The organism is Klebsiella sp. CN_Kp088 (genome assembly GCF_040064335.1).
In the GTDB taxonomy this organism is placed as follows: domain Bacteria; phylum Pseudomonadota; class Gammaproteobacteria; order Enterobacterales; family Enterobacteriaceae; genus Klebsiella; species Klebsiella aerogenes.
On the sequence record NZ_JBEAIQ010000015.1, the window covers coordinates 112746 to 318573 of the forward strand.

The 205828-nt window shown below is 57.0% G+C and carries 187 protein-coding genes and 1 riboswitch (1 of these 188 running past the window's edge); of the genes, 107 read left to right on the forward strand and 80 right to left on the reverse strand.

Features of this window, described 5'->3' with window-relative positions; genetic code table 11:
* Positions 1-975: the 5' portion of a cellulose biosynthesis protein BcsE gene (gene bcsE, locus ABLV08_RS05735; RefSeq protein ID WP_015703761.1), read on the reverse strand. 582 nt of this gene lie to the left of the window's left edge; 975 of the gene's 1557 nt are visible here — the first part of the coding sequence; its start codon is at positions 973-975; the stop codon falls past the left edge of the window.
* Positions 976-1143: 168 nt separating this feature from the next.
* Here bcsE and bcsR point away from each other — a divergent pair, with 168 nt between their 5' ends.
* The 9 genes from bcsR (at position 1144) to ABLV08_RS05780 (ending at position 16999) form a co-directional block, all read left to right on the forward strand.
* Positions 1144-1332, forward strand: a complete 189-nt coding sequence (gene bcsR / locus ABLV08_RS05740; RefSeq protein WP_015369237.1) for a cellulose biosynthesis protein BcsR — start codon at positions 1144-1146, stop codon at positions 1330-1332.
* Positions 1333-1343: 11 nt separating this feature from the next.
* Positions 1344-2081: a cellulose biosynthesis protein BcsQ gene (gene bcsQ / locus ABLV08_RS05745; protein ID WP_015369238.1), complete on the forward strand. Its 738-nt coding sequence runs from the start codon at positions 1344-1346 to the stop codon at positions 2079-2081.
* On the forward strand, positions 2078-4696 hold the full coding sequence (gene bcsA, locus ABLV08_RS05750) for a UDP-forming cellulose synthase catalytic subunit (protein WP_042893589.1): 2619 nt from the start codon (positions 2078-2080) through the stop codon (positions 4694-4696). The genes bcsQ and bcsA overlap by 4 nt, the downstream gene beginning before the upstream one ends.
* Positions 4697-4706: 10 nt before the next feature.
* Positions 4707-7064: a cellulose biosynthesis cyclic di-GMP-binding regulatory protein BcsB gene (gene bcsB / locus ABLV08_RS05755; protein WP_348855647.1), complete on the forward strand. Its 2358-nt coding sequence runs from the start codon at positions 4707-4709 to the stop codon at positions 7062-7064.
* Positions 7065-7070: 6 nt separating this feature from the next.
* Positions 7071-8177: a cellulose synthase complex periplasmic endoglucanase BcsZ gene (gene bcsZ / locus ABLV08_RS05760; protein ID WP_348855648.1), complete on the forward strand. Its 1107-nt coding sequence runs from the start codon at positions 7071-7073 to the stop codon at positions 8175-8177.
* Entirely contained in the window at positions 8159-11644 is a 3486-nt protein-coding gene (bcsC, locus tag ABLV08_RS05765; RefSeq protein WP_015703759.1) for a cellulose synthase complex outer membrane protein BcsC, read from the forward strand. The genes bcsZ and bcsC overlap by 19 nt, the downstream gene beginning before the upstream one ends.
* Positions 11645-11840: 196 nt before the next feature.
* Positions 11841-13847, forward strand: coding sequence for a biofilm formation regulator HmsP (gene hmsP / locus ABLV08_RS05770; RefSeq protein ID WP_348855649.1), 2007 nt, complete (start codon positions 11841-11843; stop codon positions 13845-13847).
* A gap of 155 nt (positions 13848-14002) precedes the next feature.
* Positions 14003-15289, forward strand: coding sequence for a dicarboxylate/amino acid:cation symporter (locus ABLV08_RS05775; protein ID WP_015369244.1), 1287 nt, complete (start codon positions 14003-14005; stop codon positions 15287-15289).
* Positions 15290-15499: 210 nt separating this feature from the next.
* Positions 15500-16999, forward strand: a complete 1500-nt coding sequence (locus tag ABLV08_RS05780; protein ID WP_015369245.1) for a pitrilysin family protein — start codon at positions 15500-15502, stop codon at positions 16997-16999.
* A gap of 201 nt (positions 17000-17200) precedes the next feature.
* Here ABLV08_RS05780 and ABLV08_RS05785 read toward each other — a convergent pair whose 3' ends face one another.
* Positions 17201-18130 (reverse strand): sugar kinase, encoded by a 930-nt coding sequence (locus tag ABLV08_RS05785; protein ID WP_348855650.1) that lies wholly within the window; start codon positions 18128-18130, stop codon positions 17201-17203.
* A gap of 194 nt (positions 18131-18324) precedes the next feature.
* Between ABLV08_RS05785 and ABLV08_RS05790 the strand changes: the two genes are divergently transcribed.
* A complete protein-coding gene (locus tag ABLV08_RS05790) occupies positions 18325-20376 on the forward strand; it encodes an AsmA family protein (protein ID WP_086557696.1) in 2052 nt (683 codons plus the stop codon).
* A 49-nt stretch (positions 20377-20425) separates the two neighbouring features.
* Here ABLV08_RS05790 and ABLV08_RS05795 read toward each other — a convergent pair whose 3' ends face one another.
* From ABLV08_RS05795 to ABLV08_RS05805, 3 genes are all read right to left on the reverse strand, one after another.
* Complete coding sequence (locus tag ABLV08_RS05795; RefSeq protein WP_015703754.1) at positions 20426-21748, reverse strand: MFS transporter; 1323 nt, start codon at positions 21746-21748, stop codon at positions 20426-20428.
* Between the two features lie 271 nt (positions 21749-22019).
* Positions 22020-23051, reverse strand: a complete 1032-nt coding sequence (gene yhjD, locus ABLV08_RS05800) for an inner membrane protein YhjD (RefSeq protein WP_020077734.1) — start codon at positions 23049-23051, stop codon at positions 22020-22022.
* 107 nt (positions 23052-23158) lie between these two features.
* Complete coding sequence (locus tag ABLV08_RS05805; protein WP_015369250.1) at positions 23159-24058, reverse strand: LysR family transcriptional regulator; 900 nt, start codon at positions 24056-24058, stop codon at positions 23159-23161.
* Positions 24059-24176: 118 nt separating this feature from the next.
* Between ABLV08_RS05805 and ABLV08_RS05810 the strand changes: the two genes are divergently transcribed.
* A complete protein-coding gene (locus tag ABLV08_RS05810) occupies positions 24177-24935 on the forward strand; it encodes an SDR family oxidoreductase (protein ID WP_032713113.1) in 759 nt (252 codons plus the stop codon).
* 358 nt (positions 24936-25293) lie between these two features.
* Positions 25294-25902, forward strand: a complete 609-nt coding sequence (locus ABLV08_RS05815; RefSeq protein ID WP_045365103.1) for a response regulator transcription factor — start codon at positions 25294-25296, stop codon at positions 25900-25902.
* On the opposite strand, the gene ABLV08_RS05820 is transcribed toward ABLV08_RS05815, so the two are convergent.
* The 4 genes from ABLV08_RS05820 to ABLV08_RS05835 all read right to left on the reverse strand — a co-directional run bounded on the left by ABLV08_RS05820 (position 25899) and on the right by ABLV08_RS05835 (position 30065).
* On the reverse strand, positions 25899-26321 hold the full coding sequence (locus tag ABLV08_RS05820; RefSeq protein ID WP_348855651.1) for a muraminidase: 423 nt from the start codon (positions 26319-26321) through the stop codon (positions 25899-25901). The genes ABLV08_RS05815 and ABLV08_RS05820 overlap by 4 nt on opposite strands.
* 75 nt (positions 26322-26396) lie before the next feature.
* On the reverse strand, positions 26397-26924 hold the full coding sequence (locus ABLV08_RS05825) for a GNAT family protein (RefSeq protein WP_348855652.1): 528 nt from the start codon (positions 26922-26924) through the stop codon (positions 26397-26399).
* A 63-nt stretch (positions 26925-26987) separates the two neighbouring features.
* Entirely contained in the window at positions 26988-28646 is a 1659-nt protein-coding gene (locus tag ABLV08_RS05830; RefSeq protein WP_015369256.1) for an alpha,alpha-trehalase, read from the reverse strand.
* A gap of 270 nt (positions 28647-28916) precedes the next feature.
* Positions 28917-30065: an iron-containing alcohol dehydrogenase gene (locus ABLV08_RS05835; protein WP_020077738.1), complete on the reverse strand. Its 1149-nt coding sequence runs from the start codon at positions 30063-30065 to the stop codon at positions 28917-28919.
* 99 nt (positions 30066-30164) lie between these two features.
* On the opposite strand from ABLV08_RS05835, the gene ABLV08_RS05840 reads away from it, so the two are divergent.
* Positions 30165-30788 (forward strand): glutathione S-transferase, encoded by a 624-nt coding sequence (locus ABLV08_RS05840; protein WP_032713119.1) that lies wholly within the window; start codon positions 30165-30167, stop codon positions 30786-30788.
* 8 nt (positions 30789-30796) lie between these two features.
* Here ABLV08_RS05840 and ABLV08_RS05845 read toward each other — a convergent pair whose 3' ends face one another.
* A complete protein-coding gene (locus tag ABLV08_RS05845) occupies positions 30797-31813 on the reverse strand; it encodes a LacI family DNA-binding transcriptional regulator (RefSeq protein ID WP_032713121.1) in 1017 nt (338 codons plus the stop codon).
* Positions 31814-31992: 179 nt separating this feature from the next.
* Here ABLV08_RS05845 and hisD point away from each other — a divergent pair, with 179 nt between their 5' ends.
* From hisD to ABLV08_RS05860, 3 genes are all read left to right on the forward strand, one after another.
* Positions 31993-33300: a histidinol dehydrogenase gene (hisD, locus tag ABLV08_RS05850; protein ID WP_348855654.1), complete on the forward strand. Its 1308-nt coding sequence runs from the start codon at positions 31993-31995 to the stop codon at positions 33298-33300.
* Between the two features lie 100 nt (positions 33301-33400).
* Complete coding sequence (locus ABLV08_RS05855; protein WP_032713200.1) at positions 33401-34792, forward strand: GntP family permease; 1392 nt, start codon at positions 33401-33403, stop codon at positions 34790-34792.
* A gap of 210 nt (positions 34793-35002) precedes the next feature.
* Positions 35003-36100, forward strand: a complete 1098-nt coding sequence (locus tag ABLV08_RS05860) for a serine hydrolase domain-containing protein (RefSeq protein ID WP_348855678.1) — start codon at positions 35003-35005, stop codon at positions 36098-36100.
* A gap of 29 nt (positions 36101-36129) precedes the next feature.
* On the opposite strand, the gene gorA is transcribed toward ABLV08_RS05860, so the two are convergent.
* Entirely contained in the window at positions 36130-37482 is a 1353-nt protein-coding gene (gene gorA / locus ABLV08_RS05865; RefSeq protein WP_045359206.1) for a glutathione-disulfide reductase, read from the reverse strand.
* Positions 37483-37554: 72 nt separating this feature from the next.
* Positions 37555-38397 (reverse strand): 23S rRNA (adenine(2030)-N(6))-methyltransferase RlmJ, encoded by an 843-nt coding sequence (locus ABLV08_RS05870; RefSeq protein ID WP_015703746.1) that lies wholly within the window; start codon positions 38395-38397, stop codon positions 37555-37557.
* 175 nt (positions 38398-38572) lie between these two features.
* Here ABLV08_RS05870 and prlC point away from each other — a divergent pair, with 175 nt between their 5' ends.
* Both prlC and rsmJ read left to right on the forward strand, forming a co-directional pair.
* Positions 38573-40615, forward strand: a complete 2043-nt coding sequence (gene prlC / locus ABLV08_RS05875; protein ID WP_015369266.1) for an oligopeptidase A — start codon at positions 38573-38575, stop codon at positions 40613-40615.
* A gap of 7 nt (positions 40616-40622) precedes the next feature.
* The gene (gene rsmJ / locus ABLV08_RS05880) at positions 40623-41375 is read left to right on the forward strand and encodes a 16S rRNA (guanine(1516)-N(2))-methyltransferase RsmJ (protein ID WP_015369267.1); all 753 of its coding nucleotides are present in this window, start codon (positions 40623-40625) and stop codon (positions 41373-41375) included.
* A 128-nt stretch (positions 41376-41503) separates the two neighbouring features.
* On the opposite strand, the gene dtpB is transcribed toward rsmJ, so the two are convergent.
* On the reverse strand, positions 41504-42976 hold the full coding sequence (gene dtpB, locus ABLV08_RS05885) for a dipeptide/tripeptide permease DtpB (RefSeq protein WP_020077742.1): 1473 nt from the start codon (positions 42974-42976) through the stop codon (positions 41504-41506).
* Between the two features lie 266 nt (positions 42977-43242).
* Positions 43243-43680, reverse strand: a complete 438-nt coding sequence (gene uspA / locus ABLV08_RS05890) for a universal stress protein UspA (protein ID WP_004145166.1) — start codon at positions 43678-43680, stop codon at positions 43243-43245.
* A 383-nt stretch (positions 43681-44063) separates the two neighbouring features.
* On the opposite strand from uspA, the gene uspB reads away from it, so the two are divergent.
* Entirely contained in the window at positions 44064-44399 is a 336-nt protein-coding gene (uspB, locus tag ABLV08_RS05895; protein WP_015703743.1) for a universal stress protein UspB, read from the forward strand.
* Between the two features lie 65 nt (positions 44400-44464).
* On the opposite strand, the gene pitA is transcribed toward uspB, so the two are convergent.
* Entirely contained in the window at positions 44465-45961 is a 1497-nt protein-coding gene (gene pitA / locus ABLV08_RS05900; protein ID WP_015369272.1) for an inorganic phosphate transporter PitA, read from the reverse strand.
* A 230-nt stretch (positions 45962-46191) separates the two neighbouring features.
* Between pitA and ABLV08_RS05905 the strand changes: the two genes are divergently transcribed.
* The gene (locus tag ABLV08_RS05905; RefSeq protein ID WP_149271326.1) at positions 46192-47385 is read left to right on the forward strand and encodes an NAD(P)/FAD-dependent oxidoreductase; all 1194 of its coding nucleotides are present in this window, start codon (positions 46192-46194) and stop codon (positions 47383-47385) included.
* A gap of 40 nt (positions 47386-47425) precedes the next feature.
* Here ABLV08_RS05905 and ABLV08_RS05910 read toward each other — a convergent pair whose 3' ends face one another.
* From ABLV08_RS05910 to ABLV08_RS05945, 8 genes are all read right to left on the reverse strand, one after another.
* Positions 47426-48439 carry a magnesium transporter gene (locus ABLV08_RS05910; protein WP_348855655.1) on the reverse strand — a complete coding sequence of 338 codons (1014 nt, stop codon included), beginning with the start codon at positions 48437-48439 and terminating at the stop codon, positions 47426-47428.
* A gap of 56 nt (positions 48440-48495) precedes the next feature.
* Positions 48496-48677, reverse strand: a riboswitch (M-box (ykoK) riboswitch).
* Positions 48678-48792: 115 nt separating this feature from the next.
* On the reverse strand, positions 48793-49206 hold the full coding sequence (gene nikR, locus ABLV08_RS05915; RefSeq protein WP_032715261.1) for a nickel-responsive transcriptional regulator NikR: 414 nt from the start codon (positions 49204-49206) through the stop codon (positions 48793-48795).
* Positions 49194-49985 (reverse strand): nickel import ATP-binding protein NikE, encoded by a 792-nt coding sequence (nikE, locus tag ABLV08_RS05920; protein ID WP_045365080.1) that lies wholly within the window; start codon positions 49983-49985, stop codon positions 49194-49196. The genes nikR and nikE overlap by 13 nt, the downstream gene beginning before the upstream one ends.
* On the reverse strand, positions 49982-50746 hold the full coding sequence (locus tag ABLV08_RS05925) for a nickel import ATP-binding protein NikD (protein WP_045365077.1): 765 nt from the start codon (positions 50744-50746) through the stop codon (positions 49982-49984). The genes nikE and ABLV08_RS05925 overlap by 4 nt, the downstream gene beginning before the upstream one ends.
* Positions 50746-51579, reverse strand: a complete 834-nt coding sequence (gene nikC, locus ABLV08_RS05930; protein WP_015369278.1) for a nickel ABC transporter permease subunit NikC — start codon at positions 51577-51579, stop codon at positions 50746-50748. Before nikC ends, ABLV08_RS05925 begins: the two co-directional genes overlap by 1 nt.
* Positions 51576-52520, reverse strand: coding sequence for a nickel ABC transporter permease subunit NikB (gene nikB / locus ABLV08_RS05935; protein ID WP_045386598.1), 945 nt, complete (start codon positions 52518-52520; stop codon positions 51576-51578). The genes nikC and nikB overlap by 4 nt, the downstream gene beginning before the upstream one ends.
* Positions 52520-54088: a nickel ABC transporter substrate-binding protein gene (nikA, locus tag ABLV08_RS05940; protein WP_348855656.1), complete on the reverse strand. Its 1569-nt coding sequence runs from the start codon at positions 54086-54088 to the stop codon at positions 52520-52522. The genes nikB and nikA overlap by 1 nt, the downstream gene beginning before the upstream one ends.
* A 117-nt stretch (positions 54089-54205) precedes the next feature.
* A complete protein-coding gene (locus ABLV08_RS05945) occupies positions 54206-55066 on the reverse strand; it encodes a LysR family transcriptional regulator (protein ID WP_348855657.1) in 861 nt (286 codons plus the stop codon).
* Between the two features lie 97 nt (positions 55067-55163).
* Between ABLV08_RS05945 and ABLV08_RS05950 the strand changes: the two genes are divergently transcribed.
* The 8 genes from ABLV08_RS05950 to arnF all read left to right on the forward strand — a co-directional run bounded on the left by ABLV08_RS05950 (position 55164) and on the right by arnF (position 63437).
* Positions 55164-55670: a phenolic acid decarboxylase gene (locus ABLV08_RS05950; RefSeq protein ID WP_161799875.1), complete on the forward strand. Its 507-nt coding sequence runs from the start codon at positions 55164-55166 to the stop codon at positions 55668-55670.
* Between the two features lie 391 nt (positions 55671-56061).
* Positions 56062-57201: a UDP-4-amino-4-deoxy-L-arabinose aminotransferase gene (gene arnB, locus ABLV08_RS05955; RefSeq protein WP_116289661.1), complete on the forward strand. Its 1140-nt coding sequence runs from the start codon at positions 56062-56064 to the stop codon at positions 57199-57201.
* A gap of 1 nt (position 57202) precedes the next feature.
* Complete coding sequence (gene arnC / locus ABLV08_RS05960; protein ID WP_015369284.1) at positions 57203-58186, forward strand: undecaprenyl-phosphate 4-deoxy-4-formamido-L-arabinose transferase; 984 nt, start codon at positions 57203-57205, stop codon at positions 58184-58186.
* Positions 58183-60168: a bifunctional UDP-4-amino-4-deoxy-L-arabinose formyltransferase/UDP-glucuronic acid oxidase ArnA gene (gene arnA, locus ABLV08_RS05965; RefSeq protein WP_116289662.1), complete on the forward strand. Its 1986-nt coding sequence runs from the start codon at positions 58183-58185 to the stop codon at positions 60166-60168. Before arnC ends, arnA begins: the two co-directional genes overlap by 4 nt.
* Positions 60165-61067: a 4-deoxy-4-formamido-L-arabinose-phosphoundecaprenol deformylase gene (gene arnD / locus ABLV08_RS05970; protein ID WP_213200122.1), complete on the forward strand. Its 903-nt coding sequence runs from the start codon at positions 60165-60167 to the stop codon at positions 61065-61067. The genes arnA and arnD overlap by 4 nt, the downstream gene beginning before the upstream one ends.
* Positions 61064-62719, forward strand: coding sequence for a lipid IV(A) 4-amino-4-deoxy-L-arabinosyltransferase (gene arnT, locus ABLV08_RS05975; RefSeq protein WP_348855659.1), 1656 nt, complete (start codon positions 61064-61066; stop codon positions 62717-62719). Before arnD ends, arnT begins: the two co-directional genes overlap by 4 nt.
* Complete coding sequence (gene arnE / locus ABLV08_RS05980; RefSeq protein WP_048229937.1) at positions 62716-63054, forward strand: 4-amino-4-deoxy-L-arabinose-phosphoundecaprenol flippase subunit ArnE; 339 nt, start codon at positions 62716-62718, stop codon at positions 63052-63054. The genes arnT and arnE overlap by 4 nt, the downstream gene beginning before the upstream one ends.
* Complete coding sequence (gene arnF / locus ABLV08_RS05985) at positions 63054-63437, forward strand: 4-amino-4-deoxy-L-arabinose-phosphoundecaprenol flippase subunit ArnF (RefSeq protein WP_032713142.1); 384 nt, start codon at positions 63054-63056, stop codon at positions 63435-63437. The genes arnE and arnF overlap by 1 nt, the downstream gene beginning before the upstream one ends.
* Here the strand turns inward: arnF and acpT are convergent.
* From acpT to ABLV08_RS06070, 17 genes are read right to left on the reverse strand one after another with little or no spacing between them, the layout of a single operon-like run.
* Entirely contained in the window at positions 63421-64008 is a 588-nt protein-coding gene (acpT, locus tag ABLV08_RS05990; RefSeq protein WP_048229938.1) for a 4'-phosphopantetheinyl transferase AcpT, read from the reverse strand. The two genes, arnF and acpT, sit on opposite strands and share 17 nt — an antisense overlap.
* A gap of 1 nt (position 64009) precedes the next feature.
* Positions 64010-65239: a beta-ketoacyl-ACP synthase gene (locus ABLV08_RS05995; protein WP_015703725.1), complete on the reverse strand. Its 1230-nt coding sequence runs from the start codon at positions 65237-65239 to the stop codon at positions 64010-64012.
* Positions 65236-65967, reverse strand: coding sequence for a 3-ketoacyl-ACP reductase FabG2 (locus tag ABLV08_RS06000; protein WP_063421625.1), 732 nt, complete (start codon positions 65965-65967; stop codon positions 65236-65238). Before ABLV08_RS06000 ends, ABLV08_RS05995 begins: the two co-directional genes overlap by 4 nt.
* Complete coding sequence (locus tag ABLV08_RS06005) at positions 65964-66440, reverse strand: 3-hydroxy-fatty acyl-ACP dehydratase (RefSeq protein WP_015369293.1); 477 nt, start codon at positions 66438-66440, stop codon at positions 65964-65966. Before ABLV08_RS06005 ends, ABLV08_RS06000 begins: the two co-directional genes overlap by 4 nt.
* Positions 66437-67606, reverse strand: a complete 1170-nt coding sequence (locus ABLV08_RS06010) for a beta-ketoacyl-[acyl-carrier-protein] synthase family protein (RefSeq protein ID WP_348855660.1) — start codon at positions 67604-67606, stop codon at positions 66437-66439. Before ABLV08_RS06010 ends, ABLV08_RS06005 begins: the two co-directional genes overlap by 4 nt.
* A gap of 1 nt (position 67607) precedes the next feature.
* Positions 67608-68192, reverse strand: coding sequence for a DUF3261 domain-containing protein (locus tag ABLV08_RS06015; RefSeq protein WP_015703722.1), 585 nt, complete (start codon positions 68190-68192; stop codon positions 67608-67610).
* Positions 68189-70507, reverse strand: coding sequence for an MMPL family transporter (locus tag ABLV08_RS06020; protein ID WP_348855661.1), 2319 nt, complete (start codon positions 70505-70507; stop codon positions 68189-68191). Before ABLV08_RS06020 ends, ABLV08_RS06015 begins: the two co-directional genes overlap by 4 nt.
* Positions 70476-71081, reverse strand: coding sequence for an outer membrane lipoprotein carrier protein LolA (locus ABLV08_RS06025; RefSeq protein ID WP_348855662.1), 606 nt, complete (start codon positions 71079-71081; stop codon positions 70476-70478). The genes ABLV08_RS06020 and ABLV08_RS06025 overlap by 32 nt, the downstream gene beginning before the upstream one ends.
* Positions 71078-71500, reverse strand: coding sequence for a thioesterase family protein (locus ABLV08_RS06030; RefSeq protein WP_015369298.1), 423 nt, complete (start codon positions 71498-71500; stop codon positions 71078-71080). The genes ABLV08_RS06025 and ABLV08_RS06030 overlap by 4 nt, the downstream gene beginning before the upstream one ends.
* A 3-nt stretch (positions 71501-71503) precedes the next feature.
* Positions 71504-73195 (reverse strand): glycosyltransferase family 2 protein, encoded by a 1692-nt coding sequence (locus tag ABLV08_RS06035; protein WP_047054605.1) that lies wholly within the window; start codon positions 73193-73195, stop codon positions 71504-71506.
* Positions 73186-73539, reverse strand: coding sequence for a beta-hydroxyacyl-ACP dehydratase (locus ABLV08_RS06040; protein WP_015703718.1), 354 nt, complete (start codon positions 73537-73539; stop codon positions 73186-73188). Before ABLV08_RS06040 ends, ABLV08_RS06035 begins: the two co-directional genes overlap by 10 nt.
* Positions 73526-74875: an AMP-binding protein gene (locus ABLV08_RS06045; protein ID WP_348855663.1), complete on the reverse strand. Its 1350-nt coding sequence runs from the start codon at positions 74873-74875 to the stop codon at positions 73526-73528. The genes ABLV08_RS06040 and ABLV08_RS06045 overlap by 14 nt, the downstream gene beginning before the upstream one ends.
* Entirely contained in the window at positions 74872-75453 is a 582-nt protein-coding gene (locus tag ABLV08_RS06050; protein ID WP_032709338.1) for a hypothetical protein, read from the reverse strand. Before ABLV08_RS06050 ends, ABLV08_RS06045 begins: the two co-directional genes overlap by 4 nt.
* Positions 75454-75459: 6 nt before the next feature.
* On the reverse strand, positions 75460-75711 hold the full coding sequence (locus ABLV08_RS06055) for an acyl carrier protein (protein ID WP_015369303.1): 252 nt from the start codon (positions 75709-75711) through the stop codon (positions 75460-75462).
* Positions 75712-75722: 11 nt separating this feature from the next.
* A complete protein-coding gene (locus ABLV08_RS06060; RefSeq protein WP_015369304.1) occupies positions 75723-75980 on the reverse strand; it encodes a phosphopantetheine-binding protein in 258 nt (85 codons plus the stop codon).
* Positions 75961-76776: a lysophospholipid acyltransferase family protein gene (locus ABLV08_RS06065; RefSeq protein ID WP_117026026.1), complete on the reverse strand. Its 816-nt coding sequence runs from the start codon at positions 76774-76776 to the stop codon at positions 75961-75963. Before ABLV08_RS06065 ends, ABLV08_RS06060 begins: the two co-directional genes overlap by 20 nt.
* Positions 76773-77495, reverse strand: coding sequence for a beta-ketoacyl synthase chain length factor (locus ABLV08_RS06070; RefSeq protein WP_047054599.1), 723 nt, complete (start codon positions 77493-77495; stop codon positions 76773-76775). Before ABLV08_RS06070 ends, ABLV08_RS06065 begins: the two co-directional genes overlap by 4 nt.
* A gap of 338 nt (positions 77496-77833) precedes the next feature.
* Between ABLV08_RS06070 and ABLV08_RS06075 the strand changes: the two genes are divergently transcribed.
* The gene (locus tag ABLV08_RS06075; protein WP_020077759.1) at positions 77834-79054 is read left to right on the forward strand and encodes an MFS transporter; all 1221 of its coding nucleotides are present in this window, start codon (positions 77834-77836) and stop codon (positions 79052-79054) included.
* A gap of 2 nt (positions 79055-79056) precedes the next feature.
* Here ABLV08_RS06075 and ABLV08_RS06080 read toward each other — a convergent pair whose 3' ends face one another.
* Together ABLV08_RS06080 and ABLV08_RS06085 are read right to left on the reverse strand one after the other, a co-directional pair.
* On the reverse strand, positions 79057-79614 hold the full coding sequence (locus ABLV08_RS06080) for a DcrB family lipoprotein (RefSeq protein ID WP_015369308.1): 558 nt from the start codon (positions 79612-79614) through the stop codon (positions 79057-79059).
* 73 nt (positions 79615-79687) lie between these two features.
* A complete protein-coding gene (locus ABLV08_RS06085) occupies positions 79688-80353 on the reverse strand; it encodes a 7-cyano-7-deazaguanine/7-aminomethyl-7-deazaguanine transporter (RefSeq protein ID WP_032709333.1) in 666 nt (221 codons plus the stop codon).
* Positions 80354-80560: 207 nt separating this feature from the next.
* On the opposite strand from ABLV08_RS06085, the gene tusA reads away from it, so the two are divergent.
* Positions 80561-80806 carry a sulfurtransferase TusA gene (gene tusA / locus ABLV08_RS06090; RefSeq protein WP_015703711.1) on the forward strand — a complete coding sequence of 82 codons (246 nt, stop codon included), beginning with the start codon at positions 80561-80563 and terminating at the stop codon, positions 80804-80806.
* A 416-nt stretch (positions 80807-81222) separates the two neighbouring features.
* Here the strand turns inward: tusA and zntA are convergent, their stop codons facing one another.
* Positions 81223-83430: a Zn(II)/Cd(II)/Pb(II) translocating P-type ATPase ZntA gene (zntA, locus tag ABLV08_RS06095; protein WP_063421635.1), complete on the reverse strand. Its 2208-nt coding sequence runs from the start codon at positions 83428-83430 to the stop codon at positions 81223-81225.
* A 78-nt stretch (positions 83431-83508) separates the two neighbouring features.
* Positions 83509-84135, reverse strand: a complete 627-nt coding sequence (locus ABLV08_RS06100; protein ID WP_015369312.1) for a lysoplasmalogenase — start codon at positions 84133-84135, stop codon at positions 83509-83511.
* A gap of 141 nt (positions 84136-84276) precedes the next feature.
* Here ABLV08_RS06100 and ABLV08_RS06105 point away from each other — a divergent pair, with 141 nt between their 5' ends.
* Positions 84277-84636 (forward strand): DUF2500 domain-containing protein, encoded by a 360-nt coding sequence (locus ABLV08_RS06105; RefSeq protein WP_020077761.1) that lies wholly within the window; start codon positions 84277-84279, stop codon positions 84634-84636.
* A gap of 15 nt (positions 84637-84651) precedes the next feature.
* Here the strand turns inward: ABLV08_RS06105 and ABLV08_RS06110 are convergent, their stop codons facing one another.
* Both ABLV08_RS06110 and rsmD read right to left on the reverse strand, forming a co-directional pair.
* Positions 84652-84930 (reverse strand): DUF1145 family protein, encoded by a 279-nt coding sequence (locus ABLV08_RS06110; protein ID WP_015369314.1) that lies wholly within the window; start codon positions 84928-84930, stop codon positions 84652-84654.
* Positions 84920-85516, reverse strand: a complete 597-nt coding sequence (gene rsmD / locus ABLV08_RS06115) for a 16S rRNA (guanine(966)-N(2))-methyltransferase (RefSeq protein WP_032715233.1) — start codon at positions 85514-85516, stop codon at positions 84920-84922. The genes ABLV08_RS06110 and rsmD overlap by 11 nt, the downstream gene beginning before the upstream one ends.
* 193 nt (positions 85517-85709) lie before the next feature.
* Here rsmD and ftsY point away from each other — a divergent pair, with 193 nt between their 5' ends.
* From ftsY to livJ, 5 genes are all read left to right on the forward strand, one after another.
* On the forward strand, positions 85710-87248 hold the full coding sequence (gene ftsY / locus ABLV08_RS06120; protein ID WP_045413220.1) for a signal recognition particle-docking protein FtsY: 1539 nt from the start codon (positions 85710-85712) through the stop codon (positions 87246-87248).
* Between the two features lie 2 nt (positions 87249-87250).
* A complete protein-coding gene (gene ftsE, locus ABLV08_RS06125; RefSeq protein WP_015369317.1) occupies positions 87251-87919 on the forward strand; it encodes a cell division ATP-binding protein FtsE in 669 nt (222 codons plus the stop codon).
* Positions 87912-88967: a permease-like cell division protein FtsX gene (gene ftsX / locus ABLV08_RS06130; protein ID WP_032710034.1), complete on the forward strand. Its 1056-nt coding sequence runs from the start codon at positions 87912-87914 to the stop codon at positions 88965-88967. Before ftsE ends, ftsX begins: the two co-directional genes overlap by 8 nt.
* A gap of 255 nt (positions 88968-89222) precedes the next feature.
* Positions 89223-90077 carry an RNA polymerase sigma factor RpoH gene (gene rpoH, locus ABLV08_RS06135; RefSeq protein WP_002920815.1) on the forward strand — a complete coding sequence of 285 codons (855 nt, stop codon included), beginning with the start codon at positions 89223-89225 and terminating at the stop codon, positions 90075-90077.
* A gap of 324 nt (positions 90078-90401) precedes the next feature.
* On the forward strand, positions 90402-91505 hold the full coding sequence (gene livJ / locus ABLV08_RS06140) for a branched chain amino acid ABC transporter substrate-binding protein LivJ (RefSeq protein WP_015369319.1): 1104 nt from the start codon (positions 90402-90404) through the stop codon (positions 91503-91505).
* A 177-nt stretch (positions 91506-91682) separates the two neighbouring features.
* On the opposite strand, the gene panM is transcribed toward livJ, so the two are convergent.
* Positions 91683-92066: an aspartate 1-decarboxylase autocleavage activator PanM gene (panM, locus tag ABLV08_RS06145; RefSeq protein ID WP_015703707.1), complete on the reverse strand. Its 384-nt coding sequence runs from the start codon at positions 92064-92066 to the stop codon at positions 91683-91685.
* Positions 92067-92488: 422 nt separating this feature from the next.
* On the opposite strand from panM, the gene livK reads away from it, so the two are divergent.
* From livK to ugpQ, 10 genes are all read left to right on the forward strand, one after another.
* Positions 92489-93598 carry a high-affinity branched-chain amino acid ABC transporter substrate-binding protein LivK gene (gene livK, locus ABLV08_RS06150; RefSeq protein ID WP_032709321.1) on the forward strand — a complete coding sequence of 370 codons (1110 nt, stop codon included), beginning with the start codon at positions 92489-92491 and terminating at the stop codon, positions 93596-93598.
* 53 nt (positions 93599-93651) lie between these two features.
* The gene (gene livH / locus ABLV08_RS06155) at positions 93652-94578 is read left to right on the forward strand and encodes a high-affinity branched-chain amino acid ABC transporter permease LivH (RefSeq protein ID WP_015369323.1); all 927 of its coding nucleotides are present in this window, start codon (positions 93652-93654) and stop codon (positions 94576-94578) included.
* Entirely contained in the window at positions 94575-95852 is a 1278-nt protein-coding gene (gene livM / locus ABLV08_RS06160; protein WP_015369324.1) for a branched chain amino acid ABC transporter permease LivM, read from the forward strand. Before livH ends, livM begins: the two co-directional genes overlap by 4 nt.
* Positions 95849-96616 carry a high-affinity branched-chain amino acid ABC transporter ATP-binding protein LivG gene (livG, locus tag ABLV08_RS06165; protein ID WP_015369325.1) on the forward strand — a complete coding sequence of 256 codons (768 nt, stop codon included), beginning with the start codon at positions 95849-95851 and terminating at the stop codon, positions 96614-96616. Before livM ends, livG begins: the two co-directional genes overlap by 4 nt.
* Positions 96617-96633: 17 nt before the next feature.
* Positions 96634-97347, forward strand: coding sequence for a high-affinity branched-chain amino acid ABC transporter ATP-binding protein LivF (gene livF / locus ABLV08_RS06170; protein ID WP_086538103.1), 714 nt, complete (start codon positions 96634-96636; stop codon positions 97345-97347).
* A 271-nt stretch (positions 97348-97618) separates the two neighbouring features.
* Positions 97619-98935 carry a sn-glycerol-3-phosphate ABC transporter substrate-binding protein UgpB gene (gene ugpB, locus ABLV08_RS06175; RefSeq protein WP_032713161.1) on the forward strand — a complete coding sequence of 439 codons (1317 nt, stop codon included), beginning with the start codon at positions 97619-97621 and terminating at the stop codon, positions 98933-98935.
* 106 nt (positions 98936-99041) lie between these two features.
* The gene (ugpA, locus tag ABLV08_RS06180) at positions 99042-99929 is read left to right on the forward strand and encodes a sn-glycerol-3-phosphate ABC transporter permease UgpA (RefSeq protein ID WP_015369328.1); all 888 of its coding nucleotides are present in this window, start codon (positions 99042-99044) and stop codon (positions 99927-99929) included.
* Entirely contained in the window at positions 99926-100771 is an 846-nt protein-coding gene (gene ugpE / locus ABLV08_RS06185) for a sn-glycerol-3-phosphate ABC transporter permease UgpE (RefSeq protein ID WP_015369329.1), read from the forward strand. The genes ugpA and ugpE overlap by 4 nt, the downstream gene beginning before the upstream one ends.
* Before the next feature lies 1 nt (position 100772).
* Positions 100773-101843, forward strand: a complete 1071-nt coding sequence (locus ABLV08_RS06190; protein WP_015703701.1) for a sn-glycerol-3-phosphate import ATP-binding protein UgpC — start codon at positions 100773-100775, stop codon at positions 101841-101843.
* A complete protein-coding gene (ugpQ, locus tag ABLV08_RS06195) occupies positions 101840-102580 on the forward strand; it encodes a glycerophosphodiester phosphodiesterase (RefSeq protein WP_015703700.1) in 741 nt (246 codons plus the stop codon). Before ABLV08_RS06190 ends, ugpQ begins: the two co-directional genes overlap by 4 nt.
* 23 nt (positions 102581-102603) lie before the next feature.
* Here ugpQ and ABLV08_RS06200 read toward each other — a convergent pair whose 3' ends face one another.
* Complete coding sequence (locus tag ABLV08_RS06200) at positions 102604-102924, reverse strand: DUF2756 family protein (protein WP_015703699.1); 321 nt, start codon at positions 102922-102924, stop codon at positions 102604-102606.
* A gap of 124 nt (positions 102925-103048) precedes the next feature.
* Between ABLV08_RS06200 and ggt the strand changes: the two genes are divergently transcribed.
* Positions 103049-104794 (forward strand): gamma-glutamyltransferase, encoded by a 1746-nt coding sequence (ggt, locus tag ABLV08_RS06205; protein ID WP_020077772.1) that lies wholly within the window; start codon positions 103049-103051, stop codon positions 104792-104794.
* Positions 104795-105260: 466 nt separating this feature from the next.
* Here the strand turns inward: ggt and yhhY are convergent, their stop codons facing one another.
* Together yhhY and ABLV08_RS06215 are read right to left on the reverse strand one after the other, a co-directional pair.
* A complete protein-coding gene (gene yhhY / locus ABLV08_RS06210; protein ID WP_045413210.1) occupies positions 105261-105749 on the reverse strand; it encodes an N-acetyltransferase in 489 nt (162 codons plus the stop codon).
* A 227-nt stretch (positions 105750-105976) separates the two neighbouring features.
* Complete coding sequence (locus tag ABLV08_RS06215; RefSeq protein WP_045389812.1) at positions 105977-106624, reverse strand: polymer-forming cytoskeletal protein; 648 nt, start codon at positions 106622-106624, stop codon at positions 105977-105979.
* Between the two features lie 262 nt (positions 106625-106886).
* Here ABLV08_RS06215 and ABLV08_RS06220 point away from each other — a divergent pair, with 262 nt between their 5' ends.
* From ABLV08_RS06220 to glgP, 11 genes are all read left to right on the forward strand, one after another.
* Positions 106887-107924, forward strand: a complete 1038-nt coding sequence (locus ABLV08_RS06220) for an oxidoreductase (protein ID WP_348855664.1) — start codon at positions 106887-106889, stop codon at positions 107922-107924.
* A gap of 121 nt (positions 107925-108045) precedes the next feature.
* Complete coding sequence (locus ABLV08_RS06225; protein WP_015369337.1) at positions 108046-108741, forward strand: pirin family protein; 696 nt, start codon at positions 108046-108048, stop codon at positions 108739-108741.
* Positions 108742-108966: 225 nt separating this feature from the next.
* Positions 108967-109962: a gluconate operon transcriptional repressor GntR gene (gene gntR / locus ABLV08_RS06230; protein WP_015369338.1), complete on the forward strand. Its 996-nt coding sequence runs from the start codon at positions 108967-108969 to the stop codon at positions 109960-109962.
* 193 nt (positions 109963-110155) lie between these two features.
* A complete protein-coding gene (gntK, locus tag ABLV08_RS06235; RefSeq protein WP_015369339.1) occupies positions 110156-110686 on the forward strand; it encodes a gluconokinase in 531 nt (176 codons plus the stop codon).
* A complete protein-coding gene (gene gntU / locus ABLV08_RS06240) occupies positions 110686-112026 on the forward strand; it encodes a gluconate transporter (RefSeq protein WP_015369340.1) in 1341 nt (446 codons plus the stop codon). The genes gntK and gntU overlap by 1 nt, the downstream gene beginning before the upstream one ends.
* Before the next feature lie 473 nt (positions 112027-112499).
* Positions 112500-113606, forward strand: coding sequence for an aspartate-semialdehyde dehydrogenase (gene asd / locus ABLV08_RS06245; RefSeq protein WP_015369342.1), 1107 nt, complete (start codon positions 112500-112502; stop codon positions 113604-113606).
* Positions 113607-113843: 237 nt separating this feature from the next.
* The gene (glgB, locus tag ABLV08_RS06250) at positions 113844-116027 is read left to right on the forward strand and encodes a 1,4-alpha-glucan branching enzyme (RefSeq protein WP_015703690.1); all 2184 of its coding nucleotides are present in this window, start codon (positions 113844-113846) and stop codon (positions 116025-116027) included.
* Positions 116027-118003, forward strand: a complete 1977-nt coding sequence (gene glgX / locus ABLV08_RS06255; protein ID WP_319840764.1) for a glycogen debranching protein GlgX — start codon at positions 116027-116029, stop codon at positions 118001-118003. The genes glgB and glgX overlap by 1 nt, the downstream gene beginning before the upstream one ends.
* A 68-nt stretch (positions 118004-118071) precedes the next feature.
* Positions 118072-119367, forward strand: a complete 1296-nt coding sequence (gene glgC / locus ABLV08_RS06260; RefSeq protein ID WP_015703688.1) for a glucose-1-phosphate adenylyltransferase — start codon at positions 118072-118074, stop codon at positions 119365-119367.
* The gene (gene glgA, locus ABLV08_RS06265) at positions 119367-120800 is read left to right on the forward strand and encodes a glycogen synthase GlgA (protein ID WP_015369346.1); all 1434 of its coding nucleotides are present in this window, start codon (positions 119367-119369) and stop codon (positions 120798-120800) included. The genes glgC and glgA overlap by 1 nt, the downstream gene beginning before the upstream one ends.
* Before the next feature lie 17 nt (positions 120801-120817).
* The gene (glgP, locus tag ABLV08_RS06270; protein ID WP_015369347.1) at positions 120818-123265 is read left to right on the forward strand and encodes a glycogen phosphorylase; all 2448 of its coding nucleotides are present in this window, start codon (positions 120818-120820) and stop codon (positions 123263-123265) included.
* Between the two features lie 95 nt (positions 123266-123360).
* On the opposite strand, the gene glpD is transcribed toward glgP, so the two are convergent.
* Entirely contained in the window at positions 123361-124869 is a 1509-nt protein-coding gene (gene glpD, locus ABLV08_RS06275) for a glycerol-3-phosphate dehydrogenase (protein WP_348855665.1), read from the reverse strand.
* A gap of 206 nt (positions 124870-125075) precedes the next feature.
* On the opposite strand from glpD, the gene glpE reads away from it, so the two are divergent.
* From glpE to ABLV08_RS06290, 3 genes are read left to right on the forward strand one after another with little or no spacing between them, the layout of a single operon-like run.
* Positions 125076-125405 (forward strand): thiosulfate sulfurtransferase GlpE, encoded by a 330-nt coding sequence (gene glpE, locus ABLV08_RS06280; protein ID WP_015369349.1) that lies wholly within the window; start codon positions 125076-125078, stop codon positions 125403-125405.
* 52 nt (positions 125406-125457) lie between these two features.
* The gene (glpG, locus tag ABLV08_RS06285; protein WP_015703685.1) at positions 125458-126288 is read left to right on the forward strand and encodes a rhomboid family intramembrane serine protease GlpG; all 831 of its coding nucleotides are present in this window, start codon (positions 125458-125460) and stop codon (positions 126286-126288) included.
* A gap of 19 nt (positions 126289-126307) precedes the next feature.
* Positions 126308-127066, forward strand: a complete 759-nt coding sequence (locus ABLV08_RS06290; RefSeq protein ID WP_015369351.1) for a DeoR/GlpR family transcriptional regulator — start codon at positions 126308-126310, stop codon at positions 127064-127066.
* 6 nt (positions 127067-127072) lie between these two features.
* Here ABLV08_RS06290 and malT read toward each other — a convergent pair whose 3' ends face one another.
* Positions 127073-129778 (reverse strand): HTH-type transcriptional regulator MalT, encoded by a 2706-nt coding sequence (gene malT, locus ABLV08_RS06295; RefSeq protein WP_063446192.1) that lies wholly within the window; start codon positions 129776-129778, stop codon positions 127073-127075.
* Positions 129779-130399: 621 nt separating this feature from the next.
* On the opposite strand from malT, the gene malP reads away from it, so the two are divergent.
* Together malP and malQ are read left to right on the forward strand one after the other, a co-directional pair.
* A complete protein-coding gene (malP, locus tag ABLV08_RS06300) occupies positions 130400-132790 on the forward strand; it encodes a maltodextrin phosphorylase (protein ID WP_348855666.1) in 2391 nt (796 codons plus the stop codon).
* A 10-nt stretch (positions 132791-132800) separates the two neighbouring features.
* A complete protein-coding gene (malQ, locus tag ABLV08_RS06305) occupies positions 132801-134876 on the forward strand; it encodes a 4-alpha-glucanotransferase (protein ID WP_348855667.1) in 2076 nt (691 codons plus the stop codon).
* Between the two features lie 577 nt (positions 134877-135453).
* Here malQ and gntT read toward each other — a convergent pair.
* The 3 genes from gntT to gntX all read right to left on the reverse strand — a co-directional run bounded on the left by gntT (position 135454) and on the right by gntX (position 138422).
* On the reverse strand, positions 135454-136770 hold the full coding sequence (gene gntT, locus ABLV08_RS06310; RefSeq protein WP_015369355.1) for a gluconate transporter: 1317 nt from the start codon (positions 136768-136770) through the stop codon (positions 135454-135456).
* Positions 136771-137113: 343 nt separating this feature from the next.
* Positions 137114-137689, reverse strand: a complete 576-nt coding sequence (gene nfuA, locus ABLV08_RS06315; RefSeq protein ID WP_015369356.1) for a Fe-S biogenesis protein NfuA — start codon at positions 137687-137689, stop codon at positions 137114-137116.
* 58 nt (positions 137690-137747) lie between these two features.
* The gene (gntX, locus tag ABLV08_RS06320; RefSeq protein WP_047057647.1) at positions 137748-138422 is read right to left on the reverse strand and encodes a DNA utilization protein GntX; all 675 of its coding nucleotides are present in this window, start codon (positions 138420-138422) and stop codon (positions 137748-137750) included.
* A gap of 37 nt (positions 138423-138459) precedes the next feature.
* Between gntX and bioH the strand changes: the two genes are divergently transcribed.
* Entirely contained in the window at positions 138460-139242 is a 783-nt protein-coding gene (gene bioH, locus ABLV08_RS06325; protein ID WP_047058833.1) for a pimeloyl-ACP methyl ester esterase BioH, read from the forward strand.
* A gap of 112 nt (positions 139243-139354) precedes the next feature.
* A complete protein-coding gene (locus ABLV08_RS06330; protein WP_015369359.1) occupies positions 139355-139624 on the forward strand; it encodes a YdgH/BhsA/McbA-like domain containing protein in 270 nt (89 codons plus the stop codon).
* A gap of 86 nt (positions 139625-139710) precedes the next feature.
* Here the strand turns inward: ABLV08_RS06330 and feoC are convergent, their stop codons facing one another.
* From feoC to ABLV08_RS06360, 6 genes are all read right to left on the reverse strand, one after another.
* Positions 139711-139947, reverse strand: a complete 237-nt coding sequence (gene feoC / locus ABLV08_RS06335) for a [Fe-S]-dependent transcriptional repressor FeoC (protein WP_045394837.1) — start codon at positions 139945-139947, stop codon at positions 139711-139713.
* A gap of 12 nt (positions 139948-139959) precedes the next feature.
* A complete protein-coding gene (gene feoB, locus ABLV08_RS06340; protein WP_100279321.1) occupies positions 139960-142278 on the reverse strand; it encodes a Fe(2+) transporter permease subunit FeoB in 2319 nt (772 codons plus the stop codon).
* A gap of 29 nt (positions 142279-142307) precedes the next feature.
* The gene (feoA, locus tag ABLV08_RS06345) at positions 142308-142535 is read right to left on the reverse strand and encodes a ferrous iron transporter A (RefSeq protein ID WP_015703677.1); all 228 of its coding nucleotides are present in this window, start codon (positions 142533-142535) and stop codon (positions 142308-142310) included.
* Positions 142536-142921: 386 nt separating this feature from the next.
* Entirely contained in the window at positions 142922-145252 is a 2331-nt protein-coding gene (locus tag ABLV08_RS06350) for a Tex family protein (protein ID WP_064736850.1), read from the reverse strand.
* A gap of 100 nt (positions 145253-145352) precedes the next feature.
* The gene (gene greB, locus ABLV08_RS06355; protein ID WP_015703675.1) at positions 145353-145826 is read right to left on the reverse strand and encodes a transcription elongation factor GreB; all 474 of its coding nucleotides are present in this window, start codon (positions 145824-145826) and stop codon (positions 145353-145355) included.
* A gap of 85 nt (positions 145827-145911) precedes the next feature.
* A complete protein-coding gene (locus ABLV08_RS06360) occupies positions 145912-146670 on the reverse strand; it encodes a FadR/GntR family transcriptional regulator (RefSeq protein ID WP_042893921.1) in 759 nt (252 codons plus the stop codon).
* Between the two features lie 234 nt (positions 146671-146904).
* Here ABLV08_RS06360 and ABLV08_RS06365 point away from each other — a divergent pair, with 234 nt between their 5' ends.
* From ABLV08_RS06365 to envZ, 9 genes are all read left to right on the forward strand, one after another.
* Entirely contained in the window at positions 146905-147645 is a 741-nt protein-coding gene (locus ABLV08_RS06365) for an SDR family oxidoreductase (protein ID WP_103826168.1), read from the forward strand.
* Positions 147646-147680: 35 nt separating this feature from the next.
* Positions 147681-148532, forward strand: coding sequence for a fumarylacetoacetate hydrolase family protein (locus ABLV08_RS06370; protein ID WP_020077791.1), 852 nt, complete (start codon positions 147681-147683; stop codon positions 148530-148532).
* Positions 148529-149824: an L-fuconate dehydratase gene (locus tag ABLV08_RS06375; RefSeq protein WP_015369368.1), complete on the forward strand. Its 1296-nt coding sequence runs from the start codon at positions 148529-148531 to the stop codon at positions 149822-149824. Before ABLV08_RS06370 ends, ABLV08_RS06375 begins: the two co-directional genes overlap by 4 nt.
* Complete coding sequence (locus ABLV08_RS06380; RefSeq protein WP_015369369.1) at positions 149811-150662, forward strand: amidohydrolase family protein; 852 nt, start codon at positions 149811-149813, stop codon at positions 150660-150662. The genes ABLV08_RS06375 and ABLV08_RS06380 overlap by 14 nt, the downstream gene beginning before the upstream one ends.
* Complete coding sequence (locus ABLV08_RS06385; protein WP_348855669.1) at positions 150646-151422, forward strand: SDR family oxidoreductase; 777 nt, start codon at positions 150646-150648, stop codon at positions 151420-151422. The genes ABLV08_RS06380 and ABLV08_RS06385 overlap by 17 nt, the downstream gene beginning before the upstream one ends.
* Positions 151419-151775 (forward strand): L-rhamnose mutarotase, encoded by a 357-nt coding sequence (locus ABLV08_RS06390; RefSeq protein ID WP_015369371.1) that lies wholly within the window; start codon positions 151419-151421, stop codon positions 151773-151775. The genes ABLV08_RS06385 and ABLV08_RS06390 overlap by 4 nt, the downstream gene beginning before the upstream one ends.
* Before the next feature lie 31 nt (positions 151776-151806).
* Positions 151807-153030 carry an L-fucose:H+ symporter permease gene (gene fucP, locus ABLV08_RS06395; RefSeq protein WP_020077794.1) on the forward strand — a complete coding sequence of 408 codons (1224 nt, stop codon included), beginning with the start codon at positions 151807-151809 and terminating at the stop codon, positions 153028-153030.
* A 341-nt stretch (positions 153031-153371) separates the two neighbouring features.
* Positions 153372-154091 (forward strand): two-component system response regulator OmpR, encoded by a 720-nt coding sequence (ompR, locus tag ABLV08_RS06400; RefSeq protein WP_001157751.1) that lies wholly within the window; start codon positions 153372-153374, stop codon positions 154089-154091.
* Positions 154088-155449, forward strand: a complete 1362-nt coding sequence (gene envZ, locus ABLV08_RS06405; protein ID WP_015369373.1) for a two-component system sensor histidine kinase EnvZ — start codon at positions 154088-154090, stop codon at positions 155447-155449. Before ompR ends, envZ begins: the two co-directional genes overlap by 4 nt.
* A 59-nt stretch (positions 155450-155508) precedes the next feature.
* On the opposite strand, the gene pckA is transcribed toward envZ, so the two are convergent.
* The 5 genes from pckA to ABLV08_RS06430 form a co-directional block, all read right to left on the reverse strand.
* Positions 155509-157128 (reverse strand): phosphoenolpyruvate carboxykinase (ATP), encoded by a 1620-nt coding sequence (gene pckA / locus ABLV08_RS06410; RefSeq protein WP_348855670.1) that lies wholly within the window; start codon positions 157126-157128, stop codon positions 155509-155511.
* Positions 157129-157485: 357 nt separating this feature from the next.
* On the reverse strand, positions 157486-158364 hold the full coding sequence (gene hslO, locus ABLV08_RS06415) for an Hsp33 family molecular chaperone HslO (protein ID WP_015703666.1): 879 nt from the start codon (positions 158362-158364) through the stop codon (positions 157486-157488).
* A 26-nt stretch (positions 158365-158390) separates the two neighbouring features.
* Positions 158391-158792: a ribosome-associated heat shock protein Hsp15 gene (hslR, locus tag ABLV08_RS06420; RefSeq protein WP_015369376.1), complete on the reverse strand. Its 402-nt coding sequence runs from the start codon at positions 158790-158792 to the stop codon at positions 158391-158393.
* Positions 158789-159472 (reverse strand): GMP/IMP nucleotidase, encoded by a 684-nt coding sequence (gene yrfG / locus ABLV08_RS06425; protein ID WP_015703664.1) that lies wholly within the window; start codon positions 159470-159472, stop codon positions 158789-158791. The genes hslR and yrfG overlap by 4 nt, the downstream gene beginning before the upstream one ends.
* 60 nt (positions 159473-159532) lie before the next feature.
* Positions 159533-161662, reverse strand: coding sequence for an intracellular growth attenuator family protein (locus tag ABLV08_RS06430; RefSeq protein ID WP_015703663.1), 2130 nt, complete (start codon positions 161660-161662; stop codon positions 159533-159535).
* Between the two features lie 285 nt (positions 161663-161947).
* On the opposite strand from ABLV08_RS06430, the gene nudE reads away from it, so the two are divergent.
* On the forward strand, positions 161948-162508 hold the full coding sequence (gene nudE / locus ABLV08_RS06435) for an ADP compounds hydrolase NudE (protein WP_015703662.1): 561 nt from the start codon (positions 161948-161950) through the stop codon (positions 162506-162508).
* A gap of 111 nt (positions 162509-162619) precedes the next feature.
* Here nudE and ABLV08_RS06440 read toward each other — a convergent pair whose 3' ends face one another.
* The 3 genes from ABLV08_RS06440 to mrcA all read right to left on the reverse strand — a co-directional run bounded on the left by ABLV08_RS06440 (position 162620) and on the right by mrcA (position 166823).
* Entirely contained in the window at positions 162620-163018 is a 399-nt protein-coding gene (locus ABLV08_RS06440) for a hypothetical protein (protein WP_015703661.1), read from the reverse strand.
* Between the two features lie 4 nt (positions 163019-163022).
* Positions 163023-164027: a hypothetical protein gene (locus tag ABLV08_RS06445; RefSeq protein WP_348855671.1), complete on the reverse strand. Its 1005-nt coding sequence runs from the start codon at positions 164025-164027 to the stop codon at positions 163023-163025.
* Between the two features lie 237 nt (positions 164028-164264).
* Positions 164265-166823 (reverse strand): peptidoglycan glycosyltransferase/peptidoglycan DD-transpeptidase MrcA, encoded by a 2559-nt coding sequence (gene mrcA / locus ABLV08_RS06450; RefSeq protein ID WP_348855672.1) that lies wholly within the window; start codon positions 166821-166823, stop codon positions 164265-164267.
* A 214-nt stretch (positions 166824-167037) separates the two neighbouring features.
* On the opposite strand from mrcA, the gene pilM reads away from it, so the two are divergent.
* From pilM to trpS, 12 genes are all read left to right on the forward strand, one after another.
* Complete coding sequence (gene pilM, locus ABLV08_RS06455) at positions 167038-167823, forward strand: pilus assembly protein PilM (protein WP_015703658.1); 786 nt, start codon at positions 167038-167040, stop codon at positions 167821-167823.
* Between the two features lie 2 nt (positions 167824-167825).
* Positions 167826-168365 (forward strand): PilN domain-containing protein, encoded by a 540-nt coding sequence (locus ABLV08_RS06460; protein WP_348855673.1) that lies wholly within the window; start codon positions 167826-167828, stop codon positions 168363-168365.
* Entirely contained in the window at positions 168349-168786 is a 438-nt protein-coding gene (locus ABLV08_RS06465) for a hypothetical protein (RefSeq protein WP_348855674.1), read from the forward strand. The genes ABLV08_RS06460 and ABLV08_RS06465 overlap by 17 nt, the downstream gene beginning before the upstream one ends.
* The gene (locus ABLV08_RS06470) at positions 168776-169183 is read left to right on the forward strand and encodes a HofP DNA utilization family protein (RefSeq protein WP_072001163.1); all 408 of its coding nucleotides are present in this window, start codon (positions 168776-168778) and stop codon (positions 169181-169183) included. The genes ABLV08_RS06465 and ABLV08_RS06470 overlap by 11 nt, the downstream gene beginning before the upstream one ends.
* Complete coding sequence (hofQ, locus tag ABLV08_RS06475; RefSeq protein WP_047054560.1) at positions 169089-170333, forward strand: DNA uptake porin HofQ; 1245 nt, start codon at positions 169089-169091, stop codon at positions 170331-170333. Before ABLV08_RS06470 ends, hofQ begins: the two co-directional genes overlap by 95 nt.
* Before the next feature lie 269 nt (positions 170334-170602).
* Complete coding sequence (aroK, locus tag ABLV08_RS06480) at positions 170603-171124, forward strand: shikimate kinase AroK (RefSeq protein WP_348855675.1); 522 nt, start codon at positions 170603-170605, stop codon at positions 171122-171124.
* A gap of 53 nt (positions 171125-171177) precedes the next feature.
* On the forward strand, positions 171178-172272 hold the full coding sequence (gene aroB / locus ABLV08_RS06485) for a 3-dehydroquinate synthase (RefSeq protein WP_015369386.1): 1095 nt from the start codon (positions 171178-171180) through the stop codon (positions 172270-172272).
* Positions 172273-172356: 84 nt separating this feature from the next.
* Complete coding sequence (gene damX / locus ABLV08_RS06490; RefSeq protein ID WP_032713181.1) at positions 172357-173649, forward strand: cell division protein DamX; 1293 nt, start codon at positions 172357-172359, stop codon at positions 173647-173649.
* A 79-nt stretch (positions 173650-173728) separates the two neighbouring features.
* On the forward strand, positions 173729-174556 hold the full coding sequence (gene dam, locus ABLV08_RS06495; protein ID WP_015369388.1) for an adenine-specific DNA-methyltransferase: 828 nt from the start codon (positions 173729-173731) through the stop codon (positions 174554-174556).
* A 17-nt stretch (positions 174557-174573) separates the two neighbouring features.
* A complete protein-coding gene (gene rpe, locus ABLV08_RS06500; protein ID WP_015369389.1) occupies positions 174574-175251 on the forward strand; it encodes a ribulose-phosphate 3-epimerase in 678 nt (225 codons plus the stop codon).
* Entirely contained in the window at positions 175244-176005 is a 762-nt protein-coding gene (gph, locus tag ABLV08_RS06505) for a phosphoglycolate phosphatase (protein ID WP_020077804.1), read from the forward strand. Before rpe ends, gph begins: the two co-directional genes overlap by 8 nt.
* Positions 175998-177002 carry a tryptophan--tRNA ligase gene (gene trpS / locus ABLV08_RS06510; RefSeq protein ID WP_015369391.1) on the forward strand — a complete coding sequence of 335 codons (1005 nt, stop codon included), beginning with the start codon at positions 175998-176000 and terminating at the stop codon, positions 177000-177002. Before gph ends, trpS begins: the two co-directional genes overlap by 8 nt.
* Positions 177003-177070: 68 nt before the next feature.
* On the opposite strand, the gene cysG is transcribed toward trpS, so the two are convergent.
* The 3 genes from cysG to nirB form a co-directional block, all read right to left on the reverse strand.
* Positions 177071-178444, reverse strand: coding sequence for a siroheme synthase CysG (gene cysG / locus ABLV08_RS06515; protein WP_348855676.1), 1374 nt, complete (start codon positions 178442-178444; stop codon positions 177071-177073).
* Between the two features lie 152 nt (positions 178445-178596).
* On the reverse strand, positions 178597-178923 hold the full coding sequence (gene nirD, locus ABLV08_RS06520) for a nitrite reductase small subunit NirD (RefSeq protein WP_015369393.1): 327 nt from the start codon (positions 178921-178923) through the stop codon (positions 178597-178599).
* Entirely contained in the window at positions 178920-181463 is a 2544-nt protein-coding gene (nirB, locus tag ABLV08_RS06525) for a nitrite reductase large subunit NirB (protein ID WP_015369394.1), read from the reverse strand. The genes nirD and nirB overlap by 4 nt, the downstream gene beginning before the upstream one ends.
* 214 nt (positions 181464-181677) lie before the next feature.
* On the opposite strand from nirB, the gene ABLV08_RS06530 reads away from it, so the two are divergent.
* Positions 181678-183000, forward strand: a complete 1323-nt coding sequence (locus ABLV08_RS06530; protein ID WP_032715192.1) for a cytosine deaminase — start codon at positions 181678-181680, stop codon at positions 182998-183000.
* On the opposite strand, the gene tsgA is transcribed toward ABLV08_RS06530, so the two are convergent.
* Entirely contained in the window at positions 182997-184175 is a 1179-nt protein-coding gene (gene tsgA / locus ABLV08_RS06535; protein ID WP_015369396.1) for an MFS transporter TsgA, read from the reverse strand. The genes ABLV08_RS06530 and tsgA overlap by 4 nt on opposite strands.
* A gap of 277 nt (positions 184176-184452) precedes the next feature.
* Here tsgA and ppiA point away from each other — a divergent pair, with 277 nt between their 5' ends.
* The 5 genes from ppiA to ABLV08_RS06560 all read left to right on the forward strand — a co-directional run bounded on the left by ppiA (position 184453) and on the right by ABLV08_RS06560 (position 187794).
* The gene (gene ppiA, locus ABLV08_RS06540) at positions 184453-185022 is read left to right on the forward strand and encodes a peptidylprolyl isomerase A (RefSeq protein ID WP_015369397.1); all 570 of its coding nucleotides are present in this window, start codon (positions 184453-184455) and stop codon (positions 185020-185022) included.
* A gap of 106 nt (positions 185023-185128) precedes the next feature.
* A complete protein-coding gene (locus ABLV08_RS06545; protein WP_015703650.1) occupies positions 185129-185296 on the forward strand; it encodes a YhfG family protein in 168 nt (55 codons plus the stop codon).
* The gene (locus tag ABLV08_RS06550; RefSeq protein ID WP_032713183.1) at positions 185286-185888 is read left to right on the forward strand and encodes a putative adenosine monophosphate-protein transferase Fic; all 603 of its coding nucleotides are present in this window, start codon (positions 185286-185288) and stop codon (positions 185886-185888) included. The genes ABLV08_RS06545 and ABLV08_RS06550 overlap by 11 nt, the downstream gene beginning before the upstream one ends.
* A 32-nt stretch (positions 185889-185920) precedes the next feature.
* The gene (gene pabA, locus ABLV08_RS06555; RefSeq protein ID WP_042893910.1) at positions 185921-186484 is read left to right on the forward strand and encodes an aminodeoxychorismate synthase component 2; all 564 of its coding nucleotides are present in this window, start codon (positions 185921-185923) and stop codon (positions 186482-186484) included.
* 89 nt (positions 186485-186573) lie between these two features.
* A complete protein-coding gene (locus tag ABLV08_RS06560) occupies positions 186574-187794 on the forward strand; it encodes an aspartate aminotransferase family protein (protein ID WP_045364989.1) in 1221 nt (406 codons plus the stop codon).
* Here ABLV08_RS06560 and ABLV08_RS06565 read toward each other — a convergent pair.
* Together ABLV08_RS06565 and crp are read right to left on the reverse strand one after the other, a co-directional pair.
* Complete coding sequence (locus tag ABLV08_RS06565) at positions 187784-189862, reverse strand: YccS/YhfK family putative transporter (protein WP_015369402.1); 2079 nt, start codon at positions 189860-189862, stop codon at positions 187784-187786. The genes ABLV08_RS06560 and ABLV08_RS06565 overlap by 11 nt on opposite strands.
* A gap of 50 nt (positions 189863-189912) precedes the next feature.
* Positions 189913-190545: a cAMP-activated global transcriptional regulator CRP gene (gene crp, locus ABLV08_RS06570; protein WP_000242758.1), complete on the reverse strand. Its 633-nt coding sequence runs from the start codon at positions 190543-190545 to the stop codon at positions 189913-189915.
* A gap of 305 nt (positions 190546-190850) precedes the next feature.
* On the opposite strand from crp, the gene ABLV08_RS06575 reads away from it, so the two are divergent.
* The gene (locus tag ABLV08_RS06575) at positions 190851-191255 is read left to right on the forward strand and encodes an OsmC family protein (protein WP_015703648.1); all 405 of its coding nucleotides are present in this window, start codon (positions 190851-190853) and stop codon (positions 191253-191255) included.
* A gap of 62 nt (positions 191256-191317) precedes the next feature.
* Here ABLV08_RS06575 and ABLV08_RS06580 read toward each other — a convergent pair whose 3' ends face one another.
* The 4 genes from ABLV08_RS06580 to ABLV08_RS06595 form a co-directional block, all read right to left on the reverse strand.
* The gene (locus ABLV08_RS06580; protein WP_015369404.1) at positions 191318-192187 is read right to left on the reverse strand and encodes a phosphoribulokinase; all 870 of its coding nucleotides are present in this window, start codon (positions 192185-192187) and stop codon (positions 191318-191320) included.
* A 72-nt stretch (positions 192188-192259) separates the two neighbouring features.
* Positions 192260-192478 (reverse strand): YheU family protein, encoded by a 219-nt coding sequence (locus tag ABLV08_RS06585; RefSeq protein ID WP_015369405.1) that lies wholly within the window; start codon positions 192476-192478, stop codon positions 192260-192262.
* Positions 192475-193497 carry a hydrolase gene (locus tag ABLV08_RS06590; protein ID WP_015703647.1) on the reverse strand — a complete coding sequence of 341 codons (1023 nt, stop codon included), beginning with the start codon at positions 193495-193497 and terminating at the stop codon, positions 192475-192477. The genes ABLV08_RS06585 and ABLV08_RS06590 overlap by 4 nt, the downstream gene beginning before the upstream one ends.
* Before the next feature lie 209 nt (positions 193498-193706).
* The gene (locus ABLV08_RS06595) at positions 193707-195611 is read right to left on the reverse strand and encodes an ABC transporter ATP-binding protein (protein ID WP_337087224.1); all 1905 of its coding nucleotides are present in this window, start codon (positions 195609-195611) and stop codon (positions 193707-193709) included.
* A 173-nt stretch (positions 195612-195784) separates the two neighbouring features.
* Between ABLV08_RS06595 and kefG the strand changes: the two genes are divergently transcribed.
* The 4 genes from kefG (at position 195785) to slyD (ending at position 199039) form a co-directional block, all read left to right on the forward strand.
* Positions 195785-196348: a glutathione-regulated potassium-efflux system ancillary protein KefG gene (gene kefG / locus ABLV08_RS06600; protein ID WP_015369408.1), complete on the forward strand. Its 564-nt coding sequence runs from the start codon at positions 195785-195787 to the stop codon at positions 196346-196348.
* The gene (kefB, locus tag ABLV08_RS06605) at positions 196335-198140 is read left to right on the forward strand and encodes a glutathione-regulated potassium-efflux system protein KefB (protein WP_015369409.1); all 1806 of its coding nucleotides are present in this window, start codon (positions 196335-196337) and stop codon (positions 198138-198140) included. Before kefG ends, kefB begins: the two co-directional genes overlap by 14 nt.
* A 13-nt stretch (positions 198141-198153) precedes the next feature.
* Positions 198154-198354, forward strand: a complete 201-nt coding sequence (locus ABLV08_RS06610) for a YheV family putative zinc ribbon protein (protein ID WP_004106389.1) — start codon at positions 198154-198156, stop codon at positions 198352-198354.
* Positions 198355-198448: 94 nt separating this feature from the next.
* Complete coding sequence (gene slyD / locus ABLV08_RS06615; protein WP_015369410.1) at positions 198449-199039, forward strand: peptidylprolyl isomerase; 591 nt, start codon at positions 198449-198451, stop codon at positions 199037-199039.
* A gap of 57 nt (positions 199040-199096) precedes the next feature.
* Here slyD and ABLV08_RS06620 read toward each other — a convergent pair whose 3' ends face one another.
* Positions 199097-199315 (reverse strand): protein SlyX, encoded by a 219-nt coding sequence (locus ABLV08_RS06620; protein ID WP_015703644.1) that lies wholly within the window; start codon positions 199313-199315, stop codon positions 199097-199099.
* Positions 199316-199536: 221 nt separating this feature from the next.
* Here ABLV08_RS06620 and fkpA point away from each other — a divergent pair, with 221 nt between their 5' ends.
* From fkpA to ABLV08_RS06665, 9 genes are all read left to right on the forward strand, one after another.
* Entirely contained in the window at positions 199537-200355 is an 819-nt protein-coding gene (fkpA, locus tag ABLV08_RS06625; protein WP_015369412.1) for an FKBP-type peptidyl-prolyl cis-trans isomerase, read from the forward strand.
* A gap of 166 nt (positions 200356-200521) precedes the next feature.
* Positions 200522-201244, forward strand: a complete 723-nt coding sequence (locus tag ABLV08_RS06630) for a transcriptional regulator (protein WP_004868391.1) — start codon at positions 200522-200524, stop codon at positions 201242-201244.
* Positions 201244-201630, forward strand: a complete 387-nt coding sequence (gene tusD, locus ABLV08_RS06635) for a sulfurtransferase complex subunit TusD (RefSeq protein WP_348855677.1) — start codon at positions 201244-201246, stop codon at positions 201628-201630. Before ABLV08_RS06630 ends, tusD begins: the two co-directional genes overlap by 1 nt.
* Positions 201630-201989 (forward strand): sulfurtransferase complex subunit TusC, encoded by a 360-nt coding sequence (gene tusC, locus ABLV08_RS06640; RefSeq protein ID WP_015369414.1) that lies wholly within the window; start codon positions 201630-201632, stop codon positions 201987-201989. The genes tusD and tusC overlap by 1 nt, the downstream gene beginning before the upstream one ends.
* Before the next feature lie 7 nt (positions 201990-201996).
* Positions 201997-202284, forward strand: coding sequence for a sulfurtransferase complex subunit TusB (gene tusB, locus ABLV08_RS06645; RefSeq protein WP_045375910.1), 288 nt, complete (start codon positions 201997-201999; stop codon positions 202282-202284).
* A 124-nt stretch (positions 202285-202408) separates the two neighbouring features.
* Positions 202409-202783, forward strand: a complete 375-nt coding sequence (rpsL, locus tag ABLV08_RS06650; protein WP_000246815.1) for a 30S ribosomal protein S12 — start codon at positions 202409-202411, stop codon at positions 202781-202783.
* 95 nt (positions 202784-202878) lie between these two features.
* Positions 202879-203349 carry a 30S ribosomal protein S7 gene (rpsG, locus tag ABLV08_RS06655; protein WP_015369416.1) on the forward strand — a complete coding sequence of 157 codons (471 nt, stop codon included), beginning with the start codon at positions 202879-202881 and terminating at the stop codon, positions 203347-203349.
* Positions 203350-203445: 96 nt separating this feature from the next.
* Positions 203446-205560 (forward strand): elongation factor G, encoded by a 2115-nt coding sequence (fusA, locus tag ABLV08_RS06660; protein WP_015369417.1) that lies wholly within the window; start codon positions 203446-203448, stop codon positions 205558-205560.
* 69 nt (positions 205561-205629) lie between these two features.
* Positions 205630-205828 (forward strand): GTP-binding protein (locus ABLV08_RS06665; protein ID WP_000031657.1); only part of this gene is annotated, 199 nt, incomplete at its 3' end.

The following is a 205828-nucleotide window of genomic DNA, read 5'->3' on the forward strand; positions in this document are numbered from 1 at the left end:
TGAAAGCCCGGCGCTGCAGGGGATCACCATGTTGGCGCCGCTGCTTAGCAGCAAGCGTTCATCGGTGGCGCGCAGGCTCGGCGTTTGTTCACGTACCACGATTTTTAGGGCGCTGCCGCGCTGGCGACGCAGGGTATGGATATAGCGGCCGAGCTGCTCTATTTGTTCGTTCTGGGTGATGGAAAATAGCAGGGTGGCCGCTTGCGCGGTACGACCGGCTTCAAAGACGGCATCATTGGTTTCGAACAGCGTCCAGTATTCGGAAAGCGCGGGGGCCCCTTCCAGCACGCGCAAATTACTGAGGACGATTTTTTCGTCGCTGCGCGGCTGTACCACCGCTTCTTCGTTTTGCGCCAGTCGCCAGCCCTCATCATCGTGTAAAATAACCAACTGTTGCTGCGCGCTAATACCTTTCTCACTGCCCCACCATGCGATATCAAATAGATGGCTATCGCCCTGATAACGAATGCTCGCCAGCCCGGAAAGGGCTCGATACTGGCGTAATAACGGGGAAAGTTGTTTGTCGGTATCGTTAGCAGAATTAAGTATCATAAGAGAGCAGTTATGGTATTTGGCCCATCGATTCGATTTTTCTACCCAACGGAGTAATTCTTCTGTTTTTATATTTTGCCAGGAATTTTCTGTACATAGCAGAATAAATAAATAATTGCCAGGTTCCATCGAACAAAGTAGGTCGCGGTGCAACTCCCTCAGGCCTTCCGGGCGATCGGGCATGGTGAATAATGCGATTTTATTAGGGCCGCGATCTTTTTTTAATGACATGACTTCTTTAGGGTTTTTGCCCATCACTACGGCGGCGACTTTGCTGTCCTGCGCCTGGCTTTCCAGCGTTTGATTCATCAGGCTGACGGCGTCGGCATAGCGGTCGACATTAAGCCACCACACCCCGCCAACGGGCATATGGCATACTTCGTCCCATAACGATGAAATACCCAACGTATATACAATATCCACGATGTCCCTCGCGCGCCCTATTTACAATGATTAGTTTACTAGCGAAAGCGTGAGAGTAAACCTAACATTGAAATTAAAGGACATCAGTTTTAGCATGTACACGTAATTTTAGGGATGAGCGGTTTACACTTCCTGGTTTTATAATGTGTTTTTCGAATGGACAGAGAAATGCCGGAAAAAGACCCTGCGGTACCTGGCGATGCGACGCTGGGATATACCTTCCAAAATGATTTCCTGGCATTAAGCCGGGCATTTTCCCTGCCGGATATTGATTACCACGATATTTCCCGACGCGAACAGCTCGCCGCGGCGTTGCAACGCTGGCCGCTGTTGGCCGAATTAGCAGAGAAAAAGTAAGGAAGCCGTCGATGGCGATTCTGGGATTACAAGGCATACGCGGCGGCGTAGGCACCACCTCCATTACCGCCGCACTGGCCTGGGCGCTACAGCTGCTCGGCGAAACGGTGCTGGTGGTCGATGCCAGCCCGGACAATATGCTGCGCTTTTTTTTCAACGTTGATTTCGACCATCACAACGGCTGGGCGCGCTCGTTGATTGACGGTCGCGACTGGCGCGACGCCGGACTGCGCTACACCGCGCATATCGATCTTCTGCCGTTTGGCCGCCTGACCCCCGGCGAACGCGAGCACGTTGATAAACTGAGTCCGACCCTGGAACCCATCGCAGCGCAAATCAAATTGCTCGATCAGCAGGGGAGCCACCGCTGGCTGCTGCTTGATATTCCGGAAGGCTACTCTCCGCTTACCCGCGAACTGCTGAGCGTCTGCGATCGTGCGCTGCAGGTTGTGCACCCCGACGGTAACAGTCATATACGTCTGCATCAGCAGGCGCTGCCTGCCAACGCGGATATTTTGATTAACGACCTGCGCGTCGGCAGCCAGCTGCAGGAAGATCTCTATCAACTGTGGCTGGAAAGCCAGCGGCGTATTTTGCCGGTCACGATTCACCGCGATGAAGCGATGGCGGAGTGTCTGGCGGCGAAACAGCCTCTTGGCGAATACCGCCAGGATTCGCTGGCGGCGGAAGAGGTGCTGACGCTGGCCAACTGGTGCCTGCTGCACTATGCCAGGGAGGGGGCGGCATGATCCGCCTGAGTACGTTGCTGCTGGCGCCGCCGGTGGGCGAGCGCTTGAGTGAACGTTATGATGACTATCGTCAGCATGGCGCGTCGGTGCTTTCGGCTTTTCTCGGTTGCCTGTGGGCGTCGCTGGCGTGGGCATTCATGCCGCTTGAGACGCCGCGCTGGCAAGCTATTCGCGAACACCATGGCGACTATTTTCCGCATATTAATCCGCATCGCCCACGCCCGTTAGATCCGCTGCGCTATTTGCTGCAGTCGCTCTGGCTGCTGGCGACCCGGGTGCCGGAAGCGGATAAAAAAATAAACTGGCGCTCGCTGGCGGCGCTGGAAGGGGTTCACGGGCGCTACGCGCAGTGGCTGGAAAAATTACCGGAGAAGGTCAACACCCGTACCGGCCACCTCGATAAGCAAAAAGAGCTTGAACATCTGCATCCGCAGCTGCGGCGGCTGGTGCTTGGCACCATTACCTTCTTCTCGCTGATTCTGGCGCTGTTGTGTATCACCCAGCCGTTTAACCCGCTGTCGCAGTTTATCTTCCTGCTGTTACTGTGGGGCGTTGCGCTGCTGGTGCGGCGTATTCCGGGGCGTTTCTCTGCCCTGATGTTGATCGTGTTGTCATTGACCGTTTCTTGTCGCTATATCTGGTGGCGCTATACCTCCACGCTGAACTGGAATGATCCGGTCAGTCTGGTGTGCGGGCTGATTTTGCTGTTTGCCGAAACCTACGCCTGGATTGTGCTGGTACTGGGCTATTTCCAGGTGGTGTGGCCGCTGAATCGCCAGCCGGTGCCGCTACCGGAAGATATGAACGTATGGCCGACGGTGGATATCTTCGTCCCGACCTACAACGAAGACCTCAGCGTGGTGAAAAATACCATCTACGCTTCGCAGGGTATCGACTGGCCGAAGGATAAGCTCAATATCTGGATCCTTGATGACGGTGGTCGCGAAGAGTTTCGCCAGTTCGCGAAAGATGTCGGCGTACATTACATCGCGCGTACCAGCCACGAACATGCCAAGGCCGGTAATATCAACAATGCGCTGAAGTATGCGAAAGGCGAGTTCGTCTCTATTTTCGACTGTGACCACGTGCCCACCCGCTCGTTTCTGCAGATGACTATGGGGTGGTTCCTGAAGGATAAAAAGCTGGCGATGATGCAGACGCCGCACCACTTCTTCTCGCCGGATCCGTTCGAACGCAACCTGGGCCGTTTTCGTAAAACGCCAAATGAAGGGACGCTGTTTTACGGCCTGGTGCAGGACGGCAACGACATGTGGGATGCGACCTTTTTCTGCGGCTCCTGCGCGGTAATTCGCCGCGGCCCGCTGGATGAAATCGGCGGTATCGCCGTTGAGACGGTCACCGAGGATGCTCACACTTCACTGCGCCTGCATCGTCGTGGCCACACCTCCGCCTATATGCGCATCCCGCAGGCGGCGGGGCTGGCGACGGAAAGCTTGTCGGCGCATATCGGCCAGCGTATTCGCTGGGCGCGCGGGATGGTGCAGATTTTCCGTCTCGACAACCCCTTATTCGGTAAAGGGTTGAAGCTGGCGCAGCGTATCTGCTACGTCAACGCGATGCTGCACTTTTTGTCCGGTATCCCGCGGCTTATTTTCCTCACCGCGCCGCTGGCCTTCCTGCTTCTACACGCCTATATCATCTATGCGCCGGCGCTGATGATCGCCTTGTTCGTGCTGCCGCATATGATTCATGCCAGCCTGACCAACTCGAAGATCCAGGGAAAGTACCGCCACTCCTTCTGGAGTGAAATCTACGAAACAGTGCTGGCCTGGTATATCGCGCCGCCGACCTTCGTCGCGCTGATTAACCCGCACAAAGGCAAGTTCAACGTCACCGCCAAAGGCGGACTGGTGAAAGACGAGTATGTCGATTGGGTTATCTCCCGCCCCTATATTTATCTGGTGTTGCTCAATCTGGTGGGCGTGGCGGTCGGCATCTGGCGCTTTATGTACGGGCCCGAAAACGAAATTTTAACCGTCTGGGTCAGTATCATCTGGGTGTTTTATAACTTAATCATCCTCGGCGGCGCCGTGGCGGTGTCGGTGGAGAGCAAACAGGTGCGGCGTTCGCACCGCGTCGAGATGTCAATGCCGGCGGCGATTGCCCGCCCGGATGGCCACCTGTTCTCCTGTACCGTTCATGACTACTCGGACGGCGGCCTGGGGATAAAAATTCACGGTGAAGCGCGAGTACTGGAAGGGCAACACGTGAATCTGCTGCTCAAACGCGGACAGCAAGAATATGACTTCCCGGTACGCGTCGCGCGGGTGAACGGTGGTGAAGTCGGTCTGCAATTGCTGCCGCTGACAAACCAGCAACATATTGATTTTGTGCAGTGTACGTTTGCCCGCGCTGATACGTGGGCGCTTTGGCAGGATAGCTTCCCGGAAGATAAGCCGATGGAAAGCCTGCTGGATATCCTCAAGCTGGGGTTCCGTGGATATCGTCACCTGGCGGAGTTCTCGCCGCCGTCGGTGAAGGTTATTTTCCGCTCGCTCACCTCGCTGGTGGCCTGGATTGTATCGTTTTTACCGCGCCGTCCCGAACGCGCTGCGGCGGTGCTTTCGGCAGAACCGGCAATGGCTCAACAATGATGATAATGCGATGAAAAGAAAACTTTCCTTGATTTGTGCAGTGGCGGTGGGAATGAGCAGTTGGTACCCCTTCGCAACATTTTCGGCTCCGGCGACGTCGCCGGAGGCCGTGGTTGCCGGAGCTCCAGCGACAGCGGGAGCTGTTCAGCCAGCGCCGGTCGTTAACGATGGCCAGCCAACGGCGACGGTTGTCGATTCTGCCGCCGCGCCGGTGGTGGTGGCGGACAACATTCCCTCTCGCGATGTGAAGCTGACTTTTGCGCAAATCGCGCCGCCGCCGGGGAGCATGGTGCTGCGCGGTTCGCATCCTGAGGGCGCCGTAGAGTTCGGTATGCGCAGCGATGAGGTGGTCGCCAAAGCGCTGCTCAATCTTGACTACACGCCGTCGCCATCGCTGCTGCCGGTGCAGTCGCAACTGAAGGTTTATCTCAACGACGAGCTGATGGGCGTACTGCCGGTCACCAAAGAGCAACTGGGTAAAAAAGTGAGCGCCCAGATCCCCGTCGATCCGCTGTATATCACCGATTTTAACCGCGTGCGGCTGGAGTTCGTCGGCCACTATCGCGACGTTTGCGAAAACCCGGCGAGCAGTACGTTGTGGCTTGATATCGGTCGTGAGAGCTCGCTGGATTTAACCTATCAGTCGCTGCAGGTCCGTAACGATCTCTCCCACTTCCCGGTGCCGTTCTACGACTCGCGCGACAACCGTCCGCTGACGTTGCCGATGGTTTTTGCTGCTGCGCCTGACGTCATACAACAGCAGGCGGCGGCGATTGTCGCCTCCTGGTTTGGCAGCAAGGCTGGCTGGCGCGGCCAGCAGTTCCCGGTCCACTTCAATGAGATACCGGAACGTAACGCTATCATCTTCGCGACCAACGATAAGCGTCCGGACTTCCTGCGAGACCATCCGCCGGTGAAAGCGCCGACTATCGAAATGATCAACCATCCGAGCAACCCGTACGTCAAGCTGCTGGTGATCTTCGGTCGCAACGATCAAGACCTGCTGTTGGCGGCCAAGGGCATTGCCCAGGGGAATATTTTGTTCCGCGGCGATAGTGTCGTCGTGGATGGCGTGAAAGAGTTGAAAGCCCGCCAGCCCTATGACGCGCCGAACTGGGTTCGTACCGACAGGCCGGTGACTTTCGGCGAGTTGAAAACCTATGAACAGCAACTGCAATCAAGCGGCCTGGTGCCAGATTCGATTAACGTGGCGCTGAATCTGCCGCCGGATCTGTATCTGCTGCGCGCTAACGGTATCGATATGGACCTGAAGTATCGCTATACCATGCCGCCGATCAAAGATAGCTCGCGGATGGATATCAGCCTAAACGATCAGTTCCTGCAGTCGTTCAGCCTCAATAGCTCGCAGGATGTGAATAAGCTGATTTTACGCCTGCCGGTGCTGCAGGGGTTACTGGACGGCCAGAACCAGGTGACCATACCCGCGCTGCGCCTGGGCGCGATGAACCAGCTGCGCTTCGATTTCCAGTACATGAACCCGATGCCCGGCGGCAACATCGATAACTGCATTACCTTCCAGCCGGTGCAGAATCACGTGGTCATCGGCGATGACTCCACCATCGATTTTTCGAAGTATTACCACTTCCTGGCGATGCCGGATCTGCGCGTCTTCGCCAACGCCGGTTTCCCGTATACCCGCATGGCCGATCTCTCTCAGACGCTAATCGTGGTGCCGAAAACGCCTGATGCGGGCCAGGTGGAGACGCTACTGCAGGCGGTAGGCGGCATCGGCGCGCAGAGCGGGCTGGCGGCTATCAACTTGCAGATGACCGATGACGGCAACCAGATTAAGGGCAAAGATGCCGACCTGATGCTGATTGGCGCTATTCCGCCATCGCTGAAAGACGATAGCAAAATCAATCTGTTGGTTGAGGCGACCAAAAGCTGGGTGAAAACGCCGATGCGTCACTATGACCTGGCCAGCATCTACCCGGACGATGACGCCCGCACGCCGCATACGCGAACCGACATCACCTCTTCCGGGCCAATGGCGGCGATTATCGGCTTCCAGTCGCCATACAACGACCAGCGCAGCGTGATCGCCCTGATGGCCGATAGCCCACGCGGCAACGAGCTGCTTACAAACGCCTTAAATGACAGCGGTAAACGCGCGGCGATGTTCGGTTCGGTGGCGGTGATTCGCGAATCCGGCGTTAATAGCCTGCGGGTTGGCGATATCTATTATGTCGGCCATCTGCCGTGGTTCGAGCGCATCTGGTTTGCGCTCTCCAGCCATCCGATACTGTTGGCGATTCTGGCGGCCGTCAGCATTGTGCTGCTGGCGTGGGTGCTGTGGCGCATGCTGCGTATTCTCAGCCGTCGCCGTCTTGATCCTGATGATGAGTAATTGCTGATGAACGCATTTCGTGGGGTACTTCTCTCGGTATTGATGCTGGCGGCGGGGCAGGTTAGCGCCGCCTGCCAGTGGCCCGCCTGGGAGCAGTTTAAAAAAGCGTATGTCAGTGCCGAAGGGCGGGTCATCGACCCCAGCGATGCGCGCAAAATCACCACCTCCGAAGGGCAAAGCTACGCGCTGTTCTTCGCTCTCGCGGCCAACGATCGCCAGGGCTTCGATAAGCTGTTCCAGTGGACGCAGAACAACCTGGCGCAGGGCGATCTGCGCGCCCATCTGCCGGGATGGCTATGGGGGAAAAAGAGCGAGGATGAATGGACGGTGCTGGACAGCAATTCAGCTGCGGATTCTGATTTGTGGATTGCCTGGGCGCTGCTGGAAGCCGGACGCCTGTGGAAGGTTGATAACTATACTGAGGTAGGAAAAGCGCTGCTGGCGCGGATTGCCGATGAAGAAGTCGCTGATGTTCCGGGGCTCGGGCCGTCGGTACTGCCGGGGAAAGTTGGTTTCGCGGACGACAAGGGCTGGCGCTTTAATCCAAGTTATCTGCCGCCGCAGCTCGCCACCTACTTTACCCGCTTTGGCGCGCCGTGGCCGAAGATCCGCGACAGCAATCTGCGGCTGCTGCTGGAAACGGCGCCAAAAGGCTTCGCGCCGGACTGGGTGCGCTATGAGAAAGGCAGCGGCTGGCAGTTGAAAACCGATAAACCGATTATTGGCAGCTATGACGCTATCCGCGTCTATCTGTGGGTCGGAATGCTCAATAACGCCGATAAACAAAAAGCGCCGCTGTTGGCGCGTTTCAAACCGATGGCGGTTCAGACGATCACACAGGGATTACCGCCGGAAAAAACCAATATCGCCAGCGGGAAAACGACTGGCGAGGGGCCGGTTGGCTTCTCCGCCGCCATACTGCCGTTTTTACAAGATGACGACGCCCGCGCGCTACAACGCCAACGGGTCACTGATCATTATCCCGACGCGGACGCCTACTACAGCGCGGTGCTGACGCTGTTCGGCCAGGGGTGGGATCAACATCGTTTTCGTTTCGCCGCGGGTGGCGAATTACAACCTGACTGGAACCAGGCATGCGCAAGTTCTCACTAAGCTTCATCACGCTGTCTGTCGGCCTTGGCCTGTTGCCGCTGGCGCAGGCGGAGAATACCCCTGCGCAGCAGCATCTGCTGGAACAAGTGCGTCTTGGCGAGGCCAGCAGTCGTGAGGACCTGGTGCGTCAGTCACTCTATCGGCTGGAACTGATCGACCCGAATAACCCCGATTATCTTGCCGCGCGGACGCGCTATCTGCTGCGCCAGGGCGACACCGCCGGCGCGCAAAAGCAACTCGATCTGCTGGCAAAGCTGGCTCCGGAATCGTCGGCGCTACAAGCGACGCGTAACGAGATGAAGATCAGTACCGGTAGCGGTCGCCAGGCGTTGCAGCAGGCGCGATTGCTCGGCGTTGCCGGGAAAGTCGATGAAGCCGTCGCCGCCTATGAAAAGCTCTTCGGCGGCGTCCCAACGGATACCGAAGCCGCTATCGAATACTGGACGCTGGTGGCGCGATTGCCCGCTCGCCATAGCGAAGGCGTCAGCCAGCTGAAAAAACTTAATGCCACAACCCCGGATAACGTCACGTTATTGACCTCGCTGGCGAAGCTGATGTTTTCAGATAACAAGCCGCAGGAGGGCTTCGCCTATCTGGAACAGATGGCGCGTTCGGCCTCAGGCCGCGGAATTGCGGCTGATATGTGGCTCGGCGAAATTAAAAGTATGCCGGTCAGCAGAGGCAGCGTTCAGGCACTACAGCGATTCCTGCTCCAGTTCCCCGCCGGTTCCGCCGCCGCTAACGCCCGGGTGTTGCTGGCGCAGCAGCAAACTCAACTGCAAGACCCAGCCTTCCTCGCCAAAAGCGAAGGGCTGGCGGCGGTGAAATCCGGTAATGCGGCGCAGGCGGTGGCCGATCTGCAGCAGGCGGTACGCGCGGATGCCCGCGATAGCGATGCCGTCGGCGCGCTGGGCGCCGCCTACTCACAGCGCGGCGATCGGGCGCGGGCGGTGGCGCAGCTTAATAAAGCGATCGCGATGGATCCGAAAAGCCCGAATCGCGATAAGTGGGACAGTTTGCTGAAGACCAACCGCTATTGGTTGTTGATTAAACAGGGCGATAACGCGCTGAAAGCAGGCCAACTGGCGCAGGCGCAAAATGCGTACGCCCAGGCGCAGCGGGTGGATAACACCGACAGCTACGCGGTTCTGGGGTTAGGCGATGTCGCCGCGGCGCGCAAAGATGACGCCGCCGCCGAACGCTACTATCGCCAGGCGTTACGCATGGATCGCGACAATAATCTCGCCGTACGCGGTCTGGCGAATGTTTATCGTCGTGAATCGCCGGAAAAAGCCAGCGCCTATATTGCCAGCCTCCCCGCCAGCCAGCGGCGCAGTATTGATGATATCGAACGCAGTCTTACCAACGATCGGCTGGAAAAACAGGCCGAAGCGCTGGAAAGCCAGGGCAGCTGGGCGCAGGCCGCGGAGGTGCAGCGGCGGCGTCTGGCTCTGGATCCTGAAAGCGTGTGGATAACCTATCGGTTGGCGAAAGATCTGGTCAGCGCCGGCCAGCGGCCGGAAGCGGACGCGCTGATGCGTAACATGGCCAACCGCAAGCCGGGCGATGCCGAACGGGTTTACGCCTACGGCCTCTATTTGTCCGGTAATAATCAGGATGATAGGGCGCTGGCGCAAATTAACGCGCTACCGCGCGGACAGTGGACCGATAATATTCGTGAACTGGAAGGGCGTCTGCAAAGCGACAAAGTGATGCGCGAGGCCAACCAACTTCGCGATAGCGGGCAGGAAGCGCAGGCCATTGCCTTGATTAAACAGCAGCCGGAATCGATCCGCTACGATCTGGCGTTGGCGGATTGGGCGCAGCAGCGCGGCGATAGCGCAGAGGCGATAGCCCAGTACCATCGGGTGCTGAGCCAGCAGGCTGATAATGGCGATGCGCGCCTTGGCCTGGCGGAAGTCTATCTCGCCGAGGGCGATAAAAACGCCGCCCGCGCGCAGGTCGCGCAGTTGAAGGATGCGGATACGGAATCGATCAACATGCAGCGCCGGGTAGCGCTGGCCCGCGCCGGATTTGACGATACCGCGGGCGCGCAACAAATATTTGACCGCATCGTTCCGCAGGCGAAAAGCCAGCCGCCGTCGATGGAAAGCGCGCTGGTGCTGCGTGATGCCGCGCGTTTCCAGACGCAAAGCGAGCAACCACAGCAGGCCCTGGAAAGCTATAAAGACGCGATGGTGGCCGCTGGCGTGACCCGCGTTCGCCCGCAGGATAATGACACCTTTACCCGCCTGACCCGCAACGATAGCCAGGATGACTGGCTGAAGCGCGGGATCCGCAGCGACGCCGCCGATCTTTATCGCCAGCAGGATCTTAACGTTACCCTTGAGCACGACTATTGGGGATCGAGCGGCACCGGCGGTTATTCAGACCTCAAAGCGCACACTACCATGTTGCAGGTGGACGCGCCGTTGTATGACGGGCGGATGTTCTTCCGTACCGATGTGGTGAATATGAACGCCGGGTCGTTTTCCACTAATAGCGATGGCGGTTACTCGCCGAGTTGGGGGACCTGTGGTGAAATTAGCTGCTATGGCGGCAGTAAAAATCAGAGCGATGGCGGCGCCAGCGTAGCGGTTGGCTGGAAGAACGACACCTGGAGCGGCGATATCGGCACCACGCCGATGGGCTTTAACGTGGTGGATGTCGTGGGGGGACTGAGTTATAGCGGCGATGCCGGCCCGGTCGGCTATACCGTCAACGTCCACCGGCGACCCATTTCCAGCTCGTTGCTCTCCTTCGGCGGGCAAAAAGATAATCCTAACGACGGCCATACCGGCACTACCTGGGGCGGCGTCCGCGCCGCCGGCGGCGGCATCAGCCTCAGCTACGATAAAGGCGAGGCTAACGGCATCTGGTCATCGCTGGGGGCTGACCAACTCACCGGCAAAAACGTCGAGGACAACTGGCGCGTACGCTGGATGACCGGTTACTACTATAAAGCGATCAATGAAAATAATCGCCGGGTGACCGTCGGCCTGACCAATATGATCTGGCACTACGACAAAGACCTCAGCGGTTACACGCTGGGCCAGGGCGGTTACTACAGCCCGCAGGAGTATCTCTCCTTCTCGGTGCCGGTCATCTGGCGTCAGCGTACCGAAAACTGGTCGTGGGAACTCGGCGGGTCGGTGTCGTGGTCCCATTCGCGTACGCAAACTCATGCGCGCTATCCGTTGCTGAATTTGATTCCTTCACAGTATCGCTACGATGCCAGCCAGCAAAAAGAAGAGGGCGGCAGCAGCCAGGGTTTCGGTTATACCGCAAGGGCGCTGGTGGAACGGCGAGTCACCGGCAACTGGTTTGTCGGCGCGGCTGTGGATATTCAGCAGGCTAAAGATTACACCCCGAGCCACGCGCTGTTGTACGTGCGCTATTCTGCTTCCGGCTGGCAGGGCGACATGGATATGCCGCCGCAGCCGTTGGTGCCTTATGCGGATTGGTAGCAGATTAGCCTGATTTCTACGGCTAATCGCCAATCCACCGCGCTGTTCGCGTATACTCGCCGTACCTCGCCCGCCGCTTTCGGGAAGAACCCGCCTTGCGGGCGAGAGCGAACCATTTGCGTATATAATCAGCCTGAAAACGACCGGTATCGATGGATCTTGCCGGATAGTCGTTCAGTTTCAGTGGAGAACACAGTTGCGCGTCAGCCGCTCACTTACAATTAAACAGATGGCGATGGTCGCGAGCGTGTCCATGGCGTTTGTCCTGGTCTTTTGCTCTATTTTGCTGTTTCACTTTGTGCAACAGAGTCGCTATACCACGGCCACGCAATTAGAAAGTATCGCCCGTTCCGTTCGCGAGCCCCTGTCGGCGGCAATTTTGAAAGCCGATATTCCCGAAGCGGAAGCCATTCTGGGCCGCATTCAGCCTGCTGGGATCGTCAGCCGGGCGGATGTGGTGCTACCAAATCAATTTCAGGCGCTGCGGATGCGCTTTATTCCCGAACGCCCGGTGCCGGTGATGATCACCCGCCTGTTTGAACTACCGGTGCAGATATCCCTGCCGATTTACTCGCTTGAACGCCCGGCAAATCCGCAGCCGCTGGCCTATCTGGTGCTGCAGGCGGATTCCTATCGCATGTATAAATTCGTCATGAGCGCGCTCGCGACGTTAGTGACCACTTGCTTACTTTTGGTGCTTATTTTGACGGTGGCGCTTACCTGGTGCATTAACCGGCTGATTGTTCGCCCGCTGCGCGCCATCGCCCGCGAGCTTAACGATATTCCGCCGCAGGAGCGGCTCGGACATCAGCTGAGCCTGCCGCGACTGCACCAGGATGATGAAATCGGCATGCTGGTGCGTTGCTACAATCGCAACCAGCAGTCTTTGCTGCGTCAGCATGATGAGCTATCGCTGCAATCGACCCGTTTCCCGGTGTCTGAGCTCCCCAACAAAGCCTTTTTGATGGCGATGCTGGAGCAGACCACAACCCGTCCACAACCCTCGGCGCTGCTGGTGGTAGCCTGTGAGACCTTGCAAGATGCCGCTGGCGTCCTGAAAGAGAGCCAGCGCGAGATGCTGCTCCTGACGCTGGTTGAGAAGCTGAAAGCGGTTATCCCACCCAATATGGTGCTGGCGCAGGTGAGCGGTTACGATTTCGCTATTTTCGCCCCCGGACTCAGCAAGCCGTGGGAAGCGGTGTCGTTAAGTAAGCAAGTGCTTACTTCTATTAGCGAGCGATTGCCGCTGCACGGTGTCCAGCTGCGGCCCTGCGCCAGTGTCGGTATCGCGATGTTTAATAGCGAACTGAGCGCCGAACAGTTTTATCGTCGGGCGGTTTCCGCCGCGGTGACGGCGCGGCGCAAGGGCAAAAATCAGATCGAGTTCTTTGACACCGAGCAGATGGAAAAAGCCCAGCGTCGGTTAATGGAAGAGCACGACATCCTCACCGCGCTCGAGAATCAGCAGTTCGCCATCTGGTTTCAACCGCAGGTGGATATTGCCAGCGGCAATATTTGCGGTGCGGAAGTTCTGCTGCGCCAGCGACAGGCCGATGGCGGTTGGTCGCTGCCGTGCGATCTGATTGAGCGTATTGAAAACTGCGGGCTGATGGTGCCGGTAGGCTATTGGGTGATGGAAGAAGCCTGCCGCCAGCTGGCAGCCTGGCAGCAGCAGGGGATCATGCTGCCGTTGTCGGTGAATGTCTCGTTACTGCAGTTGCTGCATCCTGACCGCGGCGTTGAGCTGCTGGCACTCATTGAACGCTATCGTATCGCCCCGGGCACCCTGGTGCTGGAGGTGACGGAAAGCTGCCGTCTCGACGATCCGCAGGCGGTGATTGACCTGCTGCGCCCGCTGCGCGACGCCGGCACGCGTATTGCGCTGGATGATTTCGGCATGGGTTATGCCGGGTTGCGCCAGTTGCAACATATGAAATCGCTGCCGGTTGATATCCTGAAAATCGACAAGGTGTTTATTGATATGTTGCCGGATGATACCAGTATGGTCCCGGCGATAATTCAGCTTGCACGCGGGCTCAAGCTGCGGATCGTTGCTGAGGGCGTTGAAAAAGAAGAACAGCTGAAATGGTTGCAAGCGGCTGGCGTGGATGTCGCTCAGGGTTACCTGTTTGGTTGCGCCTTGCCGCTGGAAAGCTTTATGCAGCGCTTCCTGCAGGCCGATAAGGACGATGCAAGTTTGTAACATTTTTATTTGTTTGTGCGAGTCAGCTCAAATATTTTAACAATTCCGTTGCAACTTCGCGCTTACTTATTTCTGAAATGTTTCCAGGGTGTTATTTTTAAGCCACAGACACAGATAACCTTTCATTGTCTGTGGTTATTCCCAAAGGACACCCTATGAAACTCTCTCTCTTCAAAAGCCTCTATGTCCAGGTTTTATCGGCCATAGCTATCGGTATTTTGCTGGGCCATTTCTACCCGGAACTTGGCGCGCAGATGAAACCGTTCGGCGACGCCTTCGTAAAACTGATTAAAATGGTCATTGCTCCGGTTATCTTCTGTACCGTTGTAACAGGGATTGCCGGGATGGAAAGCATGAAGGCCGTCGGTCGTACCGGTGCGGTGGCGCTACTCTACTTTGAAGTGGTGAGTACCATTGCGTTGATTATCGGTCTTATCATCGTCAACGTAGTGCAACCCGGCGCGGGCATGAACGTCGATCCCGCGACGCTGGACGCGCACGCGGTGGCAGTCTACGCCGAGCAGGCTAAAGATCAGGGTGTTGTCGCCTTCTTACTCGATATTATTCCGGGCAGCGTGATTGGCGCTTTCGCCAGCGGTAATATTCTGCAGGTGCTGATGTTTGCCGTCCTGTTTGGCTTTGCGCTGCATCGTTTAGGCAGCAAAGGCCAGCTGATTTTCAACGTCATTGAGAGCTTCTCGCAGGTCATTTTCGGCATCATTAACATGATTATGCGCCTGGCGCCGATCGGCGCTTTCGGGGCCATGGCCTTCACCATCGGTAAATACGGCGTCGGTACCCTGGTACAGCTGGGCCAACTGATCATCTGCTTCTACATCACCTGTATCCTGTTCGTGGTGCTGGTACTGGGTTCTATCGCGCGGGCCACTGGATTTAGCATCTTCAAGTTCATTCGCTATATCCGCGAAGAGCTGCTGATTGTACTGGGGACCTCTTCGTCCGAATCCGCGCTGCCGCGAATGCTGGATAAGATGGAGAAGTTGGGTTGCCGTAAATCAGTGGTGGGGCTGGTGATACCGACCGGCTACTCCTTTAACCTCGATGGCACCTCCATCTACCTGACGATGGCGGCGGTGTTCATCGCCCAGGCCACCAATAGCCATATGGATATCTTCCATCAGATCACCCTGCTGGTGGTACTGCTGCTCTCTTCGAAAGGGGCCGCGGGCGTCACCGGGAGCGGATTTATCGTGCTGGCGGCGACCATCTCTGCGGTAGGGCATCTGCCGGTGGCGGGCCTGGCGCTGATTCTCGGTATCGACCGCTTTATGTCCGAAGCGCGCGCGTTGACCAACCTGGTGGGTAACGGCGTGGCGACCGTGGTTGTCGCGAAATGGGTGAAAGAACTCGATGCCAAACAGCTCGATGATGTGTTGAATAACCGCGTTCCCGCGGACAAATCGCAAGAATTATCCTCGTAATTCCTCATGTTATGCCCATGGACTATGGGCTCCTGCGCAAAATTAGGTATCATTCCCCTTCTGGGGGGAATGATACCTCATGATTATTTTACGTCTTCATGTGACATTTTCGCCTACGCGTGGTCTAACCGACGTATTTGATTCACCACCTTTTTCGGTAACCCGGCGATGGGTTGCCTATGTAACCAGGAATGTTCATCAGGGGTTCACATGCAGGGCACAAAAATTCGACTCTTAACCGGTGGTTTGCTGATGATAGCGACGGCCGGTTCTGTGCAGGCAGAAGCGCTCCAGCCGGACCCGGCCTGGCAACAGGGGACGTTGGCGAACGGTTTTTCGTGGCAGGTACTTTCCACGCCGCAGCGCCCTAGCGATCGCGTCGAAGTCCGCCTGGCTGTGAATATTGGCTCGCTGAGCGAAAGCACTCAGCAGAGCGGCTTCAGTCATTTCATTCCGCGCCTGGCGCTGACCCAAAGCGGCAGCCTCCCGACGATGCAGGCGCGTTCGCTGTGGCAGCAGAGTATTGACCCGAAGCGTCCTCTGCCGCCGGCGATCGTTTCGTACGATTTCACCTTGTTTAATCTGAGTTTGCCGAACAACCGCAATGACCTGCTTAAAGAGGCGTTGAACTGGCTGGCGGACGCTAACGGTAAGTTGAGTATTACCCAACAAGCCGTCAATCATGCGCTGCAGGGCAGCGATATGGTGGCGACCTGGCCGCTGGATACCCAGGAAGGCTGGTGGCGCTATCGCCTGAAGGGCTCAACGATGCTCGGTCACGATCCGGCGGCGCCGTTGAAGCAACCGATTGATATTAAACAGCTGAAAGAATTTTATCAGAAATGGTACACCCCGGATGCGATGACGTTGATTGTTGTCGGTAACGTCGATAGCCGCAGCGTCGCTGAGCAGATCAACAAAATCTTCGGCGAACTAAAAGGTAAACGCGAGACCCCGGCGGCGGTACCAACGCTATCGCCTCTGCCGGCTGTACCGGTGAGTATCATGACCGATGCCGTGCGTCAGGATAAGCTGTCGATCATGTGGGATTCTCCATGGCAGCCAATCCGCGATTCCGCCGCGCTGCAGCGCTACTGGCGCGATGACCTGGCTCGGGAAGCGCTGTTCTGGCACGTGCAGCAGAACCTGAGCAAAAGCAACGTAAAAGACATCGGTCTCGGTTTTGATTGCCGCGTGCTGTACCAGCGCGCTCAGTGCGCGATCAATATCGACTCGCCGGGCGAACGCCTGAACGCCAACCTGAGCGCGGTATCGCGCGAACTGGCGAAGGTACGCGACAATGGTCTGCCACAGGAAGAGTTCGATGCACTGATTGCGCAAAAGAATCTCGAACTGCAAAAACTGTTCGCCACCTATGCCCGCACGGATACCGATATCCTGATTAGCCAACGTATGCGTTCGCTGCAAAATCAGGTGGTGGATATCGCGCCGGAGCAGTATCAGAAACTGCGCCAGGAGTTCCTGAACTCACTGACGGTCGACATGTTGAACCAATATCTGCGCCAGCAGCTGTCGCAGGATATGGCGCTGGTATTGCAGCAGCCGAAAGGCGAGCCGGAGTACAACATGAAAGATCTGAAAGCGACATGGGAAAAGCTGATGGCGCCAGCACCCGCTGCGGCGGTGAGCGCTACGCCGGATACGGTTGATGCCCATAACGAGGCGACGGATATTCCCCCTGGGCAGTAACACAGGCAGCGGGCGCGGAGCCGTTTTTGCGCCGGATGGCGGCTACGCCTTATCCGGCCTACGGTTCGTACGACTTGCCTTTAATTTATAGCCGGTGTTGGTGGCCTCAAAATCCCCGGTGGCGCTACCGCTTACCGGGGCTACAGCACTGTACGATTTGGTAGCCCTGCTAAGCGCAGCGCAAGCAGGGGGAATAGGGTCTTAGTCCGGCATCGCTTCGCGCGGGATAATCGCCCCGCGATATTGGATAACCGTGCTGGCGGTGAGATGTCCGCGTTTCGCCGCTGATTCCGCGTCGCCGCCGGTCAGGCGCACCGCCAGATAGCCGGCGCTGAACGAATCGCCCGCCGCCGTGGTATCCACTACTTTCTCTTTCGGCAGCTTCACCGCGGGCACCTCCAGCAGCGGCTGGCCGGCGATCGCCACCAGGCAGGAGTCGGCGCCGCGCTTCACCACCACCTCTTCAACGCCAGCGGCGTGGGTGCGGGCGATAACCTCGGCAACCGGTACCGCTCCCCACAGCGCATCTTCATCATCCAGCGTCAGAAAAGCGATATCAGTACATTCCAGCATTTGCTGGTACATCTGGCGAGTCTCTTGCTGGCTGGCCCAAAGGCGCGGACGGTAGTTGTTATCGAAAATCACTTTCCCGCCGTTAGCGCGGCATTCGCGCAGCAGCGTGAGCAGCTTTTCCCGGCTGGACGGGCTGAGGATGGCGAGGCTGATACCGCTCAGATAGAGGTAATCAAAGGTCGCCAGCTCTTCACAGATGGCGTCTGCGCGCTCGCTTTCGAGCCAGAATTTGGCCGCCGCTTCGTTGCGCCAGTAGTAGAAGGTGCGCTCGCCGGTCTCGTCCGTTTCAATGTAGTAGAGGCCAGGCAGGCGGTCAGCAATGCGCTGAATCAGATCGGTTTTTACCTTTTCGCCCTGCCAGGACTCCAGCATCTGCTGGCTGAAGGTGTCGGTGCCCAGCGCGGTCACGTAGTGTACGCTTAGGGCATCCGCGCTGGTCTGGCGCGCGATGTAGACGGATGTGTTTAAGGTATCGCCGCCGAAACCGCGATTCACCGCCGCGTTTTTCTCTGACAGTTCAATCATGCATTCGCCAATCACGGCAATTTTCTTAGACATAGTGCTGACCTGAAATTGAATCGAAATTAACGGTAGTTTGCGCTGGGCACCCGGCAGGGTCAACCATATTAAAACATCGTTCCATTATTTTTTGACCTGACGCGCAAAATGTGACGAAAAGCGCATTTGGCGGATGAATCCGCGCTCTTCAACTATAGTGAGGAGTGACGAGACGCAAAAGGAGCGGAGAGGGGATGACCAGAACCCGTAAAACGATTGCTATTATCTCGGGAACGATTGTGCTGTTAATCGTTCTTTTTTTCATCGTGTTGGCGACCTTTGACTGGAACCGGCTCAAGCCGACGATCAATCAGAAAGTTTCCGCCGAGCTCAATCGGCCATTCGCCATTCGCGGCGACCTGGGCGTAGTGTGGGAGCGACAGCCCGAGGAGCGCGGCTGGCGCAGCTGGATCCCGTGGCCGCATGTGCATGCCGAAGATATCGTGTTGGGCAACCCGCCCGACATTCCGCAAGTGACGATGGTACATCTGCCGCGCGTGGAAGCGACGCTGGCTCCGCTGGCGCTGCTGAGCAAAACGGTCTACTTGCCGTGGATTAAGCTCGAACAGCCCGACGTCCGGCTGATAAGGCTGACGGAAAACAGCAATAACTGGACCTTTAAATTAGCTTCTGACCCGGCATCCGAAAAAGCCAACCCGCCATCGGCCTGGTCTTTCCGCCTTGATAATATTCTCTTCGATCGCGGCAACATCGGCATTGACGATAAGGTAACCCGCAGCGACATCGCGATCGTGGTCGATCCGCTTGGCAAAGCGCTGCCGTTTAGCGAAGTCACCGGCGCGGGCAACAAAGCGCAGGCGACAAAAGCCGGCGATTATATCTTTGGCCTGTCGGTGAAGGGGCGCTACAAAGGCCAGCCGCTGAGCGGCAGCGGCAAAATTGGCGGCATGCTGGCGCTACGTAGCGATAGCACCCCGTTCCCGCTACAAGGCGATTTTCACTCTGGTAATACCCGGATAGCGTTTAGCGGCACGGTCAGCGATCCGCTTAATGTCGGCGGGCTCGATCTGCGGCTGAAATTCGCCGGCGACTCGTTGCGCGACCTCTACGACCTGACCGGCGTTCTGCTGCCGGAAACGCCGTCCTTTTCCACCGATGGCCGCCTGCGCGCCGACTTTAAACATAAAAACGGCATGCGTTTTGACTATCGCGATTTTAACGGCCGGATTGGCGACAGCGATATCCACGGTTCGTTGACCTATACCACCGGCAAACCGCGACCGAAGCTTACCGGCGATCTGGAGTCTAAACAGCTGCGTCTGGCGGACCTCGGCCCGCTGATTGGCGTTGATTCCGGCGGCGGGGCGAAGAAATCCTCATCACGCAAAGCAGGCGATGCCCTACAGCCGGCGGGGAAAGTCCTGCCGGCCGATCGCTTTGAGACGGATAAATGGCAGGTGATGGACGCCGATGTGCGCTTCAAGGGGCGACGAATCGAACACGGCGGTACTCTGCCCATCAGCGACCTGGCGACCCATATTATTCTTGAACGCGGCGACCTGCGCCTGCAACCGGTGCGCTTTGGCCTGGCCAACGGTTCGATTGCCGGCAGCGTGCATCTGCAGGGCGATAAAAAACCGCTACAGGGCGAAGCCAATTTGCAGGCGCGGCGGCTCAAGCTTAAGGCGCTGATGCCGAACGTTGAAATGATGCAGAAAACGCTCGGTGAGATGAGCGGCGATGTACAACTGCGCGGCAGCGGTAATTCGGTGGCGGCGCTGCTCGGCAACAGCAACGGCAACCTTAAGCTGCTGATGAATGATGGTCTGATTAGCCGCAACCTGATGGAAATCCTCGGCTTAAACGTCGGTAACTTTATCATCGGGCAGATTTTTGGCGATGAGGAGGTTCGGGTGAACTGCGCGGCGGCCAATATTGATGTGGTCAACGGCGTGGCGCGACCGCAAATTTTCGCCTTCGATACCGAGAACGCGCTGATTAACATTACCGGCACCGCCAGCTTTGCCTCTGAACAGCTGGATCTGACCGTTGACCCGGAAAGTAAGGGCCTGCGGGTGATTACTCTGCGTTCTCCGCTGTACGTGCGCGGTACCTTTAAATCGCCGGATGCCGGGGTGAAAGCCGGGCCGCTGATTGCCCGCGGCGCGGTGGCGGCAGCGTTAGCGACGCTGGTCACGCCGGCGGCCGCTTTACTGGCGCTGATCTCGCCGGCGGAAGGCGAGGCGAATCAGTGCCGGACGATTTTGTCGCAGATGAAAAAGTAAGGATGAGATGAGCGATGGCCCTGACGGCAACAGCGTCAGGGCCTGCAACTTACAGCGATTGATGGCGGGTTTCGTGGGTCAACAGCAGGGCGATCAGCGTCAGCGCCGCCATCGCCGCCAGGTAGATACCGACAGCCGGCAGGCCGTAATTGCCCTGCAGCCAGGCGGCAATATATGGTGCGACCGACGCGCCGAGGATCGACGACACGTTATAGGAGAAAGAGGCGCCGGTATAACGAACTTCCGTCGGGAACAGCTCCGGCAGCAGCGCCCCCATCGGGCCGAATGTCAGCCCCATCAGGCTGAGGCCCAGCAGCAGGAAGGCGAAGACCAGAATCGGGTTGCCGGAACCGAGCAGCGGTTTAAAGGCGAACAGCGCGAACAGAATAATCATCGTGGTGATGATAATCATGCTTTTACGACGGCCAAAGGCATCCGCCAGCAGGCCCGCCACCGGCACCATCACACCAAAACCAATGACCGCCATCATCAGCATCCACAGCACTTCGTTACGCGGCAAACCTAAGCCAATCGGCGCGGCAGCGGTACTGAAGGTCATGGAGTAAACGGTCATGATATAGAACAGGGTATAGGTCGCCAGCATGATGAAGGTGCCGAGCACGGTCACGCGCACGTGCTTAGTCAGCAGCGTGCCAAGCGGGATTTTGACCTGTTTTTTCGCCGCCGCCACCTTAGCGAACACCGGGGTTTCATGCAGCGACACGCGAACATACAGACCGATAATGACCAGTACCGCGGAGAAGATGAACGGCACGCGCCAGCCCCATTCCATAAACTGCTGGTCGCTCAACAGCCACGACAGCAACAGGAAGGTGCCGTTGGCGAAGAAGAAGCCGATTGGCGCCCCAAGTTGCGGGAAGGAGCCATATAGCGCGCGTTTGCGCGGCGGAGCGTTTTCCGTCGCCAGCAGCGCCGCCCCGCCCCATTCGCCACCAAGGCCGAGACCCTGACCAAAGCGCGCCAGCGCCAACAGCATCGGCGCCAGAATACCAATGCTTTCATAGCCCGGCAGCAGGCCGATGACCACGGTGGAGATGCCCATGGTCAGCAGCGAGGCGACGAGTGTGACTTTACGGCCTACACGGTCGCCGAAGTGGCCGAATAGCGCTGAGCCAATCGGGCGCGCGACAAAGGCGATGGCGAACGTCGCCAGCGACTGGAGCGTCGCGGCGGCGGCATCACCCTGTGGGAAAAAGATATGGGGGAAGACGATAACCGCGGCGGTGGCGTAAATATAGAAGTCGAAGAACTCAATGGCGGTGCCGATGAGTGAGGCGACGACGACTTTATTACGCGAGTTAACCGGCGTGGCGTCTTGCGCGTTGTCGATAGTAGTGGCTGTGGCTTGCATAGATCTTTCTTATTTTTGAGCGAACGAAAAGCCATATAGCCACAGCAAAAGAGACATTTCAATCTGTAACAAAACTCGCTATCGCGCAAAAAACAGGCAAAAAGCGGATAATTTTCGCCCTGAGAAAATATCTTCTATGAAATGCTTCACATAATTAAAATATTAGAGAATAAAACCAGTTTTAGGTTAAATAAAAGTTACGCACTGGATTTATCTGCTGAAATGATAGGTCGGGCTGAATTTTGCGTCTTTATTCAGCCCGATAATGACTTTAATCGTGGGCTTTGCCCGGCATCCGCTTATCGTCTTTGTACTCCGCGGTCGCAATCCATGCGGCGCAGAAGAGGGTCAGACGGGCGAAGAAGTAGAAGAAGGCCATTAGCCCGAGTACGGAACCAAAGGCGGCGCCGGATGGAGATTTCACCAGCGCCGGCAGCGTCCAGGTCATCACGATTTTAATAATCTCGAAGCCAATCGCCGCAATTAGCGTACCGCGGAACAGCGCTTTGCGGCGTGGACGGTGGCGCGGCAGTCGCCAGAAGATCCAGAAAAACAGTAGATAGTTCGCGAAGATGGAAATCGCCAGACCAATCAGGCGCCATGCGGGTTTCAGCCATTCTATATAATCGAGATACAGCGCGGAGATGATCATCTGCTGTGCGGATCCGGCAACGGAGGTAATCGACAGCGTGATAACCAGCGCGACCAGCAGGCCAATCAGCGAGATCAGATCGCGGAAGTATTTTACCCAGATTTTTTCCTGATCCTGCGGCGTACGTTCCCACACGTCGCGCGACTGGGCGCGAATCGCTTCACGCAGGTTGCCCATCCAGTTAATACCGGAGTAGAGCGCGACCAGCAGGCCGACCAGCCCGACGGCGGTACGCTGCTGTACGGCGGTGTTGATGGTGTTTTTAAGCGTTGCCGCCAGCGTCGGGTCGCTGACGTTTTGCAGAATTTTATCGAAGATGTCCTGCAGCAGGGTCGGATGCCAGGCCAGTACGAAACCAGCGGCGGCAAATGAGACCATCAGAATGGGGATCATCGACAAAAATGAGAAGTAGGTGATGGCTGCGCCAAACTGATTGCCAAGCCTGTCATTGAACCGCTCGGCGGCACGCAGCAGGTGGGCTATTACCGGATTGCGCTGAACTTTGGCCGCCGTTCCGGTGACCGTTTTCAGCGCCTGGTTAGCTTTCTGCCCAACGGCGGAATCGTTGATGGCGGCGAGCGTACTTTTGTTTTTCTCCGGCTGCTGGCCCGTTTCCTGTGGCGGTTGGCGATCGTCGTTTTCCGGCGTCATAAGTGATTTCTTCCTTTCTTTACAGCGATATTCAGCCAAAAGTATACCTTAAACGACGCATCTTGCAGGCGCCCATCGGCCCGACGGGCGTTGACGACCCGCGCCGATTAATCGACATAACCTTTCATCAATCCGCCCAGCCACTCCATAAAGAGATGCACGCGGCGGGAGAGATTGCGCCGATGTGGATAGATAATCGACACCGGCATCGGTTCGGCGCGGTACTGCGGCAGGATCTCAACCAGCTCGCCGGTACGCAGCGGTTCACGTACGGCAATGCGCGGGACCTGAATAATGCCGAGCCCGGCCTGGCAGGCGGCCTGGTAGGTTTCGGTGCTATTGACGGTCAACACGCCGCCGGTTTTCACCCAGCGCACGGCGCCGTCGCTGACAACTTCAAAGCCTGACTGCCGCGCGCCGAAGTTGCTGGCGTAGTGGATCAAGGCATGATCCGCCAGATCGTCGAGGCTTTCCGGGTAGCCGAAGCGCGCCAGATAATGCGGACTGGCGCAGTTAATTTGCGTGAGTTTGCCGAGCGGGCGGGCGATGAGTCCCGAGTCTTTAAGCGTACCCACCCGGATCACGCAGTCGAAGCCTTCGCGCACCACATCGACCAGCCGGTCGCTACTGCTCAGTTCGATTTCAATGCCGGGATACTGTTGTAAAAACGCGGGAAGTTTCGGGATGACCAGTTTTTTGGCGACGCTGATCGGCATATCGACACGCAGGCGGCCGCTAATGCTTGACGGATCGCCCTGAAACATACCATCCAGTTCTTCGAGATTACTTAGCAGGTCTTTGGCGCGTTCGTAATAGACCATGCCGTCCTGCGTCAACTGCACCCGGCGGGTGGTGCGGTGCAGCAGGCGAGCGCCGAGATGGCTTTCCAGCGCCTGGATCTGTCGCGATACGCTACCTTTGGGCAACCCAAGGGTATCGGCGGCGCGAGAGAAACTCTCCAGTTCCGCGACACGAATAAAGAGTTGCATTGCGTGAATTTTATCCATGCTTACTGCCTATTGTTGTTGATACTGAAACAGTAAAACGTAATTTAGCCCATTTATTGTTACTACGTCTGCTAATAAGCTCTTTATTCACACACACGTAATGACGAAGGGGTTTCTGATGACACAACGTATCGCTTTAGTAACCGGCGGCAGCCGCGGTCTGGGAAAAAACGCGGCGCTGAAGCTGGCGGCGAAGGGAACCGATATTATTCTGACTTACCACAGCAACCAACAGGCGGCGCGGGAAGTGGTGCGCGAAATTGAGCAAACAGGAGCGAAAGCGGCAGCATTGCCGCTGAACGTCGGCGATGCCGCCAGTTTTGCAGGCTTTGTACAACAGCTGACGCAATGTCTGAAGGAGAAGTGGCAGCGCGACAGCTTCGATTATTTATTGAACAATGCCGGCATCGGGTTGACCGCGCCGTTTAGCGAGACCAGCGAAGCGCAGTTTGACGAGTTGATGAACATCCACTTTAAGGGACCGTTCTTCCTTACCCAGCAGCTGCTGCCTTTGCTCAAAGACGGCGGGCGCATTCTGAACGTCTCCAGCGGGCTGGCACGCTTTGCACTCCCTGGCTATTCCGCTTATGCGGCGATGAAAGGCGCCATGGAAGTGTTAACCCGTTATCAGGCGAAGGAGCTCGGCGCTCGCGGAATATCGGTTAATATCATCGCCCCCGGCGCAATTGAAACCGACTTTGGCGGCGGCGCGGTGCGCGATAATGCCCCGCTTAACCAGCATATTGCCGCCCAGACGGCGCTAGGCCGCGTCGGCCTGCCGGATGATATCGGCGATGCTATCGCCGCGTTGCTGAGTGACGAGCTCGGCTGGATGAACGCCCAGCGCGTTGAGGTTTCCGGCGGCATGTTTTTATAATGATCACGCCCTGCGCATAATAGCGTAGGGCGCCTTCATATTGTGCTTTTTATTATTCCGTAACACTCTTTTGCATCATGCGTATCGCTGATTTTCAGCGGCTCGATTACACTGGAAGAAATAATATTATTATCCTGTTATCTATCCGCTTAATTAAGGAATTCCTCACATTAAATGTAATAAATATTATGAATGAGTAATCGTTCCGCGCTGGCGTGTAACTATTCATCATCATGATGTTTATATCATCTCCTCCATCGGTAAAATGGCTTAGGTCATACGGCGAGTTCTTATTTTTGTCGGCTGATATTACCCTTCACCCACTTTTAAAAGGGGTATTTTCGATGGAGAGCAGTCCATGCAAGTAATCATGTTTGACAGGCAGTCAATATTTATTCATGGAATGAAGGTCGGCTTACAACAACGTATTCCTGAAATTAATATTCATAGCACCTGTCAGGCAGAACAGCTGTGGCAACTGCTCACGGCTCATCCGCAGGCGCTCCTCATGCTTGATGGCGACCTGAATAGTGAATTTTGTTGCTGGTTGCTCCAGGAGAAGCAGCAGCGTTTTCCGCATGCCAAAGTATTATTAGTGGTTTCGGATGATAATAAAAGCTGGCTGCAACGGGCGCTGGCGTGGAACGTGCGCGCCATTGCCCAACGTGAGGATAGCGCCGATATGTTTGCCCAGATCATTAATAGCATCATGTTGGGCATGATGTGTCTGCCTGGCACATGGTTAATGACTTCGGCGGATCGCGGGAAAAACGCTGTACATTTAAGTCGTCGCCAGCAGGAAATTTTAAAACTGCTGGCGGAAGGCAGCTCTAATAAGGAAATTAGCCGTACGTTAAATATCAGCGCCGGGACCGTGAAAGCGCATCTTGAGTCGTTATATCGGCGGCTGGATGTGAAAAACAGGACCCAGGCGGCGATGGCGTTTAACAACGTCGGTGAAAACTAACTGGCCTGACAAAACCACTCGCACTCCTGCAGGCGGAAGGCGTTATCGCGGTCAATTTTCCGCCATATCGTCAGCGCCTGCGTCATCTTGTGGCCGTTAAGATAATGCAAAATAGCGTCCAGCTGTGGCTGGGCGCTGCCATCTAAACTGAATACCAGCGCCAGCAGGGCATCGTACTGCGGCTGAGTCAGTTCCACGACCAACCTGCTCTGTAGAATCTGTTGGCACTGCAGCAGGTCTACCGTCAATAGCATCATCGCCAGTTCAGCGGTGATGGGCGTCTCTTTCTCATCTTCATCAATAGCGTGGCCATAGCCGACCCGCCATTGGCCAAACTGGTCCTGATATGGCAGTAGCGCCAGCCCTTGCGTTTGCTGAATAAATCGCAGTCCCGCCAGGCTTAACGTGGTGATAGTCATGGTCTTTTCCTCTATTGTTGGCGGCAGTGTAGAGGAAAAGCGGGGTCGCCCCCATTCGCCGGATGGCCCAGGGCCTTATTGGTAATCGTGGCGCATCAGGCCAAACAGCCAGTCATTGTGCCAACGGCCATGTAGCCAGTAGCTCTCGCGTAGCTCTCCTTCCTGTATAAATCCTGTTTTTAGCAGCAGCTGTTTTGAGGCCTGGTTTCCGGCGGTGACGCTGGCGGTAAGACGACGAATGCCGCCTGTAGAAAATGCGTAATCACATAGCGCACACAGTGATTCATATCCATAGCCTAGCCCCTGCGCCTGTGGGGTGAAGAGAAAGCCCACTTCGGCGATATCATCATCGTGATGGCAATAGCCGGTCAGGCCAAGGGGCGTATGGCTTTGCCGATCGCGAACCACCAGGCATAGCCAGTGCGAGGACTTAGGCGACCAGAGCGGCAGGCGTGCATCAAACGCGGCGCGGATATCGGCGATGGGCCGGTTATCCGCGACATAGAGCATCACCTGCGGATCCTGTTGCAGGCTGAGAAAAAAAGACCAGTCGTCAAGCTGCAGCGGCGAGCAGCGCAGCCGCGGCGTAAGCAGTTCGGGCATGTTGTCGGCTCTGGCAAAGGGAAAGTAAAACCTTAGCAGCACAGCCTGCCGACGGAAAGTGCCTTAAGAAGACCTCGGCTCGCCGTACAGGCTGATAAGCCGCCGCACCACGCCGTTGGTCCAGCCGAAGCCATCCTGCAGCGGATATTCCCCGCCGCCGCCCTCATGTGGTACGCCGCTGGCGATATGATATTTCTCAATCAGCTTGTGGTGTTTGAGATAAAATTGATTCACCGTCTGCAGCCAGCTCTGGGCGATTTCATCGCCAAGCGGGTCGTGGCCGTACATTTTGAATCCCTGTACCGCCATCCACTGCAGCGGCGCCCAGCCGTTGGGTTTATCCCACTGTTCGCCGCTTTCATATTCCGTCGCCATGATGCCGCCAGGGGTGAGCAGACGCGCGCGTACGGCATCCGCCAGCCGTTCGGCCTGGGCGTGGGTCGCCATCCCGACATAGAGCGTGACGATGCTGGCGGCGGAGAACAAGGCCAACTGCTCACGGCGCCAATCGTAATCGCGAAAACAGCCGCACTCTTCATCCCACAGGTAGCGGGTAACCGCCTCCCGGCGCGCGTTGGCTTTACGGCGAAATTCGGCTTCAGCCTCGCGATCGCCCTTCAGGCCGGAAAGATTGGCGATAGTATTTTCCAGCTTAAACAGAAAAGCATTGAGGTCGATGGGAATAAACTGGGTGGTGCGGATACTCGCCAGCCTGGTGATATCGCGCAGCCAGCGGCTTGAGTAGTCCCAGCCGGAAGCCGCGCCGGCGCGCAGGTCACGATAGACCTCGTTTGGCGGCCGGCCGGAATGCTTCGCCGTTTCGACATCTTCTCGCCAGGATTCATCGCGCGGCGTATCACGGTCGTCCCAGTAGCGGTTAAGCAGTGAACCATCAGGCATACGCACCACGTGACGGTAGGCCTGGTTAGGGATCAGCGATTCCGCGCCGTCCATCCAGAAGGCGTGCTCTAATTTGAGATGGTCGAGATAGCGGCGCGCGCCGCGAACGCCATCTTCCTCAAACAGCTCCACCATCAGGGCGAATACCGGCGGCTGGGAGCGGCTGAGATAATAGGTGCGGTTGCCGTTGGGAATGTGGCCGTAGGTTTCAATCATCCAGGCGAAGTTGTCGGCCATGCATTTGAGCAAATCTTCACGGCCGCTTTCCGCCAGCCCCAGCATGGTGAAGTAGGAATCCCAGTAGTAGGTCTCGCTAAAACGCCCGCCGGGGACGATGTACGACTGCGGTAGCGCCAGCAGCGATGACCACGGAATATGATCCTGCGGTTCACGGGTGAGCACCGGCCACAGCTTATCAATATGCTCTTTTAGCGTCAGTTTCGGGTCAGAGGTGTAATCATCGGCATGGCTATCCGGTAGCCAGAAGTTATCTTCCACAAACTGACGCAAATCGAACTCCGGCGTACGCTTAACCCGCCGGTAGTGCATCAGGATATCCAGCGGATCGTGTTTCGGCGCGCAGTCGGGAAAGGTTTTGCTATCAAGAAAAATGCGCGACTTTTGTACGTTAGTAAACAACTCGAGATAGCGGTCGGCGGGGGTCAGGGCGTCAGACGCCGGTAGCCCTTCGATGATCTCCGGCTCCGGTTCGGCGTCGAACATTTCATCCAGTTTTAACTCATACGGATCGGCTTCGTAGCACGGATCGTTTTCGATCCTCAACTCGTCGTCATCAACGTTGCGTAGTTTCTGGCTGAACATAGCGATACAGGCCTCCGGATAGCGTGAGTTTAGGGGCCGGGCATGCCCGGGCTCTCTAATAAGCGTAGACACTCGCTTCGGTCTGCGGAAGATAAACTGTGCGTCAGGTCACGCTTTTCAGTGCATAAAAATGGCAGGTAAGACGAGCAGGTCTTTGAAATTAAAGGGTGAATATTTACCGTTGTCGTGGATGCGCGAAAACGAAATTCGGAGCATTCATTATGCAACAAAATTTGAACCGCCCCGGGTAAACGCAGGCGGTTGGCTCGTTTACTCCCAGGCGGCTTCCAGCATCTCCAGCAGTTGCTCTGACTCCAGCGTGACCGGATTGGCTTTCATCGACGATGAACTACTGGCCGCCAGCGCGGCGGGTTCCAGCGCTTCACGCGGCACGCCGAGGTCGCGTAAATTGCCGAGCCCCGAGCGCTGGCTCCATTCGCGCAGGCTTTGCCAGGCGTCATCCGGCGAGACGCCGAGTCCGGCGGCGATCCACTGGCGCACGTCGAGGAAACGCTGGCGCAGCGCCGGATTGGTTACCTGCGACTCATTGAGTTCCAGCCCAAAAGGCAGCAGGCAGCCGCAGAGCGCGCCGTGGGAGGCATCGCTTAGCCCGCCAAGCGGCCCCGCAAGACCGTGAACCACACCCAGCCCGGCATTGGCGAGCGCCAGCCCGCCGCACAGGCTGACCCATGCCAGCTCGTCGCGGCTGTCGGCACACTCTTTTTCCATCAGCGTTTTTAACGCGGCGATGCCGCGGGGGATCGCCTCCCGGCACAGGGCATCGGTGAAGGGCGTCGCCCGGGTGCACAGCCAGGGTTCGATAACCTGAGTTAAGGCATCAAGGCCGGAGCCGAGGGTGACGGCGCGGGGGGCGTTATCCGTTAACGCCGGATCGACAATCGCCAGCTGCGGCAGCATGCGATCGTCGCGCAGGCTGACTTTGCGCTGCTGCTGCGGGACGTTGATGACCGCGTTTTTAGTGACCTCCGCGCCGGTGCCGGACGTTGTGGGAATAGCGACAAACGGTAGCGGGCTGGCTTCCAGTATTCTCCCCGTTCCGACGACTTCCAGATAGTCGATGGCAGGCCCGCTTGCCGGGACCAGCGCGGCAATGGCTTTACCGGCATCAATGACCGCGCCGCCGCCGAGGCTGACCACCGCGCCGACGCCGCGCTCGCGCGCCAGCCGTACGCCGCGTTCAATATCGTCCAGCGTGGGTTCATTGGCGATAGCAAAAGTGCTGACCTGAAGATGCAATGCGGTCAGTTCGTTCAGTAAAAATTGGGCGCGATTTTTGGTCGCGCCGTGAACCAGCAGCACCGGGGCATCATATTGTGCCAGCCACGGCGCGGCGCTGCGGGCCTGCCCGCGGCCAAAGCGGATATTGCCGGGCGTTAAAATGTTGAAGGGAGTGACCATGTGTAAGGGTACCTGTAGTGGATAATTATTCTGCAATCCACTATACACATTATCCGGCAAGCTTCATGTCTGCCATATTACGAAAAAGGGTTGCTGACGATGATAAGAATCTTGGGTAAACGCTCGTCTATTAACGTGCGTAAAGTCCTCTGGACCTGCGAAGAGGCGGGTATCGAGTATCAGCAGGAAGATTATGGCAGCGGCTATAGCCCGCTTGATACGCCGGAATTTTTGGCGCTGAATCCAAATGCGTTAGTGCCGGTGCTGGTGGATGACGATTTTGTCCTTTGGGAGTCGAACAGCATCTGCCGCTATCTGGCGCGTAAGGTCGGACGTGACGATTTACTGCCCTCGGCGTTGCGGGCCGCGGCGCAGGTAGAACACTGGATGGACTGGCAGGCGACGGAGTTTAACAGCGCGTGGCGCTACGCGTTCACGGGGCTGGTGCGTAAAGACCCGCGTTTTCAGGATCCGGCGGCAATTAAAGAGAGTATTGCCGCGTGGACGCGCTGCGTACAGATTGTCGACAATCAGCTACAGCGCACCGGCGCGTGGCTGACCGGCGAGACGTTTACGCTGGCGGATATCGTGCTGGGGCTTTCGGTTCATCGCTGGAAAATGACGCCGTTCGCCCATCCGGAGATGGCAAACGTCGAACGCTGGTATATGGCCCTTAACCAGCGCCCGGCATTTATGCGCCACGGCAATAACGGCGTAGCGTAGCCGCTGATTTAGCGTTGCGGGCGGGTACTGCCCCTGACGATAAGCTTCCCTTGCAGGACATGCTGAACGGCGCTGGTTTCAGCCGCGCCTAGCTGCGTTTTCAGCACGGCGATGGCGGTATCCACCATTTCCGATAGCGGCTGGACCCAGGTGGTTAAATTTATCAGCGGCCAGCTGGCCATGGCGATATCATCGAACCCGACGATGGAGATATCTTCGCCCGCCTTCATGCCCATTTCGCCGACAACCACATTGAGGGCGGCGATGGCCATCATATCGTTGGCGCAAAATAGCGCGTCCGGCGGCGTTGGTAGCGCCATCAGCCTGCGGGTGGCGTTCATCGCTTCTTCTATCGACCACATTCCGCTATCGCGCAGCATCGGGCGGGCGCCGCGGGCCTCCAGACGCTGTCGAAAGCCTGTCTCACGGTCGCGGCTGGTAGAGGAGGTATCTCTACCGGCAACAAATGCCAGCTGCTGATGGCCAAGATCCAGCAGGAAATCGGCAATCGCGGCGCCGCCAGCCAGGTTATCGCTGGTGACGCTGGAAACCGACCGGCTGTCGTTTTTGCGGTTGAGCAGCAGCACCGGCAGGCCGAGCTGCTGGCATTCATGAGCAAAGTGTGAAGAAAGGCTGCTGGACACCAGCACTAGCGCTTCAACACGATGACGCAGAATCTCTTCCATGATGGGGGTAGTGTCATCATCGCGGTACATCGAAAACAACAGTACCCGGTATCCCATCAGGTTCAACGCCTGTGACAGTTCATCCAGAACCGCGGCGTAGAAGGGATTCACCAACCCCGGAACGACAACACCAATAAGCGTTGAGCGGCGGGTGATCAGCGACTGGGCGATAAAGCTCGGACGATAGCCCAGCTCGGCGGCGATCTTACGCACCTTTTCTTTGGTGGCTGGCGAAATTTTCGCTCCTTCGGTAAAGGCGCGGGATACCGCAGATTGCGAGACGCCAGCCGCTTTCGCGACATCGTAACTGGTGACTGCTCGTTTGTTTTGACCTGCCATTCCGTTGCCTCTCCTGACCCATGCCCCGCCATTATGCGTGAATCTTCCCCCCTGTCACTAATTTTGCGATCTCCGTTGCATTCGAATGCATTGCTGCTTCACATAACATTTTATTCACGCCAGGATGCAAGTGAATTCGAATGCATTAGCATTTCATTAACATCATAGTGAGGCAAGTTATGGCTATCTGGCTCAAGCGCGGTGCGGAATCTGAAGCAGTGAAATCTCACGACCGTACGGTTCGTGAAGCGGTAGAGAAAATCCTGGCGGATATTGAAGCGCGCGGTGACGCAGCAGTGCGCGAGCTGTCGATTAAGTTCGATAAGCTCGATCGCGCAAACTTCCGCCTGTCGCAGCAGGAAATCGATGACTGCTATGCGCAGCTGTCGGATCGCGATATTGCTGATATCCGCTTTGCGCAGGAGCAGGTGCGTAACTTCGCTCAGCACCAGCGCGACAGCCTGAAAGATATCGAGGTTGAAACGCTGCCGGGCGTCATTCTGGGACACAAAAATATTCCGGTCAGCGCGGCGGGCTGCTACGTGCCGGGCGGGAAATACCCGCTGCTGGCGTCGGCGCATATGTCGATTATCACCGCGAAAGTCGCAGGTGTGCCGCGCATTGTCACCTGTGCGCCGCCGTTTAACGGTAAACCGGCGCCGGCGATTGTGGTGGCGCAGCATATGGCGGGGGCCGACGAAATCTACTGCCTGGGGGGTATTCAGGCCGTGGCGGCGATGGCCGTCGGTACCGAGAGCATCGCACCGGTGGATATGCTGGTGGGGCCGGGCAACGCCTTTGTCGCTGAAGCCAAACGTCAGCTGTTTGGCCGCGTCGGTATCGATCTGTTCGCCGGGCCGACGGAGACCCTGGTCATTGCCGATGAAAGCGTGGATGGTGAAATCTGCGCCACTGACCTGTTAGGTCAGGCTGAGCATGGTCCTGATTCCCCGGCGATTTTGTTGACGACCTCGGAAGCGCTGGCGCGCGAAACGCTGGCGGAAATCGATCGTCTGCTGGCGGTGCTGCCCACCGCGGAAATCGCGCGCCAGTCGTGGGCGAAGTTTGGCGAAATCATTGTGGCTGAAGACCGGGAAGAAATGCTGAAAATCGCCAATGATCTGGCGTTCGAACATGTGCAGGTAATGACCCGCGACCCGGACTGGTTCCTCGAAAATATGCAGAACTTTGGCGCATTGTTCCTGGGACCTCGTACTAACGTGGCCTACGGCGATAAAGTCATCGGCACCAACCATACCCTGCCGACGCGTAAAGCTGCGCGTTATACCGGGGGGCTGTGGGTTGGGAAGTTCATCAAAACCTGCACCTATCAAAAGGTTCTTACCGATAGCGCCTCCGCGCAGATCGGCGAGTACTGTTCGCGTCTGTGCGCCCTCGAAGGTTTCTCCGGCCATGGTGAACAGGCCAACGTCCGCGTGCGCCGCTACGGCAATAAAGACGTTCCTTACGCTGGGATTCCTGAATAACCCGTAAGGTCTGAAACGGGAAGCGGGATACGCTCCCCAACTTAACATCGGCCGCCCGATAACAAGGAAATAAGCGGCGGCCATGCTGACGGATAACCCTATGGACGTATTGATTGCCTTACTGGCGTTAGGATTGCTGATGCTCGCCGCCTATCGCGGCTATAGCGTGATCCTTTTTGCCCCTTTGGTTGCGCTCGGCGCCGTATTACTCACCCAGCCAGCCGCCGTTGCCCCGGTATTCAGCGATATTTTCATGGATAAGCTGGTCGGGTTCGTAAAACTCTATTTCCCGGTATTTTTACTGGGCGCGGTCTTCGGGAAATTAATTGAGTTTTCCGGATTCTCCCGGTCAATCGTGAGTGCTGTTACCCGGCTGATGGGGCAAAACAAGGCGATGCCGGTGATTATTCTGGTCTGCGCGTTGTTAACCTATGGCGGGGTTTCGCTATTCGTGGTGGTATTTGCGGTCTATCCCTTCGCCGCTGAGATGTTCCGCCAGAGCCAAATTCCGAAACGGCTAATGCCTGCGACTATCGCGCTGGGCGCCTTCACTTTTACGATGGATGCGCTACCGGGTTCGCCACAGATTCAGAATATTATTCCGACTACTTTTTACGGTACGACCTCCTGGGCAGCGCCCTGGCTTGGGGTGCTGGGTTCCGCATTTGTGGCTATTGGCGGCTGGTTATATCTGGAGGCGATGCGGCGTAAAGCGCAGCGCAGGGGAGAAGGTTATGGAAGCGAGTTGATAAATGAACCAGAAACCCCGGCAGACCTTAACTTGCCGCACCCGGTGATCGCGCTGCTGCCGTTGATTATCGTCGGCGTCGCCAACCTGCTGTTTACCTGGCTTATCCCTCAGGCGTACGGTAGCCATTTCCTGATTGACCTGCCGGGACTGAAAGCGCCGATGGAAAGCGACGTGAAGAAGATGGTGGCGATTTGGGCGGTGATGGCGGCCTTGTTGTGCGGAATTATCACTATCTTCCTGTTTGCCGGGCGTAGCCTGAAGGGTAAGCTGGCCGACGGTAGCAAAGTCGCCGTTGGCGGCGCTATGCTGGCGGCGTTGAATACTGCATCAGAGTATGGTTTTGGCGGGGTGATTGCCGCGCTACCGGGCTTTGTTCAGGTGGCCGATGCGCTGAAAGCGATCCCAAATCCTTTACTCAATCAGGCGATTACGATCAATATTTTGTCCGGGATCACCGGTTCATCCTCCGGTGGAATGAGTATTGCCCTGGCGGCGATGGCGGATCGCTTTGTGGAGTCGGCCCATGCTGCGGGGATCCCGCTGGAAGTGATGCACCGTGTGGCGTCGATGGCGGCGGGCGGCATGGATACATTGCCGCACAATGGGGCGATCATCACTTTGCTGGCGGTGACCGGACTGACGCATCGCCAGGCCTATAAACCGATCCTCGGCATCACGTTGTTTAAAATCCTCGGTGCCTTTTTCATTATCGGCGTTTACTACGCCACCGGACTGGTATAAAGCCCGGGCCGTCGGCTGTCTGTGCCGACGGCCTTATTTATTTTTCAGCGTATTCGCTTTGCGCCGGCGGGGTAATGCCGCTACGATCCGCGTCTATTTTTTATCTCATCCCAAAAACGCGCGGCAGGTAGGTGGAGTTTGAACAGGCGGTTAGGCCTTGTGCTATTGGCATTACTGTTGGTTTCAGGCTGCGCCGGCACGCTGTCGCAAATGAGCCCTCCCAGCAATGAAACCAGCCTGGTGGGGCATAACTGGCAGCGGCTTTCCGTCGATACTTTCGTCAGCCAATACATGCGCGAGAAGCAGGTCAGCGGCGTGGTGGTGGCGATTATTCATCACAACGGCCCGGCGGAGTTTCACTGCTTCGGCGTGACGGATGATAAGCAGCGCTACCCGATAACCCCGCAAACGCTTTTTGCCCTCGGTTCGTTAAGTAAAGGTGTTACCGCTGAAGTGGTGACGATGCTGGTCAACGAGGGGCGTTTGCACTGGAGCGATACCCTGCAAACCCTGCTGCCGCCGGGGACCGTCCTCAGTGAAGATGCCCGCAAGATAACCTTACTGCAGCTGGTCACTCATACCTCCGGGCTGCCGCGTCAGCCGATGAACATGCTGTCGCTTGAGCATCTGTTGGCCTATCTCAACAACGGTGAAAACTTTTATCATGAACTCGATGCCGACGGGGTGCTGAGCTATCTGAGCAACTTCAATGCGCCGCTGGAGCGCGAGCCGAGTTACTCCAACCTGGGTTTTGCGATACTTGGGTATCTTCTCAAATACCAAACCGGCGAATCGATTGAGACGCTGGCGTCACGGATGATCTTCCGGCCATTGGCTATGGGGAATATCAGCTTCCTGCCGCAAACGTTGCGTGAATATCCGTGGCGGGCGCTGGGACACGCAGGCGATCAGCCGAAGTTTAAACCGCGCGGCGCGCTGACGCCGGACTGGCAGTTCACGAATAATATGGTTGGCGCGGCGAGTCTGTACAGCGACGCCGGCGATCTGATTAACTATGCCCGCGCTCATTTCGCCCCCACGGGGCAGGCGGCACTGGATCGGGCGTTTAAAGACGTTAGCGTTGATTATTATCCGCGGCGGGTCGAAGCGGCGAACATTGCCTGGGTGACCGACACATTTGGTCGGCAGCGATTAACTTATCAGGTGGGATACATCGGCGGCTATTCAAGCTATATCGGCTTCGATAAAGCGAATCAGAATGCGGTGGTGGTGCTGCAAAACAGCTTTAACTGGAGTAACTACATCGGCCATCAGATCCTACGTAATCTGGTGACGGAGTCAAAATGAAGCCCCGTCCTGAGACGGGGCTGTGCGGATTAACGCATGGTGACGAACTCTTCCGCTGCGGTCGGGTGAATGGCGACGGTATTGTCGAAGTCTTTTTTGGTGGCGCCCATTTTCAGCGCCACCGCAAAGCCCTGCAGCATCTCATCCATTCCGAAGCCGATACCGTGAATACCGACAATCTTCTCTTCCGGGCCGACGCAGACCAGCTTCATGCGGCACGGCTGGCGGTGAGAGGTCACGGCGGTATACATTGCGGTGAAGGACGATTTGTACACCTTCACGGCGTCGTCGCCGTACTGCTCGCGCGCCTGCGGCTCGGTTAAGCCGACGGTGCCGATTGGCGGGTGGCTGAAGACCACGGTCGGGATATTGCTGTAGTCGAGGTGCTCTTCCGGCTTGTTGTTAAACAGGCGTTCGGACAGACGACGGCCTGCGGCCACGGCGACCGGCGTCAGCTCGACGGCGCCGGTATTATCGCCCACCGCGTAGATGCCCGGTACGTTGGTGTTCTGGAACTTATCAACGATGATGTAGCCTTTATCGTTGGTTTTAACGCCCGTTGCCGCCAGGTTGAAGTTATCGGTCGCCGGTTCGCGGCCAATCGCCCAAATCAGGCAATCTACGGTCTGGCTGCGGCCATCTTCCAGCTCCAGAGTCAGGCTGCCGTCGGCATTCTTGACTACCGCTTTCGGAATAGCGTTCGTGTGCAGCTGTGGGCCTTCGGCGTTCATCACTTCCACCAGAGTCTCAACGATCAGCGGATCGAAGCTGCGCAGCGGCGCGTGTTTACGCACGAACAGGTGCGTTTCGGCGCCGAGGCCGTTAATCACGCCAGCCAGTTCAACGGCAATATAGCCCGCGCCGACTACCGCTACGCGCTTCGGCAGCGCCGGCAGTTCGAAGAAACCGTCGGAATCAATACCGTATTCCACACCTGGAATGTTCGGGTGGCTCGGGCGGCCGCCGGTGGCGATCAGGATATGATCGGCGGTAATGGTTTCGCCGTTGACTTCCACGGTATGGGCATCGACAAAGCGCGCGAAACCTTTGATAACATCAACTTTATTCTTACCCAGCACGTTGTCGTAAGAGGTATGAATACGGTCGATATAGGCGCTGCGGCTGGCAACCAGCTTATCCCAGTCGAAATGGTTGATGGTGGTATCGAAACCGTAATCCGGGCCATACAGGTGGATTGCTTCGCGGATCTGCGCCGCATGCCACATCACTTTTTTCGGCACGCAGCCGACGTTAACGCAGGTGCCGCCCAGCTCTTTGGCTTCAATCAGCGCGCACTTCTGGCCGTACATCGCCGCACGGTTAATCGAGGCGATACCGCCGCTGCCGCCGCCGATGGCGAGGTAATCATAATGTTTGCTCATGCCCATATGTCCTTAATCGTTAATTGCCGCGATTGTAGCGCGAGGCTTAAAAGGTTCCACCGATGGTTGCGATTACTCCGGTACGATCCAACTCACGGTCGCGTGACCGGTACCGGCTGGAACCAGTTTGCTGTGCAGCCACGGCAGCACGTTATTCATCTGCTGTTCCAGCTTCCACGGCGGGTTGATGACGATCATCCCGGAGGCGGTCATGCCGCGCTGGTCGCTGTCCGGACGCACCGCCAGCTCGATTTGCAGAATTTTGCGAATACCTGTGGCTTCTAAATCTTTAATCATGCGTTTGATCTGCGCGCGCAGCACCACCGGATACCACAGCGCGTAGGTGCCGGTGGCGAAGCGTTTATAACCTTCGTTGATCCCGGTGACCACCGCCTGATAATCGGTTTTAATTTCGTACGGCGGATCGATAAGAATCAGACCGCGACGGGAAACCGGCGGCAGCTTGGCCTTCAGCTGCTGATAGCCATCGGCTTTATCGACGCGCGCGCGGCTGTCTTTCTGGAACTCGGCGCGCAGCAGCGGGAAATCGCTCGGGTGCAGTTCGGTCATCTGCAGGCTGTCCTGCTCGCGCAGCAGCTGGCGCGCGATAAGCGGCGAACCCGGGTAGTAACGCAGTTGGCCGCTGCGGTTGAAGTGTTCGACGACCGAAATATACGGCTCCAGTTCGGTCGGTAGATCGTCCTGCTGCCAGATACGGGCGATGCCTTCAAGATACTCGCCGGTACGTTCGGCGTGCTCGCCGCTCAGCTGATAGCGGCCCGCGCCGGCGTGGGTGTCCAGGTAGAGAAACGGTTTTTCTTTCTCTTTCAGCGATTCAATGATCAAACTCTGAACGGTGTGTTTAAGGACGTCGGCGTGGTTGCCTGCGTGAAAGCTGTGGCGATAACTGAGCATGGATGCAGAGATTCCGGAAATAAACAAGTTAACCGACAGTTTACCGCAGTTCGCCCAGGATTGCCGCTGTCGCACCGCCTGTCATTGAAATTCCTGCAACTATCCCCCATTCTAGATCTCATGCAAAAGCGCCGGAACGCGCGCTTCATTCACCCTCTTCAACAGGACAGCGCATATGACCAATCCATTACTGACGCCTTTTTCATTGCCGCCATTTTCTGCAATTAAACCGGAGCACGTGGTCCCTGCGGTCACCAAAGCGCTGGATGATTGCCGGGCCGCGGTGGAAAGCGCGGTGGCGCACGGCGCGCCGTATAGCTGGGAAAATCTTTGCCAGCCGCTGGCGGAAGTGGACGATGTGCTGGGACGCATCTTCTCGCCAATCAGCCATTTGAATTCGGTAAAAAACAGCCCGGAGCTGCGTGAAGCCTACGAACAGACGCTGCCGCTGCTCTCCGAGTACAGCACCTGGGTCGGCCAGCATGAAGGCCTGTATAAAGCCTACCGCGACCTGCGCGACGGCGATAACTACGCCACGTTGAACACCGCGCAGAAAAAGGCGGTCGATAACGCGCTGCGCGATTTTGAATTATCCGGGATTGGCCTGCCGGCAGAAGCGCAGAAACGCTATGGTGAAATCGCCGCGCGCCTCTCTGAGCTTGGCAATCTGTACAGCAACAACGTGCTTGATGCCACCATGGGCTGGAACAAGCTGGTGACCGACGTCGCCGATCTCGCAGGCATGCCGGAAAGCGCGCTGGCCGCCGCTCAGGCCCAGGCGCAGGCGAAAGAGCAGGAAGGATATCTGCTGACGCTGGATATTCCGAGCTATCTGCCGGTGATGACCTACTGCGACAATCAGGCGCTGCGCGAAGAGATGTATCGCGCCTATTCCACCCGCGCCTCCGATCAGGGCCCGAACGCCGGGAAATGGGATAACAGCCCGGTGATGGCGGAGATCCTCGCGCTGCGTCACGAGCTGGCGCAACTGCTGGGCTTTGACAGCTACGCCTTTAAATCTCTGGCCACCAAAATGGCTGAAAATCCGCAGCAGGTCCTCGATTTCCTGACCGACCTGGCAAAACGCGCGCGTCCGCAGGGCGAAAAAGAGCTGGCTCAGCTGCGTGCTTTCGCCAAAGCCGAGTTTGGCGTCGATGAACTGCAGCCGTGGGATATCGCTTACTACAGCGAAAAACAGAAACAGCATCTCTACAGCATTAGCGATGAGCAACTGCGCCCGTATTTCCCGGAAAACAAAGCCGTTAACGGCCTGTTTGAAGTAGTTAAGCGTATTTATGGCATTACCGCCAAAGAGCGTACCGATGTCGATGTGTGGCATCCGGAAGTGCGTTTCTTCGAGCTGTATGACGAAAATAACGAGCTGCGCGGCAGCTTCTATCTTGACCTGTATGCCCGCGAACATAAACGCGGCGGGGCGTGGATGGACGACTGCGTCGGCCAGATGCGTAAGCTGGATGGTTCCCTGCAAAAACCGGTCGCTTATCTGACCTGTAACTTCAACCGCCCGGTAAACGGCAAACCGGCGCTGTTCACGCACGATGAAGTGATTACCCTGTTCCACGAGTTTGGCCATGGTCTGCACCACATGCTGACCCGCATTGATACTGCTGGCGTTTCCGGCATCAGCGGGGTGCCGTGGGATGCGGTCGAGCTGCCGAGCCAGTTTATGGAAAACTGGTGCTGGGAGCCGGAAGCGCTGGCGTTTATCTCCGGGCATTACGAAACCGGTGAACCGCTGCCGCAGGAACTGCTGGAGAAAATGCTGGCGGCGAAAAACTACCAGGCGGCGATGTTTATTCTCCGCCAGCTGGAGTTCGGTCTGTTCGATTTCCGTCTACACGCGGAATACTCGCCGGAGCAGGGGGCGAAAATCCTCGAGACCCTGGCCGAGATTAAAAAGCAGGTCGCCGTGGTGCCGGGCCCAACCTGGGGCCGCTTCCCGCATGCGTTCAGCCACATCTTTGCGGGTGGCTACGCGGCGGGCTACTACAGCTACCTGTGGGCCGATGTGTTGGCGGCGGATGCCTTCTCGCGCTTCGAAGAAGAGGGAATTTTCAACCGTGAAACCGGTCAATCATTCCTCGACAATATCCTGAGCCGCGGCGGTTCCGAAGAGCCGATGGAGCTGTTCAAACGCTTCCGCGGGCGCGAGCCGCAGCTGGACGCGATGCTTGAGCATTACGGGATCAAAGGCTGATTGCTACGTGAAGATCTGCTTAATTGATGAAACAGGCGCCGGTGACGGCGCCTTATCTGTTTTGGCCGCCCGTTGGGGGCTGGAGCATGATGCAGAGAATCCGATGGCGCTGGTGCTGACGGACGAGCATCTGGAGCTGCGTAAGCGCGATGAGCCAAAGCTTGGCGGCATCTTTGTCGATTTCGTCGGCGGCGCGATGGCTCATCGCCGCAAGTTTGGCGGCGGCCGCGGTGAAGCGGTAGCCAAAGCGGTGGGTATTAAAGGCGATTATCTGCCGGATGTGGTTGACGCCACCGCCGGCCTGGGGCGCGATGCCTTCGTGCTGGCGTCGGTCGGCTGCCGCGTGCGGATGCTTGAGCGTAACCCGGTGGTCGCCGCGCTGCTCGACGATGGTTTGAAACGTGGCTATGCCGATGCGGAGATCGGCGGCTGGCTGCAGGAGCGCTTACAGTTGATTCATGCATCCAGCCTCAATGCGTTGACCGATATCACCCCGCGTCCACAGGTGGTGTATCTGGATCCGATGTTTCCCCATAAGCAGAAAAGCGCGCTGGTCAAAAAAGAGATGCGGGTATTTCAGTCGCTGGTGGGGCCGGATTTAGACGCCGATGGTCTGTTGGCGCCAGCGCGTCAGCTGGCGACCAAACGAGTGGTGGTGAAGCGTCCGGACTATGCGCCGCCGCTGGCGGATGTCGCCACGCCTAACGCGGTGGTGACCAAAGGACATCGGTTTGATATTTACGCCGGTACGCCGGCGTAATTTTTCGCCGTTGTGATATCACCCGGATAGCGGCGCAAAGCGCCTTATCCGGGCTACCAAATTGTAGCGCGAGCCGGGAACGGCAATATTTAAACAAACGGCGCCAGCGGATCGGCCATCTCAAACGGTTACTCGGCGCTGGCCGGGGTATTAATCATCCGGTTCAGCCATGGCACCATAAAGGCCATCACCACCGTCACCGCCAGGGTCACGAGGCCAATTTTACTAAACACGTTGGTGTAGATCGGCAGCGTCTGCAGCGGGTCGGTTATATTTTCTGGTACCGCGGTGAAGGTCGCGACATAGCCGCCCATCAGGAACGCGGCGGCCTGAGTCAGGAACCACATCCCCAGAATAAAGCCCATCAGCCGCTGCGGAACCAGCGCGGCAACCATCGCCAGGCCCAGGGCGCTAATCAGCAGTTCGCCGAGACTCTGGAACAGATAAACCAGCACGATAAACCATGGCGAAGTGAGCCCCTGCGGGTCAGCAAACCACATCCCGGCCGCCGCGGCGGTCAGGAAGCCCAGCGCGCAGAGGAACATTCCGAGAGTGAATTTCATCGGCATGGTCAGGTCTTTACCTTTGTTGCCAAGACGGGTGTAGATAGCCGCCAGTACCGGGCTGGCGACCACCACCCAGAACGGGTTCAATGCCTGGAAACTCACCGGGTTAATTGCGATGCCGAGAATGTCGTGATGCACGTTATTGATGGCGAAGAAGTTCAGCGAGGTTGGCATCTGGGCATACAGGATATAAAACACCACCGCTTCGAGCATCAGGATGAAGGCGACGAACATCTTGTTGCGGCCGGTTTTATCGAGGCGGAAAGCTTCGCGGAAGAAGAAAATCGTCACCACGATGGACAGCACGATCAGCACCAGGTTGGCGATTTTAACGTTATGCATCAGCCAGGCGCAGAGGAAAATCATCACCACGGTGCCGACCAGCACGTACAGCAGATTACGGAAACTCAGCGGCTGATGATCCGGGGTTGAACCGATATCTTTCACCATTCCGCGGCAGGCGAAGTAGACCAGCAGCGCGACGATAAGCCCGGCGCCGCACAGATTGTAGGTCACCGCATAGCCGAACTTATCGGCAATAACCGGCGCCAGCGACAGCGAGAGCAGCGAACCGATGTTAATCGACATATAAAACAGGGTGAAGGCGCCGTCGAGACGGGCATCTTTAGGCGGATAGCATTTTGATAGCAGGCTCGCGGGATTGGCTTTAAACAGCCCGTTGCCGACGGCGATAGTGCCAAGCGCGATAAAGATAAGGTCGGGTTTGAGCAGCGACAGACCGGTCATAAAATAGCCGATTGCCAACACGATGGCGCCGAGCACCAGCGTGCGTTTGGTTCCAAGCAGATGGTCACCGACATAGCCGCCGATGGAAATGAGGCCGTAGACCAGCGCCGCAAAGGCGCCAAAGGTGATAAATGCCTGTTCCTGAGAGAAACCAAGCTGTTTAACAAAGAACACCGCCAGGATGCCCTGGACGCCGTAATAGCCAAAACGCTCCCATAACTCTACAAAAAAAATCATGAAGAACGGACGGGGTTGCTGTAGCAAACCCGTAGGTGCAGTTGTTTTCATATTCCTTCGCCTTTTAGTGCTATCCCAAAAAGTATGAACGCGTCTGCCAAAACGCGCCGAAAAAGTCTGATGACCCATGATGATGCGGCCATTGGCTGAATGTATAGATTATTATATAGATATTAATTCTAATAAATGGTTGATCACACTAACCGATATTAACTATCTGGATTGATATCCTGATGGGGTCGATGGGATTCAGGTGGGATGTAGCATAAAAACAAAAACGCCCGCAGGCGCGGGCGTTGGCTGGCGAGGAAAAGCGATTATTCGTCTTCTTCGTCGCGCAGCGGTACGATCAGCATATCAACGTGAACGGTGTTGATCAGCTGACGCGCGGAGGACATCAGCTTGCTCCAGAAGTCCTGATGGTGACCGCAGACCACCAGATCCATATCATATTTTTTAATCGCGTCGACCAGCACCTGGCCAAGATCGCCGCTGCCGCTCAGGGTTTCGGTAATCGGGTAGCCAGCGTTGGTGGAAAGCTCGGTCAGCGCGTGGTGCGTCTCTTCAGAGATGCGTTTCTGCATGTCGCCCAGATTGACATCGATAAGACCGGTGTAGAGGTCGGAGTAATTCACATCCACGTGAATCAGGGAAACTTTCGCATTGTAGGGACGCGCCATAGAAACCGCTTTCTCTACCAGCACTTTGCTTTCCGGTGATAGGTCTACTGCAATAAGAATGTGTTTGTAAGCCATAGTGTTACTCCTTCCATAAGTTGTCGATGACCGTTGGACCAGACAGCCTGTGCTGTCGATTCGCCCGCGTCCTGCAAGCTAGATTCGCGGGGGGTAAGCCTTTAAGGACTTAATTGTAGAAGATAATTTCTACAATATAGCGCCCCTCGCACTCCGTCAATGCACCTGGTTCACCGTTAGTTAAACAAATTATTCCGTCTTACGTATTGATAACGATTAACCTTGTGGTAAAAAAATTAACTGATCTCCTACACTATTTAATGAGCCGGTCGGATAAATAAACGTGACCGGAATCGCACTCTTTTACTGTACGGTGGGTTGGATGATATTGGGGAGCGGTAGTCCCGGAGGGATCTCCGTGGATGGGTCGCCGGGGAGGAAGTATGATCAGCACTGTTGCGCTGTTTTGGGCCCTGTGTATCGTTTGTGTGGTGAATATGGCACGTTACTTCTCATCGTTGCGTGCATTATTGGTTGTGCTACGTGGTTGCGATCCCTTGCTCTATCAATATGTTGATGGCGGAGGTTTTTTCACCTCGCATGGGCAGCCCAGTAAACAAATGCGGCTGGTTTGGTATATCTATGCCCAACGATATCGCGATCATCATGATGACGAGTTTATTCGTCGCTGTGAGCGTGTTCGCCGGCAGTTCATCCTGACCAGCGCGCTGTGTGGTCTGGTGCTGGTGAGTATGATTGCACTGCTTATCTGGCATTGAGCTGCCTGAATTGAGTGCAAAAAAAATGGGCCAGTTTCCTGACCCATTTTTCGCATGGCTATTGCTTAGATAAGCTTCAGAGCCAGCCAGTACAGCACGCCTGACAGCAAAATGGCTGCCGGCAGGGTGAGTACCCATGCCATCAGGATGCTGGTGACGGTTTTCTTCTGCAGACCACCGCCATCAACGAGCATCGTCCCCGCAACCGAGGAAGAGAGCACGTGGGTGGTGGAAACCGGCATGCCGGTGTAGCTGGCAAGGCCGATAGAAACCGCGGCGGTCATCTGGGCGGACATACCTTGCGCGTAGGTCATACCCTTCTTACCAATCTTCTCGCCGATGGTGGTCGCCACGCGGCGCCAGCCGATCATGGTGCCAATACCCAGCGCCAGCGCGACCGCCATAATGATCCAGATTGGCGCGTACTCGATGGTGCTTAGCATATCGGTTTTCAGTTTCTTCAGCAGGCGCTGGTCGTCAGTGCTCACATCCGGCAGTTTGGCCACTTTGTCGGTGGTGTCGGAGATGCAGAGCATAATGCGACGCAGCTGGCCGCGCTGATCCACTGACAGTGTATCGTAGCTTTCCGTACCGGTGAGCATTGTCTTCACGCGGTCAAGCGCGTTGATGGTGTTCGCCGGATGGCAGTGAAACTCGCCGTTGGCCGCGGTATTGGTTTCCGGTGAAGGAACCAGTTGATCAACGCCGGTGGCTTTCTTCAGCAGCTCAGGGCGCTGTTGGAAGAAGGTTTCCACGTTGTTGACCGCATCGCGGGTACGAGTGATTTCGTAACCAGACGCGTTCATGTTGACCACGAAGCCCGCCGGCGCGACGCCAATCAGTACCAGCATGACCAGACCAATGCCTTTCTGCCCATCGTTGGCGCCGTGCGAGAACGACACGCCGATAGCGGACAGGATCAGCGCGATACGGGTCCAGAACGGCGGTTTTTTCTTACCGTCTTTCTTTTCGCGTTCCGCTGGGGTCAGGTGGATACGAGCGCGTTTTTTGGTACCGCTCCAGTAACGACGCAGAATGAAAATCAGGCCGCCCGCTACCACCAGGCCAACAATCGGCGAGACGATAAGTGAGGCAAAAATGCCGATGACTTTCGGGATATTCAGCGCATCCACCACTGAAGTACCGGTCATCAGCGCATTGGTTAAACCAATACCGATGATAGCGCCAATCAGGGTGTGAGAACTGGAGGCCGGTAGGCCGAAATACCAGGTTCCGAGGTTCCAGATGATTGCCGCCAGCAGCATAGAGAACACCATGGCGAGGCCATGTGCGGAACCCATGTTAAGCAGCAGGTCCGTTGGCAGCATATGCACGATGGCATAGGCTACGCTGAGACCGCCCAGCAGAACGCCGAAAAAGTTGAAGAGTGCCGCCATCGCAACAGCAAGCTGCGACCGCATTGCGCGAGTGTAAATCACCGTTGCAACTGCGTTTGCGGTATCATGAAAACCGTTAATCGCTTCGTAAAACAGTACAAAAGCTAAAGCAAGCAATAATAATAGTCCGGTATGTAAATCCAGACCGGCAAATAAATGTAGCATAGGACGTTACGCCATTTTGAGGACATGAACGCGGCGCATTATCAGTGACTTTAGCGGCGCGGGCAAAGTGAAATATAGACTTTTTTTGATTTTCTTCCTGTTTGGTTTCTACCCGGTTGGGAGTAATCCTATATCTTTCAAAGACGTAACTGAATGTTGTTTTTTTCGTGCTGGTGTGACCAGAGTGAAATATTTACAATTCCCGACAATTGGGGAATGAGGAAAGTTGAGTGGAAAGGTTTGATGCCATTGTGATCGGCGCCGGTGCGGCGGGAATGTTTTGTGCGGCGCAGGCGGGGCAGTTGGGCTGCCGGGTGCTGCTGCTCGATAATGGCAAAAAGCCGGGGCGCAAAATCCTGATGTCCGGCGGCGGCCGCTGCAACTTTACTAACATGTATGTCGAACCCGCGGCATATCTCAGCCAAAACCCGCATTTTTGCAAATCTGCGCTGGCGCGCTATACCCAGTGGGACTTTATCGAACTGGTTGGCAAATATGGTATTGCCTGGCATGAGAAGACCTTAGGTCAGCTGTTTTGCGATGATTCCGCGGAGCAAATCGTCAATCTGCTGCTGTCGGAATGTGAAAAAGGCGGCGTACAGATCCGTCTGCGCAGCGAAATTCTCAACGTCGAACGCGATGAACAAGGCTACCGGCTACAGGTGAACGGCGAAATGCTGACGGCGAAGAAGCTGGTGATCGCTTCCGGCGGCCTGTCGATGCCGGGACTGGGCGCGTCGCCGTTTGGTTACAAGGTGGCCGAACAGTTCGGTCTGAAGGTGCTGCCGACCCGCGCCGGGCTGGTGCCGTTTACCCTGCATAAACCGCTGCTTGAGCAGCTGCAGGTGCTTTCCGGCGTTTCGGTGCCCTCTACGATTACCGCCGAGAACGGTACGCTGTTTCGCGAAAACCTGCTGTTTACCCATCGTGGCCTTTCCGGCCCGGCGGTGCTGCAGATTTCCAGCTACTGGCAGCCCGGCGAGTTTGTCACCGTCAACCTGCTGCCGGACTGCGATCTTGAGGCGTTCCTCAACGAGCAGCGGGGCGCTCATCCCAACCAAAGCCTGAAAAACACCCTCGCGATGCAGCTGCCGAAGCGGCTGGTCGAATGTTTACAGCAGCTTGGGCAGATACCTGATGTGACACTGAAGCAACTGAACGTTCGCGATCAGCAGGCGCTGGTGGAGACGCTAACCGCGTGGCGCGTGCAGCCGAACGGAACTGAAGGTTATCGTACCGCGGAAGTGACCCTCGGCGGCGTGGATACCAATGAGCTTTCGTCACGCACCATGGAGGCGCGCAAAGCGCCGGGGCTTTACTTTATCGGTGAAGTGATGGACGTGACCGGCTGGCTTGGCGGCTATAACTTTCAATGGGCGTGGTCAAGCGCCTGGGCCTGCGCGCAGGCGCTGGCGGAAGCTTAATCAGAGAGCCCGGGGCACCCTGGCGCCCGGGCTGTTTCGATCAGTTCAACCCAAGAAAATACTGGGCGATTTTGAAATAGATAATCAGCCCGGTGCCATCTATCAGCGTGGCGATAAACGGCGCGGAAACCACCGCCGGGTCGATACCGATCCGCTTAAGCAGCATCGGAATAACCGAAGACACCACCGCGCTCCACAAAGTAATGCAGACCAGCGTCAGGCTGACGATCAGCGTGATTTCCATGCCAATCCCCATCATCCAGGCGCGCAGGCAGCCCGCCAGACCCAGGGTCAGGGCAATCAGAAACGAGGTCGACACCTCTTTGCGGATAACCCGTCCCATGTCACGTAAACGGACTTCACCCAGCGCCATCGAACGCACCAGCGTTGAGGTGATCTGAGTTCCGCTGTTGCCGCCGGTGCCGATCAGTAACGGGATGAAGAAGGCCAGTGCGATGGCCGATTCCAGCGCCTCTTCAAAATGCTGCAGCACGCTGCTGGTGTAGGCTTCGGCAACAAATAACAGTAGCAGCCAGACCGAGCGTTTCTTCCACAGCGTCCACGGACTGATTTCCAGATACGGTTTTTCCAGCGGTAGCGTCGCCCCCTGCAGCTGGGCGTCTTCGGTGACGTCATCCTCCAGCAGATGGGCAATTTCTTTTTCCATCAGGCAGCCGACCAGCTCGCCTTTATCGACAACCGGCACCAGATCGAGGCCGCGCTCGGTGAGTTCGGCAATAACCTGAGGGCGCTCATCGTCGGGTTTGACGCGAAACAGACAGCTGTCCATCAGGTAGCGAATAGACTGGCCTACCTCTGCCTCCTGCAAAAGTTTTTTGACTGATAAGCTGCCGCGCAGCTTGTTACCGGCGACGACAAATACCTGGCCGGGAATATCGTCGCTGGCGAGCTGCGAGATAAAGTGTTCACGCGCCTCATGGACGCTGAAATGTTCCTGCAGCGTAATAAAGTCGGTACGCATGTACTGGGCGATCGCATCGCCGTCGAAGCCAGAGGTCGCCTGATGCACGGCGCAGAGTTGAATGGAAGACATGATTAAAATCCCTATAAAAAATCACTCATAGGGGCGAACAAGACAGGGTTAGCGCAGGCAGATCCCTACGTCCTGGTTTTAGCACTGCATAACGTATCTGAACGGTTAATACCGCCAGAAGTTACCTTGGCAACACCTTGATTCGATGGAAGCCTGTATTTCCCTGAGTGGTCTCTCTCGATACCAACAGGGCGGTAACTTGTATTTATGCAGGAGCCTCGCCATAACGAGATCGTTAAATGAGGCGCCATTATTGGCGAACAGGGATAATTAACAAAGCGTATAGTTTATGTGGTTTATCAACTGTTGATAAACCACATAAATCATTCTCAATTTTTTATGGATTTAGCAGCTTAATTTTCAAGGTTTTTATCATCCCCTAAACACCGCAAATGCCCATGCCGCACACCGCGCTGGGCAATCACCTCGTCGGCAAAATGCTGTACTTCGTCCATGTTGCCTTTCAGCACCGCGATCTCCAGACAGTCATCATGATTGATGTGGACATGTAACGTGGCGACCGAGAGATCGTGATGCTGATGCGAAGAGGCGACCAGCCGGCTCGCCAGTTCGCGTTTTTCATGCTCATACACGTACGACAGGACCGCATAGCCGCGCTGCGCCGGCTGCTGTAGCGGATTATGGTGGAGCGCGTCACGCAGAATATCGCGCACCGCTTCCGAGCGGTTGTGGTACCCGCGGTGGGCGCTGTGCGCGTCGAGCGCGGCCAGCAGATCATCATCCAGAGTCAGGGTTACGCGCTGCATGGCATGGCCTCGTTAAGCAGAGTGCGGGGAAAGGGTGGGAGTACCGCACGCTGTAGCGCCTGTCCGGCAGCGGATGTAAGGCGCAGGGGCAGACTAACCGCGGCCGTTTCGACGATGCGTCCGCTATCCATCACCAGTACCCGCTGGCAAAAACGCTCCACCAGCCGCAGGTCGTGGGTAATAAACAGGCAGGCGGTGGCGAACTGCGCCTGCAGGCGTTTGAGCAGGGCGATAATATCCGCCTGAAGCATCAGATCGAGATTCGATACCGCTTCGTCGAGAATTAATAGCTGCGGCCCGACCACCAGCGCCCGCGCCAGGCACACGCGCTGCAGCTGTCCGCCGCTGAGCTGCGCCGGACGCTTGTCGAGCAGTGCCGGGGCGAGGTCAACCGCCAGCAGCATCTCCTCCACCCGCTGCATACGCTCTTCCCGCGATAAACTAAACAGGTGCCGCAGCGGTTCGCTGATAATCTCGCGCACCGTTTTGCGCGGATTCACTGCGCTAATGGCATCCTGAAACACCAGCTGAATATCGCGGCGAAAGGCGCCGATCGCCTCCCCCTTCAGGGAGGTCAGCGATGCGCCGCGCCAGGCGACCTCGCCATACCGCGGCGTTTCGAGACCGACCAGCATCCGCGCCAGGGTACTTTTGCCGCAGCCGCTGCGCCCGAGCAGCGCCACAGTTTCACCGAGGGCGATGTCGAACTGGATATCGCGCAATACCGCACCGTGGTGGGGATAATCGTGGCTCACTGCGTTCACGCTGAGTAAATTCATGGTGTTTTCTCCAGGCCATATAGCGCCAGATGGGCGGCCAGCAGGCGCTGGCTGAGCGGGTGCTGTGGGGCGCTAAATAGCGTGTTAACGTCGCAGCGTTCAACAAGACGGCCGTTTTCCATCACCGCCACGTCATGCGCCAGCCGGGCGACAACGCTCATATCATGGGTCACCAGCAGCAGCCCCTGCCCGCGGTTGGCGACGATATCCGCCAGCAGGTCGAGAATGCGCGCCTGGGCGACGGCATCAAGGTCGGTGGTCGGTTCGTCGGCGATGATAAACGGCGCGCGGCTGAGCAGGGCCAGGGCCACCATCATCCTTTGCAGCATGCCCCCGCTCATCTCGAAGGGATAGCGCTTGAGCAGCGAGAGCGGATTTTCCAGCCCCACCTCTTCCATCGCCGCCAGCAGCGCGACGTTATTGGCCTCGTGGCCCGCTGCCCGGCAGGTTTCCCGCGCATGCGCCGCCATGGTGTGCAGCGGATTAAAGGCGCTGCGCGGGTTTTGCATAATGGTGGCGATGGTCGCGCCGCGCAGCTGTTCACCGTATACCGGGATACCGTCGAGCAGCACCCGGCCCGCGGTTTGTCTGACGCCGGGCGGTAAAATGCCGAGCGTGGCGGCGCAGGTCAGCGATTTACCGCTGCCGCTACTGCCGAGCAGCGCCAGTACCTGACCGCGACGCAGGGTTAGGGAAACGTCGCTGACCAGCGGACGGTCGGCGACGAGCGAAAGTTGTTCCAGTTGGATCTTTTGCGGCATCAGTGGTTATGCTCCGCGATCAGCTGAGGATCGAGACGATCGCGCAGCGCGTCGCCCACCAGATTAAAAGCCATCACGCTGATAAACAGCGCCAGTCCGGGCCAGACCATTTGCAGCGGCTGCGTCCAGATGTACTGGCGGGCGTCGTTGATCATCACTCCCCATTCCGCCGTCGGCGCGCTGACGCCGAGGCCGAGGAATGACATCCCGGCTACGTGGAGCATCATATGACCGATATCCAGCGAGGCGAGCACCAGCAGCGAAGGGATCACCGCGCCGGCCAGATGGTCACGAAACAATGGCCAATGTCCCGCGCCGCTCAGGCGCGCGGCGAGAATAAACTCGCGCTGGCGCAGAGAGACCACCAGATTGCGCACCATCCTTGCGTACCAGGCCCAGTGCGACAGCGCAATGGCGATAATCACGTTGCTAAGACCGGTACCGAGTACACCGACCATAAAGAATGACAGTATTGAAGTCGGGAAGGTCATAAACAGCTCGGCCAGGCGCATCAGGCCGCGATCGACACGTCCGCCCACCATCCCGGCGGCGCCGCCCACCGTAAGGCCGATCAGCAGCACCAGCAGCAGGCAGGCCATCACCGCGCCCAGTGAGACGCGGGTGGCGGCGAGAAGGCGCGAGAAAATATCCCGCCCGAGATGATCGGTGCCGAGCCAGTGGGCGTCGCCCGGAGAGAGCAGACGTTGATGGAGATCGATGGCCGCCGGGTCATAGGGCAGCCACCAGCCGCTGCTCATGGCGATTGCCGCCAGCAGCGCAATAGTGAGTAGCGCCAGTTTTACCGGCCAGCGGAAGGTCGCGAACAGCGTCATACGGTGGCCTCCTCATGGCGGCGTAGGCGCGGATCGAGTGCGGCGTTAAGCAGGTCGACCGCCAGATTGGCCAGCACGAACACCGCCACCATCATCAGGGTAAAGCACTGGATCACTGGGTAGTCGCGATTGAATATCGCGGAAACCGCATAGCGACCGACGCCGGGCCAGGCGAAGATATTTTCGATGATCATCGTCCCGCCGATCAGCTCGCCGATGTGCATACCCAGCGCCGTCACTACCGGCAACGTCGCGTTACGCAGCACGTGTCGCCGCTCCACCTGACCCTCGCTCAGCCCGCGCAGACGCGCCCAGACCACGTGGCGCTGGCTGGACACTTCCAGCATGCTGGCGCGCAGCAGACGGGCATTGATCGCCAGCGACATCAGGGCGATGGAAAACGCCGGTAGCAGCAGATGTCGCCAGCCGCCGTAGCCCATCGCCGGTAGCCAGCGCAGATGGACGGAAAAGAGCATTACCAGCAAAAATGCCAGCCAGAAGTTGGGCATTGAGACGCCGAGGAAGGCAATCAATCGTACGGCGAAATCAGGCAAGCGGTCGCGATGCCGCGCCGCCCAGATCCCCAGCGGTAGCGAGGTCAGCAGAATAATCACCAGCGCCGCGCCGGTGAGCTGCAGCGTCGCGGGCAGAAAATGCAGCAGGTCGTCCAGCACCGGGCGCTGGCTGGCGTAGGAGACGCCAAAATCGAGATGCAGCGCGCGCCACAGCCAGTGTAGATACTGCAGCGCCAGCGGCTGATTGAGCCCGAGCTGCTCGCGGGTAGCGGCAATCATTTCGCTGGTAGGCGGCACGTTGGAGAGACGCAGATAGTCCAGTGCCGGGTCGCCGGCGCCAAGACGTAATAACAGGAAGATGATCGCCGAGGCGGCAAGCAGCATCAGCGGTAGCGGTAGCAGGCGGCGAAGAAGATATTTCAACATCATGGCGCCACCGGCGTAATGAGATCTAACGGCAGATCGGTGGTCACCGGCGCGAAGGGCACTTCGCCGAGCGTTTTGCGGGCGACGGACATCAGCGAGACGTAGCTTATCGGCAGATAGACCGCTTCGTTGTGCAGACGGGTGAGGATATCGCGATACAGTTCGCGACGGCGGCCCTCGTCGGTGGTAGTCAGGACCTCGCCGATCTCTTTATCAATCTCTGCTTTATCCGGCAGTCCGCGCTGCGCCTGATAATCGGCGTGCGAAGCGACGCGCATTGAGCTCATAAACGCGTGCGGGTCGAACGGCGCGCCCCAGGTATGGTTGAAGATCATCGTGAAGCGGCCATCGTGCTGGCGGGCATAGATACTGCTCTCCTCTTCGCCGACCAGCCCGACATCGATACCTACCTGGCGCAGATCGGCCTGGATGATTTCCGCCATCGACTTAGCCAGCGCATCGGTGCCGATAAAAGCCAGTTCAAGTCGCAACGGGCGCCCGTCTTTTTCACGAATATCCTTGCCGGGCGTTAGCGTCCAGCCGGCGTTTTCCAGCAGAGTACGGGCCTTATCCGGATTGAAGCGGCGCGGCGGCAGGTCATCCGGCGCGTAAGGTACCGAGGGCGCGAAAAGCGTGTCGGCGACCTGTTGGGTGCCGTACAGCACGCCGTCAATAAGCGCCTGTTTATTGACGGCATAGTTAAGCGCCTCGCGTACCGCTAAATCATTCGTGGGCGCTTGCAGCGTATTGAGCGCCAGCATCACGGTTTGCGTCGGGGCGGAAAGACGCGTGCGATACTCGTCCTGCTGGCGAAAACGGGCGAACGTATCCAGCGGTAGTAGCCCTTCATCACCGTACAGCAGATCAACTTCACCGGTTTCAAAGGCGACCGCCCGGCTGGTGGCGTCGGGGATCACTTTCACGGTGACTTTCTCAAGCGCCGGTTTTTTGCCCCAGTAGCGCGGGTTGCGTACCAGCACATCCTGCTGATTAAGCTGCGAACTGGACAGCATCCACGGACCGGTGCCGATGGGCGCTTTGATGCCTCGCTGCGTACTACCGTCAACAAACTGCGAGGGGGCGATAAAACGAAACGGGCGGGGAAGGGCGAGTTCCTGCAGGAACGGGTAGTAGGCGCTTTTCAGGGTGATTTGTAGTTCGTTATCGCTGAGCGCTTGAACGTCGGTTATCTGATTGGTCAACTCCAGCCAGGCGTGCCGCTGGCGGTTGGCCAGCACCGCCTGGAAATTGGCCACTGCGGCCTGGGCGTTAAACGGTTCGCCGTTGGAGAAGTAGACATCATCGCGCAGGGTGAAACGCCAGATTTTACCATCGGCTGAGTGAAGCCAGCGGGTAGCCAGCCAGGGTGTAACCCGGCCATCGGCCTGATATTTGACTAACGGCTCATACACCATACTTTGGGCGAACATTTGGTTTGGCGTATACAGATGTGGATTGAGAGGACCGACGTTAACCGGCCAGGCGATGGCGATTTCATGCATGGCGGCGGGCGCGAGCAGAGGAATGCAGGCGCAGAGCGCCAGCAAGGTGGTGCGGAAAATAGACAAGGTTTACATCCAGAAGGAACGAAAAGTATGACGATTTTAATAATTTGTCATACTTAAGGAGTAACCTGGATCAATATGATGGGAGAAAACCATAACAAAATCATATGTAGCGTAAGATTACGATTGTCTTAACAAATCCAGCAGGGTGGTGACCTGTTCATCGAGCGGCGCCAGGTCCCGCTTCACTATCAAATGCAGCGGCGTGGCGCGGCGGGCGCCATGGCTCAGCGGCAGCGCTTTCAGCACGCCCCGTTCCAGGTGTGCGCGTATCCGCTCTTCCGGCAACCAGCCGAATCCCACCTGATACAGTACCGCATCAATGGCGGCATCAATGGTAGAAAAGGTCCAGGCATCGCGGGTGGATGAGGCGTCGCCGCTACGGTCGGCAATGCGGATCAGCGGCCAGGGGGCCAGCGCGTTGTCGTCCAGCGGTTCTTCCGATTGCGACAGCGGATGGTCGCGATGGGCGACCGCAATAAAATCGATATTCATCAGCCATTCGCCGCGTCCGGTAATATCCTGGCGACGCGTTAAGACCATCACATCGGCCTCGCTGCGGGCGGCGCTTGCCTCATCGACGTTTTCCAGCACTTCGGTCAGCCGAACCTGAGTTTGCGGGTAGCGTTGCTGAAACTGACGCAGAATGGCGAAGAGCCGCTGGCGGGGAAAAATGCTGTCGACGACCAGATCCAGGCGGGTGCGCGCGCCGTTGCGCAGCGTCGCGGCGTGGGTCTCAACCCACGAAAAGGCCTTCAGTAGTGGTTTCACCTGATTAAGTAGCAGTTCGCCAGCGGGCGTCAGCACCGCCCGTCGCCCGGACGGCGCCAGCAGCGCCACCCCTAAACGTTCCTGCAGCAGCGCCAGGTTATAGCTCACCGAAGACTGGCTGCGGTTGGTCTCTTCCGCGGCTTTGGCAAAGCTGCCCAGCTCAATCACCTTTTCCAATAGCGCCCATTGTTCCAGCGTGGTCTTGTGCATGATTCATCTAAAAATTAGATTATTTTCATCCAAACATAGCGTTATTCATTCAATTTTTAAAGCCGTATTCTTACCTCAACGAAACAGAGGAGAATAAATAATGAGCACTTTTGACAAACATGACCTCAGCGGCTTTATCGGTAAACATCTGGTTTATACCTACGACAACGGCTGGAACTACGAAATTTACGTTAAAAATGGCACCACTCTGGACTATCGTATTCACAGCGGTATCGTTGCTAATCGTTGGGTGAAAGACCAGCATGCGTACATCGTGCGGGTAGGCGAAAGCATTTATAAAATTTCCTGGACTGAACCAACCGGTACCGACGTCAGCCTGATCGTCAACCTGGGCGACAAACTGTTCCACGGCACCATTTTCTTCCCCCGCTGGATCATGAATAACCCGGAAAAAACCGTCTGCTTCCAGAACGATCATATTCCGTTAATGAACGCTTATCGTGACGCCGGCCCGGCCTACCCGACCGAAGTGATTGATGAATTCGCGACTATCACTTTTGTTCGTGATTGTGGCCCGGATAATAACGATGTTATTAATTGCCCGGCTAATGAATTACCCGCAGATTTTCCTGCAAACTTGTAATACAGCAGAAATAATTCTGTGATCTAACGCTAATTTTTCCGCTAGATTAAAACGTAAAAAAATATTTATTACGGGATGGTTGACGATTCGTTTACTTTCATCCGTTAAGCCCCAGTTTTCTCTATGAAACTGGGGCTTCTTGCTGTTATCTCCTGCTATAATGAATTATATCTATATGATTTTCATGGATATATTACTATTCTCACGAAAAATATTAATTTCTTAATATTATCCTAAGCAACAGCGACTAGATTTAAAACCGTCGAAATACCCTGGAATGAAATGTGGCGGTGAACCGACTTCATTTTCATTTTGTTTAAGTCTGCTGGCGCAGGATATTTCTTTCTACCGGCCCCCTTTTTTAGTGGGCTATTAATAGAACAGGAAAAAGATGAGCGAATTTCTGCCGTTTTCGCGCCCGTCGATGGGCGACGCAGAGCTGGCTGCGCTGCGTGAAGTTTTGCAATCAGGATGGATCACTACCGGTCCTAAAAACCAGGCGCTGGAAGAGGCGTTTTGCCAACTGACCGGCAACCGCCACGCCATCGCCGTCAGCTCCGCTACCGGCGGTATGCACGTTACGCTAATGGCGATGGGCATTGGCCCTGGCGACGAAGTGATCACCCCTTCGCAAACCTGGGTCTCGACGCTGAATATGATCTGTCTGCTGGGCGCTACGCCGGTGATGATCGATGTCGACCACGACAATTTGATGATTACCCCTGAGGCGGTGGAAGCAGCGATCACTTCGCGGACGAAAGCGATTATACCCGTCCACTACGCGGGCGCGCCTGCGGATATCGACGCGATCCGCGCCGTTGGCGAGCGCCACGGTATTCCGGTTATCGAAGATGCCGCGCATGCCGCGGGGACGCACTATAAAGGCCGCCACGTCGGCTGGCGCGGCACCGCGATTTTCTCGTTCCACGCGATCAAAAATATGACCTGCGCTGAAGGGGGGCTTATCGTCACCGATGATGACGAGTTGGCTTCCCGCATCCGCAGCCTCAAATTCCACGGCCTGGGCGTTGACGCCTACGACCGTCAGACCCACGGCCGCGCGCCGCAGGCGGAAGTGATGACTCCCGGCTTCAAATACAATCTGGCCGATATCAACGCCGCGCTGGCGCTGGTGCAGCTGGATAAGCTGGCGCAGGCGAATCAACGTCGCGCTGAAATCGCCCAACGCTACCTGCGCGAGCTGGCGGATACCCCCTTTAAGCCGCTGACCATTCCGGCATGGGATCACCAGCACGCCTGGCACCTGTTTATTATCCGCGTTGATGAAGTGGCCTGCGGCATCAGCCGCGATGCCCTGATGGAAAAACTCAAAGCCATGGGTATAGGCACCGGTCTGCACTTCCGCGCGGCCCATACGCAAAAGTATTACCGCGAGCGTTTTCCTGAAGTTTCGTTACCGAATACCGAATGGAACAGCGCGCGCATTTGTTCCATCCCGCTGTTCCCGGATATGACCGACGACGATGTCACCCGCGTCATTACCGCGCTGCATCAGTTGTCAGGACGTTGATATGCTTACTTATCCTCCCGTAAAAAAAGTCTCGGTGGTTATCCCGGTTTATAACGAACAGGATAGTCTGCCGGAGCTGCTGCGTCGTACCGACGCCGCCTGTGCGACGCTAGGGCGCCAATATGAAATTCTGCTGATCGACGACGGCAGCAGCGACGATTCCGCGCGCATGCTGACCGAGGCCGCCGAAGCCGAAGGCAGCCACGTGGTGGCGGTGCTGTTGAACCGCAACTACGGCCAGCACTCGGCGATTATGGCCGGTTTCAGCCATGTCACCGGCGATCTGATCATCACCCTCGATGCCGACTTGCAAAACCCGCCGGAAGAGATCCCGCGGCTGGTGGCAAAAGCCGATGAAGGCTATGACGTGGTCGGTACCGTGCGCCAGAACCGTCAGGACAGCATCTTCCGTAAATCTGCCTCGAAGATGATTAACCGCCTGATTCAGCGAACCACCGGTAAAGCCATGGGCGATTACGGCTGCATGTTGCGTGCCTATCGCCGCCATATCATCGACGCCATGCTCAACTGCCATGAGCGCAGCACCTTTATCCCGATTCTGGCGAATACCTTCGCCCGCCGGGCGGTCGAGATCCCGGTGATGCACGCCGAGCGCGAATTCGGCGACTCCAAATATAGCTTCATGCGTCTGATTAACCTGATGTATGACCTGGTGACCTGTCTGACCACCACCCCGCTGCGTTTACTGAGTATTTTCGGCAGTGTGATAGCCCTGTTGGGCTTCGCCTTCGGCCTGCTGCTGGTGGTGCTGCGTCTGGCCTTCGGTCCGCAATGGGCGGCGGAAGGGGTGTTCATGCTCTTCGCCGTGCTGTTCATGTTCATCGGCGCCCAGTTTGTCGGTATGGGCCTGCTCGGGGAGTATATCGGCCGCATCTATAACGATGTTCGCGCCCGCCCCCGTTACTTTATTCAACGTGTTGTTCGCCAGCCGGAAACGGCGTCTCAAGAGGAAGATCGTTCATGAAAGCAGTAGTCTTCGCTTATCACGATATGGGTTGCGCAGGTATTCAGTCACTGCTGGATGCCGGGTATGACATCGCCGCTATTTTCACCCATCCGGATAACCCTGGCGAAAACCAATTCTTTGGTTCCGTTGCCCGCATTGCCGCCGAGCAAGGTATCCCGGTATGGGCGCCGGAAGATGTTAACCATCCGCTGTGGATTGAACGTATTCGCGAGATGAAGCCGGATGTGCTGTTCTCGTTCTACTACCGCAACCTGCTGTGCGATGAGATCCTGAATATCGCGCCGAAGGGGGCTTTCAACCTGCATGGTTCTCTGCTGCCGAAATACCGCGGTCGCGCGCCGCTGAATTGGGTACTGGTCAACGGCGAAAGCGAAACCGGCGTGACCCTGCACCGGATGGTTAACCGCGCCGACGCGGGCGATATCGTCGCTCAACAAGCTGTGGCTATCGGCCCGGATGACGCGGCGCTGGCGCTGCACCGTAAGCTGTGCGCCGCCGCCTCCGATCTGCTGGGCCAGGCGCTGCCGGCTATTTGTGAGGGTAAGACTGAGGAGCGGGCGCAGGACCACAGCCAGGCGACCTACGTTGGCCGTCGTACCCCGGAAGACGGGCGTCTCGATTGGGACAAACCGGCGCAGACTCTGCACAACCTGGTGCGCGCGGTATCCGATCCGTGGCCGGGCGCCTTCGCCTATGCCGGCGCGAACAAATTTATCGTCTGGAAATCCCGCGTGCGCGCCGATCTGCCGACGGCGAAGCCCGGCACCGTTATCTCCGTCGCGCCGCTAGTGGTTGCCTGTCAGCAGGGGGCGCTGGAAATCGTCACCGGCCAGACCGAACGCGGCGTTTACATGCAGGGCGCCCAGCTGGCGCAGGCGCTGGGGCTGGTGACCAGCGCGGTGCTGAGCAGCAAACCGGTGGTGGCGGTGAAGCGCCGTACCCGCGTGCTGATCCTCGGCGTCAACGGCTTTATCGGTAACCACCTGACCGAGCGCCTGTTGCAGGACGACAACTATGAGATTTACGGCCTGGATATCGGCTCCGACGCCATCAGCCGTTTCCTTGACTGCCCGCGTTTCCACTTCGTTGAAGGCGATATCAGCATTCACTCCGAGTGGATCGAATACCACATTAAGAAATGCGACGTGGTACTGCCGCTGGTCGCGATCGCGACGCCTATCGAATACACCCGTAACCCGCTGCGCGTGTTCGAACTGGATTTCGAAGAGAACCTGAAGATCATCCGTGACTGCGTGAAATACAATAAGCGCATTATCTTCCCGTCGACCTCGGAAGTGTACGGCATGTGCACCGACAAAAACTTCGACGAAGATAATTCCAATCTGGTGGTCGGGCCGATCAACAAACAGCGTTGGATCTACTCGGTTTCTAAACAGCTGCTGGACCGCGTGATCTGGGCCTATGGCGATAAGAACGGCCTCAAGTTCACCCTGTTCCGTCCGTTCAACTGGATGGGGCCGCGTCTGGATAACCTTAATGCCGCACGTATCGGTAGCTCCCGCGCCATCACTCAGCTGATCCTCAACCTGGTGGAAGGTTCGCCGATTAAGCTTATCGAAGGCGGCAAACAGAAGCGCTGCTTCACCGATATCAGCGACGGTATCGAAGCGTTGTTCCGCATCATTGAGAACAAAGATGGTCGCTGCGATGGTCAGATCATCAACATCGGTAACCCGGAAAACGAAGCTAGCATCAAAGAGCTGGCGGAAATGCTGCTCGCCTGCTTCGAGCGCCATCCGCTGCGCGATCGCTTCCCGCCGTTCGCCGGCTTCCGCGAAGTGGAAAGCAGCGATTACTACGGTAAAGGCTACCAGGACGTTGAGCATCGTAAACCGAGCATTCGCAACGCGAAACGCTGCCTGAACTGGGAACCGACCGTCGAGATGGAAGAGACCGTTGAACACACTCTGGACTTCTTCCTGCGCACCGTTGAGCTCACGGACGATAAAAACTCATGAAACAAGTCGGCTTACGCATAGATGTCGATACCTTTCGCGGGACGCGTGATGGCGTACCGCGGCTGCTGGCCCTGCTGGGCAAGCACGGGATTCAGGCAAGCTTCTTTTTCAGCGTCGGGCCGGACAATATGGGGCGCCATTTATGGCGCCTGGTAAAACCGAAGTTTCTGTGGAAAATGCTGCGCTCCAACGCGGCCTCGCTGTATGGCTGGGATATTCTGCTGGCCGGCACCGCGTGGCCGGGGCGCAGGATTGGCGCGGGTAACGAAGAGGTTATTCGCGCCGCCGCGCACATCCATGAAGTGGGCCTGCACGCCTGGGACCACTACAGCTGGCAAGCGTGGAGCGGCGTCTGGCCGCAGGAACGTCTGACGCTGGAAATTGAACGCGGTCTGCTCGAACTGGAACGCATTATCGGCCGCCCGGTGACCTGCTCCGCCGTCGCCGGCTGGCGTGCCGACCAGCGGGTGGTAAAAGCGAAAGAATCCTTCGATTTCCTCTACAACAGCGATTGTCGCGGCACGCGGCCATTCCTGCCGCAGATTGGCGGCGGGGCCTCCGGCACCGTACAAATTCCGGTGACGCTTCCCACCTGGGATGAAGTCGTCGGTAGCGCCGTCGATACCGCTGGCTTCAACCGCTATCTGCTGGACTGCATTCATCGTGACAAGGGAACGCCGGTCTATACCATCCACGCCGAAGTGGAAGGCATTGCCTGTGCCGATCAGTTCGATGCGCTGCTGACCATGGCGGAGGAAGAAGAAATACAATTTTGCCCACTGAGCCAGCTGCTGCCCGCTGACTTTAGCGAGCTGCCGTCAGGCAAAGTGGTCCGTGGTGAGCTGGCTGGCCGGGAAGGTTGGCTTGGACGTGAACAATTACTGGGCTCGGGTGTATGAAAAGCATTCGTTATGGCATCTCTCTGGTTGTACTCTTTGCGCTGTATTACTTATTGCCGCTGAATTTCCGTTTGCTGTGGCAGCCTGATGAAACCCGTTACGCGGAGATCAGCCGTGAGATGCTGGCCTCCGGCGACTGGGTGGTGCCGCACCTGCTGGGCCTGCGTTACTTTGAAAAGCCGATTGCCGGTTACTGGATTAACAGTATTGGCCAGTGGCTATTTGGTCATAATAACTTTGGCGTGCGTTTCGGTTCGGTCTTCGCCATTACCGTCAGCGCGTTGCTGGTGGCGTGGCTGGCGTGGCGTATTTTCCGCGATAAACGCGTGGCGATCCTGTCGCCGGTTATCTTCCTGACCGCGATGCTGGTATACGGTATTGGAACCTATGCGGTGCTGGATCCGATGATCACCATGTGGCTGGCGCTGGCGATGTGCAGCTTCTGGGGAGCCTCCCAGGCGCAGAGCCGCAGCGGGAAGATGTTGGGTTATGTCCTGCTGGGAGTCGCCTGCGGTATGGGGGTGATGACCAAGGGCTTCCTCGCGCTGGCGGTACCGGTGGTTGGCGTGCTGCCGTGGGTGATGGCGCGTAAACGCTGGCGCGAAGTGCTGACCTACGGCTGGCTGGCGGTGGCGGTCTGTACGTTGGTGGTGCTGCCGTGGGGATTGGCTATTGCCAATCGCGAACCCGATTTCTGGCGCTATTTCTTCTGGGTCGAGCATATTCAGCGTTTCGCTGAGAAAGACGCGCAGCATAAAGCGCCGTTCTGGTACTACATTCCGTTCCTGATTGCCGGCAGCCTGCCGTGGTTGGCGCTGTTACCGGGCGCGCTGAAGCGCGGCTGGAGCGAGCGCGATGATGCCCGAGGCGCGCTGTATCTGTTAGGCTGGATAGCGATGCCGTTCCTGTTCTTCAGCATCGCCAAGGGAAAACTGCCGACCTACATTCTGCCGTGCTTTATGCCGCTGTCGATTTTGATGGCCCGCTACGCGCTGGATGCCGCGAAGGCGGGGGCGAAAGCGCTGCGCATCAACGGCATGATCAACCTCGGTTTTGGTCTGATCGGCCTGGTCGCCGTGCTGGTGGTCTCACCGTTGGGCGTCATGCATAAGCCGGTGTGGACCAGGATAGAGTTGTATAAATGTCTGCTGGCGGCGATTGCCTTTGCCGTATGGGCGCTGATGGGCTGGCTGGCGATAAAAGACAATGGTCGTCGCTGGACGCTGGCCGCCATCTGTCCGCTGGGACTGGCGCTGCTGGTGGGCTTCGCTATCCCGGATCGGGTTATCGACAGCAAACAGCCGCAGTTTCTGGTGGATATTGTTAGCGAATCGCTGGCGCCAAGCCGCTATGTACTGACCAACAGCGTCGGTATCGGCGCGGGGCTGGCGTGGGAGCTCAAGCGTGACGACATCATCCTGTATGAAAGGCAGGGGGAGCTAAAATATGGCCTCGGCTGGCCGGATGCGCAGAGCAAATTCGTGGCGACTCAAGCTTTTGCTGATTGGCTGGCGGCGCACCGCCAGCAGGGACCGATCTCACTGGTGCTGCGGATGGATAAAGGTGAAACGATGAACGAACTGGCGTTACCGAAACCTGATAACTCCTACGTGCTGGGGCGCGTGGTATTTATTCAGTATCTGCCGCAATGAGTGTCTGGTTCTGTCTGGTACTCGCCAGCCTGCTTAGCTGCGCCGGCCAGCTGTGCCAGAAGCAGGCGACCCGGCCGTCCCGTAGCGGGCGGCGCGGGCGGCATATTTTGCTGTGGCTGGGCTTAGCCCTGCTGGCGCTCGGCGGCGGTATGCTGCTGTGGCTGGGGGTGCTGCAGGCGATCCCGGTCGGTATCGCTTATCCGATGCTGAGCCTCAATTTTGTCTGGGTAACGCTGGCGGCATGGGGTATCTGGCGCGAGCCGGTGGCGCGCCGCCACTGGCTTGGCGTCGGGCTGATCGTCGTCGGCATCGCCGTTCTGGGGAGTAGCGTCTGATGGGGTTAATCTGGGCGTTATTGAGCGTCGGGCTGGTCAGCGGCGCGCAGCTGTTACTGCGCAGCGCGATGGTCGAGCTGCCGCCATTGACCGATATCCTGACCTTTCTCAATCATCTACTGCATTTGCGCACCGGTACCTTCAGCCTGGGTTTCGGCCTGGTTGGCTATCTGCTGTCGATGGTCTGCTGGTATTTCGCGCTACACCGCTTACCGCTGGCCAAAGCTTACGCGCTGCTCAGCCTGAGCTACATTCTGGTGTGGGCCGCCGCCATCTGGCTGCCCGGCTGGCACGAGCCGTTTTACTGGCAATCGCTGCTGGGCGTGCTGATTATTATCGCCGGCGTGCTGACTATCTTCTGGCCGGTCAAGCCGCGCCGTTGAAACATTGAATGTGCGCCGCCGTCAGCGAGAACGGCGTTGGCGTACAGACCGCAATACTTAACCCTTGATACTGAATCTGGCTTAATGACAGCGCGTCGCGAAAGGCACTGTCAACAGAGGCCATCTGCCAGGCGCTGCCGCCGCGTTGCTTTACCAGCGCTTCTTTGCGCGTCCAGATTCGCCAAAAGGCGGCTAGCTGCCCCTCCGGCGGTTCGCGCTCCAGTTCCTGATGCTCGCCCTCGCTAAACAGGGCGTTGGCCAACCGCTGCCAGCCGTTGCGCGGGCGAATGACTTCGATATCGCAGCCAACCTCGCCTTCATCGCTCAGCAGCAGGGCAATTTGGTCGCCGCTGTGGCTAAGGTTAAACCACCGCCCGCAGCCGGGCGGGAAGGCCGGTTTGCCCTGCTCGCCATACGCAATATCCACCAGCGGGGCCACCGCATGCGCCAGCAGCGCGCGCCCGGCAAGCCAGCTTGCCCGCCGCGGGCCATCAGGGGCCTGGGCCGCTAACCCAGTCGGTAACGGCAGGGCGCTAAGCGTTGAGATTTGGCCAAGGATAAGCTGATACATTTCAGGACCAGCGCTGAATAATCATTGAGGTGTTAATACCGCCGAAGGCGAAGTTGTTACTCTGCAGGAATTCACAATCAATCTGGCGCGCTTCGCCCATGATGTAATCCAGTTCTCCGCAATTGGCGTCCGGATTATGCAAATTCAGCGTTGGCGCGAACCAGCCCTCGCGCATCATCTGCAGACTCATCCACGCTTCCAGCGCCCCGCAGGCGCCAAGGGTATGGCCGAAATAGCTTTTCAGCGAGGAGATCGGCACGCTATCGCCGTAAATCGCCGCCGTCGCCTGGCTTTCGGCGATATCGCCGCGGTCGGTCGCGGTGCCGTGGGCCGAAATGTAGCCGATATCCCGGGCGCTCAGGCCCGCTATTTTTAATGATTGTTCCATGCAGATCTGCATGGTTTCACGCTGCGGTTGAGTGATATGCGCAGCATCGCAGTTGGTGGCGAAGCCGATGATTTCGCCGTAAATGGTCGCCCCGCGTGCTTTGGCGTGCTCCAGTTCTTCCAGAATGAGAGTACCGGCCCCTTCGCCAATCACCAGCCCATCGCGCAGCACATCAAAGGGGGAGGGGGTAATGTCGGGCTGCTCATTGCGCTGGCTGGTGGCAAACAGAGTATCGAATACCGCGGCCTCCGACGGGCAAAGCTCTTCCGCGCCGCCGGCGACCATCACCGTTTGATAGCCGTGGCGAATCGCTTCCCAGGCGTAACCAATCGCCTGGCTTCCGGAGGTACAGGCGCTGGACGTCGGGATCACGCGGCCGCGCAGGCCAAAAAACAGGCCCGTATTGACGGCGGTGGTATGCGGCATCATCTGCACGTAGGTGGTAGCAGTAATATTATTGGTGTGCTTTTCCGTCAACATGGTGGCGAATTCGCTCATCGGGGCGGTACTGCCGGTTGATGAACCGTAGGCGATGCCGGTTTCGCCGTTACTCAGTATGGCATCGTCGATTAGCCCGGCCTGCTCCAGCGCCAGTTCAGTGGCGCGGGTGGAGAGCAACGATACGCGCCCCATCGCGCGAATGCGCTTGCGGGTATAGTGGTCGGGCAGGGTGAAATCATCGATCGGCGCGCCCAGCAGCGTATGCAGCCCGTCGTAAATACGCCACTCCGGCATGGCGCGTACGGCGTTTTTATATCTCTTCAGCCCCGCCGAGACATCCTGCCATTTTTCGCCAAATGCGGTGACGCCGCCCATCCCGGTAATGACCACACGGCGTGTCATAACATCCCTCCATTGATGGAAATGACCTGCCGGGTGACATAACCCGCCACATCCGACATTAAATAACTCGCCAGCCCCGCCACTTCTTCCGCCTGTCCCATGCGTTTCATTGGGATCATCGACATCGCCTCTTTCAACGCGGCCTCTTCCATTTCGATCATCCCGGTGTCGATAAGCCCGGGGGCGATGCAGTTCACGGTGATTTTGCGCTTCGCCAGTTCAATCGCCAGCGCTTTGGTGGCGCCGATGATCCCCGCCTTGGCGGCGCTATAGTTGACCTGACCGCGGTTGCCCATCACGCCGGAAACGGAAGAGAGCGTGATGATACGCCCGCCCTGGCGTGCGCTAATCATCGGCATGATGCACGGATGAATGACGTTGTAGAAGCTGTCGAGGTTGGTGTGGATCACCGCGTCCCAGTCGTCTTCGCCGAGCGCCGGGAAGGCGCCGTCGCGGGCGATGCCGGCGTTGCTGATAATGCCGTACCACGCGCCGTGTTTGGCCATATCTTGCTCAAGGACTTCGCGGCACTGCGTGCGATTGGCGACGTCAAAGCTCAGCAGACGCCCCGCGCCGCCGGCGGCGGTAATCGCCTCCAGCGTCTGCTGCGCGCCTGACGTGTCGCGATGATAGTGGACGCCTACCATAAAACCGTCCGCCGCCAGCTGGCAGGCAATGGCGCGACCGATACCTTTGCTGGCGCCGGTAACCAAAACTGAACGACTCATTCTGACGCTCCTTGTTGAAATAGGGTGTTAAGTTCTGTTGGCGTTGGCTGGAAGGTATTAACCCTTCCGCTGGCCAGCAGGTCATCGTCCGCCATCACGGCGCCTTCGAAGCTAGCGAAACGCTCGTCCTGCATGAGCAGTTTAACGGTAATGGACAGTGCTTTGCCGCGCGGCAGGGAGCCGGCCGCGCAGACTAATTCTCGCGCGCCAAGCACCATACCTAATGAGATGGACGCTTGCCCTTTTTGCAGGCGGTGCCAGCCGGACCAGACGCCGACGGTTTGCGCCATTAATTCAAGGGCGAACCAACCGGGGAGATTGCCCTCGGCATCGAGAAATGGCGCCAGGACGCTATGGGGCGAGACCGTGACCCGGCAGGTCGCGGTTTCGTCGGTCACATTGACGACCTCTTCCAGCAGCAGCATCGGTGCATCGTGCGGTAGATAGTCGCCGGGCGATAAATAGTGGTTCATTGAATGCTCCCGAGCAGGATGCTGGCGTTGTTACCGCCAAAAGCAAAAGAGTTCGACAGGATAATCGGTCGCGGCAGCGGCTGGGGATGTTCGATGATCCCGCATGGCGGTAGTGTTTCATCGCGCGGCGACTGGCTGAAATCCTGCGCTGGCAGCGGCAGGTTTCGCTGCAGAATCAGCATGCCGATGGCGGCTTCGGTGATCCCCGCGGCGCCCAGCGTGTGTCCGGTCAGGTGTTTCGTTGAACTACAGGGTACCCGAACGCCAAATAGCGCGTTGATGACGTGAGACTCTATTCTATCGTTAAGCGGCGTGGCGGTGCCGTGCAGGTTGATATAACCCACTTGTTCAGGGGCGATGCCCGCATCCCCCAGCGCCTGCTGGATGGCGCGGATCGCCCCCTCTCCTTCAGGATGCGGGGCGGAAATATGCCAGGCGTCGCTGGACTCGCCGATACCCAGTAGCGCGACTGGCTGCGGTTCGCGGGTCAACAGCATCAGCGCCGCCCCTTCGCCGATAGTGATGCCGTTACGGTCGCGGGCAAATGGCTGGCACTGCGTCGTGGAGAGCGATTCCAGACTGTGAAAGCCGTTGATCGGCATTCGGCTGAGGGTGTCCGCGCCGCCGACGATCGCCACATCCGCCAGACCGGCTTCAATTAGTCGGCGTCCGCTGATAATCGCTCTGGCGCTGGAGGAGCAGGCGGTTGACAGCGTAAATGCCGGGCCATCCAGCGCCAGCCAGTGGCTGAGAAAACGCGATGGGTCGCCCAGCTCCTGTTGCGGATATTGCCAGGCCGCGCTTTCCTTGCCGCCAAGCGTCAGGGTGACATGCGCGTCACCCTCATCCAGCCCCGAGGTGCTGGTGCCGAGCACTACGGCCACGCGCTCTCGTCCGTATCGGGCGATGGCGCGATCCACCTGCGGCTGAATTTGCGCCAGCGCCGCCAGCAGCAGCTGATTATTGCGCGAACGATGGGCGCTAAAGGTATTGGGAATGGCGGGTAATTCGCCATCCACGCCCGCGAAAACCGCCTGCGGATGCCCCTGTAGCCACCTCTCGCGCGGACGCATGCCGGGTGCGATACCGCGAGCCAAATTGGCGGCGATTTCATCGTTATCGCGGCCCAGCGCGTTAATCATGCCGACGGCGGAAATGTAGATCATCTCAGTCACCCAGGTATTGAATGGTGATGTGGTATTTAAAGACGTGCTGTTCGATGCTGATCGGCACGCGCTGGCCTTTGCGGTTGATATAGGTGATTTCGGTGACCAGCTTCCCGCGCGCGTTACGTAGTTCGCGTTTGTCGCCGCGCTCGGTCAAAGTCCACCCTTTTGGCAACTGCGGCAGCCATGCGCTAACCGGCCAGTGGCTGAGCATCACATCGGCCAGCACCTGGCTGGCTGGCGGCAGTTGCGGAACCACCATCGACTGTTCAGCGCGCAGCCCTCTTTCATCATAGGTCACCAGGAACAGGCGGATACCGACGGATGACAGACCCGCCAGCGTGAGCTTTTTATCATCGGCATTGAGCATGACCAGCAGCGACTGGGTTTGGCCGTTGAAGCTGCCGGTGAGCAACTGCTGCGAGCTGATGTCCGGCGAGATACCAGGCGGCGGCAACGTGACGCGCGTACCCGGTTCCAGCCACGCCTGCGGGCGGCCTTGCGGCTCCGGCTGCGAACGGCTGCAGCCGGCCAGCAATAAGGCGGCGAGTAGCGCGAAGGCGCGCCAGAATGATGGTCTTCTCATCGTCTTTTTTTCTCTTTTTTGGTCGGCATCGCTAACGGCGAAAGCAGGAAGGCGGCGAAAATGCCGCTTACCAAAACAATACCAAAACTGCTAATGGCCTGCGTGGCGCTAAATACCAGCATGCCGAGCGTCAATAAGGTGGTCATCATCGCCAGGGTGACCGCCAGCAGCGATGTCAGCGGCGTACCGCGCGGGTTGCTGAAAAACAGCGTGTAGTTAATGCCGATGCCCAGTACCAGCACCAGCGCCAGCAAGGAGAACAGGTTAACCGCGTGGCCGCTAAATGCCAGCATCGCCAGCCCGCATCCCAGCGACAATACCGACGGCACCAGGCTAACCAGCCCTTTGCGCCAGCCAAGGCGGAGCATAGCGCCGCAGGCAATCACCGCCAGCGCAACGCCCAGCAGGCCGGTTAGAATGTGGCGGTAGAGCGCGAACAACTGGTCGAAATCGCTTTTGCGATCGACCCACGCAACGCCAGCCTGTTTTGTACTAAGCGTTTTTAGCGCCGCGCTGTCTTTCACGCCGCTCACCGGGACCAGTACGCCGCTTTCGCCATCCGGCAGCGTCAGCCACAGCAGTCGCCAACCTTCGCTGGCCGGGCTGGCAAGCCAGACGTCGACGGTCACTGGCATCGGGTTGAGATCGGGATTGATCGTTGCCAGTCCGGCGTGGTTCAGCACGTTACTGACGGTGGGCGCGGCGCGTTGCAGCAGGGCAAGATCCTGCTGTTGGCGAGCGAGTGAATTCAGGGGGATAGCGCGATATCCGCCGAGCAGGCCGTCGCTTTGCGCCTGCGTCAGCGCGGGCATAAATGCCTCCAGGCGCTGCAGCGTCTGCTGGGCCGTTTTGCCGTAAATCACAAACCACTTTTGATCGACGCTTTGCCCGGTGAGCGCGGTGATGGCTTTTTCCTGGGCCAGGATATCCTGCGGCAACGCCTGGAGCTGCGAAATATCATCATCCACCCGCAGCGTCGCGAGACCCGCCAGCGAGAACAGGGCCAGCGCGACGGGGAGGCCGATGGACAGCTTTTTATTGCGCCGCCAGGCGGCAAGCCAGCGTAACAACAATGCCATCGCCGGAACCGGGCGCACGGGAAGTCCACGGCATAACCATGGATGCCAGAAAATTACCGTCAGACACGAGGCGCTCAGGCCGACCGCCGCGAAGAGCGCCATCTGGCGAATCGCCGGAAAGGGGGCCAGCATCATAATCAGATAAGCCGCCACGGTAGTAAGTAGTGCCAGCAGCAACGCATGACGTACTTTGGCGAGGCTTTGCCACGGGGTTGATTCCGCGCCATGCACCATCCGTTCGGTCAGATAATAGAGCGTATAGTCGGCGGAGATGCCGATGATGCTCATGCTCATCACCAGGGTCATCAGATGCAGTTCGCCAAATAGCAGCAGCGTGACGACGGTACCGGCCAGCGCGCCGATGGCGATGGAAATCAGGCACAGCAGCAGCGGGCGCAGCGAGCGAAATGTCGCGACGATCAGCAGGATCACGCCGAACAGCGTCGCCGCGCCGAGTGTAGAAATATCGTGCTTCGCCTGCTGACTGGCGTAATCGCTATAGAACACGGTGCCGCGCGACAGCAGCTGCGCCTGCGGATGCTGCGTTTTCCACTGCTTCTCCAGCTCGCCGAGCGTAGTGACCAGCCGGTGCGTCTTCTGCATATCGAATGAGGAACCCGCCAGTTCGCCATGCAACAGATACCAGAGGTTGCCCTGGGCATCTTTGGTCACCAGCCAGCCATCCTGCAGTTGCATCCGCTGGCCGCCTTTCGCCATCGCCAGCTGCGAGCCGCGCATCAGCATCAGCGGATCGTTTTGCAGTTCTTTGCCGCTGACGCCGGAAAATGCCGAATAGAGCTGTGAGAGGATCCATTGCGCCTGCGCTTCGCCGCCGTTTTGCAGGCGCGCGCGGGTAGCGGGGTCAATTAAACCGTTACGATGCTGCCAGAAAAAGGTTCCCCAGGCCTGCTGATTATCGGCATTCATTGGGCCTTTGACGTCTGCCAGCGCCTTCGAGGTTTGCAGCAGACGCAGCCAGTCGCCGGCCACCTGAGGGTCGGCCTGTTTACCGGGGCTGACCAGCCAGACCAGCTGGCGATCAAGGCGCTGCATAAAACCGTCGTTCAGGCTGGGCGGGATTGCGCCAAGCGTCTGCTTCGGCAGCATCGCCAGTACGCTGCTGTTGAGCCGGGCCTGCGGCAGCAGCGCCAGCAGCGCGCCCGCCAGGAGCAGGCAGACGACGGCCCATAACAGCGCGGGGCGTTTACTGGGCGGCAAAGCGTTGGCGTTCGTCATCGGTCAGTTGCGCAGGCGTCAGTTGGTGTTGGGAAAGGGTGATCTCGGTGCGATCGCCTTGCTTGTCGTTGAGCTGAATATGTTCCAGATAGTCTTTCCCGGCCAAATCGATGCGGGCAAAAATCTTATCCAGCGGCGTAGTGGTGGGCGTCAGGCGCAGCGTCCAATGGCCTTCGCCTTTATCGGCAAATTCCACGCGGAAGTTATCTTCCAGGACTTTTCGATCCGCCTGGAACAGCGCGCGCAGCAAATGGTTGAACTGGAACATCTGCGGATTGTTTTCGGCAGTAATGGTTTGCGGCGGCTGGCCGTTGATCGCCTGCACCATCCGTTTGTCATCCAGCAACAGCTGCATCGGGAATGGCGAGGTTTGATCCCACAGCAACCCCTTATCGCGGGCGATCAACATCTGCCCCTGGGATCGCAGCGGCTGCGGCAGATCCTTAATCGTGCGAACTTGATCGAAATGGGCGCGTATCACCGGCTGTTCGCTAAATTGTTTTTGCAGGTCATCAAGCGTGAGGGCGCTGACCAGCGGGCTGATAAATAGTCCTAACAGCAGCAGTAATCTCATGGCGTAACCCCCATGCGTTCAAACAGGATATCCGGGCTGACGAAACACATCTCGCGGCTGTTTTCATCCACCGCAACCTGGATGGTGTAGCCGGTGGTGGTGCGCTTGCCGCTATCGACATCAAAAATTTCGTAGCCAATGCGTAGGCGGTTCTCAAACTCTTCTATCCGCGCGCGCACGCGAATGCGCTGCTCGAAGGTGATAACGTCGCGGTATTTCACGCGGGTATCGACCACCGGCCACAAATAGCCTGAGGCTTTCATCTGCCGGTAGCCGTAGTTGAACTGGTTAAGCAGCGCCTCACGGGCAATTTCGAAGTAGCGGAAATAGTTGCCATGCCACACGACGCCCATCATATCGATGTCATGAAACGGAATAGTCAGCTCTACTTCAGCAGTAAAACGGGGATCGTTAAGCACCCTTTACTCCTTGTCTTTGGGATCCGGCAAACGCCAGAAATCGAAAAAGTTAAACCAGTCGAGCGGCGACTGCAGCGCGTAGTGTTCCAGCCGTTCGGCGTAGCGGTCGATGATGTGTTGCAATGCCTGTTGGCGATCGGCGCGCGGTAATAGCAGCGGGTCGGCGAACGGCTCGCAGTAAATGCGCAGTTTGCCCTGCTGGCGGAGAGCGAAAAGCAAATTAACCGGGCAGCGCAAAATGGCGGCGAGGATAAATGGCCCCTGCGGGAAGGGGGCGGCTTGCCCCATAAAACGGCTCCAGCAGACACGCCATTCGCCGCCACGCTGCGGGTTAACCGCAATACGGTCGCCGACAATCGCGATCCACTCGCCGCGATCCAGCTTTTCTTGCAACAGGATGGCGGTATCCGGGCCGATATCGTTCACCGGCATCAGGTTGAGCCCGGCCTGAGGGGCCATTTCCGTCATAATCTGTTTAAAACGTTGCGCATTTTCGCTGAATACCAGAGCGTTGATGGTTTTGCCGCCCTGTAGTTGCGCCAGCGCGCGGCAGGCTTCGACATCGCCGAGATGCGAAACCAACAGCAGCTTCCCCCGCGGATCGCTGATATTTAGCGTCTCCTCGGCGCCTGCGGTAAAAACCACGTCGCGGCCGAACTGCAATTCGCCGCGCCAGCTGGCGATTTTATCCAGCATCGCTTCGCCGAAGCGCTGGAAGTGCCGATAGCTGGTTAGCGTTGGCGGTATCGGCATCTGGCGCGCGGCGAGCTGTTCGCGCACGCGGGTTATCCATTGTTGCGAAGCACGGCGGGCCGTCGCGGCCGTCAGCCAGTACACGCCGACCACCGGATAAAGCAGCAGCGAGAACGCCTTGCGCCCCAGCAGCCGCCACACCAGTAGCATCAGGCGCATTCCCCATAATCCTTTTACCTCCTGCTGACGCGCCCAGTGCGGCGAGGCGCGGCGAAACAACAGCGAGGGGATCCGCGGCAGCATGCCGAGGAACAGACGCGTGTGCATCAGCGAGATGCGGCAGTTATCTTTGATGGCATCAAAATGCGACAAACCGTCCGGCGGGTAGGTCACGCGGGTTGGCACAAAATAGCTGGTATTTCCCTGCCAGTAGAGGCGCACCATCACTTCGGTATCAAAATCCATTCGCTGGCCGAGTGACACGCGCTGCGCCAGCTGTAGCGTTGGCGTCACCGGGTAGACGCGAAAACCGCACATGCTGTCTTTCAACTGCAGCGACAGCGTTTCAATCCATACCCAGACGTGGGTTATCCAGCGCCCGTAGAGGCGGGAACGCGGGATGGAGTCGTCGTAAATCGGTTGCCCGGAAATCAGCGCTTCGGGATGGGCCTGCGCCAGCGCCAACAGTTGCGGAATATCTTCGATGGCGTGCTGACCATCGGCATCGACCTGCACCGCGTGGCTGAACCCGGATTGCGCTGCGGCCTGTAGCCCACGGATCACCGCTGCGCCTTTGCCCGCGTTCTGTGGTAAGCGGATTAAGGTCAGATTAGCGGTTTCCGCCGCCAGCCGCTCCAACTGCTGCCGCGTACTGCTATCGCTGCCGTCGTCCACCACGATGCAAGGCAGGCCAAAGGGCTGCAGGCGCGCCAGCACCCGTGGCATCATGGCGCCGTGGTTATAGCAGGGGATCAGCACGCAGGGAGAGAAAGCTAGCGGCATAAGCGAATTTTCCCGCTGCTGGCGGTGTGCCGGGTTTCACCGTCGTGGCGCTGATAGCTAAAGGTCAGGGTCTGGCGCGCCTCCTGCCATGTCAGGGTGAGCGTGACGATCGCGCCCGGCAGCAGCGGCGACTGAAATTTCACGTTCTGAATGTCATGAAAGCGCCAGCCGGGCGCGAGCAGGCGGGTGGCGTAATGCATCGCCCAATCGATCTGTGCGACGCCGGGTAGCAGCGGCTGCACGGCAAAATGGCCGCGAAACCAGAATAGCGCCGGGTCGAGAGAGAGCACGATTTCAACCCGATCGGCTTGCGGCTGACGGCGCTCAATTTCATGGGGCTTCATGAAATAACTCCTGTAATTGCGCGTAGACACGCTTATTCATGCTATTAACGGGGATCTCGTCAACCACCCGCCAGTAGCGAGGGATGGCCACAGGTTCCAGCGAGGCGCGCAGCGCTTTCCGCCATTGTAATTCCTGGCTTTTCCCCCAGCGGCGACGGGCGTCATGGTCGAGCACTAACAACGCGCCAACGCTCTGGCGGCTGCCGCGGGTAATCGGCAGGACGGCGGCCTCAAGAATGCCATCCAGTTGCAGTAACCGGTATTCCACTTCGCTTAGCGAAATGCGCTTCTCTTCAATTTTCACTACCCGGTCGCGACGACCTGCCAGCTGGAATTGACCGCTTTCATTGAAATGCAAAATATCATCGATAACCAGGCCGTTATCGTCGGCGATAAGCGGCGAAAATAGACGAACTATGTTGCCCTGCGGCTGAAAGCGGATGCCTGGGAACGGCTGCCACGGCGCATTATCTTGCAGGCGCTGGCGGCAGGCGATAACCCCGCTTTCCGTGCTGCCGTAGATTTCATCCGGCCAGCAATTGAACCAGTTAGCGGTGTGCATGGCATCCTGCCAGGGCAGCTTGCCGCCGGCGGACAAAATCATCGCGACCGGTGGCGGGGTAAGCCGATAGTCGAGACGTTTGAGAAAAGCCGGGCTACTGATAAACAAATAATGATGATCATGGCTTAATGCTGCCAGCTGCTCGGCGTACTCAATCATCGCCGCGTGCAGCGGCAACCCCAGCGCCATTGGCAGGAACAGACGGAACGTCAGGCCGTATAAGTGCTGCGGCGCGACCGATGCCACGACCCGACTGCCTGCCAGGCGCCCGGCATAGTGCGCGGCTATCAGCGCCGCCTCGCGGTCGAGACTCTTAACGGGCTTACTAATTCGCTTTGGTTCACCGGTAGAACCGGAGGTAAAAAGCTCAATGCAGGCGTTATCGCCGATCGCCGGGAACGCGTATTCGTGGGATGCGGTCGCCATGGCGGACTGGATAACCCGCAGCGGCCCGCGCCATGGCAGCGGCTTATCGCTCAGGATGCCGTCGAAAAGCGCTCGCTGTTCGTGTAATAGCGCCGCTCGGCTATGGCCAGGAAGCACTGGCGTTTTCCCCGCATGCAGCGTGGCCAACAGCGCGACCAAAAACAGGTAGCTGTTGTCAAAACAGAGCGCCCAACGCTCGCCTGGCTGTTGTTGCAGGTTGTTAAGCAGGTGAGCGACATCATAGCGCAGATGCGCCAGCGTCCAGCTGTGCGCTTCCTGCCACGCAATCAGCGTTTGCGGCGGACGCGGGGCGCTGAGCCACTGGGCCAGCGTGAGGGGCTGCATCATGGTTTATCTCGTTTAATCACCCGCTGGCGCACCAGCCACTCTCCGGCCATCAACATGCCCATCAGCAGATAGGAAATCATGCCGTTCCACGCCGTCCATAGCGACATATCGCCATATAACGCGGTAACCAGCGCTATACCGCCGTTGCCGATGAAAAAGGCGCACCAAATTTGGGTGACCCGGCGGGTGTAGCGCACGGCTTGCTCAGGAAGAACTGGGTCCCGCAACCGCGCCAGGCGCTCGACTACAGGCATACTTGACCACAGCGAACCGCCAAACACCGCTAGCATTACGCCGCTTACCACCACCGGGTAAAATAGCAGTAGCTGATGGGTCTTTAGCAGGTAGCTGGCAATGCACAGCGTCATGCCGGCTACCGCAACGATCTGAGTGACCACGCTCAACGGCCCTGACTGTCGCCGGGTCTGGCGAAAGCGTAAAAACAGCAGTAGCGCCATTAGCGGCAACAGCCATGGCAGGCTGTTATGCGCGAGGCCAAACCAGATCAAAAATGGCCAGGTCAGCAGTAATAACCCCGTCATAATTGAAACGACCGGCAGCGAGCGGATGCCCGACACGGTGAATTACGCTTCTTTCAGCAGGCGATCCGCCGCATCGACCACGTCCTGCACGGTGCGTACGGTTTTAAAGTCTTCTGGCTTGATTTTCTTGCCGATTTTCTTTTGTAGATGGACGATCATGTCGATGGCGTCGATGCTGTCCAGTTCGAGGTCTTCGTACAGGCGGGCCTCAGGTTTAATATCCTGCGGATCGATTTCAAACACCTTCACCAGCAGCGCGGAGACTTCTTCGTAAATAGCTTTTTGTTCGGTCATAACGGTTCTCCTCAGGCACGCTGCGCTTGAATAAAGGATGCCAGCGTGGCGACGGAAAAGAAGTGCTGGCGCATCTCTTCGCTTTCTGCCGACAGCACCACGCCGTACTGTTTTTTCACCGCCAGACCCAGCTCCAGCGCATCGATGGAGTCCAGACCCAGACCATCGCCAAACAGCGCGGCATCGGTGTCGATATCATCAGCGGACAACTCGTCCAGGTTCAATGTACTGATAATCAGATTTTTAATTTCAAGATAGAGCGCTTCCATCATTAATTCCTGTTTCAGGCGCAACGCCTGATTCTAATTTAAGCAAAATATGCCGGTTTAACTGCCGTGCGGCCAGCGCCGGTTCTTGTGTGTTGGCATCGTAAAATTGGTCTATTCGTAGCCGTTCTCCGACTTCAACGGTAAATAACGGCTTCGTTCGCGGCGGGTCGTACCATTTGCTCTGTTTGCCCAGCATATGCTCGGTACAGCGGATAACAACGACGCGTAAATCGCTGCCGCAGCGCACGGCGATATTGGCCGCGCCGCGCTGCAGCTGCATTTTTTCTCCCGGCACCGTTCGGGTTCCTTCCGGGAAAATCAAAATAGTATCGCCCTGCTGTAAACGCTGCCGACTGGCCGGAAGCAGGGTATCGGCGCGATCGTTAATCAAATAATCCGCCGCGCGGATCACGCCGCTGACAAATGGGTTTTTCAGCAACGCGCTTTTCACCAGGCAGTCGGTTTCCGGCATCACCGAGGCCAGCATCACGTAGTCGATGAGGCTGGGATGATTAGCGACCACCAGGCAACCGCGCTCCTGACGTAAAATCTCGCGCCCTTTAATCTGGTAGTCCAGTACGCCGACGGCTTTCACGACGTTAAGAAAAACGCGAAAGCTGGCGGAAATGCTGCGCCGTGCGAGACGACGACGGCGGGTGCTATCGCGCACTACGATCAGCAGCAGATTGAACCAGATCAGTGACAGCAGCAGCCCGCCAAGGCCAAACAGCGCGAAACAAAAACCGGTCATCGCTGCGCGCCACAGGCGATTTAACCGTTGGAAAAGCGGCGTCATGCGCGGCTCCAGCGCCACTGCACGCGCTCGCCGGGCAGGGTGAACGTATGGGAATTCTGCAGATAGTGCCGTAAAAACAGCAGGCTTTGCGGTAGGGGGCTTTCAGGAACGGCATCATAGCGCTCAGCCTGGCACTGCCATTCGCCGCCGGACTCAATAACCCAGGCCGTCGCATAGGGCCAGGTCGGCATAGCCGTCGGCAGCTGCGAATGGTAAAACTCTGGCAGAAAACCATCAAAATCAACCATCAACACGCGTTGATAACCTGCCTGCAGAAGCCCCATGACTTCATATAATCCCTGCTGGAAAGTGTCGCGCCCGGCAGAAAGCGATGATGATACAATGGGTTTTTTCGCCGCAATCGTCAGATTACCAACGGCGGAATTGTGTACCGATAAGGCGAAATCGGTAGGCGAAACCGCTTGCTCCATCGCCAGGGCGTGGAGGATCCGATAGTTGCGCTCTAGTTCGCCGTGACGGCTGGTATAGAGAACGGCGTCGATCTCATGGCGGCGCAGCATCGCCAGCCCGCACTCAACCGCCAGCTTGCTGCCGGAGCTAAGTCGGCGAGCGGTCATCATTGGCAGTTCGTTGAGTTTGGCCGCCGGGGCCGCCGGATCGATGGTGTGCGAATACCGTGACCATTGCTGCCACTGTTCGGCTTCGCAAAGCCCAGGCGCTCTCGCCTGCCAGTCGATTATGTTCAGGGTAAAATTCATCTACGCGCGTCCGCGGTAAGCCTGTAGTTCTATGATCGCGACGTTTATAGAACCCGAAACCCGGCGATAACCATCACGAAGCCGTTAATTGGGGGCTTTGCAACCGAAAATCAGCCTCGCCAGCTAAGGGTGACGCCAAGCATATCCGCAGCGCAAAACTTTGCGATGAGATAATGCTGTATTTTCGGTATTTTCACCGCTTAGTGCAATTTATTGCGTTAATCTCCCCATAAAGGATGATAATTCCGCTGAATAGATGGCGCCAATAGCGGGAACTGCAATTACCGACCGGACATGGTAAATAGTAGATATCTGTTGCCAATATCTGGTGGAACCTGATGCCCGAACCCGTCGCCGAACCGGCGCTCAATGGACTGCGCCTTAATCTGCGGATTGTCTCCGTCGTTATTTTCAACTTTGCCAGCTACCTCACTATCGGCCTGCCGTTGGCGGTTCTGCCGGGCTACGTTCACGATGTGATGGGTTTTAGCGCCTTCTGGGCCGGGCTGGTGATTAGTCTCCAGTATTTCGCCACGCTGCTGAGCCGACCGCACGCCGGGCGCTACGCCGATCTGCTCGGGCCGAAAAAGATTGTCGTTTTCGGCCTGTGCGGCTGTTTCCTGAGTGGTTTGAGCTACCTGCTTGCAGCCTGGAGCAGCAGCTGGCCACTGCTGAGTCTGCTGCTGTTATGCCTTGGACGAGCGATCCTCGGCATTGGCCAGAGCTTTGCCGGCACGGGGTCGACGCTATGGGGCGTAGGCGTTGTCGGCTCGCTGCATATCGGGCGGGTGATTTCGTGGAACGGCATTGTGACCTACGGCGCGATGGCGATGGGCGCGCCGCTGGGCGTGCTGTGCTATTCATACATTGGCCTCAGCGGCCTGGCGATGGTCATTATGGCGGTTGCTCTGGTGGCTATCATTTGCGCGCTACCGCGAACGGCGGTGAAGGCAACGAAAGGGAAAGCGATGTCATTTCGCGCGGTGCTGGGCCGGGTTTGGCCTTACGGCATGGCGCTGGCGTTGGCTTCTGCCGGCTTTGGGGTTATCGCGACCTTTATTACCCTGTTTTATGACGCGAAAGGCTGGGACGGCGCGGCCTTTGCGTTAACGCTGTTCAGCTGCGCGTTTGTCGGCACGCGGCTGCTTTTTCCCAACGGTATTAACCGCCTCGGCGGCCTGAACGTGGCGATGCTCTGTTTTAGCGTGGAGGTTATTGGCCTGCTGCTGGTGGGCTTTGCACAGACGCCGCTGATGGCGAAAGTCGGGACTTTCCTCACCGGCGCGGGTTTCTCGCTGGTCTTCCCGGCGCTGGGCGTGGTGGCGGTAAAAGCCGTGCCGCAGCACAATCAGGGCTCGGCGCTGGCGACCTATACCGTATTTATGGATTTGTCGTTGGGGATAACCGGGCCGCTGGCCGGGCTTTTGATGGCGTGGACCGGGATACCGACGATTTATCTGGCGGCTGCAGGGTTGGTGATGGCCGCGCTACTGCTGGGCTGGCGGTTAAAAAAACGGCCCCCGGTGGTTGAACCGGAGGCCGCTGCATCAGGGCAATAAAATTAGTTAATGACCAGCGTGTTGACGATGCTTTCCGCTTCGGTCTGCGCCTGCTGCTGGTTGTCCGCTGGCAGAGTGACCTGCAGGGTCAGCAATTTGTCATCGATCTTACCGAGCAGCACGGAAGACCACGCGGTCTGACCTTTGGCGGAGATGATGCTGTCCAGTTGCTGTAAGGTGTGGCCTTTAATCTCAATCGATTTGTTAGACACAACCTGCAGCTGCGGGTCGCGGCTGCGCTGCTGATCTTCCAGACGTTTGGAAAGCACCGCCAGATCTTCATTAGTGTTGTCGCCGACAATCACAATCACCGCTTTCTGGCCGGTGGCGTCGGAATAGACGTGCATATTGTTAGCCTGAGTACCAAGCTTACCGCTCTGGTCGGCCATGCCCGCGGGCAGAGTGAAGCTCAGTTTACCATCCAGCAGGCTAATCGCCTGGCCGCTGGTATTGCTCTCTGCTGCCGCCCCGACGGTCGGCGCTTTTGAATCGCTGTTATCACAGGCCGCAAGCCCCATAACCAGCAGGCCAATACCGACATATTTAACCAAATTGCGCATTGACATCTTCCTTTCGATAAACGGCCATTAACGGCTCATCCGGTTATCTTATCACAACCGTTAGCGAGTACCTTTAACCTGGCTGCAATGCCGACAAATCAGATTTATCCGCCAGTTTTTTCAACAGCATATTCAACAGCACGCCGTACATCGGCAAGAAGAAGACAATGCTGATAAGCACTTTGAAGCAGTAGTCGACCATGGCGATTTCTCCCCAGTGGGCGGCCATAAACGGATCCGGGCTGCGCCAGAAGGCGATGAAGAAGAAGGCCAGGGTATCGCTGACGTTACCGAACAGGGTCGACGCCGTCGGCGCCAGCCACCAGCGACGATTCTGACGCAGGCGGTTGAAAACGTGGACGTCGAGAATTTGCCCCAGCGCATAAGCCATAAAGCTGGCGGCGGCGATACGGGCGACGAACAGATTAAAGGTGCCCAGCGCGGCAAAGCCCTGCCATTCGCCCATATAAAACAGCGCCGAAATGCCATAGGAAATAATCAGCGCCGGGATCATCACCGCGAAGATGATGCGTCGCGCCAGCGGGGCGCCGAAAATGCGCACCGTCAGATCGGTGGCGAGAAAAATAAAGGGAAAACTGAACGCCCCCCAGGTGGTATGGAAACCAAAAATGGAGATCGGCAGCTGGACCAGATAGTTGCTGGAGGTGATCACCAGCAGATGAAATAGCGAAAGCCAGACGAGCGCTTTCTTACGCTGTACGGTAGTAAAGGGATTCATATTGTGACCTTTTTATGTCCGTCATGCTTCATACCAATGAAGGAATCGGGAGCGGAACGTTGGGGTGAGGGAACCCAATTAAAAACGGCTGCATGATACTGCGTTGCGAGCGTAATGCAATGGTTGTTTTTCGCGCAAACGTTAACCTGGCTTGCGTACTGGCGAAGTGGGGGTAAACTAGGGCCGTTTTGTTGAAGTGAGATAAAAATGAGCGAACTTTTTTCCAGTCCTGACCATACGCTGGACGCCCTTGGGCTCCGCTGCCCGGAGCCGGTGATGATGGTGCGTAAAACCGTGCGTACCATGCCGGTGGGCGAGACCCTGCTGATTATTGCCGACGATCCGGCCACCACCCGCGATATTCCCGGTTTTTGCCTCTTTATGGAGCATGAACTGGTGGCGCAGGAAACCGAAGCCCTGCCGTACCGCTACCTGATCCGCAAAAGCCACTGAATCCGCGTTATCCGGGCTACCCAACGGTCCGCAACCGTAGCCCTGCCAAGCGCAGCGCGGCAGGGAATACCCCCGGATGGCGGCGCGTTGCGCCTTATCCGGGCTACCTAACGCTCAGAACCGTAGCCCTGCTAAGCGCAGCGCGAGCAGGGAATACCCCCGGATGGCGGCGCGTTGCGCCTTATCCGGGCTACCTAACGCTCAGAACCGTAGCCCTGCTAAGCGCAGCGCGAGCAGGGAACACCCCCGGATGGCGGCGCGTTGCGCCTTATCCGGGCTACCTAACGCTCAGAACCGTAGCCCTGCTAAGCGCAGCGCGGGCAGGGAATACCCCCGGATGGCGGCGCGTTGCGCCTTATCCGGGCTACCTAACGATCTGGAACCGTGCTGCGCGAGCAGGGAATATCTGTTCAACCTTACTTTTTACGCAATAACCGCAGGGCGTTAGCCGTTACCAGCACCGTCGCGCCGGTATCCGCCAGCACCGCCAGCCACAACCCGGTCAGGCCGAGAAGGGTCGTGACGAGGAAAATCCCCTTCAACCCTAAAGCGATGGCGATATTCTGGCGAATATTGGCATGGGTGGCGCGCGCCAGCGAAATCATCTGCGCCAGGCCGGTGAGGCGGTTATGGGTCAGCGCCGCGTCGGCGGTCTCCAGCGCTACATCGGTGCCGCTGCCCATCGCAATACCGATGGTCGCCGCTTTCATCGCCGGGGCATCGTTGATACCGTCGCCGACCATTGCCAGCGGCGCGTTGGCGTTAAGCGCCATCACCGCGTTCACTTTGTCCGCCGGCAGCAATCCGGCGCGGAACTGCAGACCCAGTTCATTGGCGATAGCCGCCGCAGCGCGCGGGTTATCCCCAGTGAGGATCACCCCTTGTACGCCCAATTGATGCAGCTCTTCCACCGCCTGACGCGCATCGTCGCGCAGGGTATCGCGCAGCGCCAGAATGCCGAGCAAGGTATCATCGCGCATCACCAGCACCACCGTCTGTCCGGCGCTCTCCAGTTGCTGGATCTGCGCCTCATGTTCAGCGGGGGCGGCCTTACTGGCCGCGCAGATTAAGATGCGGCTGCCGTTGACCTCGGCTTCTATCCCGGAACCGGCCAGCGCCCGCTGGTTGCGCGCAACGGGAAGAGTCAGCTTACGCTGCTGCGCTTCGCGGATGATAGCCTGCGCCAGCGGGTGGCTGGAGCCTTGTTCAACCGCTGCCGCCAGCGCCAGCAGGCCGTTTTCATCAACGTCGGCGGTGGTGATAACGTGGGTGACCTGCGGTTGGCCGATGGTCAGAGTACCGGTTTTATCGAACGCTACCTGGCGCACCTGGCCCAATTGTTCCAGCGCCGCGCCGCCCTTAATCAGCGCCCCGCGCCGTGCGGCGACAGCCAGGCCGGAGGTAATCGCCGCCGGGGTAGAGATGACCAGCGCGCAAGGGCAGCCGATCAGCAGCAGCGTTAAGCCTTTATAGATCCACGGCAGCCAGGCGCTGGCGAAGAATAGCGGCGGTACGATGGCAACCAGCAGGGCGACTACCATAATGGCCGGAGTGTAGATTCGGCTGAAGCGATCGATGAAGCGCTCAATCGGCGCCCGGCGCTCCTCGGCTTCTTCAATCAGTTTGAGGATCCGGTCAATGGCGCTGTCGCCCGGTTCGGAGATAACGCTCAATTGCACCAGCCGATCGACGCTGGTGGCGCCAGCGGCTACGCGCTCGCCGGCTTTACGTTCCACCGGTACCGATTCGCCGGTCAGCGCGCTTTCGTCAAAGCTGGCAAACGGCGATAGCAGCTCGCCATCGGCCGGCAGACGCCCGCCGGCGGCGACTTCAATCACGTCGCCAGGACGCAGGTCGCGCTGGGAGACGGTCTCACGCTCGCCGTTGCGCAGGCGAACGGCGGTATCAGGTTTGAGCGCCATCAGGGCGCTCACGCCCTGACGCGCGCGGCTGGCGGCCCAGCCTTCAAGTCGTTCGCCGATCAGGAACAGCAGCAGCACCATCGCCGCTTCGGCGGTGGCGCCGATAAACAGCGCGCCAATGGCGGCGACGCTCATCAGCGTTTCGATGGCAAACCAGCTGCCGCTTTTAATTAACCGCAGCGCCTGACGGGCAACCGGCCACAGGCCGACGAGGGTAGTGGCGACAAACGCCAGTTTGCCGAACGGGTGGTTAAACTGCTCCAGCCCCCAGCTGAGCGCCATCATCACTACCAGACTCAATAACGCCAGGTTTTCCTGCAGCCATGAACCTTGCGGTTTCTCTTCCTGCGGCGCGTCAGCATCGCGCAGGGTATAACCCGCGGCGCGTACCGCGTTTTCAACCTGTGAACGGATATCGCTGTCGGCATTGACCAGCAGTTTCTCGGTGGCGAATAGCACCTGTACCTGGCTGACCCCGTCGATTTGGCGCACGGCGGTTTCCACCTTACGGGCGCAGGCCGCGCAGTCCATGCCGTCTACCTGCCAGCTATAGCGGGCGCCATTGAGCGGCTGCTCAGCGGCGGCGGTTTCTCCGGCGCAGTTATGATCGTTACAGCAGCTTTCCGCGGGCGCTGTCGCCGGGGTAAATTTGAATGACGAGAACTGGGGGACTTTTTTGTCCTGAGATTCTGGTGTCGACATGGCACCCTCCGGGTAATGATAATTTTCTCATTACCCGCAGGATACACTCTGGAGTCGACTCCAGAGTCAAGCAGTAAATTACAGATACAGTGCGCGAACGATCAGGAAGTGCCCGGCAAAGTAGAAGGCCGCGGAAATGGCGTTATCGGCGCGGAAGCGACGGCGATAGTGGCTAATCAGCCAGACGGCGTTACCCAACAGCAGCGAAGCGGCGCCAAGGAAGCCGGAGAGCGCGGTATCGGTCGGCCGCACGAACCACAGTTCGCCCGCCAGCCACACCATCACCAGAGTCATACCGATAAAGGTCAGCACCGGCATGCGCATCTCTTCCAGTCGGGTCCAGATAATCGCCAGCAGCAGCGCGCCGAGCACCAGCAGTACCAGCGGCAGCGGCCAGAAGAACGAAAGCGTCATCTGGCTGGCGAACCAGATCGTATACAGCAGATGAGAGAGGAAGAATGCGCCAACCGCGTACATCACCCGCTGGCGCGGCAGCAGGGTTAACGCATCGCCGAGCAGCGAAGCGCACAGGCCCGCCAGCACCAGGTAGCTAATGGCGTTGAACATCGGCGCCTGCCAGGCTAACAGCAGCAACAGAAGCAGGGTGACCGGTTTAAAGACCCAGCGCTGCCAGGCCGGCCCACGATAGGACGCATCGACGTAAAGCCATGCGGAGAAACAGACAGCAATAAACGACCAAAGCATAGTAAGTCCCTGTATCTGTTATCATTAAATAAGCGATTACGCTTACGGTACCGGATCTCAGTGTAGTGGTTTGGGCCAGAAGATGACAACGTTATTCAATGCGCGTTATCCTTATTCCTGATAATTCTTATGGGTACGCAAATGAGTAAAGTTCCGCTATTTTTTGTGCTGGTGGTCGCGGTGATTGTGGTGGCGGCCTCGTTTCGCTACGTGCAGCAGCGCCGGGAGAAAATGGATAACGACGCCGCGCCGCTGCTGCAGAAGCGGGTGGTGGTCAGCAATAAGCGAGAAAAGGTGATTAACGATCGCCGCTCGCGCCAGCAGACGGTGACGCCAGCCGGCAGCGAGATGCGTTATGAAGCGAGCTTCCGCCCGGAAAATGGCGGTCTGGAAGTGGTGTTCCGCCTTGATGCGCCGCAATACCACGCGCTGAGCGTTGGCGACCGGGGAATGCTGAGCTATAAGGGCTCAAAATTCGTCGACTTTGTTGCCGATAACTGAGCCCTCGATTAACCGTTACTTCTTCTTCAGCGTGGCCTTCAGCTTTTTCTGCCAGGCCACCAGTTCAAATACGCCGAAGATGAAAATACGAATCTGCTCAAAACGGCTCAGCGGCGGCGCATCTTTCGTTTGCGTCGCTTTCAACAGCGTCAGCTGCAGGCCATGCATCAGAATCATAAAAATCAGCGCCACGTTAACGAAGATATTCAGCGGTTTTGGGAAAGGTTGAAACAGGTTCAACAGCAAAAACGCCCAAACGCATAGCATCAGCAGGCGGCCTAAATTAATCAGCATGGTTTTCTCCTTGTGCCTCGCGTTGATACAGGCGGTAGGCGACCTGTCCGGCGACTTTTTCGCGATACAGCTGCCAGTTTGCCGGAACCGGCGGTAGTCCGTTTTCTACTTCGCTCTCGACATAAATCAGCGCTTCATCTGCGAGCCAGTGGTTTTTTTCCAGCAGGCTGAGCGTTTCTTCCAGCAGCCCTTTGCGGAAGGGAGGATCGACGAAGACAATATGGTGCGGCGTACCCGGCTGGCTGAGAAACGCCAGCGTGTTGGTGTTGACCACCTTGCCGTTGTTGGCTTTCAGCGTCGCGAGATTTTTTTGTAGCTGCTGCGCGACGCCGCGCTCCATCTCCAGTAGCGTGGTGCTGGCGGCATAGCGTGACAGCGCTTCCAGCCCCAGCGCGCCGCTGCCGGCGAAGCAGTCAAGGCAGTGGGCGTCGACCATCGACGGCGCCAGCCAGTTAAATAGCGTTTCCCGAACCCGGTCGGTGGTCGGGCGCAGACCCGGGCTCTCCGGCACCGGTAATTTACGGCCCCGCCACTGTCCGCCGATAATGCGGATCTGGCCGCTGCCTGCGTGATTTGGTTTCTTCATCTCTTTGCTCAAGTCTCAACTTCCAGCCTGCTATTCTAACGATCGAAGACCATTGACGAAACCTTAATCCGGGGGCGGTGATGCGAGTTAAGTTAAGTGATAGACTATCCAACTAATTTCATCATTTTTTCAGCTTCTGAAGCGGTTGTGTCGAAGCTGCGCCATGAATAAACAGCGAGGAGTGTGGTCGCAAATGGCAAAAGAGAAAAAACGTGGCTTCTTTTCCTGGCTGGGCTTTGGGCAAAAAGAACAGGCTCAGGAAAGCGAAACAGAACAAAAAGTAGAAGAACAACAAGAGGTTGTGGAACAGGCTCCGGCGGCGGAAACGCCTGCGGAAGCCGTACCCGCGGCGGAAACGGTAAAAGAAGATCCGGAGGCCTTTGCCGCTGAGGTCGTAGAAGTCACCGAACAGGTTGTTGAAAGCGAACTGCCGCATCCGGTGGTGACCGAAGCCGTTGCACAGGAAAAAGTGGCTGAATCGCCGGCGGCGGAGGAAATTTCTGCCCCAGAGGCCGCTGTTGAAGAAGCGCCGGTTGTTCCTGCGGTAGAAGAAAAAGTCGCTGAACCGCTGGTTGAAGAGGTGATTGCCGAGCCGGTTATCGCCGAAGCGGTCGCTGAACAGACGCCGGAAGAGGTTATCGTCGCGGAGCCTGAGGTCATCGAAGATGAGATCCTCCCGGAAGAGCCCGAAGCCGAACTAAGCGATGAAGAGCTCGAAGCACAAGCTCTGGCGGCGCAAGACGTTGAAGAGACGCCAGAAGAAGAAGCGGAAACTCAGGAAGCGGCGCCGCAGGAGCAGGAAAAACCGACCAAAGAAGGTTTCTTCGCCCGCTTAAAACGCAGCCTGGTGAAAACCAAACAGAATCTGGGTTCCGGATTTATCAGCCTGTTCCGCGGCAAAAAAATCGACGACGATCTGTTTGAAGAGCTGGAAGAACAGCTGCTGATTGCCGACGTTGGGGTGGAAACCACGCGTAAGATTATTACCAATCTTACCGAGGGGGCCAGCCGTAAGCAGCTGCGTGATGCCGAGGCGTTATACGGTCTGCTGAAAGAAGAGATGAGCGAGATCCTGACGAAAGTTGAGGAACCGCTGAATGTTGAAGGGAAAACGCCATTTGTTATTCTGATGGTCGGCGTTAACGGCGTGGGTAAAACCACCACCATCGGTAAGCTGGCGCGTCAGTTTGAGCAGCAGGGCAAATCCGTGATGCTGGCGGCGGGGGATACCTTCCGCGCGGCGGCGGTGGAACAGTTACAGGTCTGGGGCCAGCGTAACGAGATCCCGGTGATTGCCCAGCATACCGGCGCTGATTCAGCCTCGGTTATTTTTGACGCCATTCAGGCGGCGAAAGCGCGCAATATTGATGTGCTGATTGCCGATACCGCGGGGCGTCTGCAGAATAAATCGCATCTGATGGAAGAACTGAAGAAGATTGTCCGCGTAATGAAGAAACTGGATGTCGACGCGCCGCATGAAGTCATGCTAACCATCGACGCCAGCACCGGGCAGAACGCGATTAGCCAGGCCAAACTGTTCCACGAAGCGGTGGGGCTGACCGGCATTACGTTGACTAAGCTTGACGGAACCGCGAAGGGCGGGGTTATCTTCTCAGTGGCTGACCAGTTCAGTATTCCGATTCGCTATATTGGCGTCGGCGAACGTATTGAAGATCTGCGTCCGTTTAATGCGGGCGACTTTATTGAGGCACTTTTTGCCCGAGAGGATTAAGAATGATTCGCTTTGAACAAGTCAGCAAAGCCTATCTCGGTGGGAGACAAGCGCTGCAGGGGGTGACGTTCCACCTGCAGCAGGGCGAGATGGCGTTCCTGACCGGCCATTCCGGCGCGGGGAAAAGTACCCTGCTGAAGCTTATCTGTGGTATCGAACGGCCGAGCGCCGGGAAAATTCTGTTCAGCGGCCATGATATCAGCCGCCTGAAGAGCCGCGAGGTGCCGTTCCTGCGCCGCCAAATCGGCATGATTTTCCAGGACCACCACCTGCTGATGGATCGCACCGTGTTCGATAATGTGGCGATCCCGCTGATTATCGCCGGCGCCAGCGGCGATGATATTCGCCGCCGCGTATCCGCAGCGCTGGATAAAGTCGGGCTGCTGGACAAAGCGAAAAATTTCCCCATCCAACTCTCCGGCGGTGAGCAACAGCGTGTGGGCATTGCCCGCGCGGTGGTCAACAAGCCGGCGGTGCTGCTGGCGGATGAACCGACCGGTAACCTCGATGAGGCGCTCTCGGAAGGGATTTTACGTCTGTTTGAAGAGTTTAACCGCGTAGGTGTAACGGTACTGATGGCGACCCACGACCTGGGGCTTATTTCCAGCCGTCCGTACCGTGTCCTGACGCTAAGCGACGGTCATATGCATGGAGGCCATCGGGGTGAATAAGCGCGACGCAGTGAACCAGATTCGCCAGTTCGGCAGCAAGTTCGATCGTCTCCGTAACGCCACCGGCGGCGGCAACGGCGGGCGCAATGCGCCAAAACGGTCAAAAGCGGCGCCGAACCCGGCATCGCGGAAGAGTAACGTCTTTAACGAGCAGGTGCGCTACGCCTGGCACGGCGCGTTACAGGATTTAAAAAGCACGCCGCTGGCGACCTTCCTCACCATCATGGTGATCGCTATTTCGCTGACGCTGCCGAGCGTCTGCTATATGGTCTACAAAAACGTCAACAGCGCGGCGTCGCAGTATTATCCGTCGCCGCAGATCACCGTCTATCTGGAAAAAACGCTGGATGACGATGCGGCGGCGCGGGTGGTTGGCCAACTGCAGGCGGAGCAGGGCGTTGAGAAGGTAAATTATCTGTCGCGCGATGAGGCGCTGGGCGAGTTCCGCAACTGGTCCGGGTTTGGCGGCGCGCTGGATATGCTGGAAGAGAACCCGTTGCCGGCGGTAGCGATTGTGGTGCCGAAGCTCGATTTCCAGAATACCGATTCGCTTAACACCCTGCGCGATCGCGTCTCCCGTATTCAGGGGGTAGACGAAGTGCGCATGGACGATAGCTGGTTTGCGCGCCTGGCGTCGCTGACCGGGCTGGTCGGCCGAGTGTCGGCGATGATCGGCGTGCTGATGATTGCCGCGGTGTTCCTGGTGATTGGTAACAGCGTGCGCCTGAGCATCTTCGCCCGCCGCGACACCATTAACGTCCAGAAGCTGATCGGCGCTACCGACGGTTTCATCCTGCGCCCGTTCCTCTACGGCGGCGCGCTGCTGGGCTTCGCCGGGGCGTTTTTGTCGCTGATTCTGTCGGAGATTCTGGTGATGCGCCTCTCCTCGGCGGTGACCGAAGTGGCGAAAGTGTTTGGTACTAAATTTGAACTCAGCGGCTTAGGCTTCGATGAGTGTCTGCTGATGCTAATCGTCTGCTCGATGATTGGCTGGGTCGCGGCATGGCTGGCGACGGTGCAACATTTACGTCACTTTACCCCCGACTAAAAATTTTCTGGTATAATCTTTCCCTGCACTGAATATCTCTCTGCAGGGAAAGAGTCCCTGTTCGCCTCTTCCCTAATCTTTCATCTCCATGTCACATTTTGTGCGTAATTTACTCACAACGTTGCATGGAACTTGTGGATAAAATCACTGTCTGATACTACTGTGGGTGATATTCTCGTTGCTCATAAATGCTGGCATGTTTGTTGCCTGATGGGGACAAGATCATGTCAGACACTATCGATTGAGAGGATTTGAATGACCAAAGAAATGCAAACTTTAGCTTTAGCCCCCGTTGGTAACCTGGAATCGTACATCCGGGCTGCTAACACTTGGCCGATGTTATCGGCTGATGAAGAGCGGGAGCTTGCTGAAAAGCTGCATTACCAGGGCGATCTGGAAGCAGCGAAAAAGCTGATTCTGTCTCACCTGCGCTTTGTTGTTCATATTGCTCGTAACTACTCGGGCTATGGCCTGCCGCAGGCGGACCTGATTCAGGAAGGTAACATCGGTCTGATGAAAGCCGTACGTCGTTTCAACCCGGAAGTGGGTGTGCGACTGGTTTCCTTCGCCGTGCACTGGATTAAAGCGGAAATCCACGAATACGTGCTGCGTAACTGGCGTATCGTTAAAGTCGCAACCACCAAAGCGCAGCGTAAGCTGTTCTTCAACCTGCGTAAAACCAAGCAGCGTCTGGGCTGGTTTAACCAGGACGAAGTAGAGATGGTTGCCCGCGAGCTGGGTGTGTCGAGCAAAGACGTACGTGAGATGGAATCACGTATGGCAGCGCAGGACATGACCTTTGATATGTCGTCCGATGACGAATCCGATAGCCAGCCGATGGCGCCGGTGCTCTATCTGCAGGACAAAACGTCTAACTTTGCCGACGGCATCGAAGACGATAACTGGGAAGAGCAGGCTGCTAATAAACTGACTGATGCGATGCAGGGCCTGGACGAGCGTAGCCAGGACATCATCCGCGCTCGCTGGCTGGACGAGGACAACAAGTCCACGCTGCAGGAGCTGGCGGATCGTTATGGCGTCTCAGCTGAACGTGTTCGTCAGCTGGAAAAGAACGCGATGAAAAAACTACGCGCCGCTATCGAAGCTTAATCTTCGACTTTCTGCGCCGTAGTGAATTAAGCCTCTGCTGTTTCAGCGGGGGCTTTTTGTTTTATATCCCCGTCATACCCGTTTCCCCTCTCCGCGCGATTTGTCGCGACCTTTAGCTTCAGTCACATAACTTTTACATCTCTTGCAAATTGTTGTTTCAAATTCTGAAAAATGGGGTATGTTTTGGCATAGTGTGCTGCAAAAGCGCAGGCGGCAGACCCAAATGCAGTCATACTACACTTATTATGACTAAAAAATCAGAATAATGCGCTGACAAACAACATCACAACAAATGCAAAAACCATAATAATGGGGAGCCTCAGGATGAATATGAAGGGTAAAGCGTTACTGGCAGGATGTATTGCTTTAATTATGAGCGGTTCCGCGCTGGCGGAAGACATTAAAATTGCCGTCGTGGGAGCGATGTCCGGCCCGGTTGCCCAGTATGGCGACCAGGAGTTTACCGGCGCGGAGCAGGCGGTAGCTGATATCAACGCCAAGGGCGGTATCAAAGGCAATAAATTGCAGATCGTAAAATATGACGATGCCTGCGACCCGAAACAAGCGGTGGCTGTTGCGAACAAAGTGGTGAATGACGGCATTAAATACGTTATCGGTCACCTGTGTTCCTCATCCACTCAGCCGGCGTCTGACATCTATGAAGACGAAGGCATCCTGATGATTACCCCGGCGGCAACCGCGCCGGAGCTGACGGCGCGCGGCTATAAGCTGATTCTACGCACCACCGGTCTCGACTCCGATCAGGGACCGACGGCGGCTAAATATATTCTCGGCACGGTGAAGCCGCAGCGCATCGCTGTGGTTCATGACAAACAGCAATATGGCGAAGGGCTGGCGCGCTCAGTTCAGGAAAACCTGAAGAAAGGCGGCGCCAACGTGGTGTTCTTTGACGGGATCACCGCCGGTGAGAAAGATTTCTCTACCCTCGTGGCGCGCCTGAAGAAAGAAAATATCGACTTCGTCTACTACGGCGGTTATCACCCGGAAATGGGGCAGATCCTGCGCCAGGCGCGCGCAGCCGGTCTGAAAACCCAGTTTATGGGCCCGGAAGGCGTGGCTAACGTTTCCCTGTCTAACATCGCCGGCGAGTCGGCAGAAGGCCTGCTGGTCACCAAACCGAAGAACTACGATCAGGTTCCGGCAAACAAACCGATTGTGGATGCTATCAAAGCGAAGAAACAGGATCCGAGCGGCGCCTTCGTGTGGACCACCTATGCGGCGCTGCAGTCGCTGCAGGCGGGGTTAAATCAGTCTGAAGATCCGGCGGAAATCGCGAAATACCTGAAAGGGGCGAAGGTGGATACCGTCATGGGGCCGCTGTCGTGGGATGAGAAAGGCGACCTGAAAGGGTTCGAGTTCGGCGTGTTTACCTGGCATGCGAACGGTACGGCAACCGACGCCAAATAATTTAACCTGCGCCTTTCACGCCGCAGATGCGTTGTCTGCGGAGCCTTTCATGCCGCGGATGCGTTGTCTGACCCCGGTTGCGCTGCGCTTACCGGGGCTACAATTTCCAGGTAGCCCGGCTAAGCGAAGCGCCGCCGGGTTCTTCCCTGGTCACGCTGCGTTTATTGGGGCTACGGCTTAATGCTTCTCCCAACCATTCTGCTGGGCGCTGAAACCGAGCGCCTGCATAAATGCCGCCATCACGCCGCGGTCTTCCACCCCGCTATCGGCAACGCGCCAGCTATTGATATTTGGGTTATCGCTTAACGTCTCTTCCACTAAATATTGCCCCACGCCGCGGCGGCGGGTGACTTCACGCACGCACAGATCGCTGAGCTCGCCTTCGACGCCGCGCAGGGTAACGCGTACGGCGCCGAGCAGACGTTCGTTAAAGCGGGCGGCGTAAATACGATGGTTTTCATCCAGCATCAGCGCCGCAGGATCCTGCGACGGCCAGATTTTGCCTAAATCAATGCGATCCTGATCGCTGAAGTGCTGTAAACGGATAATGGTGAGCTTCATACGCGGCAGTTCCAGTCAAAACAGATGCGACAGTGTACTCAAATTTCTTGTTTGGCGGGGCGCTGTTTTGCACTCATTCATCAGGGGATTCGTTTTCCTGGTTGCGTGGGGGTAGCGCAATACATTATGGATCGAAAAATAAGCAGAATTTTAACCTGATATGTAGCGTTTTATTCCGCCTTATATGCCGTTATTTTATGCTGTGAACTGGACTTTTTTTTGTTTATCTTCGCCTGAAACCAGAATATTATCTTTTCTTAATCACCTGAAAAATAGAGATTTTAATCATAATTCAGGTAAAAAACTGCGCTAAACCATTAAAGTTCATGGTAAAAATGGCGTTGTTTAATAAAAGCACAGAATGCTTTTTAACCATAAAAATACAAAACATTTACATCACATCACGAACGGGGTTCTGAAGCATGAAAAGGAACGCGAAAACGATCGTCGCGGGAGTCGTTGCATTAGCGATTTCCCACGCGGCGTTGGCAAAGGATATTAAAGTCGCCGTCGTCGGCGCGATGTCTGGCCCGGTTGCCCAGTGGGGCGATATGGAATTCAACGGCGCGCGCCAGGCGATTAAAGACATTAACGCCAGCGGCGGCATTAAAGGCGACAAACTGGTTGGCGTCGAATATGACGACGCCTGCGATCCGAAACAAGCGGTCGCGGTCGCCAACAAAATCGTCAATGATGGCATTCAGTACGTTATTGGCCACCTCTGTTCCTCCTCCACCCAGCCGGCGTCTGACATCTATGAAGATGAGGGCATCCTGATGATCTCCCCCGGGGCGACCAACCCGGAACTGACCCAGCGTGGCTACCAGTACATTATGCGTACCGCTGGACTTGACTCTTCCCAGGGGCCGACCGCCGCGAAATATATCCTCGAACAGGTGAAGCCGCAGCGTATTGCGATTATTCATGACAAACAGCAGTACGGTGAAGGACTGGCGCGTTCCGTGCAGGACAACCTGAAAAAAGCCGGTGCCAATATCGTCTTTTTTGACGGTATTACCGCCGGTGAGAAAGATTTCTCCGCGCTGCTGGCGCGCCTGAAGAAAGAGAACATCGACTTCGTCTACTACGGCGGCTACTACCCGGAAATGGGGCAGATGCTGCGCCAGGCGCGCTCCGTCGGCCTGAAAACGCAGTTTATGGGGCCGGAAGGCGTCGGTAACGCCTCGCTGTCCAACATCGCCGGCGCGGCGGCGGAAGGTATGCTGGTGACGATGCCAAAACGCTATGACCAGGATCCGGCCAACAGCGCTATTGTTGATGCGCTGAAAGCGGATAAAAAAGATCCGAGCGGCCCGTACGTCTGGATCACCTATGCCGCCGTTCAGTCGCTGGCGCAGGCGATGGACAGAACCGGCAGCCAGCAGCCGCTGGATTTAATTAAAGATTTGAAAGCTCACGGCGCGAAGACCGTGATTGGGCCGCTGAATTGGGATGAAAAAGGCGATCTGAAGGGATTTGAATTTGGTGTCTTCCAGTGGCACGCGGATGGTTCATCCACCGTCGCTAAGTAAGACGCGTTATCCCACCGCCCGCACCGCGCGGGTGGCATGAAAAAGGTTACCTTATGTCCGAGCAGTTTCTCTATTTTCTGCAGCAGATGTTTAACGGCGTCACGCTGGGCAGTACCTATGCGCTGATCGCCATCGGCTATACGATGGTGTACGGCATTATCGGCATGATTAACTTCGCCCACGGCGAGGTCTACATGATCGGCAGCTACGTCTCGTTCATGATTATCGCCGCCCTGATGATGCTGGGGATCGATACCGGCTGGCTGCTGGTCGCCGCAGGCTTTATTGGCGCTATCATTATCGCCAGCGCCTACGGCTGGAGTATCGAGCGCGTGGCCTATCGGCCAGTTCGCAGCTCCAAACGTCTGATCGCGCTGATTTCCGCCATCGGGATGTCGATATTCCTGCAGAACTTTGTCAGCCTGACCGAAGGCTCGCGCGATGTCGCGCTGCCGAGTCTCTTTAACGGCCAGTGGATTGTCGGCCACAGCGATAATTTCTCCGCCACTATCACTACCATGCAACTGGTCATCTGGGTCGTTACCTTTATCGCCATGCTGGCGCTGACGCTGTTTATTCGCTATTCGCGAATGGGCCGCGCCTGTCGCGCCTGTGCGGAAGATCTGAAAATGGCGAGCCTGCTGGGCATCAATACCGACCGCGTTATTGCGCTGACCTTCGTCATTGGCGCAGCGATGGCGGCGGTCGCGGGCGTCCTGCTGGGGCAGTTCTACGGCGTTATTAACCCCTACATCGGCTTTATGGCCGGGATGAAGGCCTTTACCGCAGCTGTGCTCGGCGGTATCGGCAGTATCCCTGGCGCGATGATCGGCGGCCTGATTCTGGGTATCGCCGAGGCGCTCTCTTCTGCCTATCTCAGCACCGAATATAAGGACGTCGTCTCCTTCGCGCTGCTGATTCTGGTGCTGTTAGTAATGCCGACCGGCATTCTGGGCCGCCCGGAGGTAGAAAAAGTATGAAACCGATGCAAATTGCGATGGCGCTGCTTTCCGCCGCGATGTTCTTTGTTCTGGCGGGCGTCTTTATGGGCGTGCAGCTGGAGCTGAATGGCACCAAACTGGTGGTCGATACCGCCGCCGATATTCGTTGGCAGTGGATTTTCATCGGCACCGCGGTGGTCTTTTTCTTCCAGCTGCTGCGCCCGCTGTTCCAGAAAGCGGTTAAGAACGTTTCCGGGCCGAAATTTATTATGCCGGCGATTGACGGGTCGACGGTCAAGCAGAAGCTCTTTCTGATAGCCCTGCTGGTGATTGCCGTGGCCTGGCCGTTTATGGTGTCGCGCGGTACGGTGGATATTGCCACCCTGACGATGATTTATATCATCCTTGGTCTCGGACTGAACGTGGTGGTTGGGCTTTCCGGCCTGCTGGTATTGGGCTACGGCGGGTTTTACGCCATCGGCGCCTATACCTTTGCGCTGCTTAACCACTATTACGGTCTCGGCTTCTGGACCTGCCTGCCGCTGGCCGGTCTGGTCTCCGCAGCGGCCGGCTTCCTGCTGGGCTTCCCGGTGCTGCGTCTGCGCGGCGACTATCTGGCGATTGTGACCTTAGGCTTCGGCGAGATCGTGCGCATTCTGCTGCTCAACAATACCGAGATCACCGGCGGGCCGAACGGTATCAGCCAGATCCCGAAACCGACTTTCTTTGGTCTTGAATTTAGCCGTACCGCCCGTGAAGGCGGCTGGGATACCTTCAGCAACTTCTTCGGTCTGAAGTACGATCCCAGCGATAGGGTGATTTTCCTCTATCTGGTAGCGTTGCTGCTGGTGGTGCTCAGCCTGTTCGTTATTAACCGTCTGCTGCGGATGCCGCTCGGGCGGGCGTGGGAAGCGCTGCGTGAAGATGAAATCGCCTGTCGTTCGCTGGGCCTGAGCCCGACGCGCATCAAGCTGACCGCCTTTACTATCAGCGCCGCGTTTGCCGGGTTTGCCGGCACGCTGTTCGCCGCGCGCCAGGGCTTCGTGAGCCCGGAGTCCTTTACCTTCGCCGAGTCGGCCTTTGTGCTAGCGATCGTGGTGCTGGGTGGTATGGGCTCGCAGTTTGCAGTGATCCTGGCGGCTATTCTGCTGGTGGTATCGCGCGAGCTGATGCGTGATTTCAACGAATACAGTATGTTAATGCTCGGTGGGTTGATGGTGCTGATGATGATCTGGCGCCCGCAGGGGCTGCTGCCGATGACGCGCCCGCAGCTGAAGCTGAAAAACGGTCAGGCGAAAGGAGAGCAGGCATGAGTCAGCCAATATTATCCGTGAACGGCCTGATGATGCGTTTTGGCGGCCTGCTGGCGGTCAATAACGTCTCCCTTGAGCTGCGCCCGCAGGAGATCGTTTCCTTAATTGGCCCAAACGGCGCGGGAAAAACCACCGTTTTTAACTGCCTGACCGGTTTCTATAAACCTACCGGCGGCACCATTATGCTGCGCGACCAGCATCTGGAAGGGCTGCCGGGGCAGCAGATTGCGCGGATGGGGGTGGTGCGAACCTTCCAGCACGTGCGTTTGTTCCGCGAAATGACGGTGATTGAAAATCTGCTGGTGGCGCAGCATCAACAGCTGAAAACCGGCGTCTTCTCCGGTCTGCTGAAAACGCCGGCCTTCCGTCGCGCACAGAGCGAAGCGCTGGATCGGGCCGCCACCTGGCTTGAGCGTATCGGCCTGCTGGAGCATGCCAACCGTCAGGCCAGCAACCTGGCCTACGGCGACCAGCGCCGGCTGGAGATTGCTCGCTGTATGGTGACGCAGCCGGAGATCCTGATGCTTGATGAACCGGCGGCGGGGCTTAACCCGAAAGAGACCAAAGAGCTGGATGAGCTTATCGCCGAGCTGCGTAGCCATCACAACACCACCATCCTGCTTATCGAACATGATATGAAGCTGGTGATGGGCATTTCCGATCGCATCTACGTCGTGAATCAGGGGACGCCGCTGGCCAACGGGACGCCGGAAGAGATTCGTAATAACCCGGACGTGATCCGCGCCTATTTAGGTGAAGCATAATGGTGGTGACGCATAAGATGGAAAAAGCGATGTTAACTTTTGACAATGTCAGCGCCCACTACGGCAAGATTCAGGCGCTGCACAACGTCAGCCTGCATATCAAACAGGGTGAGATCGTTACGCTTATCGGCGCTAACGGCGCGGGGAAAACTACCCTGCTCGGTACGCTGTGCGGCGATCCGCGGGCCTCCAGCGGGCGCATTGTCTTTGACGGTAAGGATATTACCGACTGGCAGACGGCGAAAATCATGCGTGAAGCGGTGGCGATCGTGCCGGAAGGGCGACGCGTCTTTTCGCGCATGACGGTGGAAGAGAACCTGGCGATGGGCGGTTTTTTTGCCGACCGCGACCAGTTTCATACCCGCATCAAATGGGTGTATGAGCTGTTCCCGCGTCTGCATGAACGCCGTATTCAGCGCGCCGGCACCATGTCCGGCGGCGAGCAGCAGATGCTGGCGATCGGTCGCGCTCTGATGAGCCAGCCGCGCCTGCTGCTGCTTGATGAGCCCTCATTGGGGCTGGCGCCGATTATCATTCAGCAGATTTTCGATACCATCGAACAGCTGCGTGAGCAGGGGATGACGATCTTCCTGGTTGAGCAGAACGCCAACCAGGCGCTGAAGCTGGCCGATCGCGGCTACGTACTGGAAAACGGTCACGTGGTGCTGGAGGATACCGGCGACGCGCTGTTGGCCAACGAGGCGGTGCGCAGCGCCTATCTCGGCGGTTAATACATTGTAACCCGGCGTCATTCATTTCGCCGGTTTGTAGCCCGGGCGAGGCGCTTGCGCCGACCCCGGGAGCCGATCGCACGAATATTATCCGTGTCTCAGCTCCCACTTTACTTCCCCCATCCTTTCATCGGCTTGTCATCTCCCTGACCCGTTACTATCTTTTTTTTGTAATAAAAAAGTTATTTTTCTGTAATTCGAACATGTCATGTTACCCCGCGAACATAAAACGCGTGAAATCGCGCATCCGGAACAACAAGAGAGATAACCGATGATATCGTTACGACATACAGCTTTAGGACTGGCGCTGAGCCTGGCATTTGCTGGCCAGGCACTGGCAGTAACCACCATCCCTTTCTGGCACTCGATGGAAGGGGAACTGGGTAAAGAAGTTGATTCTCTGGCGCAACGTTTCAACGCGGCCAATCCTGATTACAAAATTGTTCCGATGTACAAAGGCAACTACGAGCAGAGCCTGAGCGCCGGTATCGCCGCCTTCCGTACCGGTAACGCGCCGGCGATTCTGCAGGTGTATGAAGTCGGCACCGCCACTATGATGGCGTCAAAAGCTATTAAGCCGGTGTACCAGGTCTTTAGCGATGCGGGTATTAAGTTCGATGAATCGCAGTTCGTACCGACGGTGTCCGGTTATTACACCGATTCAAAAACCGGCCATCTGCTCTCCCAGCCGTTCAACAGCTCCACGCCGGTGCTGTACTATAACAAAGACGCCTTCAAGAAAGCGGGTCTGGACCCTGAGCAGCCGCCTAAAACCTGGCAGGATCTGGCGGCCTACACCACGAAGCTGAAAGCGGCCGGAATGAAGTGCGGCTATGCCAGCGGTTGGCAGGGCTGGATCCAGATTGAGAACTTCAGCGCCTGGAACGGCCTGCCGGTCGCCACGAAAAATAACGGCTTTGACGGTACCGACGCGGTTCTTGAGTTCAACAAGCCGGAGCAGGTGAAGCATATCGCGCTGCTCGAAGAGATGAACAAGAAAGGCGATTTCAGCTATTTCGGGCGTAAGGATGAATCCACCGAGAAGTTCTATAACGGCGACTGCGCGATGACTACCGCCTCATCCGGCTCGCTGGCGGATATTCGTCAGTACGCGAAATTCAACTACGGCGTCGGCATGATGCCTTACGACGCTGATGTGAAAGGCGCGCCGCAGAACGCTATCATCGGCGGGGCCAGCCTGTGGGTGATGCAGGGCAAGGACAAAGAGACCTACACCGGCGTGGCGAAGTTCCTCGACTTCCTGACCAAACCGGAAAACGCCGCCGAGTGGCACCAGAAAACCGGCTATCTGCCGATTACCACCGCGGCCTACGATCTGACGCGCCAGCAGGGCTTCTATGATAAGAACCCAGGCGCTGATATCGCCACTCGCCAGATGCTGAACAAGCCGCCGTTGCCGTTCACCAAAGGCCTGCGCCTGGGCAACATGCCGCAAATTCGCACCATCGTTGATGAAGAGCTGGAGAGCGTGTGGACCGGCAAGAAAACCCCGCAACAGGCGCTGGACTCCGCCGTTCAGCGCGGGAATCAACTGCTGCGCCGTTTCGAGCAAGCAACCAAATCGTAATCTGTAACTTGCCCGGTGGCGCTGCGCTTACCGGGCCTACGATGTGCCCTATGTAGGCCGGGTAAGGCGTAGCCGCCACCCGGCATTGTTCAGGAATAAAATCTTCATGTCATCATCCCGTCCGGTATTCCGCTCGCGCTGGCTGCCCTATGTGCTGGTCGCGCCGCAGCTGATTATCACGCTGATTTTCTTTATCTGGCCCGCGGGCGAAGCGCTGTGGTACTCGCTGCAGAGCGTCGATCCGTTTGGCCTTTCCAGCCAGTTTGTCGGCCTGGATAACTTCGTCACGCTATTCCACGACCCGTACTATCTGGACTCTTTCTGGACGACCATAAAATTCAGTACCCTGGTAACCGTCAGCGGCCTGCTTATTTCGCTGTTTTTTGCCGCGCTGGTCGACTATGTGGTGCGCGGCAGCCGCTTTTATCAAACGCTGATGCTGCTGCCGTATGCCGTGGCTCCCGCCGTCGCGGCGGTGCTGTGGATCTTCCTCTTCAATCCCGGACGCGGGCTGATCACTCATTTCCTCGGCGAATTGGGTTACGACTGGAACCACGCGCAGAACAGCGGCCAGGCGATGTTTCTGGTGGTCTTCGCCTCGGTCTGGAAGCAGATAAGCTACAACTTCCTGTTCTTTTTCGCCGCGCTGCAGTCGATCCCGCGTTCGCTGGTTGAGGCCGCCGCCATCGACGGCGCCGGGCCGATTCGTCGCTTCTTCAAGCTGGCGCTGCCGCTGATTGCGCCGGTGAGTTTCTTCCTGTTGGTGGTCAACCTGGTTTACGCCTTCTTCGACACCTTCCCGGTGATCGATGCCGCCACCGCCGGCGGCCCGGTGCAGGCGACCACCACCCTAATCTACAAAATTTATCGCGAAGGTTTCGCCGGGCTCGATCTTTCCGCTTCCGCCGCGCAGTCGGTGGTGCTGATGTTCCTCGTCATTATCCTGACGGTGGTGCAGTTCCGTTACGTTGAAAGTAAGGTGCGTTACCAATGATTGAGAACCGTCGCGGGCTGACGATTTTCAGCCACACCATGCTCATTCTGGGTATTGCCGTCATTTTATTCCCGCTGTATGTCGCCTTCGTGGCGGCGACGCTGGATAACAAATCGGTGTTTGAAACGCCGATGACGCTGATCCCCGGCGGACATCTGCTGGAGAACATGAAGACCATATGGGTGAACGGCGTCGGCGTCAACAGCGCGCCGTTCTGGCTGATGATGCTCAACAGCTTTATCATGGCGTTCGCCATTACGGTAGGCAAAATCGTGGTGTCGATGCTTTCGGCTTTCGCCATCGTCTGGTTCCGCTTTCCGCTGCGTAACCTGTTCTTCTGGATGATCTTCATCACTCTGATGCTGCCGGTCGAGGTGCGTATTTTCCCGACGGTGGAAGTGATCGCCAACCTCAAAATGCTCGACAGTTATGCCGGGTTAACGCTGCCGTTGATGGCTTCGGCTACCGCCACCTTCCTGTTCCGCCAGTTCTTTATGACTCTGCCGGACGAGCTGATTGAAGCGGCGCGTATCGATGGCGCTTCGCCGATGCGCTTCTTTCGCGACATCGTGCTGCCGCTGTCGAAAACCAACCTCGCCGCGCTGTTCGTCATCACCTTTATCTACGGCTGGAACCAGTATCTATGGCCGTTGCTGATTATTCAGGATGTGAATCTTGGCACCGCCGTCGCCGGTATTAAAGGCATGATCGCCACCGGTGAAGGTACTACCCAGTGGAATCAGGTGATGGCGGCGATGCTGCTGACCCTGATCCCGCCGGTCGTCATCGTTTTAGCCATGCAGCGCGCGTTTGTGCGCGGCCTGGTCGATAGTGAGAAATAAAATGGCTGGTTTAAAACTACAAGCAGTAAGCAAAAGCTGGGATGGCAAAACCCAGGTAATTCAACCGCTAACGCTGGACGTGGCGGACGGGGAGTTTATCGTCATGGTCGGCCCGTCGGGCTGCGGGAAATCAACGCTGCTGCGGATGGTTGCCGGACTTGAACGAGTGACCAGCGGCGATATCTGGATTGATCGTAAACGGGTGACCGAGATGGAGCCGAAGGATCGCGGTATCGCGATGGTGTTCCAGAACTATGCGCTTTATCCGCATATGAGCGTGGAAGAGAACATGGCGTGGGGTCTGAAGATTCGCGGCATGGGTAAGGGATTGATCGCCGAGCGCGTACAGGAGGCGGCGCGTATTCTTGAGCTGGATGGCCTGCTCAAGCGCCGCCCGCGGGAACTGTCCGGCGGTCAGCGCCAGCGCGTGGCGATGGGCCGCGCTATCGTGCGTGACCCGGCGGTATTCCTGTTCGACGAACCGTTGTCAAACCTCGACGCCAAGCTGCGCGTGCAGATGCGTCTGGAACTGCAACAGCTGCATCGGCGCCTGAAAACGACCTCGCTGTATGTCACCCACGATCAGGTCGAAGCGATGACCCTTGCCCAGCGGGTGATGGTAATGAATAAGGGGATTGCCGAGCAGATCGGCACGCCGGTCGAAGTGTACGAAAAGCCCGCCAGCCGCTTTGTGGCGAGCTTTATCGGCAGCCCGGCCATGAACCTGCTGGAGGGGCGGGTGAGCGATGATGGCGGCCGCTTTGAGCTGGAAGGCGGTATACAGCTACCGATGAATCACGAGCATCGGCGTTACGCCGGGCGTAAAATGACTCTCGGTATCCGCCCGGAGCACTTTATTTTAAGCTCGCAGGCGCAAGGCGGCATTCCGCTGCTGATGGATACGCTGGAAATTTTAGGTGCCGATAACCTCGCCCACGGGCGCTGGGGCGAGCAGAAGCTGGTGGTCAGATTGCCGCATCAGCAGCGCCCGGCGGGTGGCAGCACGCTATGGCTGCATCTGCCTTTGGAACATCTGCACCTCTTTGATGGTGAAACAGGACAACGCGCATGAGTAACTGGCCTTATCCCCACATCGTCGCCCATCGCGGCGGCGGTAAACTGGCGCCGGAGAACACCCTGGCGGCTATCGACGTCGGCGCCCGCTACGGGCACACGATGATTGAATTTGACGCCAAGCTGTCGAAGGACGGGCAGATCTTTCTGCTGCACGACGATAATCTCGAACGCACCAGCAACGGCTGGGGCGTGGCGGGCGAGCTGTCGTGGGACGATCTGCTGAAGGTCGATGCCGGCAGCTGGTACAGCCGTGAATTTAAGGGCGAACCGCTGCCGCTGCTCTCTCAGGTGGCGGAACGCTGCCGCCGTCACGGCATGATGGCGAATATCGAAATTAAGCCGACCACCGGGCAGGGGCCGCAGACCGGCAAAGTGGTGGCGCTGGCCGCGCGCGATCTGTGGGCCGATATGACCGCGCCGCTACTCTCATCCTTTGAAATCGACGCGCTGGAAGCGGCGCAGGAAGCCGCGCCCGAGCTGCCACGCGGGCTGCTGCTGGATGAGTGGCGCGATGACTGGCGCGAATTGACCGCCCGGCTGGGCTGCGTATCTATTCATCTCAACCACAAGCTGCTGGATGCGGCTCGGGTAGCGAGCCTGAAACAGGCCGGCCTGCATATTCTGGTGTATACGGTCAATAAACCCCAGCGCGCCGCTGAACTGCTGCGCTGGGGCGTAGATTGCATCTGCACCGATGCTATTGACGTCATCGGGCCGAATTTCCAGCCTTAATACTGATTTGCGGCGGACGATCTTTACGGGTTAGTCTGCCGCAGCATCCCGCCGTTGTTGTTCGGCAGTACCTGCGGCTGCGAATTGAGATTGCCGCCCTGCGCCGCGCGCTGCTGATTGGTTTGCAACTGGCTCTGCAAATGCTGCTGCTGCGAACGGGTCTGATTATTCAGATTCTGCTTAAGCATGCTTTGCTGCTGCTGTTGCTGCACCTTCATCTCATTTTGCATTCGCTGCTGGCTGGGCACCACATAACCCGGCTGGTTAGGGTTGTTATCGATGTTAATCGGCTGTGCTAAAACGCCGAGCGGCATCAGCGCCGCCAGGAATAAAATCGCTTTCATTGTTTTCTCCTCCCGTGCGTGGGATCACTTAAGTGTACCTCGAATTCGCCATAACAATGATTTTTTAGGAGTTATCAACCAGGCTTAAGCCGGGATATAAAACCTACCTTTCAGGAGTAAGACAATGATAAAAACAACAATATGGCGTCAGGTGGTCATCGCAGCGTTACTGGCGGGGGGCAGCTTTACCGTCGCCGCCAATCCGCCGCCCCCGCCGCCGGTCTCGTATGGCGTTGAGGAAGATGTGTTTCACCCGGTGCGCGCCCAGCAGGGGATGGTGGCCTCGGTGGATGCGCTGGCGACCCGCGTCGGCGTGGATATTTTGCGTCAGGGCGGCAACGCCGTCGATGCGGCGGTGGCTGTCGGCTACGCGCTGGCGGTCACGCATCCGCAGGCCGGTAATATCGGCGGCGGCGGGTTTATGATGCTGCGTACTAAAGACGGTAAAACCACGGCGATCGATTTCCGCGAGATGGCCCCGGAACAGGCCACCCGCGATATGTTCCTTGATGAACATGGCAATCCGGACAGTAAAAAATCGCTGACTTCACATCTCGCTTCCGGTACGCCAGGCAGCGTCGCGGGCTTCTCTCTCGCGCTGGAAAAATACGGCACCATGCCGCTGAATAAGGTGATCCGCCCGGCGATTAAGCTGGCGGAAGAGGGCTTTATCGTTAACGATGCGCTGGCTGACGATTTAAAAACCTATGGCAGCGAAGTGATCCCGCAGCATGAAAACAGCAAAGCGATTTTCTGGAAGAATGGCGAGCCGCTGAAAAAAGGCGACCGGCTGGTGCAAAAGAATCTGGGGAAAAGCCTGGAGCTGATTGCCGAGCACGGCCCGGACGCCTTCTATAAAGGGGCTATCGCCGACCAGATTGCCGGTGAGATGAAAAAACACGGCGGGCTTATCACCAAAGCCGACCTCGCCAACTACAGGGCCGTGGAGCGTACGCCGATTAGCGGTGAATATCGCGGCTATGAGGTTTACTCCATGCCGCCGCCGTCCTCTGGCGGGATCCACATCGTGCAGATCCTCAATATCCTCGAAAACTTCGATATGCAGAAATATGGCTTTGGCAGCGCCGACGCCATGCAGGTGATGGCGGAGGCGGAGAAACATGCCTATGCCGACCGTTCGGAATATCTCGGCGACCCTGACTTCGTCAAAGTGCCGTGGCAGGCGCTGACCAGCAAAGCCTACGCCAAAGCGATCGCCGCTGAGATCGACGTCAACAAGGCGAAGCCTTCCAGCCAGATCCGCCCGGGCAAACTGGCGCCGTATGAAAGCAACCAGACCACCCACTTCTCGGTGGTCGATAAAGACGGCAATGCGGTGGCGGTGACTTATACGTTGAATACCACCTTTGGTACCGGCATCGTGGCCGGCGACTCCGGCATTATACTCAACAACCAGATGGATGATTTCTCGGCGAAACCCGGCGTGCCTAACGTCTATGGGCTGGTGGGCGGCGACGCCAACGCGGTAGGGCCGAAAAAGCGTCCGCTGTCGTCGATGTCGCCAACTATCGTGGTAAAAGACGGGAAGACCTGGCTGGTGACCGGTAGCCCGGGCGGTAGCCGAATTATCACCACCGTGCTGCAAATGGTGGTCAACACCATTGATTTTGGGATGAACGTCGCGGAGGCCACCAATGCGCCGCGCTTCCACCACCAGTGGCTGCCGGACGAGTTGCGGGTGGAGAAAGGTTTTAGCCCGGATACCGTGAAATTGCTGGAAGCAAAGGGGCAGAAAGTCGCGCTGAAAGAGGCGATGGGCAGTACCCAGAGCATTATGGTGGGGCCGGACGGCACGCTGTATGGCGCTTCCGATCCGCGTTCACCCGGTGATTTGACCGCAGGGTATTAAGGTGTTGCCCGGTGGCGCTGCGCTTACCGGGCCGACAACTGTATGAAAGTAGATACTGTTATCCGTTTGCAACTGTTTTGGTCCGGGAAAAACATGTGCTTTGTGTTAATTCTGAACACATTGCGCTCCCGGTTAATTTTGCTGCAATATGTTTTCCGTGGCGCAGGGAGCGTACAGAGGGCGGCCAGTCGCCGCCGCCCTCTGTACTCCCGGGCTCTGGCCGCCAAAATCGCCACTTCGTGGTTCCTTCGACTTATCCCGGCAGGCTACGGGTCGGGCCGAGGCAGCGTCCGTGCAAAACACGGCCCTCAGCCCGCATCCATGCGGGCTGCCCCGGCCTTCCGGGAACGTCTCAGCGATTTTGAGGCCCATCAACACCGGCAGTTTCAGCCAGCATGGTGAATAAATTAAAGGTAGGCCGCACGAACGTAGGCCGGGTAAGGCGAAGCCGCCACCCGGCAACACGCTACTTCATTCTCGCCATATAATACGCATCCACATACTCGCCGTTGCGCAATGCGTAACCCTTGGCGGTGCCTTCGATCTCAAAGCCGTACTTCTTATACACCGCGACTGCCGGGGCGTTATCGGCGAACACCGTCAGCTCAATGCGCTCGACGCGCAGCCAGTTGTCGCACATATCAATCATGGTGCGCATCAGCGCGCTGGCGACGCCGCGGTTGTGCCAGCGCGAATCCACGCTGATACCAAAATCGGCAACGTGACTACGGCGGGGACGTTGGGCGACAGCAATGCATAAATGCCCCACGACTTGCCCATCGATACAGGCCACCAGTTGCTTCACGCCAGGCGTATCGGTTAGCCGCTCCCGCCACATATGCTCGGATGGATGAGGGACCTGTAGCGTGTTGTGATACACCTCCGGCTGGGCGTGAATTTGACGAATCGCGTCAACATCTTTCGGTTCAGCATGGCGTATCACGATATCACTCATTCCTTGTTCCTCATTCAGGTGAAAAGTCCCTTTAAACATCACTGAGTACGGCGTTCGAGTCAACACGCATTATTTGCAAAAAAAAGTAGACAAGTGCGAATGAGAATGATTATTATTGTCCTGCATTCAGGGAGACCCTTGCGGAAAGCCTGAAAGCACGACATTGCTCACATTGCTTCCAGTATTACTTTAGCCAGCCGGGTGCTGGCTTTTTTTTTGCGCTCATTTCAGGCGTGTTGCGATTTTACGGGTTTCGTCCCTTCTTCCGGGATCAGGCCGACGATATTGCTTTTGTTTTTGCTTTCCGCTGCGGCCAATACCTCTGCACTGCCGGTAAACAGGCCGCCCTTTTTAATCGCCAGCGCGCGATAGGCGAGGGTGCCGTCGATGTTGCCATGTTCCTCAATAGCGATGCTATCGCCACGGCACTGGCCATGAACCTTGCCGTCGACGATCAGCTCGCGGCAACTGATATTGCCCTCGACCTGACCTTCGCGCATCACCTTAATCAGATGTTCTTTGGCCTCAATGTTGCCGGTGACCTGGCCGTGGATATAGACATGGCCGCTGGCGACGATGTTGCCGACAAAATGCACGCCGCTGGCGATCACCGTGGTTTCCTGTTTTTTGACGCTTGCCGTTTCTGGCTCTGTTGCCGCCACGGCTGGCGCCGCGACTTCAGCAGCCTGCGCTTCGGTTTTATTTTTCTTCATAAACATAGCGTTAATTTTTTCCCTTTGGGTATGAATAAGGAATGCGAAGAGGGTACAGGCGGCCGCAAGGCGCGCCAGCGCAATCTCATCGCTAAACCAGGCGATCAAAGCGAGAAGCCAGAAACACATGGCACAGTTTATGGCGAGGTACTTTTTTTCCATCAGCAGCGGCTGGCTACTCCGTTAGTCTTTAGCAACGTCCTGGTTGCCCCTCACTTATGCGCAGTTTTGCCATCGAAAGCAAGCATTTTAGTAGAGAAAATGAAAAATATTTATTTATTAATCAATTACTTATCAATAATTATATATGGGTGGTAGCCGAGATATTTTATTGGTGAATTCTCCTGGCTGGCGGAAAGGGGGATGAAGTGAGCCCCCGGCTTGCGCTATGGTTAAAGGCAGCACATCAACTAAGGACAGCGTTATGATTCTGCACTGCGCATTTATTGGCTTCGGTAAAAGCACGACCCGCTATCATCTTCCTTACGTCCTGCATCGCAAATACCGCTGGCACGTCGCGCATATTTATCGCCGCAGCGCCAGGCCGGAAGAACAAGCGCCGGCGTATTCCCATATCCACTTCACCAGCGACCTCGATGAAGTGCTGAACGACCCGCAGGTCAAACTGGTGGTGGTCTGCACCCATGCCGATAGCCACTTCGAATACGCGAAGCGGGCGCTGGAAGCGGGGAAAAACGTACTGGTCGAAAAGCCCTTTACCCCGACGCTGGCAGAGGCGAAAGCCCTGTTTACGCTGGCGAAAAGCAAAGGGTTGACGGTGACGCCTTATCAGAACCGCCGCTTCGACTCCTGTTTCCTGACCACCAAAAAGGTGATTGAAAGCGGTAAGCTCGGCGAACTGGTGGAAATTGAAAGTCATTTTGATAACTACCGACCGGTGGCGGAAACCATCCAGGGGGGACCGCAAAGCGGCGATTTCTATGGCCTCGGGGTGCATACCATGGACCAGATCATTTCGCTGTTTGGTCGCCCGGATCATGTTTCCTACGATCTGCGATCACTACGTAATAAAGCCAATCCCGATGACACGTTTGAAGCTCAACTGTTTTATGGCGACCTGAAAGCGATCGTCAAAACCAGCCATCTGGTACAGATTGACTACCCGAAATTCATCGTTCATGGCCATAAAGGCTCGTTTGTGAAATACGGCATTGACCAGCAGGAGACCAGCCTGAAGGCCAACATTATGCCGGGCGACACGGGGTTCGGCGCTGATGACAGCGTAGGGCAACTGGTCTATATCAACGAGGCGGGCGTGGCGGTACGTGAAGAGGTGCCGCTGGAAACCGGCGACTACGGACGAGTGTATGACGCGCTGTATGACACCCTCGTTAACGGCCAGCCGAATTACGTCAAGGAATCTGAAGTTCTCACCAATATGGAGATTCTGCAGCGCGGCTTTGAACAACCTTCTCCGGCTACTATTACCCTCGCAAAATAAGAAAATCTGGCTCCTCGCCGCTTGTTCATATTTTTTGAACAGAGGAGTCAATTTTCACCCTCTATGATCGCCGGCGGAATGGGTCCACACTTACTCCATCGAAAACATACGGGGGTGCAACATGATCTACTTACGCAAAGCTAACGAACGTGGCCACGCTAACCATGGCTGGCTGGATTCCTGGCATACTTTCTCTTTCGCCAACTACTACGACCCGAACTTTATGGGTTTCTCCGCGCTGCGCGTGATTAACGATGACGTAATCGACGCCGGCCAGGGGTTTGGCACCCACCCGCACAAAGACATGGAAATCCTGACTTATGTGCTGGAAGGCGCGGTTGAGCACCAGGACAGCATGGGTAACAAAGAGCAGGTTCCGGCTGGCGAGTTCCAGATCATGAGCGCGGGTACCGGCGTGCGTCACTCTGAGTACAACCCGAGCAGCACCGACCGTCTGCGTTTGTATCAGATCTGGATTATTCCAGAAGAAACCGGCATTACGCCGCGCTACGAGCAGCGCCGCTTTGATGCCGCGCAGGGCAAACAGCTGGTGCTGTCGCCAGATGCGCGCGAAGGGTCGCTGAAAGTGCATCAGGATATGGAACTGTATCGCTGGGCGCTGCTGAAAGATGAGCAGTCGGTTCACCAGATTGCCGCGGAACGTCGCGTGTGGATCCAGGTAGTGAAAGGCGAAGTGACGATTAACGGCACCAAAGCCACCACCAGCGATGGTCTGGCGATTTGGGACGAGCAGGCGATTTCGGTTCACGCCGACAGCGATAGCGAAATTCTGCTGTTCGATCTGCCGCCGGTTTGATACGCGTCATCCTTCAAGCCGCATTTTTGTTGGCTCTCCTCACTCACCCCGGGCGCGTACCCTTTGTACGCTTCCGGGGATTCGTTGCGTTGCCGCCTCAATGCAACTTGAATGATTTTGCGTATCAACTCTAAATAAATCTTTTGGCCCTTTTTTCTCCGGGAAGGTTGCGCTTTGTCCGTGATAAACTGAGAAAATGTTTCCCAGCCGATCACAGTCAGGACGATGAAAAAGAAAAGACCCGTACTTCAGGATGTAGCCGATCTTGTCGGCGTGACCAAAATGACGGTCAGTCGCTATTTACGTAACCCGGAACAGGTTTCTGAGGCCCTGCGTGGCAAGATTGCCGTTGCACTCGATGAGCTGGGTTATATTCCCAATCGTGCTCCTGATATTCTCTCTAACGCCACCAGCCGCGCCATCGGCGTGCTGCTGCCCTCGTTAACTAACCAGGTCTTCTCGGAAGTGCTACGCGGCATTGAAAGCGTCACCGACGCCTTCGGTTATCAAACCATGCTGGCGCACTACGGCTATAAGCCGGAGATGGAAGAGAAGCGCCTCGAATCGATGCTCTCCTGGAATATTGACGGCCTGATCCTCACTGAACGTACCCACACGCCGCGCACGTTGAAAATGATTGAAGTGGCCGGGATCCCTGTGGTTGAGCTGATGGACAGCCAGTCGCCGTGCCTCGACATTGCCGTCGGTTTCGATAACTTCGAAGCGGCGCGGCAGATGACGGCGGCGATTATCGCCCGCGGTCACCGCCACGTTGCTTATCTCGGCGCGCGTCTGGATGAACGTACTATCATCAAACAGAAGGGGTACGAGCAGGCGATGCTCGATGCCGGCATGACGCCCTACAGCGTGATGGTGGAGCAATCCTCTTCCTACTCGTCAGGGATTGAGCTGATGCGTCAGGCGCGTCGCGAATATCCGCAGCTCGACGGCATCTTCTGCACCAACGATGACCTCGCGGTCGGCGCGGCGTTCGAGTGCCAGCGTCTGGGGCTGAAAATCCCGGACGACATGGCGATAGCCGGTTTCCACGGTCACGATATCGGTCAGGTGATGGAGCCGCGTCTCGCCAGCGTATTGACCCCGCGTGAGCGCATGGGGCGCATCGGCGCCGAGCGTCTGCTGGCGCGCATCCGCGGTGAGACGATTACCCCTAAGATGTTAGATTTAGGTTTCACATTGTCACCGGGTGGATCTATTTAAACCGACAAGTTTGAAGTAGATCACACATATTCACATCTGACACGAATGGTTATTGCTTCTCCCAGGGTCCGGCATGACAATGTTACCGATAACAGTTACCCGTAACACTTGCCCGTAATCATTAACCAGTACGCCGCTTTCGCGCTGTATCAGTCAGCCCCGGCGCGGCGTACCAGTCCAGTGGGAGGACGCTTTGAGCACGACTAACCATGATCACCACGTCTATGTCCTGATGGGCGTTTCCGGCAGTGGTAAATCCGCCGTCGCCAGCGAAGTGGCGCATCAACTGAAAGCCGCGTTTCTCGATGGCGATTTTCTGCATCCGCGCAGCAACATCACCAAGATGGCTTCCGGCGAGCCGCTGAACGACGATGATCGCACCCCGTGGCTGCAGGCGTTGAATGACGCGGCATTTGCCATGCAGCGCACCAACAAAGTTTCGCTGATCGTCTGCTCAGCGCTGAAAAAAAGCTACCGCGACATTCTGCGCAAGGGCAACCCGAACCTCTCCTTTATCTACCTGAAAGGCGACTTCGACGTGATTGAAAGCCGTCTGAAGGCGCGTAAAGGGCACTTCTTCAAAACCCAAATGTTGGTGACGCAGTTTGAAACACTGCAGGAACCAGGCGCTGACGAAAGCGATGTGCTTATCGTCGATATCGACCAGTCACTGGAAGGCGTGGTCGCCAGCACCATTGAGGTGATTAACAAAGGCAGTAACTAGTGAGTACTTTAACGCTTGTTTTAACAGCAGTCGGCTCGGTATTGCTGCTGCTGTTTTTAGTCATGAAGGCGCGTATGCACGCCTTCGTGGCTTTGATGGTGGTTTCTATTGGCGCAGGTCTCTTTTCCGGTATGCCGCTGGATAAAATCGCGGCGACGATGGAAAAAGGGATGGGCGGCACGCTGGGCTTCCTGGCGATAGTCGTCGCGCTGGGCGCGATGTTCGGTAAAATTTTGCATGAAACCGGCGCGGTCGACCAAATTGCGGTGAAAATGCTGAAGTCCTTCGGCCACAACCGCGCGCATTATGCTATAGGCCTGGCCGGCCTTATCTGCGCGCTGCCGCTGTTCTTCGAAGTGGCGATCGTGCTGCTGATTAGCGTCGCGTTCTCCATGGCGCGCCATACCGGCACTAACCTCGTGAAGCTGGTGATCCCGCTGTTCGCCGGCGTAGCCGCCGCCGCGGCATTCCTGCTGCCGGGGCCCGCGCCGATGCTGCTGGCTTCGCAGATGCACGCCGATTTCGGCTGGATGATCCTGATTGGTCTCTGCGCCGCTATTCCGGGGATGATTATCGCCGGCCCGCTGTGGGGTAACTTCATCAGCCGCTACGTTGAGCTGCACATTCCTGACGATATCAGCGAACCGCATCTCGGCGAAGGTAAAATGCCGTCCTTCGGCTTTAGCCTCTCGCTGATTCTGCTGCCGCTGGTGCTGGTCGGCCTGAAAACCATCGCCGCGCGCTTTGTGCCGGTGGGATCCACCGCCTATGAATGGTTCGAGTTTATCGGCCACCCATTCACCGCGATTCTGGTTGCCTGCCTGGTAGCGATTTACGGCCTGGCGGTACGTCAGGGGATGGCGAAAGATCGCGTGATGGAGATCTGCGGCGCGGCGCTGCAGCCGGCGGGTATTATTCTGCTGGTGATTGGCGCAGGCGGCGTCTTCAAGCAGGTACTGGTTGACTCCGGCGTCGGCCCGGCGCTCGGCGAAGCGCTGACTGGCCTGGGTCTGCCGATTGCGATTACCTGCTTCGTGCTGGCGGCTGCCGTACGTATTATTCAGGGCTCCGCGACCGTGGCGTGTCTGACGGCGGTCGGCCTGGTAATGCCGGTCATTGAGCAACTGAACTACAGCGGCGCGCAAATGGCGGCTCTCTCCATCTGTATCGCGGGTGGTTCGATCGTAGTGAGCCACGTGAACGATGCCGGCTTCTGGCTGTTCGGTAAGTTTACCGGCGCCAGCGAAGCGCAGACGCTGAAAACCTGGACGATGATGGAAACCATCCTTGGCACCACCGGCGCCATCGTCGGGATGATTGCCTTCCAGCTGCTGAGCTAAGCAAAAATAATTTCCCCGGACACCACCACGGTATCCGGGGAAAAATCAGGGTAATGCCGCTTATCCTGAATTCTCTTCGGTAACACGCTTTTTTTCCCTCTTTTCCACTTCCTTTTGCCGTGAATATCAGCGCTACGACAATGTTCGTATTGCTCGTCAGGCCTTGCGGCACAAGGCTTTATCCGTTTTTTTTCGCAAGCGTGAAAGCGATATTTTTCGCGCTGAATCCATAATCAGGATCAATAAAATAGCGACGGAAAATATTCCATTACGCGGGTTATTTGCTCGATAATCTTTACGCTTTTTATGACTACCAGCGACGGTGGGCGGAGTGTGGGATAAGTTGCTTTTCTGATTGGCGCGCAATCATTGATTAATTTCACTTGCGACTTTAGCTGCATTTTGTAATGTGAAGGACATCCCAGTTGGAAACTGGCCTGGCACTAACAGCACACACCTCGCAGGAATACGTTATGAAAAATGTTGGTTTTATCGGTTGGCGTGGAATGGTCGGCTCTGTTCTCATGCAACGCATGGTGGAAGAGCGTGATTTCGACGCCATTCGCCCTGTTTTCTTCTCCACCTCTCAGCTGGGTCAGCCCGCGCCGTCATTCGGCGGCAGTACCGGGGGGACGCTTCAGGATGCATTCGATCTGGAAGCGCTGAAGGCGCTGGACATTATTGTTACCTGCCAGGGCGGCGATTACACCAACGAGATTTACCCGAAGCTGCGCGAAAGCGGCTGGCAGGGGTACTGGATTGACGCGGCGTCTTCGCTGCGCATGAAAGACGATGCGATCATTATTCTCGACCCGGTTAACCAGGATGTCATTACCGCTGGCCTGAATAACGGCATCAAAACCTTCGTCGGCGGCAACTGTACGGTGAGCCTGATGCTGATGTCCCTCGGCGGCCTGTTTGCCCATGACCTGGTGGAGTGGGTCAGCGTGGCGACTTACCAGGCGGCTTCCGGCGGCGGCGCGCGTCATATGCGCGAACTGCTGAGCCAGATGGGCCAACTGCATGGCCACGTGGCAAGCGAGCTGGCGAACCCGGCTTCCGCGATTCTCGATATCGAGCGCAAAGTGACGTCGCTGACCCGCAGCGGCGACCTGCCGGTCGATAACTTTGGCGTGCCGCTGGCGGGCAGCCTGATCCCATGGATCGACAAACAGCTTGATAACGGCCAGAGCCGCGAAGAGTGGAAGGGCCAGGCGGAGACGAACAAAATTCTCGCCACCGCGTCGCCGATCCCGGTCGATGGTCTGTGCGTGCGCGTCGGCGCGCTGCGCTGCCACAGCCAGGCGTTTACCATCAAGCTGAAGAAAGATGTTTCTATCCCGACCGTTGAGGAGCTGCTGGCCGCGCATAACCCGTGGGCTAAAGTGGTGCCAAACGATCGCGACATCACCATGCGCGAGCTGACCCCAGCCGCGGTGACCGGCACCCTGACCACCCCGGTAGGGCGCCTGCGTAAACTGAACATGGGTCCTGAGTACCTGTCGGCCTTTACCGTCGGCGACCAGCTGCTGTGGGGCGCCGCCGAACCGTTGCGCCGCATGCTACGACAGCTGGCGTAAACGCAGGACAAACGATAAGGGGTGTGGATACACCCCTTTTTTTTGCGTAATACAAGGAGTAAACGCGGATGTTGGATTTTTCCCCACGGAGGTAACGCAGCCTTGGCTATGCTTTAAGTAAGGAGTTCCTTACCTGAAGGTGGGACGGAGCAGGAGGATGCACGTTGGTGCTGCGCCGTTCAGGTCAAAAAAGTCGCCGGTTACAGGAAAGGGCGACACTTACAACAGGATGAAAGCATGTCGAATCGAATCGATAGAGACGTGATTAATGCGCTGATTGCAGGTCATTTCGCGGATCCCTTTTCCGTGCTTGGCATGCACCGCACCGAGGCGGGGCTGGAAGTTCGCGCATTATTACCAGATGCCACCGAAGTGTGGGTTATTGAACCGAAAACCGGGCGTAAAGTCGGCAAACTCGAATGCCTCGACTCGCGCGGATTCTTTAGCGGCCTGCTGCCGCGGCGTAAAAACGCTTTTCGCTACCAGCTGGCCGTCACCTGGCACGGACAGCAAAACCTGATTGACGACCCTTACCGTTTCGGCCCGCTGCTGCAGGACGTTGATGCCTGGCTGTTGTCCGAGGGAACGCACCTGCGCCCTTACGAAACCCTGGGCGCGCACGCTGACACCATGGATGGCGTCACCGGTACGCGCTTTTCGGTCTGGGCGCCAAACGCCCGCCGGGTCTCGGTGGTGGGGCAATTTAACTATTGGGATGGCCGACGTCATCCGATGCGCCTGCGTAAAGAGTCCGGTATCTGGGAACTCTTCATTCCCGGCGCGCTTAATGGCCAGCTGTATAAATTCGAGCTGATCGACGCTCATGGCAATCTACGGGTCAAAGCCGATCCTTACGCCTTCGAGTCGCAGATGCGCCCGGAAAGCGCGTCGCTTATCTGCGATTTGCCGCCAAAAGTCGAACAGCCGGCGGCGCGCAAAGCCGCGAACCAGTTTGATGCGCCGATCTCTATTTATGAAGTGCACCTCGGTTCCTGGCGCCGCCATACCGACAATAACTTCTGGCTTAGCTACCGCGAACTGGCGGACCAACTGGTGCCTTACGCAAAATGGATGGGTTTCACCCACCTCGAACTGCTGCCGGTGAACGAACACCCGTTCGACGGCAGCTGGGGCTACCAGCCGACCGGCCTCTACGCGCCGACACGCCGCTTCGGCACCCGTGAAGATTTCCGCTATTTCATCGATGCCGCCCACGCCGCAGGCCTTAACGTGATACTCGATTGGGTTCCGGGTCATTTTCCGGCGGATGATTTTGCGCTGGCCTCATTTGATGGCACCTCGCTGTATGAACACAGCGATCCGCGCGAAGGTTATCACCAGGACTGGAATACTCTTATCTATAACTATGGCCGCCGCGAAGTCAGCAATTACCTGGTGGGTAACGCGCTGTACTGGATCGAGCGCTTCGGCATTGATGCGCTGCGCGTCGACGCGGTGGCGTCGATGATCTACCGCGACTATAGCCGTAAAGCGGGCGAGTGGATCCCCAACGAATACGGCGGGCGGGAAAATCTCGAAGCGATCGAGTTTCTGCGTAACACCAACCGTATTCTCGGCGAGCAGACGCCAGGGGCGGTAACGATGGCGGAAGAGTCCACCGATTTTGCCGGCGTGACGCGCCCGCCCGCCGACGGCGGCCTCGGCTTCTGGTTCAAATGGAATCTCGGTTGGATGCACGACACGCTGGACTATATGAAGCTCGATCCTGTCCATCGTCGCTACCATCACGACAAAATGACCTTCGGCATGCTCTACAACTACACCGAGAACTTCGTGCTGCCGCTCTCCCACGATGAAGTGGTGCACGGCAAAAAATCGATTCTCGACCGCATGCCGGGGGACGCATGGCAGCGCTTTGCCAACCTGCGCGCCTACTACGGCTGGCTGTTCGCCTTTCCGGGCAAAAAGCTGCTGTTTATGGGCAATGAATTCGCCCAGGGCCGCGAGTGGAACCACGACGCCAGTCTCGACTGGCATCTGCTGGAGGGCGGCGACAACTGGCACCACGGCGTCCAGCGACTGGTGCGCGACCTGAACCACACCTACCGTCACCATAAAGCGCTGCACGAGCTTGATTTCGATCCCTACGGCTTCGAATGGCTGGTGGTCGACGATCATGAGCGTTCGGTATTTATCTTTGTGCGCCGCGATAAAGCCGGCAATGAGATTATCGTCGCCAGCAACTTTACCCCGGTGCCGCGGCACAACTACCGTTTCGGCATCAACCAGCCGGGACGCTGGCGCGAAGAATTGAACACCGACTCGATGCATTATCACGGCAGTAACGCCGGAAATGGCGGCGTGGTTGAGAGCGAGCCCGTCGCCAGCCATGGCCGTCAGCATTCGTTGTCGATTACCCTGCCGCCGTTGGCGACCATCTGGCTGGTACGGGAGGCCTGATGACGACGCTTGCCGCGGGAAAACCGACGCCTTTGGGCGCCAGCTATGACGGCAAAGGGGTGAACTTCACCCTGTTTTCCGCCCACGCCGAGCGGGTGGAGCTCTGCGTGTTCGACCAGCAGGGCAACGAGCGGCGCTACGACCTCCCGGCGCGCAGCGGCGATATCTGGCACGGCTGGCTGGCCGATGCGCGTCCGGGGCTACGCTACGGTTATCGGGTGCATGGGCCGTGGGATCCGGCGCAGGGGCATCGCTTCAATCCGGCCAAGCTGCTGCTCGACCCTTGCGCGCATCAGGTGGCGGGCGAACTGCTGGACGACGAGCGTCTGCATGGCGGTATGTATGAACCGGATGCCCGCGACAGCGCAGCCATTGCGCCAAAATCCCAGGTGGTCGATCTGCATTACGACTGGCTCGGCGATAAACCGCCGCGCACGCCGTGGGGCGAAACGGTCATTTATGAAGCCCACGTCAAAGGGTTGACCTGGCTGCATCCGGAGCTGCCGGAGGCGATCCGCGGCACCTATCAGGCGCTGGGCCACCCGCTGATAATCGATTATTTTCGCCGTCTGGGTATTACCGCGCTGGAGCTGATGCCGGTGGCGCAGTTCGCCAGCGAACCCCGCCTGCAGCGGATGGGGCTGAGCAACTACTGGGGCTACAACCCGCTGGCGCTGTTTGCGCTGGAGCCGCGCTACGCCAGCCAGCCGCAGCGGGCGCTCGATGAGTTCCGCGATGCGGTGAAGGCGCTGCACGCGGCGGGTATTGAGGTGATCCTCGATATCGTGCTGAACCATAGCGCGGAAATCGATCTTGAAGGGCCGACAGTCTCCCTGCGCGGTATCGATAACCGCAGCTATTATTGGATCAGGGACGACGGCGATTATCACAACTGGACCGGCTGCGGTAACACGCTCAACCTCAGTCATCCTGGCGTGGTGGAGTATGCCCTGCAGTGCCTGCGCTTTTGGGTTGATGAATGCCACGTTGACGGTTTTCGCTTCGACCTGGCGTCGGTGATGGGGCGTACGCCGGAATTTCGTCAGGACGCGCCGCTGTTTGAGGCCATTCGCCGCGACCCGGTATTGTCGGCGCTCAAGCTGATTGCCGAACCCTGGGATATTGGCCAGGGCGGTTATCAGGTGGGGAACTTCCCACCGCTGTTTGCCGAATGGAACGACCATTTTCGCGATACCGCGCGCCGTTTCTGGTTGCAACAAAACGTGTCGTTGGGTGACTTCGCCCAGCGCTTCGCCGCCTCCAGCGATCTCTTTGCCCGCGATGGCAAACGGCCTGCGGCGACGATCAATCTGATCACGGCGCATGATGGATTCACCCTACGTGATTGCGTCTGTTTCAATCAGAAACACAATCAGGCAAACGGCGAAGAGAATCGCGATGGGACTAACAATAACTACAGCAATAATCATGGTATAGAGGGATTAGAAGCCAATCTTGCCGTGATTGAGCGGCGGCGCGATAGCGTACATGCGCTCCTGACCACGTTGCTGCTGTCGCAAGGAACGCCGATGCTGCTGGCGGGCGATGAGCATGGCCATAGCCAGCACGGCAACAATAATGCGTACTGTCAGGACAATGCCTTGACCTGGCTGGACTGGCGGCGGGCAAATCACGGGTTAACCGCGTTTGTCGCCGCGCTTATCCACCTGCGTCGGCGCATTCCGGCATTAACCCGTAATCAGTGGTGGCAGGAGCAGGACGGCAACGTGAGCTGGCTCAATCAGCGCGGAGAACCGTTAAACGCCGACGAGTGGCAACATGGCGCCGCGCGGCTGCAAATCCTGTTATCCGATCGCTGGTTGATCGCGCTGAATGCCACCGCGGAGGTGGCGGATATGGTTTTACCTGCGGGGGAGTGGCGCGCCGTTCCTCCATTCGCCGGAGAGGATAATCCGGTCATCATGGCTGTCTGGCATGGGCCCGCGCACGGAGTTTGCGTATTTCAAAGGTCGTAGTCCCTGGGGGTTTTCGGCGCGTTCATGATGAATGGGCCGTGAAGCAGGGGAATCAAAAGGAGTTAATCATGGTTGGGCTAGAAAAGAACGATCCGTTGATGCTGGCGCGTCAACTTCCTCTCAAATCGGTGGCGCTGATCCTTGCTGGCGGGCGTGGTACCCGGCTTAAGGATTTAACCATTAAGCGCGCGAAGCCTGCCGTCCACTTTGGCGGTAAGTTCCGTATTATCGACTTCGCGTTATCTAACTGTCTTAACTCAGGTATTCGCCGCATCGGCGTGATTACCCAGTATCAATCGCACACACTGGTGCAGCATATCCAGCGCGGCTGGTCTTTCTTCAGCGAAGAGATGAATGAATTCGTCGATCTGCTGCCGGCGCAGCAGCGGGTACACGGTGAAAACTGGTATCGCGGTACGGCCGATGCGGTGACGCAGAACCTCGACATTATTCGTCGCTATAAAGCCGAATATGTGGTGATCCTCGCCGGCGACCACATCTACAAACAAGATTACTCGCGCATGCTGATCGACCATGTCGAAAAAGGCGCGCGCTGCACCGTCGCCTGTATGCCGGTGCCCATCGAAGAAGCATCCGCCTTTGGCGTGATGGCGGTCGACGAAAGCGAGAAGATCATCGAGTTCGTCGAGAAACCGGCCAACCCGCCGGCGATGCCGAACGACGCTACCCGCTCGCTTGCCAGTATGGGCATCTATGTCTTTGATGCGGATTACCTTTATGAACTGCTGGCCGCCGACGATCTCGACGAAAACTCCAGCCACGACTTCGGCAAAGATATCATCCCGAAAATTACCGAAGCTGGCATGGCTTATGCACATCCTTTCCCGCTCTCCTGCGTGCAATCCGACCCGCAAGCCGAGCCGTACTGGCGCGATGTCGGGACGCTGGAAGCCTACTGGAAGGCCAACCTCGACCTGGCCTCGGTGACGCCGGAGCTGGATATGTACGACCAGCACTGGCCTATCCGTACCCATATGGAATCGCTGCCGCCAGCGAAGTTTGTCCAGGACCGCTCCGGCAGCCACGGCATGACGCTGAACTCGCTGGTTTCCGGCGGCTGCATTATCTCGGGCTCGGTGGTGGTGCAGTCGGTGCTGTTCCCGCGAGTGCGGGTGAATTCGTTTTGTAACATTGATTCGGCAGTCTTATTGCCGGATGTCTGGGTCGGGCGCTCGTGCCGCCTGCGCCGCTGCGTGATAGATCGCGCCTGCGTCATCCCGGAAGGGATGGTCATTGGGGAGAATGCGGAAGAAGATGCCAGCCGCTTCTATCGTTCAGAAGAAGGGATCGTGCTGGTTACGCGCGACATGCTGCGGAAACTGGGGCACAAACAGGAGCGATAATGCAGGTTTTACACGTATGTTCAGAGATGTTCCCGTTGTTAAAAACCGGCGGTCTGGCTGACGTTATCGGCGCGCTGCCTGCGGCGCAGATCGCAGACGGCGTGGATACCCGCGTGCTGCTGCCGGGGTATCCGGATATCCGCCGCGGGATTACCGACGCGCAGGTCGTCACCCGCCGGGATACCTTTGCCGGGCGCATCACCCTGTTGTTCGGCCATTTTAACGGCGTCGGTATCTATCTGATCGACGCGCCGCATCTCTACGATCGTCCGGGGAGCCCGTATCACGACGCCAACATGAATGCCTATACCGACAACGTGCTGCGCTTTGCGCTGCTCGGCTGGGTGGGGAGCGAAATGGCCTGCGGGCTGGATCCATTCTGGCGCCCGGAGGTGGTGCACGCCCATGACTGGCACGCGGGCCTGACGCCGGCCTATCTGGCGGCGCGCGGCCGTCCGGCGAAATCGGTGTTTACGGTGCACAATCTCGCCTACCAGGGAATGTTTTACTCCTGGCATATGAATGAGATAGAACTGCCGTGGTCGTTCTATAACATGCACGGCCTCGAATTTAACGGTCAGATCTCGTTCCTCAAAGCCGGGCTGTACTATGCCGACCATATCACGGCGGTGAGTCCAACCTACGCGCGGGAAATCACCGAACCGCAATATGCCTACGGCATGGAAGGATTGCTGCGCCAGCGCCAACACGAGGGCCGCTTGTCCGGCATCCTTAACGGTGTCGATGATGCTATCTGGAATCCGCAAAGCGATCTGCTGCTGGCGGCGCGCTATGACCGCGATAGCCTGGAAGAGAAAGCCGAGAATAAACGGCAGCTGCAAATCGCCATGGGGCTGAAGGTGGATGACAAAGCGCCGCTGTTCGCCGTGGTGAGCCGCCTGACCAGCCAAAAAGGGCTGGATCTGGTGCTGGAGGCGCTGCCGGGCCTGCTGGAGCAGGGCGGGCAACTGGCGCTGCTCGGCGCCGGGGATCCGGTCCTGCAGGAGGGCTTCCTCGCCGCCGCCGCCGAACATCCGGGCCAGGTCGGCGTGCAGATTGGCTATCACGAGGCGTTTTCGCACCGCATCATGGGCGGCGCCGATGTGATTCTGGTTCCCAGCCGCTTTGAACCGTGCGGCCTGACTCAGCTGTATGGCCTGAAATACGGCACCCTGCCGCTGGTGCGCCGCACCGGCGGTCTCGCCGATACCGTGGCCGACTGTTCGCTGGAAAACCTCGCCGACGGCGTCGCCAGCGGCTTTGTCTTTGAGGACAGTAACGCGGTGTCGTTGCTGCGGGCCATCCGGCGCACCTTTGTGTTGTGGTCGCGGCCATCGCTGTGGCGCTACGTTCAGCGTCAGGCGATGAATATGGACTTTAGCTGGCAGGTGGCGGCGAAATCCTATCGTGAACTGTATCAACGCTTGATGTAACCACAGGAGCTATGGCTATGAATGCACCCTTTAGTTATGCATCACCCACGCTGAGCGTTGAGGCGTTAAAGCATTCTATCGCGTATAAGCTGATGTTTATCATCGGAAAAGATCCGGCGATCGCCAACAAACACGAATGGCTGAACGCCACCCTGTTCGCCGTTCGCGACCGCATGGTCGAGCGCTGGCTGCGTTCAAACCGCGCCCAGCTGTCGCAGGAAGTGCGGCAGGTTTACTATCTGTCGATGGAGTTTTTGATTGGCCGCACCCTCTCTAACGCGCTGCTGTCGTTAGGGATTTATGAAGACGTGAATAATGCGCTGGCCGATATGGGGCTCGATCTGGAAGAGCTTATTGATGAAGAAAACGACCCCGGTTTAGGCAACGGCGGTTTAGGGCGCCTGGCCGCCTGCTTCCTCGATTCTCTGGCGACGCTGGGCCTGCCGGGCCGCGGCTACGGTATCCGCTACGACTATGGGATGTTTAAGCAGAACATCGTCGACGGGCGGCAGAAAGAGTCGCCGGATTACTGGCTGGAGTACGGCAACCCGTGGGAGTTCGAACGCCACAATACGCGCTATAAAGTGCGTTTCGGCGGCCGCGTGCAGCAGGAAGGAAAAAATACCCGCTGGATAGAGACCGAAGAGATTATCGCTGAAGCCTACGATCAGATTATCCCCGGTTTCGATACCGATGCCACTAACACCCTGCGTCTGTGGAGCGCGCAGGCCAGTAGCGAAATCAACCTCGGTAAATTCAACCAGGGCGACTACTTTGCGGCGGTGGAAGATAAGAACCACTCCGAGAACGTTTCGCGGGTGCTGTACCCGGATGACTCCACCTATTCCGGGCGCGAGCTGCGCCTGCGTCAGGAGTATTTCCTGGTCTCGGCGACGGTGCAGGATATCCTCAGCCGCCACTACCAGCTGCACCGCACCTACGACAATCTGGCGGCGAAAATAGCCATTCACCTCAATGACACCCATCCGGTGCTGTCGATCCCTGAGCTGATGCGTCTGCTGATCGATGAGCACAAATTTAGCTGGGATGAAGCCTTCGAGGTGACCTGCCAGGTCTTCTCCTATACCAACCATACGTTGATGAGCGAAGCGCTGGAGACCTGGCCGGTCGATATGCTGGGGAAAATCCTGCCGCGCCATCTGCAGATTATCTTCGAGATTAACGATTACTTCCTCAAGACGCTGCAGGAGCAGTATCCCAACGATACCGCGCTGCTGAGCCGTACCTCGATCATTGATGAATCCAATGGTCGCCGGGTGCGTATGGCGTGGCTGGCGGTTGTCGTCAGCCATAAAGTCAACGGCGTGTCCGAGCTGCATTCGCGCTTAATGGTCGAGTCGCTGTTTGCCGAGTTTGCGAAGATTTTCCCGATGCGCTTTACCAACGTCACCAACGGCGTCACGCCGCGGCGCTGGCTGGCGTTGGCGAACCCGCCGCTGTCGCAGGTGCTGGATGAGAATATCGGCCACACCTGGCGCACCGACTTAAGCCAACTAAGCGATCTGCAGCAGCATATTGATTATCCGACGGTGAACCAGGCGGTGCGCCGCGCCAAGCTTGAGAATAAGCAGCGGCTGGCGAACTATATCGCCCAGCAGTTGAACGTGGTGGTCAATCCTAAGGCGCTGTTTGATGTGCAGATCAAACGCATCCACGAATATAAACGCCAGCTGATGAATATCCTGCACGTCATCACCCGCTACAATCGGATCAAAGCCGATCCGCAGGCGGAGTGGGTGCCGCGGGTGAATATCTTCGCCGGCAAGGCCGCGTCGGCTTACTACATGGCGAAGCATATTATTCATCTGATCAACGATGTAGCGGCGGTGGTAAACAACGATCCGCAGATTGGCGATAAGCTAAAAGTGGTGTTTATCCCCAACTACAGCGTGAGCCTGGCGCAGCTGATTATCCCGGCGGCGGATCTCTCCGAGCAGATTTCGTTGGCGGGAACGGAAGCGTCCGGTACCAGCAATATGAAGTTTGCGCTCAACGGCGCGCTAACCATTGGTACGCTGGATGGCGCTAACGTTGAAATGCTGGAACATGTTGGCGAGGACAATATCTTTATCTTCGGTAATACCGCGGAACAGGTAGAAGCCCTGCGCAGCAACGGCTATAAACCGCGCGACTATTATGAGCAGGATGAGGAGCTGCATCAGGCGTTGACGCAGATTGGCACCGGCCTGTTCAGTCCTTCGGAGCCTGGCCGCTACCGCGACCTGCTGGATTCGCTGATCAACTTTGGCGACCACTATCAGGTACTGGCGGACTACCGCAGCTACGTTGATTGCCAGGATAAGGTGGACGAGCTGTACCGCCATCCGGAGGAGTGGGCCAATAAAGCGATGATGAACATCGCCAACATGGGCTATTTCTCATCCGACCGCACGATCCAGGAGTACGCCAAACATATCTGGCATATCGACCCGGTTCGTTTGTAATCGGTTAAGCATCAGTAAAACGGGGCCAGTTGGCCCCGTTTTTGTGTGTGCGGTGATGTAGCCCGGGCCAGGCGTCAGCCGCCGCCCGGGGTATATCAGGACGCTAACGACAGTTCAGACTTTCCCGTATGTTGCGCCAACCACTCGCTGATACGCGCCTGCTGCTCGGCATTCAGCCACATCCCCTGTTTGGTACGGCGCCAGATAGCATCATCCAGGCTGCGAACCCACTCGTGTTCGACCAGGTACTTCAGCTCGGCTTCATAAAGCTCGTGGCCAAAATCTTCTCCCAGATCGGCAAGAGACGTCGCTTCGCCAAGGATCCACTTGCTGTTGCTACCGTAGGTTCGGGCGTAGTGGCGGGCCATTGATTCGCTGATAAACGCGAAACGACGGCGCAGTTTCGCCGCGTAGTCGTCGCGGTCGCCGCCGATATCGCCGCCGGGCAGAACGGCGGTTTTGGTCCACGCCGGGCCAATCCCCTGATAATACGGCGTCAGTTTTTCCAGCGCATGTTCCGCCAGTTTACGGTAGGTGGTGAGCTTGCCGCCGAATACCGACAGCAGCGGCGCCTGACCGTTCTCATCGTGAATATCGAGGGTATAGTCGCGGGTAATCGCCTGCGGCGAGTCGGATTCATCGTCGCACAGCGGACGCACGCCGGAGTAGGTCCAGACGATATCATCGCGCGACAGCGTCTTTTTAAAGTGCGCGTTGTAGACGTTCAGCAGGTAGTTGATCTCTTTATCATCGATCGCCACCTCTTTTGGATCGCCGTTGTACTCGACGTCGGTGGTACCGATAATTGAGAACTCATCCATCCACGGGATGACAAACACGATACGTTTATCTTCGTTTTGCAGGATATAGGCCTGCTTCTGGGTGTGCACGCGCGGCACCACGATATGGCTGCCTTTGATCAGGCGGATGCCATAGGGCGAGCGCAGATGCATGCCTTCGTCGAAGAAATGTTTCACCCACGGGCCGGTGGCGTTAACCAGACCGCGCGCGTGCCAGGTGAATTTTTCGCCGCTATCGATATCTTCCGCTTCCACCACCCACAGACCGTTTTCGCGTTTTGCCGAGATAGCGCGGGTGCGGGTGCGAACCTCGCCGCCTTTACGTACCACCATCTGGGCGTTGGCAAGAACCAGACGCGCATCGTCGACCCAGCAGTCGGAATATTCGAAACCGCGCACGATTTCCGGCTTAAGTACCGATTCCGCGCCAAAGCGCAAACCGGTCGAGCCCGGCAGGCTGGTGCGTTTGCCGAGATGATCGTATAAAAACAGACCGATACGAATCATCCACGCCGGGCGCAGATGCGGGCGATGTGGTAAGCGAAAGCGCATCGGGAAGGCCAAATGCGGCGCCATTTTTAATAACACCTCGCGCTCCGCCAGCGCTTCGCTGACCAGGCGGAATTCGTAGTGTTCCAGGTAGCGCAGGCCGCCGTGAATTAGTTTTGAGCTGGCGCTCGAGGTGGCGCAGGCAAGGTCTCTCGCTTCCAGCATCAGCACGGATAAACCGCGCCCGGCGGCGTCTGCCGCGATACCGGCACCGTTGATGCCTCCGCCTATCACAATCAGATCTTTGATTTCCACGCTCGCACCTCGTTCACTTTCGTTTAAGCTCATAAATGTTCGATATCGCTCACTATAGCAAACAAACGCGCTTTTGGTAACATCAAAAAAACATTTCAGAGTGATGCATGTAACATATTGGCGTTTATTTACCGCCTGACGGTACACTAGCGGGTAAAATCAGGGTCGGTCACCGCCCGTCATGAAGTGCAATAGAGAAGAGAACCATGGAACAATTTGAATGTATCAATGTAGAAGAAGCGCATCAGAAACTGCATCAGCAGAAGGCGGTGCTGGTCGATATCCGCGATCCGCAAAGCTATGCCATGGGGCACACGCCGGGCGCGTTTCATCTGACCAACGATACCCTGGGCGCTTTTATGCGCGATAACGATTTTGAGACGCCGGTGATGGTGATGTGCTACCACGGCAACAGCAGTAAAGGCGCCGCGCAGTATCTGCTGCAGCAGGGCTTCGAGAACGTCTACAGCGTCGATGGCGGTTTTGACGCCTGGCATCGTCATTTCCCGGCGGAAGTCGCGCACGGCTCGCTATAAGCGCGGTACGGTATATACTAGCCCCCTTTGTGTGGAATAAGCGATCCGCTGTATGTTAATGATTACCTCTTTTGCCAACCCGCGCGTGGCCCAGGCGTTTGTCGACTATATGGCGACGCAGGGGGTCATCCTGACTATCCAACAGCACACGCAGAGCGATGTCTGGCTGGCTGATGAAAGCCAGGCCGCGCGGGTGCAGGCCGAGCTGGCCCGTTTTCTCGAAAACCCGGCCGACCCGCGCTATCTCGCCGCCAGCTGGCAATCGGGGCATACCAATAGCGGATTGCATTATCAACGCTTCCCGTTTTTAGCTACCTTGCGTAACAACGCCGGGCCGTTTACGTGGGCGATTTTGCTGGCCTGTATCCTGGTCTTCATACTGCAAAACGTTTTGGGCGATCAGACGATGATGATCTGGCTTGCCTGGCCCTACGATCCATCGCTGAAATTCGAAGCCTGGCGCTATCTTACCCATGCTTTCATGCACTTCTCGCTGATGCATATTCTGTTTAACCTGCTATGGTGGTGGTACCTCGGCGGTGCGGTGGAGAAGCGCATCGGTAGCGGCAAACTGGTGGTGATTACCATTATCAGCGCTCTGCTGAGCGGATTCGTCCAGCATCAGGTTAGCGGCCCGTGGTTCGGCGGTTTGTCGGGGGTAGTCTATGCATTAATGGGCTATGTCTGGCTGCGCGGCGAGCGCGACCCGCAGAGCGGTATTTATCTGCAACGCGGTCTGATCCTCTTCTCTTTAGTGTGGTTAGTGGCAGGATGGTTTGATGTTTTCGGCATGTCGATCGCCAATGGCGCGCACGTGGCGGGCCTGGCAGTCGGGCTGGCAATGGCGTTTGTCGATACGCTAAATGTGCGAAAACGAACGTAGAGATTCCCAGGGATATTTCATGAAACAAACACAACGTCATGACGCGATTATCGAGCTGGTAAAAAAACAGGGATACGTCAGTACCGAAGAGCTGGTGGAGCAGTTTGCCGTCAGCCCGCAGACTATTCGTCGCGATCTGAATGATTTAGCGGAACAAAAAATGATCCTCCGCCACCACGGCGGCGCGGCGATGCCTTCAAGCTCGGTCAACACCTCGTGGCACGACAGGAAAGCGACCCAGACGGCGGAAAAAGAGCGCATCGCGCGGAAAGTGGCGAGCGAAATACCCGACGGCGCAACCCTGTTTATCGACATTGGCACGACGCCGGAAGCGGTGGCCCATGCGTTGCTCGATCATAATGACCTGCGGATTGTGACCAACAATCTCAACGTCGCGAATACGCTGATGGTGAAAGACGATTTTCGCATTATCCTCGCCGGTGGCGAGCTGCGTAGCCGCGACGGCGGGATCATCGGCGAAGCGACGCTCGATTTTATCTCCCAGTTCCGCCTCGACTTCGGCATTCTTGGTATTAGCGGTATTGATAGCGACGGCTCGCTGCTGGAGTTTGATTACCATGAAGTGCGCACCAAGCGGGCGATTATCGAAAACTCGCGCCACGTGATGCTGGTGGTGGATCACTCGAAGTTTGGCCGTAATGCGATGGTGAACATGGGCAGCATTAGTATGGTCGATGCGGTTTATACCGATATCATGCCGCCCGCAGGCGTGCTGAAGGTGATTAAAGACAACAACCTGCAGCTGGAGCTGTGCTAAACGGCGTTATACGCCGTATCCCATCATTTTGAGCAACCGCTGGGCATGCTGAACGGCATCCTGGCGGTGCGCGACGCCCAGTTTCTGATATAGATTGCGAATATGCGTTTTAATCGTGGTGGCCGCGACATCCAGTTCGCCGGCGATCTGCTCGTTGCTGTAACCGGAATAGATAAGCCCTAACACCTGCCACTCGCGCTGGGTCAGCGGACTGGTGCGGATAAGCTCCGGCACTTCCGGGTGGTTCAGCAGCCGTTCGACGAAGCTCTCGTCGAAATGGGCGAATTTATGTCGATGATGCTGGTTAATATCGCGTAGGATGCGCTGGGCGCGGTGCTGCTCCAGCTCCGGCAGCGTATTCAGTTGAATCAGTTGGCGCAGCTGCTGGGCCATGGCTTCGCCTTCAATCACGAAGTGGTTGATAAAGCCGGTGCGGTTAGCGAGGGTTAAGGCTTCCATTAACACTTTTTGCGCCTCGCCCTTGCGCTCCGCCTGCCAGTACAGCTGGTTCAACAGCAGCAGGTTACGGTTGATATCGCTCATCAGCCGCAGCGAGCGGGCATTTTCATTTAACTCTTCCAGTACCATTTCGGCGGAATCAAAATCACCGAGCAGGATCTGTGCGCGGGCAATGTTGCGCCACTGGCTTTGCAGGAAGTGGTTATTGGCGAATTCAGGTTTCGGCGTCTGGCGCAGCCAGTTGGCCGCTGCGGTTTTATCACCGGTCATCTGCCAGTAGATCACCCGCACTTTGTCGGCGTTAGAGACCCAATCGCTGTGATAGTGGCCGTTGCCCAGCAGATTTTCCAGGCGGTTTAATAAGCTGCGGGCGTTGTCGAGATCGCCGCGCGCCAGCGAGCACTGCACCATCAACGCCAGGCACTGCAACTGCTGCTGCGGCTGGTAGTTTGCCAGCACAGCGATGCCGCTGCGGGCGCTTTCTTCTGCTTCATCAAGACGCGCCCACGCCCACAGCAGCTGCGCGCGGATGCGCAACAGGAACTCATGCATCGGCAGCTGTTCAAGATGCTGATCGCGGATAAGCTGGAAAGCTTTATCCTGAATCTCCCATGCCGCCTGCAGGAAGCCCTGGGCAAACAGAATCTCGCTCTGCTGGATCATGCTCCACAGGGCGTAGTGCCAGACGTCATGACGGCGAGCCATCTGTTCTGTTTGCTGCATCACCGCCAGCGATTTGCTCAGATGGCCTTTGCAGTGCAGCACTTCGCCGTGAACGGAAGTGGCGACGATGCGGCTGTAATAGCTCGCCAGCGGCAGTTCATCCAGCGCCACCATTGCCAGACGCTCGGCTTCGTCCTGATCGCCGGCGTTGATAGCGACCTGCGCGCGCAGGGCGTTGAAATCGCCGTGCATCGCGGTATCCATTTCGACATCCATCTCCTGCTCGGCGCGGGCCAGCAGGGTATTCACTTCGCTATAGCGATGCTGGCTCTGCATCAGCCAGGCCTGTAACAGGATCAGCCGCGGGTTTTCCAGCAGGTTCGACCACGGCAGCGCCGCCAGCGATTGTTCCAGCAGACCCAGCTCGCTGTGGTTGAACATGCCCCAGGCGTGGTTGAGCAAAATATCGCGCAGCATGGCGGCATCGCCGGCGGCAAGCGCATGATGGATGGCTTCGGTGGGGAACCCCTGCGCCATCCACGCTTCGGCGGCGGCGCGGTGAATTTCCGGTAGCTCGGTGGCTATTTCCCACTGACAGCGCTGGCGCAGGAAGTTGCCGAATAGCGGGTGATAGCGGAACCACTCGCCGGAGTCATCCATCCGGTGCAGAAACAGCCCCTGACGTTCGATCTCTTCCAGCTGCATCTGGCCGTTCTCTTCGCCGGTGACGCGGACGATAAGCGCGTCATTCATCGAGCGCAGCAGCGAGCTTTTTAACAAGAAGCTGCGGGTACGGGCATCGACGTTATCCAGCACTTCATCGACCAGATAGTCGGAAAGGTGGCTGGCGTTAATCCCGGCGAGACGACGGGCGGAGTGCTGGGCTGAGGTGTTTTTCTGCCGGGCGGAGAGGGCGATGAGCTGCAGGGCGGTGGCCCAGCCGGCGACGTCATCGCACAGGCGACTGCTGTCATCGGCTTCAATGGGGGAGGCGAGGCGGCAGTCAAAGAACTGTTTCGCCTCCTGATGAGTAAAAGCCAGCTGTTGGCTGCCGATTTCCAGTAACTGCTCGCGCACCCGTAGGTTGGCGATCCCCAACTGCGGCAGGTTGCGCGACAGCACTACCAGCGTCATGGTCTCTGGCTGATGGCGCAAGAAGAAGCGCATGGCATCGTGGATTACCGGATTGGTGATCAGGTGATAGTCATCAATGACCAGGTACAGCGGGCGCTGCCAGTCGGCAAGCTCTATAAACAGCTGCGCAAACAGCGATGGCAGGCTGGCGTACTGGCGCTTTTGCACCATGGCTTCGCTGGCGGCGCAGTGGCCGCCTGTCGCCTGTTGAATCGCCGCAATCAGATAGCTGGCGAAGCGCTCTTGTTGATTATCGCCTTCATCGAGCGAAAACCAGCCAAGGTCATGCTTACCCGAGGCCCACTGCGAAACGAGCGTGGTTTTGCCGTAACCTGCCGGGCTGGTCACCAACGCGAGACGATAATTGTTCGCGCCGGAAAGTTTCGCCAGCAACCGTTCGCGAACCACAGTGTGTTCAAGACGGGATGGACGACTTAATTTTGACGGAATCAACATAGTTCACTTTTTCGCTGTGCAAGAAAGGGATGGGGATTTTTTTTGCGCTTCGTAATTAATGACTCCTAAGGTCGGCGATAATGAAAGTTATTGCAAGTTATGTCCAAAATTGATGCTCTTGAATTTGCTCTCGGTCACAATTTCTCGCTTCGGTTTTTAATTAGCTTTAAACCGCTACCAGAACGCGTCATGCCTCGGTTTACGACGATTTCGTCCGGGACGAAATTACTTTACCCGGCATTTTTTGTAGTTGATTGTTTTTATTAAATTATCGTCAGTGGATTCTTAGGTTTAATCTATTTCACGTATTTTTGTCATGGCATCTTTTTATTCTGTCAGTAGTTTATTTTTTATTTCACGATAATGGCCTGTGCGAATTTTGCTTTGCGCTATGAATTGCGCTGTAACAAATTTGCCGTTCGTTGCGCTGGCGAAATTATTGTTCTACACGCGCAATAGGGCGGCGAATTCCCGTCGACGAGCTAACGTTAAAGTGGCCGCGATCACAATTTTCGCTCATCCCCGCTACTCCTCCCTGTCTAATCCCCCTCGGGAGGAGGCAGCGGCCTCGGGAGGTCGGCACACTAAGGCTAACGTTTTAGTAAAGGACCAGGATTTCTTATGTCACAGACTTCTTTTAACCAGGCTCAGTTTCAGGCTGCACTGACGCGTCAGTGGCAGCGTTTCGGTTTATCGTCAGCCGCAGAGATGACCCAACGCCAGTGGTGGCGCGCGGTCAGCGGCGCGCTGGCGGAGCTTTTGGCGGCGCAACCGGCGGCGGAAGCCGTTAAAGGACAGCGCCACGTTAACTACATTTCGATGGAGTTCCTGATCGGTCGCCTGACCGGTAATAACCTGCTCAACCTGGGCTGGTATGAAGGAGTGAGCGAGACGCTGAAGGCGTACGACATCCAGTTGACCGACCTGCTGGAAGAAGAGACCGATCCGGCGCTGGGCAACGGCGGCCTGGGCCGTCTGGCGGCCTGCTTCCTGGATTCTATGGCCACCGTCGGCCAGTCGGCGACCGGTTACGGCCTGAACTACCAGTACGGTCTGTTCCGTCAATCCTTCGCTGACGGTCAGCAGATGGAAGCGCCGGATGACTGGGGACGCGGCAGCTATCCGTGGTTCCGCCACAACGAAGCGCTGGATGTGCAGGTGGGCATCGGCGGTAAAGTCAGCAAAAGCGGCGAATGGCAACCGGCTTTCGTGATTACCGGCGAAGCCTGGGATCTGCCGGTGCTTGGCTATCGCAATAACGTCGCGCAGCCGCTGCGTCTGTGGCAGGCGAAGCATGCCCATCCGTTCAACCTGACCAAATTCAACGACGGCGATTTCCTGCGCGCGGAGCAGCAAGGTATCGACGCCGAAAAATTGACCAAGGTGCTGTATCCGAATGACAACCATCTGGCGGGGAAAAAACTGCGCCTGATGCAGCAGTACTTCCAGTGCGCCTGCTCGGTGGCCGATATTCTGCGTCGTCACCATCTGGCTGGCCGCAAGCTGCATGAGCTGGCGGATTATGAAGTGATCCAGTTGAACGACACCCACCCGACCATCGCTATCCCGGAACTGCTGCGCGTGCTGCTTGATGAGCACCAGATAAGCTGGGACGATGCGTGGGCCATCACCAGCAAAACCTTCGCTTACACCAACCATACTCTGATGCCGGAAGCGCTGGAGTGCTGGGATGAGAAGCTGGTCAAGGCACTGCTGCCGCGCCACATGCAGATAATCAAAGAGATTAACGACAGATTTAAACTGCTGGTGGAGAAAACCTGGCCGGGCGATAAGCAGGTGTGGGCGAAGCTGGCGGTGGTCCATGATAAACAGGTTCGCATGGCCAACATGTGCGTGGTGAGCGGCTTTGCGGTGAACGGCGTCGCGGCGCTGCACTCCGATTTGGTGGTGAAGGATCTGTTCCCGGAATATCACCAGCTGTGGCCGAACAAATTCCATAACGTGACCAACGGCATTACGCCGCGTCGCTGGATTAAACAGTGTAATCCGGCGCTGGCTGCCCTGCTTGATAAGACGCTGAAGAAAGAGTGGGCCAACGATCTCGACCAGCTGATCAAGCTGGAGAAGTACGCCGACGATGCCAAATTCCGTCAGGTTTATCGTGACATTAAGCAGGCGAATAAAGTGCGTCTCGCTGAGTTCGTGAAGCGGCGTACCGGTATCGACATCAACCCGCAGGCGATTTTTGATATCCAGATTAAGCGCCTGCACGAATACAAACGCCAGCACCTCAACCTGCTGAATATTCTGGCGCAGTATAAAGAGATCCGCGAAAACCCGCAGGCCGACCGCGTACCGCGCGTCTTCCTGTTTGGCGCTAAAGCCGCGCCGGGCTACTACCTGGCGAAGAATATTATTCTGGCGATCAACAAGGTGGCCGAGGCGATCAATAACGATCCGCTGGTGGGCGATAAGCTGAAAGTGGTCTTCCTGCCGGATTACTGCGTATCGGCGGCGGAAATGCTGATCCCGGCGGCGGACGTCTCCGAGCAGATTTCCACGGCGGGTAAAGAGGCCTCTGGTACCGGCAACATGAAGCTGGCGCTGAACGGCGCGTTGACCGTCGGCACTCTTGACGGCGCCAACGTTGAAATCGCCGAGCAGGTTGGCGAGGACAATATCTTTATCTTCGGCCATACCATGGAAGAAGTTAAGGCGTTGAAGGCGAAAGGCTACGATCCGCTGAAATGGCGCAAGAAAGATAAGCTGCTGGACGCGGTGCTGAAAGAGCTGGAAAGCGGTAAATATAGCGGCGGCGACAAACACGCCTTTGATCAGATGCTGCATAGCCTGCTGCAAGGCGGCGATCCGTACCTGGTGCTGGCTGACTTTAGCGCTTACGTCGCGGCGCAGAAGCAGGTAGACGAACTGTATCGCGACCAGGAAGCCTGGACCCGTGCGGCGATCCTCAACACCGCGCGCTGCGGCATGTTCAGCTCCGACCGCTCTATTCGTGATTATCAGCAACGTATCTGGCAGGCAAAACGCTAAGGACAGGCCTATGGAGAATAAACGCCTTGATAATGCCGCGCTGGCGGCGGGGATCAGCCCCAGCTATATCAACGCGCACGGCCAGCCGCAGTCGATCGCGGCGGCCACCAAACAACGTTTGCTGGATGCTATGCATCGTACTTCTACTGCCGCGAAAGCGGCAGTAGAACCGCTGCCCAGCGTCAAGGTTTTTACTCACGGTAAAAAAATGCAGTTGCCGGTAGCGGGAAGCGGCGCGTTTCACTGGCTGCTGACGACCGAAGAAGGTAAGCAGTATCAGGGTGAGACGCGCGGCGGCGAAACGCTCGCTTTGCCTGGGCGATTGCCGACGGGCTATCACACCCTGACCCTCACGCGGGACGGCGAACGCTGGCACTGCCGGGCGATCGTCGCCCCGGCGCGTTGCTACGAACCGCAGGCGCTAAAAGAGGGCAAAAAGCTATGGGGCGCCTGCGTCCAGCTCTACACCCTACGTTCTGAGAATAACTGGGGCATCGGCGACTTCGGCGATCTACGCGCCATGCTGCCGGAAATCGCCCGTCGCGGCGGCGCGTTTATCGGCCTCAACCCGATTCACGCGCTCTATCCGGCGAACCCGGAGAGCGCCAGTCCGTACAGTCCGTCCTCGCGCCGCTGGCTTAACGTCATCTATATCGACGTTAACGCGGTGGAGGATTTCCAGCGTAGCCCTGCCGCGCAGGCATGGTGGCAGCTTGCGGAAACCCAGCAGGCCTTGAAGGCCGCGCGGCAGACCGCTGATGTCGACTATACCGCTGTCACCGCGCTGAAGCTGACCGCGCTGCGTCTGGCGTGGGCCGAGTTTTCTACGCGTGAAGATGAGCAAATGGCGGAGTTCCGTCAGTTCGTGCTGCGCGAGGGCGAAAGTCTCTACTGGCAGGCGGCGTTTGATGCGCTGCATGCCTGGCAAAGCCGTCAGGATCCGATGCGCTGGGGCTGGCCGGCATGGCCGGAAGCGTATCAGAGCACGAGCAGCCCGCAGGTGAAAACCTTCTGTGCGGAGCATGCCGATGAGGTGAGCTTTTATCTATGGCTGCAGTGGCTGGCATATACGCAGTTCGCCGCCTGTTGGCACACCAGCCAGCAGGACGGGATACCGATTGGCCTGTATCGCGATCTGGCGGTCGGCGTCGCCGAAGGCGGATCGGAGACGTGGTGCGATCGCGAGCTGTATTGCCTCAAGGCTTCCGTCGGCGCGCCGCCGGACATCCTCGGCCCGCTGGGACAGAACTGGGGCCTGCCGCCGATGGATCCGCATGTAATGGTTGCCCGCGCCTACGAGCCGTTTATCGAACTGCTACGGGCGAATATGCAAAACTGCGGCGCATTGCGTATTGACCACGTGATGTCGGTGCTGCGTTTGTGGTGGATACCGTATGGCGAAACCGCCGACCATGGCGCCTATGTGCAGTATCCCGTGGATGACCTGCTGGCGATCCTGGCGCTGGAGAGCCAGCGGCACCGCTGCATGGTCATTGGCGAAGACCTCGGTACCGTACCGGTTGAAATCGTCGGCAAGCTGCGCAAAAGCGGTGTTTACTCGTATAAAGTGCTCTATTTCGAAAATGGCCCTGATAAAACGTTCCGCGCGCCGAAGGCTTATCCACAGCAGTCGATGGCGGTCGCAACGACCCACGATCTCCCGACGCTGCGCGGCTATTGGGAGAGCGGTGATTTGACGCTCGGGAAGACGCTGGGTCTGTATCCGGATGAAGTGGTGCTGCGCGGCTTATATGCCGATCGCGAACAAGCAAAGCAGGGGTTGCTGGATGCGCTGCATCGGCACGGCTGTTTGCCGAAGCGCGCCGGACATAAAGCCTCGCTGATGGCGATGACCTCAACGCTCAATCGCGGGATGCAGCGCTACATCGCCGACAGCAACAGCGCCCTGCTTGGGCTGCAGCCGGAAGATTGGCTGGAGATGGCTTCGCCAGTCAACATCCCGGGCACCAGTACCGAGTATCCCAACTGGCGGCGTAAGCTTAGTGTGACGCTCGAGCAGATGTTTGCCGATGCGCAGGTGAATAAGCTGATTAAAGACCTGGATAAGCGCCGCAAGGCCCGTTAATCCAGAGAGAATGCCCCGGTGGCGCTGCGCTTACCGGGGCTACTGGTAGATACTGTTATCGGTTTGCAACGATTTTGGTCGGGGAAAACATGTGCTTTGTGTTAATTCCGAGCACATTGCGCTCCCGATATTTCTTCTGCGTTATGTCTCTCATGGCGCAGGGAGCGCACAGGGGGCGGCCAGTTGCCACCGCCCCCTGTACCCCCGGGCTCTGGCCGCCAAAATCGCCACTTCGTGGTACCTTCGACTTATCCCGGCAGGCTTCGGGTCGGGCCGAGGCAGCGTCCGTGCAAAACACGGCCCTCAGCCCGCATCCATGCGGGCTGCCCCGGCCTTCCGGGAACGTCTCAGCGATTTTGAGGCCGCCAACACCTGCAGTTTCAGCCAGCATGGTGAATAAATTAAATGCAGGCCGCGCGGACCGTAGGTCGGATAAGGCGTTAGCCGCCATCCGACAAAAAACGGCACCGCGGGTAGCCCGGATAAGGCGCTTTGCGCCGCTATCCGGGAAACGAAGAACAAAAAAGGCCGGGGCGCATGATGCGCACCCGGCCTTTTTTATCTCAGGGAACGAAGGTTACACCACCATCCCCAGCAGCAGACAACCAACCAGGCCGCACACGGAAATGATGGTTTCCAGTACCGACCAGGACTTGATGGTCTCGCCAATGGTCAGGTTGAAATACTCTTTGAACAGCCAGAAACCTGGGTCGTTCACGTGCGAGAAGATAACGCTACCGGAACCCACGGCGATAACCATCAGCTCCGGGCTAACGCCGGTGGTGGCAATCAGCGGCGCGGCGATACCACCTGCAGTGATAGCGGCAACGGTAGCTGAGCCCAGCGCAATACGCAGCACCGCAGCGATAGACCACGCCATAAACAGCGGTGACATATTGGATTCGTGCATGATAGAAGCGATGTACTTATCCATGCCGCTATCCACCAGCACCTGCTTGAAGGCGCCGCCGCCGCCGATGATCAACAGCATCATGGCGATGATTTTGATAGAGGAGGTCAGCGTATCGTTGATCTGCTCCATGGAACGGCCGCGATTGAGGCCGAAAGTGAACAGCGCGATCAGCACCGCAATCAGGGTCGCCATCACCGGGTCGCCGAAGAACTCGGCCACCGGCAGGAAGGCGTGGCCCTTCGGCAGAACCATCTCGGCGACGGCGCGCATCGCCATCAGGATCACCGGTACCAGAGAGGTCCAGACGCTGACGCCAAAGCCCGGCATCTCTTCTTCAGTGAAGGTTTTCGGGTTGTGCAGGCCTTCCGGGATCGGTTTATCAATACCTTTCAGGAAACGGGCGAAAACCGGGCCGGCGAGAATAACCGTCGGGATAGCCAGAATTGTCCCGTAGAGCAGCGTTTTGCCCATATCGGCGTGGAAAATTGTCGCGATAGCGGTCGGGCCCGGGTGTGGCGGCAGGAAACCGTGGGTGACGGAGAGTGCCGCGGCCATCGGTACGCCAACGTACAGCAGCGGGATACGCGCGGAAGCGGCGATGGTAAAGACCAGCGGCAGCATCAGCACGAAACCGACTTCATAGAACAGGGCGAAACCGACGGTGAAACCGGTCAGTACAACGGCCCATTGAATATGTTTTTTACCGAATTTATCAATCAGGGTAGTGGCGATACGCTGCGCGCCGCCGCAGTCCGCCAGCATTTTACCGAGCATAGCGCCGAAGCCCATGATCAGTGCGAGGCTGCCGAGCGTGCCCCCCACGCCGTTTTTGATGGATACGATGACTTTATCCAGAGGCATACCCTGCATTAATCCGACGGCGAGCGCCACCAGAACCAGAGCGATGAAGCCGTTCATTTTGAAACGGATCATCAGCAACAATAACAGGGCAACCCCGATAGCTACGATGACTAATGGCATGATTTACCTGGCCTTAACTTGTTATGGGTAACGTTAAAGTCTGAACATCTACAGTATCCGTTCCGCAGAGGAACAAGGATGTCTTGCACCGTAAAGCTGGCTTATTCCTGACCCAGAGAAAGGATAGCTGGCTATTTTTTTGTCGGTGGTGCTTGCTGTGGATGATACGGGTAACATGTGAGCTTTGAGAATGCCCTGCGCGGGGTAAATTTTAAATATGAGACTTAAGTCATACTCTCTGCCGGGTTTTTGCCGTGATGGCTAGTCAGAAATGTTGTGCGGTAACATGCTGAAGGGAGAAGTCGCCCGGCAAACGGATTGTTGCCGGGCGAGAGGGGGAAGCTTAGTAGTAGGAGTGCTCGCCGCGCTGGTGTTCGGTCAGATCGCGCACGCCTTTCAGCTCCGGGAATTCGTTCAGCAGCTGCTTTTCGATCCCTTCTTTCAGGGTCACATCGACCATTGAGCAGCCGTTGCAACCGCCGCCGAACTGCAGGATAGCCAGACCGTCTTCGGTGATTTCCATCAGCGAAACGCGGCCGCCGTGACCGGCCAGCTGTGGGTTGATCTGCGACTGCAGCAGGTACTCTACGCGCTCCATCAGCGGGGCATCGTCGGAAACCTTACGCATTTTGGCGTTCGGCGCTTTCAGCGTCAGCTGGGAACCGAGCTGGTCAGTGACGAAGTCAATTTCAGCATCTTCCAGATAAGGTGCGCTGAGTTCATCAACATACGCGGTCAGCTGTTCAAATTTCAGCGCCGTGTCGGTGTCTTCCACCGCATCCGGTGGGCAATAGGATACGCCGCACTCAGCGTTTGGGGTGCCGGGATTAATCACAAATACGCGAATTTGCGTCCCTTCTTCCTGATTTGCCAGCAGTTTGGCAAAGTGCGCTTGTGCAGCATCGGAAATACGGATCATAGCGTTGGCCTAATAGTTGACTATTTTACTGGGTTATAATACGCCCATCAGCGGGGGTCTACAAGGTACGGCACAAACACCATACCTGAACCGTCGCGGCGCCGTTTCGCAAAAGCAGGCGGGAAATCTCGGCGACGGTGCTTCCGGTTGTGACAACATCATCCACAATGGCGATATGGAGGCCCCGAACGGATAATTCAACCTGGAAAGCATTTTTCAGGTTCTGCTTACGTAATCTGGCGCTTAATTGATGCTGCGTTGCGGTACGCCGGCTTCGCTTCAGCGCATCGCCGCGCCAGGCGCAGCCCATCCAGCGCGCCAGCGGGCGACATAGCGCCTCGCTTTGGTTAAATCCCCGACGCCAATGACGGCGCTGCCAAAGCGGCACGCTGACAATCCGATCCACTGGCGGCAGCCCGCAATTAAGGCGCAGGCGTAAAAGAAGCAGCCGCGCCAGCGCCGCCGCGAGTTCCGGATGACGGGCAAACTTAAACTGGTGTACCAGCCCGCTTAGCGGTGGGGCATAGCTATTCACCGTCACCAGCCGCTGCCAGGGCGGTGGTTTTTGCAGGCAGCGTCCACAGGGCAAGGCGGGCGCCAATGCCGGTAAACCGCACTGCGGGCAGAGCGATGGCGTGACGAGCAGCGAGGCGGTGCAGCGCGAGCACATCCCCCAGTGAGCCATGGCCAGCGGCATTTGGCATAGCCAGCATAAGCTGTGTGCTGTTAGCATAATTCCCCTCATAGTGATGGAAAGAGAACAGTAACTGATGAATGACATCTGGTGGCAAACCATGGGCGAAGGAAATTGTCATCTTGTGCTGCTGCACGGCTGGGGGCTGAATGCCAACGTATGGGATTGCATTACGCCGGAACTGGCTACGCATTTTACCCTTCACCTGGTGGATCTACCGGGCTATGGCCGCAGCGGTGGTTTTGGCGCCTTAACGCTTGAAGAGATGGCGCAGCAGGTCGTTGAAAAAGCGCCGGAGCAGGCTATCTGGCTTGGCTGGAGCCTGGGCGGGTTGGTAGCGAGCCTGGTGGCGCTGCAGCACCCGCAACGTGTGCAGGCGCTGGTGACCGTCGCTTCTTCGCCGTGTTTTGGCGCGCGCGACCAGTGGCCGGGGATTAAACCGGAAGTGCTGAGCGGCTTCCAGCAACAGCTGAGTGAAGATTTCCAGCGTACCGTCGAGCGTTTTCTTGCCCTACAAACCATGGGCACCGAAAGCGCGCGCCAGGACGCCCGGGCGCTGAAAAGCACCGTTCTGTCGCTGCCGATGCCGCCTGCCGAGGTTCTCAACGGCGGGCTGGAAATCCTCAAAACCGCCGATTTGCGTCAACCGCTCGCCGCGCTGACCATGCCGTTTTTGCGCCTCTATGGCCGACTGGATGGGCTGGTGCCGCGTAAAATCGTTCCTCTTTTGGATGAGCTGTGGCCGCAAAGTGAGTCTGTTGTCTTCGAAAAGGCGGCCCACGCGCCGTTTATTTCACATCCCCAGCCATTCTGTGAGCCTCTCATCGCGCTGAAAAACCGGCTGAATAATTATTTTTAGCGCCGCGTGGTAAATCATCAGGATCGGGCAATACTTAGGTTGTTGCGGTGGTTGATTATTTCGTTTTTGCCGCCGCAAACTAAAAATAACAACCTTATGGAGAGTAAAGGCTATGAAACTTGTTACAGGTATTGTTGCATCTCTGGTGATAGGCTCCCTCTCTTTTGGCGCGTTCGCGGCGAAAGAGATTCAAAAAGATGAAGTCGCGAAGATGAATCTGACCAAGGTCGGTAGCATCACGACTTCCCGTACCACGTCGCCGATGGACGCGAAGCGCGATCTGTCGAAGAAAGCGGATGAGTTGGGTGGTAAGTACTTCGTAGTGATTGCCGGCGAGAAGAACGAGAAGACGGTTCACGCGAACGCCGACGTGTATAAGTAAGCCTAATTTTCCCTGCCAGCGCTGCGCCTGGCAGGGCTTCAGGTAGCCCGGATAAGGCGCTACGCGCCGCCAGCCGGGATGTCTATTCAGCGCAAAGACCACCATTCCCGCAGGCAGGCTTTCCCTTCCGGGCAGCTTTTACAACTGCCGGAAAGGCAGCCATCGGCATCTTCGGTCATCTTGACCGCTTTCCCCATCGCTTCCAGGCGGCTTAACATGGCGTCGATCAGCGGCCGCGGCGTATGCAGGCGGGCACTCAGCTGTGCAGCTTCCATTCGCCCTTGCAGGGCCAGCATATCGCGGACTTCTATTAACGATGCCATGATGAGAACTCCTTAGTGGCAGTCGCCGGCTGGGCTCTGGCAGCAGGACGTCGGGGTTTTACGCGTCGTCAGCAGGGAAACATCCACCCGGCTACGCGCCCGACGCAACAGGCCAAAGACCACGACGTTAAACAGAATTACCGCCAGAATGCATACCAGGCTGTAGCGCGGGTGTTGGCTAAAGCTCACGGTCTGGTAGTACAGCGTCGACAGCGAGTAGGCGATATTCAATCCCCACAACACCGAGAACATCATCCAACCGCGGCTGGACTCACGGGCAATCGCCCCCATCACGGAAATGCATGGAATATAGAGCAGGACGAAGATCAGGTAGCTGTACGCGGCGGCGGCGCTGCCGAATTTACTGCCCATCACCCCCATGGCGCCGGTTTCCATTTCGCCATCGCCTTTGCTTGCTTCAATCGGGTTCGCCAGCACGCTCAGGCTAAAGGTGTCTTTCAGCCCCTGCCAGGTTTCATCGACGGCAGCTAACAGCTCGTCGCCAAGGCTAAACTCCTGTGGGTTAAACTCTTCATTCTGGATATCTTCCGCGGTGTAGAGGGTGTTCAACGTACCGACCACCACTTCTTTCGCCATCGCGCCGGTAAACAGGCCGACGGTTGCCTGCCAGTTATCTTCGTGCACGCCAATGGGCTTAAACACTGGGGTGATCACCCGACTGACCGAAGCCAGCGCCGAGTCGTTGATGTTATCGACCACTTTGCCGCTAAGCGAGAAGCTGTTCAGCGCGCTGAGGAAAATACTGACGATGACAATGACCTTACCGGCGCGCAGGACGAAGCCTTTCAGGCGCTGCCAGGTCTGGATAACCAGGCTCTTGATGTGCGGTACGTGATACACCGGCAGCTCCATCACGAACGGCGAGGCTTCGCCGCGCATAATGGTGTATTTGAGCATCAGGCCGGTGAGGATCGCCATCACGATGCCCAGCACGTACAGTGAGAAGACCGCCAGCGCGCCGTTCTGGCCGAAGAAGGCGGCGGCGAAGACCGCGAAAATCGCCAATCGGGCGCCGCAGGACATAAACGGCGCCATCATGATAGTCATCAGCCGTTCACGCGGCGCATCCAGCGTACGGGCGCCCATAACGGAAGGCACGTTACAGCCAAAACCAACGATCAGCGGCACGAAGGATTTCCCCGGCAGGCCTAACGCCTGCATCAGGCGGTCCATTACGAAGGCCGCGCGCGCCATATACCCGGAGTCCTCAAGGAAAGAGAGGAACAGGTACATCATGCCGATTTGCGGCACCAGTGGTAGCACGGTATTGATACCGCCGCCCAGCCCTTGCGCGAGGAACACGGTCAGCCAGTCCGGGAAGTGCAGAGTGTAGCCCAACCACTGAATGCCGTGGATGAAGATAGCCACCGAGCCGGCGTCGAAAATCGGCTGCAGGGCGCCGCCGATGTTGATAGCCAGCAGGAACATCAGGTACATCACGAACAGGAAGATCGGTAAGCCGAGGAAGCGGTTAAGGATAATTTTATCCATCGCCGTGGTGAAGCGGCTTGGCTCAGCGGTCAGGGTGTTACTGACGGCATCGCATACCGCGGCGATACTTTGATAGCGGGCATCGGCGATATACAGCGCCGGATCGTCCATCTCGCCGCTCAGGTTGGTCAGCGCCAGATCCAGTTTGTCGGCGGCGTTGCCGGCAAAGGCGCGGCTATAAATATCGCCTTCCAGCATCTGCAGCCCCAGCCAGCGGCGCTGACGCAGCGGCATATCAGCAGGCATCGCCTGCGCCAGCATATCGGCTTCGCGCTGCAGGGATTGCGGATAGTGCACCAGTTCCAGCGGCTGATTTTGCTCATGGCGGTCAAGCGCCATTTTCAGCGCTTCGATGCCGCGACCGCGGGTGGAGACCAGCGGAATCACCGGGCAGCCGAGACGGGCCGCCAGCGCGTCGACGTCGATGCGGATTTGCTGTTTTTCGGCAATATCGAGCATGTTTAGCGCGACGACGCAGGGAATACCCAACTCCAGCAGCTGCAGGGTCAGATAGAGGTTACGTTCCAGGTTCGAGGCGTCGATGACGTTAATCAGCAGGTCGGCATCGCCGCTGAGAATATAGTGACAGGCAATTTGTTCATCGAGCGATGTTTGCGAGGAGATGGTGGTCAGCGAATAGGTGCCCGGCAGGTCAACCAGAGTAACCTGGTGGTCGGTGGTGGTGAAGGCGCCTTCTTTACGCTCAACGGTGACCCCCGCCCAGTTACCCACCCGCTGGCGCGCGCCGGTTAGCTGATTAAATAACGTTGTTTTGCCGGAATTAGGATTACCAATTAAACCAACGGTTAATTTTTTCATTTTTCAGACTCTTAGTGCCGGGTCAGGTGTTATTGCGCAACCGCTTCCAGTTCAATTAACGCGAGGTCTTTTTTACGTAATACCAGGCTCACGCGCCGGGTCTCAATATGAATAGGATCGCCCAGCGGCGCCACGCGCACGACATGAAACGAAGAGCCGGGCAACATTCCCAGGGAGAGCAGTTTCTGCCGATAAGCCGGGCTAATATCGCGGGAAAAACCGGTGATTTTCCACGCACTATCAGGAGTGAATTGCATAGGGCCTACTTGTTATCGCTAACCGAAAAGAGAATTTCCAGGCGCGGCTATTAAAGCGGCGCTGGGGACTATAGCCAACGAAGAAGAATAAAACGTCATTGATAACGATGATAATGAGAATGGTTTGTATCATCAATACATGGCATGGATAATAAATGCGTTTTTCATAGGTATTTGCTTATTTTTTGATATGACGCAAGAACCCTGTTGTAGCCAAAAATAAGTCAAAAATTAATTTATTCACTTAATGTTTAATAAAGGTTTCATTAGTTAACAGAATGAAACTTTATAAATTTCGAACTTATTGAAAGGTTACTGGAATATATTAATCGAGGCTCAGGCATTAAAAAGCGGAAAATTGCCCCTCGAAGAGGGGCAGGGAAGGATTAGCGTTTTTTGCCCATCGCGGCCGCCAGCGCATCCATCATCGCGCTGTTGCCGGCTGGTTGAGCATCGCGACCGCGCGGCTTCGTCGCTTTGGCTGCCGGTCGGTTGCCCTGCGGGCGGTCGTTGCCGCCGCCGCGGCGCGCGTTGCTGTCGCCCGGCTGTTCATCCAGGCGCATCGTTAACGCGATGCGTTTACGCGCCAGGTCCACTTCCATCACCTTCACTTTGACGATGTCGCCCGCTTTGACCACGGTATGCGGGTCTTCAACGAATTTATTCGACAGTGAAGAGATATGGACCAGGCCATCCTGGTGCACGCCGATATCGACGAAGGCGCCAAAGTTGGTGACGTTGGTGACCGCGCCTTCCAGAATCATCCCCGGCAGCAGGTCGTTCATCGTCTCAACGCCGTCGGCGAACTGAGCGGTTTTAAACTCAGGGCGCGGATCGCGGCCCGGTTTTTCCAGCTCTTTGATGATATCGGATACCGTCGGCACCCCGAACTTATCATCGGTAAAATCAGAGGCTTTCAGGTTGCGCAGTTCGCTACTGTTGCCCATCAGATCTTTCAGCGCCTGCTGGGTAGCGGCCAGAATACGCTCGACCACCGGGTAGGCTTCCGGGTGAACGGTCGAGGCGTCCAGCGGGTTGTCGCCGTGGTTAATGCGCAGGAAGCCGGCGCACTGTTCAAAGGCTTTTGGCCCCAGACGGCTTACCTTCAGCAACTGCTGGCGGTTGTGGAACTGGCCGTTCTCGTCGCGCCAGGCGACGATATTCTGCGCCATCATACGGGTCAGGCCCGCGACGCGGGTCAACAGCGCCACCGAGGCGGTGTTAAGGTCGACGCCAACGGCGTTTACGCAGTCTTCCACCACCGCATCCAGCTTACGCGCCAGTTGCGTCTGGCTAACGTCATGCTGATACTGGCCGACGCCGATTGATTTCGGATCGATTTTCACCAGCTCGGCCAGCGGATCCTGCAGACGGCGGGCGATAGAGACCGCGCCGCGTAGGGAAACATCGAGGTCCGGGAACTCTTGCGCCGCCAGTTCGGAAGCCGAGTAGACCGACGCGCCGGCTTCGCTGACGATCACCTTCTGGGCGGTCACTTTCGGGAACTGTTTTTGCACGTCGAGGAAGAAACGCTCGGTCTCGCGGGAAGCGGTACCGTTGCCGATAGCCACCAGCTCAACGTTATGTTTTTCGCACAGCGCCGCCACCACGACGGCGGCTTTAGCCGCCTGGCCGGTATGCGGGTAGATGGTATCGGTGGCCACCAGTTTGCCGGTGCCGTCGACTACCGCCACTTTGACGCCGGTACGCAGGCCCGGGTCAAGACCCATGGTGGCGCGCAGGCCGGCAGGTGCGGCCATCAGCAGGTCATGGAGATTACGGGCGAATACGTTAATCGCTTCGTCTTCCGCGCGTTCGCGCACGGTGCCCATTAATTCGGTTTCGAGGTGCATCAGCACCTTGATGCGCCAGGTCCAGCTGACGACGCCTTTGCGCCAGCTGTCCGCCGGGGCGTTATTCAGGCGCAGGCCGAGATGATCGATAATGATCTGCTCGCAGTGGCTCTCTTTCGGCGGCTCATCAAACTGCGGGTCGGCGTTGAGCGACAGCTGCAGCACGCCCTCATTGCGCCCGCGGAACATCGCCAGCGCGCGGTGCGACGGCACGGAAGCGATCGGTTCATGGTGGTCGAAGTAATCGCGGAATTTAGCGCCTTCTTCTTCCTTGCCGCTGACGACGCTGGCCACCAGATGGGCGTTTTTCCACAGATAATCACGTACTTTCGCCAGCAAGGCGGCGTCTTCCGCGAAGCGTTCCATCAGGATATAGCGCGCGCCGTCGAGAGCGGCTTTGCTATCCGCCACGCCTTTATCGGCATCGATATAGTTTGCCGCTTCGGTTTCCGGATCGTGGGAAGGCTCATTCCACAGCAGATCGGCCAGCGGTTCGAGACCGGCTTCAATGGCGATTTGCCCGCGGGTGCGGCGTTTAGGTTTGTACGGCAGGTAGAGATCTTCGAGCTCGGTTTTGCTGAGGGTGGCGTTGATGGCTTTTTCCAGCGCTTCGCTGAGCTTGCCCTGTTCGCCGATCGATTTGAGGATCGCCTGGCGGCGGTCTTCCAGTTCGCGCAGATACCCGAGGCGAGTTTCCAGATTACGCAGCTGCGTGTCATCCAGACCGCCGGTGACTTCCTTACGATAACGTGCAATAAACGGCACGGTGTTCCCTTCATCAAGCAGGCGAACGGCAGCTTCTACCTGTTCGGCTCTGGCCTGAAGTTCACCCGCAATAATGCGGCAGAGCGAATCATTCATCATCGGTTTTATTCATCATTAGGGTCAAAAATCAGGGGATAGTTATACGGGCTGCCAGGCTAAAATGCCAGCCGCGACCGGGTTCTCTCGGAATGTTCCGGCGCTATTTCACGTATTCAATTTCATTGACGTACCAGCTGGCTTCGCCCGCTGGAGTGTTAACGATAGCCAGGTCGCCCACCTCTTTCTTCAGTAAAGCGCGCGCCATTGGCGAATCGATGGAGATATAGTCTTTGCGGCCGAAGATTTCATCGTAGCCGACAATGCGAAAGCGCTTGGTATCACCATCGTCGTTCTCTATTTCCACCCACGCGCCGAAGAAAACTTTGCCTTCCTGCTGCGGGGAATAATCGACGATTTTGAGATTTTCCAGACACTTGGTGAGATAACGCACCCGGCGGTCAATTTCGCGCAGGCGCTTTTTATTGTACTGATAATCGGCGTTTTCACTGCGGTCGCCAAGACTCGCCGCCCAGGTCACTTTCTTGGTGACTTCCGGGCGCTCTGTACGCCACAAGTAATCCATCTCTTGCTTCAGTTTTTCATACCCTTCACGGGTGATCAGCGGCGTTTTCATCTGTGGTTCATCCAAAATAATCTCGTCCCGCCGTACCTTAACCAGCCGTTTCGGCAAGGTAAAGCGCCAGGCGCAGAAATCACGGCTACTGGCTGCGGGTAAAAATGGTAATCACCTGATCAATATGATTTTTCATTGCTTTCTTTGCCGCACGTACGTCGTGGGCCGCAATGGCTTCAAGGATCGCGCGATGCTCCTGTTCCGAGCGATGCGGCATATCGTCCGGGGTGTAATGGCGCTGCAGCATGCGGAACATACTGCCATAGCGGTGGCCGAGCAGGTGGCCGATGATAAACGCGTACGCCGGGTTGCCGCTGGCCTGAGCGATACGGATATGGAACAGGCGGTCGCCGGGATGGGTGGTTGAACCGGCGCGGTTATCGCGACAGTTTTGCTCAAAGGCCTCGCGGATAGCGGCCAGCTCTTCGGGGCTGGCGTGGCGTGCCGCCAGCGCGGCGGTTTCCGGTTCGATTAACAGGCGCGCCTGCAGCAGAGAAAAGGGCGGTAGTTCGGCGTTAAAATCGAGGTCTATGTTGAGTTCGTCGTCGATCTCCGTCCACTGGTCGCGACCGGCCTGCGCCATCACCGGCTCTTTGGTGGCGACGAGCGGCGTTTGCGATTTGACGATTACCCCGTTGCCTACGCGCACGTCCACCAGGCCAATCACCTCCAACGCAATCAGCGCTTCGCGTACCGATGCGCGGCTGACGTTCAATTGCTGGGCTAAATCTCGCTCAGACGGAAGACGACTGCCGGGCGGAAATTCGTTGTTCTCAATTAATCGCTTGAGTTGGTCTGCTATCTGTCTGTAAATCCTTGGGTTTTCCAGTCTGGTAATCGGCATGTTTCACCTTTGCTCATGCGATAGACAGTGATAAAGCGCACAAATATTGGCCAGCACACTTGAGTGTTTGTTAGTCGAGTGTAATTAATTGGTTAACCAATGTGCCGTTTGTGGCCGTTTTTGCAACATCTAAGCTTCACGATAGCGGGTTATGCCTGACTTGTCATGCGAAAGGTCAGGCCTTTGACTACCACTAATGGCCTGACCATTAGTCCTTTAGACCAGGGGAGAGAAATGGAACTAACCGGAAAACGCGTTCTGATTACCGCCGCAGGGCAGGGGATTGGCAATAGCTGCGCGCGGCTGTTTGCCGCCGCCGGCGCGGAAGTGATTGCCAGCGATATCAACATTGCCGGATTGAGCGATATCCCCGGCGTACGGCCGCTGCAGCTGGATGTCACCCGCGCGGATGCGATTGCCGCCGCCGCGGAAACGCTGGGCCCGCTGGATGTGTTGTTCAACTGCGCCGGGGTGGTGCATAGCGGCAACATTCTTGAATGTAGCGAGCGGGAGTGGCAGTTCGCCCTCGATCTGAACGTCACCGCCATGTTCCACACGATTCGCGCCTTTTTGCCGGCGATGATCGCCCGCGGCGGCGGCTCGATTATCAACATGTCATCGGTAGCTTCCAGCGTGAAAGGAGTACCAAACCGCTTCGCCTACAGCGCCAGTAAAGCGGCGGTCATTGGCCTGACCCGCTCGGTAGCGGCGGATTTCGTCACCCAGGGCATTCGTTGTAATGCGATTTGTCCGGGTACCGTCGATTCACCTTCCCTACGCGGACGTATTGCCGAGCAGGCGCGCGAGCAGGGGCTGAGCGAAGAGGCGGTTTATGAGGCGTTTGCCGCCCGCCAGCCCATTGGCCGCATCGGCAAGCCGGAAGAGATCGCCCAACTGGCGCTGTACCTGGCTTCCGACGCCAGCGCCTACACCACCGGCACGGTGCAGATTATTGACGGCGGTTGGAGCAACTAACCGCGCGGCTCTTTATTTCACTATCAGGAAAACGCATGAAATTACTTCGTTTTGGCAATCCCGGCAGCGAGCGTCCGGGCGTACTCGATAACGACGGCCGCCTGCGCGACCTATCGAACTATGTGACCGATCTGCGCGGCGACGCGCTGCTGCCGGAAAGTCTGGCGCGTCTGCGCCAGCTGGATCTCTACAGCCTGCCGCTGGTTGATGGCAATCCGCGTATTGGCGCCTGCGTTGGCGGTATCGGTAAGTTTATCTGCATCGGCCTGAACTATGCCGATCACGCCGCGGAGACCGGCGCCGATATTCCGCAGGAGCCGGTGGTATTCAGCAAGTGGACCAGCGCGGTGGTCGGGCCTAACGACAACGTGATTATCCCGCGCGGTTCGCAAAAGACCGACTGGGAAGTCGAATTAGGGGTAGTGATTGGCAAAGGCGGGCGCTATATCGACGAGCGCGACGCCATGCAGCACGTTGCTGGCTACTGCGTGATTAATGACGTCTCCGAACGTGAGTATCAAATCGAGCGCGGCGGCACCTGGGATAAGGGCAAAGGCTGCGACACGTTCGGGCCGACCGGCCCCTGGCTGGTCACCGCTGATGAAATCCCCGATCCCAACGCGCTTAACCTGTGGCTGGAGGTCGATGGCAAGCGCTATCAGGACGGCAACACCCGCACCATGATTTTCAAAGTGCCCTATATCATCAGCTACCTGAGCCGCTTTATGAGCCTGCAGCCGGGCGATGTCATCTCCACCGGTACGCCGCCTGGGGTGGGTATGGGCCAGAAACCGCAGCCGGTTTATTTACGCGCCGGCCAGACTATTCGTTTGGGCATTGAAGGGTTGGGCGAACAGCAGCAGCTGACCGTGGAGGACAAACAATGACGCAAATTACCGCCCTGCGGGTAGAGGATATTCGCTTCCCCACTTCGCAGCAGTTGGACGGCTCCGATGCGATGAATCCCGATCCGGATTACTCCGCCGCCTACGTGATCCTCGAAACCGACAATCCTAAGCTCACCGGTCACGGGTTGACCTTCACCATTGGCCGCGGCAACGAAATTTGCTGCGCGGCGATTCAGGCGCTGGAGCATTTAATCGTCGGCGAGCAACTCGAGACGATCGCCGCCGATATGGGCGCCTTCTGGCGGCGCTTTACCAGCGATAGCCAGCTGCGCTGGATTGGCCCGGACAAAGGGGCGATTCACCTGGCGACCGGCGCGGTGGTCAATGCGGTGTGGGATCTGTGGGCGAAGGCCGAAGGCAAACCGGTCTGGCGACTGGTCGCCGATATGAGCCCGGCCGAGCTGGTACGCTGTATCGATTTTCGCTACATCACCGACTGCATTACCCCGGAGGAGGCGCTGCGCCTGCTGGAAAGCCGTGAAGAGGGCAAAGCCCAGCGTCTCGAACAGCTACAGGCGCAGGGTTATCCGTGCTACACCACCTCAGCGGGCTGGCTGGGATACGGTGATGAAAAACTGCGTCGCCTTTGTCAGCAGGCGGTGGACGCCGGTTTCTCGCATATCAAGCTGAAGGTCGGGCGCGATATTGAAGATGATATCCGCCGCGTGCGCATTGCCCGGGAAGTGATTGGCCCCGAGCGGAAATTGATGATTGATGCCAACCAGGTATGGGAAGTGGACGCCGCTATTCCATGGGTCAAAGCGTTGGCCTTCGCCAACCCGTGGTTTATCGAAGAGCCGACCAGCCCGGATGATATCGAAGGCCACCGCAAGATCCGCGAAAACATCGGCGCGGTGAAGGTCGCCACCGGCGAGATGTGCCAGAACCGGATTATGTTCAAACAGTTCATTATGCGCGGCGCGATTGACGTGGTGCAGATCGATGCCTGCCGGTTAGGTGGCGTCAACGAAGTGCTGGCGGTGATGCTGATGGCGGCGAAGTACAACCTGCCGGTTTGCCCGCACGCCGGCGGCGTCGGACTGTGCGAATACGTCCAGCACCTGTCGATGATTGACTACCTGTGCATCGCCGGTACCCATGAAGGGCGGGTGATTGAGTTTGTTGACCATCTGCACGAGCACTTCCTGCACCCTTGCGAAATCCGCGGCGCAGCTTATATGCCGCCGCAGGCGCCGGGCTACTCGATTGAAATGCATCAGGCTTCTATCGAGCAGTACCGCTACCGTGGAGAAGCGCATGTTGCGCATTGACGCCCACCACCACTACTGGCGCTATCAGCCACAGGATTACCCGTGGATTGATGACGACATGCCGCAACTGCGCCGGGATTTTTACCCTCCGCAGCTCCAGCCGCTGCTGGCGCAGCACCGGCTCGATGGCGCGGTGGTGGTGCAGGCGCGTCATGATGAAAACGAAACCGCCTGGCTGGTGGCGCAGGTTTCTCAGGCGGTTGGCGTATGCGGCGTAGTGGGCTGGCTGGATATTACCGCCGCGGATCTCGAGGACAAGCTGACGCAGTGGCGCGGCCAGCTGTGCGGGTTGCGCCATCAGGTGCAGGATGAAGCCGATCCGGCAGCGTGGCTTGAGCGCGAGGCGGTCTCGCGAGGAATGCAGCAGTTGCAGCGCCAGGGCTATAGCTGGGATCTGTTGGTTACCCATCGTCATCTCGCGGCGGCGGCACGCTTTGCCGCCCGCCACGATGATCACTGGCTGGTACTCGACCATTTCGGCAAGCCGGATATCGCGCGCGGCGCGGCCCATTGGGCCGAACAGGCGCGGCCGCTGGCGGCGCTACCGCACGTGGCGCTTAAGCTTTCTGGTCTGGTGACCGAGGCCGCGGGCGGATGCTGGACCGAGCAGCAACTGCTGCCTTTCTTCGACGCCGCGCTGGAGTTGTTTGGCCCGCAGCGGCTGATGTTTGGTTCCGACTGGCCGGTATGCCTGCTGGCGGCGGAGTACCGCCAGGTTTACCAGCTGTGCGAAACGGCGCTGGCCCCGCTGACGGAAACGCAGCGGTCAGCTATCTGGGGCGGCACTGCCTGTCGGGTTTATGGTTTAACGGAGGCGAAGCGTGGATCTATTTCTTAAAGACAAAGTGGTTATCGTCACCGGCGGCGGCTCGGGGATCGGCGCGGCGGTAACGCAACTGCTGGCGGAAGAGGGGGCGGTGCCGGTCATCGTCACTAACGCCCAGCCAGAGCAGGGGTTTATGGATAGGCTGAAGCAAATCGCGCCGCAAAGTGAGCTGATTATCGCCGACCTGTGCCAGGAGGCCGAATGTGCCGGGGCGGTAGGCCAGGTGCTGGCGCGCTTTGGCCGCATTGATGCGCTGGTGAATAACGCCGGAGTGAACGATGGCGTAGGGCTCGAGGCCGGGCGTGAGGCGTTTCTCGGATCGCTTGAGAAAAACCTGATCCACTACTACCAGATGGCTCACCTGTGCCGCGAAGCGTTAGAGGCGGCGCGGGGCACTATCGTCAATATCGCCTCGAAAACCGCGCTCAGCGGCCAGGGCGGCACCAGCGGCTATACCGCGGCGAAAGGGGCGGTGCTGGCATTAACCCGTGAATGGGCGGTATCGCTGCGCGAGAGCGGCGTGCGCGTCAACGCGGTGGTTCCGGCGGAAGTGCTGACGCCGCAGTACCAGCGCTGGATAAATACCTTCCCCGATCCGCAGCGGCAGATGGCGGCGATTAACCAACGCATCCCGCTGGGCAAACGCATGACCACGCCGGAAGAGATCGCCAATACCGTGGTGTTTCTTATCTCCGCGCGCGCGTCGCACACTACCGGGCAGTGGCTATCGGTGGATGGCGGGTATTTGCATCTCGACAGGGCGCTGTCATGAGCGTTACCGCCGCGCGGCGGCGACTGTGTCAGGCGTTGGATTTGGTCGATTCGGCAGAGAAAATTGCCGAATACCAGCGTCTGCATGAACGTATCTGGCCGGAAGTCGCCGGGCATCTGCGCGCCCATGGCGTGCTGGATATGGAGATTTACCGGCTTGGCACGCGGCTGTTTATGGTGATGGAGGTCGCCGGGGATTTCGATGGCGAACGCTTTGCTCAGCACAGCCTGAACCACCCGGTCATTCAGCGCTGGGAAGCGCTGATGTGGCAATACCAGGTTCCCACCCCCTGGACGCCGGCAGGCGAAAAATGGGTGTCGATGGAGCGCATATTCTCTTTGCAGGATCAATAAAACAACTCTGTACTCTACTGAGGATCTCACCATGCTAGTGAATAAAACGGCGGAGCCGCTGGCGGCCCGCGCCGGGGCGACCCCTAATCTGCGCTGGGCATTTATGCTGGTCACCAGCCTGTTCTTTATGTGGGGGCTCTCCTACGGCCTGCTCGATGTTCTCAATAAACATTTTCAGGAGACCCTGCACGTCACCAAAGCGCAGTCCGGTTTACTGCAGGCGGCCTATTTTGGCGCCTACTTCCTGGTGGCGCTGCCCGCCGGCTACTTTATGGATAAACGCGGTTATAAAGCGGGGATCCTGGTCGGCTTGTGCCTGTATGCGCTTGGCGCGCTGCTGTTTGTGCCGGCGGCGAGCGTGAATAGCTTTGCGCTGTTCCTGTTCGCGCTGTTTGTGATTGCCTGTGGATTAGGTTGCCTTGAGACCGCGGCGAACCCTTATGCGACGGTACTTGGCGATAGTAAAGGCGCTGAGCGGCGGTTGAATCTGGCGCAGTCGTTTAACGGACTGGGGCAATTTATTGGCCCGCTGATCGGCGGCACGCTGTTCTTTTCAGCTACTCAGGGCGATACCGGCGATCAGAGCTCGGTAAAAATCACCTATGTCGCTATCGCCGTGCTGGTGCTGGCCATCGCGCTGCTGTTCCGCCGCACGCCGATGCCGGATATTCGCGAAGAGGAGGGCAGTCAGCAAGAAGCGGCGCAGGGGCTGTGGCAGCATCGCCACTTTACCGGCGGGGTTATCGCCCAGTTCTTTTATGTTGCCGCGCAGGTCGGCGTGGGTGCGTTCTTTATCAACTATGCGACCGAGCACTGGCATGGCGTGACAAACCAGCACGCTTCCTATCTGCTGTCGATTGCGATGATTAGCTTTATGGTCGGTCGTTTCTTCAGTACCTGGCTGATGGGGCGGGTGCAGGCGGCGACGCTGCTGATGGTGTATTCGTTGGTCAATATCGTGCTCTGCGGTCTGGTGATGATGAGTATCGACGGTGTGTCGGTGGTGGCGCTGATTGCGGTCTTCTTTTTTATGTCGATTATGTTCCCGACCATTTTCGCGCTGGGCGTTAAAAATATGGGCAGCCATACCAAACGCGCCAGCTCGTTTATGATTATGGCCATCGTCGGCGGGGCGATTATGCCTTACTTTATGGGGGCGCTGGCCGACCGCTACAGCACCGCGCTGGCCTATGGGTTGCCGCTGCTATGCTTCCTGGTGGTACTGTGGTACGGCATGAGCCAACGACGCGCGTAAGCGGCAAAATTAGCTAAAAAGGCGGAGGAGACCCTCCGCCTTTTTCTTTTTTGTCGCGCCGGTGGTAAATTTTGCTCAGAATGACGGGTTTACCCTAAATAATTCGAGTTGCAGGAAGGCGGCAAGTGTGTGAATCCCCAGGAGCATAGATAACTATGTGACTGGGGTGAGCGCACGCAGCCAACGCACGTGCAACTTGAAGAATGACGGGTATAAACTGCTGTTTAATATGCTTTGTAACAATTTCGACTAGAATATATACCAGATTTGGCTGGTCGTATTAGCGTGGGTTTTTAAGAATACGCACTAACGATTGCAGTGAACCTTTGGGAGTACAAACAATGCAAGAGAATTATAAGATTCTGGTTGTGGATGACGATATGCGCCTGCGCGCGCTGCTGGAACGTTATCTGACCGAGCAGGGCTTCCAGGTTCGTAGCGTGGCGAACGCTGAACAGATGGATCGCCTGCTGACCCGTGAATCCTTCCACCTGATGGTGCTGGATCTGATGCTGCCGGGCGAAGATGGTTTATCTATCTGCCGCCGTCTGCGTAGCCAGAGCAACCCGATGCCGATCATTATGGTGACGGCGAAAGGGGAAGAAGTGGACCGTATCGTGGGCCTGGAAATCGGCGCCGATGACTACATTCCTAAACCGTTTAACCCGCGTGAACTGCTGGCCCGTATCCGCGCCGTGCTGCGCCGCCAGGCGAACGAGCTGCCGGGCGCGCCATCGCAAGAAGAAGCGGTGATCGCTTTTGGCAAATTTAAACTGAACCTCGGCACCCGCGAGATGTTCCGTGAAGATGAGCCGATGCCGCTCACCAGCGGTGAGTTCGCGGTATTAAAAGCGCTGGTTAGCCACCCGCGTGAACCGCTGTCCCGCGATAAGCTGATGAACCTTGCCCGCGGCCGCGAGTACTCGGCGATGGAGCGTTCCATCGACGTACAAATCTCCCGCCTGCGCCGCATGGTGGAAGAAGATCCGGCGCATCCGCGCTACATCCAGACCGTTTGGGGACTGGGCTACGTCTTCGTGCCGGACGGTTCTAAGGCATGAAGCGCGTGCGTTTTTCGCCGCGAAGCTCATTTGCCCGCACCCTGTTACTGATCGTCACCCTGCTGTTCGTCAGCCTGGTGACGACCTATCTGGTGGTGCTGAATTTCGCGATCCTGCCGAGCCTGCAGCAGTTTAACAAGGTGCTGGCATACGAAGTCCGTATGCTCATGACCGATAAACTGCAGCTGGAAGACGGCACCCAACTGGTGGTTCCGCCGGCGTTTCGCCGCGAAATTTACCGCGAGCTGGGGATTTCGCTCTATTCCAATGAGGCGGCGGAAGACGCAGGCCTGCGCTGGGCGCAGCATTATGAATTCTTAAGCCAGCAGATGGCGCACCAGCTTGGCGGGCCGACCGAAGTGCGGGTTGAGGTCAACAAAAGCTCGCCGGTGGTGTGGCTGAAGACCTGGCTGTCGCCGAATATCTGGGTGCGGGTGCCGCTGACTGAAATCCATCAGGGCGATTTCTCGCCGCTATTCCGTTATACGCTGGCGATAATGCTGCTGGCCATTGGCGGCGCGTGGCTATTCATCCGTATCCAGAACCGGCCGCTGGTCGACCTGGAGCACGCCGCGCTGCAGGTCGGACGTGGGATTATTCCGCCGCCCCTACGCGAATACGGCGCGTCGGAAGTGCGTTCGGTGACCCGCGCCTTCAACCATATGGCCGCCGGGGTCAAACAGCTGGCGGATGACCGTACGCTGCTGATGGCCGGGGTCAGCCACGATTTGCGCACGCCGTTGACGCGGATCCGGCTGGCGACGGAGATGATGGGCGAACAGGACGGCTATCTTGCCGAGTCGATCAATAAAGATATCGAAGAGTGCAACGCCATCATCGAGCAGTTTATTGATTACCTGCGCACCGGCCAGGAGATGCCGATGGAGCTTGCGGATCTCAATGCCGTTTTAGGCGAAGTGATCGCCGCTGAAAGCGGCTACGAGCGGGAAATCGCCACCGATCTGCAGGCCGGAGAAATTCCGCTGCGCCTGCATCCGCTATCGATTAAACGTGCGCTAGCCAATATGGTGGTGAACGCCGCTCGTTACGGTAAGGGCTGGATTAAAGTCAGCAGCGGCAGCGAAGCCAGCCGTGCCTGGTTCCAGGTGGAAGATGACGGCCCGGGAATTAAACCGGAACAGCGCGAACATCTGTTCCAGCCGTTTGTGCGTGGCGATAGCGCCCGTAGCACCAGCGGCACCGGGCTGGGGCTGGCGATAGTGCAGCGTATTATCGACAATCATAACGGTCGCCTGGAGATTGGCACCAGCGAACGCGGCGGCCTGCTGATCCGCGCCTGGCTACCAATTCCGGTGCATCGCGCGCTGTCGCCGGCGAAGCCTGCGAAAGAGAGTTGATTAGCGTATAAAAATAAAAAAGCCGGGCATCGCCCGGCTTTGTTGTCTCTGTGACCTGATTAACGCTTCGGACCGGCCGCAACCAGCGCAGCGCCGGCCGGGGTATCGGTATATTTCTCGAAGTTCTCAATAAACAGTTTCGCCAGCTGATCGGCTTTCTCCTGCCACTGCTCCGGAGAACCGTAGGTATTACGCGGGTCGAGGATTTGGGTATCGACGCCCGGCAGCTCGGTTGGGATCTGCAGGTTGAACATCGGCAGAGTGAAGGTTTCGGCGTTATCCAGCGAACCGTCGAGGATAGCGTCGATAATCGCGCGGGTATCTTTAATTGAGATACGTTTGCCGGTACCGTTCCAGCCGGTGTTGACCAGGTAAGCCTGGGCGCCGGAAGCCTGCATGCGTTTCACCAGCACTTCAGCGTACTGCGTCGGGTGCAGCGACAGGAACGCGGCGCCGAAGCAGGCGGAGAAGGTTGGGGTCGGCTCGGTGACGCCGCGCTCGGTACCGGCCAGCTTGGCGGTAAAGCCAGACAGGAAGTGGTACTGAGTCTGGTCAGCGGTCAGGCGTGAAACCGGCGGCAATACGCCAAAGGCGTCGGCGGTCAGGAAGATAACCTTGGTGGCGTGACCGGCTTTCGACACTGGCTTAACGATATTTTCGATATGGTCGATCGGGTAGGAGACGCGGGTGTTCTCGGTCTTCGAACCGTCATCAAAATCGATGGTGCCGTCAGCCCGTACCACGACGTTTTCCAGCAGCGCATCGCGGCGGATCGCGTGATAGATATCCGGCTCGTTGGCTTCCGACAGCTTAATGGTCTTCGCGTAGCAGCCGCCTTCGAAGTTAAATACGCCGTCATCATCCCATCCGTGCTCGTCATCGCCAATCAGGCGGCGTTTCGGGTCGGTGGAGAGGGTGGTTTTACCGGTGCCGGAGAGGCCGAAGAACACGGCGACATCGCCTTTTTCGCCGACGTTAGCGGAGCAGTGCATCGAAGCGATGCCCTGTAGCGGCAGCAGGTAGTTCATGATCGAGAACATCCCTTTCTTCATTTCGCCGCCGTACCAGGTGCCGCCGATGAGCTGGATGCGCTCGGTCAGGTTGAAAGCCACGAAGTTTTCGGAGTTCAGACCCTGCTCTTTCCACTGCGGGTTGGTGCACTTCGCGCCGTTCATGACGATAAAGTCCGGCTCGAAGGCTGCCAGTTCTTCTTCGCTCGGGCGAATGAACATGTTCTTAACAAAGTGTGCCTGCCAGGCGACTTCAGTAATGAAGCGCACGCTGAGGCGGGTGTCGGCGTTGGCGCCGCAGAAGGCGTCGACGATAAACAGGCGTTTGCCCGACAGCTGGTGAGTCACCAGGCCTTTCAGGTGCTGCCAGGTTTCCTGGGAGAGCGGCTTGTTGTCGTTCTTGCCATTGCCTTTATCAGACCACCACACGGTATCGCGAGTGGTATCGTCACGGACGATATATTTATCTTTCGGCGAACGGCCGGTGAAAATGCCGGTATCGACGGCGATGGCACCAAGATTGGTTAATACGCCACGCTCATAACCTTCCAGTTTCGGGTCGAGCTCTTCCTGATACAGCGTATCGAAGCTCGGGTTGTGGACAATTTCCTGGACGTCATTGATACCGTAAGCCTTGAGATCCTGCGGGGTTAAACTATTAACGCGCATGTCACTGCTCCTTAGCCAATATGTACTGCTTTAAATTGTAGGGTTTCTTTCAGGGAATAGACCGCGACCAGGCTCATAGATTTACGTATCTCGACAAACGCCTTTCTTACGAAAAACACAGTGACTCCTGTCACGAAGTGCGCGTGATTATCTCAGGAAAACGGCCGCAGGTGGCGATAGATGTTTCCGAATGGTTAAAAAGTAATTAAAAAAACTGCTGAAATGTGAATGTAATCGCTTTCTTGAAAGAAAGTTACGTAACTCTTTCAGTGAAAATCGATTCAACACGCGGTCGAAATAGTTGACGCCAGGCGCGGCGGGCCAGAAAAACCCGGCAACGCCCGGCGAGAGGGGCAATTAGTGTACCTGCGGATCCGCCGGCGAGGCGTTATTGCGGATCTCGGCGATATCCATCGCGTTGAACAGATAATGATTACCGCAGTAGTCGCAATGCATATCAATTTCGCCTTCGTCGGCGAGGATGCTGTCGACTTCTTCATCCGGCAGCGTCTTCAGCGCATCGGCGCAGCGCTGGCGAGAACAGGTGCATTTGAACTCGACGTCTTGCGGGTCGTATACCGTCACCTCTTCCTCATGGTACAGGCGCCATAATACATCGGTCGCCGGCAGGGTGAACAGCTCTTCCGCCTTGATGGTCTCGGTCAGGGTCGCCAGATGCTCGAAGTCGTTAAGCTGCGCGTCCTGAGCCGGCATCACCTGCAACAGCATGCCGCCAGCCACCGCTTTACCGTCGTGCTCGCCGGTACGAATGAACAGTCGGGTCGGCAGCTGTTCGGAACGCTGGAAGTAATCTTCCAGGCATGCCGCCAGGGTATCGCCTTCCAGGCCAACAACGCCCTGATAGCGCTCGCCTTCCTGTGGAGAGATGGTAATGACCAGGTAGCCGTTGCCGACCAGCGTTTTCAGGTCCGCGCCTTCCGGGATTTCGCCCTGAACGCGAGCGACGCCGCGCAGCTGCTGCTGGTTATTGCCGTTGATCACCGCCAGCGAGAGCGGGCCGTCGCCCTGCAGCTGAACGGTAATATCGCCGGCGAACTTCAGCGTGGCGGTCAGCAGGCTGGTGGCGACCAGCAGCTCCGACAGAACGGTTTTCACCGGCTGCGGGTAGCTATGGTTGGCCAGGATCTGTTCCAACGTGTCCGATACGGTGACCAGTTCACCGCGCACGGCATAGTTTTCAAACAGATAACGATGTAATTGATCGTGTTGAGTCATAATCATCTCTCTTGCTGGCGGCAGCGCTATTCGCTGTCGCCGTGTTTAAATCTCATCAGGTCGCGGCGCTCTTTTTTGTCCGGACGTCTGTCTGGGTGCGGCATCGTTAGCGCATTCAGCTTACGCGCCAGCGCCACTTTTTCGCGTTTCTCAATACTCTCCGCCGTCTCTTCGTACAGCATAACGGCTTCGCTGGCTGGCCTGCGTTGTTCGGTAACGCTTTTGACGATAACGGTACGCTCGTCGTTGCCCTGACGCAGGGTCAGGGTGGCATTCAGCTCGACGATTTTGCTCGGCTTACTACGTTGTCCGTTGTAGTGCACTTTGCCGCCTTCAACCATCTCGCGCGCGATGGCGCGGGTTTTATAAAAGCGGGCTGCCCAAAGCCATTTGTCCAGCCTGACGCTTTCTGCGGGCTTATCTTTCATGGCCTCTCCTCCGGAGTCAGGGAAGGGATCAGCCGCCGGTAATCGTTCACGCCGGGATGGCGGGTATACTGTTTTTCCGCCAGGCCTGAATCCGGATTGGTGACGCCCAGGCAATAACGAATACCGAACTGCGCCGCCGCGTCCAGGATAGCCTCGCTGTCATCGACAAACAGCGTTTTGCGCGCATCAAGGCCGGTTTCTTCCGCCACCGCGCGCCACAGGCGCTGATCCTCTTTCGGATAACCAAATGTGTGGGTGGAAAGTAATAAATCAAGGTGCGCGTCCAGACCGGTGTGCTTGAGCTTCACCGCCAGATTATGCGGGTGCGCATTGGTCAACAGGATGCGGCGCTTGCCGCTGGCCCGCAGCGCATCAAGGAATGGCACGGTATCTTCCCGCAGTTTTGCCCGCGGCCCCTGCTCGCTGGTCATCGCACAAATATCCAAACCCAGTCGCTCGCTCCAGTAATCAAGACAGTACCAGTTTAGCGTATGCTGCACGGCGTGATACTCCTGATGCATTGCCGCTTTGGCTTCCTGCAGGTTGAGTCCGCGCGCGGCGCCCCAGGTTTCCGGGACAAGTTTTTGCCAGAAGTAGTTGTCGAAGGCGAGGTCGAGCAGCGTGCCATCCATATCCAGCAGAACGGTATCAACCTCCTGCCACGCGATATTGATTTGCATGGTGAGTCTCCAGCGAGGGGGGAAATGCGCGACAGGGTATCACACCCTGCCGCGCAGGAATTAATCTTGATGATCCGGGGAAGGGATGAGAACCGGATTCAGGCAGCTTTCATAATATTTTTGAATTTCTTCCATGCGCTGACGCTGGCGCTGATAGCGGCGGATCGCCTGCACGCCGTGCCACGACATACAGCCAAGCATCGCCAGCAGCAGCAGAGTGGTGCCAAGATAGCGCCACAGCCCGCTGCGATCGGGAATGCGGTGCAGGTTGATATGCTGGGTGCCATTGGCGTCGGTATAAAGATTGGTGACAATCCCCTCCGCATGGAATGGTGTATGCATCAGCATACCCGCCAGACGCTGCAGCTCGCCCCACTGCTCGTGGGCGGGATAATCGTACAGGCTGATAGCCGGCCACGGCTGATTGACCAGTTCGCTGCCTTCATCGCTGGCGATCAGGAATCCGCCAGGGGCCGGGCTATTTAGCGCCTGCGCCGCGCGGGAGGTTTCACGCATCACAAACGGCGCGGTTGAGGTGGTCACCAGATTCTCCAGCGATTCGGCGCTCACCGGCCGCAGCAACACGTTTACCCCATCGAGCTTACCGGCAGTGGCGCGTTTGGTTAGCGCTTCCCAGTTGCGGGTATTGCCAAGGTTGACCAGCGCGTTCTTCAGACGCACGCAATCATCTTTCGCCGAACAGAGCTCGTTGGTTTTCAGCACGATATCGCCGAAGTCATCCAGCAGTACCATTCCTGATTTTTGAATTGCCGAACGTAATGCCGGGCTAACGTGTGAATCGTCGTCCGGGTCAGGATGCAACTGGCGCTGTACCGCCTGGACCAGCGCCGTGGCTTTACCGACGATATCGGACTCCGGCAGCGGCAGGGGAGGCGCGTCGTTCCAGATGATCTGCGAACAATCGAACGGCGTAAACGGTGAGGCTTCTTTCGCGCTCCAGGCGCCCGGCGTACGGATGTTGCACATTCCGGTACCTTTTAACTGCAGCGTGTCGCCGATGCGGACTTTCGCCTTCTCAAGCTGGCCGACGGTGGTGGCTTCGATGGTCTGCGCCCCCTTAAGCCAGGAGAGCGTGAATTTAAAGGGCATATTCAGCGGGACGCTAATCCACAGCATGATGACGACCAGCAGCGCGCCGGCGGCGATAATCGCGCTGCGTAGCCAGTACTGCAGCGGGAAGTTTTTCACTTCATCGTGCAGCGACAGGAAGCGCCCCTGGCGAACCACATGGCGGTTAAGATAAATATCAATATCGGTTTGCTGCCCCAGGTCCTGGGCGATCCACGGTTGCCAGTGGCGCGGATAGATAAGGTCGATAATCCCCAGCGAAATATTATTGACGTGTTCCTGATCGTTCTCGCCAAACAGTCCCCAGCGTTTCGGCATTCCGCGCAGGCAGTGGATCTCGCGTAGCGAACCGGCCAGCGGCGGCGCATAGATGCCCCATAAGCCCGCTGCCAACAACAGTACGCCGCCGCCGAGCAGCCACGGCGCAAAGACGTCAGGGGAGATCAGGCAGCAATAGAACAGCAGGAAGGCTGCGACGATCATAATCCCTTCGCGCAGGCTGTCAGGACGGCTGAGAGCATGCTCTTCCTGAGTTTCCTGGCGGATGTTCAGCAGCTCGACCTGCTCGCTCTCCTCACCGCGAATCGACGCCTGGGTAGCCGATGCGCGTTCAAGCGCGTAGCTGCGGGCTTCCTGCGGATAGTCGCGCAAGGTGTGGTCATTGAGAACAATCACCAGCGGCAGGCTGTCGGTTGGGATCAGCGAGACGCTGTTCTCGTCGTTGATATGCTGTTCCCAGAACGGCGGCAGGTGAACCTCCACCGAGTCGAGGAAGTATCGCCATTTGTTGGGCTCATCAGACGAAATGCCATAGCGGGTGACGGCGCGGGTGACGGTATAAACGGTGTCGCTCTGCTCATTCAGTTTCAGGGCGACAGGCGCGACGCTGGCGCCGGTCGCCGGTACCTGTTGCGACTGGCTGAGGCCATCGAGATACTTTTCGACCGCCTGGCGTTCATCATCAGAAAGCTTGCGGGTCGTCGCGTCGCTAAAGGCTTGCAGTAAGGGGAGGCGACGACGTCTGGCATGAGATCGATACCACCACCCGATAAGCAAGACACAGAGTAGCAGAGCTGTGAAAAAGGTCAGAAAGGTGCCCATGCCCATCCCATCGTCATAGTAATTTTAATTGTTTATCGGCACATGTTGTCTAATGCAGGAAATTTTATTGTGCAATGCAGCAGCATGTAAGCTTATCAAAAACGGGAAAACTCAGGAATCGGTAAATTCTCAAAACAAATTCAACCTATTGACTTTTTTATCTTTATGAATCTTTGCATTGCAAGCAAAACGTTGCAACTATGTAAATTAGTGGCAATTTGGATTGCCGAAACCGTGCTGCGTATCGCACAATGACTTCTGTAATCACAGCATAGACCGATGACAATGAGCAAATCATTACAAAAACCCACCATTCTCAACGTTGAAACGGTAGCGCGTTCGCGTCTTTTTAATGTTGAAAGCGTGGACCTGGAGTTCAGCAACGGCGTGCGTCGCGTTTATGAACGCATGCGGCCCACCGCGCGTGAAGCCGTAATGATTGTGCCGATTGTTGACGACCACATTATTTTAATCCGCGAATATGCGGTCGGTACCGAATCCTACGAATTGGGTTTCTCCAAAGGGCTTATCGACCCCGGCGAGACGGCCATGGAAGCCGCCAACCGCGAGCTGAAAGAAGAGGTGGGTTTCGGCGCCCGTCAATTGACCTTCCTGAAGAAGCTCAGCATGGCGCCATCTTATTTCTCCAGCAAAATGAACATTATGGTGGCGGAAGATCTCTATCCGGAATCGCTGCCGGGCGATGAGCCGGAACCGCTGCCGCAGGTGCGCTGGCCGCTGTCGCAGCTGATGTCGCTACTGGAAGAAGAAGACTTCAATGAAGCGCGTAACGTCAGCGCGCTGTTTCTGGTGCGTGAATGGCTACAGGCGCAGGGGCGTTTGTAAGCGGCTAACATTGTTGTCGCCATCGTCAAAGCCATTTTCGCTGAAAGTGGCTTTGACTTAAACCTGCTGGAAACATTGCTGGCGCTTTACTGATGGTGAAGAAAACGAAAGTTATGCCAAACTTAGTACGTGAATAATTGAAGCGGTAATACAAGGAATAAGAACTAACATTACAGATGTCTTCCAGAAAAAACAGAATTTCTTCATCCATTCTATTGATAATGTTGGTTTTTGTAAGAAGAATGAATATGCGTTGCTTTCTTTTGTGATGAAAAGGATTTTTTTATTTTCTTTTAATCCCAGAAAGAAACGTGATACAGGATAAGCTCCAAAAAAACCAGTCATCGATTGGATGTTGTATAGCATTGGAAATTCAAGCTTGCTTGCTAAATAACTTTCTAAGATGGCACTATATTCTTTTCTGTGAGAAATGAATATGAAATACGAGACGATCATTAACAGGATGCCTATCACACAACAAATCAATAACGCATAGCTCAGGTATTGCATATTACTAGTATCCTGTTAATTCCAATATTTTTTTTGACGAGTACTCGCCGAACTTACCACCTATATATCCTCCGGCAAGACCCCCGATAATCGCGCATGGCAATGCCCCTGTTCCAGCTGTTGCTAGCCCTACGCCCACGCAAAGGGCTACTGCGCCGGTGGAGCCATAAGCACCTCCGGCTAAACCTAACGTCGTACTTGCACCAAATTTAAAATATTCTTTAAATGCTGTATTACCACATTCACTTTCTCTTCCAGTAGTACAAGATTTTATAACGTTATTTGTTGCCCCAGCAAACGAAAATGCAATGCCAATATATCCGCCATACTTTAAAAAACGGGCCGCTCTGGCAGCATTACCGGTATAGGTGGAATATCCAGGGATAGCACCTACTCCAACCGTTGACCATTCATGGACAATTGAACGACTGGATAGGTTTAATGCTCTTCGCATATCCTCATATGGTCGGAATTTGATTGAGTGTTTTGCTAAATATTTAATAATAGGTTTATTAACTAATATTTTAAGTTCAGCCAGTAGTTGATTTCTCTCAACAAAGAACTGTTGTCCTATAAGCGTACCTTGTGTCCGAAACTGATTTTGATAGCTGGCCTCTATTTTTTTTAGCGTGGTTTCTATAGTTTTGAAGTATTTTTCTCCAGCATCTCCGACAGCACCAAAAATTTTATCTCCTGCAGTCGTTATTCCGGCAATCATTCCATAGTTTCTTTGAAGAAAACTGGCCTCATCGGTACTGACTCCTACCAGATTGTTATTTACCTGTTGTTTTGCCTGATGGAGCAAACGGAGTGTCTGTTCTGTCATCGTGCTATTTGGGTCGGCGACAATGAGTATTTGCCCAGGTTTGACCCAAGGCGTACCTGCATTTAGCTGTTCAAAGTAACGCGCGGCACTGCTATTGCGGTTTCGGAATAACAACCCAGCCTGAAGAGATATAGAGCCCGGCTGTTCGACGATACAGTAACCAGGAGCTAGTTTTCTTGACATAAAAAATCCTTGTCTTAGTTGTTTCCATGGAAAGGGACATCGGAAGTTTTTTAGAACAGTAAGCCTTTTTTTGTCTGAGATAGCAATGATAGAAGGTCATCATCAACCTGAGCCTGCTGGAATTCTTTGCTCATAAAAAACTGCACCTTACTTCGTTGGGTGTCCAACTTTTTGGGTGCAGTTCATTTCGGTGGTTTTTTTGCTGCTCTCAGGCCACCTTTTAGAAGGTGGCTTGCATTAGAACAACTCGTGGGTTTCGCCACCGCTATCGGTAATGGTGGTGCCAACTTCGCGCACCGCCTGATGGGTAGGCTGCGTGCCCTCGATGAAGTACTCGGCGCGGCTGTTGCCGCCGTTAGCCAGTTGACCTGTGCTGCGGTCGATATTCACCGTCACAATACCCGGCGGCGGCGTTAACGGCTCTTCTGGCACGCCTTCTAGTACCCGTTTCATAAAATCATCCCAGGCCGGTTGGGCGCTTTTAGCGCCGCCTTCATAACCCGAAATCTGATCTTTAATCGCGCCGGAAGCGGTGGTACGGCCCAAATCGCGGCGGTGGTCATCGAAGCCAATCCACACCGACGTCACGACGCCAGGACCGTAGCCGGAGAACCACGCGTCTTTTGAGCTGTTGGTGGTACCGGTTTTGCCGCCGATATCATGACGCTGCAGGTCGCGCCCCGCACGCCAGCCGGTGCCCATCCAGCCCGGTTCGCCGAAAATATTGGTATTCAGCGCGCTCTTAATCAGGAAGGCCAACGGCGTGTTGATGACATGCGGGGCATACTCCGGCGCGCCGCTTTGCGCGACCAGCGACTGATTAGCCTGCTCAAGCTGCGGCTGCGGCGGAACGTCGCCGTTTTGCGGCTCCTGAGAGGTGGCGACCTCTTCAACATCCTGGTTTTCCAGCACATTGGATTTCGGCGTATCGCCGTAGATCACTGGCGAATTACACTGCGGACAGGCGATCTTAGGCCGCTCTTCAAACAGCACGCCGCCCTGATCGTTCTCAATCTTGCTAATAAAGTACGGATTAATCAGGAAGCCGCCGTTGGCCATTACCGAATAGCCGCGGGCGACCTGTAGCGGGGTAAAGGAAGCAGAACCCAGCGCCAGTGATTCGGTATGGACGATGTTCTGCGCCGGGAAGCCGAAACGCTGCAGATACTCTGCCGCATAATCGACGCCCATTGCGCGCATCGCGCGCACCATCACCACGTTCTTCGACTGGCCTAATCCCTGACGCAGACGAATAGGGCCGGCGTACTGCGGCGGCGAGTTTTTCGGCCGCCAGTCGGAGCCCGCGCCGGCATCCCAGCGGGAGATCGGCACATCGTTAAGCATACTGGCGAGGGTTAAGCCTTTGTCCATCGCCGCGGTATAAAGGAACGGCTTGATATTGGAGCCAACCTGACGCAGCGCCTGGGTAGCGCGGTTGAACTTACTCTGATTGAAGTCAAAGCCGCCGACCAGAGCGATAATCGCGCCATTTTGCGGGTTGATAGATACCAGCGCGGAGTTTACTTCCGGCACCTGCGACAGCCACCATTTGTCGCCCTCTTTGCGCACCCAAATTTGCTGCCCGGTCTGAATGACGTCGGTCACTTTGCGCGGCGTCGAGCCTTGTTGCGTATCGGAAACGTAGCGACGCGCCCAGCGGACGCCATCCATCATTAACGCCACCGACGTGCCGTTGCCCAGCAACGCGACCGCTTCCTGCGGGTTCGCGGAGGTGACTACCGCCGGGGCCAGCGGGCCGACGCCCGGCAGTTTTTTCAGCGTATCGAGGATTTTTTTGTTATCCCACGGGGTCTCGCCAACTTTCCACAGCACATTGGCCGGGCCACGATAGCCGTGTCGCATGTCGTAATCGAGCACGTTTTTACGCACCGACTGCTGGGCGGCCTGCTGGTTTTTACGCGTGATGGTGGTGTAGACGCGATAGCCGTCTTCGTAGGCCTGCTCGCCGTAGCGGTTGACCATCTCCTGACGCACCATTTCGCTCAGATACGGGGCGGAGAAGGCGATTTCCGGCGTATGGTAGCTGGCGTCAATCGCTTCGCTGCGCGCCTGATCGTACTGTGCCTGAGTGATATAGCCTTCGCTTAACATTCGCGACAGCACCACGTTGCGACGCGCGGTCGCGCGGTCCAGCGAATAGAGCGGGTTAAAGGTGGAAGGCGCTTTCGGCAGACCGGCGATAACCGCCATTTCGCTCAGCGTCAGCTGATCGACTGATTTACCGAAGTAAACCTGCGCGGCGGCGCCGACGCCATAGGCACGGTAGCCGAGGTAAATTTTGTTGAGGTAAAGATCGAGAATTTCGTCTTTATTCAGCAGCTGTTCGATGCGGATTGCGAGGAAAACTTCTTTGATCTTACGCGTTATCGTTTTTTCCGGACTGAGGAAAAAGTTACGTGCGAGCTGCTGAGTGATGGTACTGGCGCCCTGCGAGGCATGGCCTGAGAACATCGCCACGCTGGCGGCGCGGAAAATCCCCACCGGATCGACGCCATGATGCTCATAGAAGCGGCTATCTTCAGTCGCGATAAACGCTTTTATCAGCTCCGGCGGCATCTGCTGCAGAGTGACGGGGATGCGGCGCTTTTCGCCATATTGCGCAATAAGCTCGCCGTCTGCGCTATAAACCTGCATCGGGATCTGCAAGCGCACATCCTTTAAGGTCGCGACATCGGGGAGTTGCGGCTCTATAAATTTGTAGAGGCCATAAATCGAGCCTGCTCCCAGCAGAACGCAACAAACTGCAAGGATAAAAAGATACTTTACGAACTTCACCGGAGAATTCCCATTTAGTTTTATTTGGGCAGTTTATAAACAAACGCGCGGTAGTATAAAGGCAAGCCAGGAGCATTGATATACCCCCACGGGGCGGCTTGCTGGCGCTATGCTTTCCGGACGGCGTGTCGATCGACGCTAAAAGCCTCCATTTCGCCACATGGTATATCCAGGCTGCTCCTTGAATCGCAATCGCGGATAAGGAGATCTAAGCATGACTTTCAGAAATTGGCGTATAGGAATTCATATTCAACAGGATAGCGTCGCCATCGTGGCGCTGTTGTACGAACGCGGGCGCTGGGCTTTGCGTCGCTGGTGGCGAATTCCGCTGCCGCCCGGCCTGGTGGTGCAGGGCAGCATCGTTGACATCAATGAGGTGGTGAAGCGGTTACGTGCATGGCGCCGCGAGCTGCCGTTACAGCATCAGGTGTGCATTGCGCTTCCTGCCAGCCGTACGCTGCAAAAGCAGTTGCCCGCGCCACAGGTGTCGCTGCGGGAAAGCGAAAGAGCGACATGGATAGCGGGCACGATGGCGCGTCAGCTGGAAATGCCTGCCTCTTCGCTGTGTATCGATTACGCCGCCCGCGCGGCAAACGATGGCTGGCAGGCGACGGCGGCTCAGCGTTTGGATATCGACGCCCTGCGTCAGCTGGCGCGGAGGCTTAAGCTGCGCCTGGCGGCTATCGTACCGGATGCGGCTGCTCTCACTTCTTTTTTTCCCTGGCTTACTGACGCGACTCAGGGCCTGGTCTGGCAGGGGGACGCGCAGTGGTTATGGGCGACCCAGGAGCGCTGGGGCTATTGTCCTTGCGCTGAAGCCCCCTCTTTCTCGCACTTAACCTCGCGCCTCAATGATGAACAGTTCCAGCTCTGTAGCAGCCTGCCGTTGGCGGAAAATAGCTTCGATTGCTGGAGCGTGATCCACCGCCTGCAGCCGCCGCTTCCCGCCTGCGGCGATCGCTTTGCTATCGCGCTTGGTTTGGCGCTGGGAGGTAAATAACTATGGCGCAGCAGATTAATCTTCTGCCGTGGCGCGAGACGCGACGGCGGCAATGCTTGCGCCTGGGCGGGCTGCTGGCGGCGGCGATGGCGCTAAGCATCGCCACCCTGACGATAGCGACGCGCACGTTACGTCAGATGGATGTGACGCAGCAGGTAATGCGCACCCAGGCCGACAATCTGCTTTATTCCGTGCTGTTGCAACGCGAGCGGGAGATGCGTGAGGAAATACAGCGCGGTGAGCGGCAGGCACGGCGAGCGCAGCGGAGGGCGGCGACGCATGCCTGGCAGCCGCGACTGTTATCGCTGGCTGCACTATTGCCGGAGCCGCTGTGGCTGACCAGGCTGGACTACCAGCCGCAGGGAATCACCCTCAACGGCCTGGCGCTGAACCTCAAGGCGGTGGCGGCGCTGGAAAAAGCGCTCAGCAAGCTGGAGGATTTTCAACCGGTTACGCCAGGGGCGACGCAGCGTGATGCACAGGGGCGCTGGTCATTCAGCTTTTTCCTTGCAGGAGAAACCACCGATGCGGGTAGCGATTGAATGCCTGCTGGCGCTGCGTGGGTGGTCGTTGATGTTACTCTGCGGCGCAGTGTTGGCTGCGGCAATGTGTCTGGCGTTTTCGCTTGCTGCTGTCAGCGTTTCACCGCCCGCGAATGTGCCGCTACAGGCGCAATGGCGGCGAATATTGCCGCTGCGCGCCACGCTGCAGCAACGCGTAGTCCATAGTTGGACGGCCCGGCATTTTTCGCCGCTGGAGCCGCCTGTCGCTGGCGTCGCCTTACAGGCCTGGCAACCGAGGGGGCGCAGTGGCGAAATGCTTGCTGTGGTTGACTGGCAGGCGGTGCCGCCGCTGTTTGCCTGGCTTGCCGATTGCGGGGTACACCCTGGCGCTTTTTCATTGAATGCCGAAAAAGGAGCGTTGCAGTTGTCGCTGCAGCTGGAGAGGGACGATGAAACATAAAGGATACATGCTGTTGTTGGTTTGTCCTCTGCTGACAGGGGCGCGGGATCCTTTTTTACCCGTCGAGGATCGCTGCCAGATCACGCCACTGACACAGTGGCGCTACGGCGGCGGAACTGGCCACCCGGCGCTGTGGCTGGCTCTTATTCAGGATCACACCGGTCAGTGGCGGCGTGTACGACGCAACGACGTTTTACCTGGCGGTTGGCGAATTCGACAGCTAACGGCAGAAACATTAACTCTGGAGGCCAGCGCCGGGTGTGAACCCGCAAGCTGGGTCTGGCCACGTAAGGGAAGCCAACATGATGCGAAGGATAAGCCCGTTGCTACTTCTGCTGTTGCCGTTGCTGGCCGCGGCGACGAAAAAAGAACCGCCGGTGTCGCTGGTGGTCGATGATGTACCGGTGGTCCAGGTACTGCAAAGCCTGGCGGAAATGCAAAATCTTAATGTAATCGTGGCGCCGGAGGTCAGTGGTACATTGTCGCTCCACTTAAACAGCGTTCCCTGGCGACAGGCGCTCCAGTCGGTTGTCGATAGCGCCGGGCTGACAATGGCCCGGCAGGGCACGGTGTTGTACATCCATACACAGGCGTGGCAGCAAGCAAAACGGGCGCAGCAGGAAGCCGAGCAGGCCAGACGCTGGCAGAATCTGCCATTACGTAACCACAGTATCCCGCTGCGCTATGCCGACGCAGACGAACTGGCGAAATCCGGGGGCAAGCTGTTGAGCGCCCGCGGCACGATGACTGTCGATCGGCGTACTAATCGTCTGCTAATCCGCGACGACGATCGTCATTTGCCGGCGCTGAAGGCGTGGGCTGAAGAGATGGATCTGCCGGTCGGGCAGGTGGAACTGGCGGCGCACATTGTGTCAATGAGCGCGACCAGCCTGCGTGAGCTTGGCGTGAAGTGGAGCCTGGCGGAGGCCAGCAGTACGCCGGGGATGGGGAAAATGACCAACCTGAGTAGCAACCTGGCGGTGTCAGATGCAACCACCCGCGGCGGCTTTAATATCGGCCGGATCAACGGGCGATTACTGGAGCTGGAGCTTTCCGCGCTGGAGCAAAAGCAGCAGGTGGACATCATCGCCAGTCCACGCTTGCTGGCGTCGCATATGCAACCCGCTAGTATCAAACAGGGCAGCGAAATCCCCTATCAGGTCTCCAGCGGAGAAAGCGGCGCCACCTCGGTCGAGTTTAAAGAGGCGGTCCTGGGGATGGAAGTGACGCCGACGGTGCTACAGCAGGATCGCGTGCGCCTGAAGCTGCGCATTAGCGAAAATACGCCAGGCCAGGTACTGCAGCAGGAGAATGGCGAAGCGTTGGCAATTGATAAGCAAGAAATTGAAACCTTAGTCGAGGTGAAAAGCGGCGAGACCCTGGCGCTGGGCGGTATTTTTTCGCAAAAGAATAAGTCGGCGCGCGACAGCGTGCCGTTGCTTGGCGAAATCCCCTTGCTCGGGCAGCTGTTTCGCCATGATGGTAAAGATAATGAACGACGTGAACTGGTTGTCTTCATCACGCCGCGTATTCTGGCAGTACATTAAGCGGGTTTTTCATGCTAAACACGTTTCAGGTGTTTGACGCGGGGACGGATTTAGCATACAAGGGGTACCGATTTGAGAGTCGGGTACGACATCAATCCTCCCTTTATGTCCGGCGATTTTATTCTGTTGCCAAACCAGCCGGAGTATTGAGATAATTTTTAGTCTGACTCTCGCTCTATTGCATATGAGGTTTCAGTTCATGTCCTGCTGCGCTGGGTGTCTGCGAAGCGGGTTTATCATTAACGAATAGTCTTAGTAGTACCGAAAAAATGGCAGAGAAACGCAATATCTTTCTGGTTGGGCCTATGGGTGCCGGCAAAAGCACTATTGGGCGCCAGTTAGCCCAACAGCTCAACATGGAATTTTACGATTCTGATCAAGAGATTGAGAAACGCACTGGCGCAGACGTCGGCTGGGTCTTCGATGTCGAAGGCGAAGAAGGCTTCCGCGATCGTGAAGAAAAAATCATCAATGAGTTGACGGAAAAACAGGGAATCGTACTCGCCACTGGCGGCGGCTCAGTAAAATCCCGTGAAACGCGTAACCGTCTCTCCGCCCGCGGCGTGGTGGTCTACCTGGAAACAACGATCGAAAAACAACTTGCTCGTACGCAGCGCGATAAAAAGCGTCCTTTATTACAAGTAGATGCGCCGCCACGTGAAGTTCTTGAAGCGTTGGCAGATGAACGTAATCCACTGTATGAAGAGATCGCCGATGTCACTATCCGCACCGACGAGCAAAGCGCGAAAGTCGTTGCAAACCAGATTATTCATATGCTGGAAAGCAACTAATTCTGGCTTAATAAAGTGCGTCAGAGTAAAGCAACTGAGGTGGACGTCGCGTTATGGAGAAGCTGACTGTAACTCTCGGGGAACGTAGTTACCCGATTACCATCGCGGCTGGTTTGTTTAACGATCCAGCTTCTTTTCTGCCACTGAAATCAGGCGACCAGGTTATGCTGGTCACCAATGAAACGCTGGCGCCGCTTTATCTTGATACCGTTCGCTCCGTACTGGAGCAAGCGGGTGTCAACGTTGACAGCGTGATCCTGCCGGATGGCGAGCAGTATAAAAGCCTGGCGGTGATGGATACGGTATTTACCGCGCTGTTGCAAAAACCACATGGCCGCGACACCACACTCGTGGCGCTCGGCGGCGGCGTGGTTGGCGATTTAACCGGTTTTGCCGCGGCGAGCTATCAGCGCGGCGTACGTTTTATTCAAGTTCCCACCACGCTGCTTTCGCAGGTGGACTCTTCGGTTGGCGGCAAAACGGCCGTAAACCATCCCCTCGGTAAAAATATGATTGGCGCCTTCTGGCAGCCGGTTTCCGTGGTCGTCGACCTTAATTGTCTCAAAACCTTGCCGAAGCGTGAGCTCTCCTCCGGCCTGGCTGAGGTTATTAAGTACGGCATTATCCTCGACGGCGAGTTCTTCTGCTGGCTTGAAGACAACATCGATGCGCTGATGGCGCTGGATGAATCAGCGATGGCGTACTGTATTCGCCGTTGTTGTGAGCTAAAAGCCGAAGTTGTCGCTGCTGACGAGCGCGAAACCGGGTTACGTGCTTTACTGAATCTGGGACATACATTTGGCCATGCTATCGAAGCTGAAATGGGCTACGGTAACTGGCTACATGGCGAAGCTGTGGCGGCAGGAATGGTCATGGCGGCGCATACGTCCGAGCGTTTAGGGCAGTTTAGCGCGCAGGATACGCAGCGTATGATTGCGCTGTTGCAACGTGCAGGGTTGCCGGTACGCGGGCCGCAGGAAATGTCTGCAGAAGCGTATTTGCCTCACATGATGCGTGATAAAAAGGTACTGGCAGGCGAAATGCGCCTGGTATTACCGCTCGCTATAGGAAAGAGCGAGGTCCGCGGCGGAGTGTCGCACGATGTAGTTCTTGGCGCGATTGCTGATACTCAGCAGGCGCAACAATAAGAAGGTCTAGCCGCGTCCGCGCGGCGTTATCATTTCGGGCAACATGCAATAATCGTGAGCATAAGCCTTTTAGTGGGGTGTTAAATGGATGATTTCAAACCAGAAGACGATATGAAAGCCGATCGCAACGATCGTCGTGCTGGTCGTTCCCGTCAGTCTTCCGAGCGTGACGCCGATCCGCAGATCAATTTCGACGATCTCGATCTTGAGGCCGATGAAGGCCGTCCGACGCGCGCGAACAAAGCCCGTCGTGAACGCGATGAAGAAGAGTACGAAGAGGACCTCGAGTCCGAAGAAGAAGTAGAAGAAGAGCAGCAGGTTGAACGCCGCCCGCGTAAACGCAAAAAGGCCCCTGCTAAACCGGCTTCCCGCCAGTATGTCATGATGGGCGTCGGGGTGCTGGTACTCCTGCTGCTGATTGTCGGCGTGGGTTCGGCGCTGAAATCGCCATCTTCTTCCAATGAATCCGCTTCTGGTGAAAAGAGCGTTAATCTGTCAGGCGATCAAAGCATGACCGCTGACCAGAACAACAATGCCGCGCAGCCGGTCGATCAAACTGCGGGCAACACCAACCAACAACAGTCGCAGGACGTTTCTCTGCCGCCGATCGCCTCTAATCCGACTCAGGGTCAACCCGCCTCCGAGCCGCAGGGCCAGCAGCGTGTGGAAGTTCAGGGCGACCTGAACAATGCGCTGACTCAACAGCAGGGTCAACTGGATAGCGCTGTTGCTAACTCCACCTTACCGACCGAACCTGCGACCGTTGCGCCGATGCGTAATGGCGCCGCGCCGCGTCAAACGACCGAACGCCAGACGGCCGCCGCGCCGCGTCCTGCCGAGCGTAAACAGGTGGTGATTGAACCGAAACCGCAAAGCAAGCCGCAGGCGACCGCCAAAGCGCCGGTTGAAACTAAGCCTAAGCGCGTAGAGAGCGCGCCGGCGGCTACCGCCAGCAAGCCTGTCGCCACTGCGCAGACTAAACCGGCTGCGACAACCGCGCCAACGGCTACCGCGACTGCGCCTGCCGCAACGACCTCCACCCCGGCGGCCACCGCGCCTGCGGCGACCGCAGCGGCTGGCAGCAAAACGGCTGGCGATGTTGGTTCGATGAAGTCTGCGCCGTCTGGCAACTATACGTTGCAGCTCAGCAGCTCCTCTAACTACAACAACCTGAATAACTGGGCGAAGAAAGAGAAGCTGGAAAAATATGTTGTCTATGAGACGACTCGCAACGGTCAACCGTGGTATGTGCTGGTTAGCGGCATCTACGCTTCAAAAGATGAAGCGAAACGTGCTGTCGCCACGCTCCCTGCGGATGTTCAGGCGAAAAATCCATGGGCAAAACCGCTGCACCAGGTACAAGCTGACCTGAAGTAATGCCGCGAGTAGTCTTAAGCGCAGGATGCTGTCGGAGCGATTTCTCCACAGCCGGAGAAAGTGTAATTAGTTAGGCAGCATGAAAAAGAATCGCGCTTTTCTGAAGTGGGCAGGGGGGAAATACCCCCTGCTTGACGATATTAAAAAGCATTTGCCGGAAGGTGAATGCTTGATTGAGCCCTTCGTGGGCGCCGGGTCGGTATTCCTGAATACCGACTTTTCTCGTTATATTCTCGCGGATATCAATAGCGATCTGATCGGTCTGTATAACATCGTCAAATTGCGCACCGACGAATACGTCAGCGCGGCACGTGAGATGTTTACGCCGGAAAATAACGCCGCGGAGCGCTACTACCAGTACCGTGATGAATTCAACCAGAGTCAGGATCCCCTGCGTCGCGCGGTGCTGTTCCTGTATCTGAATCGTCATGGCTACAACGGCCTGTGCCGCTACAACCTGCGCGGCGAGTTCAACGTGCCGTTTGGCCGCTACAAAAAGCCCTATTTCCCCGAGGCTGAGCTCTATCACTTCGCCGCCAAGGCGCAGAACGCCGAGTTTTACTGCGAATCTTATGAAGAGTGTATGAAGCGCGCCGATAGCCGGGCGGTGGTCTATTGCGATCCGCCGTACGCGCCGCTGACGGCGACGGCGAATTTTACCGCCTACCACACCAACAGCTTCAACCTTGATCAGCAGGTACTGCTGGCGAAAAAGGCGGAATCGTTGATGAAAAAGCGGATCCCGGTGCTTATCTCAAACCACCGCACGCCGCTGACGCAGGAGTGGTATAAAAACGCGGCGGAAACGCATATTGTGAAGGTTCGGCGCAGCATCAGCAGCAATGGTGGTACGCGTAAAAAGGTGGACGAGCTCTTAGCGCTGTACCGTCCACCGAAGACCAAATAAATTTCAAGGAGATGCGGATGAAGCAGTATTTGATTGCCCCTTCGATTCTGTCGGCTGATTTTGCCCGTTTGGGCGAGGATACCGCTAAGGCACTGGCGGCGGGTGCGGATGTCGTACACTTCGACGTCATGGACAACCACTATGTGCCGAATCTGACGATTGGCCCGATGGTACTGAAGTCGCTGCGCAACTACGGCATTACCGCGCCGATCGATGTGCACCTGATGGTAAAGCCGGTCGACCGCATCATTCCTGATTTTGCCGAAGCCGGCGCCAGCATTATCACTTTCCACCCGGAAGCCTCTGAACACGTCGACCGCAGCCTGCAGCTTATCAAAGAGCATGGCTGTAAAGCGGGGCTGGTATTCAACCCGGCAACGCCGCTGAGTTACCTCGATTACGTTATGGATAAGCTGGATGTGATCCTGCTGATGTCGGTTAACCCAGGCTTTGGCGGCCAGTCCTTTATTCCGCACACCCTTGAAAAACTGCGTCAGGTGCGTCAGCTTATCGATCAATCCGGTTACGACATTCGCCTTGAAGTCGATGGCGGCGTGAAAGCCAGCAATATTGGTGAAATTGCCGCCGCCGGTGCGGATATGTTTGTCGCGGGTTCGGCGATCTTCGGCCAGCCGGACTACAAAAAAGTTATTGATCAAATGCGTAGTGAATTAGCGAAGGTTAGTCATGGATAAATTACAGGCCATCCGCGGCGTGGCATTCGACCTGGACGGTACGCTGGTCGATAGCGCGCCGGGTCTAACCGCCGCCGTTGATAGCGCGCTTTATGCGCTGGAACTGCCGGTGGCAGGTGAAGAACGCGTCGTGACCTGGATTGGCAACGGCGCAGACGTCCTGATGGAGCGGGCGCTGAACTGGGCTCGCCAGGAGCGCGCCACGTTACGCGCGGCGATGGGGAAACCTTCCGTCGACGATCATGATATACCGCAAGACGAACAGCTACGCGTTTTGCGTAAACTGTTCGACCGCTATTACGCCGAAGCGGCGGAAGAAGGTAGTTTCTTGTTCCCGGCGGTGGCCGATACGCTCGGCGCGCTGCATGCCAAAGGCCTGCCGCTGGCGCTGGTCACCAACAAACCAACGCCGTTCGTGGCGCCCTTGCTCGAGGCGCTGGATATCGCGAAATACTTTAGCGTGGTGATCGGCGGCGACGATGTGAAGAACAAAAAGCCGCATCCGGATCCGCTGCTGCTGGTGGCGCAAAAGCTCTCTCTGACGCCTGCCGAACTCTTGTTCGTCGGGGATTCGCGCAATGATATTCAGGCGGCGAAAGCGGCAGGTTGCCGCTCTATCGGTCTGACTTACGGCTATAACTACGGCGAGCCGATAGCGCTGAGCGAGCCGGATTTTATCTTTGACCAATTTAATGAACTCTTGCCCGCTCTTGGGCTACCGTACAGTGAAACTCAGGAATTAAAAAATGACTAAGCCCATCGTTTTTAGTGGCGCACAGCCCTCAGGTGAATTGACCATTGGCAACTATATGGGTGCGCTGCGTCAATGGGTAAACATGCAGGATGACTATCACTGTATTTACTGCATCGTTGACCAGCACGCGATCACCGTGCGTCAGGATCCGCAGAACCTGCGTAAAGCAACGCTGGATACGCTGGCGCTGTATCTGGCCTGCGGTATCGATCCGCAAAAGAGCACCATTTTCGTCCAGTCTCACGTGCCGGAACACGCACAGCTGGGCTGGGCGCTCAACTGCTACACCTATTTCGGCGAACTGAGCCGCATGACCCAGTTTAAGGACAAGTCCGCGCGCTACGCCGAGAACATCAACGCCGGTCTGTTTGACTACCCGGTACTGATGGCCGCTGACATCCTGCTGTACCAGACCAACCAGGTACCGGTAGGCGAAGATCAGAAACAGCATCTTGAGCTGAGCCGCGACGTTGCGCAGCGCTTTAACGCTATCTATGGCGATATCTTTAAAGTGCCTGAGCCGTTTATTCCTAAGTCCGGCGCGCGCGTCATGTCGCTGCTGGAGCCGACCAAGAAGATGTCCAAGTCCGATGACAACCGCAACAACGTCATTGGCCTGCTGGAAGACCCGAAATCGGTAGTTAAGAAGATCAAACGCGCGGTGACCGATTCCGACGAGCCGCCGGTTGTCCGTTACGATGTGCAAAACAAAGCGGGCGTTTCCAACCTGCTGGATATCCTCTCCGCCGTCACCGGCCAGAGCATTCCGGAGCTGGAACAGCACTTTGAAGGTAAAATGTACGGCCATCTGAAAGGTGAAGTCGCCGAAGCCGTTTCCGGGATGCTGACCGAGCTGCAGGAGCGCTATCACCGTTTCCGCAACGACGAAGCGTTCCTTAATCAGGTGATGAAAGAGGGCGCCGAGAAGGCCAGCGCGCACGCTTCTAAGACTCTGAAAGCGGTATATGAAGCGATTGGCTTTGTCGCTAAGCCGTAATAAGGCTCGCTGAAGGTAAAAAAACCGGGATTATCCCGGTTTTTTTGTCTTTGTCAGAGCGCATTAGCTTAATGGTGAGAAAACCAGTTCAGCTTGTCGCGTAGCGCCACCACGCGGCCCACGATAATTAACGCCGGGCTGGCCATCTGCTGCGCCAGGATATCCAGCCGATCCAGAGTGCCGGTGACGACCTTCTGGTTGACCGCGGTGCCGTTTTCGACGATAGCGGCCGGCATATCCGCCGCCATGCCGTGGGCGATCAGTTTTTCGCGGATCGCCGGCGCCTGGTTTAGCCCCATATAGAACACCAGCGTCTGTTTTTCCGCCGCCAGATTTTGCCAGTCGAGATCGCTACCGGTTTTCAGATGGCCGGTGATCAGGCGTACGCCCTGGGCGAAATCGCGGTGGGTGAGCGGAATGCCGGAGTAGGCCGAGCAGCCGGAGGCGGCGGTGATCCCCGGCACCACCGAGAACGGAATACCTGCCGCGCAGAGGGTCTCTAGCTCTTCGCCGCCGCGGCCAAAAATAAACGGATCGCCGCCTTTCAGACGTACAACACGTTTGCCGCTTTGCGCTTCGCGCAGCAGGATTTGGTTAATCTCCTCCTGCGGCACGCAGTGATAGCCTGCACGTTTGCCGACAAACACCCGATCGGCGTCACGGCGCACCAGGTTCATAATGTCGTCGGAGACCAGTCGGTCATAAACCACTACATCGGCCTGCTGGATCTGCTGCAGTCCCTTGAGGGTGAGCAGCCCGGCATCGCCCGGACCGGCGCCCACCAGCACCACTTCGCCGCGATGTTCCAGCGGCTCATTCAATAACTGTTCCGTGGTGTCGGCAACGGCCTGACGATCATCGTTCGCCAGCGATTGGGCGAGACGATCGTTAACAAACAGCTTTTCCCAGAAGCGGCGGCGCTCGCCGACGGTAGCGAACTGTTTTTTCACCCTTGAGCGCAACTGCCCGGCATAGCGGGCGATTTGCCCGAGGTGCAGCGGCAGCAGCGATTCGAGCTTTTCACGCAGCAGGCGCGCCAGCACCGGGGAGGTACCGCCGGAAGACACGGCGACCATCAGCGGCGAGCGGTCGATAATTGACGGCATGATAAAGCTGGCCTGACGGGGCGCATCCACCACGTTGCAGAAAATACGCCGTGATTCAGCGGCCTCGCTGACCTGCTGATTAACGACATCATCGTCGGTGGCGGCGATCGCCAGCCAGCAGTTATCGAGCAGCGCAGGATTGAAATCGCCCTGCGCCAGCGTCAGCATTTGCGCCTCGGCCCACACCTGAAACTGCGGAGTAAACTGGCGTGAGTTCACCGTTAACCGGGCGCCTGCGTCGAGCAACAGACACGCCTTGCGTTCAGCGACATCGCCGCCGCCGACCAGCAAGCAGTCGCGATCGCGTAGTTGGCAAAAAATAGGTAAGTGGTCCACGGCAGATCCTCACGGCAAGGGGGGAAAGGGAGTGCGGTCGTAGCATAGCAGCAGAGGGAATCACGGAGATATGAATTTTGCCGCCTCTACTTATTAGTGGTCATAAGCTGATGATATGGTTCCCCCCGCGGCGCGGAGGGAACCTTGCGGCATCAGGCTTTCAGCTGCACTTTGCCATCTTTAACACGGGCTTCGTAGTGGGCGATGGAGTGGCTCTCATCTTCCATGCACAGCCCGTCGCTGAGGCGGAAGCGCTGCTTTTTCAGCGGGCTGGCAACCCACAGCGCGCCGTCATGCTCAGCGATAATCCCGCGGGACAGCACGCTGGCATTGAAGAACGGATCGATATTGCTGATGGCGAACACTCTGTCGTCATGGTACGGACGGAAGATAGCTACCTGCTGTTGCCCCAGCAGCGCACAGACGCCGGTCGCCGGCAGGATGTCGTCAATTTTGCAGATGTTTACCCACTGGCTCATACGTTTTCCTCCACCAGCGTGACCGGGATGCGCTCATAGGGCGTGGCCGGGCGATGCTGGTCACGTTCCGGCACCACCTGAACGTTCGGGTCGCGCTGATCGCTGTTGATAAAGTGTTTGAAGCGCGTCTGCGCCGCCGGGTTATTGACGGTCTCGGTCCATTCGCAGGCAAAAGCGGCGCGCAGGCGAGCCAGCTCTTCTTCAAGGTGATCGTTCAGGCCCAGCTTATCGTCGATGATGACGCTGCGCAGATAGTCGATACCGCCTTCCATGTTGTCCAGCCACGGCGCGGTACGGGTAAGCTTATCGGCGGTGCGGATGTAGAACATCATAAAGCGGTCGAGATATTTGATGAGCGTATCGCGATCGAGGTCCGCGGCCAGCAGATCGGCGTGGCGTGGTTTCATCCCGCCGTTACCGCACACGTACAGGTTCCAGCCTTTCTCGGTGGCGATGATCCCAACGTCTTTACCCTGGGCTTCCGCGCATTCACGGGTACAACCGGAGACGCCGAACTTCATTTTGTGCGGGGTACGGATACCTTTATAGCGGTTTTCCAGTTCTACGCCGAAGCCGACGCTATCGCCGACGCCGTAGCGGCACCAGGTACTGCCGACGCAGGTTTTCGCCATACGTAACGCTTTGGCGTAGGCATGGCCGGTTTCGAAGCCGGCTTCAATCAGTTGACGCCAGATTTCCGGCAGATCGTCTTTTTGCGCGCCGAACAGGCCGATACGCTGGGAGCCGGTGATTTTGGTATACAGATTAAATTCGCGCGCGATGCGACCGACGGCAACCAGGCCTTCTGGCGTAATTTCGCCGCCTGCGGAGCGCGGGATAACCGAGTAGGTGCCATCTTTCTGGATGTTGGCGAGGAAGTTATCGTTGGTGTCCTGCAGCGGCGTGTGCTGTGGTTTGAGGATGTACTCATTCCAGCATGAGGCCAGCAGGGAACCGACGGTCGGCTTACAGACTTCACAGCCGTAGCCCTGACCATGTTTTTCCAGCAGTTCGTCGAAGGTTTTGATGCCTTCGACGCGGATCAGGTGGAACAGCTCCTGGCGAGAGTAGGCGAAGTGCTCACACAGATTGTTGTTCACTTCGATACCCTGTTTCGCCAGCTCGGCGTTGAGCACCTGCGTCACCAGCGGAATACAGCCGCCGCAGCCAGTTCCGGCTTTGGTTTCCGCTTTCAGCGCCGCCACGGTGTGGCAGCCTTTATTGATAGCGGCGATCAGGTCGCCTTTGCTGACGTCGAAGCAGGAACAAATCTGCGCGCTGTCCGGCAGTTTATCCACGCCGATGGATGGCTTGCCGCTGCCGGCGTGGGCCGGGAGGATCAGCGAATCCGGGTTTTCCGGCAGCTCGATGGCATTCAGCACCAGCTGCAGCAGGTTGCCGTAATCGCTGGTGTCGCCGACCAGTACCGCGCCAAGCAGGGTTTTGTTATCTTCGCTGACAATGAGCCGTTTGTAGACTTCTTTGCTTTCGTCGAGATAGACGTAGCTACGCGCGCCCGGCGTGCGCCCGTGGGCGTCGCCGATACCGCCAACGTCCACGCCGAGCAGCTTCAGCTTGGCGCTGAGGTCGGCGCCGGTGAACAGATTGTCGTTGCCGAGGATATGGTCAACGGTAACCTGCGCCATTTTGTAGCCCGGGGCGACAAGACCGTATACGCGGTTATTCCAGCTGGCGCATTCGCCGATAGCGTAGATATCCGGATCGGAGGTCTGGCAGCTATCGTTGACCATGATGCCGCCGCGTTGGGCGACGGCGAGACCGCACTGGGTAGCCAGCTTGTCGCGCGGACGGATACCGGTAGAGAAGACGATGAAATCGACCTGCAGTTCGCTACCGTCGGCGAAGCGCATCGTTTTGCGTGCCTCGGTGCCCTGCTGAACGATCTCTTTGGTATTTTTGCTGGTGTGAACCTTCACGCCCATGCTTTCAATCTTACGCTTCAGCTGCTCGCCGCCCATCTGGTCGAGCTGCTCGGCCATCAGCATCGGCGCAAACTCGATCACGTGGGTTTCCACGCCGAGATTTTTCAGCGCGCCAGCCGCTTCCAGGCCGAGCAGACCGCCGCCGACCACCGCGCCGCGTTTGCTGCGACGGGCGCAGGATTCGATGGCGTTAAGATCTTCAATAGTACGATAGACGAAGCAATCCTGGGTTTCCGCGCCTTTAATGGGCGGGATCCACGGGTATGAGCCAGTCGCCATAATCAGCTTGTCGTAGAAAACGGTACGGCCAGCGCTGGAGTGGATCACCTTTTCCTGACGGTTGATGGTAATCGCGCGTTCGCCGACCAGTACCTTGACGCCGTGTTTCTCATAGAAACCTTCGCGTACCAGCGACAGCTCTTCCGCAGTGTGATGGGAGAAGTAAGACGACAGGTGGACACGGTCATAGGCGATACGCGGCTCTTCACAGAACACGGTAATGTCGAATTGTCCGGCAGGCGCCTTATCAAGAAGCTCTTCGATAAAGCGATGGCCGACCATGCCGTTACCGATAATAGCGATTCTGACTTTGCTCATTTTTGCCTCGATTTCTTTTCTATTACCGCCTACCTTAACGATTCAGCTACTACACTCATTGATACAAATCAATTTAGAACTTACCTACCACTTAATGGGTATATTTATGATTTATAATGATTTTTCTAAGTGATGGAAAAATCAGGCTTTTCCGTTCTGTTCTTTTTATGTACAAAGGCAGCAGAAGAAATAAGCAATATTCAGGGGGCAAACTATGTCGACAACGCCGCTGTGGTTAATTCAGAACGTCCATCTGCCAAAGCGAGAAGGGCTGTGGCAGATTGCGATTGATAAAGGGCGATTCGGCGACATTACGCCGATGGGAGAGGCGCGCAGCGAGAGCTACGAAGTGCTTAACGCCCGCGGCGGATTGGCCATCCCGCCGTTTATCGAACCGCACATTCATCTCGATACCACGCAGACGGCGGGAGAACCGAACTGGAACCAGTCCGGAACGTTGTTCGAAGGGATTGAGCGTTGGGCGGAGCGTAAAGCGCTGCTAAGCCATGAGGATGTGAAAGCCCGTGCGTGGAAAACCCTGCGCTGGCAAATCGCTAACGGCATCCAGTTTGTCCGCACCCATGTCGATGTTTCTGACCCGTCTCTGACGGCGCTGAAAGCGATGCTGGAAGTCAAACAAGAGGTAGCGCCGTGGGTCGATTTGCAGATAGTCGCCTTCCCCCAGGAAGGGATTTTATCCTACCCCAATGGTGAGAGTTTGCTGGAGGAGGCGTTACGGCTGGGCGCCGATGTGGTTGGGGCGATCCCGCATTTCGAATTTACCCGTGAATACGGGGTGGAGTCGCTGCATATCGCTTTCCGTCTGGCGCAGAAATACCAGCGTCCGCTGGATATCCACTGTGATGAAATTGACGATGAACAGTCGCGCTTTGTCGAAACGGTCGCCGCGCTGGCATTAAAAGAGGGAATCGGCCCCCGGGTGACCGCGAGTCATACGACCGCGATGCACTCCTACAATGGCGCTTATACCTCGCGGCTGTTCCGCCTGTTAAAACTCTCGGGCATTAACTTCGTCGCCAACCCGCTGGTCAATATTCATCTGCAGGGGCGCTTTGATGACTACCCGAAGCGGCGCGGCGTGACGCGGGTCAAGGAGCTGATGGCGGCCGGCATTAATGTCTGTTTTGGCCACGATGATGTGTTCGACCCGTGGTATCCGTTGGGAACCGGCAACATGCTACAGGTGCTGCATATGGGGCTACACGTTTGCCAGTTGATGGGCTATCAGCAGATTAACGACAGTCTGCAGCTGATTACCCACAACAGCGCCAGAACCTTTGGGCTCAATGATTACGGCATTGCTACCGGCAACCCGGCCAATCTGGTGATCTTGCCGGCGGAAAACGGTTTTGAAGCCGTACGCTGCCAGGTGCCGGTACGGTGGTCAATTCGTCAGGGAAGGGTCATTGCGACTACGCAGCTGGCGCAGACGTGGATACAGACCGATAAAGGCGGCGAGGAGTTGTTTTTTACCAAAAATAGCCCCTTTGCCGAAGCAAAGGGGCCTAAGGCTTAGTGCGCCGACGCGTTCTGACGGTGGCGGGAAACGAAGCCAAGGAGCAGACACATCACGAATACCACGGCATAGAGGCCGTTCGCGGTGTGCAGCGCGGCCAGCGGGCCGCTGGCCGCGACGATCGGCCCGGTCACCACGAAGGTCAGCATGGTGCCGATAGTGCCGCAGGTCAGAATGAAGTTCACCAGCTTCGGTGAAGCGACTTTAGTCTGCTGCGAGCCCAGAGTAATGATCGAGGTATAGATGGCGCTGGAGAAGAAGCCAAGGGTCAGGATGAACCACGGCATATGCTCCGGCGAACCGTTAATGAACAGATACATCAGGACTGTCGCCAGGCCCGCCAGCACGGTCAGGATGCGCTGCAGGTCGAAGAAGCGCAGGATGAAGCTGAACGACCACATGCCGATCATATAGGACATCCAGAAATCGCTGACCAACTTACCGGCGTCGCCGAGGCTCATGCCGAGGCCTTTGGCATATTCCGGTACCCAGGAGATAAAGCCCAACTGGCCGAGGATGTAGCATAGCGCGGCGATGGAAAGGAACAGCACGCCGATGCCCCATTTCTCTTTCACTACCGGCTGGCTGTTTTCCGCCAGCGCTTTGTTGCCAAGCACCGGGAACTCACAGCCGAAAGTCAGCACGAAAATAGCAACGTAGACCAGGCCGATACAGGCGTAAACCCAGTACCACTCGATGCTGCGCGCTAGCAGAACGGCGGCGACCATCGGGAAGATCATCCCTGCCATGCTGAAGAAGGAGTCCGTGAACAGCAGACGCGCGCCGCGCTGGCGGCCTTCATACATGTGGGTAATCAGGAAAGTACCGATCGACATGGTGATCCCGCTGACCAGACCGAGCACGAACATCGACGCGGAGAACAGCGTCAGGCTGTGGCCGAACATCAGCCCGGCGATAGCTAACAGCATCAGGATAAAGCCGAAGCGCAGCTGGGTTTTCAGCGGCACGATCTCCATCAGCCAGGCATTCAGGAAGATAGAAATCAGAATACCGGCATTGAGGAAGGTAAAGGTGTTACTCATACTGGACACCGGCAGATGGAAATAATCCGCGATGTTCCCCATCACCATCCCGGTGACGATCACCAACGCGCCGGTCAGGGCGTAGGAGAAAAAGCTGATCCATGTGAGCTTGATACGATTGCTGTTAGTCATGACAGGCCTGTGAATAGATAGGTAAAGCGCGTTGACGCTGCGCCGGGCGCACAGATTTTATTCATTCAAGTGATGAAGGCAAACGTTTATATTGAAATGTAGAGCTTATTGCATGGTTTTGTGTGACCTTGATCACACTAATAAGATTACTCACCCCTGAGTCAGTTCGTAACAAGTGTTTCAGCTAAGTAAAATTAGGTAAAAGGCTAGCCCGCTATGCAAAGGCTCTTTAGAATCAAGGCACTTGCTTTTTACTCTGCTCCGTTAAGGAATTTCCATGCTCAAATCCACTCTGGCGGCGATGGCTGCCGTATTCGCCATTTCAGCATTCTCCCCCGCCATGGCGGCCAAGGGCGACCCGCACGTACTGCTGACCACTTCTGCTGGCAACATCGAGTTGGAGCTGAATAGCCAGAAGGCGCCGATTTCTGTCGATAACTTCCTGAAGTACGTGAACAGCGGTTTCTATAACAACACGACATTCCACCGGGTGATCCCAGGCTTTATGGTGCAGGGCGGCGGCTTTAACGAGCAGATGCAGCAAAAGCAGCCGAACCCGCCGATTAAAAACGAAGCCGACAATGGCCTGCGTAATACCCGCGGCACGATCGCCATGGCGCGTACTGCCGACCAGGACAGCGCGACCAGCCAGTTCTTCATCAACGTGGCCGATAACGCCTTCCTCGACCATGGCCAGCGCGATTTTGGCTACGCGGTATTTGGTAAAGTGGTGAAGGGAATGGACGTCGCCGACAAAATTTCTCAGGTTCCGACCCACAACGTCGGCCCATACCAAAATGTTCCGTCCAAACCGGTCGTTATTCTCTCGGCGAAAGTGCTGCCGTAATCTTCTTCAGGCGCGGGCGGTCCGCCTGCGCCCAGCTTGCCTCTCTGCGTAACCTGAAATTGCTGCTTATACTTGTGGCACACAGGGGACGATAAGGGAGGCGACCATGCGTTTACTCACCGATAAACAAAAATCCCGGCTCTGGGAACAGACCCGCAATGCCAATTTTCAGGCCAGCCGACGCCTTGAAGGCGCGACGGTACCGCTCGTTACCTTGACGGCTGAGGAAGCGCTGGCGCGTCTTGCCGAGCTGAGGAGGCGTCATGAGCGCTAAATATGGTGACGATCGCGACCCCTATCTCTATCCGACGCTGGATGTGTTGCGTAATCGGCTGGGTATTCGTCAGGCGCAGCGGCTGGAACAAACGGCATGGGAATTCACTTCGCTGCGCGCGGCGACGATCCCGTTGGGCCCGCGCGGCCGCGGCTTACCGCATCTGTGCGCCATTCACCGGCAACTTTATCAGGATCTCTTTGACTGGGCGGGCAAACTGCGGGAAATCGATATCTACCAGGGCGATACGCCGTTTTGCCACTTCGCGTGGATAGAGAAAGAGGGCAACGCGCTGATGCGCAAGCTGGAAGAAGAGGACTATCTGTGTGAACAACCCCGGGAGACGTTCGTCGAACGCCTGAGCTGGTACTACGGCGAAATCAATGTCCTGCACCCGTTCCGCCTTGGCAACGGCCTGACGCAAAGGATCTTCTTCGAACAGTTGGCCATTCACGCCGGCTACCTGCTCGACTGGCGGGGTATTGAGCCGGATGCGTGGAGCCAGGCTAACCAGCTGGGCGCGATGGGCGACCCGGAACCGCTGGAGCGTATCTTTCGTAAAGTGGTAAGCGAAGCGCGGGAATCTGAGTAGAATAGCCCGGTTTTGTTTTTTCCGGAGCCGCTATGATCCTGCTAATCGATAACTATGACTCTTTCACCTGGAATCTGTACCAGTACTTTTGCGAACTGGGGGCGGAGGTGCTGGTTAAGCGTAACGATGAGTTAACGCTGGCAGAGATAGCGTCGCTGGCGCCGGAGAAAATCGTTATTTCGCCGGGCCCCTGCACGCCCGATGAGTCAGGTATTTCGCTGGACGTTATCCGCCGCTATGCCGGAAAAACCCCGCTGCTCGGCGTGTGTCTGGGTCATCAGGCTATCGCCCAGGTCTTCGGCGCCGCCATCGTACGCGCCGCGCAGGTCATGCATGGTAAAACGTCGCTTATTGAGCACAACGGCGAGGGCGTTTTTAAGGGGTTAAACAACCCGCTCACCGTTACGCGTTACCATTCATTAGTTATCGACCCGCCAACCCTTCCCGCGGATTTTATCGTTACCGCCCGCAGCGCCAGCGGTGAAATCATGGGTATCCGCCATCGCCAGTGGGATCTCGAAGGCGTGCAGTTCCACCCGGAGAGTATTCTTAGCGAACAGGGACACCAACTGCTGCAAAACTTCCTTAAACGCTGATTTGTAGTTGCCATGAGTTGATTTATTATGCATATTTTGTGATTAAAACATCGCATTCATTGCACATTACACAGAAGGATGGGCATCACATGGCAACAGAGCAACCGGCAATCACCCGCGCCACATTCGATGAAGTCATTCTGCCGATTTATGCACCGGCGGAGTTTATTCCGGTGAAGGGGAAAGGCAGCCGCGTTTGGGATCAGCAGGGCAAAGAGTACGTTGATTTTGCCGGCGGGATTGCGGTGACCGCGCTGGGCCACTGCCACCCGGCGCTGGTGGCGGCGCTGCACGAGCAGGGCGAAACCCTGTGGCACACCAGCAACGTTTTTACCAACGAGCCGGCGCTGCGCCTGGGTCGCCAGCTGGTGGACGCTACTTTTGCCGAACGCGTGGTGTTTATGAACTCCGGTACGGAAGCCAATGAAACGGCGTTCAAGCTGGCGCGTCATTACGCAATCACTCGCCATAGCCCGTACAAAACCAAAATCATCGCTTTCCATAATGCCTTCCACGGACGGTCGCTGTTCACCGTCTCGGTTGGTGGTCAGCCGAAATACTCTGACGGTTTCGGGCCGAAACCGGCAGATATCGTGCATGTCCCATTTAACGATCTCGAGGCGGTGAAAGCGGTGATCGATGACCATACCTGCGCGGTGGTGGTTGAGCCGATTCAGGGCGAGGGCGGGGTAATGGCGGCGACGCCGGCGTTCCTGCAGGGGCTGCGCGAACTGTGCGACCAGCATCAGGCGCTGCTGGTATTTGATGAAGTGCAGTGCGGTATGGGCCGTACCGGTTCGCTGTTCGCCTATATGCATTACGGCGTGACCCCGGATATCCTGACCAGCGCGAAAGCGCTCGGCGGCGGTTTCCCGATTAGCGCGATGTTGACCACCAATGAAATTGCCAGCGCCTTCCATGCCGGTTCCCATGGCTCCACCTACGGCGGCAATCCGCTGGCCTGCGCGGTGGCGACCGCGGCTTTCAACCTGATTAACACGCCGCAGGTGCTGGAGGGCGTGAATGCCAAACGGGCGCTGTTTGTCGAACACCTGCAGCAGATCGATGCGCAGTTTGATCTGTTCAGCGACATCCGCGGCATGGGGCTGTTAATCGGCGCCGCGCTTAAGCCGCAGCATCATGGACGCGCGCGCGATTTCCTCTATGCCGCGGCGGAGGCCGGGGTGATGGTGTTAAACGCCGGGCCGGACGTAATGCGCTTTGTGCCGTCGCTGGTGATTGATGATAGCGATATCGCCGAAGGGATGGCGCGCTTTGCGCAGGCGGTTAAAAACGTGCTTAGCGCCTAGTCGTGCGTAGCCAGATGCCGTGATGCGGACGCTGACGCCATGCCACCGACGAAATGGTGTGCATGGTGTTCAGATGGCCGAGGATCCGCTGCAGATGCTGCTCAAGGGTGCTGAGCGGCCCACGCAACACTTCCCCGTCCTGGGATTCCATAATATTTACATCGCCCGCGCTGCCCGGCCCGTCTGAATCCAGACGCTGCTGACAGCGCTGTAGCGCAATTTCACAAGATTCCAGATACCGCTGCGCCAGGTCAGGCGTTAGCATCGTATGCTCGCGCGCCAGCGTGGTCATGGCGTTGATATGTTCAACGATAAACTGGCTATGGGTTACCCACAGCTTCATATCTTCCAGATAGTGCGAGTTAAAACCCGGTTCCTGCATCGCCTGGTTAAGCGAGTTATACAGGGCGTTGTGCGCCTGGTTGACGCGCATACGCTGGTAGGCCAACGCCGGGGCTTGCGGATCGGCGCTAAGTATCAGCCGAATAGCCTCCTGATCGGCCTCCAGAGCATCGTGGGCGTTTTTACGCAGCAGGCCGCTCTGCCATTGCGGCCATAGCCAGACCATCCCGCCAAAGGCGATCAGACAGCCAATGATGGTATCGATAAAGCGGGCGACGATGAACTGCTCGCCGTTAAGCGTTAGCAACTGCAGGGTGTATACCGCGGTGACGGTAAAGCCCACCATCGCCCAGCCGTAGTGTTTACGAATGATGAGATAGCTCAGCAGCGTGATGAACAACATACCGCTTAACGTATAGCTCTCCGGTACGTGGAAGTGTAAGGTCAGCCAGGCGATCACCAGGCCCGCCAGGGTGCCTGCCGCCCGGTGGACAATCCGCACGCGGGTGGCGCCGTAACCGTTTTGCGTCACGAACAGCACGGTCATCAGGATCCAGTAAGGCTTCGGCAGGTGCAGGGCGCTGCCCATCAGGCTGGCGATGCTCAACATTACGCTGATGCGCGCGGCGTTGCGCAGCGCCGGGGATTTCAATGACAGGTAGTTCTTCAGGGCCGGTAGCAGCGGCAGGCGTCGTTCTTTGTCCGCCATCAGGTTACGTGCGTACAGCGGGCGCTGAGTACGTAGCACGCGGGCGATACGACTGAAGTGCCAGGCGCAGAACTGGCCAACTGGGTTATCGGGATGCTGATAGGCGATTTTTTCCAGCGCGCCGATTTGCTTATCCATCTGAAAGCGGCGCGGGTAGCGGTGGTAGAGAATATCATCCGCCAGCACCCGCAGACGAGCGGCGACGGTCTGCGCGTTCCAGCGGATGACCGCTTCCGCATGGCTGCGCTCCACCAGTTTTTGCACCTCTTCCGGCTGGTGCAGGCTCACTGAAATATGTTCCTGCAGATCCAGCCCAACCTGGAACGCGCGCAGCAGTCGCTTATGATCGCTACGCTGGTTGGCGGCTAACATATGCATCTGCTGATAGCACTGGGTAATTAAATCGACTACCTTCTGCTGGCGGGTAAGCAGCGGCGGCAGGGAGGTCGTCGGATCAGTGTGCTGCGTCAGGAGGCTATATTTGGCCTCGCAATAGTTAGCCAGTTCGCGGTAAAGCAGGCTTAACGACTCGCGCAGCGGCTGCTCTCGCCAGAGCCAAAACCAGAACCAGTTAAAGAGTCCGTACCACAAGGTTCCCAGCGCATAGATAAGCAGCGGCTCCCAGATGGGCATATTGCCGGCCAGGCTTAAGGTAAAAATGGCGGCGATAAGCGATGCCGGCAACAGGCGAGCGTGTAGCGAGCTGATTTCCGCCGTCACGCCGAGAATCAGCGCCAGCGCGCTGAGGATAAGCGGCAACGGGATGTCGCGCGCCAGAAGCAATTGCACAATCAGGCTGCTGCCGGCAAACAGGCAGCCGCCAACGATCAGGCGTTTGAAAAAACGTTTATGCGGGGTGTCGAGACCGGCAATATTGCAACAGGCGGGAACTAAAGAGAACAGCAGCCCTTGCTGCAGATGGCCGAGCAGAAGCCCGATGGCCACAGGTAGACACAGCACCAGCGTTTGCCGCAGTGCATAGTTGACTTCCGGGTGGTAAATCAGCCTGCGCCACATGGGAGAAACAAAAACGGCGTACTGCGCGGAGCAATACGCCGTTTAGCGACTTAACGGGTACCGTAGACGACGATAGTTTTACCGTGTGCCGAGATCAGGTTTTGATCTTCCAGCATCTTCAGAATACGGCCGACGGTTTCACGAGAGCAACCGACGATCTGGCCAATTTCCTGGCGGGTGATTTTGATCTGCATCCCGTCCGGGTGAGTCATGGCATCAGGCTGTTTCGCCAGATTCAGTAAGGTCTGAGCGATACGGCCCGTCACGTCGAGGAAAGCAAGGTTACCGACTTTCTCGGAAGTGACCTGCAGACGACGCGCCATCTGCGAAGAAAGGCGCATCAGGATGTCCGGGTTCACCTGGATTAACTGACGGAATTTTTTGTAAGAGATCTCGGCCACTTCACATGCGGTTTTCGCACGTACCCAGGCACTACGTTCCTGACCTTCTTCAAACAGGCCTAATTCACCGATGAAATCGCCCTGGTTGAGGTAAGAGAGGATCATCTCTTTACCTTCTTCATCCTTGATGAGTACAGCCACGGAGCCTTTTACGATGTAGTAAAGCGTTTCCGCTTTCTCACCCTGGTGAATCAGCGTGCTCTTTGATGGGTACTTATGAATGTGGCAATGAGACAAGAACCATTCAAGGGTAGGGTCTGTTTGCGGTTTGCCAAGCACCATGCGCGGTTATCCTCTGTTATAAGCTATCTCCGGACGCCGACACTACACGGCATCCGGGCATGCAATCGTATTTTTTCCCTATGCCTGGGAAGCTGGCTGCTCAATTTATGCAGCCTGTAATGTGAACTCCTCAGCATACATGCGGTACATCAATGTATTACTGTAGCATCCAGACTGTTTTAGCATAGCTTTCACCGCATGTCTCCTGGTGTCTCGCTTCAGCATGACCCAGGTCGCCTTCCGTTGCGAGATTTGTTATGTGCGCGTAATCTGTCAGGAAAATTGCAACAGCGGAGTTAAATTTTATGCAAGCGCGTGTGAAATGGGTGGAAGGTCTAACCTTCATCGGTGAGTCGGCCTCCGGCCACCAGATTTTAATGGATGGCAACTCCGGGGACAAAGCGCCCAGCCCGATGGAGATGGTGTTAATGGCGGCGGGCGGCTGTAGCGCAATTGACGTGGTGTCTATCCTGCAAAAAGGGCGTCAAAACGTCACTAACTGCGAAGTGAAGCTGACCTCCGAACGCCGTGAAGAGGCGCCGCGCCTGTTCACTCATATCAATCTGCACTTTATCGTCACCGGTAAAGAGCTGAAGGATGCGGCGGTGTCCCGTGCGGTGGATTTATCCGCGGAGAAGTACTGCTCGGTGGCGTTGATGCTGGAAAAGGCGGTCAACATCACCCACTCTTACGAAGTCATCGAAGCCTGAGGCGAATTGACGTAGCGGGACACTAACCCCGGCAGCACGGCGACCGGGGTTTTATTTTGCCCTTAACTAATGGTTTTGCCTTCCATCAAGCGCTCGACCAGCGGCGCCATAATGAGCTCCATCGCCAGCCCCATCTTACCGCCCGGCACCACCAGGGTGTTCATATGCGAGATAAACGACCCCTGTAGCATCGCCAACAGCCAGGGATAATCAATCCCCTGCAAATTGCGGAAGTGAATCACCACGAAGCTTTCGTCGAGCGATGGAATACCTTTGGCGGCAAACGGATTCGAGGTATCGACCGTCGGCACGCGCTGGAAGTTGATATGGGTACGTGAGAACTGGGGGGTGATGAAATTGATGTAGTCCTCCATCGAACGCACCACTGAGTCCATCACCGCTTCGCGCGAATGGCCTCGTTCGCTGGTATCGCGAATGAGCTTCTGAATCCATTCGAGGTTGACTATCGGCACCACGCCGACCAGCAGGTCGACATGTTTCGCCACGTCATGCTGCGGCGTCACCACGCCGCCGTGCAGCCCCTCATAAAACAGCACGTCGGTCGGTTCAGGCAGCGGCTGCCACGGGGTAAAGGTGCCGGGAACCTGATTCCAGGGAACCGCTTCATCATAGGTATGGAGATATTTTCGCGACTGGCCCTTGCCGAATTCGCCGTACTCTAAAAAGGTGCGTTCAAGCAGGCTGAAGTCGTTGGCTTCCGGGCCGAAGTAGCTGATGTGTTTGCCCTGATCGCGCGCTTTGCGGATCGCCATGTCCATTTCCGGGCGAGTATAGCGATGGAAGCTATCCCCTTCGACCTCCGCGGCATGCAGGTTCAGCTGCGAGAAAATTTTGCGAAACGCGAGGCTGGTGGTGGTGGTGCCCGCGCCGCTGGAGCCCGTGACTGCGATCACTGGATGTTTGGCAGACATAACAACTCCCTGATTAAGTGATGGTGTGTCGCCGTATCGCGCCAGGCTCTCGCGGTTAGAGGGGCATGGCGCTTAGCCGTTAAACATCTTGCGGGGCATGATGTTGACCGTCTCGTGCAGTTCTGACCACACCAGTACGGCCTCCCCGGTTTTAAGCTGCTGTTTTACATCGGCGACTTTATCGGCAAGCGAACGTTCATGTTCACCATAATCGGTGCCTTCGCGCAACACAAAGCTTTCAATCAGATTATCCAGCGTTTCGGGATCGAGATCCTGCCAGGGAATAATCATGCTTGTCCTCCCAGCCAGCGGGTTAACCAATCCGGAATACGTTGCTCCAGCCACATTTGCGGTTTTCGCAGCGTACCGCCGACAAAGCCAACGTGGCCGCCTTGTTCCGTGAGCTGATATTCGACGTTAGCCGGCAGCTGTTCCTGCGGCGGTATTGAATGATGGTCCATAAATGGATCGTCTTTTGCGTGAATGATCAGCGTCGGCTTGGTGATATCGCTTAAGCGCGGCATCGCGCTGCACTGTCGGTAATAGTCTAGCGCATCGGCGAAACCGTGGATTTTGGCGGTGATCATGTCGTCGAATTCGCGGATGCGGCGCATGCTTTTGAGCTGGCGAAGATCCACCGGCAGCGAGCCTGGATAGGCTTTCAGCTTGCGCGAGGCGTTGGCTTTCAGCAGGTTGAGCAGGTAACGTTGATAGACGCGCGAAAATCCTTTATCCATATGGTAGCTGCAGGCTTCCAGCATAAAGGGCGCCGAGACAATGACGGCCGCATCGAGCGGAATATTGTCGCCTTCTTTCGCCAGCAGACAGCCCAGCATGTTGCCGCCAAGCGAATAGCCTACCGCCGCCGTCGGCGCGGCGCCGAATTCACGCCGCAACCAGTGCAGGAACCAGGTGCCGTCTTCCGTTTCGCCAGAGTGATAAATACGACTGTTGCGATTCGGCTCGCCGCTGCAGCCGCGAAAATGCATCACCACCCCGAGCCAGCCGCGCTGCATGGCGGCGTGAATTAAACCGTGGGCGTAAGGGCTATGCAGGCTGCCTTCCAGACCGTGAAAAACCACCAGCCGCGGTTTGTGGCGCGCGCCGGCGGGGTCTTCGCTCCAGGCCAGATCGACGAAATCGCCATCCGGCAGCTCAAGACGCTGCCAGTGCGGCGTAAATCGGAGCTTGCGGCGGATGATCCGCGGCAGCATGGTTTGCAGATGACGATTGCCCACGCCGCGCATCGGATGGAATTCGCGCGAATCGTTATCGGGGGGCGTCACTGCTGTCGGGGTTATTTCAACCATAGTACCAGGATTATTAAGAAACTTTTAGAACACTATACCGCGCATAAAAGTGGGCGGTTAGCCAATATGTGGTCTTGCGGGTAATCGGTATAGATTACATGAAAATGATTCAAGAGAATGGCTGAGCGATGAATTTCGGAAAGTCTCCCGGGATACTTAAGCAGAAAGTCCCGACGATGAATTTTCTCTCACCGCCGGGCGGTTACTCATTAACCTTCCTGCAGCATCCGCTCCAGCTGTTCCTGCGCGTCCAGCCACGCCATTTCACACTCTTCGAGCCCTGATTTGGCGCTCGCCTGCTGCTGCAGGCACGCGGTTAATTCCGTTTTGCGCGAGGCGTCATATAACTCGCTGTCGCCCAGTTTCTCTTCCGCCTGCGCCAGCTGCGCGTTGAGTTTATCCATCTCTTTTTCCAGCCGGGCGATCTCTTTACGCAGCGGTTGCGTTTGCGTGCGCAGTTCGGCTTCGCGGCGTTTTTGATCCTTACGCGCTTGCGCGCTGTTGCCGTTATCCTTCGGCGCTTCAGAAGTCTGGTTTTCCTGCTTCTGCGAATCACTCAGCCACTGCTGATAATCTTCCAGATCGCCATCAAACGGTTCAACTTTACCGTCGTGTACGAGATACAGATCGTCAGTGGTGGAGCGGATCAGGTGACGATCGTGCGAGACCACGACCAGCGCCCCTTCGAAGTCGATCAGCGCTTCGGTTAAGGCCTGACGCATATCAAGATCAAGGTGGTTGGTCGGTTCATCGAGCAGCAGTAGGTTAGGGCGCTGCCAGACGATTAACGCCAGCACCAGGCGCGCTTTTTCGCCGCCGGAGAAACGGCGGGTCTCTTCGCTGACTTTATCCCCCTGGAATCCAAAGCCGCCGAGGTAGTCGCGCAGTTTTTGTTCCAGCTCCTGCGGCGCCAGGCGGGCCAGATGCTGTATCGGCGACTCATCGGCGCGCAGGAATTCGAGCTGATGCTGGGCGAAGTAACCGAGCTTAATCCCTTTCGCCAGGCCAATTTCACCGGACAGCGGCTGTAATTCACCGGCCAGCAGCTTAATCAGCGTTGATTTACCGGCGCCGTTGCGCCCCAGCAGACCGATACGCGAACCGGGCACCAGGTTCAGCTTGATGGAGTCGAGAATAATCCGTTCGCCGTAGCCGGCGCTGACTTTTTCCATCTTGAGTAACGGGTTCGGCAGGCTTTCCGGCGCGCGGAAGCTGAAGTGGAACGGGTTATCGACGTGCGCCGGGGCGATAAGCTCCATGCGCTCAAGCATTTTGATACGGCTCTGCGCCTGCTTCGCTTTGGTGGCCTTGGCGCGGAAGCGGTCGATATAGCTCTGCAAGTGGGCTACGCGCTGCTGCTGGCTTTCATACATGGCCTGCTGTTGCGACAGACGGGTCGCGCGCTGGATTTCAAACGAGCTGTAGTTACCGGTGTATTCGAACATCGTTTGCTGTTCGATATGAATAATTTTATCGACGATCGGATCGAGGAAATCACGATCGTGGGAAATCAGGATCAGCGTACCGGTATAGCCTTTCAGCCATTTTTCCAGCCAGATCACCGCATCAAGATCGAGGTGGTTGGTCGGTTCGTCGAGCAGCAGCAGGTCGGAACGGCAGATCAGCGCCTGCGCGAGGTTTAAGCGCATACGCCAGCCGCCGGAGAAATCACTGACCGGGCGCTCAAGCTGCTCGTTACTGAAACCAAGGCCGTGTAGCAGGCTGGCGGCACGGGAACGAATCGTCCAGGCGTCAATGGCATCCAGCTTACCGTGGACGGTAGCGATGGCGTGGCCGTCGTCGCGCTCATTGGCCTGCTGTAAATCGGCTTCCAGCTTGCGGAACTCGCGATCGCCATCAATAACATAATCAATAGCCGGTTGCGGCAGGGCCGGCGTTTCCTGATTAACCCACGCCAGCTGCCAGTTGCTCGGGAAGGTCATGGAGCCGCCGTCGGCGCTTATCTCGTTTTTCAAAAGCGAAAGCAACGTAGATTTACCGCAGCCGTTTTTACCCACCAGACCGACTTTCTGGCCAGGATTGATGGTGGCGGTGGCGTTGTCCAGCAGGACGCGTACGCCGCGACGAATTTGTAACGAGGAGAAAACAATCATAAGGCGCCGTATGTTCAGACTATGTTAATTTGTCTTTATGATAATGTAGTGTGTAAGCGAAACGCTCCATAGGGCCGCAATGGTAGCCCAAAATGAAGACGATAGACAAAGTCATTCTGGTTGCGTCGAGACGCAGCCGCTTCGCAAGCCGCCAGATGACGTTCGGGAGGGGAATGATGTCTCAGACAGCGAAAGTGTTGCTGCTGTATGCCCACCCAGAATCTCAGGATTCCGTGGCCAACCGGGTTTTGCTTGAACCGGCCTTACAGTTGCCGAATGTCACCGTGCACGATCTTTATGCGCACTATCCAGATTTTTTTATTGATATCGCCCATGAGCAGGATCTCCTGCGTCAGCATCAGGTGATTGTTTTCCAACATCCACTGTATACGTGGAGCTGCCCGGCATTGTTGAAAGAGTGGCTGGACCGGGTGCTGAGCCGCGGCTTCGCCAGCGGCGCGGGAGGAAATCAACTTGCGGGAAAGTACTGGCGTAGCGTGATCACCACCGGCGAGCCGGAGAGCGCTTACCGCCGCGATGCTAATCGCTATCCGATGAATGATATTCTGCGCCCTTTTGAGTTAACGGCCGGCATGTGCCGCATGCACTGGCTGAGTCCAATTATTGTCTACTGGGCGCGCCGACAGCGGCCGGAAGATTTGCAAAGCCACGCCCGCGCATATCGCGATTGGCTCGCGAATCCTGTTGCTACAGGAGGCGTCAATGGCGGGAGCTGATTTGCTATTAGCGGGGGTACTGTTTTTGTTTGCCGCCGTGGTGGCGGTACCGCTGGCGGCCCGGCTGGGCATTGGCGCCGTGCTCGGCTACCTGTTGGCCGGGATTGCGATTGGCCCGTGGGGGCTTGGCTTTATTAGCGATGTGGATGAAATTCTCCATTTTTCCGAGCTGGGCGTCGTATTCCTGATGTTCATCATCGGCCTTGAGCTTAATCCGGCCAAACTGTGGCAACTGCGCAACTCGATATTCGGCGTCGGCGCGGCGCAGGTGCTGTTTAGCGCAGCGATCCTTGGCGGATTGCTGGTGGTCACCGGGTTTTCGTGGCAGGCGGCCGTGGTGGGCGGTATTGGGTTAGCAATGTCCTCTACCGCGATGGCGCTGCAGCTGATGCGCGAGAAGGGAATGAGCCGTAACGAATCCGGCCAGCTGGGCTTTTCAGTTCTGTTATTTCAGGATTTAGCGGTGATCCCGGCGCTGGCGCTGGTCCCGCTGCTCGCCGGACACGGCGACGATAACTTCAACTGGATGTCGGTGGGGATGAAGGTGCTGGCTTTCGCCGGCATGCTGATTGGCGGCCGTTTTCTGCTGCGTCCGGTTTTCCGTTTTATCGCCGGTTCCGGCGTGCGTGAGGTATTTACCGCCGCCACGCTGCTGCTGGTGCTGGGTTCCGCGCTGTTTATGGACGCCCTGGGGCTGTCAATGGCGCTGGGGACGTTTATCGCCGGCGTGCTGCTGGCGGAAAGCGAATATCGCCACGAGCTGGAAATCGCTATTGAGCCGTTTAAAGGCTTGCTGCTGGGGCTGTTTTTTATCTCCGTCGGCATGGCGCTGAATCTTGGCGTGCTATATACCCATCTGTTGTGGGTCGCGCTGAGCGTCGCCGCGCTGGTGGCGGTTAAAGCGTTGGTGCTTTATGTATTGGCCCGGCTATATGGTTTGCGCAGCTCCGAGCGCACGCAGTTCGCCGGCGTATTGAGCCAGGGCGGCGAGTTCGCCTTTGTTCTCTTTTCCATGCCGGCTTCGCAGAAGCTGTTCCATAACGATCAAATGGCGCTGCTGCTGGTTACCGTAACCTTATCGATGATGACCACGCCGCTCCTGATGAAGGTCATTGATAAAGTGCTGTCGCGACGGCTTAACCCGGCGGAGGATACCGATGAGGCGCCATGGGTCGAGGATGATAAGCCACAGGTGATTATCGTTGGCTTCGGGCGTTTTGGTCAGGTGATTGGGCGCCTGCTGATGGCCAATAAAATGCGTATTACCGTGCTTGAACGCGATATCAGCGCGGTCAACCTGATGCGCAAATATGGCTACAAAGTCTATTTCGGCGATGCGACGCAGCTTGAGCTGCTGCGTTCGGCGGGGGCGGAAGAGGCGCAGTCTATTGTGATTACCTGCAACGAGCCGGAAGATACCATGAAGCTGGTGGAGATGTGCCAACAGCATTTTCCCCACCTCCATATTCTGGCGCGTGCGCGGGGGCGCGTAGAGGCGCATGAGCTATTACAGGCCGGCGTGACGCAATTCTCGCGAGAAACCTTCTCCAGCGCCCTGGAATTGGGGCGCAAGGCGCTGGTGACCCTGGGAATGCATCCGCATCAGGCGCAGCGCGCGCAGTTGCACTTTCGACGCCTCGATATGCGAATGCTGCGCGAGTTAATGCCAGTGCATACTGATACCGTACAGATATCCCGCGTGCGGGAAGCCCGGCGGGAGCTGGAAGAGATTTTTGAGCGTGAAATGCAGAAAGAAAGCCGGCAGCTGGACGGCTGGGACGAGTTTGAATAGAAGGTAGAACAAAATGGCGGTACGTAAACGTTTTATTGCCGGCGCAAAATGCCCGGCGTGCCAGGCGCAGGATTCACTGGCGATGTGGCGCGAGAATAATGTCGATATTGTTGAGTGCGTTAAGTGCGGACATCAGATGCGCGAGGCCGATAAAGAGGTCCGCGAGCACGTTCGTAAAGAAGAGCAAGTGATCGGCATTTTTCATCCGGACTAGCGTTATCTGTCGCCTTTTTTTAAGCTAAAGGGTACACGGCTGCAGAATTCCGCTACAATCTGCGCCACTATTCTTCCCATGCTCAGGAGATATCATGAAAGTAGCAAAAGACCTGGTGGTCAGCCTGGCCTATCAGGTACGTACAGAAGACGGTGTGTTGGTTGATGAGTCTCCGGTGAGTGCGCCGCTGGACTACCTGCATGGTCACGGTTCCCTGATTTCCGGCCTGGAAAACGCATTAAACGGCCACGAAGTGGGCGACAAATTTGATGTCGAAGTCGGCGCGAATGACGCGTACGGCCAGTATGACGAAAACCTGGTTCAGCGCGTTCCTAAAGACGTTTTCATGGGCGTTGACGAACTGCAGGTTGGCATGCGCTTCCTGGCTGAAACCGACCAGGGTCCGGTACCGGTAGAAATCACCGAAGTCGGCGACGATTTCGTGGTGGTTGACGGCAACCACATGCTGGCTGGCCAGAATCTGAAGTTCAACGTAGAAGTTGTCGCCCTGCGCGAAGCCACTGCAGAAGAGCTGGAGCACGGTCACGTACACGGAGCTCATGGCCACGATCACGATCATGACCACGGTCATGACGGTTGCTGCGGCGGCCACGGCCACGATCATGGTCACGACCATGAACACGGCAAAGGTGGTTGTGGTAACGGTGGTTGCGGTTGCCACTAATGGCGTCGCGTTCGCGCGAATAGCCAAAAAAGCGGGGAAACCCGCTTTTTTTACGTCTCAATAATGCGGTGGCGGCGTCTCTTCAGACTGTGACGCGATGTGCGACGGCTGTGTCGCTTTCAATTTTTCGATTACCAAGCGCATATGTTCGCGCATTTTGGCCATTTCTATTTCATGCGCCGTGACGGTTTTGTTGAGGTCCTCGATGGTGATCTCCTGAAACGCCAGTCGGCTTTCCAGTTCCGCCAGACGCGTCTCCATTGTGCTATCGTTCATAGGTCGCCTCTTCTGTCTTGTTTGCGGGCGGATTCTACTCAAGTTTCCGCGTTAACGCAGCATCGGAACGTCAGAGAGGAAACTAATTCATACAAAAATAGTCTGAAATGAGGCGATATTCAGGTAGGTCCGTATGTAGATTTGTTCTGCAACGTTCTATAGTACGTTTTTTGCTTTTTATGATAACCCTGGGGTGAGATGCCCCGGCCCTGGAGAAATGGATGAAATCACTGTTTAAAGTAACGCTGCTGGCGACCACGATGGCCGTTGCCCTGAATGCACCGCTGACCTTTGCTGCCGATACCGCAGCGAAAGCTGCACCGGCGGCGGACAGCAAATCGGCATTTAAAAATGACGATCAAAAATCCGCTTATGCGCTGGGTGCATCCCTCGGCCGTTACATGGAAAACTCCCTGAAAGAACAAGAGAAGCTGGGTATCAAACTGGATAAAGACCAGCTGATCGCCGGTGTGCAGGATGCGTTTGCCGATAAGAGCAAACTGTCCGACAAAGAAATTGAAACCACTCTGCAGTCCTTTGAGACCCGCGTGAAAACCGCCGCTCAGCAGAAGATGGAAAAAGATGCGACCGAGAACGATGCCAAAGGCAAAGCGTTCCGTGACGCCTTCGCTAAAGAGAAGGGCGTGAAAACCTCTAAATCCGGCCTGATGTATAAAGTCGAGAAAGCCGGTACTGGCGATGCGCCGAAAGACAGCGATACCGTCGTGGTGAACTACAAAGGTACGCTGATCGACGGTAAAGAGTTCGATAACTCTTACACCCGCGGCGAGCCGCTCTCTTTCCGTCTTGATGGCGTTATTCCTGGCTGGACCGAAGGCCTGAAAAACATCAAAAAAGGCGGCAAAATCAAGCTGGTTATCCCACCAGATCTGGCCTACGGCAAAACTGGCGTTCCGGGTATCCCGGCTAACTCTACGCTGGTATTCGATGTAGAACTGCTGGACATCAAACCGGCTCCGAAGGCTGATGCTAAGCCAGAAGCCGCTGCCGAAGCACCGGCTGCAGACGCTAAGAAGTAATCTGCTATAAGCCGCCGCCTTCAGGGGCGGCGGCTTTTTTATTGGCTGCAGATATAATTAAAACTGGAAAATTCCTCAGGCGCTGTATTACTTTAGATAGCTTAATAATGATGATGAGCCTGCCCTGACGATAACGACAGGCTCCTGAAAAGGAGTGCTTTTTTACATGTCCAGGTCGCTTTTAACCAACGAAACCAGCGAGCTTGACCTGCTGGATCAACGTCCTTTCGACCAGACCGACTTCGATATCCTAAAATCCTATGAAGCGGTGGTGGACGGGTTAGCGATGCTCATTGGTTCCCATTGTGAAATCGTGCTGCACTCACTGCAGGATTTAAAATGCTCCGCTATTCGTATCGCTAACGGTGAACACACCGGCCGCCAAATTGGCTCGCCGATTACCGATCTGGCGTTACGTATGCTGCACGACATGACGGGAGCGGATAGCAGCGTATCGAAGTGCTATTTTACCCGCGCGAAAAGCGGTGTGCTGATGAAATCGGTGACTATTGCCATTCGCAACCGGGAACATCGGGTGATTGGTCTGCTTTGTATCAACATGAACCTTGATGTTCCGTTCTCGCAGATTATGAGCACTTTCATTCCGCCGGAGACGCCGGAAGTCAACTCGCAGGTCAACTTCGCCTCGTCGGTGGATGATCTGGTGGCGCAAACGCTGGAGTTCACCATTGAAGAGGTGAATGCCGATCGCAACGTATCGAATAACGCGAAAAACCGCCAAATCGTACTGAATCTATACGAGAAAGGCATCTTCGATATCAAAGATGCGATTAACCAGGTAGCCGATCGCCTGAATATCTCTAAACACACGGTGTACCTCTACATCCGCCAGTTTAAAAGCGGAGATTTCCAGGGGCTCGATAAGTAATGCGTTTTGCCATCACCGTAACCGAGCCTGCCTACGGTACTCAGCAGGCCAGTAGCGCGTGGCAGTTTGCGCAGGCGGTTATTAACGCAGGGCATGAACTGGCCTGCGTATTTTTCTATCGTGAAGGGGTCTACAACGCCAATCAGCTGACGGCCCCCGCCAGCGATGAGGTAGACCTGGTGCGTCACTGGCAGCGCCTGCATGATGAACATGCCGTTGCGCTGCACATTTGCGTGGCAGCCGCGCTACGCCGCGGCGTGACCGATGAACGCGAAGCGCAGCAGCTTGGTTTGCCGGCGCATAATCTGCAGCCGGGCTTCACCTTAAGCGGGTTAGGCGCGCTGGCTGAAGCGTCGTTAACCTGCGATAGAATGGTACAGTTCTGATGAAACGCGTGGCTTTCGTATTTTCTTCCGCGCCGCACGGCAGCGCAGCCGGTAGGGAAGGGCTGGACGCCTTACTGGCGACCTCGGCCCTCACCGACGACCTCGGCGTTTTTTTTGTCGGTGACGGCGTGTTTCAGATTATCCCTGGCCAGCAGCCGGGAAAAATCCTCGCCCGTGATTATATCGCCACCTTCAAGCTGTTATCGCTGTATGACATCGAACAGTGTTGGTTATGCGCGGCGTCTGCCCGCGAGCGCGGCCTGGCCGCCGATACGCCGTGGGTGGTGGATGTAGAAAGCCTCGAGCCAGAAGCGCTGCGCGCCCGGCTTGATGAGTTCAACGTGATTCTTCGATTCTGAGGCCCAGATGCTCCACACTCTAAGCGTCTCCCCCTGGCATGTCGATATCGACGCGATGCTACGTCTGGTGAAGCCAGGCGATGATCTGCTACTGCTCTCCGATGGCGTGGTCGCGGCGATTGACGGCGGCCGTTTCCTTGAAATCCTGCAATCCGCCCCCATAACCCTACATGCTCTGCAAGACGATATCGAAGCCCGCGGGCTGGCTGGTCAAATTGCGGACAGTGTCGTCAGGGTTGACTATACTGATTTCGTCAGTCTTACGGTCAAACATGAAGGTCAGTTGGCCTGGTAATGGCGGGATCGTTGTATATTTCTTGACACCTTTTCGGCACCGCCCTAAAATTCTGCGTCCTCATATTATATGAGGCGATTTATTACGTGTTTACGAAGCAAAAGCTAAAACCAGGAGCTATTTAATGGCAACAGTTAACCAGCTGGTACGCAAACCACGCGCGCGCAAAGTTGCAAAGAGCAACGTGCCGGCGCTGGAAGCCTGCCCGCAGAAACGTGGCGTATGTACTCGCGTATATACCACCACTCCTAAGAAACCGAACTCCGCACTGCGTAAAGTTTGCCGTGTGCGTCTGACTAACGGTTTCGAAGTCACCTCCTACATCGGTGGTGAAGGTCACAACCTGCAGGAGCACTCCGTGATCCTGATCCGTGGCGGTCGTGTTAAAGACCTTCCGGGTGTTCGTTACCACACCGTTCGTGGTGCGCTTGACTGCTCCGGCGTTAAAGACCGTAAGCAGGCTCGCTCCAAGTACGGCGTGAAGCGTCCTAAGGCTTAATGGTTCTCCGTTAAGTAAGGCCAAACGTTTTATATTAATGTCAAACTAAACTCTTTGAGTTTTGGACAATCCTGAATTAACAACGGAGTATTTCCATGCCACGTCGTCGCGTCATTGGTCAGCGTAAAATTCTGCCGGATCCGAAGTTCGGATCAGAACTGCTGGCTAAATTTGTAAATATCCTGATGGTAGATGGTAAAAAATCTACTGCAGAAACTATCGTATACAGCGCGCTGGAGACCCTGGCTCAGCGCTCTGGTAAAACTGAACTGGAAGCCTTCGAAGTTGCGCTCGAAAACGTGCGCCCGACTGTCGAAGTTAAGTCCCGCCGCGTAGGTGGTTCTACTTATCAGGTTCCAGTTGAAGTACGTCCGGTTCGTCGTAATGCCCTGGCAATGCGTTGGATCGTTGAAGCTGCTCGTAAACGCGGTGATAAATCCATGGCTCTGCGCCTGGCGAACGAACTCACTGACGCTGCAGACAACAAAGGTACTGCAGTTAAGAAACGTGAAGACGTTCACCGTATGGCCGAAGCCAACAAGGCGTTCGCACACTACCGTTGGTAATCCCTTCGGAGTCATAGTCACCAGGCGGGCGTTTCAGATGAGTCGCCCGCTCTGGATAACTTAACTGAACGCCTAAAGAAATAAACGAGGAATCAAATGGCTCGTACAACACCCATCGCACGCTACCGTAACATCGGTATCAGTGCGCACATCGACGCCGGTAAAACCACTACTACCGAACGTATTCTGTTCTACACCGGTGTAAACCACAAAATCGGTGAAGTTCATGACGGCGCCGCTACCATGGACTGGATGGAGCAGGAGCAGGAACGTGGTATCACCATCACTTCCGCTGCGACTACTGCATTCTGGTCTGGTATGGCTAAACAGTATGAACCGCACCGTGTAAACATCATCGACACCCCGGGGCACGTTGACTTCACTATCGAAGTAGAACGTTCCATGCGTGTTCTTGATGGTGCGGTAATGGTTTACTGCGCAGTTGGTGGTGTTCAGCCGCAGTCTGAAACCGTATGGCGTCAGGCAAACAAATATAAAGTTCCACGCATTGCGTTCGTTAACAAAATGGACCGCATGGGTGCGAACTTCCTGAAAGTTGTTGGTCAGATCAAAACCCGTCTGGGCGCGAACCCGGTTCCGCTGCAGCTGGCAATTGGTGCTGAAGAAGGTTTCACCGGTGTTGTTGACCTGGTGAAAATGAAAGCCATCAACTGGAACGAAGCTGATGCAGGCGTTACCTTCGAATACGAAGATATCCCGGCTGACATGCAGGAACTGGCTGACGAATGGCACCAGAACCTGATCGAGTCCGCTGCGGAAGCTTCCGAAGAGCTGATGGAAAAATACCTGGGTGGCGAAGAACTGACTGAAGAAGAGATCAAAAAAGCTCTGCGTCAGCGCGTTCTGAACAACGAAATCATCCTGGTAACCTGTGGTTCTGCGTTCAAGAACAAAGGTGTTCAGGCGATGCTGGATGCGGTAATTGATTACCTGCCATCCCCGATCGATGTTCCGGCAATCAACGGCATCCTGGACGACGGTAAAGATACCCCGGCTGAGCGTCACGCAAGCGACGAAGAGCCGTTCTCTGCACTGGCGTTCAAAATCGCTACCGACCCGTTCGTTGGTAACCTGACCTTCTTCCGTGTGTACTCCGGTGTGGTTAACTCTGGTGATACCGTACTGAACTCCGTGAAAGCTGCACGTGAGCGTTTCGGTCGTATCGTTCAGATGCACGCTAACAAACGTGAAGAGATCAAAGAAGTTCGCGCGGGCGATATCGCTGCCGCTATCGGTCTGAAAGACGTAACCACTGGTGACACCCTGTGTGACCCGGATGCGCCGATCATTCTGGAGCGTATGGAATTCCCTGAGCCGGTAATCTCCATCGCCGTTGAGCCGAAAACCAAAGCTGACCAGGAAAAAATGGGTCTGGCTCTGGGTCGTCTGGCTAAAGAAGACCCGTCATTCCGCGTATGGACTGACGAAGAGTCTAACCAGACCATCATCGCCGGTATGGGTGAACTGCACCTCGACATCATCGTTGACCGTATGAAGCGTGAATTCAACGTTGAAGCGAACGTCGGTAAACCTCAGGTTGCTTACCGCGAAGCGATTCGCCAGAAAGTTACCGATGTTGAAGGTAAACACGCCAAGCAGTCTGGTGGTCGTGGTCAGTACGGTCACGTTGTGATCGACATGTACCCGCTGGAGCCGGGCTCTAACCCGAAAGGTTACGAGTTCATCAACGACATTAAAGGTGGTGTAATCCCTGGCGAATACATCCCGGCCGTTGATAAAGGCATCCAGGAACAGCTGAAAGCTGGTCCGCTGGCTGGCTACCCGGTAGTTGATATGGGTATCCGTCTGCACTTCGGTTCTTACCACGACGTTGACTCCTCTGAGCTGGCGTTTAAACTGGCCGCTTCTATCGCCTTTAAAGAAGGCTTTAAGAAAGCGAAACCAGTTCTGCTTGAGCCGATCATGAAGGTTGAAGTAGAAACTCCGGAAGAGAACACCGGTGACGTAATCGGTGACTTGAGCCGTCGTCGCGGCATGCTGCGCGGTCAAGAATCTGAAGTAACTGGCGTTAAGATCCACGCTGAAGTTCCGCTGTCTGAAATGTTCGGATATGCAACTCAGCTGCGTTCTCTGACCAAAGGTCGTGCATCATACACCATGGAATTCCTGAAGTATGATGATGCGCCGAACAACGTTGCTCAGGCCGTTATTGAAGCCCGTGGTAAATAATCCACAGGATTAAAACCTAAGTCCCGTGCTCTCTCCTGAGGGGAGAGCACTATAGTAAGGAATATAGCCGTGTCTAAAGAAAAATTTGAACGTACAAAACCGCACGTCAACGTTGGTACTATCGGCCACGTTGACCATGGTAAAACTACTCTGACCGCTGCAATCACCACCGTACTGGCTAAAACCTACGGCGGTGCTGCTCGCGCATTCGACCAGATCGATAACGCGCCGGAAGAAAAAGCTCGTGGTATCACCATCAACACTTCCC

Excerpts from the sequence above, each read along its gene's own strand:
- bcsR (WP_015369237.1), top strand. The coding sequence starts at position 1,144 with ATGCCGGAAAAAGACCCTGCGGTACCTGGCGATGCGACGCTGGGATAT.
- bcsQ (WP_015369238.1), top strand. The coding sequence starts at position 1,344 with ATGGCGATTCTGGGATTACAAGGCATACGCGGCGGCGTAGGCACCACC.
- bcsA (WP_042893589.1), top strand. The coding sequence starts at position 2,078 with ATGATCCGCCTGAGTACGTTGCTGCTGGCGCCGCCGGTGGGCGAGCGC.
- bcsB (WP_348855647.1), top strand. The coding sequence starts at position 4,707 with ATGAAAAGAAAACTTTCCTTGATTTGTGCAGTGGCGGTGGGAATGAGC.
- bcsZ (WP_348855648.1), top strand. The coding sequence starts at position 7,071 with ATGAACGCATTTCGTGGGGTACTTCTCTCGGTATTGATGCTGGCGGCG.
- bcsC (WP_015703759.1), top strand. The coding sequence starts at position 8,159 with ATGCGCAAGTTCTCACTAAGCTTCATCACGCTGTCTGTCGGCCTTGGC.
- ABLV08_RS05775 (WP_015369244.1), top strand. The coding sequence starts at position 14,003 with ATGAAACTCTCTCTCTTCAAAAGCCTCTATGTCCAGGTTTTATCGGCC.
- ABLV08_RS05780 (WP_015369245.1), top strand. The coding sequence starts at position 15,500 with ATGCAGGGCACAAAAATTCGACTCTTAACCGGTGGTTTGCTGATGATA.
- ABLV08_RS05785 (WP_348855650.1), bottom strand. The coding sequence starts at position 18,130 with ATGTCTAAGAAAATTGCCGTGATTGGCGAATGCATGATTGAACTGTCA.
- ABLV08_RS05790 (WP_086557696.1), top strand. The coding sequence starts at position 18,325 with ATGACCAGAACCCGTAAAACGATTGCTATTATCTCGGGAACGATTGTG.
- ABLV08_RS05795 (WP_015703754.1), bottom strand. The coding sequence starts at position 21,748 with ATGCAAGCCACAGCCACTACTATCGACAACGCGCAAGACGCCACGCCG.
- yhjD (WP_020077734.1), bottom strand. The coding sequence starts at position 23,051 with ATGACGCCGGAAAACGACGATCGCCAACCGCCACAGGAAACGGGCCAG.
- ABLV08_RS05805 (WP_015369250.1), bottom strand. The coding sequence starts at position 24,058 with ATGGATAAAATTCACGCAATGCAACTCTTTATTCGTGTCGCGGAACTG.
- ABLV08_RS05810 (WP_032713113.1), top strand. The coding sequence starts at position 24,177 with ATGACACAACGTATCGCTTTAGTAACCGGCGGCAGCCGCGGTCTGGGA.
- ABLV08_RS05815 (WP_045365103.1), top strand. The coding sequence starts at position 25,294 with ATGCAAGTAATCATGTTTGACAGGCAGTCAATATTTATTCATGGAATG.
- ABLV08_RS05820 (WP_348855651.1), bottom strand. The coding sequence starts at position 26,321 with ATGACTATCACCACGTTAAGCCTGGCGGGACTGCGATTTATTCAGCAA.
- ABLV08_RS05825 (WP_348855652.1), bottom strand. The coding sequence starts at position 26,924 with ATGCCCGAACTGCTTACGCCGCGGCTGCGCTGCTCGCCGCTGCAGCTT.
- ABLV08_RS05830 (WP_015369256.1), bottom strand. The coding sequence starts at position 28,646 with ATGTTCAGCCAGAAACTACGCAACGTTGATGACGACGAGTTGAGGATC.
- ABLV08_RS05835 (WP_020077738.1), bottom strand. The coding sequence starts at position 30,065 with ATGGTCACTCCCTTCAACATTTTAACGCCCGGCAATATCCGCTTTGGC.
- ABLV08_RS05840 (WP_032713119.1), top strand. The coding sequence starts at position 30,165 with ATGATAAGAATCTTGGGTAAACGCTCGTCTATTAACGTGCGTAAAGTC.
- ABLV08_RS05845 (WP_032713121.1), bottom strand. The coding sequence starts at position 31,813 with ATGGCAGGTCAAAACAAACGAGCAGTCACCAGTTACGATGTCGCGAAA.
- hisD (WP_348855654.1), top strand. The coding sequence starts at position 31,993 with ATGGCTATCTGGCTCAAGCGCGGTGCGGAATCTGAAGCAGTGAAATCT.
- ABLV08_RS05855 (WP_032713200.1), top strand. The coding sequence starts at position 33,401 with ATGGACGTATTGATTGCCTTACTGGCGTTAGGATTGCTGATGCTCGCC.
- ABLV08_RS05860 (WP_348855678.1), top strand. The coding sequence starts at position 35,003 with ATGAGCCCTCCCAGCAATGAAACCAGCCTGGTGGGGCATAACTGGCAG.
- gorA (WP_045359206.1), bottom strand. The coding sequence starts at position 37,482 with ATGAGCAAACATTATGATTACCTCGCCATCGGCGGCGGCAGCGGCGGT.
- ABLV08_RS05870 (WP_015703746.1), bottom strand. The coding sequence starts at position 38,397 with ATGCTCAGTTATCGCCACAGCTTTCACGCAGGCAACCACGCCGACGTC.
- prlC (WP_015369266.1), top strand. The coding sequence starts at position 38,573 with ATGACCAATCCATTACTGACGCCTTTTTCATTGCCGCCATTTTCTGCA.
- dtpB (WP_020077742.1), bottom strand. The coding sequence starts at position 42,976 with ATGAAAACAACTGCACCTACGGGTTTGCTACAGCAACCCCGTCCGTTC.
- uspA (WP_004145166.1), bottom strand. The coding sequence starts at position 43,680 with ATGGCTTACAAACACATTCTTATTGCAGTAGACCTATCACCGGAAAGC.
- uspB (WP_015703743.1), top strand. The coding sequence starts at position 44,064 with ATGATCAGCACTGTTGCGCTGTTTTGGGCCCTGTGTATCGTTTGTGTG.
- pitA (WP_015369272.1), bottom strand. The coding sequence starts at position 45,961 with ATGCTACATTTATTTGCCGGTCTGGATTTACATACCGGACTATTATTA.
- ABLV08_RS05910 (WP_348855655.1), bottom strand. The coding sequence starts at position 48,439 with ATGTCTTCCATTCAACTCTGCGCCGTGCATCAGGCGACCTCTGGCTTC.
- nikR (WP_032715261.1), bottom strand. The coding sequence starts at position 49,206 with ATGCAGCGCGTAACCCTGACTCTGGATGATGATCTGCTGGCCGCGCTC.
- nikE (WP_045365080.1), bottom strand. The coding sequence starts at position 49,985 with ATGAATTTACTCAGCGTGAACGCAGTGAGCCACGATTATCCCCACCAC.
- ABLV08_RS05925 (WP_045365077.1), bottom strand. The coding sequence starts at position 50,746 with ATGCCGCAAAAGATCCAACTGGAACAACTTTCGCTCGTCGCCGACCGT.
- nikC (WP_015369278.1), bottom strand. The coding sequence starts at position 51,579 with ATGACGCTGTTCGCGACCTTCCGCTGGCCGGTAAAACTGGCGCTACTC.
- nikB (WP_045386598.1), bottom strand. The coding sequence starts at position 52,520 with ATGTTGAAATATCTTCTTCGCCGCCTGCTACCGCTACCGCTGATGCTG.
- ABLV08_RS05945 (WP_348855657.1), bottom strand. The coding sequence starts at position 55,066 with ATGCACAAGACCACGCTGGAACAATGGGCGCTATTGGAAAAGGTGATT.
- arnB (WP_116289661.1), top strand. The coding sequence starts at position 56,062 with ATGAGCGAATTTCTGCCGTTTTCGCGCCCGTCGATGGGCGACGCAGAG.
- arnC (WP_015369284.1), top strand. The coding sequence starts at position 57,203 with ATGCTTACTTATCCTCCCGTAAAAAAAGTCTCGGTGGTTATCCCGGTT.
- arnA (WP_116289662.1), top strand. The coding sequence starts at position 58,183 with ATGAAAGCAGTAGTCTTCGCTTATCACGATATGGGTTGCGCAGGTATT.
- arnD (WP_213200122.1), top strand. The coding sequence starts at position 60,165 with ATGAAACAAGTCGGCTTACGCATAGATGTCGATACCTTTCGCGGGACG.
- arnT (WP_348855659.1), top strand. The coding sequence starts at position 61,064 with ATGAAAAGCATTCGTTATGGCATCTCTCTGGTTGTACTCTTTGCGCTG.
- arnE (WP_048229937.1), top strand. The coding sequence starts at position 62,716 with ATGAGTGTCTGGTTCTGTCTGGTACTCGCCAGCCTGCTTAGCTGCGCC.
- arnF (WP_032713142.1), top strand. The coding sequence starts at position 63,054 with ATGGGGTTAATCTGGGCGTTATTGAGCGTCGGGCTGGTCAGCGGCGCG.
- acpT (WP_048229938.1), bottom strand. The coding sequence starts at position 64,008 with ATGTATCAGCTTATCCTTGGCCAAATCTCAACGCTTAGCGCCCTGCCG.
- ABLV08_RS05995 (WP_015703725.1), bottom strand. The coding sequence starts at position 65,239 with ATGACACGCCGTGTGGTCATTACCGGGATGGGCGGCGTCACCGCATTT.
- ABLV08_RS06000 (WP_063421625.1), bottom strand. The coding sequence starts at position 65,967 with ATGAGTCGTTCAGTTTTGGTTACCGGCGCCAGCAAAGGTATCGGTCGC.
- ABLV08_RS06005 (WP_015369293.1), bottom strand. The coding sequence starts at position 66,440 with ATGAACCACTATTTATCGCCCGGCGACTATCTACCGCACGATGCACCG.
- ABLV08_RS06010 (WP_348855660.1), bottom strand. The coding sequence starts at position 67,606 with ATGATCTACATTTCCGCCGTCGGCATGATTAACGCGCTGGGCCGCGAT.
- ABLV08_RS06015 (WP_015703722.1), bottom strand. The coding sequence starts at position 68,192 with ATGAGAAGACCATCATTCTGGCGCGCCTTCGCGCTACTCGCCGCCTTA.
- ABLV08_RS06020 (WP_348855661.1), bottom strand. The coding sequence starts at position 70,507 with ATGACGAACGCCAACGCTTTGCCGCCCAGTAAACGCCCCGCGCTGTTA.
- ABLV08_RS06025 (WP_348855662.1), bottom strand. The coding sequence starts at position 71,081 with ATGAGATTACTGCTGCTGTTAGGACTATTTATCAGCCCGCTGGTCAGC.
- ABLV08_RS06035 (WP_047054605.1), bottom strand. The coding sequence starts at position 73,195 with ATGCCGCTAGCTTTCTCTCCCTGCGTGCTGATCCCCTGCTATAACCAC.
- ABLV08_RS06040 (WP_015703718.1), bottom strand. The coding sequence starts at position 73,539 with ATGAAGCCCCATGAAATTGAGCGCCGTCAGCCGCAAGCCGATCGGGTT.
- ABLV08_RS06045 (WP_348855663.1), bottom strand. The coding sequence starts at position 74,875 with ATGATGCAGCCCCTCACGCTGGCCCAGTGGCTCAGCGCCCCGCGTCCG.
- ABLV08_RS06055 (WP_015369303.1), bottom strand. The coding sequence starts at position 75,711 with ATGACCGAACAAAAAGCTATTTACGAAGAAGTCTCCGCGCTGCTGGTG.
- ABLV08_RS06060 (WP_015369304.1), bottom strand. The coding sequence starts at position 75,980 with ATGGAAGCGCTCTATCTTGAAATTAAAAATCTGATTATCAGTACATTG.
- ABLV08_RS06065 (WP_117026026.1), bottom strand. The coding sequence starts at position 76,776 with ATGACGCCGCTTTTCCAACGGTTAAATCGCCTGTGGCGCGCAGCGATG.
- ABLV08_RS06070 (WP_047054599.1), bottom strand. The coding sequence starts at position 77,495 with ATGAATTTTACCCTGAACATAATCGACTGGCAGGCGAGAGCGCCTGGG.
- ABLV08_RS06075 (WP_020077759.1), top strand. The coding sequence starts at position 77,834 with ATGCCCGAACCCGTCGCCGAACCGGCGCTCAATGGACTGCGCCTTAAT.
- ABLV08_RS06080 (WP_015369308.1), bottom strand. The coding sequence starts at position 79,614 with ATGCGCAATTTGGTTAAATATGTCGGTATTGGCCTGCTGGTTATGGGG.
- ABLV08_RS06085 (WP_032709333.1), bottom strand. The coding sequence starts at position 80,353 with ATGAATCCCTTTACTACCGTACAGCGTAAGAAAGCGCTCGTCTGGCTT.
- tusA (WP_015703711.1), top strand. The coding sequence starts at position 80,561 with ATGAGCGAACTTTTTTCCAGTCCTGACCATACGCTGGACGCCCTTGGG.
- zntA (WP_063421635.1), bottom strand. The coding sequence starts at position 83,430 with ATGTCGACACCAGAATCTCAGGACAAAAAAGTCCCCCAGTTCTCGTCA.
- ABLV08_RS06100 (WP_015369312.1), bottom strand. The coding sequence starts at position 84,135 with ATGCTTTGGTCGTTTATTGCTGTCTGTTTCTCCGCATGGCTTTACGTC.
- ABLV08_RS06105 (WP_020077761.1), top strand. The coding sequence starts at position 84,277 with ATGAGTAAAGTTCCGCTATTTTTTGTGCTGGTGGTCGCGGTGATTGTG.
- ABLV08_RS06110 (WP_015369314.1), bottom strand. The coding sequence starts at position 84,930 with ATGCTGATTAATTTAGGCCGCCTGCTGATGCTATGCGTTTGGGCGTTT.
- rsmD (WP_032715233.1), bottom strand. The coding sequence starts at position 85,516 with ATGAAGAAACCAAATCACGCAGGCAGCGGCCAGATCCGCATTATCGGC.
- ftsY (WP_045413220.1), top strand. The coding sequence starts at position 85,710 with ATGGCAAAAGAGAAAAAACGTGGCTTCTTTTCCTGGCTGGGCTTTGGG.
- ftsE (WP_015369317.1), top strand. The coding sequence starts at position 87,251 with ATGATTCGCTTTGAACAAGTCAGCAAAGCCTATCTCGGTGGGAGACAA.
- rpoH (WP_002920815.1), top strand. The coding sequence starts at position 89,223 with ATGACCAAAGAAATGCAAACTTTAGCTTTAGCCCCCGTTGGTAACCTG.
- livJ (WP_015369319.1), top strand. The coding sequence starts at position 90,402 with ATGAATATGAAGGGTAAAGCGTTACTGGCAGGATGTATTGCTTTAATT.
- panM (WP_015703707.1), bottom strand. The coding sequence starts at position 92,066 with ATGAAGCTCACCATTATCCGTTTACAGCACTTCAGCGATCAGGATCGC.
- livK (WP_032709321.1), top strand. The coding sequence starts at position 92,489 with ATGAAAAGGAACGCGAAAACGATCGTCGCGGGAGTCGTTGCATTAGCG.
- livH (WP_015369323.1), top strand. The coding sequence starts at position 93,652 with ATGTCCGAGCAGTTTCTCTATTTTCTGCAGCAGATGTTTAACGGCGTC.
- livM (WP_015369324.1), top strand. The coding sequence starts at position 94,575 with ATGAAACCGATGCAAATTGCGATGGCGCTGCTTTCCGCCGCGATGTTC.
- livG (WP_015369325.1), top strand. The coding sequence starts at position 95,849 with ATGAGTCAGCCAATATTATCCGTGAACGGCCTGATGATGCGTTTTGGC.
- livF (WP_086538103.1), top strand. The coding sequence starts at position 96,634 with ATGGAAAAAGCGATGTTAACTTTTGACAATGTCAGCGCCCACTACGGC.
- ugpB (WP_032713161.1), top strand. The coding sequence starts at position 97,619 with ATGATATCGTTACGACATACAGCTTTAGGACTGGCGCTGAGCCTGGCA.
- ugpA (WP_015369328.1), top strand. The coding sequence starts at position 99,042 with ATGTCATCATCCCGTCCGGTATTCCGCTCGCGCTGGCTGCCCTATGTG.
- ugpE (WP_015369329.1), top strand. The coding sequence starts at position 99,926 with ATGATTGAGAACCGTCGCGGGCTGACGATTTTCAGCCACACCATGCTC.
- ABLV08_RS06190 (WP_015703701.1), top strand. The coding sequence starts at position 100,773 with ATGGCTGGTTTAAAACTACAAGCAGTAAGCAAAAGCTGGGATGGCAAA.
- ugpQ (WP_015703700.1), top strand. The coding sequence starts at position 101,840 with ATGAGTAACTGGCCTTATCCCCACATCGTCGCCCATCGCGGCGGCGGT.
- ABLV08_RS06200 (WP_015703699.1), bottom strand. The coding sequence starts at position 102,924 with ATGAAAGCGATTTTATTCCTGGCGGCGCTGATGCCGCTCGGCGTTTTA.
- ggt (WP_020077772.1), top strand. The coding sequence starts at position 103,049 with ATGATAAAAACAACAATATGGCGTCAGGTGGTCATCGCAGCGTTACTG.
- yhhY (WP_045413210.1), bottom strand. The coding sequence starts at position 105,749 with ATGAGTGATATCGTGATACGCCATGCTGAACCGAAAGATGTTGACGCG.
- ABLV08_RS06215 (WP_045389812.1), bottom strand. The coding sequence starts at position 106,624 with ATGGAAAAAAAGTACCTCGCCATAAACTGTGCCATGTGTTTCTGGCTT.
- ABLV08_RS06220 (WP_348855664.1), top strand. The coding sequence starts at position 106,887 with ATGATTCTGCACTGCGCATTTATTGGCTTCGGTAAAAGCACGACCCGC.
- ABLV08_RS06225 (WP_015369337.1), top strand. The coding sequence starts at position 108,046 with ATGATCTACTTACGCAAAGCTAACGAACGTGGCCACGCTAACCATGGC.
- gntR (WP_015369338.1), top strand. The coding sequence starts at position 108,967 with ATGAAAAAGAAAAGACCCGTACTTCAGGATGTAGCCGATCTTGTCGGC.
- asd (WP_015369342.1), top strand. The coding sequence starts at position 112,500 with ATGAAAAATGTTGGTTTTATCGGTTGGCGTGGAATGGTCGGCTCTGTT.
- glgB (WP_015703690.1), top strand. The coding sequence starts at position 113,844 with ATGTCGAATCGAATCGATAGAGACGTGATTAATGCGCTGATTGCAGGT.
- glgX (WP_319840764.1), top strand. The coding sequence starts at position 116,027 with ATGACGACGCTTGCCGCGGGAAAACCGACGCCTTTGGGCGCCAGCTAT.
- glgC (WP_015703688.1), top strand. The coding sequence starts at position 118,072 with ATGGTTGGGCTAGAAAAGAACGATCCGTTGATGCTGGCGCGTCAACTT.
- glgA (WP_015369346.1), top strand. The coding sequence starts at position 119,367 with ATGCAGGTTTTACACGTATGTTCAGAGATGTTCCCGTTGTTAAAAACC.
- glgP (WP_015369347.1), top strand. The coding sequence starts at position 120,818 with ATGAATGCACCCTTTAGTTATGCATCACCCACGCTGAGCGTTGAGGCG.
- glpE (WP_015369349.1), top strand. The coding sequence starts at position 125,076 with ATGGAACAATTTGAATGTATCAATGTAGAAGAAGCGCATCAGAAACTG.
- glpG (WP_015703685.1), top strand. The coding sequence starts at position 125,458 with ATGTTAATGATTACCTCTTTTGCCAACCCGCGCGTGGCCCAGGCGTTT.
- ABLV08_RS06290 (WP_015369351.1), top strand. The coding sequence starts at position 126,308 with ATGAAACAAACACAACGTCATGACGCGATTATCGAGCTGGTAAAAAAA.
- malT (WP_063446192.1), bottom strand. The coding sequence starts at position 129,778 with ATGTTGATTCCGTCAAAATTAAGTCGTCCATCCCGTCTTGAACACACT.
- malP (WP_348855666.1), top strand. The coding sequence starts at position 130,400 with ATGTCACAGACTTCTTTTAACCAGGCTCAGTTTCAGGCTGCACTGACG.
- malQ (WP_348855667.1), top strand. The coding sequence starts at position 132,801 with ATGGAGAATAAACGCCTTGATAATGCCGCGCTGGCGGCGGGGATCAGC.
- gntT (WP_015369355.1), bottom strand. The coding sequence starts at position 136,770 with ATGCCATTAGTCATCGTAGCTATCGGGGTTGCCCTGTTATTGTTGCTG.
- nfuA (WP_015369356.1), bottom strand. The coding sequence starts at position 137,689 with ATGATCCGTATTTCCGATGCTGCACAAGCGCACTTTGCCAAACTGCTG.
- gntX (WP_047057647.1), bottom strand. The coding sequence starts at position 138,422 with ATGCTAACAGCACACAGCTTATGCTGGCTATGCCAAATGCCGCTGGCC.
- bioH (WP_047058833.1), top strand. The coding sequence starts at position 138,460 with ATGAATGACATCTGGTGGCAAACCATGGGCGAAGGAAATTGTCATCTT.
- ABLV08_RS06330 (WP_015369359.1), top strand. The coding sequence starts at position 139,355 with ATGAAACTTGTTACAGGTATTGTTGCATCTCTGGTGATAGGCTCCCTC.
- feoC (WP_045394837.1), bottom strand. The coding sequence starts at position 139,947 with ATGGCATCGTTAATAGAAGTCCGCGATATGCTGGCCCTGCAAGGGCGA.
- feoB (WP_100279321.1), bottom strand. The coding sequence starts at position 142,278 with ATGAAAAAATTAACCGTTGGTTTAATTGGTAATCCTAATTCCGGCAAA.
- feoA (WP_015703677.1), bottom strand. The coding sequence starts at position 142,535 with ATGCAATTCACTCCTGATAGTGCGTGGAAAATCACCGGTTTTTCCCGC.
- ABLV08_RS06350 (WP_064736850.1), bottom strand. The coding sequence starts at position 145,252 with ATGATGAATGATTCGCTCTGCCGCATTATTGCGGGTGAACTTCAGGCC.
- greB (WP_015703675.1), bottom strand. The coding sequence starts at position 145,826 with ATGAAAACGCCGCTGATCACCCGTGAAGGGTATGAAAAACTGAAGCAA.
- ABLV08_RS06360 (WP_042893921.1), bottom strand. The coding sequence starts at position 146,670 with ATGCCGATTACCAGACTGGAAAACCCAAGGATTTACAGACAGATAGCA.
- ABLV08_RS06365 (WP_103826168.1), top strand. The coding sequence starts at position 146,905 with ATGGAACTAACCGGAAAACGCGTTCTGATTACCGCCGCAGGGCAGGGG.
- ABLV08_RS06370 (WP_020077791.1), top strand. The coding sequence starts at position 147,681 with ATGAAATTACTTCGTTTTGGCAATCCCGGCAGCGAGCGTCCGGGCGTA.
- ABLV08_RS06375 (WP_015369368.1), top strand. The coding sequence starts at position 148,529 with ATGACGCAAATTACCGCCCTGCGGGTAGAGGATATTCGCTTCCCCACT.
- ABLV08_RS06380 (WP_015369369.1), top strand. The coding sequence starts at position 149,811 with ATGTTGCGCATTGACGCCCACCACCACTACTGGCGCTATCAGCCACAG.
- ABLV08_RS06390 (WP_015369371.1), top strand. The coding sequence starts at position 151,419 with ATGAGCGTTACCGCCGCGCGGCGGCGACTGTGTCAGGCGTTGGATTTG.
- fucP (WP_020077794.1), top strand. The coding sequence starts at position 151,807 with ATGCTAGTGAATAAAACGGCGGAGCCGCTGGCGGCCCGCGCCGGGGCG.
- ompR (WP_001157751.1), top strand. The coding sequence starts at position 153,372 with ATGCAAGAGAATTATAAGATTCTGGTTGTGGATGACGATATGCGCCTG.
- envZ (WP_015369373.1), top strand. The coding sequence starts at position 154,088 with ATGAAGCGCGTGCGTTTTTCGCCGCGAAGCTCATTTGCCCGCACCCTG.
- pckA (WP_348855670.1), bottom strand. The coding sequence starts at position 157,128 with ATGCGCGTTAATAGTTTAACCCCGCAGGATCTCAAGGCTTACGGTATC.
- hslO (WP_015703666.1), bottom strand. The coding sequence starts at position 158,364 with ATGACTCAACACGATCAATTACATCGTTATCTGTTTGAAAACTATGCC.
- hslR (WP_015369376.1), bottom strand. The coding sequence starts at position 158,792 with ATGAAAGATAAGCCCGCAGAAAGCGTCAGGCTGGACAAATGGCTTTGG.
- yrfG (WP_015703664.1), bottom strand. The coding sequence starts at position 159,472 with ATGCAAATCAATATCGCGTGGCAGGAGGTTGATACCGTTCTGCTGGAT.
- ABLV08_RS06430 (WP_015703663.1), bottom strand. The coding sequence starts at position 161,662 with ATGGGCACCTTTCTGACCTTTTTCACAGCTCTGCTACTCTGTGTCTTG.
- nudE (WP_015703662.1), top strand. The coding sequence starts at position 161,948 with ATGAGCAAATCATTACAAAAACCCACCATTCTCAACGTTGAAACGGTA.
- ABLV08_RS06440 (WP_015703661.1), bottom strand. The coding sequence starts at position 163,018 with ATGCAATACCTGAGCTATGCGTTATTGATTTGTTGTGTGATAGGCATC.
- ABLV08_RS06445 (WP_348855671.1), bottom strand. The coding sequence starts at position 164,027 with ATGTCAAGAAAACTAGCTCCTGGTTACTGTATCGTCGAACAGCCGGGC.
- pilM (WP_015703658.1), top strand. The coding sequence starts at position 167,038 with ATGACTTTCAGAAATTGGCGTATAGGAATTCATATTCAACAGGATAGC.
- ABLV08_RS06460 (WP_348855673.1), top strand. The coding sequence starts at position 167,826 with ATGGCGCAGCAGATTAATCTTCTGCCGTGGCGCGAGACGCGACGGCGG.
- ABLV08_RS06465 (WP_348855674.1), top strand. The coding sequence starts at position 168,349 with ATGCGGGTAGCGATTGAATGCCTGCTGGCGCTGCGTGGGTGGTCGTTG.
- ABLV08_RS06470 (WP_072001163.1), top strand. The coding sequence starts at position 168,776 with ATGAAACATAAAGGATACATGCTGTTGTTGGTTTGTCCTCTGCTGACA.
- hofQ (WP_047054560.1), top strand. The coding sequence starts at position 169,089 with ATGATGCGAAGGATAAGCCCGTTGCTACTTCTGCTGTTGCCGTTGCTG.
- aroK (WP_348855675.1), top strand. The coding sequence starts at position 170,603 with ATGGCAGAGAAACGCAATATCTTTCTGGTTGGGCCTATGGGTGCCGGC.
- aroB (WP_015369386.1), top strand. The coding sequence starts at position 171,178 with ATGGAGAAGCTGACTGTAACTCTCGGGGAACGTAGTTACCCGATTACC.
- damX (WP_032713181.1), top strand. The coding sequence starts at position 172,357 with ATGGATGATTTCAAACCAGAAGACGATATGAAAGCCGATCGCAACGAT.
- dam (WP_015369388.1), top strand. The coding sequence starts at position 173,729 with ATGAAAAAGAATCGCGCTTTTCTGAAGTGGGCAGGGGGGAAATACCCC.
- rpe (WP_015369389.1), top strand. The coding sequence starts at position 174,574 with ATGAAGCAGTATTTGATTGCCCCTTCGATTCTGTCGGCTGATTTTGCC.
- gph (WP_020077804.1), top strand. The coding sequence starts at position 175,244 with ATGGATAAATTACAGGCCATCCGCGGCGTGGCATTCGACCTGGACGGT.
- trpS (WP_015369391.1), top strand. The coding sequence starts at position 175,998 with ATGACTAAGCCCATCGTTTTTAGTGGCGCACAGCCCTCAGGTGAATTG.
- nirD (WP_015369393.1), bottom strand. The coding sequence starts at position 178,923 with ATGAGCCAGTGGGTAAACATCTGCAAAATTGACGACATCCTGCCGGCG.
- nirB (WP_015369394.1), bottom strand. The coding sequence starts at position 181,463 with ATGAGCAAAGTCAGAATCGCTATTATCGGTAACGGCATGGTCGGCCAT.
- ABLV08_RS06530 (WP_032715192.1), top strand. The coding sequence starts at position 181,678 with ATGTCGACAACGCCGCTGTGGTTAATTCAGAACGTCCATCTGCCAAAG.
- tsgA (WP_015369396.1), bottom strand. The coding sequence starts at position 184,175 with ATGACTAACAGCAATCGTATCAAGCTCACATGGATCAGCTTTTTCTCC.
- ppiA (WP_015369397.1), top strand. The coding sequence starts at position 184,453 with ATGCTCAAATCCACTCTGGCGGCGATGGCTGCCGTATTCGCCATTTCA.
- ABLV08_RS06545 (WP_015703650.1), top strand. The coding sequence starts at position 185,129 with ATGCGTTTACTCACCGATAAACAAAAATCCCGGCTCTGGGAACAGACC.
- ABLV08_RS06550 (WP_032713183.1), top strand. The coding sequence starts at position 185,286 with ATGAGCGCTAAATATGGTGACGATCGCGACCCCTATCTCTATCCGACG.
- pabA (WP_042893910.1), top strand. The coding sequence starts at position 185,921 with ATGATCCTGCTAATCGATAACTATGACTCTTTCACCTGGAATCTGTAC.
- ABLV08_RS06560 (WP_045364989.1), top strand. The coding sequence starts at position 186,574 with ATGGCAACAGAGCAACCGGCAATCACCCGCGCCACATTCGATGAAGTC.
- ABLV08_RS06565 (WP_015369402.1), bottom strand. The coding sequence starts at position 189,862 with ATGTGGCGCAGGCTGATTTACCACCCGGAAGTCAACTATGCACTGCGG.
- crp (WP_000242758.1), bottom strand. The coding sequence starts at position 190,545 with ATGGTGCTTGGCAAACCGCAAACAGACCCTACCCTTGAATGGTTCTTG.
- ABLV08_RS06575 (WP_015703648.1), top strand. The coding sequence starts at position 190,851 with ATGCAAGCGCGTGTGAAATGGGTGGAAGGTCTAACCTTCATCGGTGAG.
- ABLV08_RS06580 (WP_015369404.1), bottom strand. The coding sequence starts at position 192,187 with ATGTCTGCCAAACATCCAGTGATCGCAGTCACGGGCTCCAGCGGCGCG.
- ABLV08_RS06585 (WP_015369405.1), bottom strand. The coding sequence starts at position 192,478 with ATGATTATTCCCTGGCAGGATCTCGATCCCGAAACGCTGGATAATCTG.
- ABLV08_RS06590 (WP_015703647.1), bottom strand. The coding sequence starts at position 193,497 with ATGGTTGAAATAACCCCGACAGCAGTGACGCCCCCCGATAACGATTCG.
- ABLV08_RS06595 (WP_337087224.1), bottom strand. The coding sequence starts at position 195,611 with ATGATTGTTTTCTCCTCGTTACAAATTCGTCGCGGCGTACGCGTCCTG.
- kefG (WP_015369408.1), top strand. The coding sequence starts at position 195,785 with ATGATGTCTCAGACAGCGAAAGTGTTGCTGCTGTATGCCCACCCAGAA.
- kefB (WP_015369409.1), top strand. The coding sequence starts at position 196,335 with ATGGCGGGAGCTGATTTGCTATTAGCGGGGGTACTGTTTTTGTTTGCC.
- ABLV08_RS06610 (WP_004106389.1), top strand. The coding sequence starts at position 198,154 with ATGGCGGTACGTAAACGTTTTATTGCCGGCGCAAAATGCCCGGCGTGC.
- slyD (WP_015369410.1), top strand. The coding sequence starts at position 198,449 with ATGAAAGTAGCAAAAGACCTGGTGGTCAGCCTGGCCTATCAGGTACGT.
- ABLV08_RS06620 (WP_015703644.1), bottom strand. The coding sequence starts at position 199,315 with ATGAACGATAGCACAATGGAGACGCGTCTGGCGGAACTGGAAAGCCGA.
- fkpA (WP_015369412.1), top strand. The coding sequence starts at position 199,537 with ATGAAATCACTGTTTAAAGTAACGCTGCTGGCGACCACGATGGCCGTT.
- ABLV08_RS06630 (WP_004868391.1), top strand. The coding sequence starts at position 200,522 with ATGTCCAGGTCGCTTTTAACCAACGAAACCAGCGAGCTTGACCTGCTG.
- tusD (WP_348855677.1), top strand. The coding sequence starts at position 201,244 with ATGCGTTTTGCCATCACCGTAACCGAGCCTGCCTACGGTACTCAGCAG.
- tusC (WP_015369414.1), top strand. The coding sequence starts at position 201,630 with ATGAAACGCGTGGCTTTCGTATTTTCTTCCGCGCCGCACGGCAGCGCA.
- tusB (WP_045375910.1), top strand. The coding sequence starts at position 201,997 with ATGCTCCACACTCTAAGCGTCTCCCCCTGGCATGTCGATATCGACGCG.
- rpsL (WP_000246815.1), top strand. The coding sequence starts at position 202,409 with ATGGCAACAGTTAACCAGCTGGTACGCAAACCACGCGCGCGCAAAGTT.
- rpsG (WP_015369416.1), top strand. The coding sequence starts at position 202,879 with ATGCCACGTCGTCGCGTCATTGGTCAGCGTAAAATTCTGCCGGATCCG.
- fusA (WP_015369417.1), top strand. The coding sequence starts at position 203,446 with ATGGCTCGTACAACACCCATCGCACGCTACCGTAACATCGGTATCAGT.